This window comes from Mycobacterium sp. NGS26, from assembly GCF_059813025.1.
Genome location: NZ_JCALDU010000003.1, coordinates 512,942 through 708,449 on the forward strand (window position 1 = coordinate 512,942; position 195,508 = coordinate 708,449).

Genomic DNA, 195,508 nt, shown 5'->3' on the forward strand with positions numbered 1-195,508 from the left:
CGAGCACGCCCAGGCGCACCCGTCGTACCTTCTCCTTGCCCTTGAGCAGGCGGTGATTCGGCGAGCCGTCCTCGGTGGCCAGCACCAGCGCGGCCTTTTCCTCGTATTCCTTTTGCAGCCGTCGCCGAAGGTCGTCGCTGATGCCGACCTCGTCGGCCACCGTCGGCAGCGCGTCGAGCGCCGCCTGAGCGCCGCGCCGGCGGGCCAGTTGCAGCTCCTCCCCGTGCGCGACGTCCTCGGGCATCTTGGCCCAGCGCACCACGGCCGGCAGCGTGCTGCCCTGGACCAGGACCGTCACCAGGATGACGACAACGACGATGAAGATGAGCAGGCTGCGGTCGGGGAACGGCGCGCCGCTGAGCGTGGTCGTCGGGACGGCCAGCGCCGCGGCCAGTGACACGGCTCCGCGGAATCCCGCCCACGCGGTGACGAAACGCTGCCGCCAGGGGATGCGGCGCTCTCGCTGCGCTTGGCGACGGTCCAGGAGGCGGATCAACGCGGTGGTGACCTCCCCCCAGATGATGCGGGACACGATGACGACACCGGTGATGGCAAGCGCCAGATACAGCGCGTGACGAAGCCCGCCCTCGACGCCCGCGATGCCGCGCAGCGCACCCGGGATCTGGACCCCGACGAACACCCACAGCGACCCGTTGAGCAGGAAGGTCGCGGAGTCCCAGAACGCATAGGACTGCAGCCGGGAACGGGCCCGGATCACCACCGGCCCGGAGTAGGCCAGCACCAGAGCCGACACCAGGACCGCGACCACGCCGCTGCACTCGAACGCCTGGGCCAGCAGGAACGCCGCGAACGGTGTCAGCAGGCTCAGGGCGCCCTCCTCCTGCGGGGCGTCCATGCGTTTGCGCGCGACGGTCGCCAATCCGCCGACGAGCAGCCCGGCGGCGATGCCGCCGAGATAGGAGACCACGAACCGGGCGGCCACCTCCGGCGGGCTGATCGCCGACCCGCCGACCGCGATGTGCACGCTCAGGACGAACAGGACCAGCGCGGTGCCGTCGTTGATCAGGCTCTCGGCCTTGAGCACGGTGAGCGACCGGCGCGGCAGCTTTCGTGCGAGCCCGGCCACCGCGGCGGCGTCGGTGGGGGACAGCACGGCGCCGAGGACGCCCGCGGCGTGGGAGTCCATGCCCAGCGCCCGCGCCGTCCACGACACCGCCGCCGCGGTGGCGATCACCAAGACGACGCTGAGGAAGACGATGATGCGCGCGTTCGTGCGCATCTCGCGAAAGCTGGTGTTCAGGCCCTCCCAATAGAGGATCGCGGGCAGGAACAGCAGCAGCACGATCTCGCCGTTGATGTGAAAGTGACCGAACTGCGGGATCAGCCCCAGCAGGGCGCCCAGCAGGATGAGCAGCACCGGGGGACCCACCCGATAGCGCCGGCCGATGACCGTCCCGACGATGACGGTGGACACCAGCGCGACGATCAGGACGAGGCCAAACACCAGCCCCATCCTGCCGGACCTGGCCGGTTGGCGCGTGACGGGGCAGGCTGGCAGTGTGACCGACCTCGTCGAGGATTTCGAGGCGCAGCGGCCGCGCCTGTTCTGGTTGGCGTACCGCCTGCTGGGGTCGGCGAGCGAGGCGGAAGACGCGGTGCAGGACGCCTACCTGCGGCTGCACGGCGTCGACCCGGCGCTCATCGAATCGCTGCCGGCCTGGCTCACCAAGGCCGTCACGAACCTGTGCCTCAACCGGCTCACGTCGGCGCGCGCCCGACGCGAGGTCTACCCCGGGCCGTGGCTTCCCGAGCCGGTCCGCACCGACGACCGGGCGCTCGGCCCGCTGGAAACCGCCGAGCAGCGCGAGTCGGTGTCCATCGCGCTGCTGAGCCTGATGGAGCGGCTCAAACCCAACGAGCGGGCGGCCTTCGTGCTCCGAGAGGCGTTCGCGTACAGCCACTTCGAGATCGCCGAGATCCTGCAGACGTCGGAGGCCAACGCCCGGCAGCTGTACCGGCGCGCGCGGCAACGACTGGGTGAGCCGCCACGGCCGGCGCGGCGACCGGATCGGGCGCAGTGGCGGCGACTGGTGGACCGGTTCTTCACCGCCGCCGGCGCCGGGGACGTGGCCGGACTCGTCGAAATCCTGACCGCCGACGTGACGTCGACGGCCGACGGCGGCGGCAAGGTGGCGGCCGCGCGACGCCCGATCTCGGGCCGCGACCGGACGGCGACGTACGCGGCGCGGGTGTTCAGCAGGAACCTGGCGGCGCTGCGGCTGCGGTTGGAGGTCGCCGAGGTCAACGGCGAGCCCGCGATGTTGGCCTTCGACGGCGACACGCTGTCCGGCGTCCTGTGCTTCGAGATCACCGGCGAGCGGATCGCGGCCCTGCGGATCCTGGCCAATCCCGACAAGCTGAGGTTCCTCGCCGCGCAGCTGTCACATCCGGCCGACCTGCCCGGTTCATAAGGGTATGGCGAACCGAGTACTGGTCACCGGCGGCACCGGCACCGTCGGCCGCGTCGTCGTCGACAACCTGGTGACCGCGGGCACCCAGGTCCGCGTCCTGAGCCGGGGACGGCGGGCCCACCAGCGCGCCGACGTCGAGCACGTCGTCGGCGACGTGCGAACCGGTGACGGGCTCGACGCGGCGATGGCCGGCGTCGACACGATCGTGCACTGCATCTATCCCACCGAGCGCCTGGTCGCGGCCGCGAAGCGGGCGGGCTCACCGCATCTGGTCTACGTGTCCATCGTCGGAATCGACCGCATCCCGTTCGCCCTCTACCGCACGATGCTCGCCAACGAACGCACGATCGCCGAGTCGGGCCTGCCCTGGACGGTGCTGCGGGCCACCCAGTTTCACGACCTGATCGCCTTCGTGTTGCGCATGCTGGCGAAGCCGCCGGTGATGGCGCTGCCGTCGGGCCTGAGGTTCCAGCCGGTCGACGTGCGCGACGTGGGCGCCCGGTTGGCCGAGTTGGCGCTGGGCGAGCCGATCGGGCGGGCGCCGGATTTCGGCGGCCCGCAGGTGCGCGCGCTCGACGACCTCGCCCGCAGCTACCTGGCGACCGTCGGCAAGCGCCGGCCCATCGCCCCGATTCGGTTGCCCGGCAAGGTGTTTGGCGGGATACGGGCCGGTGGTCTGCTCACCCCGGAGCATGCCGACGGCACGATCACCTTCGAGCAGTACCTCGGTGAACAAGTCGCCGCCGGCCAACGGCCGTACAAAGACGCGATCCGCGCCTACCTGCCGCAGCGCCGACGCGAGGACCGGCGGTGAGCGTGCTTCGCGCGGGAGTGTGGTTTCTCACAGCCGTCGAAATGGCGGTCGGGTTGGTCGCGACGCTGGCGCCTCGGGCGTTCTACGACCACGTGCCCTGGGTGGACCTCGTCCCGCCGTTCTCGGAGCACCTGATGCGCGACTACGGCGCGATGAACCTCTCGCTCGCGCTCGTATTCCTCGCCGCCGCAATGACGATGGAGCGCCGCATGGTGCGCCTCGCGCTGGGCGCGTACCTGCTGTTCGCCGTCCCGCACCTGATCTTTCACGCCACCCGCCTGGAGGGGTTCACGACGGCGGCCGCGGCCGGGCAGACGATCACCCTCGCGGTGGCCGTGCTGCTGCCGGTTGCCCTGCTGGTCCTCACGGCGTGGCGACCCGGGCGACACCCCATAATGGACGCAAATGACCGTCGTGAAGATCAGGCTCTTGGTGACCGTCGCGATGCTCGTTACATCGACGTTGGTGGGCTGCAACTTCCAGTCCAGGAACCCGCCGACAAGCAAAACCCTCCAGGTCTCCATGGATGAGGTGCTGAAGCAGAGCGTCATCACGCAGAACGTCACCTTGTCCGTCGGGAACACGTTGACCCTGAAATTGGGCTCGAACTACACCACCCCGTACCGGTGGACGGCCGAGACGAAGATCGGCGACGCGAGCATCGTCAAGCAAACCGGTCACCAGTTCGTGCAACCGACCTCCGACGCGCTGGGGGCGCCAGGGACCGAGGTCTGGACGTTCACGGCGCTGAAACCCGGCGTCACGACGATCACCACCTACTACACCAGCTTCGTGGGCGGCGACTCGACACCCAAGAGCACCTACAACGCGACCGTGACCGTGCGGTAAACCGCTCCTCGCGCTACGGTCTGGCTGTGATCGGCTTCCTTCGCAACTGGCCGCAGCTGAGCAACGTGCCCGCGCAACTTCGCGAACAGCTCGAGGCCGAGGGCCTGGTTTTCCTCGCCCCCCGGGTCGGCGTGAGCCGGCACTTCAGCGGCCATGTCCCGGGCGTGTTTTCGGCCGCGGGCGTGTCCCGGTACATGGGCGCGTTCGCGTTCAGCGCCGCGCGGATCGTCGCGACCTTTCCCGCGCGAGGGGACACGAACCTGCGGTCCATCGACTGCGCCTGGGACACCGACTCGGGACCGGCGACCGCGACCATCACCAACAAGGGCCTCGTGATCGATATCGAGCTGCACGGGGTGGACCGCGCGTGCAGCGGCAAGATGAAGCTGAACTACAAGAGGAAGATTCCCGACGAGGTGCTGCAACGGCTGCCGACGACCTCGCTGCGGTTTCGGGTGGACCCCGCCTTCGTGTATCGCGCGGCTGGCGTACGTCCCAAGGTTTAGGCGACCAAAGGCTCTATCGGCCGCTGCGGGGGCGGCTCAAAATCCGTGAATGAGCGACAATCATTCCGGCTCGGCCGACATCGACAAATGGGATCGCGCCCTGACGGAGCACGTCGTCGCGCTGACCCGCCCGATCGTCAAGCTCTATTTCCGTTCCGAGGTCCGGGGCCTGGACCTCATCCCACCCGGCCCGTCCCTGGTGGTGTCGAACCATTCCGGCGGCCTCACCTCGTTCGACCTGTCGGTGTTCGCCGTCGGCTATTACGACAAGTTCGGTTACGAGCGCCCGCTCTATGCGCTCGGGTTCGACACGATATTCGGCGGACCGGCCGGCGAATTCCTCAACCGCACCGGGGTGATTCGCGCGACGCGCGAGAACGCGGCGAAGGCGTTGGCTTCCGGCGCCGTCGTATTGGTCTTCCCGGGCGGCGATTTCGACGTGTACCGGCCGAGCATGCGGGAGAACGTCATCAACTTCGGCGGCAGAACCGGCTACGTCACAACGGCCATCGAGGCCGGGGTGCCGATCGTCCCCGCGGTCTCCATCGGCGGGCAGGAGGGCCAGCTGTACCTGAGCCGCGGCACCTGGCTGTCGCGACTGCTGCGGCTCACCAACTTCGAACGCAAACACTTCCGAACCAACATCCTGCCAATAACTTTCGGCTGGCCGTTCGGGCTGAGCGTCCTGGCGCCGGTCAACGTGCCGCTGCCCACCAAGATCGTCACCGAGGTGCTGAAGCCGATCGACACCGCCGAATTCGGCCGCACGCCCGACGTCGAACACGTCGACGCGCTGGTGCGCGGCCTGATGCAGAAGGGGCTCGACGAGCTGGCCGCCAAGCGCCGCTTCCCGGTATTCGGTTGAAGGTTGAAGCTCCTTATACGACAACCGATTTCGGCATCACGGTGGGCTTGAACCCGTAGCGGGGCCCGCCGAAGCCGACGCCTTTTCCGGCGGTGGCCATCGCCGGCATCCCGGCCGCCACCGTCGACACCGGGGCCGATTCTTCCGGTGCGACGGTCCAGCCGGAGCCCTCCAGCGCCGAGGCGCCCGAGTTCATCGCCGGGGCGGCCGCGGACCAACTGCCCGGTACTGACAGGCCGCCGACCGTCGACGCCCGGCCCACGCCGGCCAGCACCGGCGCTCCGCCGAAACCGGTTGAGGCCGGGGCCGCGCCGACTAGCGCCGGGGCGCCGATGGGGACCGCGCCGCCGCCGGCTCCGGCGGCGGCCGCCGCGGGCGTGAGGGTGTGGTTGAGCAATACCGAAGTCGGGATGGTGTTCATGACCCACCAGGCGGTGGTGTTCACCGCGCCGTTGATCGTGTTTGACACCAGCGAGTTGCTCAGGATGCTGGGCGGGTCGGCCGCGAGCGGGGAGGCAAGCCCGGCAACGGTATTGGGCAGGTTGGAGATTGTCTGCGTCAGCCCCGCCTGCGTGGCCGTCGCGGCGCCGGCGCGGGCGACCGCCGCCGCCTGGCCCGCCTCCCCGGCCGGGTTGGCGGTCGGCGCCGGCGGGGTCATCGGGATCAATCTCCCGGCCGCCGCCGAGGAGGCCGCGTAGGCGTACATGGCGGCGGCGTCCTGGGCCCACATTTCGCCGTAGTGGGCCTCGGTGGCCATGATCGCCGGCGTGTTCACGCCCAGGAAGTTGGTCGCGACCAGGGCCGCCAGCTGAGCCCGGTTGGCGGCGATCGCCGGCGGCGGCACGGTTGCGGCAAAGGCCGCCTCGAAGGCGGCCGCGGAGGCCGTGGCCTGCGCGGCCGCATGCTGGGCCTGTGCGGCGGTGACGTTCAGCCACTCGACGTAGGGCTGGACCGCGGCGGCCATCGACGCCGACGCCGGGCCGATCCACTGCCCGCCGGTCAGCTCCGAGATCACCGACTCGTAGCCGGCGGCCGTCGCATTCAATTCGGCGGCCAGGTTGCTCCACGCCGTCGCGGCGGCCATCATCGGTCCCGCGCCCGCACCGGCGTACATGCGCGCGGAGTTGATCTCTGGGGGTAATGCTCCGAAATCCATTTCTCTGCCTCTCCTTTGAAGAAATCCGTTAGCCGACCGTCGGTCGTCCCATCACGGTGGGCTTGACGCCGTAGCGCGGTGCGCCGTAGCCGGCGGCCTTTCCGGCCGTGGCCATCGAGGGCGTCGCGGCCGGCACGGTTGCCGGCGACGCGGTTTGCGGTGCCGGGGCGGTCCAGCCCGCGGTCGTCACGGCGCCGGGGCTGGCCGCCGCCGGGGCGGCGCCCGCGGCCCAGCTCGGCGGCACGGACAGCTGGCCGACCGAAGCCGCCTGGCCGAGGCCCGCGACCATCGGGACGCCGCCCGAGCCCGCAAGGCCGGCCGGAGCGACCGCACCCGTCGGAATTCCCACGGCCGCGTCGGGCATCAATCCTCCTTGGGAGACGAGGCCGGCCCCCGGCTGGACGAGCAGGCCCCCGGCGGCCATGTTGAGCAGATTCGACGATGCCGAGGACCAGTTGCCCGCCCCGATGTCGATGATGTCGGCCAGGGGGGTGGCCGGCGGGTCGGCGGCGGCGGGAGCGGCGGCGGGGGCGACGGGGGCGACGTTGGCGGCGGGGCCGAGAGCGGAGATCGGTCCCTGCGCCGCGGTCGCGGCGGAGTTGGTGGACTCGGTGGCCGCGTACGAATTTGCGCTGGTCCCCAGGGTGTGAACGAACTGCTCGTGATTCGCCGTGGCCTGCGCGCTGACCGACTGGTAGAGGCTGCCGTACGCCGAGAAGATCGCGGCCTGCAGCGCCGATACCTCGTCGGCGGCGGCGGGAGCCAGGCCCGTGGTGGGGGCTGCGCTGGCCGCGCTTTCGGCGGCCAGCGCCGAGCCGAGAGTTTGCAGCTTGCCCGCCGCGTAGAGCAATGCTTCGGGCTGTGTCGTCACGAAAGACATCGATGTCTCCTTTGTGCAAAAGCCGTGGCTTCTTGACGGTTGGAGGCCGCCACAACCTGGTTTGACCGCCCGGCGTTCGGCGAAACCGCGGAGGGAAGCCTAATTTGCTGGGCGGTGGACGGGGGAATGCTTGCCGGACGCTGACCGATTGCTGCGGAATCGTTGCGTCGCTGTGGCTTTGGCGGTCGTAGACCCAGGCGGGACGGCTGGTCGCGCGCGTTCGGTCCGGGCCGCCGCCCGGGTCCTTCCCCCTCGGGTGGGTCCGCGCGATGGCGAACCTCAATGAGGGGCTATGCCACGTTGGCCTGGCGTTGCGTCGCGTAGACCTCGGCCAGGAATTGCTCGACGGCCACCGCGGCGTGGGCCGCGCGGGCCGAGCCGAAGATGTCGAAAGCGTGTTGGGTGAACGGCAATTCGGCATACACGACGGGCTGGTTGCTGACTTCGCGCAGCTTGGCGGTGAAGTCGCGCGCCTGCTCGACGAAGGCCAGCGAGTCGTTCTTGCCGTGCAGCACGAAGAACGGGGGAGCGTCGGGGTTCACGCGGTGGATCGGCGATGCATCGGCGAACGTCTGCGGGTGCGTCGAGGGCTTTTGTTTGATGATCGACTTGATGAGCAGCGCTGGCATCATCGCGTGCATCGAGTCGTCGAGGCGGGTGAAATCGTAAATGCCGTAAAAGGGTACGGCCGCCTGAACCCGGGTGTCGGCATTTTCGAAACCCGGCTGAAACTGCGGATCGTTCGGCGTCAGCGCCGCCAGCGACGACAGGTGACCGCCGGCCGAACCGCCGGTGATGGCGATGAAGTCGGGGTCGCCGCCGTATTCGGCGATGTGCTCTTTGACCCACACGAGGGCGCGTTTGACGTCGACGATATGGCTGGGCCAGGTGTTGCGCGGGCTGTGCCGGTAGTTGATCGCCACGCAGATCCAGCCGAGCTCGGCGAGGTGGCTCATCAACGGATGTGCTTGTCCGCGCTTGTTTCCCGTCGTCCAGGCGCCGCCGGGGATCTGGAAGAGCACCGGCGCCTTGCCGTTCGGGTCGAGGTCGGGCCGCCGCCAGATGTCGAGGAGATTGGCTTTGCCGAATTCGCCGTAGCTGATGTTGGCGTCGTGGGCGTAGTCGCGGTAGATCCGGAACATCCGCACGACCCCGGGTGCTTTGGCGTTGCCGGCGCCGTCGGGCCGGCGCCAGAGGCCCGTCGACTCGGTGCGGCGTCCCGGGCCCAGGCCCTCGTCCAGCGCTTTGGACAGCGGGACATTGGCCTTGTGGCCCGCGCGACTGAAGTTCAGCAAGCCCGCCGCCGAGACGGTGGCGACCAGCCACGCGATCGCCCGCACCGGCCCGGTCAGGCGGCGCTGTGTCAACGCCAGTCCGCCGAGCTGGCTGACCAGCGTCTGCAGCGGCAACTCCGTCACGATAAAACCGAACAGCCACGAGTACAGCGACATGTACCCCTTGCGCGCCAGGGGGCGATATGCGTTGAGGGTCGACGCCGCCGTCACCGCCGTGACCACCAGCGATCCGAGTTGCCGGACGATGTGGCCGATCTGAGCTCTCTGCATGCGGTCACCTTACGAGGTCGCCGTAGACTGCGGCTTCGTGGCATCGGTTCCGCTGGATGCACAAGAGCGGGTTGAGCTCTGCGATCTTTTCGACTCGGTGGGCCCGTCGGCTCCCACCCTGATCGACGGCTGGACCGCTCACGATCTCGCCGCGCACCTGGTGTTGCGGGAGCACGACCTGATTGCCGGGCCGTGCCTCGTTCTACCTGGGCGCTTCGGACGGTTCGCCGAGCGGCGTCGGGCCGCGCTGGCCCGGCGCCGGGACTTCGCGTGGCTGGTGGCGCGGATTCGGTCCGGGCCCCCGCCCGGGTTCTTCCGCCTCGGGTGGGTCCGCGCGATGGCGAATCTCAACGAGTTCTTCGTTCACCACGAGGACGTCCGCAGGGCGAACGGCGGGGGGCCGCGTGTTCTGGGGCCTGCTCTGGATGCCGCCTTGTGGCGAAACGTTCGCCGCGGCGGCCGCTATCTGAGCCGGCGGCTGCGCGGTTGCGGTCTGGAGCTGTCGTGGGCCGGGACCGACGAGCGGACGACGGTCCGGGCGGGCTCGCCGACCGCGCGGCTCAGCGGGGCGCCGGGCGAACTCTTGCTGTATCTGTTTGGGCGCCAGGCCGCGGCGCGGGTTGATGTGAGCGGACCGCCGGAGGCCATCGCTGGCGTCCGTGGCGCGCACTTCGGGATGTGAGTCGGCGGCGGCGTTTTGCGTCACATCAGCCACACTGGTCCCTGGAAGAGGCGGCACACACTGTGTCCACCTCACAGCGACAACTTGCGATGAAGCGTCGAGGCGTCGTCAGTTGTCGCGCTGAGGCGGGCATATCGTCATATCCCTAACTTCCTGTTGCGTAAGGGATTCAAAGTCTGGCAGGAGCCAACGTCATGGCGCCATAATGGCGCCATGCCCAGTGTGCGAATCGAAGACGTCCCCGAAGACACCCACCGAGTTCTGCGGGAGCGAGCGGCGCGCGCGCACCAGTCCCTACAGGAATACCTTCGAAGCCGTCTGATCGCCGATGCGGCTCAACCCAATCTGGATGAGGTTCTCGACCGCGTCGCCGCCCGCCGTGGTGGCCGCGTATCTTTCAATGCCGCTGTCGATCAGGTTCGGGCAGAACGTGATCGTCGTTGATGCCAGCCGCTAGCCGTCGCCGAAGAGGACGTCGGGATTGAGGATGCCCGCCGGGTCAAAGCTCTGCTTGATGCGGCGCATGAGGTCGACCTTGACGGGGTCTTCGAGCTCGAGGAAGTACGGGGTCTTGGCGCGGCCGAGGCCGTGTTCGCCGGAGATCGCGCCGCCCAATTCCATTGCCAGCGCGAAGATGTCGGTCATCAGCTTCTTCTTTTTCGACGGGTCCTTGCAGATGATCGCCAGATGCACGTTGCCGTCGCCGGCATGCCCGCAACCCGCCGCGGCCCCGCCGGCCGCCGCCGCCAGATCGCGCGCGGCGGAAAGGAATTTCGGCATCGCCGAGCGCGGGACGACGGTGTCGATGATGTCGTCGGCGCCGATCGCCTTGGCCGTCCAGAACGCCTTCTCGCGCGCCTCGATCAGCTTGCGCGCCGAAACCCCTTCCAGCACATAGGCATCGACGGCGCCCAGATCGGCGACCAGCGAGCCGGCCCGCTCCACGTCCTCGTCCAGCCGATCCACACTGCGGCTCTCAAGCGCCACAACGAGATACGCTTGGCAGCTGTCGCGGATCTGATCGGGGATGCCCAGCTCGAGGTTCTGCGTGTGGACGAGCGCGGCCATCGTCATGTTGTCGATGTACTCGAGGATGTAGGGCCCCAGCCCGCTGGCCAGGATGCGCGGCACCGCGGCCATGACTTGGTCGAAGTCGGCGAACGGCGCGAGCACGGTGGCGCTGTGGGCAAGCCGTGGATGAAGCTTGACGATCACCTCGGTGGCCAGGGCCAGGGTGCCCTCGGAGCCGACGATGAGCTGGGTCAGGTCGTATCCGGTGGACACCTTGGCGATCTTGCCACCGGTGCGGACCAGCTCGCCGGTCGGCAGCGCGGCCTGCAACCCGAGCACGTTGTGCCGTGCGATCCCGTACTTGACCGCGCGCATGCCCCCGGCGTTGGTGCCGACGTTGCCGCCGACGCTGGAGGACAGCTCGCCGGGATGCACCATGTAGCTCAGCCCGGTGTCGGCGGTGGCGGCGTCGAGTTCGGTCAGCGTCACCCCCGGCTGGACGACGGCGACCTGGTTGGTCGTGTCGACCTCGAGCACCGCGTTCATCCGCTCGAAGGAGATGACGAGCCCGTCGTCGCGCGGTATCGCGGCGCCCGAGAGCCCGGTCCCGGACCCGCGGGCTGTCACTGGAATCCCTTGCTCCGTCGCTACTTTCAGCAGCCGGGCGACCTCATCGGCGGTGGCCGGCCGCGCGACATACGCCGGCCGCCGCGGCGCCGTCGTCAGCACCTCGTCGTGAAAATAGTCGTCGGGGATCGCGTCGCCGGTCAGCAGGTTGTGGTCGCCGACGATCTCCGCGAACCGCGCCGTCGCGTCGCTCAAGGCTCGTCCAACAACCGCAGCGGGTGCAGGCCGTCGACGGCGCCGACGAACGGCGGGTGGATGCTGTAGCCGATCATGCGTCGAATGTCTTCGGAGACGGTTCGAGCGACGTCGCGCGGTATCGACAGCGTGAACGCCTCCATCGGCCGCAGCCACGGTTGGCAGTATTGGGCCGTGACGGCCAGCCGCGCATGGGCGCTCGTGTTGGCGCCGCCGCCGTGCCAGAGGGTTCCCACGAAAAACACGCACGAGCCGGCGGGCATGACCACGGGCAGCGCGGGATCGTCCGGCCCGGGCGGACGCCGGCCCCAGCGGTGACTGCCGGGAAAGAGCACCGTGGCGCCGTTGTCGGCGGTGAAGTCGTCGATCGCCCAGATCGTCGCGGCGGCCAGGGGCGCCCGCGGCCGCGGAATCGGGTAGAAGCCGTCGTCGTGGTGGGGCAGCTGCGCGGACTCGCCGGGCTGAATGTTGATGGCCTGCAACGCCGAAAGCAGGTAATTGGGCATCAGCAGCCGATCGAGCACCGCCAGCACCCGCGGATGATCGACGAGCCTGTCGCACACGCGGGACCTGCTCAGCACGCTGTAGATGCGCTGGGTGCGGCGTCCTTCGAAGGCGTTGCGCCCGGTGGGCCCGAGCCAGGGTTCGACGGTGTCGCGGATCTGCCGGCACTCGTCCGCGCTCAGCAGGTTCTCCCAGATGACGTAGCCGTCGCGGTCGAGGGCGGCCATGTCGGCGTCGACGATCGCGGGGTCGACGGACGCACCGCCGCTCGGTGTCCATTTGTGCCGGCCTGCCAAATCACCCCGGAGGTCGTCCAGCGTGGTGACGGGCTCGTCATCGAGGGCCATAGGCCGACCTTGAACCGATGTCGGCCGCGGGTCAAGTGATTCGGCGCGGGACGGCGGCGCGTCCTGGTGGCCAGCACAGATGCACCATGTAGCACATTAAGTGCTACCATAGTTGGCGTGGAGAAAATCGGGATTCGTGAACTGCGCCAGAACGCAAGCGTATGGATCGCAAAGGCGAAGGCCGGATCGATCATCCAAATCACCGACCGGGGCCGGCCGGTAGCACGATTGGTGCCGATCACGCCTGCCGAACGAGCCCGTGACCAACTCATCGCTGAGGGCCAGTTAATTCCCGCTGCCGCACATCGGGCCCCATTTCGGACGGTCGATCTCATCGAAGGTCCGTCGCTCACCGCCATCTTGGACGAGCAACGCTCCGACCGATGATTTACCTCGATACGTCGGCCGCGGTGAAACTCGTGGCGGCTGAAGAAGAGTCGGCGGCTCTGATTGATTGGCTCAACGCGCACGCTGACGAAAACCTCGCCGCCAATGCCATCGGTCGCATTGAGCTGATACGGGCGGCTGCACGGGTAGGACCTAACGCTGTAGCGCTCGCGCGAAATGTCGCCGCGACGATCGACACCCTTGTCTTGACGGACGCCATCGCCGCAGCGGCGGCAACGGTCCCGCCTGCCGAACTGCGCACCCTTGACGCCATACACCTCGCCACGGCACATGCCCATCGAAAGGCCCTTACAGCCTTTTGCGCATACGACCGCCGACTGCTCGCGGCGGCCGAATCGCAGGGGCTGCCGACCGTCTCCCCGCGAGGCAACGCCGGCTCCGGGCAGCGCTAGCCCGCGACGCGGCATGCGAGCGCCCGATTCGGGCACACTGGGTGTCGCGAGCACGTCTGGCTGAAAGGATTTCCAATGTCGTCCCGTTTCGGGCCATACGAGCTGCGATCGCTGATCGGCGCCGGCGCGACGGGCGAGGTGTATCGGGCCTACGACACGGTCAAGGATCGGACGGTCGCGCTCAAGCTGCTGCGTGGCGAGATGTCCGCGGATCCGGGCTTCCAGCAACGGTTTTACCAACAGTGCCGGGCGGTGGCGCGAATCCAGGAGCCCCACGTCATCCCGGTGCACGACTTCGGCGAGATCGACGGGGTGCTGTTCCTCGACATGCATCTGGTCGACGGCGGCAGTCTGCGTGACCTGCTGCGCGAGCGCGGCGCGCTGGAGGCCTCGCGGGCGGCGTCGATCACGGCGCAGGTGGCGCGCGCGCTGGACGCCGCGCACGCCGGTGGGCTGTTGCACCTCGACGTCAAACCCGAAAACGTCCTGCTCACGCCCGACCACTTCGCCTACGTCGTCGACTTCGGCGTCGCGCACGCCGGCGGCGAGGACAGGATGTCTCGCACCTACATGGCGCCCGAACGGTTCACCAGCGGATGGGTGGGGCAGCAGACCGACGTGTATTCGCTGGCGTGCGTGCTCTACGAGTGCCTCACCGGCCAGCCGCCGTTCGAGGGCGCGGACCCGCAGGAGCTCAAGCGCGCGCACCTGTTGTCCCCGGCGCCGCGGCCCAGCATCATGCGCCGTGGTGTCGGCCGGGCCCTCGACGACGTCGTCGCCCAAGGCATGGCCAAGCAGCGTTCGGCGCGGTTCGCCTCCGCGGGGGAGCTCGCCCGCGCGGCCAGCGAGGCGGTGTCCTCGGCCTACGAGCCGGTTGCGGTGGGGGCCGGCGGAGGACTGCCGCCGCGCACGCGGCCGTTTACGACGGTCTATCCGAACCCGGACGACACTGGCTGCAGCCCGTATCCGGCCCCGGATGCGCCGCCCGAGCGCCCGGCCCGCCTGTTGGCGATCGGCCGCGCGCCGCTGGTGCTGACCGCGGCGGCGGTGGTGGCGCTGATCGTCGGGCTGGTGTTGGCGGTGGCATCGGTCTTTGGCGGCAACCACCGCAACGGCTCGCCCCCGCCGCCGCGCACGGCGACGGCCGCGCCTCCGGCGCCTTCGACGACGCCAGCCCCGAAGACGCCGTCGTTGTCTGCTCCCGTGAAGGGCGCCGACGGGTTGGGGTTCGTCGGCGAGACGGCGCGCTGCGACCCGGGCAATCCGCCGGCGGCCGTGGTGCGGACCGCCAAGTCGCTCGCGGTGGTGTGTCAAAACCTCAGCGGCAGTTACTACTACCGGGGCGAGCGGATCCGCGATGGCGCCAACATCGAGCTGTCCAACGCCGAGCGCGTTGGCGACGGGTTCGACGTCACCAATCCCGTCGACGGCACGCTGTACGAGGTGCGCCCGAACCGGCTCAGGATCATCAGCAACGGCCACGTCGACTCGTCGGAGCCGGTGCTGCAGTACGCGACGGCGTCGTGATCACCAGGGGCGCAATAAGGGTGGCACAAGACTATCCGGACGCCCTGCTCACGCCAGAGTCGTTGAGTCTGCTTGTGTTTGACATGCCAGCCTGATCCCGATCAAGCGACGAGCTCGATGTCGGCATTATGAGCGTGGGATTGAGCCAGTCTCCCGTCGCAGGTGATAAGCCTCGCCGCGAGCCCCTCGGCGAGGGCGAGGTACACGCCGTCGGCAACGGTATGAGTGCTCCGCAGTTGGTAGGCACGTGCGACCAATGGCTTTATAGGCCAACGCCGAACCGGAATGCTTCGAAAGTCGGCGACAGCGACGAGTCCTTCGTGATCGCTGATCAGCCGGCGCACAACCGCTCGCCGTATCGCCCCGACGACCTCGACGTCGAAATGGGCGGGCGCATGCACCGTCTCGCCCTGCAGGCGTTCAGCCACCGTCGCGCCCGGCCGCGTCGCGAGAACGAGTTCTACAGCCGCTGAGGCATCCAACACGATCACTCGGACCGAGCTTCTTCTACCAGTTCAGCCGCGCTGACGCCGAGATCTCGCCGCGGCAACGCCGCGAGGCGATCGAGGAGGTCATCAAGGGTGGGTTCTTCAGCGATTTCACTCAGGCGGGCAAGCAGGAAATCGCTGAGGCTCATCCGGTGCGCCGCTGCCCGGATCTTCAGTTCGCGGACAAGTTCATCCGGCACATTTCGGATCTGGACCATTGAAGACATGCGCCTAGCATAGCTCGCATGTTTGTCGCATGCATACAACTGGGCCTCGGTCGCCGGATTCCACCACGAGTCGAGCAGAAACCTGGCTACCGTTGCCGTGTCGCGACAGGCAACCCGAGGTCGGCTGCCCGAGCGGCAAGCTTGTCGTCGAACGTGGCGATTACGGCATTATGCTGCTCCGCGCTGTAGAGCACGCAGCAGTCCGGCATCTTCAGCATGGTCGTAGCGCGCAGCTCACCGAGGCGGCGAGCCGCGCCGGCCGGAAGGTCTAGGCTCTCGATCTGCAACTGTGCCAGCAGCCGGTGAAGCCGGTCGGCTTGCCCGGCCCGGGCGGCGCCGACGTACACCTCGGCGAGGGTGATAACGCTGGCGGCGAACGATTCTGACGCGTGCTCGGTGAGCAGAGTGGTCGCGTCGGTGTGGTGAGCGTCGGCAGACTCGAAATGCCCAATCAAGACGCTAGCGTCCAGGATGATCACTCGGGCCAGTCCTCGCGGAGCTCCTTGAGATAGTCAGGTCCGAAGACACCGGCCAATGCGCCACTGGTCCTTTCGACTGCTTGCTGGCGTTTGCGAGCGGCTGCAGCGTGATCGTGCGCGAGGGCGTTCCGGCCCACGAGGATGAGTTGACGCAACAGAGCGCCCGGCTTGTGGGCGAGCTCGGGCCACCTGCGGCGGGCGATCTCCAGCGCGTTGCTGATGTCGTCGGTTTCCGTGATGGCGTGGCGCCGGTGGTGGGTCGGCATCTCCAAAGTGTAACACCAATTGTCCTGGTGTAACACCGACTAGTTCTGCGGGACGACCCCGTAGACGCCGATTGTGCGTTGGCCCGATTGCAAGCGAGCCTGCGGTCGCTCCAACACATTTGCGCGTTAGTGAGCACATCAGAATAGGTCAGGGGCCCACGTAAAGCATCAGGCGTCGATCCCCAGTACCACGGCAAGGGCGCGCTCGATCTTGTGCAGCGTGTCAGGTGCGACGGTGCCCAATCGTTCGAGTAAGCGAGTCCGGGCGACGGCGCGGATTCCGCGGCAGACGGCGACGCTTGCAATGTCCACGCCTTCGCCGGGCGAGACGTCCGGCCGCAAGGGCGAGCTGGCGCGCGAGCTCGATACCGGCACCACGACAACGAGTTCATCCTCGACGCCGGTGAGTAGCTCATCGGCAGAGACCACGACGGCGGGGCGGTGTTTGCCGGGCTCGCCGGTGCGCGCGGCGCCGAGAGCGACCAACCAGAGTTCACCGCGGCGCGGCTCAGGCAAGGCCGTCGCCGGTGGTGTCGTCCCAGTCGCGGTCCTCGTCGCGCGCGGCTTCCGTGGTGGCGTCGGCACGAGTCGCATCGCGTTCGGCGCGGAACATCGCCTCGCGCTCGGTGCGGGTGGCGAGCTCCGCGAGCAGCGCGGCGAGGGAGATACCTCGTTCGCGCGCCTGTGCGGCTAAACGGTCGCGGGTCGCGACGGGAACCCTGATTGTAGTCGTGGAAGTAGACACAACCGTAGTCTACTCGGTAGACAGATTTAAGCTACGCTTTGAACGACGGTTTCAGGCGCGACTGGCGATTACCACGGGCGCGACGTGCCGCGGCTTGTTCCCGGCGTGAAGGTGACCGGCAGCTTGCCCAGCCCGGTCATGCTGGGGTTGCTGGTGTATTCGTCGACGTTGTCGAGGTCGACCCGGTAGTCGGGCATGCGGTCGAGGACCGCCCTTACCATCACCTCGGACATCAGGCGGGCCAGGTGCGAACCGATGCAGCGGTGCGGCCCGAGCCCAAAGGCCAGGTGGCGGTTGGGCATTCGATCCAGGATGACTTCGTCGGGCCGGTCAAATTCCTGCTCGTCGTGGTTGGCGGAGAGCCAGCTGATGATGACGCGGTCGTTCTTGCGGAGGCGCTGGCCGTTGAGCTCGACGTCTCTTGTCACGGTGCGGCTCAGTGACTTGTTGACCGAGAAGTAGCGCAGGAATTCGTCGGTGGCGGTGCGGTAGAGCTCCGGGTGGTCGATGAGTTGTCGCCTCAAGGCCGGGTGGGTGCCCAGGTGTTTGAGCGTGAGCGCGGTCTGGGAGGTGGTGGTGTCGACGCCGCCGCCGACGAGGTTCCAGATGATGTTGAGCAGGTGTTCGTCGGTGAGGCGCCGGCCGTCGAACTCGAACTGGATGAGGAAGCTGGTGAGGTCGTCTGTTGGGTTGGCTCTTCGCGCCGCCGCGTAATCGAGCACGCCCTGCATCATGGCGGGGACTTTGGCGATGGCTTCTAGGTACTCCGGGCTGTCTTGGGGGACGGCCATGACGGAGTGGAAGAGGTTGGCGTAGAGGTGCCAGTTGTCGTAGGGCAGGCCCATCAGCTTCATGGTGAGGATGGCCGGGACCGGGCTGGCGTAGTCGAGCACGAGATCCATCTGCCCGTCGGTGATCTTTTGGTCGAGGAACCGGTGCGCCGATTGCTCCATGAACGGCTTTAGCTTTTCCACGGCGCCGGGGGAGAAGAACGGCGCCAGCGCGTGCCGCAGGGCCAGGTGGTAGTCACCGTCGACCTCGCCGATGCCCAGGGCCGGCTGACCGTCCGGCCGCGGGACACCCATCTCGCCCTGGTAGTCGACGCCGTCCTCGGCGTTGGGGTCGTATCGGTGGGAGAAGGTGGCGTCGTCGCGCGCCGTACGGCTGACCGCGTTGTAGCTGCTGAGATACCAGAACCCGTCGTAGTTGTGGTTCCAGGCGACAGGGCATTTTTGCCTGAGGTCGGCGTTGATCTGCTGCTGGTTGAGGTTGAACTCGTCGGAGTGGTGGTCGAAGTCGACGACTGTTTTTGGGTCGACCTCGGGGCGGGTTGTCATCTGAGAAGTCCTCCACCGCGGGGCAGCTCGGCTTTCTATATTATCTTTGCATTATTACGCCGCGGGCTCTGTCGAGAAAGGCCGTCATGGGTAGGCGCCGAACGACTTTCAACCACGTCGGGCTATGCGTGGCCGACCGCGAGAGGTCGCGCCGCTTCTACGAGGGTCTGCTCGGCTTCCAGTTCTGGTGGGAGATCGAACCGCCCGACGACCGCACCGCCCAGCTGGTGGGTTTGCCCGAGCCGCTCGGAACCCACGCGACTTATCTGGTACGGGACGGCTTGGTGCTCGAACTGATCGATTACTCGAAGCGCCGAGTTCACGCCGGGGCCGAGCGGGTGATGGACCAGGTCGGGCTGACGCACATCTCGTTTTCGGTGTCCGATCTTTCCGGCGTGTTGGCCCGGGTGGCGGACTTCGGGGGAGCGGTGGTTGACGGGTCGGTGGGCGAGGGGATGGCGATGGTCCGGGATCCGGATGGGCAGCTGTTGGAGTTGCTTTCGGATGGGTGGCTTGCGGCGTTGCCTCCAAGGCCACCTGACCGGACTCCGTGAACTGGTCCACGGGGTCCGGTCGGTGGCCGAAGACGCCCGAGTGAGGAAATCACATCGATTCGCAGCCGGCGCTTCTCGGTGCGCCGTTTGACGACGACCCCGTTAGCCACCAACCGCGACCACGTGAGCGGCAACCGAGTCACTCAAGCCTCGGCGGAGGGACTGCGCGTCTAGGAGTTGCTGCTCCAGTTCGTCGCAGTGTGAACGCAACACGTTGACCACGCTCACAATCCGCTTCTGTTCAGCGATCGGCGGAACTGGGATCGGCAATGCAAGGATTTGCTCGCGACTGATGTTTCTCATCGAGTCACTCGTACCCGTTCCAACAGATGCGTAGTACGCGCGGGCACGCGAGCTTCCGTTCACCAGGTTGACATACGCTGCGGTAATTCGATCAAGAAAACGGAGGCGAACATGCTTGTCCGAGAGCATCAACCGAGGAGGCGGGTCCGTCACCACCACGCTTCGCCCGACGAGCTCAGACGTGTTTGCTCGCGACATGAGAAAGTCACCGTCCTGGACTTCTATCTGCGGACGAGGAGCCAAACCCGGTGTCAGCAGTTTGTGCTCGGCGGCCCTGAAGTCACCCCAGGAAACAGCGCTGACCTTGAGGACGCCCCACTGCGAGTCGTCGGTACGCCTTGCGGGAAGGCAGGCGGGACTCCATCCCGAATCACTGAAGAGCACGAGTTGGCCCAGCGGCGCCCACACCCAACCAGCTGGCGACCGGAAATCCTGCTCGCCAACCGCAACACCAGCCTGCGTTTTTGGCTTCCGAATCTCTTTGGCCTCGACCATTCGCTCGCGCTCAGCGGAGATCTGCTCAAGCAACTCAGCCGCGGGCGTGTCGTGCGGGTCCTGATGCGTCAGCCGCCCTCGAATTGCCAGGTCGAGTAGCGTCTGGCGCAGCTCCTTTACGGCCGCGAGGTCGCCCTCACCCGGCGCAAGGTGAATGCCGATGTTGTCGGCAAAGGCGGCAAGCGCCTCGCGAAGTGCGGGCACGAGGTCGGCATGAGACAGTCGATGCAGAGCAGCAGACGTCAACGTGGTGCGCGCCTCTGCCTGTGCTGCTTGCTGCGCCTCCAACTCATCGCACAACCCAATGAGTTCGTTGACTCGCTCGACAATGCGGTGCTGCTCCTCGACGGGGGGAACCGGGACTAGCACCCCGGAGATGCGCTCAACCGACAGCCCAGGCTGCGCTGTAGCCGTCGCGTATTGGTTCAGATTCAGCGCTTCTAGGGTTTGGGCTGCCCACGAAACCGATGTACCTGCGAAACAACCGACGACAACTGCGTGTTCAGTGGCGTAGAACTTTCCCTGGGCAATATTGATGTTGCCGCAGAGCGCACCTTGCCTGCCGATTATCGGATAGTTTCCATCGCGATTGAAGAACTCGACATATCCACGGATTCCGTTTCCTCCGTAACACGGGTAATTTCCGGAATCGCGGATCGTCCCGACTGGAATGCCTGATCCAGCCTGCATGCTGAATATGGTGCCGATCCTCGTCCACTGCCAGGCAGGAGGCGCTGTGTACGGAACGTCAGGCTCAAGAACTGGTGGCAGGGTTTTCGGCTTGCGAATTGCGCCAGCCTTCGCGAGGTGGTCGCGCTCGGCGGCGATCCGCTTCAACAATTCCGACGCGGGCTCATCGGCGGGGTCTTGTGGGGCGAGCTTCCCACGCACCGCGAGGCTGAGGATCAGTCGTCGGAGGGTGTCGATACCGCCAGGTGCATCGGCGATGTGGCCGAAGGAGTTGAGGAAGGTCTCGCGGTTCACATGAGCCCATCTTCGATCGCGGCGACCAGCGAGTCTCGGAGGCTCGACCGGGTGGTTTCGATCTCAGTCAGCAGGGCCTCGTACTCTTTGAGCAGCTCGTCGGGGTTTCGATGCTCGGGGTCAACCTTGTTTGGGTTGGCGATGTCGAGGTTCCAGTCTCCCTTAATGTCATCGATCGAGACCTTCCACGACACCGCAGACTCGACGCGGTTATTCCACCAAGCCTTTTCGGCTTCGAACTCCTCGATCCGAATCGGCTTCGTCTTCGAGTAGTTCTTATAGCCAACCGGGTACTGGTGCTCGTAGTACCAGATCTCAGTCGTTGGTTGCCCCTTCGTGAAAAACAGGATGTTTGTCTTGATGGATGTGTATGGGGCGAAGACGCTCTTGGGGAGCCGGACTACCGTGTGGAGATTGCACTCCTCTAGCAGCTTGCGCTTGATGCGGGTCTTGATTCCCTCACCGAACAGGGTGCCATCCGGGAGGACGATGGCTGCCCGGCCACCGTCCTTAAGCAGCTCCACGACTAGCACGAGGAATAGATCGGCTGTCTCTCGGGTGCGGAATTCGGTTGGGAAGTTGTTCTCAATTCCGTCCTCCTCCATTCCCCCGAAGGGCGGATTGGTGACGATTATGTCCACCTGGTCCTTTGGGCCGTAATCCCGCAGAGGGCGGGCGAGGGTGTTGCCGTGACGGATCTTGGGAGCCTCGACGCCGTGAAGCATGAGGTTGGTAACGCACAGTAGGTGGGGAAGGGCTTTTTTCTCGACGCCCTGGATGCTGTCCTTCAGCTGAGAGAGCTTCGTGGGCGTGTTGGCCTCCGAACGCACGCGCTCGAATGCGGCAGTGAGGAAGCCGCCTGTACCGCACGCCGGGTCGAGTACTGTCTCACCGAGTCGTGGAGCCACCATGTCGACCGCGAACTGGGTCGCCGCCCGCGGCGTGTAAAACTCACCTGCGTTTCCCGCGCTTTGCAGATCGCGAAGGATCTGCTCGTAGATGTCGCCGAACAGGTGGCGTGTTTTCGACTGGTTGAAGTCGATATCGCGGCCGATCCGGTTGATCACTTGGCGCATCAACGTGCCGGACTTCATGTAGTTGTAGGCGTCCTCGAAGACACTACGCAGCAGTTCTGCGCGTTGGCGTGCCTTGCCGCTGAATTCGGAAAGGCTGAGGTCCTTGAAGGTCGGGAAAAGGTCGTTGTCAACTAGGTCGAGTAGGTCATCACCGGTGGGGGCATCGGTGCCCACTAAGTCTTCGTTGGCCCAAGCGTCCCATCGTAGATGTGGTGGTACGGGTGAGACATAACCGTCGTCCTCGAGCTCAGTCTCGATCTCGAGGTCGCTGAATATTTTGAAGAAGAGCATCCAGCCGAGCTGGCCGATGCGCTGTGCGTCGCCGTCAACCCCGGCGTCCTTGCGCATGATGTCTTGGATGGACTTGACGGTCGTCGAGAGAGTCACGCGGCATTCTCCGGGTCATCGGCGGGTTCGTAAAGTGCGGCGTCGATCTGCCGCACCGCATGAAGGTACTGTTCTTTCCCCCCGAATCTTCGAATGAGCTCAACGGGCGTGCCGAGTTGGGGGAACGGGTCGAGCTTCAATATCTCGATTTCACCAAGCGAGTCGAGCCCTTGATCTTCGTACTTATCAAGCAGCGCCGTGAGGACCTCGCGTGCCTGGTCGCCGTACTCATTGAACACATTGCGCTTTCGGACGTTGTCAGCTCGCTCTCGGCGGGTGAGGGCGGGCTGGTCGAACGCGACGTGACAGATTAGGTCGAATGGGTCGAGATCAGCGCCGACAGCGTCCTCCAGTGCGCCCAGAAGCACACCCCGGTCCAATAACTCGTCGACGATGGCCTGTTTTCGATCCGCCGACTTCCATCGCTGGAGGAAATCGTCCAGGGTCGCGAACTCTTCGTGCACGGTGCGGCGCGTGTAGTCCCTAAGTGATTCGGTGATGAGTTTGCCGTCGCGGTCGTAATACTGCACACGCTCGGCGACCACCGTGAACCTCACGCCACTCACGACGTATATGTGAGCGTCTTCGACGTCTGCCTCGGCCTCATCAAATACGTGGTCGGGATCATCGAGGATCTCCTCAACCTCCTCATTGATCGGCTCGTCGGTGGGCGTAGGCGCCGGCGGCGTGACATCCTCGTCGCCTTCGGGCACATATATCTGGATCGGCGGGCCATCCCACTCCGGATCGGCGAACAGCTCTGTGGCCTTTCGGAAGTCGATGATGGTGAAGAAGTACTTGCCGTAGTCGGTCCGTATGCGCGTGCCACGGCCGATGATCTGCTTGAACTCTGTCAGCGACTGGATCCGCTGGTCGAGGACGATGACGTGGCAAGTCTGAGCGTCGACGCCGGTAGACAGCAGCTTTGATGTGGTGGCGATTACCGGGTACGGGCGTTTTGGGTCGATGAAGTTGTCGAGCTGGGCTTTGCCCTCGTCGTTGTCGCCAGTGATACGCATTACGTAGCGACGGTCGGCCTGCACCAGTGGCGCGTTCTCGGGCACATTCACTAAGGCCTGTCGCATACGCTCAGCGTGGTCGATGCTTTGGCAGAATAAGATGGTCTTGTCCATGGGGTTGGTGCCGTGCAGGAATGAGCTAATCCGTTGTGCAACAACCTTATCCCGCTCCGGAAACACGATGTCGCGATCGAAGTCCATCAAGTTGTAGATACGGTCTTCGATTAGTTCCCCGGTGTCATCAAGCTGGCCTGCTTCGGGCCGCCAACCCAAGAGATCGTTGTCCAGATCTATGCGCACGACTTTATAGGGAGCGAGAAACCCATCCTCAATTCCCTCTTTAAGTGAGTATGTGTATACGGGCTCGCCGAAGTAGTGAATGTTCGAGACATACTTCGTCTCCTTCGGCGTGGCGGTCATCCCAAGCTGAATTGCCGAGTCGAAATAGTCCAGTACCTCTCGCCACGCCGCGTCGTCCGCTGCCGAACCGCGGTGACATTCATCGACCACTACCATGTCGAAAAAATCGCGCGGGAACTTGTCGTAAACGGGTTCTTTGTCCTCAGTTCCCATGATCGCCTGATATAGGCCGAGATAGATTTCGTAGCTAGTATCGACTCTGTTCTTCTCGTCGACCAGACCCCTGTTGAGCTTCTTCATCACGCCGCCGAACGGGCGAAAGTCATTCTGAATTGCCTGATCGACCAGGACGTTTCGGTCCGCCAGGAACAGCACACGCTTAACGTTCTTGGTCTTCCAGAGGCGCCAGATGATGTTGAAAGCGGTGTATGTCTTACCCGTGCCGGTGGCCATCACGAGCAGTAGCCGCTTCTGGCCTCGGGCAACACCCTCGATTGTCCGGTTGATGGCTAGTTGCTGGTAATAGCGAGCCTCCTTTCCGCCGACCTCGGCGTAGTTCGGGCTCGTCACCAGCTCGTCGGCAGAGACATCAAGATCGCGCCACTTCCGGTAATGCACCCAAAGCTCATCTGGGGACGGGAATTCATCCAGACTTAGCGCTCGCTCAATTTCATTGAACGTGTTGGTCCGGTCGTGAAAGAGAAACCCATCACCATTCGAGCTAAACACGAACGGAACGTCCAGCTTCTCTGCGTACGCGAGCGCCTGCTGCATTCCGGCGCCGACCGCGTGGTTATTGTCCTTAGCCTCAATGAGCGCGATCGGTAGGTCCGGCGTATGGAAGAGGAAGTAGTCAAGGCGCTTTCGCTTGCCTCGTGCAACGAGTTTTCCCCTCACGATGATCTTGCCGTCGGTGAATCCGAACTCGCGCCGCCAACGGTTTGACGCCCACCCTGCCCTGATGAGTGCGGGAGTGATGTAGCGATCACAGATATCGGATTCGCTCAGCGCCTTCTTATGAACCACCCCGTCTCCCGTCGTCGAGAACCCCACGATACTTACTCGCAGTCAGTGCTCACAGAGCATTGCGTAACGCTGGCGGTTGAAAGTTGCGGCCGGGGCGCGGCACGCAGCGTACTCACACGTCGGGTTAGGGGGTTGGTGTCCCGCGCGACCAGCCATTCTGGCCACACTCCCCACCAGCTGGCTATATCCCCCGAACGAAACCGAAGATTTCTTGCTGCGCGCACTCGCGATCCCACTCTCCTACCGATGCGCTTATCCGGCTCAGGCCCCCGACAAGATTCGGCTGACAGTCACGGCCATGTCGCCCGACGCCGCACGGGCTTCCGCTGCTGAGACTAAGAGTAGGGCAGCAGTGCGAGTATGAACCACTTCAACCTCGGTGACGCGCCCTCGACCGAGTTCTTCCTCAGCAGCTAAGAGAATCGGCGCTGCGTAGAGCAGCGCACGCTCTTCGGTGAGCTCGTTTGTATCCCAGAGAAGTATCCGGGGCACATAACCCCGTGGATCCAGCAGGATCACATCGATCCGCACACTCAAAGCATGTGGAGGAAGTTGTAATTCGTTCCTGACGCCAGTCGCGACGACCGGCCGCGTGTCGTCTCTCGTAATAAATGCGTAGGCATCATACGAACGCAGAGTAGATTCGGCCCATCCTCGGCTCTGCGGCGTTCCACCGGCCCCCCAGTAACTACTGCGGCGAAAGCTATTGACCATGTAGTCGCGCGCCACCTCGGGGCTTTCTTGATGATGTCGCGTGATCGTCGCCCACTGAATGGAGGTAGGTGTAGGGAAACCTTGGCCGGCGCTACCCGGTCTAACCCGGAAGCTGGTATCCTGAACTCCAGATCGATAGTCCCCGAAAGAGATTCGCGTCATCTGAGGCCTGCTGGGACCGGATGGGAGTAGAGCACGCTTGCTGCTTGGTCTGCCCAACAGCGGTGCAACGCAATTGCTTCGCTGAGTGTCATTGCTGGTGCTGCCCCCAAGAGCTCTGGGTACTCGTATTCGAGCTCGACATCTGGCAGCTCACGAAGATCTTCAACTAAAGAGACGAAGTGCGTGAGGTTGTCACGCGCCTTGGGATCGTCTAATGCAGCCGAATCGTCGAAAATGTCGACGTCATAAGCGATGTCCGCAACGTCGTTGAACTCATTGGAGATTCGCCGCATGATGCATGGGGAGCAGATCCCGCAGTGTCGCGAAGTCCGCCCGATTTGCCAGCACGACACCGTGTCGATCATGTGGTCTGCGAACCCGAGGTCGACAGCTCGACCAACAACGTCTGGCTTCGTCAGCCGCACCAGGCGGTTCTCGACAGTCACCGGATTCTCGAAAACATCATTCGCCAAACTTGCCATCCGGTCGAGAATCGGAGGTGAAGCCGTATGGGTTGAGAGTGATCCTATACGCGCGGCAGTCATCGGGATATGTAGTGCCATGATCCCGTTTTCATTGAGGAAGACCTCTTTAGAGCCACCGAGCGCCGCGACGAGTGCGGCTGCCCCAACGAACAAGAATGTTCGACTCCGTTGTGATGGTTCTTCACCGGCGGCTTGGGCCCCACGCGCTTTACCCGCGCTCAGTTTCAGTCGGATAACCGACGAATCGAGTTCCCGCAAGTGTGATTCCACGGCATTTTGCGCACCGTTCACTACGCCGCTTGCGCTGTGTGAAACAAGCAATGGCCGACGGCCTTGCGCGATTAACTCAACTGCACCAACGTAGGAATCTTGACCTCCCGAGAGAAGCGCTACGCAATCGTGCGCCGGGTGCGGCTTACGGCTTTGACGGGGTGGCGGCGCCGGATCGTCCTCCTGCTCAAAGTGCATTCTCAAACCATCGTTGGTTAGTTCACTCCAGATGCGCTCTATTAAGGGGCGCCGAGGTTCCCAGAATTCCGGATCGCGGACCGGGATCCAAAGTTCGATCTCGCGGGCCCACTGGACGTCGCCCGCACCTCGCTCGCAGACGAGATCTGCCGCGAAGAGGAACCCCAGTATCTCCATCCAATCCATATGAAGGTCGCTGAGTCGATCCGGCAATCCCTCGACTAATTCGTCGAAATTGAGGTTGAAGTTTCGATCACCGTGGTCGGTGTTGCGACTTCGGATGGCGAGAATTCCCGGAACTGGCGGAGCGGCACAGTCATTGACCACAACCGCGAACTTCCTCATTGGTCGACGTCCGGCAGCCGACGGCCCTTCGCGAACGCTTCCGCAACGAACGAAGCCCAATTGTTGCGAATCGCAGGCCCAGTGGTGCTGCCCACTTCGACTTGGGACCCCACCTCTGCGGCGGCCTTCGCGATCTCTCGAGTTAGCCGCCGGGTGTCACTGATCTTCGCTCCGGGGACGGCTTCGGTGATTCGCCCAGCTTCTCTTGCGGTCGCGTGTCGTGCGTACTGACCTAGCAATTCGGCGAGATACTCGGATACGAAGCGATTAGGTGTTCCGCGTTGAGCGACGAACTGCTGTGCCGCGTCGCTGGATGTCAGTCGGCTCAGGGAGTCCCCGCCGCCAGAGGTTCGCATCAGCAGCCTGACGAATGCCCTTTCCGCGATAGCCTCTGCAGCGCTACCAGTTTCAACCTGTCTGTCTGTTTTCGCAGCCGTGGCGACGGCCTGCAAGACGCCTTCAGGGCGCTCTCCGGATCGAAGCTGATCTGGCAGGGAGTCATACAGGTCAAGGAGCAAAGCCGCGTATTCCGCGACAGCATCGCTAGCAAGAGCGCTCTCCCATTCATTCCCTGCGTTGAACAGTTCCGAACGGACACGCTCGATGGACGCACCCGACGTGAGTGCAGTGGTGAATGCGCGCCAACGCGTTATAGGTGGGGAGCGGAAAGAAGTTGAAGTTCCCACTTATAGGCCAAGTTCTGTGCCGACATCGGATGGCTCTACGAGTCCTTTTGCGAGGAGACCGTTCCAGTTCAGTGCTTCACGATCACCCGGTGAGAACTCACGTAGCTCAAGTTGCGTGGCAATCCGAGCCAATGTGTCGGCAGTCAGGTACACGAGGGACACCTGCTTGTCGTCTTTGAGGGCACTCGCGCGGGCATGATAGGGATGCCCGTCACCTTCTCGCCCTCCAAAAGCAGATGAAACGACCAGGATGTATCGGATGGGATACCCCTCTGCGTCAAGGCCGGTCCCCAGAGTGTCGATGTACTTGGCGAAGCGCAGGTAGTGGTCGGAGTCCATCACATAGCCTTCGGCACTTGCTTTGCAATCCAACAATATCGAGTAGTGGTCGTCGCCCGGCGCCTTCAGAATTGCATCGGGCAATCGTTTACCTCGGTCTGCCTCGCCATGGCGCTGGCCTCCGAACCGAAGGCAGCTGGTGAACAGCCGGAAAGTCATTCTCTCGAAAAGAGTGTCCGGAGAAGCAGATTGGCCTTCCAGGTCGGGCGGATACTCGTTCCTGCTCAGGGAGGGGAGCCACCTTAGTCCGACCGGATCCAGCAAGAATGCAACCTGATCGAGTTCCCGCTGCGCCGCAACGCGCACATAGGCGGGGGCGGGCTTGTGATCTTTCCACACGATCATTGGGCATCGCTCAAGTCGAGCGATGATCTCGTCAGGAAGAACCAACGTCACCCCATTTGGGACAGAGAGCGAACTTTCGGCACCATGCGGAGCAAAAAATACGGCTTCGACGTCAGCAGCCTGAACAGTGGCTTCAGCCAGTTGGTCGATTGCACGCTGGTCGACCCTCGCGGCCCCAATGCGCGCTCTCACCGTCCGGTGGCGCCACAGAGGCATCGACTCGACCATAAGTTCGTCGTAGTTGGCCGACGTTTGGAACTCGACCGCCCTGCTACCGGCTTCTGTTAGCAGCAACTGGATCAGCTTCCGGTGGTCTGACCGCGGTAGGCCCGCCAAGTCCTCAGCAGAAAATTGGCGCCTCGCCTGCGTCGCCCTCCGCGAAGGAGTGCCAGCGTCAGACATCGGCTTAGCGCTCAACGCTGCACCTCCGTGCACCGCTGAGCGATCGCTACCTTGTCCACCAACAACCGGCGCAACCCCCGCACCGCTCCACCATAACCAGGCGGCTACTGCCAGCCATCGGCTTCCATACAACAGCAGTAAAGCTTCAGCCAGCGACGTCGTCTTGGAGCTTGCAAAGCATCAGTGTGCAGGCCGGCCGCATTCGGCCGGCTACTCCTCCTCCGGATGAGGACCAGCGCTACTGATGCGGCCGGCGGTCGGGGGCGGGGAGTGATGGTTGGGGGCAGTTCTGCCTCTGTCAGGTGCGGGTATCAGGTCCGGTCCCATGTAGATCCCGAAAGGGGGTTGGTGGATGTATTCACGGCATGTGACCTGGAGTAACGCTGGTGCGCGATACTGGATTGAACCAATGCTGATCAACACGCCAGCAGGCCCAGCGCCCAGCTAGCGGCTCATCCCATCTCGTCGACGAACAACGCCATCGACGCGGTAAACCCATGCAGCGCATTGCGGCCCGCAATTGGGCCAATCTCCCCTGCGGCGAAGAAGCCGGCGAGCGGAATCCCGCCAAGCAGGTCCTCGATCGTCGACGCGTCATGGTCGACGACCCCGAACATGCGCCGGCCGCGCCCGTTGCAAGTGAACAACAGCGCACCCGCCGGACGCCCCGGCAGCTCGGCTGCCGCCCGCTCGATGGTCAGGTGCAGATCCTTGTCGGCGCCCGCGGCGTCGCGGACCTGGAACTGCACGGTCGCCCCGACCTCGACAACCTCGCCGATCTCGATCGCCCCGGTCGTTTGGTCGGCGCCGAGCAGCCCGCGGATCAGGAAGTCGCCCTGACCCGGAGCCGCCAAGTGCTCGTCGACGACGATCCCAACGTGCAGGCCGCGGCTGACCAGTTCCTGCTCGTCGCGCGACAGCCCCTCGACAATCTCAGTCAGGCGCTGCAGCGGCGGTCGGCCGCCCAGCTCGGTGATCACTGTGCCGTCTTCGGCGCCGGTGACGATGTACGGCTCGCCGATCGGCCGGCAGCCCTGCGACACGATCGGGACGCCGCGCACGCCGGGCAGGCGCACCCCGACGAGGCCGGAGCTGAGCACGCCGTGGTCGCGGAACAGCCGGGTCTCGCCCGGTCCCCGCCCGCCGCTGACCACGCCGCCCACCACCGTCGTTCCCGGCAGGTCGGTGTTGAGGTGCTCGACGAGCAGGCTCGACGGGAAGCTGTACGGGTCGGGCAGCAGCAGGTGCAGATCGCGCGCTGTCCGGTCGAACTGGTAACCGGTGATCAGGCCGCCCGAGCCGGTGCGGACGAAGTCCAGCTGGAACGTCTCGGCGTCCAGGCCCGACGCCAGCCACACCGCCACCGCGGGCCCGTCCTCGATCTCGCGGCGGCCCGCGACGATCCCCTGGGCGATGCACCCGATCAGCGCGGGCGCCTCGACCATCCGCTGCACCGCGTCGAGGACGTCCACCGCCTTCTCGGTGTGTGAACGCGATCCGAATAACACAGCCAGCGTCGGCGCCTCACCCGCGAGCTCGTCGCGCGCGTGCGTTGCCGCCTCCACCGCGGCCTTCCGCGCGTCGGGCGCGGTGGAAACCCCCATTCCGATCCGCACCCTTCCATGATGCGCCGCCCCGACGCATCCTCATGCCCCGCCGAGCGCGTCCCGCACGCGTCCCCGCGCCCGGTCGAGCCGGACCGCGGCCTCGGCCGCGTCGACGCCCGCGAGCAGCGCGACGATCGCGGTCTTGGCGTGACCGCCCGCGGCGGCGAGCGCGGCGGTCGCGGCCTCCTCGTCGACCCGGGCGGCGTCGCGGACGATCCGCACCGCGCGCCGGCGCAGCTTGGCACTGGTCGCGCGCACGTCGACCATCCACGGCCCGTAGGCCTTGCCGAGCGCAATCATCACGCTCGTCGAGAGCGCGTTGAGCACAACCTTCTGGGCCGTCCCCGCGGTCAGCCGCGTGGAGCCGGCCAGCACCTCGGGCCCGGTCAGCAGCTCGATCACCACGTCGGCAGACGCCTCGCTGCCCGGGTTGTTGACGATCGCGACGGTCAGCGCGCCCGCCGCGCGCGCGTGCTCGAGCGCCCCGAGCACGTACGGCGTGCGGCCCGACGCCGTGATCCCGACGAGCGCGTCGGCGGCGGTCACGTCGGCGAGATCGGCGGGGTCGAACGCGTCCTCGGCGCCCTCGATCGCGTCGGTCAGCGCCGCCGGCCCGCCGGCGATCACGCCGCGCACGAGATCGGTGCCGAACGTCGGCCCGCACTCGGCCGCGTCGAGCACGCCGAGCCGCCCGGGCGTCCCGGCACCGGCGTAGATCAGCCGGCCACCGCTTTGCAGCCGGGCGGCGATCGCCTCGGCCGCCGCCGCGATCCGCGGAACCGCCGCCACCACCACGGCGTGCGCCTCGCCCTCGGCGGCGACGAGCAGCGCGACCACCTCGCCGATGGGCCGGGCATCGAGGTCCTCCAGGTTTGGTCGGGAGTCCTCGGTGGCGAGTGCGTCGAGCCCTTGCGGGACAAGGGTTTTGGGGACCTGCACGCGGATCACATGCGGCTCGTGAATCGCGGTTAGGCGCAGCGCGCCGTCGAGCGCGTCGCCGACGGCCGGGACGAGGTCGAGCCGCTCGCGCAGTGCCTCGACGCGTGCCAGCCCCCCGATCATCGCCACCGGGCCATCCCCGGCCGCACGGGCGGTCGCGGCGAGCGCCTCCGCGGCGGCGCTGACGATCGCCATCGCCTCTGCGTCGCCCTCCGCAGCCAGGACGTCGGGCGCGAAGGACGCGAGCGCGGCGGCATCGGTGAGCTGTGCGGGCCAGGTCTCCGGCGCGCCGAAGCGGGCGCGGGCGGCGTCGAGCAGTGCGGTGGCTGGGCCGCGGCCGTCGTGGGCGCGCAGCGCCGCGCGCAGACCGGCGGCCCCGATCCACGCCCCGCCGCCCTCGTCTCCAAGCCACGGGCCCCAGCCGTCGGCGGTCCGCAGCGCGCCGTCCGCGCCGATCGCGAGCGCCACGACGCCGGTGCCTGCGATCAGCACCACGCCCGGCTTCCCGTCCAGCGCGCCCGCATGCGCGATCACGGCGTCGCTGGTGACCGCGACGCGCTGCACCCGTAGCGATTTCAGCAGCGCATCGCCCAGCGCGCGCGCCGCGTCCGGCGCCGCCAGCGCCCCGGCGGCGCCCACGATCACCTCGTCGACCGGCCCGAGCTCGCGCGCGACGGCCAGGATCGCCGCCTCCGCGGCCCGCACGCCGCCGGGCGTCGCGAGCCCCGACGCGCCCGCCCCCTGCGCCCTCCGGCCGCCCGCCGCGGCCCGGCAGGACGTCTTGCCGAGATCGACGGCCAGGATCACCGCCCCAATATTTCATGAGGGGCGGCAAGAACCCTTCCACGTTGCGCCGCCTGGCTGCATATACAGATACATGCATGTATACATGCCCTATGGCCACGAAGACGATATCGGTCGATCTCGAGGCATACGAGCGCCTACGTGCCGCTCGGCGTTCACCCAACGAATCGTTTTCTCAGGTCATAAAGCGGGCGCACTGGCGCAACGAATCCCCGACGGCGGCAGCGCTTCTGGATGCGCTCGCCGAATTGCCCACGGTGAGCGACGCCGTTCTGCAGCGCCTCGACGAAGCGCAGCACGCGGACGCGCCGCCCGAGGACCAGTGGCGCTCCGGCTGAGCGTCGACACCACGTTCCTCATCGATTCGCAGCGGGAACGTGCCGGGGGTGACGACGACGGCGCCGCGCACCGATTCCTCAAACGCTCGCCGGATGCGGAGCTGTTCCTTTCGACGATCGCACCGGGCGAGTTCGCTGAAGAGTTCGACCGAACCCAGCACCCGATCGTCGAGGCCATGCGCGAAGGACACACCCTCGTTCCCATAGATGACCAAACCGCGTTCGTCGACGCCAGAGTGGTCCGAGAGCTACGTCGCCGCGGCGAACTGATCGGCAGCAACGACCTCCGGATCGGTTGCACAAGCCTTCGATTGGGCATCCCGATCGTCACCGCGAACACGCCGGCCTTCCGGCGTATCGATGGCCTCCGCATCGTGCAGTACCGCTGATGATGCGCGGAACGGGCGGGACCGCCATCGAGGTGACCGGTTTGCACCCCGTCGGGCGCGGCGTGGAGCGGCCGGAACACGTTGCGGTGGCCGGCGATGGACGGGTGTTCGCCTCCGACAAGGCCTCAGCGGTCGCGGAACTCGTTGACGAGAACACCGTTCGGCGTATCGGGCAGGCGGGCGGCGAGCCGAACGGGATCGCGCTCGACCGCGACGGCCACTTCCTGATCGCCAACTGGGGCCTGGGCGTCCTGCAGGATCTCGACCCGGCGACCGGCGCAATCGCGACGGTGCTGGGCGGACAGCTCGACGGGCGCCCGCTGCGATGGCTGAACTTCGTCCTGGTGGATTCCGTTGGGGCGCTGTGGTGTTCGGTGAGCACGACGGCGGATGATCTTGTCGATACCATCGCGCGCGGCACCGTCGATGGGTTCATCTTCCGGGTCGCACCGGATCGCCAATCGGTGCATGTGGTGGCCGAGGCGGTGGGCTTTCCGAATTGCATGGCGCTGGATCGCGATGAGGGCTATCTGTATGTGGTCCGCACGGTGGCCGCCGACGTAGTGCGGTTTCCGATCAGGGGCGAAACACTCGGGCCGCCAGAGCGATTCGGTCCGCCGCTGGGCGGCCGGCGTCCCGACGAGTTCGGCGCCGACCGCGGCCGGTTTCTGGCCGACCCGCAGGTGGGGCGCCGGTGGGGGATGGTCGACGGCTGCGCGTTCGATGCCGATGGAAACCTTTGGGTGACACTCGTTTTGGCGAATAGGATTGTCGCGATCAGCCCGGATGGCCGCGCGACGGTGGTGCTCGACGACCCCGACGTGTTGAGCGCGCCGACCAGCATAGCCTGGGGCGGGCCGGACATGCGCGATGTCTACATCGGCTCGATCGCGACCCCGTACGTGCTCAAGGGGAGAAGCTCGGTGCCGGGCCTGCCGATGGTGCACCAGCGCTAGCCGGACGACGGCCCGGGTCGCATGAAGTCGGGCATCGCCTCGTCCGGGTTGGGCGGGATCATCGATTCCGGCAGACCCCACAGCTGCCGAATGGTCGCGCCGCCGTCGACCACGAGGGTCTGACCGGTGATGCGGGCCGCCAGCTCAGAGGACAGGAACAACGCGGCGTTGGCGACGTCATGCGCGCGGGGCGCCGCGAGCGGGTTAATTCCGTTGACGGCGTACTCGTTTGGCGGCTGGTCCTCGTTGCCGGAGCCCACGTTGCCCGGCGCGACCGCGTTGGCGCGAATTCCGTAGCGCCCCAGCTCGTCTGCGAAGGTCTTGACGAGCGAAATGACGCCGGCCTTGGCGGCGCCGTAGGCGGCGTGGTAGGTCGCCGCCGCGATGCCGTCGACCGAGGCGATCGCGACCAACGATCCGCCGCTGCGCTGGGCGATCATGTGCTTTGCCGCGGCTTGGAAAATGTAGAACACCTGGGTCAGGTTGTAATGGATTGCCGCGTCCCACAATTGGGTGGTGAAGTCCTCGACCTTCGACCAGGTCGCACCGCCGATGATGTCGACGCAGACATCGACGCCGCCCAGCGCTGCGACGGCCTCGTCGATCGCCCGACCGACCTGTGCGGGGTCGGTCATGTCGGCGACGATCGGGACGGCGTGACCGCCCCTTTTGGCGATCTCGCCGGCAATGCTATTCGCGCGCTGCTCGTCGATATCGATACAGGCCACCGAGGCGCCCGCCTCGGCGAGGGCCAACGACGTGAACCAGCCATGGCCCGCGCGCTCCGGGATGTAGCCCGCACCCGACACGACGGCGCGCTTGCCGGACAGTCCCATATCGATCACGGCCGACCTCCCTTGCGCCCCAACCTGTCAGCCCCGGACCGGTGATGACCGACCGCTACCGTACGCCGGAGCGGGCTGACGGACGTCCGACACCATGCCGGGCCGCTGTGCGCCTGGTACCATCATAAGGGTAGAAAGGTACCATCATGGCTTTGAACATCAAGAATGCCGCGGTCCACGAAGCGGTCAAGCAGATCGCGAAAATCACCGGTGAGTCCCAGGCGCAGGTTGTGGCGACCTCGGTGAGTGAGCGTCTGGCCAGGCTGCAACGGGACGATCTCGCGGCCCGACTCCTGGCCATCGGCCACAAGACGGCGAGCCGGATGAGCCCCGACGCCAAGCGGCTGGACCACGCGGCTCTGCTCTATGACGAGCGAGGGCTCCCCTCGTGATCGCCGACACCTCGGCAATCATCGCGATACTCACCGAGGAGGACGACGCGGCGGTCTACGCCCGGGCCATCGCCAGCGCCGACGTCCGAAGACTGTCTGCGGCAGGCTATCTCGAATGCGGGATCGTCCTCGACGCCCAGCGGGACCCGGTCATCAGCAGAGCCCTGGACGAACTCATCGAGGAAGCGGAGTTCGTGATCGAGCCGGTAACCGAGCGTCAGGCCCGCCTGGCCCGCGAGGCGTATGCGGATTTTGGCAAAGGCAGCGGCCACCCGGCCGGTTTGAACTTCGGTGATTGCCTCTCCTACGCGCTCGCACTCGACCTACGGGAACCGCTGCTTTGGAAAGGTGACGAATTTGGGCATGCGGGTGCTCGATCCGCGCTCGAGGGTAGGGGGATTCAAGAGCGCTGATGCTCGGTACTACAAATTCGTCCTACGCTGGCTCGCATGCCCGAGGTGCCGGTGAGTGAGTTGAACCAAAACACCGCCGGAGTGCTCGCACGGGTCAAACGCGGCGAGGAGATCGACGTCACCGAACGCGGAGCCGTCGTGGCTCGCCTGGTCCCGGCCCGGGACAACCCTTTGGCCGAAATGATCAGCGCGGGAAGGCTTCATCCCGCCACCCTCAGCGGACCGGCGCCGCGCCCATCCGGACCGGTCAACACCGACCAGGAGGCCGGCCAACTGCTTCGCGAACTCCGAGACGCCGAGCGCTATTGATGACTTATCTCGACACGTCGGCCCTCACGAAACTGATACGGCGTGAGTCCGAAAGCGATGCCTCGCTTAGCCAAGCGTGTTAGGCACTGTGCCGCGCAATGAACTGGTCAATCGCCTCACGCAGCAACTTCGACGTCCGCACACCACGCTGCGCTGCGATCTCCCGTAACTTTTCACGCACCTCCACCGGCACCCGCGTCTGCACAATCGGCGAATGCTCACTACCGCCCGATAGCGATTTGCGGCCTGGAATCAAATTCGCGTTGGAACGCTCCCGACCGGCGAGTTCCTCAGTCACCGCGAGCGCATCTGCTTCGGTGAACCGCTCACCGTTGACGATCACGACCTCGTTGTCCAGGTCGACATCACCAAAGTGGATACGGGGTTTCTGCCTAGGCATTTCCTCAGCTCCTTACTTGTCCCGGAATTCACGAGGCATTACATGCAAAACGAGCCAGATGACCTCGTCGTCGTCAGTGCCGACAACCCCGATCTCCAATGGCAGGCCGCGGTTGTCTGTTCCGACGAAGATGCCCATCGGCCCACGTCACGAGACACGGATTTCGACGAGCACCGCATTGGACATCGCTTCGCGAGCTCGGCCCTTGGCGATCTTGTGGCGCCGGGCCGAGTTCGTGAACTTGAAGGAGATATCTATAACTCGATTGTGTCATACGCAATCGACTAGGGCAAGCCGTAATGTCGCACACATCCGAAAGAATACTCCCACTCGGCCTCACACCCGACCATGAGCGACCGAAAGCCGCCGGGTGACCGACCAACAGGCGAGTTTCATCTGTGATATCGCCGGTAGCAGCACAAGTGAAGGTCGTCTTATGACCGGCTCGCGGTACGGATGTGGCTCATGTTGTCGGTCCCGTTGGCCGCGACCCCAACGTGTGCAAAAACCCCTTTCGCCAAGGTGGGACCCGCGGGCGGGGAGGCGCTGATGACGCCCGGCATCAAATCAGTTGTAGGCCGTGCTTCCGTCGATCGGATGCGTGGTGCTGACGATCTTGGCGATGCAGTGGTCGCGATCAAATCCTTGGCTCCTGCACCACGCCAATGCGCCCGCGGAGTCCCGAGACGTGATGCCGACAACGGTTACCCAGAAGTCTTTTCCAGAGAACGTCGACCAGTCGCCTGACCAAAGCAGCCTCACGCCCGGGTAGCGCTGCCTGAGCTGGAGATGCTCCCGCAACGTCATTGCGTTGTCCCACACGACGCCGTTGTCGACGACGCCGGGACGCTTGGAGCTGAGCTGTGGAATCCAGCGGTCCGCGAGTTGGGCGCTCACGACAGGAGTGTCATCGTTTGCGATCTGGCGCAGCTGCTGCACCGGATCCTGGGGTGCGGGTGTCGCCGTGGTTGGCGCTGGGATCGGCTGTGTCGCTGAAGAAGATTCTGTGTAATAGGTGGTTACTGGGCTGGAGTAGGGGACGAGGGACGACGTCGACGGCTCCGAGCTGTCCGAGTTTCCTTTTAAGAGAAGAGCGATGACCACACCACCCAACACCAGCGCCACTGTGATCCCGATGGCGGTCACGGCCATTAGCTGTCTTGAAGTCCCTTCCCGGGAACCCGCCGCGGCCATCGGACTCGTTGTGGGATAGGGATATTGGGCATTGAAGGGCGGATAACTCGGCGGCCCACTTACGTTTTGCGGAGCAAGCATGGTATCCGGCAAGGGCGGGGCCGGCCGGTCTGTCGAAAGTGCGCGCTTTGCGGCGCGACCCAACGCACCCGCACTGCCGTAGCGGTCGTCCGGGTCCTTCGCCATACCGCGCGCGATGACATCGTCAAACGACGGCGGAACGCGTGGATTCACGGCACTAGGCCGCGGAGGCGGCGATGATATGTGCGAGCCGATGACTTGCCCTGCGCTGTGAACCGGAAACGGCTTGGCGCCCGTCAGCGCTTCATAGAGCACGCAGGCCAGCGAGTAGACGTCGACGGCCGGGGTTGCCTCCGCTTCACCGAAACGCTCGGGGGCCATGTAATCGAAGCTGCCAACTTGATAACCCGCCATCGTCAGATGCGTGTCGCCCTTTGCCTCGGCAATGCCAAAGTCCACCAGGTATGCGAAATCGTCTGGCGTGACAATGATGTTCTGCGGCTTCACATCCCGATGGATCAGCCCTTGCGCGTGGGCCGCATCCAACGCCGCCGCAATCTGCCGGATGATGTCCACCGCGCGCTGCGGGTCAAGGGCGCTTCTCTTGAGAAGGTCATGCAGTGTCTCGCCGCGGACGAGCCGCATGTCGATATAGAGAATGTGGTCGATTTCGCCCCAGTCGTGGATCGGGATCACGTGCGGTTCTTGCAGGACCGCAGCGGCGCGCGACTCGCGCAGGAACCGAGCGCGAAAGGTTTCGTCCTGGGCGTATTGATCCGTGAGTAGCTTCAGCGCGACGATCCGACCCTTGTCCGTGTCGTAGGCCTCATACACCTCACCCATACCGCCCTTGCCGAGCAGCCGTCTGATCTGGTACTTGCCAAACGTCCCACCGACGAGTGACTTCATCGAACCCCTCCCAGTTCGTTGCTGCGGTCAGTATCGGCCGAGGGCGTCGCGGTATGCAGGCGTTTGCTCAAGAAGCTTTGTACTTAACTGGCGGATGGGGGCCCTGAAGCGTCATTTGCCCAGGTGGCAGACGCTTGCGTGGGTCTCGGGGGCAATCGGGGCCGATTGGTGCCTCATCGTCGCGAATCACCCTGTGTATCAGTAGGGTTCGTCGTGAGTGGGGGCAAGCCCACGCGACCGACCAATAGGGGAGTCTTATTTGTGCTAGCGCCCGTGATAGCGCAAATGAGAAGGTAGTTGGGGCCGGCTGACGGTACTCGTGTTACCTATGTGGTTCAGATGCTCAGCGGCATCTATATTGGTTCTGATATAAGAATGGCTTGGTACAACTCGCGATGGCATTCGCGAGCAATGCCCAGCCATCCGGGATGAGCTCGGCCAGCAGCTGCTTCGAGTGCAGATGCGGCTGATGCCTATTGACTACAAAACCGATGACCGCAGTGGGCCTGGCACATAACACCGAAGACCGACATTGACCTCGCCAAGAAGCGCTATCGAGAGGCAAGAGATGGCCGACAGCGTGTTCTACGATCTCGCTGAAACCCCAGAGGAGGCAGCGAATCTCGCCGCGCGTGGTCTGCTCATGATCGCGATCGAGCAACGAATCAGGGAAGAGGGTTGGACCCAGACCGAAGCCGCAGCGCGACTTCACGTGCCCCAGCCTCGAGTTTCGGATCTCCTGAACGGAAAGATCAGCAAGTTCAGCCTTGACGCCCTGGTCAACATGCTCGCACCCGTCGGCCTGACGTTCGATGTTCGGCGGGCGGCGAAGAAGGACAAAGAGCGTTCCACCAGGGCCACCGCGAGCAGACGCAAGGCGCTCAGCAGGCACTGACCATTGGCGGCCCTGGTCGGCCAGACCATCGAGATCCATTGCGCGACAACGATTACCGCGACGTCCGCGCGTAATCCCGGAGCGACGAGCGGACCGAGCCCCCGTTCCCGGCGAATTGGCACTAGCCCCCTGACCAGGCGTGTGGCACATTTGGCAAATGCAAGACGACGATCCCGAAACGCGGATCCGCGAATTGGAACGCGGGCTTGCCGACACGACGCGGCCCGTCCCGGAAGCGCCGTATACGGGGAGCGCCCCAGCCCCACCGCCGCCTGATCCGTCGTACTACTACCCGAGCCCCACACCGCCGCGTCGCACGGGCCCGTCGTTCCGCATCCTGATGCTGGTGGTGCTGTTCGTGTCGATCGGCGCGGGCGTAGTGGCGATCGTGGGAAGTTTGGCCGCGAACAACCGGCCGACTGCCGGACCCGGTCCTCGGCCGACGCCCAGCAGCGGCCCCACAGCGGTGCCCAAGGGCGGTGAGATCAGGGTCGGCGGCAACATGGAGACCAAGACGATCGCCTGCAACGACGGCACCCTGACGCTCTACGGCTACGGCAGCACGTATTCCGTCACCGGTCACTGCGTCAGCCTGACGGCGGGCGGCTACAACAACAACATCACCGTCGACAACGTCGACACCCTCGAGGCGACCGGGTACGGCAACACGGTCACCGACCGCGCCTGCAACAACTGCAAGCTCACGCTGTCCAGCTACGGGCTCGTCGTCAACGTCACCGGCCACGCCGCCAGCCTCACCATCACCAGCTACGACAACAAGGTCACCGTCGATGCCGCCGACGTCATCAACGTCTCCGGCTACAACAACAACGTCACCTACCACTCCGGTAAGCCGAAGATCACCGACTCGGGCTACTCCAATACCATCCACCAGGGTTGAGGACGCGCGAGCACAGGCTTGCGATCACGCCGCGGCGGGTAATGGGGGTAGCGATGAGTGAGAGCGTGCAGACCGGAACAATCACCACCCAGGTGCCCGCGCGGCTGGACCGGCTGCCCTGGTCGCGGTTTCACTGGCGCGTCGTCGTCGGCCTTGGTGGCGTGTGGATCCTGGACGGGCTCGAGGTCACGATGGTCGGCAACGTGTCGGCCCGCCTCACCGAAAAGGGCAGCGGCATCGCGCTCGACGCCGCACAGATCGGCGTGGCGGCCGCCATCTACATCACCGGCGCGTGCCTGGGCGCGCTGTTCTTCGGCCATCTGACCGACCGCTTCGGGCGGCGCAACCTGTTCGTGCTGACCCTCGTCGTCTACCTGACCGCCACCGTCGCGACCGCGTTCGCCTTCGCGCCCTGGTACTTCTTCGTCGCGCGCTTCTTCACCGGCGCCGGCATCGGCGGCGAATACGCGGCCATCAACTCGGCGATCGACGAGCTGATCCCCGCCCGGGTGCGCGGCCGCGTCGACCTGATCATCAACGGCACCTACTGGCTGGGCTCGGCGGCGGGCGCGGCCGGCGCGCTGGTCCTGCTGAACACGTCGAACTTCCCGGCCAACATCGGGTGGCGGCTCGCGTTCGGCATCGGGGCCATCTTCGGCATCTTCGTCCTGCTGGTGCGGCGCAATGTTCCGGAAAGCCCGCGCTGGCTGTTCATCCACGGCCGCGAGCAGGAGGCCGAACGCGTCGTCGGCGAGATCGAAGAAGAAGTCCGAGAACACACCGGCGAACCGCTGCCCGAGCCACAAGGACGACCGCTAACCGTCCGCCAGCGCGAGACGATTTCGTTCGTCGAGATCGCCCGGGTGGCGTTCAAGCTCTACCCGCGCCGCGCGGTCCTCGGCCTGGCCCTGTTCATCGGGCAGGCCTTCCTCTATAACGGCGTGACCTTCAACCTGGGCACGCTGTTGAGCGGCTTCTACGGCGTCGCGTCCGGGACGGTGCCGATCTTCTTCATCCTGTGGGCGCTGAGCAACTTCCTCGGCCCGCTGCTGCTCGGGCATCTGTTCGACACCGTCGGCCGCAAGACGATGATCACCCTGTCCTACGTCGGCTCCGCGGCCGTCGCCGTCGTCCTCGCGGTGCTGTTCGTGACCGAGACCGGCGGCGCCTGGACGTTCATCGCGGTGCTCGCCGTCGCGTTCTTCCTGGCATCGGCCGGCGCGAGCGCGGCCTACCTGACGGTCAGCGAGATCTTCCCGATGGAAACCCGGGCGCTGGCCATCGCGTTCTTCTATGCGGTCGGCACGGCGATCGGCGGGATCACCGGGCCGTTGCTGTTCGGTCAGCTGATCAACTCGGGAGAGCGCGGCCAGGTGGTCTGGTCCTTCCTGATCGGGGCGATCGTGATGGGGGCGGCCGGCCTGGTCGAGCTGTGGCTGGGTGTCGCGGCGGAGCGGCGCCCGCTGGAAGAGCTGGCGCTGCCGCTGACCGTGGCCGACGCCGAGCAGCAAGACGGCCCGGACGGCCCAACCCACCCGTAACCTTCACGGTGTGGCTGCGCGGAAAACGCGGAAACCCCCGTCGACCCGCCTGTCGGTCCAGGACTGGCTGCAGGCCGGCTACGCGTTGCTCGCCGAGCAGGGGGTGCGCGCGCTCAAGGTCGAACGGCTTTGCCAGCAGCTCGGCGTCACCCGCGGCAGCTTCTACTGGCACTTCGAGGACATGGACGGCTACCGGGCCGCGCTAGTCGAATCGTGGAACACGTTTCTGGAAATCGACCGCCAATCGCTGGCCGAGCTCGATGCGCTGCCGCCGCGAGAACGGCTGTCCCGCATGATGATTGCATTGGTCAGCCCGCAGCATTGGATGCTGGAACGCGCGATGCGCGAATGGGCCCGCTCGGACCCGGTCGCGGCCGCCAACATCCGCGCGGCCGACCGGCGGCTGGTGAACTCGGTGGCAAAGGCCTACGCCGACTACGGCTTCAATCCCGACGACGCCAGGCTGCGCGCGGAGCTGACCTTCGCGGCCGGAATCGGGCTGCTGCACATCGCCGGTTCGGCCGAGCAGGCGCAGTCGGTCGCGCAACGCGAACGGTTCCTCGATCTCATGCTCGCCGATCCGGCCGACGGTCGCCCACGCTAGTGGCGTAGCGTCGAAGGTGAGCCGTTTCGTTGTCAGCGGTGGTCTACCGTCATCCGGGCGGATGACACCCACGGGCAATGTGATTCCTCCGTCGCCCCGCGCCTGCGGGGCTGTCGATGCCGACCGTGAAGGAACATCCCGTGGATCGTCCAGACCGAGCAGTTGCGGCACTGCGATGACGTATCCGATCAGGGCCCGACGGCGGGCCAATCCCATCCGGCTTTCCGTGGCCTCCGATCTGGGCCGCGACATCGACGGCGCATGGTGGCCGTGGGCGGACCGCATCACCAACGAATTGCCCAACCTCGTCGCGGTGCTGACCCCGTTGCTCGGCGAGATCGTCTCGATCAACGTCAACTGGCCGCCGCTGCAACGGCCTCCCGACTTCAACTGTCAGGGATGGGAACAAAAGCGCCAGCACGTGATGACGGTCAACGGCGCCGACGCGTGCGCCAACCTGCTGATCGTCCCGTACGGGACCTACAGCGGGCTCGCCCTGATGGTGATGCGCCGCGCCGCGGACCTGCCCATCGAACCCGGCGACCGGAACAAGCCCGCGTTCCTGACCGCGGGACTGATCCTGCACGCCGCCCAGCTGCAGCAGTCGCGGAGAAAGCTCGCCGAGCCGACGTAGGGCGCTTAGATCATAGCGATCGGCGAGACCTGCGCGCCAATCGCCAACGCGCCGGCCAACTCTCGGCCGACGTCGTAGTCGAAGACCACATGGCCGGCCGCGATGTCGACGTCGCGCTTGGCGCGCTGCAACGGGTTATCCAGGAAGTGGGCGCTGGCGCCGGAGGCCTCCATGAGATCGGCGACGACGGACCGGGATTCGTGCACGGTGTAGGCCGCGGCCAGCCGCGCGTTGGCACGCGTCGATCGTCGGACCCGTTCGCCGCTTTCGACTATGCGCTCGATCTCCGCGGCGGTTTCGAAAACAAGCGCCCGCAGCGCGCGCAGCCGCACGTTGGCGTCCGCGACCCTGATCTGGGCGGCGGGCTGATCCTTTTGCGCCACTGCGCTGTACGCCAGCACCCGGCTCCCGAGCCGTTCGGCGAACGACGCGGCCACCCGTTCGGCGGCCCCGAGGATCGGCATCGCCGCCGTCAGCGCGAGGGCAGGAACCAGCGGCCAGCGGTAGGTCGACGCGCCGTGAAACCGCGCGCCCGGCGCCGTGCCGCCGTAGACGTCGGACACCGCGGCGATGCGATGCTCGGGCACGAAGACGTCGGTGGCGACGACGTCGTGGGAACCGGTGCCCCGCATGCCCGCGGTGTGCCACACGTCGTTGACCTCGACCTCGCCGGCGGGCATCACCACCAGCGCCGGGATGACGCCGTCCGGCCGCTCGAGCAGCGCGCCGACGATCACCCAATCCGCGTCCATCGCACCGGTCGCCCACGACCACCTGCCCGTCAGGCGCACCCCGCCGTCGACCGTCGTGCCGCGGCCGGTCGGGGCCAGGGGAGCCGGCGCCAGGACCGGTCCCGAGGCGAACACCTCCTCCTGCAGCCGCGGGTCGAACAGCGACAGCATCCAGTTGTGCAGCGCATAAAAACCCAGGGTCCACGCGCTCGACGCACAGCCGTGCGCCATCCGCCGAATCGGTTCCAGCAGTTCGGGAAACGACGCCTGCATGCCGCCGAACCGGGCCGGGAGCAGCAGCCGGATCAGGTCGGTCCGCTTGAACTCGGCGACGGTCGCCTCCGGCAGGCGGCGCAGCCGCTCGGCCTCGTCGGCGCGCTCGGCCAGCCGCGCTACGAAGTCGTCGGTGATGCCGTGCAGCGGACGGCCGTCGGACACGCCGTCGACCGTAACATACTATTTTGTATGGTCCGCTCTGGCGTTAGCCTCCGAAGCCGCTGCGCGGGGCGCCCACCACACTCGCGGGCCCGCCGGAGGCTCCGTTGATGCGGCCGGCGGCGAATGCCGCTCCCTGGTCGACGATGCTGCCGTCGTTTGCGTACACGTCGTGGGCGGCGAAGTTCATGCCGTCCGAGCACACCGGGTCTTCGGGGGCGCAGACCTTGATGGTCTTGGACGCATAGGTGGGGCCGATGACGACGGGCGGCTCGCCGAGGAAGTTCATCGCCCGCACGTTCGGCATGCCGAACAACACGACGGCGGCGACGTGGTTGGCGACGTCGGGCGACAGCGGCTTCGGCACGGTCGCCGGGTCGACGCCGTCGGGCACCGCCGCGGAGGTGACGAAGCCCATCACGGCCGCGCCCTGGGAGTAGCCGCTGAGCACCATTTTGGTGTTCGGGCAGCTTGCCGCCGTGGCTTGGACGTGGTTGCCGGCGTCTCGAATACCGTCGAGGCCGGTCTCCCATTCCTGGCTGGCGGGGTAGTTGACGGGGTAGACGGCCATCGACTTCGGGGCGATGCGCCCGCGCAGATCGTCGACGAATGCCTGTCCGGTCGGGCCCACGCCGGGGTCCTCACCGGTTCCCCGCGCGAACAACACCTCCACGTCCGGGCACGCCTGGGCGGAAGCGATTGGGGCAGGGGCAGACACCACGGAACCGCTGAGGCCCGCGGCCGCGAGTAGTGCTGGAGCAACGAAGCGAGTGATGTTACCGGCGATCATGCCGCAATATTTGCCCATTCCAGCGTCCCCCAAACCTAAGAATTTCCAGAGCAGTTCATAATTATTCCCTCATAAATCCGAGTTGCTTCGCAAGCGGCGCGGCGTGTCCGGCGGGGCTGGCTCCGCGGACCGTCAGCCTTGCTGCGGCCCACGGCCAAACCCGTTGCCGGCCAGCTCAATACTCGGCCGGCCCGGGTTGTCGGTGGGGCCGGGTACGTTCCGGGCATGAGCAAGTCCAGGGCGAGCTCGGGCGGCGGGTTCGGTGTGCTGTTGGGGCTGGCGGTGATCGTCTGGGTCATCGTCAAGCTCATCTGGTTGATCCTCGGGGTCGCGGTCCTCGTCGGCTGTTACTTCGTGGTGCGGGCCATCGTGCGCGAGTGCCGCAAGCGCGCAGCCCTCGATGCGGCGCGGCGGGACGCGCTCGCGGCCCGCGCCGATCAGCAACACCGGTGGGTGCTGCAAGGCGACGATCGCGGCATCTACGGCCCCCAGGGCGCCGAGCTCATGCACTACCTCTATCCGGCCACCGATCAGGTGAGGCGGCTCAGCCGGGGGCGATCGCCGCCCGATTGTTAGCATCGCGCGATGGGCCAACCGCGAGCCGTGTCCCGGCGCGACCTGTTGAGGTACGCCGGCGTCGCGCCGGTGGCGCTCGGTGTCGCGACGCTGGGCACCCCGGCCGCGGCGGCGGCCCTGGCCGGTTCGGCCGTCTTCCTCGACCCGGGCCACAACGCCGTCAACGATGCGTCGACCACCCGGCAAGTGCCTAACGGCCGCGGCGGCACCAAGCAGTGCAACACATCGGGCGCCGCGACCGACGACGGCTATCCGGAGCACGCGTTCACCTGGGACGTGGTTCAGCTGATCAGCGCTTCGCTCAGCCAGATGGGCGTGCGCATCCAGTTGTCGCGGGCCAACGACAGCTCCGCCGGACCTTGCGTCGACGAACGCGCCGCGCTGGCCAACGCGATGCGCCCGGACGCGATCATCAGCATCCACGCCGACGGCGGTCCCGCGTCGGGCAGCGGATTCCACGTGAACTACTCCAGCCCGCCGTTGAATGCCGCTCAATCCGGCCCCGCGGTGCAGCTGGCCCACACGATGCGCGACGCGCTGGTGCAGGCGGGCCTGCAGCCCGCCAACTATATCGGTTCCGACGGGCTGTACGGCCGGCCCGACCTCGCGGGCCTGAATCTGGCCGAATACCCGGCGATCCTGGTCGAACTCGGCAACATGAAGAACGCGGGCGAGGCCGTCCGAATGGAAAGCGCGGACGGCCGGGCGAATTATGCCGCGGCCGTCGTCCAGGGCATCGCCGCGTACCTGAGCACCAAGCCCACCGGCTGACGGCGCTACATGAGCTGGGTCACCGCCGTCACGACGATGACCACCAACACGGCGACCGCGACGACGTACACCGGCGCCCGCGCGGTGATGCGCGCCGGGAACGGCCGCCGCCCCAGGATTCGCTGGCGTCGCAACGTGATCAGGAAGCTGGCCAGCGCCGCGGCGCCGGCCAGGGCGGCCGGGATCACCGTCGTCGGCTCCTTGGCGCCGTGCCAATCCTTGATCGTCAGGAGCACCCCGTTGACCAGAAACGCGAACGACGTCCGGGTCCACGCCAGGATCGTCCGTTCGGCCGGCAGGGTGCTCGGCCCGGGAACACCGGGCCGGGTCAACCCGCGACCGCCTTGAGGATGACCAGGCCCAGCGCGATGATCCCGACCAGGCTGAGGCCGATCGCGAGGAAGACCGGGGAGGGGTGACGGGGTAGCGGGTCGCCGCGGCGCATCGCGCGGTCGGCCTGCCGCCAGCGCGCCAGCCCCATCACGCTGGTGATGGTTGCCAGCAGCGCGAGACCCACGCCGAGCAGGCGGCGCGACCCGGGGATCGCCAGCTCCGGAACGAGCTGCACCAGTGCGACGGCCGCCGCGAGCAGGCCCAGCGCGGTGCGCTGCCAGGCGAGGAATGTGCGCTCGTTGGCGAAGGTGAACCGGTAGTCGGGCTCGTTGGTGTTAGAAGTGTCCTGTTCGCCGGCGGCGGGGTTGTCGGCGGCGGGGTTGTCGGCCACGAGGCACATCGTTGCATGATGACAGCCGTGGTCAAGGCATTGTTGTTCGACGTGCAGGGCACGGCGACGGATTTTCATTCCACCGTCTGCGGCGAGGCCGAGCGGATCAGCGCCGGCCGGCACCACGGAGTCGATTGGGCCGACGTGGTGCGGCGTTGGCGCGCAGGCTACTTCACCGCATTGGAGGCCTTGTCGGGTGGCCACGGCGGATGGGTCTCGGTGCACACGGTGTACCGAGACGCGTTGGACACCGTCCTTGCCGAGTGCGGGATCACGGGGTTTTCGGTCGCGGAGCGCGACGAGCTCACCCTGGCCTGGCAGCGGCTGGCGCCGTGGCCGGACGTGGTGCCGGGGCTGACGCGGCTGCGACGCGCGTTCACGTTGGCCACTCTGTCGAACGCCGACGTGTCGGCTGTGATCAATATGTCCAAGCGGGCGGGGCTGCCGTGGGACGCCATCTTCGCCGCCGAGATGGCCGGGGTGTTCAAGCCCGACCCCGCGATCTATCGCATGGCCGCAACCTATCTGGGCCTGGATACCGCGGACATCATGATGGTGGCAAGTCACAAGTACGACATCCGCGCGGCGGCCCGGCTCGGTTTCCGCACGGCGTTCGTCGCGCGGCCTCTCGAGTTCGGGGCCGACGGCGACGCCGACGTCGCCTACTCCGACGAGTTCGACGTCAACGCTTCGGATTTCGTCGACCTCGCCGAACGGTTGGGCTGCTAGGGCCTGGGAGGGCATTCGTTGCACTACCTTCATAACCTGCGTATCCTGCATACACAGGATGTAGTCGCCATGGAAGGAGGTGGTTCGAATGGCCGAGTACATTGTGCTCGTGCCTGCGGACGCCACCAGCCCTGACCAGGTGGAACAGGCCTTGCGCGACCACGGATTGGCCTCCACCATTGTCGAATCGGAGACGTCCCTGCCGGCCGACAAAGGGTTGCGTGCCATGGTGGAGGCGCTGGTGAACGAGGCCGACGAGTCCCAAATTGCCCGGCTGACGGCCGCGGCGACGTTGGAGCCCAACGATGATCTCGACGAAAGCTTCTGGGGCCCCGCTCCCGACTCGGTGACCGCTGTCAACGCTGTCGTCGCTGATCTCGATGACCAGTTTTCACAGCGACGCCGACTTGCCGCGGACAGCATAAGCAGAGAAGAGGCTGCCGAATTGCTCGGAATCGCCGCACAGAGCGTCACGTCGAAGTTGCTGTCGGGAAAGCTGATCGGCATCAAGGTCGGTCGCGAATGGCGTTTGCCTCGTTGGCAATTCGATCCAGACAATACCTTCGGCGTGTTGCCCGACCTGGATGCACTTCAAGCCACGTTTCCGGGAGGCCCGGTGAGCCTTTCCAATTGGATCACACGGGCACAGCCAGACTTTGACGGGCGAACCCCGCGCGAGGAGATGATCATTCACGGCAGTGCTCCGGTGATCGAAGCCGCGCGAGCGCTGACTGCGGCGGGATGGTAAGACAGCTTTCGCCGCATCAACGTCACAACGATCTCCGAAAGCGCCTGCAGGATTTGCAGTCGCGCGCCGTGATGCCGTGTCAGCGATGCGCCGAACCGGTCAGGGGCTGGCCGTTGGCGGCCTGCAGCAGGCAGATGACGGTGCTCGGGGTGGGCGTGGCGCCGGTTCGGTCTTGGTTCGAGTCGATGAGGTAGGTGATCGAAAAGGCGCTGCCGTCAACGGGTTGCCCGGTGTAGGGGGCGAAACCGGCCGCGCAGTCCTTGCCGGCGACGTTGGCGATCGCGGAGTTGACGGCCAGCGGGGCGCGCAGGAAAACCTCGGCCAAATGCGCTGTCGCGCAATCGACCACGGTGACCGTCACGCGGCTCAGGTCCGCCGGCGGCAGGTCCGCCAGGCAGTCACCGACCTGAACGTCGATCCACTTCTCGGTGCGCGAGTCGGGCGGTGCGGGGGCGGCCACGGCGGCGACGGCGGTGATCGTGGCGCAGGCGCCCAGCAATGCGCTTGCGGCCAGGCCGCAGAGCGTGTGCAGGTTACGCATCCGCATCGCCGCAGTTTACGCGGAAGTCAGCTCCGGGTCCGGCTTTCCGGACGACATCGACAGCAGGCCACGGGCGCAGCGCGCGGCCAGTAGCCAGTTCGACGGCCTCCTCATGTTCAGCCCGCCCAGCAGCTGCTTGATCATCGTCAGCGTGTCGAAGTAAATGCGTTCGCACACAAGCGTTTCCGTGCCGTCGAACACGAAGTAGGCCGTCATGCGGACCCGGAACCGGCTGCCGGTGGGCGGGACCTTGCCCAGGTAACCCCGGTGCGTACCCTTCAGCCAGAACTCGACGATCACCGCGTCGGCGCTGTGCCGCAGCGCGATGATCTCGTGGTCCTGGTCGGGGAACGCGGTGCGGGTGTAGTTGTAGTAGCCGCGCACCGCCTCGTCGCCGTCGTGGACGACCATCTGCGGGATCAGCTCGTAGCGCGGGTGCGGGAACGTCGACAGCACGTCGTCCCAGGCCTGGCGGACCTCGTCGTGGAAGTGGTCGAGCACGAGTTTCTGCCGGGCGGCCAGCACCTCGGGCGCGGGAAACGCGGGAATGCTCACATTGGTGAGCCTATGGCGCGACGAGCAGACGCAAAAGCCCGCGACACGCCGGGCGGAATGGGGCTTTTGCGTCTGCTCGCGAGGGGGCGGGGGTTAGCCGGCCGGGGGAGTCCAGGCGACCGGCAGGGTCTTGATGCCGTGAATGAATTGCGACAGCAGGCGCGCCGGTTCCTCCGTCGCGACGATGTCGGGTATCTCGCGGCGCAATTCGTCGAAGAGGACCCGGATCTCGCGGCGGGCCAGGTTGGCGCCGAGGCAGAAATGCGCGCCCCCGCCGCCGAAGCCGAGATGCGGGTTGGGGTCGCGCGCCACGTCGAAAGTCCACGGGTTGGGGAACTTTGACTCGTCCCGGTTGGCCGAGTTGTACCACAGCGCGACCTTGTCGCCGGCCGCCATCTTGGTGCCGCTCAGCTCGAAGTCGCGGGTCAGCGTGCGCCGCATGTAGACCACCGGCGACGCCCACCGCACGATCTCCTCGACCGCGGTGGGCGCCAGGCCGTCGAAGTCCGACCACCACTTTTCCCGCTCCTCGGGATAGCGGGACAGCGCCAGCAGGCCGTGGCTGATCGCGTTGCGCGTCGTTTCGTTGCCGGCCACTACCAGCAGGATGAAGAAGGACGCGATCTCGGACGACGTCAGCCGCTCGCCGTCGACCTCGGCCTCGACCAGGCTGCTCGTCAGGTCGTGGTGGTCGTGGTTGACCCGGCGATCCTCCGCCAGTGCGCTGGCGTAGGCGCCGATCTCCATCGAAACCTTGATGAACTCCTCGGGATCGGTCGTCAGGTCGGGGTCGCCGACACCCAAAATTACGTTGGTCCAATGGAATACGCGCTGATGGTCCTCCTCGGGAATGCCCATCATGTCGCAGATGATCTGCAGCGGCAGCGGCCCGGCGAGCTCGCTCACCAGATCGGCCTCGCCGTCGGGATGGTTGGCGATCAGCGAGGTGACCAACCGGTGCGCCCGCTCCCGCACCGAGGCCTCGATGCGGGCCACCACCTTCGGGGTGAACGCCCGGCTGACGATCGAACGCAACCGCTGATGCCGCGGGTCGTCGAGCACGATCATCGAGCCGAAGTATTCGGCCACCTCCGGGTTCTGGTCGTTGATGGTGATGCCGGGCGCGGAGCTGAAGATGTCGGGATGACGGCTGGCGAAGTGGACGTCGTCGAGCTTGGTGAGCGCCCAATACCCCTCGCCCGCCGGGAATCCGGGCAGTTCGATCGCGGGCCAGAACGAGATCGGGGCCTCCCGGCGCAGGGTGGCGAAGGTGCCGTCGCGAACGTCGTCGTCGAGGGCCCAGAAGTCGAGCGACTCGAGGTGAATGTCGGCAAGCGGAATGTCCGGCGGCGGCGTCCCGTTCTGTCGCGCCGCCAAGCCCTTTTTGACACCGGTGTTCAGGCTCACCTAGGCCCTCCTTCGCCGTTGAAGTTCGCCCGTTGAAGAGGTGACACTGGCGAGCCTAGCCCGTCGTCAGTGCGTACAGATGGTTCTGGCGGGCGCGCCCGTCGTCGCGGTCGCGTGGGTGACCTCGGTGCCGTTCAGCAGGATCCTGCAGGTCAAGGGCGCCGCGCCCTGCGCGCTGATGACGAACACCTGCCCGCCGAACGCGGTGAACTGCGTCGACCATGGCAGCGGCGCATTCAGCTGGTGCAGCTGGCCCGCGTCGGTTTGGTAGTAGATGTTCTCGGCGACGGCGGGCCCGCTCACCTCGTAGCGGACCTGAGGATTCTGCGGGATGGCGTTGGCCACGCCGCACGCGTTGGCGATTCCGATCCCGATCGCGAACGCGACCGCGGGCCCGCTGAGATGCTTCGTCATGGATGTCATCGTGTCACCACCCACGTCGCCCGGTCTAGGGTGAACCGGGGGCGGCGACCTGGGAAGGTGAGCGATGTCGGAAGGCGGCTCGAAGCGTGTCGTGGTTTGGGGCACGGGTTTCGTCGGCAGGATGGTGATTGCCGAGATCGTCAAGCACCCGCTGTTCGAGTTGGTGGGCGTCGGCGTCAGCAACCCGGACAAGGTCGGCCGCGACGTCGGCGACATCTGCGGGCTGCCCGAGCCCGTGGGCATCGTCGCCACCGACGACGTCGACGCCCTGATCGCGCTCAAGCCCGACGCGCTGGTGCACTACGGCCCGACGGCGATGCACGCCAAGGACAACATCTCGCTGATCACCCGCTTCCTGCGGGCCGGGATCGACGTGTGCTCGACGGCGATGACGCCGTGGGTCTGGCCGACGATGCACCTCAACCCGCCGAATTGGATCGCGCCCATCACCGAGGCGTGCGAGCTGGGCGAGTCGTCCTGCTTCACCACCGGCATCGACCCCGGATTCGCCAACGACCTGTTTCCCATGACGCTGATGGGCCTGTGCTCGGAGGTGCGCCGGGTGCGCGCCTCGGAGCTGCTGGACTACACCAACTACGAGGGCGACTACGAGGTCGAGATGGGCATCGGCCGCGAGCCCGAATACAGCCCGCTGCTGGAAGACTCCAACATGCTGATCTTCGCGTGGGGCGCCACGGTCCCGATGATCGCGCACGCCGCCGGCATCATGCTCGACGAGATCACCACCAGCTGGGACAAGTGGGTGACCCCGACCGAGCGCAACACCATCAAGGGCGTCATCAAGCCCGGGCATGTGGCGGCCGTCCGGTTCACCATCAACGGCGTCTACCGGGGCGAGACGCGCATCCAGCTCGAGCACGTCAACCGCATCGGGCTCGACGCCGCGCCCGACTGGCCGAGGGGGCACGACAACGACGTCTACCGCGTCGACATCGAGGGGACCCCGAGCATCTTCCAGGAGACCGCGTTCCGGTTCACCGACGGCTCGGGCCGCGACGCGGCGACGGCGGGATGCCTGGCGACCGGGATGCGCGCGCTGAATGCCGTCCCGGCGGTCAACGACCTGCGGCCGGGCTGGGTCACGCCGTTGGACCTTCCGCTGATCGCGGGCGCGGGGAACATCCGGTGATCGGATAGATGGCGGACGGAGCCGGGCCCGCGCTGGGTTTGTCGGTCGGTGCCACCAACGTTGCCGCCGTCACCGCCGACCATGGCCTCACCCGTCGGCCCGTCCTGACGCTGTATCGTCAGCGCCCGCCGGAGGTGGGCGTCCCGTCGGAAAATCCGGAGCTGACCGAGCGGGGCCTGGTGATCGCCGACTTCATCGGCCGGATCGGCGACCCGGCCCCGATCGTGGCGGCCGACGGCTCGACGCATCGCAGCGAGGCGCTGGCCGCCGACGGGTTGCGCGCGCTCGCCTACGCCACCACCCGCGGACGCACCCTGCCCGACAGCGCCGCGGTGGCGCATCCCGCGCACTGGGGCTCGCAGCCGGTGGAGGCGCTGGGCTCCGCGCTGAGCCGGGTGGCCGAATGGGCGAGCCGACCGCCGACGCTAGTCCCCGACGCCACGGCGGCCCTGTTCGCCGTGCGGGCCAACCCGGGAATACCGGCACGCGGGACGGTTGCGGTCTGCGATTTCGGGGGCAGCGGGACCAGCGTGACGCTGATGGACGCCGCTTCTGGCCACCCGCTGGCCCCGACGGTGCGGCACCGCGATCTCTCCGGCGACCTGATCGACCAGGCAATGCTGACCGCCGCCATGGCCAACTTTCCGGACGGATCGACGATCGGCGCGCTGAGCCGGCTGCGCGCGGCCTGCCGGGGCGCCAAGGAGCAGCTCTCGTCGGGCACGGTGATTGCGCTGAGCGACGACGTCGGCCTCACCCGCGACGAGCTCGACGACGCGATCCGCGACTCGCTGAACAACTTCGTGGCGGTGCTGGACGAAGTCCTGGCGGACAACGGAATTCGCGATCTGGCCGCGGTGGTTTCGGTGGGCGGCGGGGCTAACATGCCGTCGGTCACCACTACGTTGTCGGGGCACCTGCGGGTCCCCGTAGTCACGACGCCGCGCCCGCAACTGGCCGCGGCCGTCGGCGCGGCGCTATGGGCGGCGCGGGGCGACTAGTACAGCTAGCTCAGCCCTTTTCGCCCTTGTTCTCTTGTTTCGCGGCTTCCTTGAGTTCCTCGTTCCAGGCCTTATCCCTGTCGATCTGCCCTCGATCGGCGTCCCCGGTTTGGCCCTCGCCGGCTTTGGGGTTGCCTGCGTCGTCGAGCCAGTCGTTGACCGCCGTGCCCGAGACGGTTCCGCCGGTACCCGGCAGTACCAGGGTTGGGCGGTCCTCGTAGGCCGTCATCATCTCGGCGGCCTGCTCCTTGTTCTCCTCGTCGGGCTCCGGCTTCTCAGTTATCCGCTGACCACCTTCTTGACCAGCGCCTTTGTCGTCCTGCACGCTCATTCGGCTACCCCCTTCCGAGTTGCAGTCTCGACCGTCCCTTTCGGTGGGGGTTACCCGCTGCGGTGTTGTGCCGAAACTGTCAGCGGGCCGATTTCTCCGGCGTGACCAGCGCCGGCGCCGCGCTGCACCGAAAAGTGCTGTGGCAGTTGTCAGTTCGGCTCGGGGTAACTGACGCCGGTGAGTTGTTCGGAAATCTCCCACAGTCGTCGGCTGTCGTCGTCGTTTTTCGCGTTCGCGGGCACCTTGGCCGGCGCCACGCCGCCGCCGGCCAGCTCGTAGAAGCCGCGGGGCCCGTAGAACGCGCCGCCCTCGGCGTGCGGCGCGGCCGCCGCGTACAGCGCGGGCAGGATCCCCTCGTCGATCTCCTGCCACAGGAACGGCGTGAAGCGCCACGACAGCTTGTACAGCCGCTCCATCAGCGCCGGCTTTTCGCGGCCATGCGACGGGCCGGCGATCTGCAGATTGGTCTTCGTCAGGCCGGGGTGGGCGGCGTTGGACACGATGCCCCAGCCGCCCGCACGGCTGCGCTTGTCCAGCTCGCGAGCGAACATCAACACCGCCAGCTTCGACTGCCCGTAGGCCGGCATCGCCGAATACGACTTTTCGAACTGCAGGTCGTCGAAGTGGATCTTGCCGCTTTGGCGGGCCGCGAGGCTGCTCAGCGAGACGACGCGGGGTTTTTGGGCGGCGCGCAACAGCGGCAGCACGTGGCCGGTCAGCGCGAAATGCCCGAGATGGTTGCTGCCGAACTGCAATTCGAAGCCGTCCTCGGTGGTGTCGCGTTCCGGGGGCGTCATCACCCCGGCGTTGTTGATCAGGATGTCGATCGGGCGGCCCTCGGCGTTGAGTTGTTCGCCCAACGCGGCGACCGAGGCCAGCGACGACAGGTCGAGCGGCTTGATGGTCAATTTGGCGTCGGGAACCGTGGCGCGGATTTCTTCGATCGCCTTTTCCCCCTTGGCGCGGTTGCGGATCGCCATGACGACGTCGGCGCCGGCCGCGGACAGCCGCTTGGCCAGCCCGAACCCAAGGCCGCTGTTGGCTCCGGTGACGATCGCCAGCTTCCCCGACAGGTCTGGCACGGTGGCGACGAGATCGTTGGCCATGCGTATCACTCCTTGCTCTTCTTTGTCATGAGCCCCGTCTTAGTGTGCTCTTTGTGTCGCTGTGCCGACAGCGCGTTCGCGGCTGGGCCGCCGCGGTGGTCGCCGGTGCGCTGCCCGCGCTCGCCTTTCCCGCGCCGTCGTGGTGGTGGCTGGCCTGGTTCGGCGTGGTCCCACTGCTGTTGGTGGTGCGGGCGGCGCCGACGCCGTTTCAGGGGGCCGTGCGGGCCGGGTGCGGTCTTGGCGGGTTCGTGCTCGCCAACCAGTACTGGCTGGCGACCAGCATCGGCCCGCTGCTGATGGCGCTGGCGGTCGGACTCGGCGCACTGTGGGCGCCGTGGGGGTGGTTCGCGCATCGGCTGCTGTCGGCGCCCGTCTCCATCGGCCGCCTGGTTGCGGCGATGGGCGTGCTGCCCAGCGCATGGGTGGCGGCCGAGGCGGTGCGGTCGGTGCCCTGGCTGGGCGGCCCGTGGGCGTCGCTGGGCGCGTCGCAGTCCAGCCAGCCCGTCACGCTGGCGTCGGCGTCGCTGGGCGGGGTGTGGCTGACGAGTTTCCTTCTGGCTGCTTGCAATACCGCCATTGCCGGCGTGATCGTGCACCCTTTGGCTCTGGGCCGGCTCGCCTTGTCGGCCGCCGCGCTGGCGTGTGCGGCGCTGGGCCCGGCGTGGTACCTGTTGGGGCCCGCGCCGGTTGGCGGTCCGACGCTGCGGGTCGCGTTGGTGCAGCCCGGCGACTTCGCCGACTCCGGGGCCCGGCTGGCGGCCAGTGAGGCGCTGACGGCTGCTCTCGTCGGCCAGCGACTCGACCTGGTGGTCTGGGGCGAGAGCAGCGTGGGACAGGACCTCGCCAGCCATCCCGAGCTGCTGGCCCGGCTCGCCGAGCTGTCCCGACGGGTGGGCGCGGACCTGTTGGTCAACGTCGACGCGCCCGCTCCGGGCGGCGGGATCTCCAAGTCGGCGGTGCTGATCGGGGAGCGCGGAACGATGGGCAGCTACCGGAAGACCCGGCTGGTGCCGTTCGGCGAATACGTGCCGCTGCGACCGCTTTTCGGCTGGATCACCCGGCACAGCAAGGCCGCCGGCGAGGACCGGCAGCGCGGCACCGGGCCAGTGGTGCTGCCCGTCGGCGCGGTGCTCATCGGGCCGTTGGTCAGCTACGAGGCTACCTTCTCCGACCTGGCCCGACGCGAGGCGCAGCTGGGCGCCGGGCTGCTGGTGTATCAGAGCTCCACCTCGTCGTTCCAGGGCAGCTGGGCGCAGCCGCAGCTGGCCGCCCAACCCGCGGTGCACGCCGTCGAGGTCGGCCGCCCGGCCGTGCACGCCGGATTGTCCGGGGACAGTTCGGCGTTCGACTCGCGCGGCCGCCGGCTGGCGTGGTGCCCGTCGGGCTTCCGGGGTGTGACCGTCGTCGGCGTCCCGCTGGAGTCGGCTGCCACGCCGTATCAAAGGCTGGGCGACTGGGTGCCGGTGGCGGCGTTCGTGGTCCTGGCCGTTGCGATCATTCGCTGGCACCGCGTGGCCCGCGGTGACACACTTCCTGGATGAGCAGCAGGCGGCTGGCCAAGGTTTCGCTGGCCGGCGCCATCGCGATGATGGTCGTGGCGGTGGTCGGTTTCATCGTCTCGCTGATGCTCAACGCCTTCGTCCTGGACAAGTACAACGCCTACGGCGAGGTCGCGATCCCCGGGTCGGGCAGCCTGTACCTGCCCGCCGGTGAGGTCACCATCAGCCTGCACACCGTGGTGATCGGCCGCCCGAACGGGGGCGGTCTGCCGGTGCCGCCCCTGGGGGTCACGATCTCGCCGCCCGACGGCGTGGCACAGCCGGCGGTCACCGAAAGCATCGGCAGCACAACGACTGTCAACAACGACGCGCATGTGCGGGTGTGGGTGGCTCAGGTCCCCTCCGCCGGCACCTACAACATCACCACCGACGGCAAGGTCAACGGCTACATCGACCCGCGGCTTGCCTTCGGCCACAAGAGTTCCTACGGCTTCCTGGTGTGGGTGTTCGTGGCCATGTTCGTTGTCGGCCTGGCGGATTCGATCTTGTCGGGCATGTGGCTGGCCCGCACCCGGCGCAGGGCGGCGGCGGCGTACGTGACGGGGCACGAGCCCACGGTGCTGTGAGCTAGCCTGGCCGCGAGCGAGCATGTCTGGACGGCGACACGCCGGTACGGCTGGCATTTTGCGCACGCTCGCGAGGGTCTGGACTCGCTTGCGTCCCAACGGCATTGAGGAACATGCTCGTGAATGCCGCACACACCTGTTCCGGATCGGGCATCTCCCAATCGGGCTGCCCGATGGCGGGCCGCATCAACACGTGGGCCATCAGAGGCCCGGTCAGTTGCTGCATCAACAGGGGGATCGGGATGTCGCGGATCGCACCCGCGGCCACCTGCCGCCGTAGCCATCCTCCGACCGTGACCACCGCCTGAGGAAAGTAGTCGGCAAAGACCTTGGCGGCGGCTCCATGCGGGCTCGCCAGCAGGTCGGCCAGCATCGCGGGGGCCACCCGCGGTTCGCGGGTCAGACCGACCGTCATCACCTCGTAAAAGCTCGCCACCGTGTCCTCGATGCGCGCGGTTTCGTCGGAAAACAGAACGGCCAGATCGCTCAGCGGACTGTAGCGCTGGTAAATCGCCGCGAACAATCGGTCGCGGGTGCCGAATATGCTCTGCAGGCTGGCCGTTGAGCAATGCGCCGACTCGGCAACGGATTCCAGCGTCACCGACGCGAGCCCGCGATCGCTGATCAACCGAGCCCCGGCTTCAATGGCGCGTTCGCGCACCGGCCGCCCACCGGGATCGACGCCGGCGTTGCGCACCGCCTCATCCAACGCCCGCCGAGATCCCCCGATCCTGCGCAGCAGCGTGCTGCGCGAGATTCCGGCCGACGCGGCGAGGGTGTCCACCGGCACCTCGGCCACCGGCCGGCCGCACCGCTCCGCCGCGCGGATCGCGGCGTCCACCAAGGCTGGCGGCACCCCGAATTCATTGCCTGTTGACATCTTACTAGGCATAAGACCTACTATAGTGTCAAGGTGTGGGCCCCGGAGAGGAATTGCGACCAAGATGCCCGGATATCTCGCCGCGTCAACGCTCGTGGTCTTGCTTGCCATAGTGATGACGAGAGTCATCCTGCTGCGCAGAACCGGCACGCAGGCAATGCATTTCGGGAACATCGACAAGACGGACTTTCTGATCCCGCCGGTAGCGCTGTTCTACTTCTACACGGTCTTCGCCGCCGCCTTCGACTGGCCGATCGTGAGCAGGCAGCGGTTCTTCCATTCGAACGCCGCGGCATGGGCAGGGGTTGCGCTATGCCTCGGCGGATTGGTGGTCCTGATGGCCAGCCTGGTCTCGTTCGGTCGGAGCTTTCGCGTCGGCATCGACGTTGACCACCCCGACGAATTGGTCACGACGGGCATCTTTTCGGTGAGCCGCAACCCGATCTATGTCGGCGGTGCGCTGATCCTGATCGGCGAGTTCCTCGCCTTTCCCAACTGGATACCCTTGGCCTACCTCGCCGGCGGGCTCGCGCTGTTTCACCGCCAGGTGCTGCGCGAGGAGGAGTTCATGCGCAACCATTACGGCCAGGAATACCTTCGATACTGCGAGCGCGTGAGGCGATATTTGTAAGCGCCGCGAGCGCGCCCATTTGTACAGCGACACGCCGGTACGGCTGGCATTTTGGGGACGCTCGCGAGCAACACCTAGTGGCCGCGGGCCACCCATTCCTCGTAGTGGACGATCTCGTCGCCGACGGTGGTGCTGTCGCCGTGGCCGGTGTGCACGACGGTCTCGCCGGGCAGCTTGCCGAGCCGCTCGGAGATCGACTGCAGGATCGTCGGGAAGTCGGAGAACGACCGACCCGTCGCGCCCGGGCCGCCGGAGAACAGCGTGTCGCCACTGAACACCACGCCCAGGTCGTGGGCGTACCAGCACACCGACCCGGGTGAGTGACCCGGGGTGTGCAGTGCCCGCAATTCCGTCCCGCCCACGCTCAGCGTCTCGCCGTCGGATATCGAGCGAAAGCCCTTGTCCGGGTGGGTCATTCGCCACAACACCTCGTCGGCGGGGTGCAGCAGCACCGGCGCGTCCAGCGTCGCGCCGAGTTCGGGCGCCACCGTCACGTGGTCGTTGTGACCGTGCGTGCACACGATTGCCACCACGTGGCGGCCAGCCACGGCGTCGATGATGGGCGCCGCGTCGTGGGCGGCGTCGAACACCACGACATTGGAATTGTCGCCGACGAGCCAGATGTTGTTGTCGACTTCCCAACTCCCGCCGTCGAGTTCGAAGGTTCCGTGCGTGACGACCCGATCGATCTCCACTACAACACCACCACCGAACGCAGCACCTTGCCCTCGTGCATCTTGTGGAATGCCTCCTCGATGTCGCCCAGCCCGATGCGCTCGGAGACGAACTGCTCCAACGGAAGCCGGCCCTGCAGGTAGAGGTCGATCAGGGCGGGGAAGTCGCGCTCGGGCAGGCAGTCGCCGTACCACGACGACTTCAGCGACCCGCCGTGGGAGAAGAAGTCCACCAGCGGCATGTCCAGGCGCATGTCGGGCGTGGGCACACCGACCAGCACCACGGTCCCGGCGAGGTCGCGCGCGTAGAAGGCCTGCTTCCATGTCTCGGGGCGGCCCACCGCGTCGATCACCACGTTGGCGCCGAAGCCGTCGGTGAGGTCCTGGATGGTCTTGACGACGTCGAGCTCGCGGGCGTTGACGGTGTGGGTGGCGCCGAACTTGCGCGCCCAGTCCAGCTTGCTGTTGTCGGTGTCGACGGCGATGATCCGCCGCGCGCCCACGAGCGCGGCCCCGGCGATCGCGGCGTCGCCCACGCCGCCGCAGCCGATCACCGCGACGGTGTCGTTGCGGTCGACCGCCCCGGTGTTGATCGCGGCGCCGATCCCGGCCATCACCCCGCAGCCCAGCAGGCCCGCGACGGCCGGGTCGGCGGCGGGGTCGACCTTGGTGCATTGACCCGCGGCCACCAGCGTCTTGTCCGCGAACGCGCCGATGCCCAGCGCCGGGGTGAGCTCGGTGCCGTCGGTCAGCGTCATCTTCTGCTCGGCGTTGAAGGTGTCGAAGCACAGTTGCGGCCGGCCGCGCTTGCAGGCCCGGCACTGGCCGCACACCGCGCGCCAATTCAGGATCACGAAGTCGCCCGGCTGCACCGCGGTCACGCCCGGCCCGACCGCCTCGACCGTGCCGGCGGCCTCGTGCCCGAGCAGGAATGGGTACTCGTCGTTGATGCCGCCCTCGCGGTAGGTCAGGTCGGTGTGGCACACCCCGCATGCGGTGATGTCGACGACGGCCTCGCCGGGCCCGGGGTCCGGGACGACGATGTCCACCAGCTCGACGGGTTCGCCCTTCTTGCGTGAAATCACTCCGCGCACTGTCTGACTCATGGGCTCCAACCTACGGTGTACCGTCGCTGACCATGACGGCACCCGAGACCGCCGAAACGCCCGAGGACTTCGCCGGACGAATGGCCGCGGCCATCGACGGCGCCAGCCTGACGATCCTGCTGAGCATCGGGCATCAGACCGGCCTGCTCGACACCATGGCCGGGCTGCCGCCCGCCACCAGCGCGCAGATCGCCGAGGCCGCCGGCCTCAACGAACGCTACGTGCGGGAGTGGCTGGCCGGCATGACCACCGGGCACGTGGTCGGCTACGACGCCGCCGCCGGCACCTACTCGCTGCCCGCCCACCGCGCGAGCGTGTTGACCCGGGGCGCCGGGCCGGACAACCTCGCCCTGGTCGCCCTGTTCGTCCCGCAACTGGGCGGCGTCGAGCAGAAAATCATCGGCTGCTTCCGAAACGGCGGCGGCCTGCCGTACAGCGAATTCCCGCGCTTCCACGCGCTGATGGCCGAGATGAGCTCCGCGGTGTTCGACGCCTCCCTCGTCGACGTCGTGTTGCCGTTGGTCGACGGCCTGCCCGAGCGCCTGCGGGCCGGAGCCGACGTCGCCGACTTCGGCTGCGGCAGCGGCCACGCGATAAACGTGATGGCACAGGCGTTTCCAGCCAGCCGGTTCACCGGCATCGACTTTTCCGAGGAGGCCATTGCCGTCGGCGCCCAGGAGGCGGCGCGGCTCGGCCTGAACAACGCGACCTTCGAGAGCCACAACCTGCCCGAGCTGGACAAGGCCTCAAAAACGGAGGTCTACGACGTCATCACCGCGTTCGACGCCATCCACGATCAGGCCCAGCCGGCGCGGGTGCTGGAAAACATCCATCGCGCGCTGCGGCCCGGCGGCGTGTTCCTGATGGCCGACATCAGGGCGTCCAGCCGGCTCGAGGACAACGTCGGCGTCCCGATGAGCACCTACCTGTACACGACCTCGCTGATGCACTGCATGACGGTGTCGCTGGCCGCCGACGGCGCCGGGCTGGGCGCGGCCTGGGGCACGCAGCTGGCCACCTCGATGCTCGCCGACGCGGGTTTCGGCGACGTGCGGGTGGCCGAGATCGAGTCGGACCCGCTGAACAACTACTACATCGCCAGGAAGTGATGGCGGAATCCCTGAAGGCCCTCGCCGACTGGCCGGTCCCGGCCGCCTCCGCCGCGGTGATCGGATCCGACGGGGTGCTGGCCACGCACGGCGACACCAAGCAGGCGTTCGCGCTGGCGTCGGTCACCAAACCGCTGGTCGCCCGGGCGGTGCACGTCGCGATCGAGGAGGGCGTCGTCGACTTGGACGCCCCCGCCGGCCCGCCGGGTTCCACGGTCCGCCACCTGCTGGCGCACGCGTCGGGCCTGGCGATGCTCAACGATCACGTGCTGGCCAAGCCCGGTACCCGGCGGATCTACTCCAACTACGGCTTCGCCGTGCTGGCCGAGACGGTGCAGCGGGAGTCGGGGATCGAGTTCGGCCGCTACCTGACCGAGGCGGTGTGCGAACCGCTGGGGATGGGGACGACGCGGCTGGACGGCGGGGCGGCGGCCGCGGGGTTCGGGGCGACATCCACCGTCGCCGACCTGGCCGCCTTCGCCGGCGACCTGCTCCGCCCGGTGACCGTGTCGGCGCAACTGCACGCCGAGGCGACGACGGTGCAATTTCCCGGCCTGGACGGTGTGCTGCCCGGATACGGGGTGCAGCGACCCAACGATTGGGGGCTGGGCTTCGAGATCAGGGACGCGAAATCGCCGCACTGGACGGGCGGGCGAAACTCGACGCGAACGTACGGCCATTTCGGCCAGGCGGGCGGTTTCATCTGGGCGGATCCCGACGCGGGGCTCGCGCTGGTGGCCCTCACAGACCGCGATTTCGGCGAGTGGGCGCTGGATTTGTGGCCGGCGATCTCTGACGCCGTGATCGCCGAATACACCGATTAGGCATCGAAGACTAGCGCAACACGGGTATCACAAGGCACAATAGACACGCAGGACACAAAATCATCAGCATTTCTGCCCGCGGATCCGCAGGTCGTTGGGGAAGACGTCCCTCGCGGAACCGAAGGAGCAGGAAATGCGTGCGTCGAATCAATTCGCCGACGTGACGGCTGGCGTGGTGTACATCCACGCCTCGCCCGCGGCGGTCTGCCCGCATGTCGAGTGGGCGCTGTCGTCGACCCTGCAGTCCAAGGCCAACCTGAAGTGGACCCCGCAGCCGGCGATGCCCGGCCAGCTGCGCGCGGTGACCAACTGGGTCGGGCCGGTGGGCACCGGCGCCCGATTGGCCAACGCGTTGCGCTCCTGGTCGGTGCTGCGGTTCGAGGTCACCGAGGACCCCAGCCCCGGGGTCGACGGCCAGCGATTCAGCCACACCCCGCAGCTCGGCCTGTGGAGCGGGTCGATGAGCGCCAACGGCGACATCATGGTCGGGGAGATGCGGCTGCGGGCACTGATGGCGCAGGGCGCCGACAGCCTGGCCGCCGAGCTGGACTCGGTGCTGGGGACGGCCTGGGACGAGGCGCTCGAGGTGTACCGCGACGGCGGCGACGCCGGTGAGGTGACCTGGCTCAGCCGGGGCGTCGGCTAGCTGTTGGTTGCGCGAGCAGACGCAAAAGCCCCCGAAAACGCCTGTTTTTGGGGGCTTTTGCGTCTGCTCGGCGGCGGTTAGACAACCGGCGGGCTCACCGGGGTCGCGGATACCGGCATCTCGAGGGTGCCCGCGCACGCGCCTCGGACGATGTCGATGTGAAACACGCCGGTCAGGGTGCCGTCGGGGCCGGGCGTCAGGGCGGTGATGGACCTCGCCGGGTCGTGTTCCACGCCGCCGCCGAGCATCGGGCAATCCCACGTCCGGTTGATCTGCTGCACCCACTGCGACCCGTTCCAGGCGAACTGGATCGATCGCTGCTCGTATGGGCTCTTGGGTGCCGGGGGGTTGTTGACCGTGGCGACGCAGACGCCCGTCGAGCAGCTCGACGTGAACGAGTAGCTGGCCCGCTGGGAGGTTTCGGGCTGGCGGGCGGCCACGCTGGTGCCAGTCTTCTGGTTGGCGGCGAAGGTCAGCAGGTAGGGCCCGTCCAGGGGCGAGGCCTGAACCGCGAACGCCGCGGGGGAAAGCCATACCGAGCAGCCCAGCGACGCGGCGCCCACGGCGATCAGCGCGGTCTTGCGGTGTCCCGACATCTTTCCCCTCCGTCCGGCGCCGCCCCCGTTGCGGCGCGTACGCCAAGATGTCGCGTTCGGTGCCCGATTCGTTACACCGCCGTGACTCTCAGCGGGCGGGGCGGAGGATCTGCAGCGCGGCGGGCACCGCGGAGATCTCGGCGGGCAGCGGGCAGGCGAAGTCGCCGTCGGCGTACACGTTGATGCCGGGGCACTCGACGTTGACCGACTTGGCGCGCGCCGTGCTCACCTCGTCGAGGTCGACGTGGGTGCCCTTCATGACGGTGGGGAATAGGCGCACCAGCTTGGTCCGGGACGCCGAGTGCGCCATGGTGATGTCGAGCAGGCCGTCGGTGGGGTCGGCGCGCGGGCAGATCAACAGCCCACCGCCGTAGCTGCGGGTGTTGCCGAACGCCGCGAGCGTGATGTCGGCGTCGATCTCTTTCGTGCCGTCGAGCACCAGCCGGAACGGCAGCATCCGCAGCTGCGACAGCTCGGCGAGCATCGCGATGTAGTAGCGCAGCCGCCCGTGCGGCCAGCTCATCCGGTTGGCGCGATCGGTCACCAGCGAATCGAATCCGGCCGCCGCCACGGTGCCGAACCACTTCTCGGATTTTTCAGGACCGTCGACCCACCGGATCCGGCCCAGGTCGATGGTTTCCGTCCAGCCGTCGGCGACGACGTCGGCGGCGGTCTCGGGATCCTTTGTCGGGATGGCGAATTCGCGCGCGTGGTCGTTGCCGGTGCCCGCCGGGATGATGCCCAGCGGAACGTCGGTGCCGGCCAGCACCTGCAGCGCGTTGGAGACAACGCCGTCGCCGCCTGTGACCATGACCGCGTCGGTGCCCCTTTCGAGTTCGGCGGCGACGAGGTGGCGCGCGTCTTGCGCGTCGTCGCCGATGATCTCGGTGACCTGCACGCCCCGGTCGTGCAGCCGGGCGATGGCGCGCTGCGCCGCGCGTATCGCGGCACCGTGACCCGACACCGGATTGGTCAGCGCGGTCACCTTGCCGATCTCGCGCATAGGCGGTGTCACGGAATCAGCTTGCCGGGGTTGAGGATTCCGGCCGGATCCAGTGTCGCCTTGACCGCCCGCAGCACCTGCACGCCGAGATCGCCCACCTCGTCGCGCATCCACGGCCGGTGGTCGGTGCCGACCGCGTGGTGGTGGGTGATGGTCGCGCCGTTGGCCATCATCGCGTCCGACGCCGCGGTCTTGGCCTTCTGCCACTGCTCGATCGGGTTGCCGCGTTGCCCCGCGACGACGGTGAAGTACAGCGACGCGCCGGTGGGGTAGACGTGCGAGATGTGGCACATCACCAGCGCCGGTGTGCCGGTTTCGGCCAGCGCGCCGGTGAGCGCCTCGGTGACGGCGGCCTTGAGCGCGGGGATGTTGGACCAATCGGTCGCGGTCTCGAGCGTCTCGCACAACGCGCCCGCCGACAGCAGCGAGTCGCGCAGGTACGGCGCGGCGAACCGGCCGCGCTCCCACGCCCGCGCGGGCGCCTCGCCCAGCGACGTGCCGCCGTGGGCCGCCAGCAACGCGCGGGTCTCGGCGTGCCGGCTTTCGACGTGTTCCGCGGTGCCCTCGAAGACGGTGATGCCCAGGCAGCCGCCGGTGATCTGGTTTTCACCGATCGACTCGGTGGTGGCGAGGTTGACCCCGGTCTCCGCCTCGTCGGAGAGCCGTATGACGGTGGGGCCGGTGGCATTCTGGGTGACCGCGCGCAGGGCCGCGGCCCCGGTCGCGAAATCGGGGAACGACCACGCCTCGTAGCGCGCGGCCTCGGGAATGCGGTGCACGCGCAGCCGCACCTGGGTGATGACGCCGAGGGTGCCCTCCGAGCCGATCAGCAGCTGACGAAGGTCTGGACCCGCGGCCGACTCCGGTGCGCGGCCGAGCTCCAGGATGCCGACGGGCGTGATCACCCGCAGCCCGCGAACCATGTCGTTGAACCGGCCGTAGCCCGCCGAGTCCTGGCCGGACGACCGGGTGGCCGCGAAGCCGCCGATGGTCGCGTACTCGAAGCTCTGCGGGAAATGCCCGAGCGAGAAACCGCGTTCGCCGAGCAGGCGTTCGGCGGCCGGGCCGGTGACGCCGGCGCCGAACACGGCCTGGCCGGAGATCTCGTCGAGGGAGACGAGCCGGTCGAAGCGGCGCAAGTCGAGTGACACCACCGCGGTGAAGCCGTCGCGGCTGGGGTTCACACCGCCGGTGACGCTGGTGCCGCCGCCGAACGGGACGACGGCGATGCGCTGCTCCGAACAGTAGCGCAGGATCGCGGCCACGGCGTCGTCGTCGCCGGGCAGCAGGATCGCGTCGGGCGCGTCCTGGACACCGGTGTCCTTGCGCCGCAGCAGGTCGATCGTGGACTTGCCGCCGGCGTGCAGCAGCCGGTCGCGGTCGGTGGTGCGGCAGTAGTCGTCGCCGACGATCGCGGCCAGGGCGTCGCGGTCCGTTTCGGACAGGGCCGACGGGCGCAGCTTGACGTCATCGGCATCGAGTTCGGCCTGTGCCGAATCGTCCAGTCCCACAGCCTGTTTCAGCAGGGCGCGGATCCCCTCGGACAGCGGCTTGGCCGCGGCGGGATCTCCCCACGCGTTCCATTTCATCGGCGGGAGGAGTTCCTCGGCGTGCGTCATGCGTTACAGTATTACACATGCTGTCAATCAGTAATGCCACCGCGGATACCGGGGAACGGATCCTGGCGGCGGCCGCCAGCTGCGTGGTCGATTTCGGGGTGGACCGGGTGACCCTGGCCGAGATTGCCCGCCGCGCGGGCGTGAGCCGGCCGACCGTGTACCGCCGCTGGCCGGACACCCGGTCGATCGTCGCGGCCCTGTTGACCCGTCACATCACCGACGTGATGCGCGACGCGCCGCTGCTCGGCGACGACCGGGAATCCCTTGTGCGACAGATCGTTACGGTGGCTAACCTGCTGCGCCGCGATGAGCTGGTCATGTCGGTGATGCATTCGGAGCTGGCGCCGATCTACATCACCGAACGCCTGGGGTCCAGCCAGCAGATGCTGATCGACGCCCTTGCCGACCGGTTGCGGGTCGCCCAGCGCCACGGCAGCGTCCGCGCCGGCGACCCGCTGCAGATGGCGACCATGGTGCTGCTGATCGCCCAGTCGACCATCCAGTCGGAACGGATCGTCCGGCCGATACTCGACGCCGACGCGCTGACCGCCGAGCTCACCTACTCGCTGAACGGATACCTGTCGTGACGGCCCCGACCTCCCCGAGCGCCCTGAACGCCGCGCGCCGCGGGGCCGACCTGAGCGCCCTCGCCGACGGCGAGCCGCTGGACGTCCTGGTGATCGGGGGCGGCATCACCGGAGCCGGGATCGCCCTGGACGCGGCCGCGCGGGGCCTGCGGGTGGCGCTGGTGGAAAAGCACGACCTGGCGTTCGGCACCAGCCGCTGGAGTTCCAAGCTGGTGCACGGTGGCCTGCGGTACCTGGCGACGGGCAACGTCGGGATCGCCCGGCGCAGCGCCATCGAGCGCGGAATCCTGATGACGCGCAACGCCCCTCACCTCGTGCGGGCGATGCCGCAGCTGGTTCCGCTGCTGCCGTCGATGAGCCGTTCGAAACGGGCCCTGGTGCGCGCGGGATTCCTCGCCGGCGATGCGCTGCGGATGCTCGCGGGCACGCCGTCGTCGGTGTTGCCCCGCTCCGGTCGGGTTTCGGCCGACCGCGTGGTGCAGATGGCCCCGACGGTCCGGTGCGACGGCCTGGACGGCGGCCTGCTCGCCTACGACGGGCAATTGATCGACGACGCCCGACTGGTCACCGCCGTCGCGCGCACCGCCGCGCAGCACGGAGCCCGAATCCTCACCTACGTCGCGGCCTCCGAGGCCACCGGCGGCTCGGCGCGACTGACCGACCAACGCACCGGCGAGTCGTTCGACGTGTCGGCCGGCGCCGTCGTCAACGCGGCCGGGGTGTGGGCGGGTGAGATCGACGGATCGTTGCGGTTGCGGCCCAGCCGTGGGACGCACCTGGTGTTCGACGCTCGTGCGTTCGGCAATCCGGTTGCGGCGCTGACGATTCCGATTCCCGGCGAGCTCAACCGCTTCGTGTTCGCCATGCCCGAGCAGCTGGGCCGCGTGTACCTCGGGTTGACCGACGAGGACGCGCCCGGCCCGATTCCCGATGTGCCACAGCCTTCTTCGGGGGAGATCACCTTCCTGTTGGACACGGTGAACACCGCGCTGGGCAGCGCGCTGCGGGAGAGCGATGTCGTCGGCGCCTACGCGGGTCTGCGGCCGCTGATCGACACCGGGGAGGGCCGCACCGCCGACGTCTCGCGCGAGCACGCCGTCGTCGAATCATCCTCGGGCGTCATCAGCGTGATCGGCGGCAAGCTGACCGAATACCGTTACATGGCAGAGGATGTGCTGGATCGTGCGGTCGAACTTCGACGGTTGAATGCCGGGCGATGCCGAACGCGCGACCTGCCGCTGGTCGGCGCGCCGGCCAACCCGGGTTCGACGGTGCCGCCCATGGCCGGCCTGCCCGAGTCGCTGGTCCTGCGGTACGGGGCCGAGGCGGCCCACGTCATCGCCGCGTCAACGTGCGAGCGGCCCGGCGACCCGGTGGCCGACGGGATCGACGTGACCCGCGCGGAGTTCGAATACGCGGTGACCCACGAGGGCGCGCTGAGCGTCGACGACATCCTCGACCGGCGGACCCGCATCGGCCTGGTGCCGCGCGACCGCGAGCGGGTGGTGTCCGTGGCCGAGGAGTTTCTGGCCCGCCTCGGCTAGGGCGGCCGACCGATGTCCTCACGCCACAGGTCGGGGTGCTCGGCGACGAAGGCCGACATCAGCGCCACGCAGCGCGGGTCGTCGAGCACGGTGACGCTCACCCCGTTTTCAGCAAGCCACTCGTGCCCGCCGCTGAACGTTCGGGATTCGCCGACCAGCAGCGAGCCGATGCCGAACTGTCGCACCAGGCCGCTGCAGTACCAGCACGGCGACAGCGTGGTCACCATGACCGTGGACCGGTAGTCCAGCTGCCGGCCGGCCGCGCGGAACGCGTCGACCTCGGCGTGCAGCGACGGATCCCCTTGTTGCACACGGCGATTGCGGCCCCGCCCGAGCAAGACCCCGTCGGCGGTGAACAGCGCCGCCCCGATCGGGATGCCGCCCTCCGCGAGCCCGGCCCGCGCCTCCTCGAACGCGACGTCCATCATCGCCGAGGGAGTGCGACCGCTGCTCACGCAGCAATCTTGCACGACTTCGGATTGTGATAGGCAGTTGCAAATAGTATGATCTGTCAGTATGCAGATCCGCGTTTCCGTCCTCATCGTCGGCGCCGGCGCCGGCGGGCTGGCCACGTCGGCGCTGCTGGCCAAGCACGGCGTTCGTTCGCTGCTGATCGAAAGGCGCCGCGAGGTCTTCATCTACCCGAAGGCCCGAAACCTCAGCTTCCGCAGCCTGGAGATCCTGCGCGCCCTGGGTCTGAGCGACGAGGTCCACGCCGTCGCCAAAGGCGTGTCCGCGATGGTGGTCAAGCCGACGCTGAACAGCGCCGACGAAGCGCCGGCCATGGACATCGACGCCATCTTCGCGCCCTTCGCCGGGCTGAGCCCCGAACCGCCCGCACAGTATTGCCCGCAGAGCAGGCTGGAACCGATGCTGCTGGCCGAAACGCGGCGGCAGGGTAGCGAGGTTCGGTACGGGACGGAGCTGGTGTCGTTCGAGCAGGACGACGCCGGGGTGACAGCGGTTGTGCGCGACCGGGATTCGGGGCGGACCGAAAGCGTGCGCGCCGACTATCTGGTTGCCGCCGATGGCGTGCACAGTCCGATCCGGAACCGGCTGGGCGTGAGCACTTCGGGATACGGCGCGTTGCCGATCTTTGTCATCTTCGTCTACTTCAAGGCGCCGTGGCGAAAGTTCGTCCCGGACCTGAACGACGGGGATGGCGTGCAAGTCAAAAACGCTGACGTGGAGGGGATCTTCCTGGTGGCCGAGGGCGACCTCGGCATGTTCATCACCACGTACCTGCCGCGCGAGGGCGAATCGGCGGAGCAATTCACCCCGCGGCGTTGCGCCGAGCTGCTCGCCTGGGCCATCGGCGAGCGGATCGACACGCAGATCATCGAAGTGGCCTCGTGGCAACCCTACGAGCGGGTGGCCGACCAATTCCAGTGCGGGCGAGTCTTTCTCGTCGGCGACGCCGCCCACACCATGCCGCCGTTCAAGGCCGGCGGCGCCAACACCGCCATCCAGAGCGCGGACAACCTGGCGTGGAAGCTCGCCGCCGTTCTGAACGGCCCGGCCCGGCCCGCGCTGCTGGGCACCTACCACGCCGAGCGACATCCCGTCGGGCGTTTCAACGCCCACCAGTCGCTCACCGGGCCGTCGCTTGCGCTCCTGCGGCTGGACGACGACCGACCGCAGTTGTCGCCGGAGGAGGAGGCGCCGATGTTCGCCTTGGTGGCCGGCTACCAATACCGCTCGGCCGCCGTGGTTTCCGGGGAACCCCCGCCCGCGGATCCGGACGCCGTGTCGTTGGTGGAGGAGTTGCGCGGCCAGCCCGGCACCCGCGTTCCGCACGTGTGGATCCGGGAGCGCGTTTCGACGCTCGATCTGCTGGGCCCCGGATTCACCGTGCTCACCGGAGACGAGCGATGGCGCTCGGCCGCCAGTTCGGCGGCGGCCGCCCTGAACGTTCCGGTCACCGCCCATCGCATCGACGACGAAGCATGGGGCACCGCCACCGGACTCGCTCCCGATGGCGCGCTTCTGGTCCGCCCGGACGCCTTCGTCGGCTGGCGCGCCGAGCGACTGCCCACCGACCCCGAAGGCGAACTCCGCCACGCGCTTTCGGCGATTCTGTGCCGCTGACGCTCGCCGGGAAAGGCGCCGGCGATCGCGGGTCATCCCCGCTGCTACAGTCGGAAGTACTGTGAATTTCGGGGGCTCTGGCGAACATTCACGACGGTTAGGCTGCCGGTCGGCCACTGCCGTCGTTGCTGTGCTGTCTCTTTTCGCTGCTGTTCTCGGCTGCTGGGTTTTGCACACTGACGTCGCGAACGATGCCGCGCAGTCGATGTCCGCAACGTCACAGGGCGTCCTGGATCCCGACCCGGTGCATCCCCATGACGTCTCCGCCCGGGTGAGCCGGCGGGACCTGGGGACCACGTGGGACGACAAGGCGGCCAAGAGCACGGGATTCAAACACCATCGGGCAACGACCTGGTCGGTGTCCGAACCCCGTTGGTCCTGGTCGCCACCCTCGATCGAGCGGGTGGCCGGGGTGCACCGCAGGGACGACGCACGCTCGCGCGCACCCGCGACTGTCCTTGCCGGGCAAGATCTTTTGACCAAACTCTGCGTGGCCCGTCGCTGATCGGTCGCGCCCGGTTCTAACGCTGCGCTGCGGAAAAACGTCCCCAGCGCTCCTCTAATTCGCTTCTTGCGGAATCAACGCTGCTTCGTTGACGCGTGACCGCCGTCTGCTCACGAACAGCAAAGCTCAACCAGGCAAAGGAAATACGATGGATTTTGGGGCATTGCCACCCGAGATCAACTCCACTCGGATGTACATGGGTCCGGGAGCGGCGTCACTGCTGGCCGCTTCCGCCGCATGGGACACACTGGCCGGCGACCTGCACATCGCGGCCGGCGGTTGTCAGTCGGTGATCGCAAGCCTGACCCAAGAGTGGGCGGGCCCGTCGTCGGTGTCGATGGCCGCCGCGGTCGCGCCCTACCTGATGTGGATGAGGGCGACCGCCACGCAATGCGAGGCGGCGGCCAGCCAGGCCGCGGCGGCCGCGGCCGCCTATGAAACCGCCCACGCGATGACGGTGCCACCCCCGGCGGTCGCGGCCAACCGGGCTCGGTTGGCGACCTTGGTTGCGACCAATATCCTGGGCCAGAACACGCCCGCGATCATGGCCAACGAGGCGGAGTACGCCGAGATGTGGGCACAAGACGCCACGGCGATGTACGAGTACGCGGCGGGTTCGGCCGCCTCCTCGACGCTGACGGCCTTCACGCCGCCACCGCGGACGACCAACCCGAGTGGGCTTGGCGCCGGGGCCAAGGTCGGGGCCAGCGCCGGCGCGCACGCTCAGAGGGCGTCGACGCAACTCATGTCCGTCGTGCCGCAGGCGTTGCACGGGCTGACAACCCCGGGGTCGTCCACCGCGGGAACGATCGCCGCATCGGAAGCGTCCTCGGCGGCCTCGGCCCCAATCACCGCGCTTTCCAGCCTCACCGGCGTGTCGGGCAACGGGGCGTTGAAGGGCATCGGTAAGAGCGCCGGCGCGCTCGAAGGCGCCGCGACCGGCCTAACCGGCCTGAACGAAGGCGAACTGGGCTTGGTCGAGGACAGCGCGGGCCTCGGCATGGACGCGGTCGGTTTGGTGGGCTTGGACGGCGGTGGTGTCGGCCTGGACTTGCTCGGCGTGGGCCTCGACTTCACGGGCGCCGACGAGCTGAGCCAGTCGGGAGGCTTAGGAGGCTTGGGCGGCTTGGGGCACCTGGGCGGGCTGGGACCGTTGGGTGGCATCGGCGGAACCGCGCCGTCCGCGAGCCTCGGCCGAGCGGCGTCGCTGGGGACGCTGTCGGTACCGCCGAGTTGGGGCAACGCGCTGTCGGTGCCCGCGGCGGCGCCACTGCTCGACGCCAAAGCCATGCCGGTTGGGTCGGGCGGCGCGCTGCCGCCGGCGCCGAGCGCCACCACCGTGTCCAAGTTCCCGCTGGGCGGCATGATCGGGCGCCAGTCCGAGGGCGCCGTCCAGCGAATTGGGTTCCGCGCCTCGGTGATTCCGCATTCGCCCGGGGCCGGGTAGCGCCCGACGACCTACAGCGGGATGTTCTTGTGGCGCCCTCGGCGCGCCGGCGCCTGGGCCAGCGCCTCGGTGAGCTTGCTGCGGGTGTGCGCGGGGTCGATCTTCTCGTCGACCACGCCGATCTCGATGGCACTGTCGACGCCACCGGCGATGCGCTCGTGCTCGGCGGCCAGCTGGTCGTGCAGCGCCTCGCGCTCGTCGTCCGGCGCGGCGGCCAGCTTCTTCTTGTGCAGGATGCCGACGGCGGCCTTGGCGCCCATCACCGCGACCTCCGCGTCCGGCCACGCGAACACCTTGGTGGCGTTCAGCGACCGGGAGTTCATCGCAATGTAGGCCCCACCGTAGGTCTTTCGGGTGACCAGCGTGACGCGCGGAACGGTGCATTCACCGAACGCGTGCAGCAGCTTGGCGCCGCGGCGCACCACGCCGCCCCACTCCTGGTCGACACCGGGCAGATAGCCCGGGACGTCGACGACCACCACCAGCGGAATGCCGAAGGCGTCGCAGAGACGCACGAAACGCGCTGCCTTCTCGGCGCTTTCGGAGTTCAGGCAGCCGCCGAGGCGCAGCGGGTTGTTGGCCAGCACGCCGACGGTGCGGCCGGACAGCCGGCCCAGCCCGATCACCATCGACGGCGCCCAGTTGGCCTGGAACTCGTCGAACGGCGTCTCCTCGTCCAGGATCGCGGTCACGATCGGGCGCACGTCGTAGGCCCGCCGCGACGACTCGGGCAGCAACGCGTGAATGTCGGTGTCACCGGCCTCGGCCTTGTTGCGGTCGAAATGCCCTTGCTGGCAGAACAATCCGACCAGCCGACGACCGCGCTCGTAGGCGTCGAGCTCGTCGTCGGCGACGATGTGGCACACCCCGGACTTCTTGTGGTGGGTCTCCGGGCCGCCGAGCGCCGCCATGTCGACGTCCTCGCCGGTGACGCTGCGCACCACGTCCGGCCCGGTGACGAACACCCGGCTCTCCGGGGCCATCACGACGACGTCGGTCAGGGCCGGCCCGTAGGCGGCGCCGCCGGCGGCGAAGCCGACGACCACCGAGATCTGCGGGACATAGCCCGACGCCCGGATCATCGCCTCGAACACCAGGCCCACCGCGTGCAGCGCCTTGACGCCCTCGGCCAGCCGGGCGCCGCCGGAATGCCAGATGCCCACGATCGGGCTCTGCTCCTCGATGGCGGTGTCGTAGGCGTTGACGATGTGCGTGCAGCCCTCGATGCCCATGGCGCCACCCATCACGGTTCCGTCCGTGCAGAACGCGATCGTGCGCACGCCGTTCACGGTGCCCGCGGCGGCAAGCACACCCGAGCGGTCACGCTCGTGCAGCAGGTCGATGCTGCCGTCGTCGAAGAAATTGCTCAGACGCAACAACGGGTCGCGGGGGTCGAGCGACTCGCCAACCGCCTCGGGGGCCATGAGTGTCATCGCGGGTCTCCTGTTTCCGGTGATGCTTGCGTTCGATGCCGCTGTTTAGTACCGCCCGAAGGCGATTGCCACGTTGTGGCCGCCGAATCCGAACGAGTTGTTGACCGCATACCGGAAATCACCGTGCCGCGGCTTGCCCGCCACCACGTCCAAATCGATCTCCGGATCGAGGTTTTCCAGGTTCAGGGTCGGCGGAATCAGCTGATCCCGCAACGCCATCACCGTCAGGATCGACTCCACCGCGCCGACCGCACCCACCGAGTGGCCGAGCGCGGACTTGGGCGCGTACACCGCCGGCTTGTTGCTGCCGAGGGCGAGGTTGATGGCCTTGCTCTCGGCCAGGTCGCCGACCTGGGTGCCGGTGGCGTGGGCGTTGACGTGGTCGATGTCGCCGGGGGTGAGGCCCGCCAGCTGGATCGCCCGGGTCATCGCGTGCCCGGCGCGTTCGCCGTTGGGATCCGGCGCCACCATGTGGAAGCCGTCCGAGGTGACGCTGGCCCCCATGATCCGGGCAAGGATGTTGGCGCCGCGCGCTTTTGCGTGCTCCTCGGTCTCGATCACCATCAGCGCGCCGGCCTCGCCGAACACGAAACCGTCGCGGTCGCGGTCGAAGGGGCGACAGGCTCCGGCGGGGTCGTCGTTGTTGGTCGACATCACGATGCGCATCGCGGCGAACGCTGCGATCGGCACCGCCTCGATCCTGGTCTCGACGCCGCCGCAGATCGCGATGTCCGCCTCACCCAGCACGATCTGCTGCCAGGCCCGGGCGATGGCCTCACACCCGGACGCACACGCCGAAACCGGTGTCATGACACCGGCTTTGGCGTGCCGTTCCAGGCCGACCGCGGCGGCGGCGCCGTTGGGCATGTACTTCTGCACACCCAGCGGCGAGACTGCCTTGATGCCGCGCGCCCGCATCTCGTCGTAACTGAAGACCATCTCCTCGGACGAGCCCAGCCCGGTGCCGATGGATACCGCCAACCGGTTGGTGTCGACTTCGGGTTCGCCGGTGTTCTCCCACACCCGGCGGCCCAAGATGGTGGACATCCGCTGCAGATAGCCCGTCCGGCGCAGCTCGATGCGAGTCAGCTGGCTGTCGAACTCTTCCACGAGATGCCCACCGATGCGGACCGGCAGGTCGAACTCCTCGACGAACGGGTCGTCGAGGGTACGGATCCCACTCTGGCTGTCCAGCAACAACTTCCAGGTGGTTTCCGCGTCGGGTGCCAGGGCGGTCGTCATGGCAATGCCGGTGACGACCACGTTGGGGAAAGCTCTCCCCGTAACCAGCTCTGTCATGGGTGTGGCGAACGTTCCTTTCGTGCCTCAGTAGCGCCCGAAGGCGAGCGCGACGTTATGCCCGCCAAACCCGAATGAGTTGTTGATCGCGTACTTGTAATCGCCGTGGCGGGGTTCGCCGGCGACGATGTCCAGATCGATTTCGGGATCGGGAGTTTCGTAGTTGAGGGTGGGCGGGATGACGCCATCCCGCAGGGTCAGCACCGTTAGCACCGACTCCAGCGCCCCGACTGCGCCGATCGAGTGTCCCAGTGCGGATTTGGGTGCATACACCGCCGCCTGCTCGCAGCCGGCGACCCGGATCGCGTTGGCCTCGGCCGTGTCGCCGATCGGCGTCGCGGTCCCGTGCGCGTTGACGTGGTCGATGTCCTTGGGGGACAAGCCCGCCAACTCCAGCGACCGTGTCATCGCCCGGCCGGCGCGGACGCCGTCCGGCGCGGGCGCCACCATGTGGAAGGCGTCCGAGGTGATGCCGGCACCGAGCAACCGGGCCAGCGGCTTGGCGCCGCGGGCCTTGGCGTGCTCCTCGGTCTCGATGACCATGAGCGCCCCGGCCTCACCGAACACGAAGCCGTCGCGGTCCTTGTCGAACGGCCGCGACGCGCGCTCGGGCTCGTCGTTGCGGGTCGACATGGCCCGCATCATCGAGAACGCCGCGATCGGCAGCGCCTCGATGGGGCCCTCGACGCCGCCGCACACGGCGACATCCGCGTCGCCCATCACGATCTGACGCCATGCGTGGGCGATCGCCTCGGAGCCCGACGAGCAGGCCGACACGGGGGTCATCACCCCGGCGCGGGCCCCCAGCTGCAGCCCGACGGTCGCCGCGGCGCCGTTGGGCATGATCATCTGAACGGCGAGCGGCGACACCTTGCGGGGGCCGCCCTCGTTCATCAGGTCGTAGCTCTCCACGATCCGCTCGGCGCCACCCAGACCGGTGCCGACCACAACCGTGAACCGGTCGGGATCGACCTCAGGGTTGCCCGCCGACTCCCACAGCTGACCGGACAGCAACTTGCTCATCCGCTGGACGTAGGACATGCGGCGCATGTCCAATCGGCCCATGTGGTTGTCGACGGGCTCCTTGAGGTGCCCGCCGATCTTGACGGGCAGGTCCCACTTCGTGATGAACTCGTCCTCGAGGACGTGGATGCCGGATTCGCCGGCCAACAAGCCCTTCCACGTGCTCTCGATGTCCGGCGCGATCGATGTCGTCGCCGTGACGGCGGTTACCACGACGCTGGGGTAACCGCCATTGGCAGTGGAAGGCTTGGTCACTTGCTGTCCGCTTCCATCCTCGCCTTGACGTTGGCGACGGCCTCGGGGTTCTCGGACTCGATCTTGGCGCGCAGCGCCGCGGCGGCCTCGGGGTCCTCTTCCTCGAGCTTCTGGATGTAGGCGACGACGTCACCGACGGTACGGAGACCGGCGAGGTCCTCGTCGGGGATCTTGACGCCGTACTTGTCCTCGGTCTGAACGGCGATCTCGACCATCGACAGCGAGTCGATGTCCAGGTCGTCGACGAACGACTTCTCCGGGGTGACCTCGGAGGGCTCGATACCGGTGACCTCTTCGATGATCTCCGCAATACCGGCGATGATTTCTTCCTGAGTGACGGCCACAGCCTTGCTTCCCTTCGTAATGTGTTGTGTGTAAATCGAACTGACGTGCTTTTTGGTTGTACTGGCCGGGCTGGCGTCTAGAGGTTGGCCAACTCGTCCAGGTCTGCGGGTGACTTGACGGCGTGTGCCGGAACCCCCCGAAGTTCGCGCTTGGCGATGCCGGTGAGGGTGCCCGCAGGGGGGAACTCCACGATCGCCGTGACATTGAGCTCACGAAGCGTGTTGGTGCACAGGTCCCAGCGCACCGGCTGGGTCAGCTGGGCAACCAGCGCGTCCATCGCCGCGGCCGCCGAGGCTACCGGCTTTCCGTCGCGGTTGGACAACAGCGTGGCGGTGGGCTCGGCGGTCGTGATGACGGCCGCCGCGGCGGCGTACCCGTCAAGGGCCGAGGCCATGTACTTGGTGTGGAATGCCCCGGCCACGCCCAGCGCGCGCACCCGGGCCCTAGTCGGCGGGTCCTCGGCCAGCTTGTCCAACGCGGCCAGCGAGCCGGCGGCCACGATTTGGCCGGGCGCGTTGCGATTGGCCGGGAACAGGTCGAGCTGCTCGAGGCGGGTCAGCACCTCGGCCTCGTCGCCGCCGAGCACCGCGGACATGCCCGTCGGCTCGATGGCGCAGGCCTTGGCCATCTCGGCGCCGCGGGTCGCGGCCAGCGCAACGGCGTCGTCGGCACACAGCACACCGGCGATCGCGTAGGCCGCGATCTCGCCGACGGAGTGGCCGGCCACGACCACTTTCTCGCTGGCAAGCAGGCCGCGCTTGGTCAGCTCCTGGTGGGCCAGCAGCGTCGCAGCGACGACCAATGGCTGGGTGACGGCGGTGTCGGTGATCTCTTCGGTCGAGGCGGTGGTGCCCAGCCGCACGAGGTCCAGACCGCTGGCCTTCGACCACAGGGCGAGTTGGTCCGCCGCGCCCGACAGCTCCAGCCACGGCGACAGCATTCCCTCGGTCTGCGAGCCCTGTCCGGGCGCAAGAAACGCAATCACGTGTCTAAGAGAACACTGTGGAAACGGTTTTGGCGGGTGTAACAGATCATGAACCTCGTCTTAGGTTTTTGTATACACCCTACAAAACGGCCTTGTAAGCTACATGTTTGATACCGGGCCGCGATCTGTTGGCTGGATCACTATCGCCCCGACGCCGCAGCGGCACCCCCTCTGACCGGCAGGGGAACGGGTGTGATCGTGCTGCTGGCAACGGCAGAGGGAGTCGTCGGATAGTTGAGCTGACCCACCGTCGCCGCCACACGCAGCACATACGCATCACGGGGCTGAGTGGGATCGCGCCCGGTGAAGTCGGTGATCCGCTTGAGGCGGTAGCGGACCGTGTTTGGATGAACGAACAACTTGCGCGCGCAAGCCTCAATCGCGCCGCCAGAATCTAAGAAGGCTTCAAGGGTCTCGACGAGGGTCGGTCCGGCGTCGGCCAGGGGACCCATCACGTCGGTGTGCAACGCCACGATCGCCGACGCATCGCCCATCAGGGCGCGTTCGGGCAGCAGTTCGCGGGCCAGCACCGGCCGGGGCGCCCCGCTCCAGCCGGCGACGGCGTTCATCCCCGATATCGCCTCGCTGGCGCTGTGATAGGCGGCCGTCAGCATCGGCGCGGTGGGTCCGATGACCACCGGGCCGTCGGAGAAGGCCTCCAACAGGTCGCCGAGGAACTTGTCGGTCGGCGACAGGTGGCCGGACACGATCGCCACCAGCCAGGTGCCGTGCACGTCGGTGAGCGCCGCGCGGGCGTGCCGCAGGGCGACGTCGCGGACGAGTTGGCTGGCCCGCTCGCTGTCGCCCTGGCCGTTCGCGTCGTCGCGCCCGGGCGCCGGGGTCCCGACCACCACCGTCGCCGGGGCGGTGGTGTCCCAGTTCAACGCGGCCGCACGGGACAGCAACTCCGGGCCGGTGTCGCCGCGCACCACCGCGTCGACGACGCTGGCCTCCATTCGGCTGTCCCAGGTGCCGCGGGCCTCGGCCGCGTCCGCGTACGAGCTGGCGGCGGTGAAGGCCAGGTCGCGGCTGTACTTCAAGATGCCCACCGTCAGCGCGGTCAGCTGCTCTTCGGAGCGGGCCACCAGGGGCACGACCTCCTCGAAGAACTCCATGGTCACCCGCACCATGTCCACGCTGTGGCGCAGCGCGATCCGGCGGGCAAGGTCCTGCGGCACCAGCTCGAAGGCCTGCGCGGTGTAGCTCACGTTGCTGTGCGGGTCCTGCATCCACTCGACGAAGTTGTTGATGGCCGTTTGCACCACCAAGGCCACGCTGGCCCGCTGCGACGCCTCCAGATCGGCGAAGAACGGCAGCCGCTCCTGCATGACCGACACCGCCTCGGTGGCCAGCCGGCCCGAGTACTGCTTCAACCGACGCAGCAGGGAATCCGGAACGGTGTCCAGCATCTCCAAGGGCGACCTTGGCTGCTTGGCGAATGGACCGGCGAAGGGGTTGTCATTCACCCCTAAAAGCTACGTCAGATTTCTGGAACTTTCCGCCAAAGCCGCGCTCGGGCCTTAGGGGTGTCTTGGTGGCGACGGCAAACCGGGCGCTTCCACCGTCAGGCCACGCCGGGATCGGACGTCTGCTCCGGGGCCGCCTGCACGTCGTCGATCCTGTACTGGCGGGCGGCGGCGACCGGCACCGACGGGTCGATCTCGCCGTCGCGGGCCAGCGCCTCCAGCACCGCGACCACCTGGGATTCGGCGTCGGTGTTGAAGAAGCGCCGCGCGGCGGGCCGGGTGTCGGAAAAGCCGAACCCGTCGGTGCCCAGCGTGACGTAGGTGCCGGGCACCCACGGCCGGATCTGCTCGGGCACCGCGCGCATCCAGTCCGACACGGCGACCACCGGGCCGCCGGCATCGGCGAGGGCCGCGGTCACATACGCGGTACCGGCCGGCTGGTCCGGGTGGCGCAGCCGGGCCCGCTCGACGGCCACGCCGTCGCGGTTGAGCTCGCCCCAGCTGGTCACCGACCACACGTCGGCGGCGACGTCCCACTCGGCGGCCAGCATCTCCGCCGCCCGCAGCGCCGACGGCATGGCCACCCCGGACGCCAGGAGCTGCGCCTTGTTGGCGCGCTGTTCCGTGGCGGCGCGGTACCGGTAGATGCCGCGCAGCAGGCCCTCGGGGTCGAAGTTCTCCGGCTCCGGCGGCTGCACGTAGGGCTCGTTGTAGATGGTGATGTAGAAGTACACGTTCTCGGGGTTCGGGCCGAACATCCGGGCCAGCCCGCTTTCCACGATGTAGGCGATCTCGTAGGCGAAGGCCGGGTCGTAGGCGACCACCGCCGGGTTGCTGGCCGCCAGCAACAGCGAGTGGCCGTCGGCGTGCTGCAGGCCCTCGCCGGTCAGCGTGGTGCGCCCGGCGGTGGCCCCGAGCAGGAAGCCGCGGGCCATCTGGTCGGCCGCCGCCCACAGGCCGTCGCCGGTGCGCTGGAACCCGAACATCGAATAGAAGATGTAGATCGGGATCATCGGCTCGTTGTGCGTGGCGTACGAGGTGCCGACGGCGGCGAACGACGCGGCGGATCCGGCCTCGTTGATGCCCTCGTGCAGGATGTGGCCGGCTTCACTTTCCTTGTACGCCAACATCAATTCGGCGTCGACGGACGTGTAGAGCTGGCCGTTGCGGTTGTAGATCTTCAGGTTCGGGAACCACGAGTCCATGCCGAAGGTGCGTGCCTCGTCGGGAATGATCGGCACGATACGGGGCCCAATCTCCTTGTCGCGCAACAGTTCCTTGAAGGTGCGCACGGTGGCCATGGTGGTGGCCACCTCCTGTTGACCCGAGCCCTTCTTCAGGGCCTTGTAGATGTCGCGGCTTGGCAGCGTCAGCGCCTTGGCCTTGGTGCGCCGCTCGGGCACGAAGCCGCCCAGCGCGCGGCGCCGGTCGAGCAGGTAGCGGATCTCGGGTGCCTCCGGACCCGGGTGGTAGTACGGAGGCAGGTACGGGTCCTCCTCGAGCTGGGCGTCGCTGATCGGGATCCGGATGGCGTCGCGGAACCACTTGAGGTCTTCCAGCGCAAGCTTTTTCATCTGGTGCGTGGCGTTGCGGCCCTGGAAGTGCGCGCCCAGCGAGTAGCCCTTGATGGTCTTCGCCAGGATCACGGTGGGCTGGCCCTTGTGGTCGACGGCGGCCCGGTAGGCGGCGTAGACCTTGCGGTAGTCGTGCCCGCCGCGCTTGAGGTTCCAGATCTCGGAGTCGGTCATGTGCTCGACGAGCGCCTTGGTGCGCGGATCGCGGCCGAAGAAATGCTGGCGCACGTAGCCGCCGTCGTTGGCCTTGTAGGTCTGATAGTCGCCGTCGGGCGTGGTGTTCATCAGGTTCACCAGCGCGCCGTCCTTGTCGGCGTGCAGCAGGGCGTCCCACTCGCGGCCCCACACCACCTTGATGACGTTCCAGCCCGCGCCGCGGAAGAACGACTCCAGCTCCTGGATGATCTTGCCGTTGCCGCGCACCGGGCCGTCCAGGCGTTGCAGGTTGCAGTTGATGACGAAGGTCAGGTTGTCCAGGCCCTCGAGCGCGCCGACGTGCAGCAGGCCGCGGCTCTCCGGCTCGTCCATCTCCCCATCGCCGAGGAAGCACCACACGTGCTGGTCGGACGTGTCCTTGATGCCCCGGTCGTGCAGGTAGTGGTTGAACCGGGCCTGGTAGATCGCGTTCATCGGGCCCAGGCCCATCGACACCGTCGGGAACTCCCAGAAGTCGGGCATCAGCCGCGGGTGCGGGTAGGACGGCAGGCCGCCGCCGGGATGGCTGTGCTCCTGCCGGAAGCCGTCCAACTGGTCGGCGGTCAGCCGGCCCTCCAGGAAGGCGCGGGCGTAGATGCCCGGCGACGCGTGGCCCTGGATGAAGACCTGGTCCCCGCCGCCGGGGTGCGACTTGCCGCGGAAGAAGTGGTTGAACCCGACCTCGTAGAGCGCGGCCGAGGAGGCGTAGGTGGAGATGTGCCCGCCCACGCCGACGCCCGGGCGCTGCGCGCGGTGCACCATGATCGCCGCGTTCCACCTGATCCAGGCCCGATAGCGGCGCTCGACGTCCTCGTCGCCGGGGAACCACGGCTCGAGTTCGGTGGGGATGGTGTTGACGTAGTCGGTGGAGGTCAGCGCGGGGATCGCGACCCGCTGCTCACCGGCGCGTTCCAGCAGGCGCAGCATCAGATACCGGGCGCGGGCCGGCCCGGAGCGTTCGAGCATCTCGTCGAACGATTCGAGCCACTCGCCGGTCTCCTCGGGGTCGATGTCGGGCAGATACGACGCGACGCCCTCGCGGATCACCCGCACCCGATCGGATTCGTTTGGGTTGCTTGAGTTTTGGGCCAAATCGTGGCGCACGAACTCGGTGGTCAACTTCCGCTCCTCGGTTGGCGGGTCATCTGCTTGCGCTTTCGCCTTCTATCGTGCCTTCTATCGTGCCGCACCGGCGTTCCGAGCGGGTAGCCGCGGTGTGCCGCAGGCGGCCGGAACCGCCACCCGGTAACGTCAGAAGCCGTGCTCATCGGATGGCGTGCCGTCCTTGCGGGGAAAGCCGCAAAGCGAGGCGCTTTGGCCCTCGGCTGTGTCGCGATGGTGGTGATGGGCATCGTGGGGTGTACCACCGTCACCAACGGCACCGCGACGCCCGACACGAAGGTGGCCCCGGCCTACCGGCAGTCGGTGTCCGCGTCGGTGTCCGCCTCGGCCGCGACGTCGAGCATCCGGGAAACGCAGCGGCAACAATCCTTGACCACCAGGGCGGTTCGCAACTCGTGTGACACGCTGGCCACCACCAGCAGCGCCGCCATCGACAAGGTGAACGCCTTCGTCGGGGCGTTCAACGCGGGCCGCAACACCGGCCCCACCGAGGGCCCGGCCATCGACGCGCTAAACGAGAGCGCCAACAACGTCGCCAACAGCTTCAGCGATGCTCTGTCGACGCAGATGAAGGACGCGTTCAACGCCTACATCGACGCCGCCCACGCGGTGGCGAACGCCATCGGCACCCACGCGCCGACGGGCGAGTTCAACAGGCGGGTCAACCAGCTCAACGACGCCAAGACGAAGGCGCTCAAACTCTGCCTGGCATCGTTCTGAGCCGGTTCTGAGCCGGTTCTGAGCCGGTTCTGAGCCGCCAGAGGTATGGACCGGGTTCCGGCTGTGCGACGATAATCCCCATCGCAAGGCGCGCACGCCCTGCGCGCATGGTTGAAGGAGGCTCCACGGTGGTCGCGGCGGATCACGCCCCGAGCTACGCTCGCAAGCTGGGCATCCAACGGGACCAAGTCGTTCAGGAGTGGGGCTGGGACGAGGATGTCGACGACGACATTCGCGCCGCCGTCGAGGAAGCCTGCGGCAGTGAGCTGCTCGACGAGGACACCGACGAGGTGGTCGACGTCGTCCTGCTGTGGTGGCGCGACGGGGACGGCGATCTGGTGGACACGCTGATGGACGCGATCAGCCCGCTCGCCGAGGACGGCGTGATCTGGGTGCTGACGCCCAAGACCGGCAAGCCCGGCCATGTGTTGCCGGCCGAGATCGCCGAGGCGGCCCCCACCGCCGGGCTGATGCCGACCTCGTCGGTCAACCTCGGCGACTGGAGCGCCAGCCGGTTGGTTCAGCCGAAGTCGCGGGCCGGGAAGCGTTGATGCTGCCGGTCGGCACCACCGCCCCGGACTTCACATTGCGTGACCAAAACCAGCAGCGCGTCACCCTGAGCTCCTACCGCGGCGCCAAGAACGTCCTGCTGGTGTTCTTCCCGCTGGCCTTCACCGGGATCTGCCAGGGCGAGCTCGACCAGCTGCGCGATCACCTGCCCGTGTTCGAAAACGACGACAGCGCCGTGCTGGCGATCTCGGTGGGCCCGCCGCCCACGCACAAGATCTGGTCCCTCGAGAGCGGGTTCACCTTTCCGGTGCTGTCGGATTTCTGGCCGCACGGTGAGGTCAGCCAGGCCTACGGCGTGTTCAACGACGAGGCCGGATACTCCAATCGCGGCACCTTCGTTGTCGATCGGTCGGGGATCATCCGGTTCGCCGAGATGAAACAGCCCGGCGAGGCCCGCGACCAGACGCTGTGGACCGACGCGCTGGCGGCGCTGCGCGCTTGAGGGTTTTGGCTGCTTAGGCTGTTGACGTGTAGCCTGCCGGCGGGCATGGGGCGCGTAGCTCAGTGGTAGAGCTCTGGTTTTACACACCAGCGGTCGGCGGTTCGATACCGTCCGCGCCCACTGGGGTTCGGCCCGGCCGCTCAGAAGTTATGGCAGGTGTCGAACGTGCGTTGCAGGACTCCAATGTACGGGCGGCTGTGTGGATTGTTCACGATCTGCTGGGCCGTTTGCCTGCGTTGGCTGGGCGACCCGGCGAGGAACTGGCGCAAGCTGGCCTGCGCATCCGGTGAGGCGTTCAACGCCGCGGCGATGATCGGGTCTTGCGCGTTCAGCGCCGCCGCCAGCTGGTCATAGGTGCAGGTTGTGTTGACGGCCGGATCGAGATCGATGTCGGCGGACGCGATCCCGGCCCCGGCGGCCAACGACAGTGTCAGGCCGCCAACCGCCACGGCAAGTCTGGTCAACCATCGCTTGTTCATGCGCGGACTCCTTCCCCAACACGCCAACCTTAAATGAAAAAGTGCAGGTCAAGTCACATGTTATGCAAAGGGCGGACGACGCCGAGGTGTGTGGCGGCCTCGGGGGGCGTGACCGAGCGCCCACCCGCGAGCGTCCCCATATGTACGTGGAAACGCCGGTATTCGCGGCATTTTGGGGACACTCGCGGCAAAAAAGAGAGCCGCCAAGCGCGTGGACGACCGGAGCGCGTCCGGGCCCACCGGGGTTCGCACCGCCGACGGTGAATGGTGAGATGAACGGGTGAAGCCGTTCCGCATCGACGTGTCCGACGACGTTCTTGACGATCTGCGCTCGCGGCTGGCCCACACCCGGTGGCCCGAGGCTGAGTGTGTGGACGACTGGAGCCAGGGCATGCCGCTGGCCTACACCCGGGAGTTGGCCGGCTACTGGGCCGACGCATACGACTGGCGTTCGCGGGAGGCTGCGCTCAACCGCTTCGACCAGTTCGTCACCGAGATCGACGGCTTGGACATTCATTTCATCCACCAACGGTCGCCGCACGAGGACGCCTTCCCGCTGGTCATCACCCACGGCTGGCCGGGCTCGATCGTGGAGTTCCACAAGGTGATCGAGCCGCTGACCAACCCCGCGTCGGGACGCGCCGAAGATGCCTTTCACGTCGTCTGCCCGTCGCTTCCGGGATACGGGTTTTCTGGAAAGCCTGCCCGCACAGGGTGGGGCGTGGAGAGGATCGCCGAGGCATGGGAGACGCTGATGGGCCGCCTGGGCTATGACCGCTACGGCGCACAGGGCGGCGACTGGGGCGCGGCCGTCACCACACAAATCGGCCGAAACCGGGGCCACTGCAAGGCCATTCACGTGAACATGCCGATCGGCGCGCCGACCAAGGAGGCGCTGGCCAACCCCACCGAGGAGGAGAAGGCGGCCATGGCGCAGCTGGCCGAGCACCGCAAGTGGGGCACCGGGTATTCCAAGCAGCAGTCCACCCGGCCGCAGACGCTGGGCTACGGGCTGGTCGATTCGCCCGCGGGTCAACTGGCGTGGATCGTCGAAAAGTTCTGGGCCTGGTCGGATTGCGACGGACACCCCGAGAACGCGTTCAGCCGCGACGAGCTACTGGACAACGTGATGGTGTATTGGGTGACCGCAACCGCCGCCTCCTCGGCACGTCTGTATTGGGAGAGCTTCCGGGTCTGGGGGCAGATGAACCGCGTCGAATTACCCACCGGCATAGCGGCTTTCCCGAAGGAGCTGTTGAAATCACCGCGGTCGTGGTGCGAGCCGATGTACAACATCACCCACTGGACCGACATGCCGCGAGGCGGGCATTTCGCCGCGTTCGAGCAGCCCGAGCTGTTCGTCGAGGATTTGCGGGCGTTCTTCGCGACGGTGCGCTGAAATACCCTCGCCGAGCGTGCGCGTCTGTACGGCGACACGCCGGTAAGCGTGGCATTCTGCGCACGCTCGGCGAAAGGCTCGCGACCTAGACGATGCGCCAGCCGCGTCGCGCGCGAAATCGCATGTCCCACAGGTAGAGCTGATAGCCCAAGATCCACGCCCGGTGCGGGATCAACCGGTCGGCCAGTCGCAGGGCGGCCAGCAGCCATTCGAACCGGCGCTGCTGATTTTCTGACCAGTCCAGCTTCATCATCGCGCGGAACTCGGGGGCCAAAAACCCCGTCGTCGCAAACAAATTGAGCGGCCCGGCCAGCGCCCGCAACGGCCGGGGCAGGAAGGCCACCGAGGCCACCCCGCGCAGATGCTCGCGCACCGGCGGGTCGATGTGCAGCTCGTCGAGCGAGCGTTTCCAGTACTCGTCGAAGGCGACGCGGTCCGGCGGCCACATGCGCTCGGGCACCTGCAGCGTGGTCCCCAGCCGCTTGGCGTCGCGATAGACGGCGTCGGCGGTGGCGTCGTCGAGCGGGCCGTGCAGGAACTCGTGCTGGTCGACGAAGTAGCGGTACAGGCACGCCGCCACCCACAGCTGCAACTTGGGGTCGAACGCGTTGTAGGACACCGGGCTGGACGACGTGGACCGCACCTGGCGGTGCGCGATGTCCACGGCGCCGCGGATCAGCGCCCGGTCGGACTCGGTCCCGATGGCCGCCACCGCCAGGTAGGTGCCGGTGGTGCGGGCCCGTTTGAACGGATGCTTGTACACGTTGCCGCTGTCCACCGGGCTTTCCAGCACGCCATAACCGACGCCCGGCAACGACAACTGCATGATCACGTTCGCGGCCGGTAACAACACCGCCGCCGGGTTCAGCAGGTCGGCGATCCGGGTTGCGTGCCGCTTCATTTCGGAACTCGCCTCATAAATCGAGTACACCACGTGTGAGACGCTGCGGGAATGTTTGCGACCCGGGCCCGCGTCGCCGGCGTACTGGCCGGCTACCTGGCCGACCTCGCACTGGGCGACCCGGCGCGGGGGCATCCGGTCGCGCTGTTCGGCCGGGCCGCCGCCGCGTTGGAGCGGGTCACCTACCGCGACACCAAGGCCGCCGGTGCGGTCCACGTGAGCCTGGTCGTCGGCGCGGTGGGCCTGCTGGGTGCGGCCGCGCAGTCGGCCGCGGCTCGCCGGGGCCCGCTCTGGTCGATCGCCGCGACCGCCGCGGCCACCTGGGTCTGTCTGGGCGGAACGTCGTTGGCGCGCACCGGGGTGGCGATGTCGCGGCTGCTGGAACGCGGCGACGTCGAGGCGGCGCGACAGCTGCTGCCGTCGCTGTGCGGGCGCGATCCGGACCGGCTGGACGGCCCGGGCCTGACGCGGGCGGCCCTGGAGTCGGTCGCGGAGAACACGTCCGACGCCCAGGTGACGCCGCTGCTGTGGGCGGCGGCCGGCGGCGCGCCCGCGGTGCTGGCATACCGCGCCGTCAACACCCTGGATTCGATGATCGGTTATCGCACGCCGCGGTATATCCGATTCGGTTGGGCCGCAGCGCGATTGGACGACGTGGCCAACTATGCGGGCGCCCGCGCGACGGCGCCGCTGGTGGCGTTGTGCGCACCGCTGGTCAGCGGGTCGGCGTCGGGCGCGCTGCGGGCCTGGCGCGCCGACGCGTCGCGTCATCCCAGCCCCAACGCCGGCGTCGTCGAGGCGGCCTTCGCCGGGGCGCTGCGCGTGCGCCTCGGCGGCCCCACCCAGTACCGCCATGAGCTGCAGATCCGCCCCACCCTGGGCGACGGCCCGCAGCCGACGGTGGTCGACCTGCGCCGCGCGGTCGCGCTGTCGCGGGCGGTGCAGGCGGTCGCGGCGCTGCTCGTCACCGCGTCCGTTTACCGCCGGCGCCCGTAGCGGTCGGCGAGTTTCTCCTCGACGGTCGTTGGGCCCTCGGAGGTTTCGGCGGCCGACGCCCTTTCCTGGCGGCGGGCGCGGATCTCCGAGTAGGCGAAATAGCCCAGCCCGATCGGGGCCAGGATGCCGAACAAGATCCACTGGATGCCGTAGGACAGGAACGGCCCGGCGTCCAGGCGCGGGACGCCGATCACGCCGAGCCCGCCGGGCTGGTTTTCCACCAACTGCAGATAGGAGCCGGCCAGCGGGACCTTGGTCAGCGCCGAAACCTGCCCGGTGTTGATCGAATACACCTGCTGGAAACCGTCTCTGGTGAACGGGTCCTTGCCCGGCACGAGCGGCTCCGAATCCCGCAGCCGCGCCGTCAGGGTCACCGTCCCGGCCGGCGGCGGCGGGATCGGCGGCACGTGCGAACCCTCCTCGGGCCGCACATAGCCGCGGTCGACCAGGACCGTGGGCCCGTCGTCGACGACGAACGGGACCAGCACCTCGAACGCCTGCTCGGCATCGACCACCCGCAGCCGGGCCAGCACCGCGACGTCGGCGTAGTGACCGGTCGCCGTCACCCTGCGCCATTGCGCATCCGGGGCCGACGAATCCTGGTGCGGCAATAGGGTTTTCAGTGGGACGGGCGCGGTGTTGAGGGAGTACTCGATTTGGTGGTTTTCCCGCGAGGTGCGGGTGTTCTTTCCCAGCTGCCACGGCGCGAGCACCATGAAGCACAGGTAGGTGAAGGCGATGACCACCAGGGCCAGCACGATCCAGCCCGGCCGCAGCAGAAATGCCAAGCGCCGCATCAACCGTGCCCGTTCTGCGCCAGTTGCTCGTCGACCCACTCGTGCAGGCCGGGCAAGGCGGCTTCGATGACGGCGAAGACCTCTTCGAAGTCGGCGTGGTCGCCGTAGTAGGGATCCTCGACGTCGGGCACGTAGGCGCCCGCGCGCGGGTCGAACGAGCGCAGCATCCGTATCCGGCTCTCGTCGACCCCGAGCTGCTGCAGCATCCACACGTGGTTGCGGCCGAGGGCCACCACCAGGTCGGCCGTCAGGTGGTCGGTGCCCAGTTGCGCGGCGCGGTGGTCGGTGGAATAGCCGTGCGCGCGCAGCACCCGGGCGGCCCGCTCGTCGGCGCAGCTGCCGACGTGCCAGTCGCCGGTGCCCGCGCTGGTCACCCGCACCGTGTCGCCCAGGCCGCGCCGGCGCAGCTGCTCGGCGAACATCTTCTCGGCCATCGGCGAGCGGCAGATGTTGCCGGTGCAGACGAATGTGACGTGCAGCGGTTTAGACACCCAGCGCCCTCCGCAGGTCGGCGACGGTGGCCGCGTGCGTCACGCGGCCGGCGGGCGCGCCGTTGCCGTCGCCGGTGAAGTCGTCCCGGCCGTAGCCCCAGCCGACCACCACGGCGTCGATCCCGTGCGCGGCCGCCCCGTCCACGTCGTGGCTGCGGTCGCCGACCATGAGCACCCTCTCGGGCAGCGGGCGCAGCTGCGCCAGCGCGTGCGCGAGCACCTCCTCCTTGGTCTTGCGGGATCCGTCGGGACTCGCGCCGGCGATGACGTCGAAATACCGGTCGAGATCGAAGTGGGCGAGGATGCGCCGCGCCGTCGGCTCCAGCTTGGAGGTGGCCACCGCGAGCCGGACGCCGGCGGCGTGCAGGTCGGCCAGCAGGGTGGCGATCCCGTCGAACAGCGTGTTCATCGCCCAGCCCCGCGCGCCGTACTCGGCCCTGAACGCCGCGATCGCCGCGTCGGCGTGCTCGCCGAGCCCCATCGCGCGGAACGTGTCGTCCATCGGCGGGCCGACGATCCTTGCGGCCAGGTCACCCTTGGGCACCGCGACCCCGACGTGGCCGAGCGCGTGCAGGAAGCTGGCGACGATCCCCTCGGCGGAGTCGGTGAGGGTGCCGTCGAGATCGAAGATCACCAGCTGGGGTACAGCCGACATCATGTCTGTCACGCTCCCATTGTCGGTGATCGGACGACGCGACCTATGTCGCCCTGGCGGAAGCCCTCGACTGTGCGCTAGTCACGGCGGACGCACGGTTGGGCCGCGCCGGTCAAGCGCGATGCGCGATCACCGTCGTGCCCGGATAGCGGGCGCACTAATGTTTCACCAATGGCGAGTCTGGATCCGAGCCCGCCTGCCGCGGGTCGCTACCACGGTGATCAGGCCGTCGCGCCGGGAATGCTCGATTTCGCCGTCAACGTCCGGCACGCGCAACCACCGGAATGGCTGATGCGACGGCTGGCCGCGCGGCTGCCGGACCTGGCGCGCTACCCCGGAATCGAGGATCTGCACCGGGCGCAAGACGCCGTCGCCGAGCGCCACGGCCGGGCCCGCGACGAGGTGCTGCCGCTGGCCGGGGCGGCGGAGGGGTTCGCGCTGTTGCCCAACCTGGACCCGGCGCGGGCGGTGGTGGTGGCGCCGTCGTTCACCGAGCCGGCGGTGGCGCTGGCCGCGGCCGGGGTGCCGGTGCACCACGTGGTGCTCGAGCCGCCGTTCGGGTTGGACGGCGCCCTGGTGCCCGACGATGCCGACCTGGTGGTGGTGGGCAACCCGACGAATCCCACCTCGGTGCTGCACGGTCGCGAACAGCTGCTGGCATTGCGCCGGCCCGGGCGGATCCTGGTGGTCGACGAGGCGTTCGCCGATTCGGTTCCCGGCGAGCCGGAGTCGCTGGCCGGCTTCTCGTTGCCCGATGTGGTGGTGTTGCGCAGCCTGACCAAGTCCTGGGCGCTGGCGGGATTGCGGGTGGGATACGCCCTCGGCCCGCCGGAGGTGTTGGCGCGGTTGACCGCCCGGCGGGCGCACTGGCCGGTGGGCACGCTGCAGCTGGACGCCATCGCGGCCTGTTGTGCGGCCGAAGCCGTCGCCGACGCGGCGGCCGACGCGGTGCGGCTGGCGCGGCTGCGCGCGCAGATGGTGGCCGGCCTGAGTTCGGTGGGCGCCGAGGTGGTCGACGGCCGGGCCCCGTTCGTGCTGTTCCGCCGGCCGGATGCGGATCTGATACGAAAGCATCTGCGCGACAAAGGGATTGCGATACGGCGCTGTGACACCTTCGTCGGCCTGGGCGAGGAATATTTGCGGGCCGCGGTGCGCCCCGAGTGGCCGCGATTGGTCGAGACGATCAACGAGGTGCGCTCGTGAGCGTGCGACTGGCCGACGTCATCGAGGTGCTCGACGAGGCCTACCCGCCGCGGCTTGCCCAGCCGTGGGATTCGGTCGGCCTGGTATGCGGTGACCCCGGCGACGTGCTGGGCTCGGTGACCGTCGCCGTCGACGCCACCCCGGCCGTCGTCGACGAGGTTCCCGACGGCGGTCTGCTGCTGGCCCATCACCCGCTGCTGCTGCGCGGGGTGGACACCGTCGCGGCCAGCACCCCCAAGGGCGCGCTGGTGCACCGGCTGATCCGCAGCGGCCGTTCGCTGTTCACCGCGCACACCAATGCCGACTCGGCGTCACCGGGTGTGTCCGACGCGCTGGCCCACGTCCTGGGACTGAGCGTCGACGGCGTGCTCGAGCCGCTGTCCGCGGCGGCCGACCTGGACAAGTGGGTCATCTACGTTCCGCGCGAGAACGCGGAGGCGGTGCGGGCGGCCGTGTTCGACGCCGGCGCCGGCCACATCGGCGACTACTCGCATTGCAGCTGGAGCGTCAGCGGCATCGGGCAGTTCCTGCCGCACGACGGCGCGACGCCCGCCGTCGGCAGCGTCGGCACCGTCGAGCGGGTGGAGGAGGACCGGTTCGAGGTCGTCGCGCCCGCGCGCGCCCGCGCTGCCGTCTTGGCGGCGATGCGCGCCGCCCATCCCTACGAGGAGCCCGCCTTCGACATCTTCGCGCTGGTGCCGCCGCCCGGCGACGCCGGGCTGGGCCGCATCGGCACGCTGCCGCAGCCGGAACCGTTGCGCGCCTTCGTCTCCCGCGTCGGCGCCGCGCTGCCGCGGACGTCCTGGGGCGTGCGCGCCGCCGGCGACCCCGACATGCCGGTGTCGCGGGTCGCCGTGTGCGGCGGCGCCGGGGACTCGCTGCTGGCCGCCGCGGCCGGCGCGGACGTCCAGGCCTACGTCACGGCCGACTTGCGGCACCATCCGGCCGACGAGCATCGCCGGGCCTCGGACGTGGCCCTGATCGACGTCGCGCACTGGGCCAGCGAGTTCCCCTGGTGCAACCAGGCCGCCGACCTGCTGCGGTCGCATTTCGGAGCGGCGCTGCCGGTGCGGGTGAGCACGCTGCGCACCGACCCGTGGAACCTTGGCGATGACGGGGGAGATCATGAAAGCTGAAGTGGCGCAGCAACAGTCGCTACTGGAGCTGTCGAAGCTGGACGCCGAGCTGTCCCGCATCGCACACCGCGCCGCCCACCTGCCGCAGCGAGAGGCACATGCGCGGCTGCAGTCCGAGCACACCGCGGCCAGCGACCGGCTCGCGACGATGCGAATCGCGGTGGAGGACTTGGACGCCCAGGTCTCGCGATTCGAGTCCGAGATCGATGCCGTGCGCCGGCGCGAAGACCGCGACCGGGAATTGCTCAAGTCGGGTGCGGCCGACGCCAAGCAGTTGACGGATCTGCAGCACGAGCTCGAGACCCTGGTGCGGCGCCAGACCAGCCTGGAGGACTCGCTGCTGGAGGTGATGGAGCGCCGCGAGGAGTTGCAGACCGAGCTGGCCGCCGAGCAGCGCGCGATCGAGGCGCTGCAGGCCGACCTGGTCAGCGCCCAGCAGGAACTCGATGCCGCGCTGGCCGAACTCGACGAGGCCCGCCACGAACATTCGTCGCGCCGCGACGCGTTGACCGCGGCGCTGGACCCCGACCTGTCCGCGCTGTACGAGCGGCAGCGCGCCAGGGGAGGGGCAGGCGCCGGGCCGCTGCTGGGGCACCGGTGCGGCGCCTGCCGGATCGAGATCGGCCGTGGGGAGCTGTCCCGCATCTCGGCCGCCGCCGAAGACGAACTGGTGCGCTGCCCCGAATGCGGTGCGATCCTGTTGCGGGTCAAGGGATTCGAGCAGTGAAAGTTGTCATCGAGGCCGACGGCGGGTCGCGCGGCAACCCCGGGCCCGCCGGCTACGGCGCGGTGGTGCGCACCGAGGACCGCTCGGCCGTGCTCGCCGAGACCAAGCAGGCCATCGGCCACGCGACCAACAACGTCGCCGAATACCGCGGCCTGATAGCCGGTTTGGACGACGCCCTGAAACTGGGCGCCACCGAGGCCGAGGTCTTCCTGGATTCCAAGCTGTTGGTGGAGCAGATGTCCGGGCGGTGGAAGGTCAAACACCCCGACCTCGTCGCGCTGCACGCCGAGGCCCGGCGGCTGGCATCGCGGTTCCAGCGGATCAGCTATGCGTGGGTTCCGCGTGCGAGCAACTCGCACGCGGACCGGTTGGCCAACGAGGCCATGGACGCCGCGGCAGGCATCGATGAGCAGGAGCCGGCGCCGGTTGCCGACGCGCCCGCGAAAGCCGCTGCCGACCACGCCCCAACGGCGCCCGGCTGGACCGGGGCGCGCGGCAAGCCGACCCGGTTGCTGTTGCTGCGGCACGGGCAGACCGAGTTGTCGGTGGAGCGCCGCTACTCGGGCCGCGGCAACCCGGCGCTGACCGAAGTGGGGCGCCAGCAGGCCGAGGCCGCGGCCCGGTACATGGCGCACCGCGGCGGGATCGCCGCGGTGCTGTCCTCGCCGCTGCAGCGCGCCTATGACACCGCGGCGATCGCGGCCAAGGCGCTGGGCCTCGACGTCACCGTCGACGACGACTTGATCGAGACCGACTTCGGGTCCTGGGAGGGGCTGACGTTCGCCGAGGCCTCCCAACACGATCCGGAGCTGCACCGCCGCTGGTTGCGGGACACCAGCACCACCCCGCCGGGCGGCGAGAGCTTCGACGACGTGCTGGACCGCGTGCTTCGGGTGCGGGACCGGATCATCGCCGCGCACCAGGGCGCGACGGTGCTGGTGGTGTCGCATGTGACACCGATCAAGATGCTGCTGCGCCTCGCGCTGGACGCGGGGCCGGGTGTGCTGTATCGGCTGCACCTCGACCTGGCGTCGTTGAGCATCGCCGAATTCTATTCCGACGGCGCATCTTCGGTGCGTTTGGTGAACCAGACCGCGTATTTATAATCGGTGCAAGGAGGGCATCGATGCAGCCGGCGCAACGACTCCAGGAGACCATTCCCGCCGACGTCCGGGCGAGGGTGATGCCCGCGGTGCTCGACGAACTGGTCCGTTGGGGTGTCGAGCGGTTCAGCATCGAGGCGCTGGCGGAGCGCCACCGGCTCGACGCGGCGATGGTCTACAAGTACTGGGGCGATCGCCGGCGACTCATCGTCGATGCGGCCCTCACCGACGTCGAGAACATCAGTTGGGAGACGGATACCGGCTCGCTGCGCGGAGATCTACTGGCTTTGGCCCGCAAGGTGGCCGATCGGATCAACGCCGAGATCGGCCGAACCTTGTTGCGGGCCTTGGTCATGGACGGCCGCGGGTATCACGACGAAGAAACCCGGATGAGGTTCTGGCGGGTGTATTTCGCCGCCGTGCGCGCGGTCGTGGATCGGGGCAGGGAGCGCGGCGAAGTGCGCGATGGCGTGAACACGCTGGCCGCCGTGCAGATTGTCCTGGCCCCGCTGAACATTCGTGCCCTGTACACCGACGCGCCCATCGACGACAACTACTGCGTGGCCGTCGCCGACATGGCGTGGCATGCACTGGTTCGCAAGTAGGCTCCGCAGCCGTCACGCGGGAGTGAACTCGACGGGCAGCCGCGCCGGCGACCGGAACGCCACCCCCACCACATGCGGCGCCGGCGCGCCCGGATCCAGCCGCAGGTCCGGCAACCGATCCAGCAGCGCGTTGATCGCCACCGCCGCCTCCATGCGCGCCAGATGCATGCCCAGGCACAGGTGGGGTCCACCGCCGAAGGTCAGGTGCGCGATGTTGCGGCGGGTGGGATCGAAGCGGTCGGGGTCCGGGTAGCGCGTCGGGTCCCGGTTGGCCGCCGCGACGCTGACATTGACGTTCGTTCCCGCCGGAATCGCGACCCCGCCGAGCTCGCAGTCGCGGGCCGCCCGTCGCACCACTGTGGTGATCGGCGGCTCCCAGCGCAACGCCTCCTCGAAGGCGCCCCGCAGCATGCCCCGATCGGCCCGCAACGCATCCATCAGCTCGGGCTGCGTGAGCAGCGCGACCAGCAGGTTGCCCGACGCCCGGTAGGTCGTCTCGACACCGGCCGGCAGGATCAGCAGCAGGAACGCGAAGATCTCGTCATCGGTCAGGCGCGCGCCGTCGATCTCGGACTCCGCCAGCGTGCTGATCAGGTCGTCCTGCGGGCGGCGGCGCCGCTCGGCGAGAATCTCGGCGAGGTAGGCCTTCAGCGTGGCGGACGCCGCGAGCCCGCGGTCCCAGTCGTAGACCACGTTGAGCAACTCGATCGACAGCCGCTGGAAGCGCAGGTAGTCCTGGCGCGGCAGGCCCATGATCCGCGCGATGACCTGGACCGGAAACGCGAAGGTGAATTCGCGAGCCAGCTCGGCCCGGCCGCGGGGCGCGAACCGGTCGATCAGCTCGTGGACCACGACCTCCACCAGCTCGCTGCGCCACCGCTCCAGCAGCGCCGTGCGGAACGACGGCGACACCAGCGCGCGGCTGGCGCGATGCTCGGCCCCCTCGAGTTCGAGGAGGGTGCGGCCCATGACCGGGCCCATGATCTGGTCGTAAATCGACGACGAGAAGGTGTCGGGATGGGTGAGCACGGTCTGGCACTCGTCGTAGCCCAGCACCGTCACCCCGAGGTCGCCGACCTGCCCGGAGCTGGTCTCCGCGAACGGGTTTCCCAGCATCACCCGGTGCCGCTCGCGGGCCTCGCGCAGCCGCTCGTGCACGTTTTCGACCTGCATGAGCAGCCCGGTCTGCAGTTCGACCGGGTCGAATTCGTCGAGCGCCGGGTCAGCCATGGGCCGGCACCGTCTCGGTGTCGCGCCCGGACCGCAGCACGGTGCCGGGCAGGGCGCCGGTGGCGGCGCCGTCGTGACACACCTCGACGCCACCGACCCACACCGAGGTGATCCCGTGGGCGTCGGCGACCAGGCGGGGCGCACCCGAGGGCAGGTCGTAGCGGGTGCGCTCGGGCCCGTGGTCGATGGTCGCGGGGTCGAACAGCACCAGGTCGGCGTGCCAGCCGGGCGTGATCCGGCCGCGCTCGGTCAGCCCGTAGAACCGGGCGGGCACGTCGGTGATCAACCGGACGGCCTCCTCGAGCGTCACCACCTGGTGCTCGCGGACGCCGCGCCCCAGCAGCGACGTCGTGTAGATCGCGCCGCACATCATGTCGAGGTGGGCCCCGGCGTCCGAGCCGCCGATCACCGCGCCGGGGTGACGCCACACCTGTGCGCGGGCCCGCCAGTCGGCCGGGTCGTCGCCGGTCAGCGGGGGAGACAGGCCGGTGCGCAGCTCGTCGGCGATCACGATGTCGCACAGCGTGTCGAATGGCTCGGCGCCGCGGGCGGCGGCCACCTCGCCGACGCTGCGGCCCGTCGCGTCGGCGTTCTCGGGCGCGAACGTCTCGACGAGGACCAGCCGATCCCACTGCGCCAGCCCGCGCAGCATGCCCGCCTCCTTCGACGAGGCGCCCTCGGCCAGGCGCTTGCGCACCGGCGGATCGGCGAGCGCGGCAAGCCTTTCCGGCACCGGCAAGTGCATGGTGTCGCGCCAGCCCGGCAGCCCGTCGAGCACGAAGCCGGACAGGAACGAGAGCCGGATCTTCATCGCCTGCGGCAGCGTCAGCGCCACCACCCGGCCGCCGCGCCGGGCGGCGGCGTCGAAGGCGCGCAACTGCTTTTCGTGCCCCGCCGGATTCGCCGCCGAGACGCCGAGCAGGTTCCAGTTCAGCGGCCGGTCGGCGGCCACCGACATGTCGGTGAGCAGCGCGATGTCGTCGTCGGTGAAGCCCGACAGGCAGCCCGGGATGATCGCCTCGAGCGTGGTGCCCGGATGGTCGCGCAGGCCGCCCGCGAGCTTGACCAGCTCGTCTCGCGACGCGCTGCGCGACGGCACCGGCTGGCCGGCGCCGTCGTTGTGGGTCGGCGACTGGCTCGTGGACAGCCCGAGCGCCCCGGCGTCCAGCGCGTCGTGCAGCACCGCGACCATCTTTTCGACCTGTGCCGGTGTGGCCTCGCCGCCGACGGCGTCGTCGCCCATCGCGGCCAGCCGCAGCGCCGAGTGACCGACCAGGAAGCCGGCATTGACGGCGGTGCGGCCGTCGAGGCGGGCCAGCCAGTCGCCGAATGACGCCCATTCCCAGTCGAGTCCGGCCCGCAGCGCGTCCAGGGGCATCCCCTCCACCCGCGCGAGCATCCGGGTGAGGTAGTCGTGCTGGTCGGGTGCCGCGGGTGCCAGCGTGAAACCGCAGTTGCCGCCGAAGACCGTCGTGACCCCGTGCTGCACCGACGGGCTCGCGGTCGGGTCCCAGAACAGCTGCGCGTCGTAGTGGGTGTGCAGGTCGACGAAGCCGGGCGCGAGCGTCTGCCCTTGGGCGTCAATGGTTTTCGCGGCGGGCTCGTCGACTCGCCCCACGGCGGCGATGCGTCCGTTGCTGACGCCGACGTCGCCGTGCCGGGCGGGTGCGCCGGTGCCGTCGACGATCTCGGCGTCGCGAATGAGCAGATCTAACATGCGAGCCACTCCTCGTCGGGTAGCGGGTGGCGGAACAGCTGCGCGGCGTTGCGGTGGGTGATCCGGGCCGCGTCGTCGGCCGACAGGCCGGCGACGTTGCGCGCCACGACTTCTTGGGTGTCGGGCCAGGTCGAGTCGGCGTGCGGGTAGTCGCTCTCGACGAGGATGCAGTCGGTGCCGATCGCGTCCAGCGCGCCGAACGCGTGCGGGTCGTCGATCGAGCAGAACCAGAAGTTGCGCCGCAGCACCTCGCTGGGCAGCAGGTCGCCCTTCCACGCCCCGCCCTCGTGGCCCGAAGCCGAGTGCGCCAGAACATAATCCGCGCGGTCGCCGAGCATGGCCGCCCAGCCCAGGCCGCCCTCGGCCAAGGTGAAGTTCAGCCGCGGAAAGCGCACCGGGATGCCCGACCACAGCATGTCCGCGCAGGCGACCAGGCCGTTGACCGGGAACAGCGTGGTGATGGTCTCGAACGGGGTGTCCGGGGCCGGGATCGGCGCCCATTGCGCCGAACCCGTGTGCAGGCACACGACGGTGCCGGTCTCCTCGCAGGCGGCGAAGAACGGATCCCACACGCCGCTGTGCAGGCTGGGGAGTCCGCACTGGGCGGGCAGCTCGGGGAAGCTCACCGCCTTGAAGCCGCGGGCGGCGTTGCGGCGAATCTCCTCTGGCGCCAGCTGCGGGTCGGCCAGCCACGGCAGCTGCAGCGGGATGATCCGCTCCGGGTAGCTGCCGGCCCACACCTCGAGGTGCCAGTCGTTCCAGGCCCGCAGCGTCGCCAGCCCCAACTCCAGGTCGTCGCTCTTCCAGAACACGGTTCCCGCGAACCCGGCGATCAGCGACGGGAAGTTCAACGACGCCCAGATGCCGGCGAGGTCCATGTCGGCGATGCGGGCGTCGATATCCCAACAGCCGCGGCGCATCTCGTCGAAGCGGGCGGCCTCCATGCTCCATTCCTCGTGCGGCCGCCCGATCACCGCGTTCAGCCCGATGTTCGGGTACTCCCGACCCTCGTAGCGCCACACCTGGCGCCCGTCGTCGGTCTCCACGACCTTCGGCGCGCGGTCGGCCAGCGCGGCGGGGAGCCGGCCGACGAACATGTCCGGTGGCTCGATGACGTGATCGTCGACCGAGATCACCACGTGCTGTCGCCGCCGGGGATCGGGATCTGGCAGCAGCGCCATAGGTGAAGCTAACGACGGCTGTTCGCGCGTGTCAATGCTATCTATGCAATTTATATAAAGATCGGGCTGGACGGCCGAATGCGCTTGCCGCACAACCCGAGTCACACCTGCCACTTCTCTCACCGGAGCCGAGGCATAGGCGTTTTGTCCACCTCAGCGCGACAACACCGACGCGCAGCCGCGTACTGGGCCTTTTGCCACCGCGGTGGGCCTGTCGCTCGTAGGCGGACAAACCCATGGTCTCCCTTCGGGCCGTGGCTTGTGTGGCGGATGTTGTTCAGGGCCAGCTAACTCAGTCGCTCGATGCCCGGATATGCGTCGAAGCCGCGGTCGAAGCTCATCAGTCGAGCAATGTTGTGGCGGACCATGATTGCTACGTGCAACGCGTCCCTCGCCGAAACGGCGGGATAACGCAAGAGGACGTCTTTGGCTTGCTCCACGTCGGTGCGTCCGATGGGTAGCACCTCGTCTACCACCGGGAGGATGGCATCGAAGGCCGGCTGAATCGCCTCCCGCCGGTTGATCGCGGCGTAGCGGTGACAGATCTCCTTCAACACCTCGGCGTCGGTGACCAGCCGTTGGCCGGCAGAAAGCGCGGACTCCAGCAGACGTTGCGCATCGAGCTTGTGGGGATGCGACGCACCCACGAGGTACATCGGAATGTTGGCGTCGACGAAGATCACTGCGAATTTTCCGGCGGCACCTGGTAACCGCGCTCGGTCTCTTCGAGCATCTGCTCGATATCGGCGGTCGGGAATTCATGACGTACTGCGCCGCGGATGGCGCGCAACTTGGCGTCCAGGTCGCCGCCCGGCTCACGCTGGCGTGCCTCACGCAACGTGCGGCGAACCCACTCGGAGACGGTCGTGCGGTGCCGCCGTGCGATCTGTTGCAATTCTTCCCATTCGTCGGCATCAAGGAGGACTTGCAGACGCTTACTCATAGGATGAGTATAAGTGACACAAATAGGAGTATGCGACGTCAGGAATACTTTGCTGCAATCGAAGTGCGAGCAGAAAGGAATCCCAGCGATGGTCGTGACACGTGCCGAAGCGGCGCAGTACGTCAAGGACGCCGGAGGCTTGAAGCTTGTCGTTTTCGGCGCCGACGGGCACGAGGTCGCGGCGATGTTCGTGCAAGGCTCCGTGACATACGACCAGGAGGAGGCGAGGTTCCTCGCGGTCGCCGAGGACGGCCGCACCGTGGGGGAGCTGTTCGTGGATGAAACGGTCGGTTACGACGAGAGCACAGACTCCTTTGTCATCCGTATCGCGCGATAGTCTTCGCGGGCCGGTGGCCGTCGCTGCGTCAGAATTGGCCTGATAGGAGGGGCCTGGATGTCGTCCCACTTGGAAGTGTGGAAACCGTCGGGACGGGAGCTTGTCGCGCTCAGCGGTGAACGGGTGACCGTCGGCAAGGCCCCGACCAATGCCGTGTCGCTCGAACACGACACGACCGTGTCACGCGTCCACGCTGTCCTGGAGAACTTCGGGCAGGCCTGGTCGGTGCGGGATCTGGGCAGCCGCAACGGGACCTATGTCAACGGCGAAAGGATCGTGGCGGAGCGGATACTGCGGTCTGGAGACGAATTGCGGCTCGGCAGCTCACGATTGGTCTTCTGGATGACGAGTGACACCGGCGACGCATCCTTCGATCAAGAAACCGAAACCGGTCGGAACATCCTGCGACCGCCCCGCATGACCCCGCGTGAGCTTGATGTCCTCAAGGCTTTGTGCCGCCCCTTTGTTTCCGATGACCCGTTTCCCGAGCCCGCATCGGTTCGCCGGATCGCCGAGGACCTGTTCGTCACGGAGGCCGCCGTCAAGCAACATCTGCAACACCTGTACGACAAGTTCGGCATCACCACCGAGGGAGATCGCCGAGTTCGGCTGGCCAACGCGGCCATCCGGCTCGGGGCCGTCAACCGCTCCATGCTGCGCGACCGCCGTTCGCAACATTGAGCGTTAGGAAACCTTGTCGAGCACTCCGCCACCGAGCATGGCGACGGCGTTGAGGACGCTGCGGCGGTAGTCGTCGCATGTGGAGCACGACTCGATATGGCGCGCAACGCGTTTCCGTATCAGGACGGTGAACTGCTCGTCCCAGCCGGACAGGTCCGCGGCGAGCTGCGGGCACCCGTGCTGGGCTGCGTGTCGCGCCACCAACAGCGCGCCCAATGAGCGTGCGACGGTGTCGCGCAGCCGTTGCAGCAGCTTCTTGGTGGAGTCGTAGCTCATGCCCAGGCTGTCCGCGAGCTCGGCTGCGGTCATGCCCTTCCGGTAGGAGAGCTCCAGCACGTCGCGGTCGCGGTCGGATAATCCGTCCGCCGCCTGGGCGATCAGTCGGGCGAGTTCGCTCTGCGCCGTCAGCGTGAACGGACCCGGGCCGGCCGCCGGGTTCTCGGGCAGCTCATCGAAGGCGCGCTCGCGGCGGCGTTCGGACAGGGCACGCAGCGCGGCGCGCCGTGCGATGGCGTACAGCCACGGCCGCAGCCTGTCCGCGTTGCGCAGCTTCGGCAGCTCCGCCGACGCGATGCAGAAGACATCTTGCACGCAGTCGGAGGCCGCGTGGCGGTCGCGCAGGATGCCCACGCAATAGGTGTGCAGCGGGCCGGAATAGCGGTTGTAGATGCCGGCCAGCGCAGCGCGATCGCCGGCCGCCGCGGCGCGGGCGAGGTCGGCGTCGCTGATGGTGCGGCTCTTCTGCAGTGTGGCGGTGAAAGTCATGACTCAAATGCTCGGGCATGGAAGACGCCCTGGTAATCACCCGGAAAGCCAGATTTCGCTCACCCAAGGGAAGGGTTTCCTATCCATTTGGTAAGTGCCGCCATATCGGCTCCTTGAGCGGCAACCTCGGTCGCGGCCGGCGTCGAGTATTGCGGTACTCGTGACAGCCGGTGGTCGTGGCGTGATGATCGGATGATGACCGACACAGCCAGGACAGCCAGGACCGACCGGCCGGCGCCGGACGTCGACGTCGTCGTGGTGGGCGCGGGCATCGCGGGCCTGTACCTCGCCTACCGGCTGAGCCGCGACGGGTACCGATTCCGGGTGTTCGAGGCGGCCGACGACCTGGGCGGCACATGGTATTGGAACCGGTACCCGGGCGCCCGCGTCGATGTGCCCAGCATCGACTACATGTACAGCTTCGATCCGGACTGGCGGCGCGACTGGCAGTGGTCGGAGAAGTACGCCACCCAGCCCGAGATCCTGCGCTACCTGAACCACGTCGCCGACAAGCACGACCTGCGGCGCCACATCACCTTCTCGACGCGGGTTCGGCGGGCGGGCTGGGACGACGACGCGTCGCTGTGGCGGGTGACCACCGAGGGCGGCGACGAGATCACCGCGCGCTTCGTGGTGATGGCCACCGGTTGTTTGTCCATGCCCAAGCCGGCCGAGGTCGACGGGCTCGAGCGGTTCGCCGGTGAGGTCTACTTCACCAGCCGCTGGCCGCGCGAGCCGGTCGACTTCACCGGCAAGCGGGTGGCGGTAATCGGCACGGGTTCGTCTGGCGTGCAATCGATTCCGGTGATCGCGCAGCAGGCGCGACAGCTGGTGGTGTTCCAGCGCACGCCGAACTTCTCGATCCCGGCGCGCAACGGACCGATGCCGCCCGAGAAGCTCGCGCAGGCGGAAAACGAGGCGGAATACCGGGCGAGGGCGAAGGTTTCGCCCGCCGGCATTCCGATGGAGCGCAGCATCACCCCGACGCTGTCCGTGTCTGAGACCGAGCGACAACAACGCTACGAGCGCGCCTGGGAAGCCGGCTTGCTGTTCGAGGCCATCAACGTTTTCGCCGACGTGTTGAGCAACCCCGCCGCCAACCACGAGTACGCCGAGTTCGTCCGGAACAAGATCCGCTCCATCGTCGACGATCCGCAGACGGCGGCCGATCTGTGCCCGACCGATCACCCCCTCGCGACGAAAAGGCCGTGCCTGGACAGCAACTACTACGCCACCTACAACCTGCCGCACGTGCGCCTGGTCAACGTCCGAAATCATCCGATCCGGCGGATCACGGAAACGGGCATCGACACCGCCGACGAGTCGTTCGACTTCGACGCGATCGTCTTCGCCACCGGATTCGACGCGGTGACTGGCGCGATCACGGCCGTCGACATCACGGGCCGTAATGGCCTGGCGCTGAGGGACAAATGGGCGAACGGGCCGCAGACCTACCTCGGGCTGACCGCGGTCGGCTTTCCCAACCTGTTCTTCATCACCGGTCCCGGCAGTCCCTCGGTGCTGTCGAACATGACCGTCTCGATCGAACAACACGTGGACTGGGTGCTGGACTGCCTCGATCGCCTGGGCGCGGGCGGCTTCGACGTCATCGAGCCCACCGAGACGGCCGAGGCTGGGTGGACACAACACGTCAACGACTGCGCCGACATCACCCTCTACCCGGCCGCGAACTCCTGGTACATGGGCGCCAACGTTCCGGGCAAGCCACGAGTTTTCCTGCCCTACTGCGCGGGCTTCGACTTCTACCGCGCCGGTTGCGACGAGGTGGTCGCCCGCGATTACCTGGGTTTCACGCTGTCCGGTCCCAACGGCTCGCGTTGCAACGACGGGGTGGTGCGCCGGCTGCAACCCGACGTCGAGATGGTCCTCAACGAGGTGGCGGCGCTGGATCTGCCGCCGATGGAGTCGATGGCCGCGCCGGAGGCCCGCGCCTTCTACGCGCAGATGTCGACGACGCGACCGCCGGGACCGGACGTCGGCGAGATCGTCGACGGCGTGTTCCCCGGCGCCACAGGGGATCTGGCGTACCGGCTTTACCGGCCGCCGACACCGGGCCCACACCCGATCGTCGTGTATTTCCATGGCGGCGGCTACGTTCTGGGTGACGCCGTCTCGGACGATCCGCTGTGCCGGGACCTTTGCGTGCGAAGCGACGCGGTCGTCGTCTCGGCCGATTACCGGCACGCGCCCGAGCACCGATTCCCCGCGGCGGTCGACGACGCCATGGCCGCGGTGCGATGGGTAGCCGACAACACCGAGGCGCTCGGGGGCCGGCCGGGACAGCTCGCGGTGTGTGGCTGGAGCGCGGGCGGCGGGCTCGCGGCGGTGGTATGCCGGCTGGCGCGGGACGCGGGCGGACCGAACATCCTCGGTCAGGCGTTGTTGACGCCGATGATGGGCGGTGACATGACCGGCGGGTCCTTCGCCGAGAACGCCGACGGCTACGGCCTGACGACGCCGCTGCTCCGGTGGTTCTGCGACCACTACATCGACGAGGCGCATCGAAGCGATTCCCGCTTCGCGCCCTCACACGCCGACCTGTCCGGGCTGCCGCCGGCGATCGTGGTGACCGCCGAATTCGATCCCCTGCGCGACGACGGTGAGGCCTACGCCGCCGTGCTCGAAGCGGCGGGCGTCCCGACGGAGCGCGTCCGTGCCCGCGGCCACACCCACCAGTCGCTGGCGATGGTCGACGTCGTCCTCTCGGGCGCACCCATAAGGGCCCGGATGGCGGACGCGCTGCGCCGGTTCTTCGTCGCGGTGCGCACACCCGAACCCGCCTAGCAAGACGTTTTAGGAGCGACCAGACCTACGAATCCCTCGCTCGCATGGGTGAGACGGTGACCACCACCACGATGGTGACCTACGCCTACGACCAAATCGACCAGGCCAGAGCAGAGCTGAATGCCGTCGCGAAATAAACGAGTTACAGGCGGTTCTCACCCAGCGGGACAAAAGCCTGGGTGTGTCTTCCCGTCGTGGAAAAATTCGTCAGGCCATCCGCGGGAAGGACGCTCATGACCGAACTCATCGATCCCACCAAGACGTTCCGGCTCCTCGAGGAGCGGATCGCGAAGACCACCAACCCACGGCATCTCCTGATGCTGGAGCGGCTGCTCGACCACGCCAAGGGGGAGGCCACGCTGGATCTCGATCGTGTGATGTCGACGCTGACCCCGAACCCACGCTACGTGGCATGGGGAGCGCCCGAGGACATGAGTCCCGTTGGGCGCGAGGCGGTCCGGAGCTTCTACGAGGACACGATCGTCAAGGGCGGCCAGTGGTGCCTGGAGTTCGAGATGGACCGAATCGTCGTCGACGACGACACGATCGTCACCGAGGGCTATTTCCGCTCCCTGTACTACGGCGCCGACGCGGCATCGCGGGGCTTTCCCGTCGACGATCGAGACGGGTTCTATCTGCTGACACTGCGCATGCTGATCGTCTGGCCGTTCGATGCCGACGGCCTCATCATCGGCGAAGAAACCTACAGCGCCGTGACCACGCCCGACTTCCTGCGGATGGTCGAAGCGGCCGAGCTCCCGGCGAAGTTCCGCGACTTCATCGGCGCGCGCTGAAACCGTGAATTAACGCGTCTCAAGAGTTGTGTCGGTCTCGTCGGCCCATCTCCCCGGGGGCATGCTCCTCGATGAGGCGGGCGCCAAGGCCAAAATTCTGGGCCAGCGTCACCCATTCCGCTTCTGTGACAACATAAGTGGGTTCTTTTGCACCGCGAATCCAACCGCGGCCGCGCACCCAACCGACCAACATGAGCACCCAATAGAGGATGAGATCCGTCGAGTGGACGCTGCCGCGCCAGCCATAACGAAATTGGGGGATACCTTTGAACCCGGAACTCATCGGGCAAGCCCCAATTCTCAGGGGCTGCAAGCCGGGAACTTCAACGATCAGCAGGGGCTGCGTGTAGGAAGGGCGACCTGGCGCATGGTCTCCTCCGCCCGCATGTGAGTACAGGGCCGGTGCCGCTGTAACTTCTGCCAGCCAAGTCGAGGCAACGAGCGCCTCGGTGTTCGGGTCGGTTACCCGGACCGCACCGTTTGTCCCCACCTCAAGGACGAGCGGCGGCGCCGGCGGCTTCAGCCTGTTATTCGGTCGCCAAGAGCTTTCGTATTCGCGCGACTGAACCGGGACCAGTTCACAGCGGATCGGTTCCCTAGACGCGGCCGATGCGTCGTTGCTATCGGCACGTTGCATGGGTGCACGTTAGCACCGAACTCACTGCTACCGATCCCAATCTGGCGCGGTCCTCAGACTGCGGGGAACGTCAGGACTTCGGCCGCGATCGCCGCGACTTCGCCACCGCCCTGGACGGCAACAAGACGACCGCGGTCGGTGATTTCGCGGGTCCGTAAACCGCCGCCAGCGCCTAGGATTCATGTATGAGAAGGACATTCGTCGTGACGCTCGGGTTCGGGGTAATCGTTGCTCTGTTCGGGCTGATCTGGGCGCTGCAGGGATTCGGGGTGCTTCTTGGTAGCCCGATGAGCAACACCACGACCTGGTCGATCATCGGCCCGATCACCGCGCTGATCGGCGTCGCGATCGCGGTATTCAGTTGGCGGAAGCTCTCCTCGAAATAGCGCTGCAGTAGCGCCTCAGGCCTGCGCCACGGTGAAGTCCACCGTGTGCCAGCCGGTGGCGCCGTCGGGCACGGGACCAACCCGATCCGGGGTCTGGACGGCTCCGCTGTTGTCGGTGGCGCGCACGGTGATGGTGTGCCTCCCAGGGCTTTTCGCCTGCCAGGGGAATCTCCACAACCGCCACGTGTCGTTGGAATAGCTCGCGCCCTGTTCGGCGGGCTGCCACACCCCATCGTCGATGCGGACCTCCACGGCCCGCACGCCGCGATTCTGTGCCCACGCGACGCCGCCGAACACGACGGGCCCCAGCGGCACCTTCTGACCACCTTTCGGCACGTCGATGCGCGACTCGGTCTTGATCGGCGCGCGCGGCGCCCAGCCCTGCCGCGTCCAGTACGCCTGTGCCCTGTCGAAGCGGGTCAGCTCCATGTCGACCACCCACTTGGTGGCCGACACGTAGCCGTACAGCCCGGGTACCACCAGCCGGGCCGGGTAGCCGTGCTCGATGGGCAGCGGCTCACCGTTGAGGCCGACGGCCAGCAGCGCGTTGCGGCCGTCGGTGAGCGCGTCCACCGGTGTGCCGGCGGTGAACCCGTCGCTCGACGTCGAGAGCACCATATCGGCGTCCTTGTGCACACCGGCCACGGCCAGCAGGTCGGCCACCCGGTAGCCCGTCCAGACTCCCGTCGAAATCAGGTCGCCCCCAACGGGATTCGACACGCAGGTCAACGTCGTCACGGTTTCGACGATGTCGAAGTGGTTGAGGTCGTCGAAGCTGTAGGTGGTTTCGTGGTCAACCATGCCGTGGATGCGCAGCCGCCAGTCGCGTCGGCTGAGTTGGGGAACCACGAGCACGGTGTCGACGCGGTAGAAGTCGGGGCTGGCCGTGACAAAGCTCGGCAGCGCAACGCCTTTCGGCTGCACACCGTCGGGTATCGGTGGCGCCGGTGTGCGCGGTCGGGGAAGGGCAAGGCTGTTGCGGTCGGCGGCCACCGAATGCACCAACCGCGTGACCACCGCACCCGCGACGCCGCTCACCACTCCGAACCCGAGCAACCCCAACACGACCAACCTCCGTCGGCCGGCGTCCGGCTGGTCGCGGTCGGCCCCGTCGGCCCGGCTCCGGCGGGTCAGCCAGCGAAGCGTCGCCATGCCGCAGGCGGTGCCGGCGACGGTCGGGATGGTGTCGAGCGCCGTGGCACCCGGCCGAGACAGCACGGCGATGCATCCGAGCACGCCCGCCGCGCCGATCACGATGCTGCCGAGCGGGCGGCGCCGAGTCTCGAGGGTCCCGGCGATCGCGGCGATCGTTGCGATCGCCACCAGCACGGCGACGGCCACGAAGAGTTTGTCCGAGGAGCCCAGGGTCTGAATCGCCCACTCCTTGACGGGCCCCGGCGTCAGGTCGACGGCCACCGAGCCGATCGCGGTGCGCGCGTGGGCGCGCGCACCGAACGGGATGCCCACCAGCTCCGCTACCCCGAGCGCGACGGACGCGGCGGCGACCCCGGCGAGCATCCGCTCGTTGGACGGGACGGCCATCGACCCACTGTACTCGCGTTACCCGCGTTGTCTTGGCGGGCTTGCTATTTCACGCAGGGGATGCCGTCGGCGGTCATGCGGGTGAGGTCGGTGGGCGTCGGCCCCTGGGTGCCGGTCCCGGTGGCCGGCACGGTGGTGACCGGTGCCGTGGCGGTGGTGCTCGGCGACACCGGCGCGCGGTTGAGATTGTCGAACCTAGAGAAATCGGTCCCGACGGTCAGTTGCACCGTGTTGCGGGCGACGCCGCCGGATTCGGTGGCGGTCATGCCGAATTGGTCGGCGAGCTCGATTGCGGCCGCCTTCGCGCCCGGCCCGTAGGCGATGGTGCTCGTCTGGCTGGTCGAGTCGGCGGTGCTGACCTGACCCTCGCTGAACTGTCCCGTCGCCAAGGCGTTTTCGAGCTCGGCGGCCTTGCCCTGTCTGCCCGAGGCGTTGACCACGTCGAGCGTCACGCTGTCTGCGGTGCCCTCGGTCGTCGTGGGCGTGGCGGGCGAATCGGTGGTCACCAGGTTCTGCACGATGGAGCGGATGGCGGACGGGTCGACGTAATTGACGTAGGCGCCGTCCGAGGTTTCGCCGAAACCGGTCACCGGCAGCGTGTAGAGCGCGACCGGCCTGTCGGCGAATGCCGAAGCGTTACGGACGAACTCGTCTAGGTCGAAACCGGCGTCGACGGCGACGTGTTGCTTGGCGATGTTTAGCAGGGCGCGCAGCCGGGTCAGGTCCGACAGGACCCCGCCGCGGCGCAGCGCGACGACGACCGAGGCGATGAAGGCCTGCTGGCGGCGGCTGCGGTCGAGGTCGGTGAACATCGCGTCGTTGGCGTCGCGGCGTTGCCGCACGAACGCCATCGCCTGGGTCGCGTTGATCTGCTGGACGCCCCGGTGAAAGTCCGCGCCCGAGTAGTAGCGATCGGAGGTGTCCTCGTTGAGGCACACGGTGATCGGTTCGACCACGCGCGCGATCTGAAAGAACCCGGCCAGGGTGACCTCGACGAAGTGGTCGATCGGGATTTGCAGCAGACGCTTGACGGTGCCGATCTCGGCTCGACGGCCCGCCTCACGCGCGGCCTGTTCCTTCGCCGTCGCGGAGTCAACGCCGGGGCCGTCGGATTCCGGCACCGAGTCGCGGCCGTCCAGCACGCGCTGGTAGGCGAGGCTGTAGGCCTCCTTGATCTTGCCGCGGCAATCCGTGGTCGGGCAGCCGGCCAGATCGACGTAGTCGTCGCGGGGTATCGAGATCGCCGTGGCCGGGGCGCCGGCGGCGGGCAGGTGCAACACGATCAGCGCGTCGGCGTCGCCGTCGCCGGAATCCTCGCCGCCCGCGTGCAGCGCGTCGTAGATGTCGGGCGGCAGCGGCCGCCCGTGCTGGTCGCGACGGCTGTCCAGCCCCATGATCAGGATGTTCTGGTCGCTTCCGGGCGACGGGGGTTCACCGGCCAACGCGTCGGATTTGGTGATGCCCGCCGATGCGCTGCGGTAGGTGATCCAGCCGATGGCGACGACGGCGACGACCACCGCGGCCGTCAGCGCGGCGAGCGCCTTGGCGCCGACCGTAAACGAACGGTTGCCGTCCCGGCGCCGCCGTCGCGTCCGCGCCGGTAAGCGTTCTGTCATGACCGGGGGAGAATAGCCAGGTCGCGGCGGCCCAAACCCGCGTTTGCCGAGGTGACCGGCGCCGTCAGCCCGGGGCGGGGTGCCGGACGAAGGCCCGTGGCTGGGTGAACGCTCGGATTCCCTCGACGCCGAGCTCGCGCCCGATGCCGGACTGGCCGCAGCCGCCGAACGGCAGGCGCGGGTCCTGGGCGGCCAGGCCGTGGCAGTTGACGCTGACCGTGCCCGCCACCAGCTGCCCGGTGACCCGATCGGCGAGCGCGTCGTCACCGGTCCACACCGACGCGGTGAGGCCGAATTCCGTTGCGTTGGCGGCGGTTACGGCGTCCTCGATGGTGTCGTAGCCGAAGATCGGCAGCACCGGGCCGAACTGCTCCTCGGTGGCCAGCTTCGAGTCCGGGGGCAGATCGGTGACGACGGTCGGCAGCACAAAATATCCGCCCGCGTCGGCGTCGGCCCCGCGGATCCGTCCCCCGGTGCGCACCGTCGCGCCCCGCGCCTCGGCGTCGGCGAGCAGCGCGGTGACCCGGTTGCGCCCGGCGGCGGTGTGCAGCGGCCCCAGCGTCACCTCGTCGGCGAGGCCGTCGCCGACGACCTCCCGCTCGCAGCGCGCCAGCACCGCCTCGGCCAGTTCGCCGACCCGTCCGGTGGGCGCATACAGCCGCTTGATCGCCATGCACACCTGGCCGCCGGTGGTGTAGGTCGCCGTCACCAGCCGCTCCACCAGCTCGTCGCTGACCGGGAGGTCGGGTGCGATGATCGCGGCGTCGTTTCCGCCGAGCTCGAGCAGCACCGGGGTGAGCCGCCGGGCGGCCGCCGCCATGACCGCGCGGCCGGTGGCGACGCCGCCGGTCAGCGAGATGAGGTCGATGCCGGGGTGGGTGACCAGCGCCTGGGCGAGTTCGCTGCCCGGGCCCGCGAGCACGTTGACCACGCCCGGCGGCAGCGCCTCGGCCAGCGCCCCGGCAAGATGGAGCGCCGCCAGCGGGCAGGTCGGCGGGACCTTGACGACGGCGGTGTTGCCCGCCGTCAGCGCCGACGCCAGCTTCGTCATGGTCAGCGCGAGCGGCCAGTTGAACGGAAGCACCAGCGCGGCCACGCCGAACGGCTCCCGGTGCAGCCGTGGGTATTTCGACTGCGGGTCGATCTGCTCGGGCGCGAGCGCGGCCTCGGCCATCGACCCGATGAGCCCGGCGAGGCTTGGCCCGGTGTCGATCTCGAAGTTCGCCTCGGACAGCACCTTGCCGTGCTCGCGGGTGTACAGCCGCGCGCCGTCGCGTGCGGCCAACCGTTCGGCGGCGGTGGTCGCCGCGGCGGCGAAGGCGGCGATCCGCTCGGTGATGCCGAGCGCCCGCCATCCGGGCGCGGCCTCCCGCGCTGCCGCCACGGCGGCGTCGAGCTGGGCCCTGTTGGCGGCGGGTGCGTGGCCGACGATCTCGGCCGGCCGCGCCGGGTTGTGGACGGGGTAGGTGCCCGCCGCGCCCGGCTGCGGCCGGCCGCCGATCGTCAGCACCGCCTCGGCGGCGGCCTGGGTTTCGCGCGCGATCGTCGTTGATCCCGTCATCCCTGTCTCCCTTGACCCGGTGCGGTTGTCCCGCCATCGTAGGTCGCTATGACGCCGATCACACTTTTCCCTCCCCCGAGGGCCCCATGAAGGCCGTCGTGCTGCGCGAGGTCGGCCGGCCCACGGCGGTCGAGGAGCTCGAGCTGCGGCCGGTCGGCCGGCACGAGGTGCGGGTGCAACTTCGCGCCAGCGGCGTGTGCCACAGTGACCTGTCGCTGCGCGACGGGTCGATACCGACGCTGCTGCCGTCGACGCTCGGGCATGAGGGCGCCGGGGTCGTCGCGGAGGCCGGCGCCGACGTCAGCACCGTGCGCCCGGGCGACCACGTGGTGCTGACGTGGAACGTGCCCTGCCGGTCGTGTCCGCATTGCCTGCGCGGCGAGGCCCAGCTGTGCGCGCACGGCTACGACCACGCCTACGGCGATCCGTACGCCGAAAGCGGCGGCGGGCCGGTGTGGCCCGGGATGGGTGTCGGGTCGCTGGCCGAGCAGACGCTGCTGCCGGCGGCCGCGGTGGTGCCGGTGGACGAGTCGCTGCCGTTCGACCTTGCGGCGCTGCTGGGCTGCGGCGTCACCACCGGGGTTGGCGCGGTGATGCGCACCGCGGGTGTGCGCCCGGGCGAGAGTGTGCTCGTAATCGGTTGCGGCGGTGTGGGTTTGGCCGTGATCCAGGGGGCGCGGCTGGCCGGTGCGGGGCGGATCATCGCCGCCGACCGGGTCGCCGGCCAACTTCCCGCCGCCGTGGCCAACGGCGCGACCGACACCGTCGACGCCGGCGAGGCCGACGTCGTCGCCGCGGTGCACGACCTCACCGGGGGTGCCGGGGTCGATCACGGAATCGAGGTGGTGGGCAAGCCCGCCACGATGCGCGCCGCTTACGAGGCCACCCGCCGCGGCGGCAAGGTCACGCTGGTGGGCGCCGCCGGGATTGCGGAGGAGGTGACGTTTCCCGCGCTGTCGCTGATGGCCGACGGCAAGGCGATCCAGGGCAGTGTCTACGGCGCCAGCGACCCGGCGCGCGATATCCCGGTGCTCGCCGAGCTGGCCCGACGCGGCCGGCTCGACCTCGAAGCGCTGGTGACGCGACGGATCGGCATCGAGGACGTCGAGGCGGCGTTCACCGACATGACCGCCGGGCGCGGGGCGCGCAGCGTCGTCTGCTTTGCGTAATCCCTAGCGGGACAGGGTGATTGCCCGCTCGGGGCAGTTCTGCTCGCCGATGGCGGCCTGCGCCTCGAGTTCGCCCGAGACCTCCTCGGCGAGCACGACGCAGTGACCGACCTCGTCGGCGTCGTACACGTCGGGCGCCAGGGTGTAGCAGCGACCGTGCCCGGTGCAGCGTTCGGGGTCGACGGACACGCGAGTCATTTGCGCCGCTCTCCCCCGCAAGCGGGAGGTGCCCCCACCTCATCGCTGCATACCAAATTGTCGCCGGCGCGGGTCATGAAACCGGGAACACCAACGGCAGCGACTCCACCGACCGCAGCGCAGCGGTATACGTCAACCGCGCGCCGGGCTTGATCTCGTAATCCGGTATCCGGCGGTGGAATTCGCGCAGCGCCACCCGCAGCTCCATGCGGGCCAAATGCGATCCGAGGCAGCGGTGCGGCCCGCCGCCGAACGCGCGGTGCCGGTTGGGGCTGCGGTTGAAGTCGACCAGCTCCGGGTCGGGGAACTCGGCCGGGTCGGTGTTCGCCGCGCCCAGCAACGGGCTGACCCGTTCGCCCTTGCTGATCGGGCAACCACCGACCTCGGTGTCCTGCACGCAGACCCGGGCGACGCCGGGAACCGGTGTCTCCCAGCGCAACAACTCCTCGATGGCGCCGGGCAGGATGTCGGGCTGCTCGACGAGCTGTCGCCGGTGTTCGGGATGGCGCGCCAGGTAGACGAAGAAGCAGTCCAGCGAGTCGGTCACCGTGTCGAGGCCCGCGATCAGGAACAGGAAGCAGATGTCGAGCAGCTCCTCGCGCGACAGCGGCTGACCCTCGATTCTCGCCGCGATCATCGCCGACAGCACGTCGTCGCGGGGGCTGGCGATGTGGTCGTCGATGGCGCGCTCGAAGTAGGCGTAGATCTGTTGCGCCGTGGGCGCCGAGGTCTCGTGGCGGCGGTCGAAGCCGGAGTCGCCCTCGGGGCGGATGATGCCGTCCTTCCACACCAGGAACTGGTCGAGGTCCTCCAGCGGCAGGCCGAGCAATTGCAGGAAGACGGTGCAGGGCAGGGGAACCGCGAACTCCTCGTGGAAGTCGCACTCGCCCCGGCCGGCGAAGCGGTCGATCATCTCGTTGACCAGCTCGGTGACACGCGGTTCCCGTCGGGCCATCTCCCGCGGGGTGAACAGCGGATCGAGGATGCGGCGGTACTTCGCGTGCTCGGGCGGGTCGATCTGCAGGGGGATCATCGGTCGCACGTTGCCCAGATCGACCGCGTCCATGTTCGACGAAAACAGCTCGGTGTGCTTGAGTGCCATCTCGATGTCGGCCAGCCGGCTGAGCACGACCGCCTGCGGCGACCGGAACACCGGGGTCGATTCCCGCAGCGCCTTGTACATCGGCTGTGGCTCCGCGAGACCCATCACCGTCTGGTCGACGAACCCTTCGGTTTCTGTCATGCGGTCAGCGTGACACCAACGTCACTAATTAGGCAATGATTGAATCATTGCGTAAATGGCCGAACGCCGCTGGCCAGCGGATTCCGCAGCGGGTACCGTGGATCGTCGCGGACGAGTTGGCCGGGCGACCGCGGCTCGGGCCGGTCTGAGACCGGGTCGAGTCGAGGAAAGTCCGGACTTCACAGAGCAGGGTGATTGCTAACGGCAATCCGAGGTGACTCGCGGGAAAGTGCCACAGAAAACAGACCGCCACCCTCGCGGTGGTAAGGGTGAAACGGTGCGGTAAGAGCGCACCAGCATTCCGGGTGACCGGAATGGCTCGGCAAACCCCACCCGAAGCAAGGCCAAGAAGGCCGCACGCAAGTGCGGCCGCGCAGGCGTCCGAGGGTTGCTCGCCCGAGCCTGCGGGTAGGCCGCTCGAGGCACCCGGTGACGGTGTGTCCAGATGGATGGTCGCCGCCCCGCCGCCGCTGCTCAAGCCGCAGCGGCGGGGAACAGAATCCGGCTTACAGGCCAACTCGTCCGCCCCTTGCCGAGCAGACGCGAAAGCACCCGACACGCCGGGCGTGCGGGTGCTTTCGCGTCTGCTCGCCGGCCTATGGGCTCAGTCCCGGGCCTTGCGCACCGCCTTGGCGAGCCTGCGCAGCGCGTCGTCGAGCTGCTGTCGGCAGCTCTCCGCCAGGTCGGCCTCCTGCTGGTACAGCAGGCCGTAGGTGAAGGTGTCCTCGCCGGCGACGTGTGCGGCGTGGGCCTGGTGGTCCAGGTGCTCGCGGCTGACCACGCTGTCCTGGTGGTCGCCGAGCAGCGTCTGGATGGCCTTGGCCTGCCGCGACACCTCGTCGACGCCGGTGGCCGCCGCGATGTAGCGAAGTCGCTTGGCGCGCTTGCGGATCCGGTGCAGCGCCTCGTCGCGGTGGTGCTCGTACTCCTGGTCGGTCTGGTCGACCTGGTCCAGTTTGGCGGCAGCGTTCGCCGCCTTGCGGACCTTTTTGTAGGCGCCGTCGATGGTCACCGTCGGTGACGGCTTACCGGCCGTGGGAACCGGGATTTCGGCCACCACCGCATCGAGGGCGTCGAGCAGGCGGAAGTATCGCTGCGAGCGCATCGCGATCAGCGACCGGCGTAACCCCGTCTGGTAGCGCCGCCGGGCGCCCTCCACCAGACGCTCCCAAATCGGCCCGCGCACCAGCTCCGGCGTCAGCCGGCTCAGCGCCTGCTCGTAGCGCTGCCCGAGCACCTCGGCGTCGCGCGCCACGCCCAGAACGGTTGCCAGCTCGCGCAATTCATCCAGGATCCAGGCGCCGTCGGACAACCCGAACGCGTCCTGCGACTCCCGCAGCAGGCTGCGGATCTTGCGGGTGGTCACCCGCATCTGGTGCACGGCGTCGTCGACGTCGGCGCGCACCGCGCGGTCCCACGCCAACAGCTCGTCGACCTGCTCGGCCACCGCGCGGTGCACCGGGTCCTGGGGACGGGTGTCGTTGGCGGGCACGTCGAGCACGCGTGCCAGCTTCGAGCCGTGCCCGGCCGGTGCGGCGCCCGCGTCGAGCAGCCGATTGCTCAACCGGCTCAACAACGCGGTGTCGGCGGTGCCGTTCCCGGCGACGAGTTCGAGTTCCCACTCGCGCCACTCCTGTTCGGCCGGGGCCGATCCGGCGCCCGCGGCGCCACCCGACCAGGCGGTGACCTGGTCGTTGCTGAACTCGGCCAGCGCGGTGCCGTCGGCGCCGTACAGCAACTGGGTTTCCCGCTCGGTGCTGATGCGCGCGACCGGCTCCACCCGCCGATCCCGAACGATCGCCAGCACGACGTCGAGCAGCTCGCCCGGCACGGTGTCTTCGGCGCCGGAAGTGCCCAGCGGCACCCGGATCTCGGTGCGGGCGTCGGGTCCGGCCGGCAGCTTCAGGTGCCACCCCGCGTCGTGGCCACCCGTGCGGCGCCGCAGCGTGATCCGGTGCCGCGCCAGGTCGTGCGACGGCGTGTCGAAGTACACCGCGTCCAGGGATTGGGTCGGGGACTTCTCGACGCGAGCCACGGCCGCGATGCCCTCGAACGACGGTGACACCGTGGAGTCGACGACGTCGAACTTGCGCTCAACCTCCAGATAGCGGGAGGTGTTTTGCGCTTCTGCAGGCATTCTCGGCTCCGTCGAGGTTGGTGGTCGGGCACACACAGATTGCCACACCGAGTAAGGAGTTGGCGGCGATCATCGGTCGCGGTGGCCCGAGATCTGCTTAGCTTGAGCCGGGCGACGACCGCCGTCGGGCGCGGTCGGTTTGATCAGTGAAAGAAGGAGCCGACGATGTTCCTCTCAGACGTCATTTCACGCCGGGTGGTGATCGGCGCGATCGGCGCCGGCGCCGTTGCCGGCGCGCTGCTGTGCGCCGCCCCGGGGACCGCCGCCGCCGACACCCCGCCCCGGCCGCCCAACTGCACGGCCGCGGACGTCGCCGGTGTCGCGGCCGGTGTGGCGACCGCACTCTCGACCTACCTGTTCACGCACCCCGACGTGAACGGCTTCTACACCGGTCTGCAGGACCGGCCCAAAGATCAGATCCGCGACGATGTGCAGAACTACTTCGCCGCCAACCCGCAAGAGCAAGCCGACCTCGAGAACATCCGGCAGCCCCTGACCGACATCCGGCAGCGTTGCCAGTGGACTCCACTAATTCAGGGCGCCACACCCTGAGCGAAAGGGGATTGCGATGAAGCTGTGGGCGCGGTCCTGCACCGCCGCGGGGATAACGGTGTTGGCTCTGACGTCGATTCCCGAGATCTATGCCGTCGTGCAGCCGTCCGGGGTGGCCCACGCCGACGTCTGTGCCAGCGTCGGCAGGCGGGTCTCGGTCAGCGGATGCACCAATGTCGCCGACACGGTCAACACCTATGTCCCGCCGCCGGCCGACTATGCGCCGCTGCCGCAGGACTTTCCGCCGCCGCCACCCCCGCCGCCGGTCAGCGTCTGCGTGGGAGCCGGCCGGCGAATCCATGTCAGCGGGTGCACGTAAGCGGCTATCAATCCCGGGATAACATCCATGGGAGCCGTAATGCGCTCCCGCGCTCAAGCAGCCCTACGGGTTGAGGTGCATCGCCAGGCCGTTCAGTTGACGAATGGTTTGGATTTCTTCGTCCTGAAACGGCCGTCCGTCGGGTTGAAGCAGATCGTGAAACCAGACATCCGGAATCGCCGGGTACGGGTGGTCCCACGAGTCCCAGGGGAGGTAGGTCTGAGTCTTCCCCGCGACGAGTCCCCAATTGATTGCACCAACCTTGTAGCGCTTGGCAATTGGCAGGATCTGCGCAACGGTGCTGCCCAGGGGCCGGGCCAGGTACTCGGTGCAGAGGATCGGTCGGTCGCCTGAGGCGAGATCGTCGATGCGCTTCTCGAAGTCCGCCGGTTCGCCGTAGGAGTGGAACGTTAGCACGTCGGAGTTGTCGAGCTGAATGCGGCTGATGGCGCTGGTGCTTCCTGCGTCCGGCCATTCGCCCTGCCACACGGCGCTCGTCAGCGGTTGAACGGGATCGACCGAACGTGCCCACGCGAACACCTGCGGAAGCAGGTCCGCGACCAGCTGCGCCTTGTCCGGCCTCTCGACGGACGCATAGTGGCGGGAGGGATTGTCGGGCTCGTTCCACAGGTCCCACCCCAAAACCCGGTCGTCATTGCGGAATTGGGTCAGCACGCCCGTCACATAGTCACGCAGCGTACCGAGGTAGGCGCGGTCGCCGAGGCGCTCGGCGCCCGGACTTTGCACCCAGCCCGAGTTATGGACGCCGGGCGTCGGGGCGCGCTGCGGGCCAGCTTTCGGGAACGGGTCCCAGCAGGAGTCGAGCAAGACGAAGAGCGGTTTGATGCCGTGGTCGGCCGCGATGGCGACGAACTGGGCCAATCGGGCTTGGAACCCACGCTGATCCTCGGCCCAGAGCTGGTCGTGCAGAAACACCCGCACGGTGTTGAATCCGGCGGACCGGGCCCAGCCCAACTCGAGATAGATGCGCAGTGGGTTGAAGGTGTCACGCTGGAACATCTCCAGCTGGTTGACGGCGTTCGACGTGACGTAGTTAGCGCCGACGAGCCAGCCTTGCGCTCGATACCAGTGGTCGGCGCGGTCGGTTGACCAGCGGCTCGACTCCGGCGGGTCGAGGGGCGGTCGCGCACCGGCGCGAGGCGCTCGCGCGAGGGCGGTGCCTCCTGCCAGAAGCAGCGGCAACTTCAACACCGCCCGGCGGCCTACGAAGCCACCACCAGTGCTGCTGACGATGTGTTGAACCCCCGCCCACGGAGTAGCGATTGTATATAGAAGGATCGTACCAGTTGTCACACAACAGTTTTCGGTAAATCGGTGCTGCGATGGCGTTCGCGACCCGACGAACCTGGCATGCCCAGTGTCGTCGTGTGACGCGCGAGCGCTCAGAAGCAGTGTTCGTCGGCCGGGAATACCCCGCCGGCCACTTCTTCCGCGTATTGCGTTGCGGCGCGGCGTAATTCAGCGCCCACGTCGGCGAACCGCTTGACGAAGCGGGCGGTCTTGCCGCCGCTCATGCCGGCCATGTCCTGCCAGACCAGCACCTGCGCGTCGCAGTTGGGGCCGGCGCCGATCCCGACCGTCGGAATGGTCAGCTTGCCGGTGATCTGGGTGGCCAGCTCCGCCGGCACCATCTCCATCACGACGGAGAACGCCCCGGCCTCGGCGACGGCGATGGCGTCCGCGATGGTCTGTTCGGCGGCGTCGCCGCGGCCCTGCACCCGGAACCCGCCGAGGCCGTTGACGCTTTGCGGCGTGAAGCCGATGTGCGCCATCACCGGGATGCCGGCCGCGGTCAGGCAGGCGATCTGCTCGGCCACCCGCTCGCCGCCCTCGAGCTTGACGGCGTGCGCGCCGCCCTCCTTCATGAACCGGGTGGCGGCGGCCAGGGCGGCGGCGGGTCCGGCTTCGTAGCTGCCGAACGGCAGGTCGGCGACGACCAGGGCGTGCGGCGCGCCGCGGACCACGCCGCGCACCAGCGGGATGAGCTCGTCGATCGAGACGGGCACGGTGGTGTCGTAGCCGTAGACGACGTTGGCGGCCGAGTCGCCGACCAGCAGCACGGGGATGCCGGCCTCGTCGAAGATGCGGGCGGTCGAATAGTCGTAGGCCGTGAGCATGGCCCACTTGTGGCCTTCGGCCTTCATTTTCTGCAGGTGGTGGGTGCGGATCTTGGTGCGCGGTTTGGCGTGAGCGGACGAATCGGCGCCGTAGATATTCTGATCAGACATCATTGTCCCTGGTAGTGGTCTGGTCGATCCTCGTGGCCCTGGCGGGTCCCCGGGTTCGTCTGACCCTGGTGATTCTGCCATCCCGGCCGCGCAATTGCACCGGCGGTGTGACACATACCATTGGCGCCCTGGCCGGCAATCCGTTTGCTGCCGCCGGGCAGCCGGCCGCCGTCGGCCGCCGAGCGGGCACCCGGCTCTGCTCTGGCAGCATATGTTGGCATGGGGTTGTTTCGCCGCGACGGGATCGCGCGCTCGCTGCTGATCTGGACGGCGATTGCTGCCGTGGCGCTCGTGCTCGCCGGCTGCGTCCGCGTTGTGGGTGGGCGTCCGGTCATGGCCGGACCGAAGCTGGGCCAGCCGATCGAGTGGACGCCGTGCCGCTCCTCCAACCCGAAGGCGAAGATCCCCGCCGGCGCGCTGTGCGGCAAGCTGGCCGTGCCGGTCGACTACAACGCTCCCAACGGTCCCGACGGCGACGTCGCGACCCTGGCGCTGATTCGCTTCCCCGCGACGGGGGACAAGCTCGCCTCGTTGGTGATCAACCCCGGCGGCCCCGGCGAGTCGGGTATCGAGGCCGCGCTGGGCCTCGTCCAGACGCTGCCGAAGCGGGTGCGCGAGCGGTTCGACCTGATCGGGTTCGACCCGCGCGGGGTGGCGTCGTCGCGGCCGGCGCTGTGGTGCAACTCGGACGCCGACAACGACCGGCTGCGGACGGAACCGAACGTCGACTACAGCCCGGCGGGCGTCGCGCACATCGAGGACGAGACCAAGCAGTTCGTCGGCCGCTGCGTCGACAAGATGGGCAAGAACTTTCTGGCGAATGTCGGCACCGTCAACGTCGCAAAGGATCTCGACGCCATTCGCAAGGCGGTGGGCGACGACAAGCTGACCTACCTCGGATACTCGTACGGCACCCGGATCGGCTCGGCCTACGCGGAGGCCTTCCCGCAGAACGTGCGGGCGATGATCCTCGACGGCGCCGTCGACCCCAACGCCGACCAGGTCGAGGCGGACCTGCGTCAGGCCAAGGGATTCCAGGACGCGTTCAACTCCTACGCCGCGGAGTGCGCCAAGCAGCCCAACTGCCCGCTGGGCACCGACCCGGCCAAGGCCGTCGACGTCTACCACAGCCTGGTCGACCCGATGGTCGACCCGAACAACCCGCTGATCGGCCGGCCGGTGCCCACCAACGACCCGCGTGGGCTCAGCTACAGCGACGCCATCGTGGGCACCATCATGGCGCTGTACTCGCCGACCCTGTGGCACCACCTGACCGACGGCCTGAGCGAGCTGGTCGACCACCACGGGGACACCCTGCTCGCCCTGGCCGACATGTACATGCGCCGCGACCAGCACGGCCACTACACCAATGCCACCGACGCGCGGGTGGCGATCAATTGCGTTGACCAGCCGCCGATTACGGACCGGGCCAAGGTGATCGACGAGGACCGGCGCTCCCGGGAGATCGCCCCGTTCATGAGCTACGGCAAGTTCACCGGCGACGCACCGCTGGGAACCTGCGCGTTCTGGCCGGTGCCGCCCACCACCAAGCCGCATGCCGTCTCCGCGCCGGGCCTGGCGCCAACCGTTGTGGTGTCGACGACCCACGATCCGGCGACGCCGTACAAGGCCGGGGTCGATCTGGCCAGTCAGCTGCGCGGCTCGCTGCTGACCTACGACGGCACCCAGCACACCGTCGTCTTCCAGGGGGACAGCTGCGTCGACGACTACGTGACGGCGTATCTGATCGGAGGCACCACGCCGCCCAGCGGCGCAAAGTGTTGACGCCTGGGGCGTCGTCGAGCGTGAAACTGTTGCGAAAACCCGGCCGGGATTTCGCAACCACTTCACTCTCGGCGCAATGATGTTGGCGCCTGAGATCAAGGCGTGACCGTTTCGCGCCTCCACGGGTATTCGTGGATGCAACGATGACAGCCATGTCGCGCCGCAGACCGTTGAGCTCGGCGCTGTTGTCGTTGGGACTGTTGGTCGCGGGCCAATCGCCGGTGGCCGGCGCGACCCCGGAACCGGGCGCGGGCCAGACCCCGAGCCCGGCCCCGCCGCCGGTTGCCGCGCCGCCGCAGAGCTGGGGCGGCTGCGGCCCGTTCGACATCGACACCAGCGACATCCCCGCCGCCAAGTGCACCACGGTGGCCGTCCCGGTCGACTACAACAATCCCGGTGGGCCGCAAGCGAAGCTGGCCGTGATCCGGGTGCCCGCGACCGGCCAGCGGATCGGGTCGCTGCTGATCAATCCGGGCGGACCGGGGGCGTCCGCCGTCGACATGGTCGCCGCGATGGCGTCCGACCTGCAGGGCACCGACATCACCCGCCACTTCGATCTGGTGGGGTTCGACCCGCGCGGGGTGGGTCACTCGACCCCGGCGCTGCGGTGTCGCACCGGCGCCGAGTTCGACGCCTTCCGCACCGAGCCGATGGTCGACTACAGCCCGGCCGGCGTGGCGCACATCGAGCAGCTCTACCGGCAGCTGGCCCAGCAGTGCGTCAACCGGATGGGCACCGGGTTCCTGGCCAACATCGGCACCGCGTCGGTGGCCCGCGACATGGACCTGGTCCGTCAGGCGTTGGGGGACAACCAGATCAACTACCTCGGCTACAGCTACGGCACCGAGATCGGCACCGCGTACCTCGAGAAGTTCGGTGACCACGTGCGCACGATGGTGCTCGACGGCGCGATCGATCCGACCGTCGGCCCGGTCCAGGAGAACATCAACCAAATGGCGGGATTCCAAACCGCTTTCAACGACTACGCCGCCGACTGTGCCCGGTCGAAAGCCTGCCCGCTGGGCACCGACCCGACCCAATTCGTCAACCGGTACCACGCGCTGGTGGACCCGCTGGTCGCCAAGCCGGCCCGCACGTCGGACCCGCGCGGCCTGAGCTACGCCGACGCGACCACCGGCACCATCAACGCGCTCTACACCCCGCAGCACTGGAAGTACCTGACCAGTGGCCTGCTCGGGCTGCAGCGCGGCACCGATCCCGGCGACCTGCTGGCGCTCGCCGACGATTACGAAGGTCGTGATAAAAACGGCCACTACGACAACGACCAGGACGTGTTCAACGCGGTCCGGTGCGTCGACGCGCCGACGCCCACCGACGCGGCTAGCTGGGTGGCCGCCGACCAACAGATCCGTCAGGCCGCGCCGTTCCTGAGCTACGGGCAGTTCACCGGGAACGCCCCGCGCGACCTGTGCGCCCTGTGGCCGGTGCCCCCCACGTCGACGCCGCACAGCGCGGCGCCGGTCGCCGCGGGCAAGGCCGTCGTCGTATCGACCACCCACGACCCCGCCACGCCGTATCAGGCCGGGGTGAATCTGGCCCGCCAGCTGGGCGCCCCGTTGATCACCTACGACGGAACCCAGCACACCGCGGTGTTCAACGGTGACCAGTGCGTCGACACGGCGGTGACGCGCTATTTCGTCGCGGGGACGCCGCCGCCCGCCGCCCTGCGCTGCCAGTCCTGAGCGGTCCGCAACGGTTCTGAGCGGCCATCGGTAACACAGAATTAACAGCCGTTGCCTAGGGTTCGGGGTATGGATCGCCAGAAGGAATTCGTCCTCCGCACCCTCGAGGAACGGGACATCCGCTTCGTGCGGCTCTGGTTCACCGATGTGCTCGGCTTCCTCAAGTCGGTCGCCATCGCCCCGGCCGAGCTCGAGGGCGCCTTCGAGGAGGGCATCGGCTTCGATGGATCGTCAATCGAGGGCTTCTCGCGCGTTTCGGAATCCGACACCGTCGCCAACCCGGATCCGTCGAGCTTCCAGGTGCTGCCCTGGGCCACATCGTCCGGCCATCACCACTCGGCGCGGATGTTCTGCGACATCACCATGCCGGACGGGTCGCCGTCGTGGGCGGACCCGCGGCACGTGCTGCGGCGGCAGCTGCAGAAGGCCAACGACCTGGGCTTTTCCTGCTACGTGCATCCCGAGATCGAATTCTTCCTGCTGGAGCCCGGTCCCAACGACGGGTCGCGGCCCATTCCCGTCGACAACGCCGGCTACTTCGACCAGGCGGTGCACGATTCCGCGTCGAACTTCCGCCGGGAAGCCATCGACGCCCTCGAGTTCATGGGCATCTCGGTGGAGTTCAGCCACCACGAGGGGGCGCCCGGCCAGCAGGAGATCGACCTGCGCTTCGCCGACGCGCTGTCGATGGCCGACAACGTCATGACCTTCCGCTACGTCATCAAGGAGGTCGCGATCGAGAACGGCGCGCGCGCGTCGTTCATGCCCAAGCCGTTCGCGGAACACCCCGGCTCGGCCATGCACACCCACATGAGCCTGTTCGAGGGCGACGTCAACGCCTTCCACAGCGCCGACGATCCGCTGCAGCTGTCGGATGTGGGCAAGTCGTTCATCGCCGGAATCCTGGAGCACGCCTCCGAGATCAGCGCGGTCACCAACCAATGGGTCAACTCCTACAAGCGGCTGGTGCAGGGCGGCGAGGCGCCCACCGCCGCGTCGTGGGGCGCGGCCAACCGCTCGGCCCTGGTGCGGGTGCCGATGTACACGCCGCACAAGACGTCGTCGCGACGGGTCGAGGTGCGCAGCCCCGACTCGGCCTGCAACCCGTACCTGACCTTCGCCGTGCTGCTGGCCGCCGGGCTGCGCGGGGTGGAGAAGGGCTACGTGCTGGGGCCGCAGGCCGAGGACAACGTCTGGGACCTCACCGCGGAAGAACGCCGCGCCATGGGCTACCGCGAGCTGCCGACCAGCCTGGACAGCGCGCTTCGCTGCATGGAGGCCTCTGAGCTGGTCGCGGAAGCGTTGGGGGAGCACGTGTTTGACTTCTTCCTGCGCAACAAGCGCACGGAGTGGGCGAACTACCGCAGCCACGTCACGCCCTACGAGCTGAGCACCTACCTGTCGCTCTGACGCATACAGCCCGCGGGCCGGTCCGAAGGGTCGGCGCGTTGCGCTACCGTCTTGATCGTGACCAAACCCGCGACGCAGCGCCCCCGGCTGCCCAGCGTCGGCCGGCTCGGGTTGGTCGATCCCTCGGCGGGTGAGCGGCTGGAGCGGCTGGGCTGGTATGACCGCGACGACCAGGCCTACATCGACCGGTTGTGGGCGTTGTCGCGCGCGCCGGACCCCGACGCCGTGCTGCGGGCGCTGATTCGGCTGTCGGAGAACGCCGAGGCCGATTGGGACGAGCTCAACGCCGGGTTGCTCAAAGAGCGTCCCCTGCGCGGGCGCCTGTTCGCCGTCCTGGGCTCGTCGCTGGCCCTCGGGGATCACCTGGCCGCCCATCCGCAGTCCTGGAAGCTGCTGCGGGGCAAGGCCAAACTGCCCAATCGCGACGAGCTGCAGCAGGCGTTCACCGAGTGCGTCGAAGAGGCGCTGGCCGAGCCGGGTTCGGGGCCCGGTTCGGTGGTTTCGCGACTGCGCACCTGCTACCGCGACCAGCTGCTGCTGCTGGCCGCGCTCGACGTGGCCGCGACCGTCGAAGACGAGCCGGTGCTGCCGTTCCCCGTGGTCGGCGCCCAGCTGGCCGACCTTGCGGACGCCGCGCTGGCGGCCGCGCTGCGGGTGGCCGAGGCGACCGTGTGCGGTGACCGCACGCCACCGCGGCTGGCGGTCATCGCGATGGGCAAATGCGGTGCCCGCGAACTGAACTACGTCAGCGACGTCGACGTCATCTTCGTCGCCGAGCGCGCCGACACGATCAGCACCCGGGTGGCCGGCGAGATGATGCGGGTCGCCGGTGATGCGTTTTTCACGGTGGACGCCGGTCTGCGGCCCGAGGGTCGCAGCGGTGAACTGGTCCGCACCCTCGAGTCGCACGTCGCGTACTACCAGCGCTGGGCGAAGACCTGGGAGTTCCAGGCGCTGCTGAAGGCCCGGGCGGCCGCGGGCGACGCCGAACTGGGCGAGGCCTACCTGACCGCGCTGATGCCCATGGTCTGGGCCGCCTGCGAGCGCGAGGATTTCGTCGTCGAGGTCCAGGCAATGCGGCGCCGGGTGGAGGAGCTGGTGCCGTCCGATGTGCGGGGCCGCGAGCTCAAGCTCGGCAGCGGCGGGCTGCGCGACGTCGAGTTCGCCGTGCAGCTGCTGCAGCTGGTGCACGGCCGCAACGACGAGTCGTTGCGGGTGGCCTCCACGGTGGACGCGCTGGCCGCGTTGGGCGAGGGCGCCTACGTCGGGCGCGAGGACTCCGCGAACCTGACGGCCTCGTATGAGTTTCTCCGGCTGCTCGAGCACCGGCTGCAGCTGCAACGGCTCAAGCGCACCCATCTGCTGCCCGAGGCCGACGACGAGGAGGCGGTGCGCTGGCTGGCGCGCGCGGCGCACATCCGCCCCGACGGCCGCCACGACGCGGCGGGCGTGCTGCGCGAGGAGCTCAAGCACCAGAACCTGCGGGTGTCGCAGCTGCACGCCAAGCTCTTCTACCAACCGCTGCTCGAGTCGATCGGCCCGGCCGGCCTGGAGATCGCCCACGGCATGACACCGGAGGCCGCCGAGCGGCAGCTGGCCGCGCTGGGCTACGAGGGGCCGCAGACCGCGCTCAAGCACATGTCCGCGTTGGTCAACCAGAGCGGCCGGCGCGGCCGGGTGCAGTCGGTGCTGCTGCCGCGGCTGCTGAACTGGATGTCGTATGCCCCCGATCCCGACGGCGGGCTGCTGGCCTACCGGCGGCTGTCCGAGGCGCTGGCCGCCGAAACCTGGTACCTGTCCACGCTGCGGGACCAGCCCGCGGTGGCCCGCCGGCTCATGCATGTGCTGGGGACCTCCGCGTACGTGCCGGACCTGCTGATGCGCGCGCCCCGGGTGATCGAGGATTACAGCGACGGGCCGCTCGGCCCGAAGCTGCTCGAGACCGACGCCGACGCGGTGGCCCGAGCCTTGGTCGCCTCCGCCGCCCGCCACCCCGACCCGGTGCGGGCGATCGCCGCCGCGCGCTCGCTGCGCCGTCGGGAGCTGGCCCGCATCGGCTCCGCCGACCTGCTCGGCCTGCTCGATGTCACCGACGTGTGCAAGGCGCTCACCTCGGTATGGGTGGCCGTGCTGCAGGCCGCCTTGGACGCGCTGATCCGGGCCAACATGCCCGACGACGGTCGGGGAGAAGCGCCGGCGGCCATCGCCGTCATCGGCATGGGGCGGCTGGGCGGCGCCGAGCTGGGTTACGGCTCGGACGCCGACGTGATGTTCGTCTGCGAGCCGGCCGCCGGCGTCGAGGACTCCGACGCGGTGAAATGGGCCACGTCGATCGCCGAGCAGGTTCGGGCGCTGCTGGGGACGCCCAGCGTCGACCCGCCGCTGGACGTCGACGCCAACCTGCGGCCCGAGGGCCGCAACGGCCCGCTGGTCCGCACCCTGGGGTCGTATGCCGCCTACTACGAGCAGTGGGCGCAGCCGTGGGAGATCCAGGCCCTGCTGCGCGCGCACGCGGTCGCCGGCGACGCGGACCTGGGCCGACGATTCCTGCTGATGGCCGACCAGACGCGCTATCCGTCCGACGGTGTGTCGGCCGAGGCGGTGCGCGAGATCCGCCGCATCAAGGCCCGGGTGGACTCCGAGCGGTTGCCGCGCGGCGCCGACCCCAACACGCACACCAAGCTGGGGCGCGGGGGACTGGCCGACATCGAATGGACCGTGCAGCTGCTGCAGCTGCAGCACGCGCACGAGGTGCCGGCCCTGCACAACACCTCGACGCTGGAATCGCTGGGCGCGGCCGCCGCGGCCGACCTGATTTCGGAGGAGGACGCGGAGCTGCTGCGGCACGCCTGGCTGACCGCCACCCGGGCCCGCAACGCGCTGGTGCTGGTCCGCGGCAAGCCCACCGACCAGCTGCCGGGACCCGGGCGTCAGCTCAACGCGGTCGCGGTCGCGGCGGGCTGGGGGACGGACGACGGCAGCGAGTTCCTGGACAACTATCTGCGGGTGACCAGGCGCGCAAAGGCGGTCGTACGCAAGGTGTTCGGCAGTTGAGTTCGGACACCGGCGCGTTCAATGGCAACTTCGACGCCATGTTCGAGGTGCTCAGCACGGCGGAGGCGGATCGAGTGACGGCGCTGTACGCGCCCCTGGCCGACGCGGTGCGCGAGCTCGTCGACGCCACCATCCGCACCGAGGCCGACGACGACGTCGTCGCCGACGCGCGAACGGTGATCGAGGCGGTCACCCGGTCGCTGCGACACCGGACCCGCCCGGTCGGCGTGAGCTATCGGGTCGGCGACAGACCCCTGCCGCTGGGCAACGCCGCGGTCGGCGTGTGCAACCCGATCGCTCCGCCGATCGTCGTCCGCCACGAGGGCCACGGGCGCTGCAGTAGCGAGTTCGAACTCGGGTCCGCCTACGAGGGTCCGCCCGGCCGGGTGCACGGCGGGGTCAGCGCGCTGGTGCTCGACCACATGCTCGGCGAGGCGGCCAGCGAGGGATTGTCCAAGGCGCGTTTCACCGGAACCATCACCGTGCGCTACCTGCGCGGCACCCCGCTGGGCCCGCTGCGCTGCGACGCGTGGATCGAAGGCAGCGAGGGGGTCAAAGTCTTTGCGCGCGGCACCATTTCGGATGCCGACGGGGTGACGGTGGAGGCGGAGGGCATCTTCATCGAGCCGGCATGGGCGCGGGAATCCGGATGAAGTTCTACATCAGCAGCGCCTTCCTGAACACCCGGGAGATCGTCGAGATCGCCAGGGCCGCGGACGAACTCGGCTACGACGGCATCGGGATCCCCGACCACGTCGTCAACCTGGAGACCCTGGAGACGCCGTACCCGTACACCAGGGACGGGCAGCGGCGCTGGCAGCCCTTCACCGACTGGCCCGATCCCTGGGTTCTCGTCGGCGCGCTGGCCCAGGTCACCAACCGGCTGCGATTCGTCACCACGGTGTACATCCCCGCGATGCGCAATCCGTACTCGGCAGCGAAAGCCATTGGCACCGCGGCGGTTTTGGCGTCGGGCCGGGTGGAGCTCGGCATCGGCGTCGGCTGGTGCCGCGAGGAGTTCGCGCTGATGGGTGAGCAGTTCGCCGCGCGCGGCAAACGCACCGACGAGATCATCGATCTGATGCGCGCGCTGTGGCAGCCGGGCTGGACGCAGTTTGAGGGCGAGTTCTACCCGACGCCGCGGCTGGAGATGCAGCCGACGCCGCCGCCGATACCGGTCTATGTCGGCGGGCTCAGCGAGGCCGCGTTGCGCCGCGCCGCCCGCAACGACGGCTGGATCGGCGACCTGATCAAGACCGATCGCGCCATCGAGGCGGTGGGCCGGCTGCGCGAACTGCGGCTCGAAAACGGCTTGTCGATGGACGATTTCACCGTCCTGACGCCGCTGACCGACGCCTTCACCACCGCGGACTACCGGCGCGTCGCCGATGCCGGCATCACCGGCATCATCACCATGCCGTGGATGTTCTACGCCGGGCCGGACGCCACGCTTGCCGACAAGATCGACGGAATGCAGCGCTTCCGCAAGGACTTGGCGCTGGACGGTTAATCGCGCGCCGTCCGCAGTTAATTCGGCGAGGCTTTAGGCAGGTACTTCGGGCAGTACGCCTGCGTCGCCGCGCCCACAAGGAAGCCGGAATCGTGGGCACTTAACTTGGTTCCCTGTTGCACATCGGCAACGGTTTGGTCGGCCGTGAGTCCGCTGGCCCAGTCCTCACAAACCAAATGCCCGAGTCTGATGACGCCTTGGTCCGAGAGGTTGGGAAAGCTGATCCCCTGCGAATTCAGGGCCTGCAGGAAGGCGTCATCCATTGGATCGGCATTGGCAATCGGGGCGGCGGTGACAACGATGCCCGCCACAGCGGCCGCGACCGAGCAGAGCAACCGTGCCGTGTGTTTCATTGTTGGCTCCTCAATTGTGTGTGGACGGGCCGCCAATTAATGGCTCGTCTAATCGACACTGTGGCATATGTGGCGCGTCCGCGTTAAACGTTCGGAAAAGATTGATTCCTGCTCAGCCGCACCGGTTTAAGTCTCGGCACGAATCCCTTGAGAATTCACCAACGCGCACGTTGCAGAATTGTCCGTCGGCACGACAATCATCTGCTTCATTGCGTTTCGGGTAGGTCTGCGAGAGTGCGTTCGATATCAGCGGTCAGCAGATAGAGGTCGAGATTATCGGCATCATCTGGATCGAAAGGGGTGAATCCGAACCGCACCCACCACTTGAACGCCTTCGGGTTCAACCCATTGACGACGACGGCCCGGCACGCGGCGATGTGGTTGATCTCGACCGCCTTTTCCAACACGTGCGCCACCAAGGCCGTGCCTAGGCCGTGGCCGGCCACCCGGCGATCGACGGCCAACCGGCCGATCAACAACGCGGGGACGCGCCGGGGTGCTCCCTTGGCCAGCTCGTCGGGCGCGGATGAGTAATCAACACTGGTCATCGAGAGGCACACGTATGCCATCACGGCGCCGCGGTCGTCGACGACCACCCATGTCGCGGCGGTGTTACCCCGGCGGTTCTGCCCGGCGTAGCGCCGCAACCATTCGTTCAGCGATGAGTCGCCGCAGTCGAACGCGTCGCGCCGGTGCTTGTCGGTGTCCAGCAGACACGGCCGATAGAACTGCACCAGCGGCGGCGATCAGTCCAGCCAGCGAAACTTCTGCGGCCGTCCCAGGGCAGTCGTCAGTGTGTGATTGACGTGCGCCGGGCGCGACAGCGCCGCAGCGAACGCGGCCGCGGCCTGGGGGGCCAACCGGATCGTCTCCCGCTCGGCAAGAACCTGTTCGGCACGCGTCTGGGCGGCCTGCAACACAAACGCCGACACACTCAGATGCATCTCAGCGGCCGCATCCTCCAGGCGCCGCTTCGCCGCGGCGTCAATGCGCACCTGTAACCGGTCATCACGCACACTCATGTACTCACAATGGCAGTACATATCGACGCTGTCAAGCGAGCGCCTTCGGCGGAAGGCTCACACGTCGTAGTAGAGCGCGAACTCGTATGGGTGCGGCCGGATGTTGACCGGGTCGATCTCGTTCTCCCGCTTGAAGCTGATCCACGTCTCGATCAGGTCGGGCGTGAAAACGCCTCCCTCGGTGAGGTATTCGTGGTCGGCCTCGAGACGGTCGATCACCGCGTCCAGCTGGGTCGGCGCCTGCGGGATGTTGGCGGCCTCTTCCGGCGGCAGCTCGTAGAGGTCCTTGTCGACCGGCGCCTGCGGCTCGATCTTGTTCTTGATGCCGTCCAGGCCTGCCATCAGCATCGCCGAGAACGCCAGGTACGGGTTGCCCGACGAGTCCGGGCAGCGGAACTCCAGCCGCTTGGCCTTCGGGTTGCTGCCGGTGATCGGGATGCGCACGCAGGCCGAGCGGTTGCGCTGGCTGTAGACCAGGTTGATCGGGGCCTCGTAGCCGGGAACCAGCCGCTTGTAGGAGTTCACCGTCGGGTTGGTGAACGCCAGCAGCGACGGCGCGTGGTGCAGCAGGCCGCCGATGTAGTGGCGGGCCGTGTCCGACAGGCCGGCGTACCCGGTCTCGTCGTACATCAGCGGGCTGCCGTCCTTCCACAGCGACTGGTGGGTGTGCATGCCGGAGCCGTTGTCGCCGAACAGCGGCTTGGGCATGAACGTGACGGTCTTGCCGTTCTGCCACGCGGTGTTCTTGACGATGTACTTGTACAGCTGCATGTCGTCGGCGGCGTGCAGCAGGGTGTTGAACTGGTAGTTGATCTCGGCCTGGCCGCCGGAGCCCACCTCGTGGTGGCCCTTCTCCAGGATGAAGCCGGCGTTGATCAGGTTGGTCAGCATCTTGTCGCGCAGGTCGACGTAGTGGTCGTTGGGCGCGACCGGGAAGTACCCGCCCTTGTGGCGGACCTTGTAGCCGCGGTTGGGGCCGCCGTCGGCCTCGGCGTCGGCGCCGGTGTTCCACCACCCGGAGATCGCGTCCACCTCGTAGAACGAGCCGTTGGCCCGCGAGTCGAAGCTCACCGAGTCGAAGATGTAGAACTCGGCCTCGGCGCCGAAGTACGCGGTGTCGGCGACGCCGGTGCTGATCAGGTAGTTCTCGGCCTTGCGGGCGATGTTGCGGGGGTCGCGCGAGTACGGCTCGAGGGTGAACGGGTCGTGCACGAAGAAGTTCAGGTTCAGCGTCTTGGCCTCGCGGAACGGGTCGACGATGGCGGTACCCGGATCGGGGATCAGTAGCATGTCGGACTCGTGGATCGACTGGAACCCGCGAATCGACGAGCCGTCAAAGGCCACGCCCTCCTCGAACAGTTTCTCGTCGAACGCCGACACCGGAATCGTGAAGTGCTGCATGAGACCGGGCAGGTCACAGAACCGCACGTCGATGTACTCGACCTTCTCGTCCTTGGCGAGTTTGAAGACGTCGTCGGGCGTCTTGTCCGTCACTGAATGCTCCTTTACCTTGGTAATCCGCGGCCTGACGCTATGGAGACGATGTTGCCCGCCTGTCAACCGCGTGTTGCGCGGAGGTTACGTGACCACGCGTCCCACGACAGAGAGCGGAGCACCGGTCGGGTTCTATTGTGGGGCCCATGGATCGCAAGATCGTAACTGGTCCCGCGCGGAAGCGCAGCGGGCCGCCCCCGGTTTGTGCCGGGCCGCACCCGCACAGCAAACGGACCGCCCGATGACGACGGGGTCGCCGGGATCGCGCCCCGCCTATCCGGGCGAGACGCTCGGGTTGCCCGAAAGCGGGCCGGGATCGCTGGCGCCGATGGGACGGCGGATGGTGGCGCTGCTCATCGACTGGCTGATCTCCTACGGCCTGGCCGCGCTGGCGCTGGGATTCGGCGCCATCTCCAAGGAGATGTTGGCGACCGCGGTGCTGGTCATCTGGTTGGTGCTCGGCGTGGTGGCCGTCCGCCTGTTCGGCTTCACCCCGGGCCAATTGGTGCTGGGCCTGGGCGTGGTGGCGCTCGACGGGCGGCTGGGCCTGGGCCGGCTTGCGGTGCGCGGGCTGCTGGTCGGGCTGGTGATCCCGCCGTTGTTCACCGACTGGGACGGGCGCGGGTTGCAAGATCGGCTGACCGGCACGGCGGTGGTGCGGCGCTGAATCCGGCGACGGGTACTGACGGCTACTTGCGGCGCACGGTGCGCTGCACGCCGCGCATCTTGGCGGCGTTGGGCACCGGCCCCTTCGGCATGACGGCGGCGCCGGCCCGCGACCCCAGCGCGCTCAGCCGCGACTCCAGGGTGTCCATCTGCTTGACGGTGATGTTGGCCGGAAGGCGGGTGAGGTGGCGCTCCAGCTTGCCCAGCGGAACCTCGCCCTCGCCGGTGCCGACGATGATGTCGTAGATCGGCACGTCGCCGACCAGCCGCGCGGTGCGCTTCTTCTCCTGGGCCACCAGCGGTTTGACCCGCGCCGGCGCGCCCTCGCCGACCAGGATGACGCCGGGCCGGCCAAGCACCCGGTGCACGGCGTCGAAGTGGCCCGTCGCCGCCACGCCCGGGGTGACCCGCCACTTGCCGCGCAGGTTGTCCAGCACCCACGCCGCGGCGCCGGCCTGGCCCTCGGCCTTCCGGTAGATCGAGCGCTGGGCCCGGCGGCTGAAGATGATGAACGTCACCAGGCCGCCCAGCACCACGCCGAGCAGGATCAACGAGATCATGGTGAACCCGCCGACCAGCACGCCCGCCGCCACCGAGGCGCCGACGATCAGCACGAACGCGCCGATCATGTACGGCAGCAGGCGCTTGTCCTCCTGGCGCTGAATGTTGAACGCCTGCCACAACTGGGCGCGGCGCTCCCGCGCGGCGGCCTTGCGCTCGGCGGCCGCCTGCGTCCTGGCGGCCTTGTTCTCGGCGGCGGTGCGGGGTTTAGCCATAATCACCAAGGATACGTAGGCGGCACTATGGTGCCGCGGCGCGGCTGCGTACCGCCTGCTCGTAGAGCCGCCCCGCCCGGTACGACGAGCGCACCAGCGGCCCGGCCAGCACCCCGGCGAATCCCAGCCCTTCGGCATGCCGCGCGAACTCGACGAACTCCTCGGGCGGCACCCAGCGTTCGACCGGGTGATGGCGCGCCGACGGGCGCAGATATTGGGTGATGGTGACGATGTCGCAGCCGGCCGCGCGCAGGTCGGCCAGCGCGGTGCGCACCTCGTCGGGGGTTTCGCCCAGCCCGAGGATCAGGTTGCTCTTGGTGACCAGGCCGGCGTCGCGCGCCGCGGTGAGCACGTCCAGGCTGCGCCGGTAGGTGAACGCGGGGCGAATCCGTTTGAAGATGCGGGGCACGGTCTCGACGTTGTGCGCCAACACTTCTGGGCGCGGCTCGAACACCTCGGCCAGCCGGGAGGGCTCGCCGTTGAAGTCGGGGATCAACAGCTCGACGCCGGTCGACGGGTTGAGCTGTTTGATGGCGCGCACGGTCTCGGCGTACAGCCAGGTGCCGCCGTCGGGCAGATCGTCGCGCGCGACGCCGGTGACGGTGGCATAGCGCAGCCCCATGGTGTGCACGCTCTCGGCGACCCGCCGCGGCTCGTCGCGGTCCAGCGGGGCGGGCTTTCCGGTGTCGATCTGGCAGAAGTCGCACCGGCGGGTGCACTGATCGCCGCCGATCAGGAAGGTGGCCTCGCGGTCCTCCCAGCATTCGAAGATGTTGGGGCAGCCGGCCTCCTCGCAGACCGTGTGCAGGCCCTCGCGCCGGACCAGGCTCTTCAGCTCGGTGTACTCCGGTCCCATCCGGGCCCGGGTCTTGATCCACGGCGGCTTGCGCTCGATCGGGGTCTGCGCGTTGCGCACTTCGAGGCGCAGCAGCTTGCGGCCTTCGGGCGCGATACTCACTGTGTCGATGCTACGCGGGCGGGGGTGGGTTGCCAGGTAAGGGCGAGGCGCCCGTCCAGCGCGTGGCAGACGGCCTCGGCGACCGGGGCGCGGACATCGTCGACGGTGATCGTGCGCCCGAGTTCGGCGGACAACGACGTCACCCCGGCATCGCTGATGCCGCACGGCACGATGGCGTTGAACGCATCCAGGTCGCAGTCGCAATTGAGCGCGAACCCGTGCAGCGTGGTCGAGCGCGCCACCCGGACCCCGATCGCGGCGACCTTGCGCGCCGGCCGGCCGGCGCGGGCGGGCACCCACACCCCGGACCGGCCCTCGACCCGGACCGTGTCCAGACCCAGGTTGCCGCACACCATGATCAGCGATTCCTCAAGGCGCCGAACGTAATTGACCACGTCGAGCGGTTCGGCCAGCCCGATGATCGGGTAGCCGACCAGCTGCCCGGGGCCGTGCCAGGTGATCTTGCCGCCGCGGTCGGTGTCGATCACGGGGGTGTCTTGGAAGTCTTGGCCGGGTCGTTCGTGCGGCTCGGTGCGCCGCCCGGCGGTGTACACCGCGGGGTGCTCCAGTAGCAGCAGCGTGTCGGGACCGCCGGCGACCCTGGCGTCGGCCAGGTCGCGCTGCAGCTGCCAGGCGGTGCGGTAGTCGACCGTCCCCAGCTGGCGGACGTCGATCGCGGTCGGCTGGGATCGCCCATAAGACCGGATGGAATCCATCACGCTCGTGACGGTACTCGGGCCCGGTCGGCTTTGCGACGCGGCCGCCCGGTGGTCGGGTCAGTCCCGCTCACGCCGGGCGGTGGCGTAGTCGAGCGCTTCGCCGATGGTGTTGTGGTGGAACTGGAAACCGGCCCGCTCCAGCGCCGACGGGATGGCGCGCTGACCGATCAGCAGGCCTTCGTCGGCGAATTCGCCGAGCGCGGCCCGCACGGCGAATCCGGGCAGCAGCAACGGCGTTGGGCGGTTGAGCGCGCGGCCGAATGCGGCGGTGAATTCGGCGTTGGTGACCGGTGCCGGCCCGGTCATGTTCACCGGGCCGGAAAGCGACGGGTTGGACAGCGCGAACAGCAGCGCGCGCACCTCGTCCTCGAGGCTGATCCACGACATGTATTGGCGGCCGCTACCCAGCCGGGCGCCGAGGCCGGCCCGAAACAACGGCCGCAGCCGGCGCAGCGCACCGCCCGCGCGGGCCAGCACCAGGCCGGTGCGCGCCAACACAACCCGGACGCCGCCGTATTGGGCGGGCAGCGTGGCCGCTTCCCAGTCTTCGCACAGCTGGGCCAGGAAACCCCTTCCGGCACGGTCGTTTTCGTCGACAACCCGGTCCCTGGTATCGCCGTAGAAACCCACCGCGCTGGCATTGATCAGGGTTTCGACGCCGGCGTCGACGACCGCGTTGGCCAGCACCTCGGTGGGCGCGATCCGGCTGTCGCGCAGGCTCTGCTTGAAAGCGCCCGACCACCGGCGCTGACCGATGTTGACGCCGCACAGGTTGACGACGGCGTCGACGTCGGTCAGCGCGTCGACGTCGAACTCACCGCTTTCCGGATTCCAGTGCAGCTCATCGGAATTCGACGGTGTGCGGCGCACGATGCGCAGCACCGTGTGATCGGCGGCGCGCAGCGCCGCGGTCAGGGCGGAGCCGATCAGGCCGGACGAACCCGCTATCGCGATGACGGCGTTGTGACCAGCCCGAGGCACGTTCTCACAACCCGAGATCGGCCTCGAACGCGCCCTCTTCGAGCCGGTGTTTGATCGTGGTGAGGAAGCGTCCCGCGTCGGCCCCGTCGATCAGCCGGTGGTCATACGTTAGCGGGAGATAGCACACCGAACGCACCCCGATGGACTCGTTGCCGAACTCGTCGACGATCACCCGTGGCCGCTTGACGATGGCGCCGGTGCCCAGCATGGCGGCCTGCGGCGGGACCAGGATCGGGGTGTCGAACAGCGCGCCCTGGCTGCCGATGTTGGTGATGGTGAAGGTGCCACCGGACAGCTCGTCGGGTTTGAGGTCCCCCGAGCGGGCGCGGGCGGCGATGTCGGCGATCGCCCGGGCCAGCCCGGCCAGCGACAGGTCGCCGGCGTTGTGGATCACGGGGGAGAGCAGGCCCTGCTCGGTGTCGACGGCGAAGCCGAGGTGCTCGGCGTCGTAGTAGGTGATCTCCTTGGTGTCCTCGTTGTAGCTGGCGTTGATGTTGGGATGGATCTTCAGCGCGTCGATCACGGCCTTGGCGATGAACGGCAGGAAGGTCAGGTTCACGCCCTCGCGCTCGGCGAACGCGGTTTTGGCCCTGGCCCGCAGCCCGACGATCTTGGTCATGTCGACCTCGTGGGTTTGCGTGAGTTGCGCCGTGGCCTGCAACGATTCGCGGGTCTTGGCCGCGGTCAGCTGGCGGATCCGGCTGGCCTTCTGCGTGGTGCCGCGCAGGTGCGCCAGCGCGGGGGCCGCTGTGGGCGCGGGGGCGCTCGGTGCGGCGGGCGCGGCGGCGGCCGGGGCGCTCGGGGCTGGGGCCTTCTTCGCCTCTTCTTTCTTCTGGGCCGCGGCTAGCACGTCCTGCTTGCGGATGCGCCCGCCCACGCCGGTGCCCTTCACCTCGGCGAGGTCGATGTTGTTCTCGGCGGCCAGTTTTCGCACCAGCGGGGTCACGTAGGGGGCGCCGTCGGTTCCGGTCTGCGCGGCCGGCTCGGCGGCGGGTTCGGGGGCGGGTTGGGGCTGCGGTGCCGGGGCCGGTTTGGCGGCGGGCTCGGGCTTGGGTTCGGGTTTCGGTTCGGGTTTCGGCTCGGGCTTGGGTTCGGCCTGGGGCGCCGGGGCGGGAGCGGGAGCCGACGGCGCGTGGGCGTCGGCCCCGACGCCGACCCGGGCCAACTCGCCGCCGACCGGGACCGTGGCGTCCTCGTCGGCGGTGATGCTGACCAACACGCCGGCCACCGGCGACGGGATCTCGGTGTCCACCTTGTCGGTGGACACCTCCACCAGCGGTTCGTCCACCTGGACCGAATCGCCGACCTTCTTCAGCCAGCGGGTCACGGTGCCCTCGGTGACCGACTCGCCCAGCTCGGGCATCAACACCGGCGTCGCATCACCGGATCCGGACGCCGACGCCGCCGGCTGGGCCGCCGCCGGCTCGGGCTTGGGTTCCGGCCGGGCCTCGGGCTCCGGTTGGGCCTGCGGCTCCGGCTCCGGCTGGGCCTGCGGCTCCGGCTGGGCCGTCGGGGCCGGTTGGCCCCCCGATGGCGCCTCCGCGGCGTCGCCGATGACGGCCAGCTCGCCGCCGACCTCGACGGTGTCGTCCTCCTGGGCGATGATCTTGGTCAGCACGCCGGCGGCCGGCGACGGTATTTCGGTATCGACCTTGTCCGTCGAGACCTCGACGAGCGGCTCGTCGAGTTCGACCGTGTCGCCTTCCTGCTTGAGCCAGCGCGTGACCGTCCCCTCGGTGACGCTCTCACCGAGTGCCGGCATCTGCACGGAGAAGACCATCTGTGTTGACTCCTCGATCGGTTGTCGGCGCAGGTCGACATCTGGCTTACCACACCGCGGTGTACCTGGCGGCCAAGCCGAGTCGATCTCAGAACTATCCTGCCAGTGCGCCCGCACGGGCACGCATCCAGGGCGGACCGCTTGCTACGGTGTGGCGATCCAGTCTGAGCGACAGTGCAGAGCAAATGCGGGTGGGCGGAGGTCCGATGCCGGCGATTCAACAGGTACCCGAGCGGTTCGTCGACAGCGGGGACGGCGTCCGCATCGCCGTCTACGAGGAGGGCAACCCCGACGGCCCGCCCGTCGTGCTGGTGCACGGCTTTCCCGACTCGCACGTGCTGTGGGACGGCGTCGTCCCGCTGCTGGCCGAGCGGTTCCGCATCATCCGCTACGACAACCGCGGCGTCGGGTTCTCCTCGGCGCCCAAGCCGGTGTCGGCGTACACCATGGAGCGGTTCGCCGATGACTTCGCCGCGGTGACCGGCGAGCTGAGCCCCGGCGGGCCGGTGCACGTGCTGGCCCACGACTGGGGCTCGGTCGGGGTGTGGGAGTACCTGAAGCGGCCCGGCGCCGGCGACCGGGTCGCCTCGTTCACCTCGGTGTCGGGTCCGAGCCAGGAGCAACTGGTCAACTACATCTTCACCGGCCTGCGGCGGCCCTGGCGGCCGCGGACGTTCGCCCGCGCCGTCAGCCAGGCGTTGCGGTTCAGCTACATGGCGTTCTTCTCGATACCGGTGCTGGCGCCGTTGTTCCTTCGGCTGGCGCTGTCGGTCCCGGCGCTGCGGCGCAACGCCGTCGACAACATTCCCGACGAGCTGATCCACCACTCCGACAACCTGGCCCGCGACGCCGCCCAATCGGTTAAAACCTACCCCGCCAACTACTTTCGCTCGTTCTCGCGGAAGCAGCAGGTCCACGTCGTCGACGTGCCGGTGCAGCTGATCGTCAACACCAAGGACCGCTACGTGCGGCCCTACGGGTACGACGAGACCGCGCGCTGGGTGCCGCGGCTGTGGCGGCGCGACATCAAGGCCGGCCACTTTTCGCCGATGTCGCACCCGCGGGTGATGGCCGACGCGGTGCGCGACTTCGCCGACCTGATCGAGGGCAAGCAGCCAAGCCGCGCGCTGCTGCGCGCTCAGATCGGGCGTCCGCGCGAGTGCTTCGGCGACATGCTGGTGTCGGTCACCGGCGCCGGCAGCGGCATCGGCCGCGAGACCGCCTTCGCCTTCGCGCGGGAGGGCGCCGAGGTGGTGGTCAGCGACATCGACGAGGCCGCCGTCAAGGACACCGCCGAGCAGATCGCCTCGTGGGGCGGTGTCGCCCACCCCTATGTGCTCGACGTGTCCGACGCCGACGCGGTCGAGGCGTTCGCCGCCCGGGTCAGCGCCGAGCACGGCGTTCCCGACATCGTGGTCAACAACGCCGGCATCGGGCAGGCGGGGAACTTCCTGGACACCCCGGCCGAGCAGTTCGACCGGGTCCTGGACGTCAACCTCGGGGGCGTGGTGAACGGCTGCCGGTCGTTCGGGCGGCGCCTGGTCGAGCGCGGCACCGGCGGGCACATCGTCAACGTGTCGTCGATGGCCGCCTACGCGCCGCTGCAGTCGCTGAACGCCTACTGCACGTCCAAGGCCGCGACCTACATGTTCTCCGACTGCCTGCGGGCCGAGCTGGACGCCGCCGGCGTCGGGCTGACCACGATCTGCCCCGGGGTGATCGACACCAACATCATCAACACCACCCGCTTCGACGCGCCCGCCGGAAAGCAGGAGGAACACGTCGACGGCCGGCGGGGCCAGCTCGGAAAGATGTTCGCGTTGCGCCACTACGGGCCGGACAAGGTCGCCAAGGCGATCCTGTCGTCGGTCAAGAAGAACAAGCCGATTCGCCCGGTGGCGCCGGAAGCCTATGCGCTCTACGGGGTTTCGCGGCTGCTGCCGCAGGCGCTGCGCAGCACCGCCCGGATGAAGGTGATCTAACCGCTAGCCCGCCGGCCCGGTCGCCGTTCCGGTGCCGCGCCGTGCCAGCAGCGCGCCGCCGATCCCGAGAACCCCGATCACGGCCAGCGGGATGGCCCACATTTGCCGTCCGTGCACCGACGAGTTGCATTGAGCCACAAAGTCGGTATGCGGGAGGACCTGGTTGAGTATGGGGATGTTGGCCCCGGTCTTTTCGTTGGCGTTGCGCGCCGCGGAAGAGTCCGGGGCGATCGCGTTGCCGCAGGAAACGGAATTGCCACTGCCGTCCGATACCGACACCGGCACCAGCAGCCCGATGACGCCGGCCAACAACAGCACGGCGCCCACCGCCAAGATCAATCGTCGCGCAGTCACAACTCCGCCTCCTGTCGAATGCCGACCCTTTGGAGAGTTATCCGCTGCGTCGCACGGCTAAACAGCTACCCAGCGGACATCCCCTTGCCGAGCGTCCTCAAAATGCCGGCTCGGACGGCGCGCCGGCGTACATATGAGCGCGCTCGCGGATCTAGAAGTCGACCCGCCGTCAGCCCTTTTCACAGATGTCCTCGAGCACCGCAAACATCGTCCGGGTCGGAACGCCGGTGGCGCCCTTGGGCGTGTACCCCCACGGGCTGCCGGTGTTGTAGGCCGGGCCGGCCACGTCGATGTGCGCCCAATCCACCCCGTCGGCGACGAACTCGCGGAGGAAGACCCCGGCCACCAGCATGCCGGCGAAGCGCTGATTGCTGATGTTGGCGAGGTCGGCCACGGTGGACTTCAAGTCCTCTTTGAGCTCGTCGGGCAGCGGCATCGGCCAGCCGTTCTCGCCGACCCGCTGCGAGATCGCGGCGACCCGGTCGCGGAACCCGTCGCTGCCCATCACCCCGGGTATGCGGGCGCCCAGCGCCACGGTCTGCGCCCCGGTGAGCGTGGAGGTCTCGATCAGATAGTCCGGCTTGTCCTCGCACGCCCGGGCGATGGCGTCGGCCAGGATGAGCCGGCCCTCGGCGTCGGTGTTGAGGACCTCGACGGTGGTCCCGCCGTACTGCGTCAGCACGTCGCCGGGGCGCTGGGCGGTGCCCGACGGCATGTTCTCGGCCATCGGCACCGTGGCGTTCACGTCGATCGGCAGCTTCAGCTGCGCGGCCAGCGCGATGGTCGCGATGACCGCGGCCGCCCCGCCCATGTCCGAGGTCATGTAGTGCATCGACGCGGCCGGCTTGATCGAGATGCCGCCGGTGTCGAAGGTGACGCCCTTGCCGACCAGCGCCACCTTCTTGGCCTGCTTCGGCTTCTTCGCCAGCTTCGAGCCCCGGTGGATCAGCCGCACCAGCCGAGGCGGGCGCGACGAGCCCTGGCCGACGCCGATCACCCCGCCGTAGCCCCCGTTGCGCAGCGCCTTGTCGTCGAGCACCTCGACCTCCAGGCCCGCGGACTCACCCAAAGCCCTTGCGCGCTTGGCGAATTCGTCGGGGAAGAGGTGGCTCGGCGGGGTGTTGACCAGGTCGCGTGCGGTGGCGACCGCGGTCGCGACCGCCGCGGCGTGCGCGCATTCCCGCTTGGCGTCCTTGGCCTCCTTTGCGGCGGCCAGCACGGTGATCCGAAGCAGCCCTTTGTCTTTCGGGGCGGTCTTGTCGGTGCGGAACGCCGAGAACCGGTAGCTGCCCAGGATCAGCCCTTCCACGACGGCGGAGCGGACGTCCTCGCCGGGCAGCCCGGCCAGCGTCGTGATCACCGCCTCGGCCCCGCCCAGCGACCGCGCCGCCACGCCGGCCGCGCGACGGACCGTGTCGGCCGGCCACTCGGATCGCGACTTGCCCAGGCCGATCGCCAGCACGCTGGCCACTGGCAGCGACGGCACCACGAGCCGGTGCACCTTTTCGCTGCCGCCGGTGGCCTGCAGCGCCCGCAGGCCGGCCTCGATCTCGGCGACCGCCGCGGCGGGCAGGAACGGCTCGGCCGCGGTGACGACGGCGCCCGGCCGGTCCTCGTCGCCGGTCGAGACGACGGGCACCACCAACACCGACGAATCCGCGCCGCGCTTCGGCAGCGAGGTGGCGACGTCGACGGACGGGGATTGGTAAGCCGGTTGGTTGGTCACGGGCAACCACCCTAGTCACTGCGCAGATCGAAGGCGGTGACCGGCGCGTCAAAGCCCTTGAGCGTCAGCGGACCGTGCGGGACGGCGGGCCAGTCCGGCAACTCGTCGTGCAGCGCCGAATCGGCGAGTATCTGCCCCGGCGCCGCGGCCGCCACCAGCCGCGCCGCCAGGTTGACCGGGCTGCCGAAGTAGTCCCCGTTGATGGCCAGCACGCTGCCGTACGCCAGGCCGGCTCGAACCTGCACACCCTCCTGCCGGGCCCGCGGATGCTCGACGAGGTCGGCCGCCGCCCTGGCGAGCTGCCCGGGCGACGCGCTCACCCACATCACCTCGTCGCCGATGAACTTCACCACCCGGCCGCCGTCGGCATGCACCACGTCGGTGACGGTCCCGGCGAACTCGTTGAGCAGCAGCGACAACTGGGCGGGCGTGAGCGCCTGGGTGAGCACGGTGAAGCCGGACAGATCCGCAAAACCGATGCCGCACACCACACTTGCCGAGCTGTCGCGCAGGACGCCCTCGAAGTGGGTGCGGGCGCCGGTTAGGTGATGGCGGTGAACGACGTCGATCAGCTCCCCGATCCGGGGGACGAACTCCGCGACCGCGCGGTAGGCCTGCGCCGTGGCGAGCTCGTCGTGAGTGTGGGTCATCTGGATGTCCGGCATCCCGACGCGGATCACCGTCGACTCGGCCTCCGCGAGTCGGGCCATCGTGGCGCCGAGGACCCGCAGTATCCCGTTCGCGCCGTCCTCACCCACCACCGTCTTCAGGGCGGCCCAGGTCGCCAGCGCATCGACGTCGGCCTGGCTCAGCGCGGGAACGTCGGGCCCGGCGACGGTCAGGCCGAGCAAACCCCAGGCGTGGGCGACCTCGTCGGGTGACACGCCGAGCCGCTCGGCCGCGGTCGCCATCGTGTAGACCGGGCGCCCCGACCATTGCAGGACGTCCCCGGCCAGCCCGAACAGTCGGCCGCGCTGTTCGGCCTCCACCATCTCCTCGACCGTGAAACCGAGTTCGTTCAGATACTTGATCAGGTCGGCCCGCTCGCGCGGGTTGGCGATGCCGGCGGCCTCGAGCGCGTCGAAGTCCAGGTGATCGGACACCTGCCCAAGTGTGCCAGCAATACCGCTCGGTTAGGGTGAGACGCCGTGACCGACCACCTGCAGCACGGACCGCTGGAAGAGCGCCATCGCGAGCTCGGCGCGACCTTCGCCGAGTTCGGCGGCTGGCTGATGCCGGTGTCGTATGCCGGGACCGTCAGCGAACACAACGCCACCCGCAACGCCGTCGGCCTGTTCGACGTCAGCCACCTCGGCAAGGCGTTGGTGCGCGGTCCGGGCGCGGCGCGGTTCGTCAACTCGGCGCTCACCAACGACCTGGGCCGCATCGGCCCGGGCAAGGCGCAATACACGTTGTGCTGCACCGAATCCGGCGGCGTCATCGACGACCTGATCGCCTACTACGTCGACGACGACGAGATCTTTCTGGTGCCCAACGCCGCCAACACCGCCGCGGTCGTCGAGGCGCTGCAGGCGGCCGCGCCCGCGGGCCTGACGATCAGCAACGAGCATCGCTCGTATGCGGTGCTGGCGGTGCAGGGGCCGCGATCGACGGACGTGCTCGGCGAGTTGGGACTGCCGAACGACATGGATTACATGGCCTACGCCGACGCTTCGTTCTCCGGGGTGCCGGTGCGCGTCTGCCGCACCGGCTACACCGGCGAACACGGATACGAGCTGCTGCCGGGCTGGGAGTCCGCGGCGGTGGTGTTCGACGCGCTGGTGACGGCGGTGTCGAACGCGGGCGGCCAGCCGGCCGGCCTGGGCGCCCGCGACACGCTGCGCACCGAGATGGGCTATCCCCTGCACGGGCACGAACTTTCGCTCGACATCTCGCCGCTGCAGGCCCGCTGCGGCTGGGCGATCGGCTGGAAGAAGGACGCGTTCTTCGGCCGCGACGCGCTGCTCGCCGAAAAGGAGGCCGGGCCGCGACGGCTGCTGCGGGGCCTGCGAATGGTGGGCCGCGGCGTGCTGCGTCCCGGGCTGACGGTGCTGGCCGGAGACGCCCCCGTCGGGATCACCACGTCGGGAACGTTTTCCCCGACGTTGCAGGCCGGCATCGCGCTCGCGCTGATCGACACCGACGCGGGCGTCGAGGACGGCCAGCTCGTCACCGTCGACGTCCGCGGCCGCCCCGCCGAGTGCGAAGTCGTGCGTCCGCCCTTCGTCGCCGTGAAAACTCGTTAGGCGCCACCGGTTTCCCGTGGCAAAAACCCGTTCGCACCCGGATATACAATCAGCGCCATGACCAGCGGCCCAGGCGAGTTCACGGTTACCCGCGCGGCCAACCCGGCGACCGACGCCGAACGCGAGGCGATCCTGGCCGACCCGGGCTTCGGCAAATACTTCACCGACCACATGGTCTCGATCGACTACGCCGAGGACCGCGGCTGGCACAACGCACGGGTCATCCCGTACGGCCCGATTCAGCTGGACCCGTCCGCGATCGTGCTGCACTACGCGCAGGAGGTGTTCGAGGGGCTCAAGGCCTACCGTTGGGCCGACGGCTCGATCGTGTCGTTTCGCGCCGACGCCAACGCCGCCAGGATGCGTTCGTCGGCGCGGCGGCTCGCCATTCCCGAGCTGCCCGGCGAGCTGTTCATCGAATCCCTGTGCCAGCTCATCGCCGTCGACAGCGCGTGGGTGCCCCGCGCCGGCGGCGAGGAGGCGCTGTATCTGCGCCCGTTCATCTTCGCGACGGAGCCGGGGCTGGGGGTGCGGCCGGCCAAGCAGTACCGCTACCTGCTGATCGCGTCGCCGGCCGGCGCCTATTTCAAGGGCGGCATCACCCCGGTCAGCGTCTGGGTGTCGACCGAATACGTGCGGGCCTGCCCGGGCGGCACCGGCGCGGCCAAGTTCGGCGGCAACTACGCCGCGTCGCTGCTGGCTCAGGCCCAGGCCGCCGAAAACGGTTGCGACCAAGTGGTGTGGCTGGACGCCGTGGAGCGTCGCTTCATCGAAGAGATGGGCGGGATGAACCTGTTCTTCGTGCTCGGCAGCGCCGGGTCGGCGCGGCTGGTCACGCCCGAGTTGTCCGGCTCGCTGTTGCCCGGGATCACGCGGGATTCGTTGCTGCAGTTGGCAATCGACGCCGGATTCGCCGTCGAGGAACGCAAGATCGACATCGACGAGTGGCAGAAGAAGGCCGCCGCGGGGGAGATCACCGAGGTGTTCGCCTGCGGCACCGCGGCCGTCATCACCCCGGTCTCGCGGGTGAAGTACGGCGACACCGAGTTCACCATCGCCGACGGCCAGCCCGGCGAGGTGACGATGGCGCTGCGCGACACGCTGACCGGCATCCAGCGTGGCACCTTCGCCGACACCCACGCCTGGATGTCGCGGCTCGGCTGACCGCCTTATACCCGGACCAGTCCGGCCAGCGCGACGGCGGCGACCGTCGTCGTCAACTCGATGGCCGCGCCCAGCACATCGCCGGTGATGCCACCGAAGCGGCGCACGCAGTGCGCCACCAGCGCCGCGCCGCAGCACACCGCCAGCAGCACCGCGACCGGCCCCTGCCACGGCCGCGGACCCGCCGCCAGCGAAGCGGCCAGCAGCACGGCGAGCCAGGCCGCCACCACCGGCGCGGGCTGGGTGCCGGCGACCCGGACGCCCAGCGCGCTGCCCTCGGCCGCCGGCACCGACCGGCGACAGGCCAGCACCGCCACGACCCGTCCGGCGGCCACGGCCACCACGATCGCGACCGGGCCGAGCGCCGAAAAGGCCAAGCCCTGCAACGTGATCACCAGCACCACCGCCGCCACGCCGAACGGTCCGGTCGACCCGTCGCGCATCACCGCCAGCGCGCGCGGCGGTGGCCCGTAGCAGCCCAGGCCGTCGGCCGTGTCGGCGACGCCGTCGATGTGCAGGCCGCGGGTGGCGAGCAGCATGGCCGCCACCGCGAGCAGGCCGGGCAGCGGGCTGGTCGGGCCGAACGCGTGAACGCCGACCCACGCGACACCCGCGGCCAATGCGCCCAGGGCGGCGCCGACCACCGGCAGCGCGGTCATGGCGCCGCGGCCCATCGGGATCGCCCCGGCGCGCGGCGCCGGGGCGATCGTGCCGAACGCGAAAGCCGTTGCCAGCGAACGCATCACGATGGGGGAGCACCGCCGGGCTCCGAGACGCCGGCGTCGGCGAACGTCGCCATCGACGACAGCGCGGCCACCGCGCAGCGCAGCACCGGCAGCGCCGCCGCGGCGCCGGTTCCCTCGCCCAGCCGCATGCGCAGGTCCAGGATCGGGTCCAGTTCGAGGGCCGCCAGGGCCAGCGCGTGGCCCGGTTCGGTGGACCGGTGACCGGCCTGCCACCACTGCCTGGCGCCCGGCGCCAGGCGCTCGGCGACCAGCGCGGCGGCCGTCACCGCCATCCCGTCGAGCAGCAGCGGCGTGCGCCGCACCGCGGCCTGCGCGCAAAAGCCCGCCATCGCGGCCAAGTCCGCGCCGCCGCAGCAGCGCAGCAGTCCGACCGGGTCGGGCAGCACCAGCCGCGCGCGAAACAGGGCGTCGCGGACCGCGGCGGCCTTGCGCGACCAGCCGGCGTCGTCGATGCCGGTTCCGAAGCCGACCACCGCGACCGGCTCGGCGTTGGTCAGCGCCGCCACCAAAACCGCTGCCGCAGTGGTGTTTCCGATTCCCATGTCGCCCGCGATCAGCAGGTCGGCGCCGGCGTCGACCTCCTCGTCGGCGATGCCGCGACCGGCCGCGAGCGCGCGGCCGGTCTCCTCGTCGGTCAACGCGTCCTCGACGGCGATGTCGCCGCTGCCGCGGCGCACCTTGTGGGCGCCGATCCGCTCCGAGGCCGGCGGGGCGTCCACCGCCAGGTCCGCGACCCGCACCGTCGCGCCGGCGACGTCGGCGAGCACGTTGATCGCCGCCCCGCCGGCGTCGATGTTGGCGACCATCTGAGCGGTCACCTCCGGGGGATAGGCCGACACCCCCGAGCGGGCGACGCCGTGGTCCCCGGCGAACACCACCACCCGGGCCCGCTCGAACTGTCGGGGCGGGCAGCGCCCCTGGCACGACGCGACCCACACCGACAGGTCCTCGAGCCGGCCCAGCGCGCCCCGCGGCTTGGTCAACGTGTCCTGACGGGCGCGCGCGGCGGCCGCGACGGCGGCGTCGGGCGGCGAAATCGGCGTGAATTCCATCACGTTCCCGACGGTTTGATCGGCTTGATCGGTACCGCCTGCCCGGCCACCACCAGCACCACCCGATCGCACAGCGCGGCGACGCGCTGGTTGAGGCCGCCCAGCTCGTCGGCGAATAAGCGTCCCGACGCGGTGGCCGGCACCACGGTCAGCCCGACCTCCGGGCTGACCAGGACCAGCGGGGCGCCGAACGCGCCGACGGCGGCGACCAGGGCCTCGACGGTTTCGCGGACCGAAGCCGCCGACCCGTTCTCCCACGCCCGGTGCCGGTCCAGCGCGCCGGTCAGCCAGGCGCCGAGGTCGTCGACCAGCGTCGGGGTTTCGGGGCAGCGCCGCAATTGCGTTGTGATGTCGTCGGTTTCGACCGTCGACCAGTGCGCGGGCCGGCGGTCGCGGTGCCGGCGGATCCGCTGCGCCCACGCCTCGTCGCCCTCGCCGGCCGGGCCGGGGGCCAGGTAGCGTACCGGCTGCCCGGGCGCCAGCGACGCGGCGATGGCTTCCTCCGCCCACCGGGACTTGCCCGACCTGATCCCGCCGAGCACCAGGGTGCGCACCGGGGTCAGACGGCTTTCAGGCGAGGCTCAACCGACACTGGCGCCGTGCTTGACTTGGGGCCGGGGCGTCCGCATCCGGCGCATCTGGGAGGCCCGGCTGGCGGCGTAAAGACCCAGCTTCCAACGGCTTTCGGTGTTGCTCGGGAACTTCTCGTCGACGAGCCTGTTGACCTTGCGGCCCAGGATCAGCCCGTCGATGCTCATGAGGGCCATCACGGCCAGCATCGCCGGCGACATGTACAGCTGCAGCTGCGGGACACCGAACATGATGAACAGCAGCGTCAGCGTGGACGGCATGAACAGGCCGAGCAGGTTGCGCCGGGAATCCACCACGTCGCGCACGTAGCGGCGCACCGGCCCCTGGTCGCGCGGCAGCAGGTAGGCCTCCTCGCCGGCCATCATGCGCTCCCGGCGCTCCGCCATCCGGGCCCGGCTGGCGGCCCGTTCGGTCCGGCGTTCCTCGCGGCTGAGCTTCGGGCCGGCCAGCGACTTGCGCCGGGCGCGCGCCTCGGCGGCGGTCATCGGCGCTGGCGCGACGGGGCCCTTGGTGCGCCGCGCCTCGTTGCGCTTGGGCGTGGGCCGGCCCTTGGGACCGGTCTTGCGCGATCCCGGCGATGCCGCGTCGGCCGGACCGTCCAGGTCGGGTGCAGCCGGCGCCGTCGTACCCCCGTCGGGGTCCTCGTCATGGGTTTTCTTGCGGCCCAGCAGCTTCACAGTCGCCAGGTTACTTCGCGGGCCGTCCGCGCCGAAACGGCCCCGTGCGGCGCCGTCATTCGTCATGCTCCAGCAGGGCGGTACACCTACTCTTACTCTGATGAACGGCTACCTGTGATGGACGACGGCTCGATGGCCTCGGATGACGCTGGCCTGTCGCCCGGCCGTCTCCAGCTGCCGGCCATGCTGGTCCTGGTTGCCCCTGATTGCTACGGAGACAGCCTCACGGCCGTCGAGGCCGCCGCCGCCATCGCGACGGGCTGGACCCGGTCGCGGCCGGGCGATCGATTCATCGTGGCGCCCCAGTCCGACGGCGGCCCGGGTTTCGTCGAGGTGCTGGCCGGCCGGCTGGGCGAGAAGCGCCGGCTGCGGGTGTCCGGCCCGCTGGACTCCACGGTGGACGCCGAGTGGGTGTTCGATCGCGACTCGGCGACCGCGTACCTGGAATCCGCGCAGGCGTGCGGCCTGGCGCTGCTGGGCGGTCCGCCCACCCCGGAGACCGCGATGGCGGCCCACAGCAGGGGAGTCGGGCAGCTCGTCGCCGAGGCCCTACGCGCCGGGGCGAAGCGGATCGTGGTCGGGCTGGGCGGCAGCGCGTCTACCGACGGCGGCCAGGGCCTCATCGCGGAGCTCGGCGGCCTGCAAGCCGCCCGGCGGCAGCTGGCCGACGTCGAGCTGATCGCCGCGTCGGACACCGAATACCCGCTGCTGGGGCCGTGGGGAGCGGCCAGGATGTTCGGGGCGCAGAAGGGCGCGGACACCGCGACGGTCGCGGCGCTCGAGGTCCGCCTCGAGGCGTGGGCCCTGGAACTGGAAGCCGCGGCCGGACGGGATGTGAGCTCCGAACCGGGCGCGGGCGCCGCCGGCGGCATCGGCGCCGCGCTGCTCGCGCTCGGCGGCCGCAGCGAGTCCGGCGCGGAGATCGTCGCCGGGCACACCAACCTGGCCGACGACCTCGAGACCGCCGAGCTCATCGTCACCGGGGAGGGCCGGTTCGACGAGCAATCCCTGCACGGAAAGGTGGTCGGCTGGCTGGCCGACAAGGCCCGTCCGCTGGGCATTCCCGTGGTCGTGCTGGCGGGCCAGGTGGATCTGGACAAATCCACGGTGCGATCGGCGGGCATGATGGCCGCCCTGTCCATCGCCGACCACGCCGGATCGGTGCGGCTGGCGCTGGCCGACGCGGCCAATCAGCTGATGGGTTTGGCGTCGGTGGTGGCCGAGCGACTCGGGAATAGCGGTCCCGCAAGGTACCGTTGAGGGAGTGGGTTTCCCCGGGCGGTTCACCAGCCGCGGGTGACTCACCCAAACCATGAGGCATGTAGGAGAAGCAATGACGGTGCAGAACGAGTCGAGCGCCAAGACGCACGGCGTGATCCTGACCGAGGCCGCCGCCGCCAAGGCGAAGTCCCTGCTGGATCAGGAGGGACGCGACGACCTGGCGCTGCGTATCGCGGTCCAGCCGGGCGGGTGTGCTGGGCTGCGCTACAACCTCTTCTTTGACGACCGCACCCTGGACGGCGACCTCACCGCCGAGTTCGGCGGTGTGACCTTGACCGTGGACCGGATGAGCGCGCCCTACGTGGAGGGCGCGTCGATCGACTTCGTGGACACCATCGAGAAGCAGGGCTTCACCATCGACAACCCCAACGCCACCGGTTCGTGCGCGTGCGGGGACTCGTTCAACTAGCGGTTCGACTAGTACGAGCCGCCGGTTCGAAGCACATACGAGCACACCAGGGTGTCGCCGCGCTGAAACAGCAGCTGCGCGACCCCTTGCACGTCGCCGCGCATCGGGCCGCCGGTCGCGGGTGAGACCCGCATCGTGAACAGCGCCTGGGCCTGATACTGCGACAGGTACACGATCTTGTCGATCGAGGTCACCTCGACGTTGGAGAACTGCTTGCGGAACGCGTCGCTGCTCAGCTTGGCCAGCGCCTGGTCGGAACGCTTGTCGCGCACCGCGTCGTACAGCCCGCACAGCGCGTTGCGGACGATGTTGTCGGTGTCGCGGCGCTCGAGGGCGTCGAGATAGCCCTGAATCGCCGACTTGGCCGACGCTTCGGAGAACGCCGCGCCGGTGTTGGCCCCATTGGTGCGGACTCCGTAGACGATCGCCACCGTCATCGCGGCGACCAGCGCGACGGCCAGCAAAACGCCGATGACCAGCCGCCGCTTGGACCGCCGCGCCGGGTACCCCGGGGGCGGCACCTGGCCCGGATAGCCGGCCGAGGACGGCGGCTCGTGCGGGAACTCGACCGTCCGGGACTCGGCGTAGGGCGCGGGTCCGTCGGCGCCGACAGTGTGGTTCGGCGGGTGCGGACCGCCCATGTGGTTCTCCTACGGTGGTAGACGGGACACGAACGGATAGCGCCCGAGCATTCGGGTCCCGGCGACTTGAGTGAGTTCCCTTGGCAGGCTAGCGCACGGCCGCGCGGGCCGACCGCGGACGCAACGACGGTCGATACGCCTGAGTAAGCTAGGCAACCTTACTAACGGAGGGTGGAGATTTCGTGACGATCGCGGTGACCGGTTCGATTGCGACCGACAACTTGATGCGTTTTCCCGGGCGGTTTTCCGAGCACCTGCTGGCCGATCACCTGCAGAAGGTTTCGCTCAGCTTCCTCGTCGACGACCTGGTGATTCATCGCGGCGGGGTGGCGGGCAACATCGCCTTCGCCATCGGGGTGCTGGGCGGTGACGTCGCGCTGGTCGGCGCGGCAGGCGACGACTTCGGCGACTACCGCGAATGGCTCGAGCGCCACGGGGTCAACTGCGAGAACGTGCTGATCTCCGAGTCCGCGCACACGGCGCGGTTCACCTGCACCACCGACCTCGACATGGCCCAGATCGCGTCGTTCTACCCGGGCGCCATGTCGGAGGCCCGCAACATCAAGCTCGCCGACGTGGTGTCCTCGGTGGGCAAGCCGGACCTGGTCGTCATCGGGGCCAACGACCCCGACGCCATGGTGGTGCACACCGAGGAGTGCCGGAAGCTCGGCCTGGCGTTCGCGGCGGACCCGTCGCAGCAGCTGCCCCGCCTGTCCGGGGAGGACATCGGCAAGCTGGTCGACGGGGCGGCGTACCTGTTCACCAACGACTACGAGTGGGAGCTGCTGCTCAACAAGACCGGCTGGTCGGAATCCGACGTGCAGGGCAAGGTCGGCCTGCGGGTGACCACGCTGGGCGCCAAGGGCGTGGACATCGTTGACCGCGACGGCACCACCGTCCACGTCGACGTCGTGCCCGAGACGGCCCAGGTCGACCCCACCGGCGTCGGCGACGCGTTCCGGGCCGGGTTCCTCACCGGCCGCACCGCCGGCCTGAGCATCGAGCGGTCGGCGCAGCTGGGCTCGCTGGTCGCCGTGCTGGTGTTGGAGTCGACGGGAACCCAGGAGTGGGCCTGGGACCACGAGGTCGCGAAGAGCCGGCTGGCCGGCGCCTACGGCGAGGACGCGGCGACCGAGATCGCCGCGGTGCTCGCCTAGGTCCGCCGAGCAGACGCAAAAGCCCCGCACGCCTCGGCGTGTCGGGGGCTTTTGCGTCTGCTCGGCGTTACAGCTGCACCGGGTACACCGGCTCGCGGATCTCGGGCACCACGCTGTGCTCGACGAAGATCGCGTGCCAGAGCATGAAGATCAGCACCGTCCACAGCCGGCGGCTGTGGTCGCTGCCGCCGCTGCGGTGCTCGTCGAGCATCCGGCGCACGGCGGCGAGGTCGATCAGGTAATCGGCCCGCGACGAGGCCACCATCGCGTAGGCCCACTCCAGCAGCTCGCCGGCGCGCAGCCAGTGCCGGATCGGGACCGGGAACCCGAGCTTGGGCCGGTGCAGCACGTGGGCCGGGACGATCGGCTCCAGGGCCCGCCGCAGCGCGTATTTGGTCGTGGTCCGGGTGATTTTCGCCTCCACCGGCAGCCGGGACGCGACGGCGAACACCTCGGGGTCCAGGAACGGCACCCGCAGCTCCAGCGAGTTGGCCATCGTCATCTTGTCGGCCTTGACCAGGATGTCGCCGCGCAGCCAGGTGAACAGGTCGATGTGCTGCATGCGGGCCACCGGGTCCCAGCCGCGCGATTCGGCGTACACCGACGCCGTCACGTCGGTGTGGGTCCAGTCGTCGCGAAACCCGGGCAGCACGTCGCGCAGCTGCGCGTCGGAGAAACTCCGGGCGTTGCCGTAGTAGCGCTCCTCGAGCGTCAGCGACCCGCGGTGCAGCAGGCTCTTGCCGCGCATGCCCTCCGGCAGCGGCCGCGACACCTTGCCCATCGACCGCCGCAGCGGCCGCGGCAGATACTCGAAGGGCTTCAGCGACAACGGTTCCCGATAGATCGTGTAGCCGCCGAACAGCTCGTCGGCGCCCTCGCCGGAGAGCACCACCTTGACGTGCTTGCGGGCCTCGCGGGCGACAAAGAACAGCGGCACCAGCGCCGGGTCGGCGACGGGCTCGTCGAGGTACCAGACGATCTCGGGCAGGGCCGCGACGAACTCGTCCGGGCTGACGACCTTGGCGACGTGCCGGGCGCCGATCGCCTCGGCCGAGGCCACGGCGACGTCGATCTCGGAGAATCCCTCGCGCTCGAAACCGGTGGTGAAGGTGATGAGCCGGGGGTTGTGCCGGATGGCCAGCGCCGCGATCGCGGTGGAGTCGATGCCGCCGGACAGGAAGGCGCCGACCGTCACGTCGGCGCGCATGTGCTTGGCCACCGAGTCCTCGAGCACCGCGGTGATCTCGTCGTAGCGGGCCTGCTCGGTGTCGCGGGTGATGGGCACCGCGGCGAACCGCGGCACGAAGTAGCGGGTGACCTCCGGCGCCGACCCAGGGCGGATCCTGGCGTAGCAGCCCGACTCGAGGCGGCGCACCCCGCGGTGCAGCGTCTCGGGCTCCGGCACGTACTGCAGCACCGTGTAGTGCTGCACCGCGCGGCGGTCGATCCCGGTGTCGAAGCCCACCAGCTCGGCCAGCTCCAGCAGGCACTTCTTCTCGCTGGCCACCGCGGTACCGCCCGAGCCGGTGGCCATGAACAGCGGTTTGATGCCGAAAGGGTCACGCGCGCAGAACAATTCGCGGGTGACGGTGTCCCACAACGCGAAGGCGAACATGCCGCGCAGCCGCGTCAAGACGTCGGTGCCCCAGTGGTGGAAGCCGGCGACGATGGGCTCGCCGTCACCGTCGGTGGCGAAGACGGCGCCGTGCCGGGCCGCCAGTTCCTCGCGCAGCTCCAGGTAGTTGTAGATCTCGCCGTTGAACACCAGCACGTAGCGGTCCGGCGCCTCCGGCGGGCCCCAGCGCAGCGGCTGATGCGAGTGCGCGATGTCGATGATCGACAGCCGGTTGAACCCGAACACGACGGATCCGTCGGCGCCCGGGTCGGCCCAGGTGCCCGGCTCGTCGGGCCCGCGGTGGCGCATCAACCGCAAGGCGTCGGAGACGGCGCCGTCGGCGCGCGCGGCGTCGGCGCTGCCCTGGTGGGCGAGGAACGCCAGCAGACCACACACGGCGCCCCAGTATGCCGCACCCGGGCGGTGCCCGCGGTGCCGCACCGACTGGCCGGCCGGGGTTTCGTCGCCGCGCCGAGGGGCGTGGTCTACGCTGCGTAGTATTCGATATCCGAGCAGGAGGGCGCCAACGTGACACCTCGCGAGCAGGCCCGTTCGCAACGTCTGTCGCAGCGCAGGTTCTCCGGCCTTCGGCGGCTGGCGCTGGCCGTGACGCTGGGCGTGCTGGCGGTGAGCCTGAGCGGGTGCAGCTGGTCGGGGGTGCTGGCCATGGGCTGGCCGGAGGGCATCACCCCGCAGGCCCACCTCAACCGGGAGCTGTGGATCGGCGCGGTGATCGCCTCGCTGGTCGTCGGCGTCATCGTGTGGGGCCTGATCTTCTGGACCGCGGCCTTCCACCGCAAGAAGGCGACCGACACCGAGCTACCCCGCCAATTCGGCTACAACATGCCGCTGGAGCTGGTCCTCACCGTGACGCCGTTCCTGATCATCTCGGTGCTGTTCTATTTCACGGTCGTGGTCCAGGAGAAGATGCTGCACCTGGCCAAGGACCCCGAGGTCGTGATCGACGTCACCTCCTTCCAGTGGAACTGGAAGTTCGGGTACCAGCGCGTCAACTTCCACGACGGCACCCTGACCTACGAGGGCCTCGACGAGGCCAAGAAGAAGGCCATGGTGTCCAAGCCCGAGGGCAAGGACAAGCACGGCGAGGAGCTCGTCGGCCCGGTGCGCGGCCTCAACACCGAGGACCGCACCTACCTGAACTTCGACCGGGTCGAAACCCTGGGCACCAGCACCGAGATCCCGGTGCTGGTGCTGCCCGCCGGCAAGCGGATCGAGTTCCAGCTGGCCTCGGCCGACGTCGTGCACGCGTTCTGGGTGCCCGAATTCCTGTTCAAGCGCGACGTGATGCCCAACCCCGTGGCGAACAACTCCGTCAACGTGTTCCAGGTCGAAGAGATCACCAAGACCGGGGCGTTCGTCGGGCACTGCGCCGAGATGTGCGGCACGTATCACTCGATGATGAACTTCGAGGTGCGCGTGGTCCAACCCAACGATTTCAAGGCCTACCTGCAGCAACGGATCGATGGAAAGAGCAACGCCCAGGCGTTGCAGGCGATCAACCAGTCGCCGGTGGCGGTGACCACCCACCCGTTCGAAACCCGCCGCGGCGAGATGACGGCAAGCCAGTAGGTTAGGACACTCAATGCACATCGAAGCGAGGCTGTTCGAGTTCGTCGCCGCGTTCTTCTTCGTTACGGCGGTGCTGTACGGGGTGCTGACCGCGCTGTTCGCCACCGGCGGCGAGGAATGGGCGGGAACCACCGCGCTGGCGCTGACCGGCGGCCTGGCGTTGATCGTGGCCACCTTCTTCCGCTTCGTCGCGCGCCGCCTCGACACCCGGCCCGAGGACTACGAGGGCGCCGAGATCAGCGACGGCGCAGGGGAATTGGGGTTCTTCGCCCCGCACAGCTGGTGGCCGATCCTGGTCGCGCTGGCCGGCTCGGTGGCCGCGGTCGGCATCGCGCTGTGGCTGCCCTGGCTGATCGTCGCCGGCGTGGTGTTCATCCTCGCCACGGCGGCGGGCCTGGTGTTCGAGTACTACCTCGGTCCGGAGAAGCACTGATTTGCGACCCGAAGGTCACAATCCGGGCATCAGTTGACCAGTGGTCCCGTCGCTAAACTTATTTGCCCCAGTCGGTTCGGTAGGGTTTGCCCAGGCACAATGACAATTTCCCGAGCGCGCGCGCAACGGCTTGACCGCGGAGCCCCGCGCGCTGGTGAGGCAGTTGGACAGGGCAGGCAGACATGAACGGGCCGAAACCCCCGGGACGGGAACCTGAAGAAGAAGAATCCGCCGCCGAGCTCGGCCACGAACCCGATCCCGGCAGCGCGCCCGGCGACGATTTGGAGCCCCCGGGTGAGGCCGGGGAGCCGGGGGTCGACGACAGCGCCGAGTTGGCGGCGGCCGACGACACCGGCCTGACGGACGCGTACTCGCGGGCCTACTCCGCGCCGGAGTCCGAGCACTTCATGAGCGGCCCCTATGTGCCGGCCGACATGGTGCTCTACGACTACGACGGCTACCAAGAGCCGTCCCACCACGACGACGAACACGGCGCCCCGCGCTGGCCGTGGATCGTGGGCGTCGCCGCCATCGTCGCCGCGATCGCGCTGGTGGTCTCGGTGTCGCTGTTGGTTGCGCGCACCGACACCAACAAGCTCGCCAACCCCGCCACCAGCACCACGCCGCCCACGTCGCCCCCTTGGAACGAGGGCAGCACCACCACGCCGCCCCCGCCGCCACCGCCGACCACCCCACCGCCGCCGCCCCCGACAGCTACGGAGACACAGACCGTGACGGTGACGCCCGCCCCGCCACCCCCGCCACCCGCCCCGGCGCCGGCCCCGCCGCCGGCCACCTCGACGGCGGCCGCCCCCCCGCCGCCACCGAGCACGCCGGCCGGGCCGCGACAGGTCACCTACTCGGTGACCGGCACGAAAGCGCCCGGCGACATCATCTCGGTGACCTATGTCGACGCCTCCGGTCGCCGGCGCACGCAGCACAACGTGTACATCCCGTGGTCGATGACGGTCACGCCGATCTCGCAATCCGACGTCGGCTCGGTCGAGGCGTCCAGCCTCTTCCGGGTCAGCCGGCTCAATTGCTCGATCACCACGAGCGACGGAACGGTGCTTTCGTCGAACACCAACGACGCCCCGCAGACGAGCTGCTGATGGTCAGCAGGTATTACGCATACCGGCGCGGGTCGGACACCATTCCGCCCGACGTCATCGACCGCATCCTGGTGGGGGCGTGCGCGGCGATCTGGCTGGTGTTGCTGGGCGTCAGCGTGGCCGCCGCCGTCGCGCTTGCCAACCTGGGCCGGGGCTTTCACAAGGCGGCCGCCGGCAGCTCGCACACCACGTGGGTGCTGTACGCCGTCATCGTCGTCTCGGCGCTGATCATCGCCGGAGCGATCCCGGTGCTGTTGCGGGCCCGGCGCATGGCCCAGAGCGATCCGGGCGTCCGGTCGGCGGCCGCGCCGGGCCGAACCCCGCTGCGGCCGGGCGCCCCCATAGCGCGCACCCTCGGGGCCCGCACGGTGCGGGCCGGGGAGCCGGCCGCCGAATGGTCCGGTGAGGCGGTGGACCGGGTTTGGTTGCGCGGCACCGTCATTCTGACGGGCACGATGGGCGCCGCGCTGATCGCCGTCGCGGCGGCGACCTACCTGATGGCCGTCGGGCACGACGGCGCGTCGTGGTTCGGCTACGTGCTGGCCGGGCTCGTCACCGCGGCGATGCCGGTCGTCGAATGGCTACACGTGCGCCAGCTGCGGAGCCTGATCGCCGAGCGCTAGCTTTCTAGTGCTCGCCTTCCTCGCCGTTGGAACCGACGGTGCTGTCCTGATGCTCGCGTAGCGCGGTCAGCGCGCGTCGCTCCGCCGCGTGCGACGCCTCGCGCAGCGCCGCATCCTCGGACGGAGGATCGGCGAACAAGAAGCTGCCGTGACCCGGCGTCCCGCCCGAGCCCAGCCGGTTCATCTTGTTGGGCACCGGCGCGCCCTGGTACTCCAGCGGGATCGGGTGGCCGTGGTCGTCGACCGGGCCGAGCGGCTGGTGCAGCTCGATGTAGGCGCCGTGCGGCAGCCGCTTGATGATGCCGGTCTCCACGCCGTGCTCGAGCACCGCGCGGTCGCTGCGCTGCAACCCGATGCACCACCGATAGGTGATGAAGAAGATGAACGGCGGCAGGATCACCATCCCGATGCGCCCGATCCACGTCGTCGCGTTCAGCGAGATGTGGAACTTGAACGCGATGATGTCGTTCATCGCCGCCAGGGTCAGCACCATGTAGAAGGAGATCGCCATCGCGCCGATCGAGGTGCGCACCGGCACGTCCCGCGGCCGCTGCAGCAGGTTGTGGTGCGCATAGTCACCCGTGAACCGCTTTTCCAGGAACGGGTAGATGATCAGCAGGATGAACACCGCGCCCATGATCAGCGCCACCCAGACCACGGCGGGAATGGTGTGGTGCCAGAAGTAGAACTCCCACGGCGGCCAGATACGGGCCAGGCCCTCCGTCCACATCATGTAGAAGTCCGGCTGCGAGCCGGCCGACACCTGAGATGGCTTGTAGGGGCCCAGGTTCCAGATCGGGTTGATCTGCAGCAGCCCACCCATCAGGCCCAGCACGCCGACGATGGCGGCGAAAAACGCGCCGGACTTGACCGCGAACACCGGCATGACCCGCACGCCGATGACGTTGTGCTCGGTGCGGCCCGGGCCGGGGAACTGGGTGTGCTTCTGGAACCACACCAGCGCCAGGTGTAATCCGATGAGCGCCAGGATGATTCCGGGGAACAGCAGGATGTGGATGGCGTACAGCCGCGGGATCAGGATGTCGCCGGGGAAGTCCCCGCCGAACAGCGCCCAGTGCAGCCAGGTCCCGATCACCGGCATGCCCAGCGTGATCGACGAGAGCGCGGCCCGCAGCCCGATACCGGACAGCAGGTCGTCGGGCAGCGAGTAGCCGAAGTAGCCCTCGAACATCGAAAGGATCAGCAGCAGCGAGCCGATCACCCAGTTCGCCTCGCGCGGGCGCCGGAACGCCCCGGTGAAGAAGATGCGCGCCAGGTGCACCATGATCGCCGCGGAGAACATCAGCGCGGCCCAGTGGTGGATCTGCCGGACGAACAGGCCGCCGCGGACTTCGAAGGAGATGTTCAGCGCCGTCTCGTAGGCGCGCGACATCTCCACACCCCGAAGTGGTTGGTAGACACCGTTGTAGGTGACCTCAGTCATGGACGGATCGAAGAACAGCGTCAGGTACACGCCGGTGAGCAGCAGCACGATGAAGCTGTAGAGCGCGATCTCGCCGAGCAGGAACGACCAGTGCGTCGGGAAGACCTTGTTGAGCTGCCTGCGCACCGCCGCCGAGGGGTGATAGCGGGTGTCGATGTCCTCGCCCTGCTTGGCCAGGACGTCACCGATCTTCGGGGGGCTCAGTTTGGGACTCATGTCGTCGTCCTCTCCCAAAATGCCGGTCCGACGGGCTCGATGAAGTCGCCGTTGGCGACCAGATACCCGTTGGTGTCGATGGTGATCGGCAGTTGTGCCAACGCACGGGCGGCCGGGCCGAAGATCGGCTTGGCGAAATGCAGTGCGTCGAACTGCGATTGGTGACACGGGCACAAGATCCGGTAGGACTGCTGCTCGTACAGCGACGACGGGCAACCCAGGTGCGAGCAGACCTTGGTGAAGGCGAAGAACTCGCCGAAGTTGAAGCTCTCCTGGCCCTGGCGTTTGACCACGCGCGGCAGGTCGCTGGGCCGAATCCGGATGAGCATCACCGGATTACGCACACCCATCTTGATCGCGGTCAGCTTCTCGTGCGATTCCGCGGTGGTGCCGTCGCCGTCGGACTCCCGCCACGGGAACACGGTCTCCATCGCGCCGGCGTCCATGTCCTCCGGGCGCATCTTGACGAACGGTGCGCCGTTGTGCGAGCCGGTGGCGCGCGCCAGGTAGATGGTCTCGCCGTGGTAGCGCGGGGTCCAGCCCGACGTCCACAGCACGGCCTTCTTGCCGTCCGCGGTGGGCACCACCGGCTTCCACGGGTTCTTGATCAGCCCGCCGAGGAACGCCACCAGGGTGGAAAGGCCGAACGCGCCCAGGCCCATGCCCAGCGACAGCCCGATCAGCTTGCGGCGCCCGATCGTCGAGCCCTCGTAGGCGTCGGCCAGGTTCGCCACCACCGTCTTGCGGTCGATCTCGCGGGACGCGCCGTCATGCCGTTCCTGGATCGAAATCTCTTCGGGGATAAACCTTTTCTGGAACAGGATGGCGCCGATGGCGATCGCCAGGATGGACAGCCCGAAGGTCAGGCCGTACAGCGGCGTGGTCAGCGAGTACCAGAAGCTTCCGGCGGCCTCGCGGGGCTTGTACTCCCACGGCCAGAACAAGAAGATCAGCAGCAGCGCCAGGCCGAAGAAGCCGCCCAGCACGAGCCACAGGGCCACGCCGCGCTCGGCGCGCTTCTCGGCCCTGGTGCCCTCGACCGGCCAGCGCGGCTCCTTGTAGACGGTCTCGACGCCGTCGAGCTTGCCGCCGAGCGCGACCAGTTCGTTTTGCGGCATCGCGGCCAGCGCGGCCTCGTTGGGCTCCTGGGCCGCGCCGCCGCCCTTGTCGGTGTCCGAGCCCTTGGGGATGTTCGAGCCGTCGCTCATGATCGCGCCCCAATCCACAGTGCCAGCCCGATGGCGGCGACCATCCCGATGATCCACATCGCCATGCCCTCGGGCGCGGGTCCGAACCCGCCGAGGCCGTAGCCGCCGGGCTGGCGCTCCTCGGAGACGGTCCGGACGTAGCCGATGATGTCCTTCTTGGCCTCGAAGGAAAGCTGACGGTCGGAGAACTTCGGCATGTTCTGCGGGCCGGTCAGCATCGCGTCGAGGATCTGCTGCTCGTTGGCGGGCCCCAGGTCGGGCGCGAACTTACCGGACGACAGCGCCCCGCCCTTGCCGGTGAAGTTGTGGCACGAGGCGCAGTTGAGCCGGAACAGGTCGCCGCCGCGGCCCAGGTCGGTCCCGCGCAGCGAGGACATCGCCACGCTGCCGTCGGGGTTGCGTGTCACGGTGGGGCCGCCGCCGTTGGCCTGCACGTAGGCGCCGATGGCGTCGATCTGCGCCTCGTCGAAGATCGGGTCCTTGCGCGGCGCCTGGGCCTCGCCGCGCATGGCGGGCATCCGGCCGGTGGACACCTGGAAGTAGACGGCGGCCTCGCCGACGCCGATCAGGCTGGGCCCGTGGTCCGGCACGCCCTGCAGGTTGGCGCCGTGGCAGGACACGCACGAGGTGTCGAAAAGCTGTTTGCCCGTGCGCAATAGCGCCGAGGACGACTCGTCGGCGACGGCCACCTGCGGGCGGGGGGTCAGCACCGCGGCCAGGCCGCCGGCGACGGTCAGCGCGATCAGCAGCAGCAGGCCGCCCGACAAGCGGCGGCGCAGCCGCCGGCGCGCGCGATCGTTTCGCTGACCCCGGGGCTTGCCGCCACCGGGTCGGGTAGACCTCAGTTTCTTCAACCGAGCACTCCTGTCATTCCTCTTTGAAAGCCGTTAGGGCGCCGCCTTCATCGGATGAAATAGATCACGGTGAACAGCGCGATCCACACGATGTCGACGAAGTGCCAGTAGTAGGAGACGACGATGCTGGCCGTCGCCTGCGCGGGGGTGAACTTGGTCATCGCGGTGCGGGCCAGCAGGAAGATGAAGGCGATCAGCCCGCCGGTGACGTGTAGCCCGTGGAAGCCGGTGGCCAGGTAGAACACGCTGCCGTAGGCGCTGCTCGGGATGGTCGTGCCGTGGGTCATCAGGTGGTAGTACTCGTAGGCCTGGCCGAGCACGAAGAACAGGCCCATCAGGAAGGTGATCACGTACCAGCGGCGCAGCCCGAAGACGTCGCCGCGCTCGGCCGCGAACACCCCCATCTGGCAGGTGAACGACGACGCGATCAGCACCAGCGTGACCGGGACGGCCTGGTACAGGTTCAGCTCGGTCGGCGGCGGCGGCCAGCTCCCGCCGGCCTGGGCGCGGGCCGTGAAGTAGAACGCGAACAGCCCAGCAAAGAACATCAGCTCGCTGGAAAGCCACACTATGGTGCCAACACTGACCATGTTGGGTCGATTCAGCGAATGCACCCGTGACGTGATCGCAGTACCCGAGGTCCCCACAGCGCTGGTCACATCCGCAAGTATGACGCTTTGTAGTTGTCGAACTCTACCCGGGTCTGAAATTTCGCCGATCGGCGTTTCGCGCGCAGGTTGGGAGGTGCTCGGCAGTCGTGGGACCATCGGCGCGTGGCTCTGTCATCCGAGGCGTCGTCCGGGGCTCCCTCACCCGCCGGGTCGGCGCCGTCGTGGCCGCAGGTGCTTGCCCGTTTGACGGACCGGCGGGAACTGGCCCGCGGTCAGGCCGCCTGGGCGATGGACCAGATCATGACGGGCAGCGCCAGGCCGGCCCAGATCGCCGCCTTCGCGGTGGCGATGAAGATGAAGGTCCCCACCTCGGCTGAGGTCAGCGAGCTGGCCGACGTCATGCTGAGCCACGCGCGCCGGATGCCCGCCGACGCGATCCGTGACGACACCGTCGACATCGTGGGCACCGGCGGCGACGGCGTCAACACCGTCAACCTGTCCACCATGGCGGCCATCGTGGTCGCGGCCGCGGGCGTCCCGGTGGTCAAGCACGGCAACCGGGCGGCGTCGTCGCTGTCCGGCGGCGCCGACACGCTCGAGGCGCTCGGGGTGCGCATCGACCTCGGGCCCGAGCAGGTCGCGCGCAGCCTCGCCGAAGTCGGGATCGGGTTCTGCTTCGCGCCGGTGTTCCATCCGTCCTACCGGCACGCGTCCGCGGTGCGTCGCGAGATCGGGGTGCCGACGGTGTTCAATCTCCTTGGGCCCCTTACCAATCCGGCGTGGCCGCGGGCCGGGTTGATCGGCTGCGCGTTCGCGGAGCTGGCCGAGGTGATGGCCGGGGTGTTCGCCGCGCGTCGCTCCAGTGTGCTGGTGGTGCACGGCGACGACGGGCTCGACGAGTTGACCACCACGACGACGAGCACGATCTGGCGAGTGCAGGCGGGCACCGTGGATCGGCTGACCTTCGACCCCGCCGGATTCGGCTTCGCCCGCGCCGAACTCGACGAGCTGCTGGGCGGCGACGCGCAGGCCAACGCCGCGGAGGTGCGCGCGGTGCTGGCCGGCGCCAAGGGACCGGTCCGCGACGCCGTCGTGCTCAACGCCGCCGGCGCGATCGTCGCCCACGCCGGGCTATCCAGCCGCGCTGAATGGTTGCCGGCGTGGGAGGACGGGCTGAGCCGCGCCGCCGCCGCCATCGACTCCGGTGCCGCCGAACAGCTGCTCGCGCGATGGGTGCGGTTCGGCCAGCAGGTCTGAGTCGACCGTCTGTTCGTAGGCCAGCCGCGCCGAGCGCGCCGCCGCCGCCCACCCCGCCCAGGGGCCCGCCGACCGCAGCGGCGACGCCCAGCCGTCGTCGCCGACCACCCGGACGATGCGGACCCCGGGGGTCGCCAGCCAGCGCGCGATGAGGGCGGTCTCCTCGACCGGCGCGCCGCCCAGCGGGGCCGGCGCTCGCAGGATCGCCTGTGCGCCGGCCGAAATGGCGTCGACCACCGGCATCGGCGGCACCCCCCGCCCGGCGGCGCCGGCGGCGGCGAGTTGGCCGTGGCGGATGACGGCCAGGTGATAGCCGCCGTTGCCGTCCGGGGCGGCGGCGACCAGCTCGCCCACCGCGGCCAGGGCGCGCAGCCGCTGGCCGCGCCACAGGGTTTCGACGGCGGTGGCGGTGCGGTCGCGCAGTCGCGCGGCGCTCTCGTAGTGGCGGCGCTCGGCGAGCGCGGTGACCTGACCCACGGCCGCGTGCAGCGCGTCGTTGTCCTGGCCGTCGATCAGGTCCGCGGCGCGGGCCACGGCCGCCGCGTATTGGGTGGCCGTCGCGTCGCGGGCGGCCGGACACGGCGACACCTCGCGCTCGGGGCAGGCCGGCCCGTGCAGCGCGCCGCGCGCCAGCCGCGCGGTGCAGGTTCGGATACCGGTGAACCGCGCGAGCAGCCAGGCGGTCTCGGCGGCGTCGGCGCGGGAGCGAAACGGGCCGACGGCACGGTCGTGGCGCGGCGAGCGCACCACCGACAGGCGCGGAAACGCCTCGTCGGTCAGCACGACCCACCACCAGCGGTGCGGGAACCGCGACCGGCGGTTGAACGGCGGGGCGTGCGCGGCCAGCAGCCGCAGCTCGCGCACGCCGGCCTCCAGCGCGTGCGCGCACTCGACGTGGTCGACCGCGGCGGCCAGCGTGACCATCTCCTTCATCCGGCCACGGGGGTCGGCGCCGGTGAAGTACTGGCTCACCCGGCGGCGCAGGTCGACGGCGGTCCCGACGTAGAGCACCTCGCCGGCCGGCCCGCGGAACAGGTACACGCCGGGCCGATGCGGCAGGGCATCGGCGAGCGCCCGCTTGCGGCGCTGGGCCGGCGTCACGCCGGGCAGGTACGAGCGCAGGTCGGCGTAGGTGTGCACGCCCTGGTTGCCCACCCGCTCGATCAGGGCGTGCAGCACGTCGACGGTGGCGCGGGCGTCGTCGAGGGCGCGGTGGGTGGGCTGCGTTGCGACGGCGAACAGCCCGGCGAGTGACGCCAGGCGCACGCTGGGGGCCTCCTCGCGGCTCAGCACCCGGCGGGCCAGCCGCACCGTGCACAGCACTTGCGGTCGCGGCCACGGGATTTCGCAGCGCTGGGCGGCGGCCCGGAGGAATCCGATGTCGAAGCCGGCGTTGTGGGCGACCCACACCGCCCCGCTGTCCGAGCCGGCGAACTCGAAGAACATCGGCAGCACGGCGTCGATGGTCGGGGCGTCGCACACCATCGCCGTGGTGATGCCGGTGAGCCGCACGATCTGCGGCGGGATGGCGCGCTGCGGGTCGACCAGGGTGGCGAACTCCCCGAGCACCACGCCGCCGCGGACCTTCACCGCCCCGATCTCGGTGATGGCGTCGGCCGGCGTTCCGTCGCCGCCGCGGGTGCGCCCCCCGGTGGTCTCCAGGTCCACCACGACGAAGGTGGTCTCGCGCAGCGGAGTTTCTTCGCTGGGTCGCCAGGCCGATTCCAGGTCGGCGAAACTCAGCTGAGTCGCACCCGTCACGCCCATGGCGGCGACGTTAAGCACGCCCACCGACACCGCGGCGTTCCCACGCCGCGCCGCGCCCGCGAAAGATGTCGGTGGTCGCGGTTAGCGTTCGGGTAGCCCGACCGGAGCGCGAGCGAGAGGACCCATCCCGATGGCACACAACAGCGGACCCGACAGCACAGGCGTCGCGACGCCCGGGCGGGGCGAACCGGTGGTGATCGACTGCGACGACTGCGCGGTGCGCGGCCCGGGGTGCCGCGACTGCGTGGTCAGCGTGCTACTCGGGGTACCGGAGACTTTGTTGCAGGACGAACGCGCCGCGCTCGAAGTGCTCGCCGAAGTCGGACTGGCGCCCCGATTGCGGCTGGTGCCGATTCACCGCGATCGCGGTTCCGGCGTCGCGTAAATGCCCTGTGCGCCAAAACCCCCGGAGGGTAGCGGCGCACCGGTTCTCGTTCACAAAGAATTGACAGAATTCTTTCCAATTTCTTAACGACCCGGTTTAGACAAACACCTATATCGTTTCGTAACCTGTTTGAGACCTAAACCAGCTCGACCGCGATGTGTCGATGGCCGTTTAAGGAAGCAAATCTTGAGTTTCGGCTCTGAGTATCCGATTGCGCGTGCCCTCACACGTTCGGTCGTCGCGATGCTGGCGGGCCTCACGGTTTTTGCAGGCGCTCTCGCCGCGAGCGCCGCGGCCGATCCGGCCGACGACGCGATGGCAAAACTCAACGAGCTGTCCCGTCAGGCCGAGCAGACCACCGAGGCGATGCACAGCGCGCAGCTCGACCTCAACGAGAAGCTGGCGGCCCAGCGGGCGGCGGAGAAGAAGCACGCCGACGATCAGGCCGCGGTGGACGCGGCCAAGGCCAAGCTGGCCAGCTTCCAGACCGCGGTCAACAAGCTCGCCGCCGCGACCTACATGGGCGGCCGGGTCAGCGGCATGGAGGCAATGCTGACCGCGGGGTCGCCGCAGGGCCTGATCGACAAGATGGCCGTGCAGCGGCTGATGGCGACCCAGATGCGCACGCAGATGGCGGGTTACCGGGCCGCCGGGGAACAGGCCGCCAAGGCCGAGCAGGCATCCGCCAAGTCGGCCGCCGCCGCCAAGAGCGCGGCCGAGCAGGCGGCCGCGGTGCGGGCCAGCCTGCAGTCCAAGCAGAGCCAGCTGCAGGTGCAGATCGCCGTCGTCAAGTCGCAGTACATGCAGTTGTCACCGGACCAGCGGACCGCGCTCGCCGACCCCGGGCCGGTCCCGGCGGCGGCGCCGGCACCCGGCGCACCGGCGCCGGACGCGTTGCCGCCCGGTGCTCCACCGCCGGGCGGCCAGGCACCGGGTGTGGCTCCGCCGCCCTTCGGACTGCCCGGCCCGCAGCCCGGCGGCGTGGGCGGCGGCGACCGCGCGACCGTCGTACAGGCGGCGTTGACGCAGGTCGGAACGCCGTATGTGTGGGGCGGCGCGGGACCCGGCGGGTTCGACTGCTCGGGCCTGGTGATGTGGGCGTTCCAGCAGGCCGGCATCTCGCTGCCGCACTCCAGCCAGGCGCAGGCTCAGGGCGGTCAGCCGGTGGCGCTGTCGGACCTGCAGCCCGGCGACGTGGTGACCTTCTATAACGACGCGTCACATAGCGGCCTCTACGTCGGCGACGGCATGGTGATCCATTCCTCCACCTACGGCCAGCCGGTGCGGGTGGTGCCGATGAATGCCGCCGGCCCGGTCCACGACGCCCGTCGCTACTGAACGCCGGCGCCGGGCCGCGAGAATTCTGCTGGCCGCCGTCCTCGCCGGTGAGCTGATCGCGGGCGCGGCGCTGCCCCCCGCCCCCGCCGAGGGCCCCAGCGCGGCGCCCCTGGTCGTCCGCGACCGGGTGGTCCACCTGCTCGGCGGTGGTCCGGCCACCGATCGGCTGCTGTCGCGCATCGCGTCGAACATCGGCGCCGCCGTCGACCGGGTGGAGGCCTTCTGGGGCGTCGACTGGCCGCGCGACATCTCGGTGCTCGCCGCCGTTTCCGACGACGAGTTCCGCGCCGCCGCGGGCGGCGGGCCGGCCCCGCAGTGGGCCGACATCGCGGCGGTGACGGTCGTCGACCGCGTCGACCCCGAGCACCGGGTGGCGATCGGCCAGCGGATCGTGTTCGCGCCGGGCGCGGCCGGCATGACCGAACCGGCGCTGCGAATAGTGTTGAGCCACGAGCTTTTTCACTACGCGGCGCGCGTCGACACCGCGACCGACGCGCCGCGCTGGCTGACCGAAGGGGTCGCCGACTTCGTCGCCCGGCCGATCGACCCGGTGCCCCCCGACGCGCGGTCCCTGGTGAGCCTGCCGTCGGACGCCGACCTGGACACGCCGGGGCCGCAGCGCTCGTCGGGATACGACCGGGCCTGGTGGTTCGCCCGCTTCGTCGCCGACGCCTACGGGGCCGCGAAGCTGCGGGAGTTCTACCTGGCCGCGTGCGGGGTCGGGCACGCCGGCCTGCCCACCGCGGTGCGCGACGTCCTCGGCACCGACTCGGCCGGGCTGCTCGCCCGCTGGAAAGAATGGATGGCAGGCGGGGCGTGACGCAGTGAGCCGGGTCCTGCTGGTAACCAACGACTTTCCGCCCCGACGCGGCGGCATCCAGTCCTACCTGGGGGAGTTCGTGGGACGGCTGGTTGCCGCCGGGTCGCATGCGGTGACGGTGTACGCGCCGCAATGGAAGGGCGCCGACGCGTTCGACGACGCCGCGGCCGCCGGTTATCGTGTGGTGCGCCACCCGGGCACCCTGATGCTGCCCGGCCCGACGGTCGACGCCCGGATGCGCCGGCTGATCGGCGAGCACGGCATCGACACGGTGTGGTTCGGCGCGGCCGCGCCGCTGGCCCTGCTGGCGCCGCGGGCCCGGCAGGCGGGGGCGAAGCGGGTCGTGGCCAGCACGCACGGCCACGAGGTGGGCTGGTCGATGCTTCCGGTCGCCCGATCGGTGCTGCGGCGCATCGGCGACGGCACCGACGTCGTGACCTTCGTCAGCCGCTACACCCGCGGCAGGTTCGCGTCGGCCTTCGGGCCCGGGGCGTCGTTGGAATACCTGCCGCCGGGGGTGGACACCGACCGGTTCCATCCCGATCCGGCTGCCCGCGCCGAGCTGCGGCGGCGCTACCGGCTGGGCGATCGGCCGACCGTTGTGTGCGTGTCCCGCCTGGTGCCGCGCAAAGGCCAGGACATGCTGATCAGGGCGTTGCCGTCGATCCGGCGGCGCGTCGACGGGGCCGCGCTGCTGATCGTCGGCGGCGGCCCATACCTGGAGGCGCTGCAGAAGCAGGCCCTGGCGTGCGGTGTGGCCGACCACGTGACCTTCACCGGCGGCGTGCCGACCGCCGAGCTGGCCGCCCACCACGCGGTGGCCGACGTGTTCGCGATGCCGTGCCGCACCCGCGGCGCGGGCATGGACGTCGAGGGCCTGGGCATCGTGTTCCTGGAGGCCTCGGCGACCGGCGTGCCGGTGGTCGCCGGGCGGTCGGGCGGCGCGCCAGAAGCCGTGCGGCACAACAAGACCGGGCTGGTGGTGGACGGCCGTTCGGTGGACGAGGTCGTCGGCGCCGTCACCGGGTTGCTCGCCGATCGCGATCGGGCCGCCGCGATGGGCGCCGCGGGGCGCGAGTGGGTGACGTCGCAGTGGCGCTGGGACACGCTGGCCGCCCGGCTGGCCGACCTGTTGCGCGGCTAAGGACGGCGAGCAGACGTAAAAGCCCCCAAAACCGCATGGTTTTGGGGGCTTTTACGTCTGCTCGCCGTCAGTCCTTGGTGTAGATCGCCTCGATGTCGGAGGCGAACTTCTCGGCCACCACGTTGCGCTTGACCTTCATCGTCGGCGTCAGCTCGCCGCTGTCCTCGGTGAAGTCGACCGGCAGGATGCGGAACTTGCGGATCGACTCGGCATGCGACACCGACAGGTTGGCCCTCTTGACGGCCGCGTCCACCTCGGCGACCAGGTCCGGGTCGGTGGCCAGGTCGCCCACCGAGGCGCCCGCCGGCTTGCTGTTGCGCTCCTTCCAGCCGCCGAACGATTCGGGGTCGATGGTGATCAGCGCGCCGATGAACGGCTTGGCATCCCCGACGACCATGGCCTGGCTGATCAGCGGGTGCGCCCGCAGCTGGTCCTCGAGTACCGCGGGGGCGACGTTCTTCCCGCCCGCGGTGACGATGATCTCCTTCTTGCGGCCGGTGATCGTCAGGAAGCCGTCGTCGTCGATGGCGCCCAGATCGCCGGTCTTGAACCAGCCGTTGGCGAACGCCTCCTCGGTGGCCTGCTCGTTGCGCCAGTACCCGCCGAACACCACGCCGCCGCGCACCAACAGCTCCTTGTCCTCGGCGATGCGCAAACTGTTGCCGGGCACCAGCTTTCCCACGGTCCCGATCTTCAGCGCCTCGATCTGGTTGACCGTGATGGCCGCGCTGGTCTCGGTCAGGCCGTAGCCCTCGTAGATGGTCAGGCCGACGCCGCGGTAGAAGTGGCCCAGCCGCGCGCCCAGCGGTGCGCCGCCGGAGACGGCGGCGCGGCAGTCGCCGCCCAGCGCGGCGCGCAGCTTGTGGTAGACCAGCCGGTCGAACACGGCGTGCTTGGCCCGCAGCAGCGGCCCCGGCCGGCCGTCGTCGTGAGCCTGGCTCCAGTCGACCGCGGTCTGCGCCGCCCGCTTGAAGATCCAGCCCTTGCCGTCGTTGACGGCGTTCTGCTCGGCGGTGTTGTACACCTTCTCGAACACGCGCGGAACCGACACCACCACAGTCGGTTTGAACACCCCGAACATCGGCAGCAGGTTCTTGATGTCGCTGGTGAAACCGACAGTGACCTTGCTGGCGAACGCCGACAGGGTCAGCGCCCGGGCCAGCACGTGGGCCAGCGGCAGGAAAACCAGCAGCCGCTGCCCCTTCGTCAGCAGCGTGGGCAGGCACTCCTGGGTGCCGCGGATCTCGTGCAGCAGGTTGGAGTGGGTGAGCTGGCAGCCCTTGGGCCGTCCGGTGGTGCCCGAGGTGTAGATCAGCGTCGCCGGGTGCTCGGCGCGCAGCGCCTCGAGCCGGGCGGTCAGCTCGGAAGGGTCGACCGACGCGCCGGCCTCGACAAGCTGGTCGAGCGCCCTGGGGCCCGAACCGTCGATGTGCAGCACCCGGCGCAGCGCGGGCAGCTCGCCGGCGAGCTCGGTGACGATCGCCGCGTGCTCGTCGGTTTGGGCGAAGGCCAGCACCGCCTCGGAATTCTGCAGCACCCAGCGCACCTGCTCGGCCGACGACGTCTCGTAGATCGGCACGGTGACGGCGCCCACCGACAGGATGGCCAGGTCGAGGATGGCCCAGTCGTAGCAGGTGGCGGAAAAGATCGACACCCGGTCACCGGCCTGCACCCCCAGCGAGATCAAACCCAGTGCGGCGGAACGAATCTGGTCGGCGGCCTCGGCGCACGTGACGTCGGTCCAGACGCCGTCGATCAGGCGTTGGTAGATGGCGAAGTCGGGGTCGTCGCGCTCGTGCTCGAAGACCGCCGCCGCGACGTTGTCGCGCTCGCCGACGGAAAAGCGGGCGGGGACGCTGTACTCACGCACTCTTGACCTCGTTTGACCTAGTGACGTTGCCGGGCTCCGGCCTTGTCGACCAGCCTAATCCGACCATTCGCCCAGCACCGCGACGGTCCGGCGGCCACGGTGAGGTCGTCGATCGGCGCCCGGGCCCGGTGTGTGAAGCTGGGGCGGTGCACAGCATCCAGATCGCCGACCAGACGTTCGTCGCCGCCGACGGCGCCCGGGTCGGCGCCGCGGTCTCCGATCGGTCGAAGTGGCGCCGCTGGTGGCCCGACCTGCGGCTGCAGGTCGTCGAGGAGCGCGGCGAAAAGGGCATCCGCTGGGCGGTGACCGGCGGGTTGACCGGGACCATGGAGATCTGGCTGGAGCCCTGCCTGGATGGCGTGGTGCTGCACTACTTCCTGCACGCCGAGCCGACCGGCGTCGCCGCCTGGCAGCTGGCCAAGCTGAACCTGGCGAAAATGACGCACCGCCGGAGGGTGGCCGGCAAGAAAATGGCCTTCGAGGTCAAGGCGACACTGGAACGGTCGCGTCCGGTCGGGGTTTCTCCGGTAGTTTAGCCGGGTCAGGTTTTCGCACGGGCCGGTCGACCCGACTGCGACAGAGAGGGCAGCAGCCAGGTGGCGGAGAAGACGACGCAAACCATCCACATCGAAAGCGACCCCAACACGGTGCTGGAGGTGATCGCCGACATCGATTCCTACCCCGAATGGATCTCGGAGTACAAGGAAGCCGAGGTGCAGGAAAGGGGCGCCGACGGCTACCCGAAGGTCGTGCGATTCGTGATGGACGCCGGCGTCATCAAGGACACGATGGTCATGTCCTACGAGTGGCCGGCCGACCGCCGGTCGCTGAGCTGGACCCTGGTCTCCAGCTCGCTGTTGCGCTCCCTTGAAGGCTCATATCGCTTGGCGCCCAAGGGTTCTGGTACCGACGTCACCTACGAGCTCTCGGTGGATCTTGCCATCCCGATGATCGGGTTGCTCAAGCGAAAGGCCGAGCGCAGGCTGACCGACCACGCGTTGAAGGATCTCAAGAAACGAGTCGAGGCTGAGTGAGTCTGCGCAGCCCTGCCCGGCCCGGATCAGCCTCTTCGTAGGGAAGGGCGGGGTGGGGAAATCCACCCTGGCATGTGCCACCGCGGTCTGCGATGCGAGCGAGGGCCAGCGGGTGCTGGTGGTGTCCACCGACCAGGCGCACTCGCTGGGCGACGTGCTGGGCGTGCCGGTGCCGCCGTGCGGCCGCGACGATCCGGTGCGGGTGTTCGCCGATCTCGAAACCGATGACGCCGGGGCCGGCGGCGGCTTTCTCGACGCGCTTGCCTTGGACACCCTGGCGCTTCTCGAGTCGCGGTGGCACGACGTCGTCGCCGCGCTGGATCGGCGGTTCCCCGACTCCGAGCTGAGCACCATTGCCCCCGAAGAACTCTCGGCGCTGCCCGGCATCCAGGAGGTGCTCGGCCTGCACGCCGTCGGCGAGCTCGCGGCGTCCGGGCGATGGGACCGCGTCGTCGTCGACTGCGCCTCGACGGCGGACGCGCTGCGCATGCTGACGCTGCCCGCCACCTTCGCGCTGTACGTGGAGCGCGCGTGGCCGCGCCATCGCCGGCTGTCCATCGCCGCCGACGACGCCAGGTCGGCCGCGGTGGTGGAACTGCTGGAGCGCATCAGCGCCAGCGTCGACGCGCTCGGCGCGCTGCTGACCGACGGCGAGCTGGTCGGCGCGCACCTGGTGCTGACGCCCGAACGGGTGGTCGCGGCCGAGGCGGCCCGGACGCTGGGTTCGCTGGCGCTGATGGGTGTCCGCGTCGAGGAGCTGATCGTCAATCAGGTCCTGACCGAGGACGAGTCCTACGAGTACCGCAACCTGCCCGACCACCCGGCCTTCTACTGGTACGGCGAACGCATCTCCGAACAGCGTGCCGTGCTCGGCGAACTCGACGCCACCATCGGCGACGTGGCCCTGGTGCTGACCCCGCACCTGTCCGGGGAACCCATCGGCCCCAAGGCGCTAGCCGGGCTGCTCGACGGAGCCCGGCGCCGGCGTGGGGCGCCGCCGCCCGGGCCCCTGCGCCCTATTGTTGACCTGGAATCCGGGTCGGGACTTGGGTCGATATACCGCATGCGGCTAGCGTTACCCCAGCTCGATCCCGGCGCGCTGGCGCTGGGGCGGGTCGACGACGACCTGATCATCAGCGCCGGCGGGCTGCGGCGCAGGGTTCGGCTGGCGTCGGTGCTGCGGCGGTGCACGGTGCTGGACGCGCATCTGCGGGGCAGTGAGCTGACAGTTCGTTTTCGACCAGATCCGGAGGTGTGGCCTAAGTGAGTGGGGCTCATCCCGACCTCGGTCCCGAGTTGCGCAAGCTCGCCCAGGCGATCCTGGACGGGATCGACCCGGCGGTGCGGGCCGCGGCCGCGTTGACGGCCGGCGCCGGCGTCGGCACCGGCAAGTGCCAGCAGGTGTGGTGCCCGGTGTGCGCGCTGGCCGCGTTGGCCACCGGCGATCAGCACCCGCTGCTCACCGTCATCGCCGACCACAGCATCGCCCTGCTCGAGGTGATCCGCGCCATCGTCGACGACATCGACCGGTCCGCCAAACCGGCACCGCCACCGGACGGCCCGCCCGGCGGCGGCGTCCCGACCGAGCCGAACGGCGGGGCCGCCCCGGCCGATGCCGCGGCGAGGACGCGTTACCAGCCGATCCCGGTCACCGTCGAGGAGTGATCCCCCGCAGCGAAGGTTGGTTCCTTGCGCTGCGGGTCGGTACAGTTGGCGCCAACACCATCATCGAGTCGGGCGAGAGGGAGGGCCATGTGGTACTGGCTGTTCAAGTACGTCCTCCTGGGCCCGTTGCTGACGGTCCTCGGTCGGCCGAAAGTCGAAGGCCTGGAACACGTTCCGAGTTCGGGGCCGGCGATCCTGGCCAGTAACCACCTGGCGGTGATGGACAGCTTCTTCCTGCCGCTGGTGGTGCGCCGCCGCATCACCTTCCTGGCAAAGTCCGAATATTTCACCGGCACCGGACTCAAGGGCTGGTTCAGCCGCTGGTTCTTCACCGCCGTCGGGCAGGTCCCCATCGACCGCTCCAGCGCCGACGCCGCGCAGGCCGCGCTCAACACCGCCGAGCAGGTGCTGGCCCAGGGCAAGCTGCTGGGCATGTACCCCGAGGGCACCCGCTCGCCCGACGGGCGGCTGTACAAGGGCAAGACCGGGCTGGCCCGGCTGGCGCTGCACACCGGGGTCCCAGTGATCCCGGTGGCGATGATCGGCACCAACGTCGTCAACCCGCCCGGCACCTCGATGCTGCGCTTCGGGCGGGTCACCGTGCGCTTCGGCAAGCCGATGGACTTCTCCCGATTCGAGGGGCTGGCCGGCAACCGCTTCATCGAGCGGGCCGTCACCGACGAGGTGATCTACGAGCTGATGGGGCTGTCCGGCCAGGAGTACGTCGACATCTACGCGGCCAGCCTCAAGGAACACGGCTCCAACGGTCAGGGGCCGGCCGCCGACGCGGCCCGGATCCCCGAGACCGCCGTCGGGTAGCGCCCGACGGGTCAGCCGACGGCCGAGGCCGGCGCCAGCGGGGTCGCCGCCGGGTCCTGCGTCCCCACCCGCGCGGTGACGGCGAGTCCCGCGGTGACGATGACCGCCAGCGCCCACCACACGTAGGACGTCCCGACGAGCTGGCGCCACCAGTTCGCGGTCGTCTCGTGGTGCTTGGGAAGCAGGTCGATCGGCGTCCACCTCATCACCGCCACTCCGGCCAGGCTGACCGCCGCCAGCGCGACGCTGCGCCGTCGCCACGCCAACACCCCGGTCACCAGCACTGCTGGCAGCGCCCAGACCCAGTGGTGCGACCAGGACACCGGCGAAACCACGAGGCCGAACAGGGCGACGCAGACCAGCGCCAGCGCCGGCTCCCCGGCCCGCAGCACCCGCCGCATCGCCCAAATGGTCAGCGCCAGCACCACCAGGCACGCGGCCACCCACAGCGGGAAGCGTTCGTGCTCGCCGAGCCCCAGCCGGGCCAGCGCGCCCGCGATGTTCTGGTCGGTGTTCAGCGCCGTCTCACCGATCCGGTCGGTGTGGTGCACGGTGTGGGTCCAGTACTCCCACGAGTCGCTCCACGCCAACACGAAACCCAGCAGCGTGGCGCCCGCGAAAGACGCCATCGCCGCCCATGCCGCGCGGTTGTCGCGACGCAGCACGAAATAGAGCAGAAACACCGCGGGGGTGAGCTTCAGCGCCATCCCCAGGCCCAGCAGCAGCCCGCGGGGCCACAGCGTGCGGCGCGGCAGGCAGTCGGCGAGCACCAACGTCATCAGCACGACGTTGATCTGGCCGAAGGCGAAGTTCGAGGTGATCGGTTCCAGCCAGATCGTCGCCGCAGCCGCGATCAGCACGGCCAGCCACAACCGGCGCAGCCAGGCCGGCCCGGGTAGCACCCGGGAGGTGCTGCACACGCCGAGGCTGGTCAGCACGATCGTCGTGGAGGCGACCAGCAGCGCGGAGGTCAGCACCGTGATCGCGACGCTGGCGGCCGGCATGTGCAGCCAGGAGAACGGGCAGAACACGATGGCGGCCAGCGGGGGATAGGTGAACGGCAGGTTCAGCCCGATGGGTGTGTGAAACAGCACGTCGCCGCGGTACAGCGGGCGCCCGTCCAGCCAGGCCTGTCCGCCCATCTGATAGATGTCGATGTCGATGCGGTAGGGCGTGTGCCCGAACAGGCGCCCACCCACGTAATACAGCGCCGCGGCGGCCAGCAGCCAGAGCAGGCACCACAGCAACACCCGCAAGCCCACGCCGGGCGCCCGCCATCTACTCATGTCGCAGAACAGCGTAATCGGTGTCGGCGCCGCGACGTGCCACAGCGCGGCTCCACCCCTGCCCGACGGTGCAGGCGTACGTTTCTAGAGTGCTCCACTGGTTCGTGTTCGGACTGACCCATTGGTTCGCCCATGACATCCACGAGGGTGGCCGGCTGCCGCTGCTGTGCTGCCTGGTGGCCTTCATCCTGACGTTTTTCGTGGCGCGAACGTTCGTCCGCATCATCCGCCACCGCGCCGAGGCGGGTCTGCCGACGCGCTGGTGGCAACCACGCAACGTCCACATCGGCGGAGTGCACATCCACCACGTGACCTTCGGGGTCGTCATGGTGTTGGTTTCCGGGCTGACGCTGGTGACCCTGTCCATAGACGGGCACGAACCCGAGTTCGTCTTGGCGGCAACCTTTTTCGGGATCGGCGCCGCACTGGTCCTCGACGAGTACGCGTTGATCCTGCACCTGTCCGACGTCTACTGGTCCGAGGACGGCCGCACGTCGGTGGACGCGGTGTTCGCCGCGGTGGCGGTGGCCGGGCTGCTGATCATGGGCCTGCACCCGCTGATGTTCTTTCTGCCGATCTGGCACGGCGCCGAAACTGGATCGGTGGTGCTGCGGGCCGCGGTAGGCACCGCGATGGCCTTGACGTTGCCGCTGGCCGTGGTGGTGGTGCTCAAGGGCAAGGTGTGGACCGGCCTGCTCGGGATGTTCATCGTCGTCCTGCTGGTCATCGGCGCGGTCCGGTTGTCGCGCCCGCACGCCCCGTGGGCCCGGTGGCGCTACACCACCCAGCCGGACAAGATGCGGCGCGCGCTGCAGCGGGAACGCCGGCTGCGCCGCCCGGTGGTGCGGGTCAAGCTGTGGGTGCAATGCGCGATCGCGGGCACGCCGGGCCTGCCCGACGAACGCGCCGTCGACGCCCAGCTCGACCACGACGTCCACCCGGCGCCGGCGCCCACCGGGCCCATCCTGATCGGTAGATAGCCTTTCGGGGTGCGGTACTTCTACGACACCGAGTTCATCGAGGACGGCCGCACCATCGAGCTGATCTCGATCGGGGTGGTCGCCGAGGATGGCCGCGAGTACTACGCCGTGTCCACCGAGTTCGACCCCGAGCGCGCGGGCAGCTGGGTGCGCGCCAACGTGCTGCCCAAGCTGCCGCCCCCGGCCTCGCCGTTGTGGCGCTCGCGCAAGCAGATTCGCCTGGACCTGGAGGAGTTCTTCGGTGTGTCCGGCGCCGACGCCACCGAGCCGATCGAGCTGTGGGCCTGGGTGGGCGCCTACGACCACGTCGCCCTGTGCCAGTTGTGGGGCCCGATGCCGGGCCTGCCGAAGGCGTTGCCCCGCTTCACCCGGGAGCTGCGTCAGTTGTGGGAGGACCGCGGGTCCCCGCCGATGCCGCCACGCCCGCGCGAGGCGCACGACGCCCTGGTCGACGCCCGCGACCAGCTGCGCCGATTCCGGCTGATCACCTCCGGGGATGGGTGTTCGCCCTGATCAGGCGTTAGCCGTCCCCGGTTACCATGGACCGATGAACTGGACCGTCGACATCCCGATCGAGCAGCTGCCGCCGCTGCCGCCGCTGCCGCCTGACCTGCGCGCCCGCCTGGACGCCGCACTGGCCAAGCCGGCCGCTCAGCAGCCCAGCTGGCCCGCCGACCGGGCCGAGGCGATGCGCACGGTTCTGGAGAGCGTGCCGCCGGTGACGGTGCCGTCCGAGATCGTCCGGCTGCAGGAGCAGCTGGCCCAGGTCGCGCGGGGCGAGGCGTTCCTGCTGCAGGGCGGCGACTGCGCGGAGACGTTCGTTGACAACACCGAGCCCCACATCCGCGGCAATGTCCGCGCCCTGCTGCAGATGGCCGTGGTGCTGACCTACGGCGCCAGCCTGCCCGTGGTGAAGGTGGCCCGCATCGCGGGACAGTACGCCAAGCCGCGATCCGCCGACATCGACGCGCTGGGCCTGCGGTCCTACCGCGGCGACATGATCAACGGATTCGCCCCGGATGCCGCGGCGCGCGAACACGATCCGTCGCGCCTGGTGCGGGCCTACGCCAACGCCAGCGCGGCGATGAACCTGGTGCGGGCGCTGACCTCGTCGGGGCTGGCGTCGCTGCACCTGGTGCACGACTGGAACCGCGAATTCGTCCGGACCTCGCCGGCCGGGGCGCGCTATGAGGCGCTGGCCACCGAGATCGACCGCGGGTTGCGGTTCATGAGCGCCTGCGGGGTAGCCGACCGCAACCTGCAAACCGCCGAAATCTATTCCAGCCATGAGGCTTTGGTGCTCGACTACGAGCGCGCGATGTTGCGGCTTTCGGACGTCGAAGGGACGCCGCAACTGTACGACCTGTCGGCGCACACCGTGTGGATCGGCGAGCGGACCCGTCAGCTCGACGGCGCGCATGTCGCGTTCGCCGAGGTGATCGCGAACCCGATCGGCGTCAAGATGGGCCCGACGATGACGCCGGAGCTGGCCGTCGAGTACGTCGAGCGGCTCGACCCGCACAACAGGCCGGGCCGGCTGACGCTGGTCAGCAGGCTGGGCAACAACAAGGTGCGCGACCTGCTGCCGCCGATCGTGGAGAAGGTGCAGGCCACCGGTCATCAGGTGATCTGGCAGTGCGACCCGATGCACGGCAACACCCACGAGTCGTCGAACGGGTACAAGACGCGGCACTTCGACCGCATCGTCGACGAGGTGCAGGGCTTCTTCGAGGTGCACCGGGCGCTGGGCACCCATCCGGGCGGCATCCACGTCGAGATCACCGGCGAGGACGTCACCGAGTGTTTGGGTGGCGCGCAAGACATTTCGGACCTGGACTTGGCGGGTCGCTACGAGACGGCGTGCGACCCGCGGCTGAACACCCAGCAGTCGCTGGAGCTGGCCTTCCTGGTCGCCGAGATGCTGCGCGACTGACCTTTTTGCCCGCGAGCGTGCACAGTTGTACGCCACACGCGGCGTGCCGCCGTACAGACACGAACGCTCGCGCAAAGGGGTAAGCGCTACAGCTTTACCCCGCCGCAACCCCGAGGGGCGGCCCGACAGCGGCCCCACCGGCCAAGCATCCGCTCGCTGTTGCCGCGGTAAATGCGAGCATCGCCGCGATGACCAACTTCGTGGCTAACCGTGACATGACGACTCCGTTCATCTGGTCCCTGCCAGCACTCTAGGCGGAGCGCCAGCGTATTTCAATGACTATTGAAATATTGCCGGTTTGCGCGCATAGTTCCTAACTCAAGCCACGGAACGCTCGTCCATCGTGGCGAAGGTGAACGAGAAAGGTACTTACGTGGCATCTAAGGTTCCGCCGGTCAGGGTCGCGCGTGCCGTCGAACGTGCACGCCAGCACCTGTCGCGTTTGCGGCAACGCTCGGCTCCGCCCGCGGTGGTGATGCTGGAATTGATCCTGAACGCGTGGGTGGCTCAGGCTGTCACATCCGCAGCGGATCTTGGCTTGGCAGACGCCCTGGCGGATGGCCCATTGTTCGGCGAGCAGCTGGCAGACCGGGTCGGCGCCGACGCCGACGCTCTGCGGCGACTCATGCGCGCATTGATCGGCATCGGGATTTTCACCCAGCGCGGCGACGGGCGCTACGCACTTACCCCGCTCGCGTCGACGCTGCGCACCGACGCGCCAGTGTCGATGGCCGGCATGGCGCGGTGGGTCGGGTCGCCACAGCATCGCGAGCACTGGAGCCACCTGACGGAGGCGATCCGGACCGGGCGTCCGGTGCTCCCGAGGCTTCGCGGCAAACCGGCCTTCGAGTACCTGGCCGAGGAAGCGGAGCTGGGTGGGATTTTCAACTCCGCCATGACCAATCTGTCCGAGTTCGCGACCTTGCCCTTGACCGCGGCCTACGACTTCAGTGCCTTGGGCACGATCGTCGATGTCGGTGGCGGACACGGTCGGCTGTTGGCGGCGATCCTGCAGACGGCTCCGAATTCGCGCGGCGTGCTGTTCGATCTTCCGGAGGTCGTGGCGGACGCCCCGGAGTTGCTTCGCAAATACGGTGTCGGGGACCGCGTCCGGATCGAGGAGGGCTCGTTCTTCGATTCCGCGCCCGAGGGTGGCGACGCGTATGTGCTCAAGAACGTCATCCACGACTGGTCCGAGGAGGACGCGGTCCGCATCCTGAAGAATGTCCGCACCGCGGCCCGCCCCGGCACGCGACTGTTGCTCTGCGAGTTCGTCATTCCCGACCACGACCGCGACTTCCACGGCAAGTGGGTGGACATCGAGATGCTGGTCGTCGCCGGCGCGCGCGAACGCACCGCGGACGAGTACGGCCGGCTGTTCGACCAAACCGGTTTCCGGTTGAACCGCGTCGTCGACACCGTGTCGCCGCTCAGCATCGTTGAGGCGACCGCGGTATAGCCGAGGCTGGGCGGAGTGGAGCGCTAAGGCGAGTGGCGAGATCTCGGCACGGCCGAAACATCCTGCCGTCCTGCGTATTTCGGTGCCTTGGCAGGGTTACTGCGATGGCAGGTCCAGCCCCAGCTCGTCGGCGGGGCCGGTTAAGAAGTGGTGCACCGCGGGCCCCACTAACCTGACCACCTCTTCGACCCCGAGCGACGACAGAGGCGGCACACGCATGATGTAACGCAACATCGCGGTGCCGACGAGGTTGGTCGCTGCCAGCATCGCGCGCAGTCGCGCTTCAGCGCCACCGCCCAAAGCGGTTGACACCGCGGTGAGCAGATAGTCGTGCAAAAAACCGCGAAACGCTTCGTTGGCATCGCGATTGGACGTGGCCGATTGCACCATTGAGGTCATGCTCGCGGCAGAATCGGGTTGCTCCCAGATACCGAGGTAGGCCCGCACCACGCGGCAGCCCAAGTCGTCGTCTTTATCGGCGAGCTCGGCCGTCAGCAGGTCAGACGGCAGCACCAACTTCATCGATTCGCGAAACAATGCCGCCTTCGAGCCGAAGAGATAGATGACCATCGACGGATCTACTCGCGCATCCTCGGCAATCGCTCGCAGCGTCGTCTTGTCATAGCCGTCCACAGCGAACTGCCGCTTTGCCGCGCTGAGGACCGCGTCGCGCGATACCGGCTCGCCTTGGCGTCGCCCTCGCCGCTTCGTCATTTCCCCAGGTGACGGCATGCGCGAACCATATCATTTCAATTTCTGTTGAAAAGGTCATTCTGGGGACAGTGCATTCGTCACGAATCACAGTAGGCCGGTCAGGTTGCTGCCGATCGTCCAAGCCGCGGTCGCGACCAGCCCGGTGAGCGCCAGCACCACCGCCACCCAGACCAGCACCATGCGCCGGGCGTGCTGACGCTCCAGCGCGAACTCGCCGATCGCGATGCCGGCGAATTCGCCTGCGGCGGGCTCGTATTCGTATTCGCCGGCCTCGGGCCGGGCCGGGGGTTCGGGCTCGGGCCAGTCGCCGGGGTCACGGGTCAGCTGGCGGGTGGGGTGGCGACGCTCGGTCCTGCGGCTCTGCTGCGCCGCCGCCGACCGGTGCTGCGCGGAGTTGCGCGGGGCCGGCACCCGGAAGTCGGGCAGGCCCAATTCGTCGGCGATCGCGTCGACGTCGGCGGCCATCTCGATCGCGTCGGCGTAGCGGTCGGCGGGGTCGCGCGCGGTCGCACGCGCCACCAGCTCGTCGAATTGCCGTGGCACACCGTCGATCGCGGCGCCGGCCCGCGGCACGTCGGAATCCAGCCGCTGGTAGGCGATCGCCAGGGGCGAGTCGCCGGTGAACGGTGTGCGCCCGGTCAGCAGCTCGTAGGTGAGGATGCCGAGCGCATAGACGTCGCTGCGCGGGCTGCTGCTGCCGTTGCGCACCTGCTCGGGGGACAGGTAGGCCGCGGTGCCCAGAATGACGCTGGCGGAAGTGATTCCGGCGGCGGCGACGGCGCGCACCAGCCCGAAGTCGGCGATCTTGACGTCGCCGTCGTCGGAGATCAGGACGTTCTCCGGCTTGACGTCGCGATGCACCAGACCGGCCAGGTGCGCGGCTGCCAACCCGCCGAGCACCGGGCGCAGCACGGCGACCACGGCGTGCGGCGGCATCGGGCCGCGCTCGGCCAGCAGCTCGCGCAGCGTGCCGCCCTCGATGAGCTCCATCACCAGAAACGGGTGCCGGGCGTCGATACCCTGGTCGTAGACCGCGACCAGGCCGGGATTCTTCAGGCGGGCGACGGTGCGGGCCTCGAGCTGGAAGCGGGTCAGGAATTGCGCGTCGCCGGCGTAGCGGGAGTCCATCACCTTCAGCGCCACCGGGCGGTCGAGCCGGGTGTCGAGTCCGCGATAGACCGTCGAGGTGCCGCCGCTCGCGATCTTCGCCTGGACCAGGTAGCGGCCGTCCAGCAACGCGCTTTCCAATGGGTCGCCCGTCCCGGCTCCGGTCACGGGGCCATCGTAGGGGCGGCGCCGAGATTGGCGGTGGAACATTGGGTTCAACGCGCACACGCTGTCGCACGGCGGGCCTACACTTGCGCCGTGGGCAGTTTTCCGGCCGGCGACGATGTCCTAGATCCCGACGAGCCAACCTACGACCTGCCGCGGGTCGCCGAGTTGCTCGGGGTGCCGGTGAGCAAGGTGCAACAGCAGCTACGGGAGGGTCACCTGGTCGCGGTGAAACGCGGCGGGGGCGTGGTGGTGCCGCAGGTGTTCTTCACCAATTCCGGCGAGGTGGTCAAGAGCCTGCCGGGGTTGCTGACGATCCTGCACGACGGCGGCTATCACGAGACCGAGATCGTGCGCTGGCTGTTCACCCCCGACCCGTCGCTAACGGTCACGCGCGACGGCACCCGCGACGCCATCAACAACGCCCGCCCCGTCGACGCGCTGCACGCCCATCAGGCCCGCGAAGTGGTGCGCCGGGCGCAGGCTATGGCGTACTGAGCCGCTGATCGACCGGCCCGGGCGCCCGGTACAGAGTGCGCCAGGCGACCAGCGCGCACGCCAGGGCCAGGAAAACGTGCAGCCACGAATACATCCCGTGCGACCCGTCGGGCTTGAAGATCACCATCACCCAGGTGGAGAACGCGGCGATGGCCGCCACCGCTCGCCGCGACTGGGCCAGCGGGGCCGCGACGGCCAGCGGCCAGGAGTAGTACCAGGGCAGGGCCGCCGGGACGAACAGCACCACGATCAGCATCGACCAGGCGATGCCGGCGAGCGCGGCCCGGTCGTCGCGGCGGAAGCGCCACCACAGCACCGGCAGCGACACGGCGATGATCGCGATCCCGATGAGGCGGGTGATCCGCAGCGTGGCGTAGAAGTTGACCGGGAAGAGGCCGCTGCCCAGGGCGTGGATCAGGTTGGCCGCCGCGGTCGGCACCGTCAGCCAGTTGATGATCTTCACCGAGCCGGCCAGCGCGGTCAGCCAGCCCAGCCCGACACCGGCGATCGCCGACAGGATGCCGAACACCACGGTGAAGGTCAGCAGCGACAGCGCGGTGGCCGCCAGGAACGCGGGGACGGTCCGGTAGCCGCGTCGATCGCGCAGGTGCCGCATCCACACCCACACCAGGAACGGCAACGCGATACCGGCGGTGGCCTTGACCGCGATCGCGACGGTGATCAGCGTGACGCCAAGTGCGTGGCGGCCCTGGAAGGTCAGCGCGATTCCGGCGGCCATCAGGCCGACCATCAGCATCTCGTTGTGCACCCCGCCCATCAGGTGGATCAGCACCAGCGGGTTGAGCACACAGATCCACAGCGCGGTCGCACCGCTGGTGCCCAGGTGGTGGGCCAGCCGGGGCGCGGCCCAGATCAGCAGCGCCAGCCCGGGCAGCATGCACAGGCGCAGCAGCATGGTCCCGGCGATCACGTGATTGCCGACCACCATCGTGACCACCTTGGCAATCAGGATGAACACCGGGCCGTAGGGTGCGGTGGTGATGGTCCAGATGGGGCTCACGTTGTCCAGCAAGGCATTCGGGTTGGCAACCGGACCCACGGCGTACGGGTCGAAGCCGTCGCGCAGCAGGGCGCCCTGGGCCAGATAGGAGTAGGTGTCCCGGCTGAAGACGGGCACCGACACCAGCAGCGGCGCCAGCCAGAAGCCGGTGGTGGCCCTCATCGTGAACTCGGTCGCGGTGCCGTCCAGCACGCGGCGGCCCAGCGCCAGCCACGCGATCAGCATCAGGCCCACGCCCGTCCACAACAGGATCGACGACAGCACCAGCCCGTGCCCGAAGCGCAGCCAGGACATGTGCATCGCTTCGAGCAGGGGGTCGTGCGGCTTGATGCTGCCGGCGCCCAGCCCGCCCAGCGTGATCAGCACCGAGCCGCAGAAGCCCAGCCGCGCAGGCCCCGCCTCCGGCGTGGCAACGAAGGCGCGCAACCGTGAAAACCGTTGGGCGAAAGGATGTTTCGTTGCCGACGGGCGTTCCGCCGGGGTGTGCGTCGGGGTGGTCATCGGTTCAGGCGGCCCGGTTGGTGGCCATCTTGGCCAGATCGGACAGCCCCGCCTTGGCCGCGTCGCTGATCGGCGCGGCCGCCAGGGTGGCCAGCGCCCGCCGGGTGAGCTCGGCGATGCGTTGCTCGGCCGCGGCCAGCGCGCCCACCGACTCGATGATGCCGCGCAGCTCGCCCACCTGCGCGTCGGTCAGCCGTTCGCCGATCGAGCTGCGTAACACGTTGGCCGCCAACGGATCCGACTTGTCCGCCAACTCCACCGCCTCGGCCAGCAGCACCGTGCGCTTGCCCGACCTCAGGTCGTCGCCGGACGGCTTGCCGGTGACCGCGGGATCCCCGAACACGCCCAGCACGTCGTCGCGCAGCTGGAACGCCACGCCGAGGTCGGTCCCGAACCGGTCGAAAACGGCTTGCACATCGGGCCGGTCGGCGGCGGCGGCCACGCCGAGCTGCAGCGGCCGGGTCACGGTGTAGCAGGCGGTCTTGAAGGTGGCGACGTTCATCGCCGGCGCGATGGACTCGGCGGCGCCGGCTTCGGCGGCGATGTCGAGGTATTGCCCGCCCAGCACCTCGGCTCGGATCTCGGCCCACACGCGCCGCACCCGCGACCGGGCGTCGGGGGGTATGCCCGCCTCGAGGACGATGTCGTCGGCCCAGGCCAGCGCCAGGTCGCCGAGCAGGATGGCCGCCGACATCCCGAACCGGTCGGGCGAGCCGCGCCAGGCCTGGTCGCGGTGCAGTGCGGCGAAGTGGACGTGAACCGTCGGGCGGCCGCGCCGGGTGGAGGAGCCGTCGATCACGTCGTCGTGCACCAGCGCGCAGGCGTGCAGCAGCTCCAGCGCCGAAAACAGCAGCAGCACTTCGGGATCGGGCTCCGCGGTCGCCACCGCGCGCCAGCCCCAGTAGGCGAACGCAGGCCGAATCCGCTTGCCGCCGCGCAGGACGAAGTCTTCCAGGGCGGCGACCAGGGCGCCGTATTCCGCGCCGATGTAGGCGGTCTCGGTGCGCCGGTCGTGCAGGTACCGCCGAAGCCGGTCGGTGACGGCGCCGGTCAACTCGGCGGTTGCCGCTGCCGCTGGGGCATTTGGGCTCAGCGCGGCGCCCCCTTCTGCTCGGCGTGGTGATGCTGGTCTATGGGCCCGACCAGTGTATTCGGCGCGGGGCGCGGGCCCGATCCCGACATCGTCGGTCCCCGATGGGCACGAGTTGCTTCGAGTGGCTCACCTTCTCGCCCCTATGCTGGCGGGGTGCCTGGGCGTGGGCACCCGACCGAGGGAAGGAGCCGCGTGACCCTCAGCACGATCGCGCTCGAGCTGGTGCCGCCGAACGTCGAGGACGGTCGGGACCGGGCACTCGACGATGCGCGAAAAGTTGTGCGGTACTCGGCGGAGTCCGGTCTCGAGGGCCGGATCCGGCACGTGATGATCCCGGGGATGATCGCCGAGGAGGACGACCGTCCGGTCGCGATGAAGCCGAAGCTGGACGTGCTGGACTTCTGGTCGCTGATCAAGCCGGAGTTGCCGGGGTTCAACGGCCTGTGCACCCAGGTGACCGCGTTCTCCGACGAACAGTCCCTGCGCAAGCGGCTCACCCTGCTGTCCGACGCGGGCATGCAGGGCGTGGTGTTCGTCGGCGTGCCGCGCACGATGAACGACGGCGAGGGCTCCGGCGTCGCGCCGACCGACGCGCTATCGATCTACCGCGACCTGATCCCCAATCGCGGGGTGATCCTGATCCCCACCCGCGAGGGCGAACAGGGCCGGTTCAACTTCAAGTGCGACCGGGGTGCGACGTACGGAATGACGCAGTTGCTGTACTCCGACGCGATCGTCGGCTTCTTGACCGAGTTCGCCGAGAACACCGACCACCGGCCGGAGATCCTGCTGTCGTTCGGCTTTGTGCCCAAGGCGGAAAGCCGCGTCGGCCTGATCAATTGGCTGATTCAGGATCCGGGCAATGCCGCGGTGGCCGACGAGCAGGCGTTCGTCAAACGGCTGGCCGCCAGCGAGCCCGCGCAGAAGCGCCAGCTGATGGTCGATCTGTACAAGCGGGTGATCGACGGCGTCGGCGACCTCGGATTTCCGCTCAGCATCCACCTCGAGGCGACCTACGGGGTGTCGGGCCCGGCGTTCGCGACGTTCGCGGAGATGCTGGCCTATTGGTCGCCCGACGCGCCCTAGCCGGGTGGTTGGTCGCGGGGCGCGGTGAACCGCTCGGAGCGGTCCCGGCCGACCCAGGCCAGCACGCCGACCACGGCGGCGGCCGCGAAGGACGCGATGCCCAGCCAGACGCCCGCGCCGGTGAACGAACGCGTGTTGGGATCGGTGTAGCGGGCCTGGGCGTTCATCGTGCTCACCACGCCCGGCTTGAGCTTCCACGACACGACGTCGGGCTCGACGCGGTCGCCGTTGGTCGAGGTCACCACCCCGGGGAAGGCGACGGTCAATTCGACGTCGGCGTCGCTGTCGGTCACCGACGTCAGATCCGCCCGGCCCTCCATGATCACCACGCTGCCGCTTCTGCGCAGCGACAGGTTCACGCCCTGCGCGTCGGGGTTCATGTGCACCAGCTGCGGCACCTCGGCAAACGTCAGATCGGAGAACACCGCCTGCGACCCGACGTAGCCGTCGCTGTCGTAGTTCGACACCGCCACCTTCTGGCCGAACGGCAGATCGCCGCCGAGCTGGGGGCCGGGGTCCTTGGGGCTCTTCGGCTTGGCGGCCGCGATGACCTCGCCGGACACCAGGTCGTCGGGCGAGATGGTCAGCGACGCCCTGACCCGCAGGCATCCGGTGGCCAGCGGGACGAGCAGCAGCAGCATCGCGATGACCAGCAGGCGGCGCCGCCGAGCGGTGAATCCTCGGGCTTTCGGCGCTGACGGGCGGGCGGGCACCAGGTCATCGTGCCAGATCCGGTCGCTACAGGGGCAGCGCGCGGCCCAGGATCGCGAATGCCCGCGGATCGCCGGCGAAGTGGTAGCCGCGGATGATGTCGGCGAATCCCAGCCGCCGGTACAACCGCCAAGCGCGGTTGGGCTCACCGTTGGTCTCCGGCGTGGAGAGCAGGACGTTGCGTTCCGCGCGGCCGGCGAGCAGCCGGCGGGCCAGCGCCTCGCCGAGGCCGCGGCCCTGCGCGCGGGGATGAATGTGTAATTCGGTCAGCTCGAAGTAGCTGGTCATCAGCCGGGTGATCTCCTGATGCGGCAGGCCGCCGCGCTGCAGGCCCAGCACGACCTGCTGCTGCCACCACTGACCGGGCGCGCCGGGGTAGCCGTAGGCGACGCCGAGCAGCGGCGCGTCGCTCAGCTCGGCCGCCGACGGCGGCTCCGGGCCGGACGGCGCGTCGGCCTCCACGACGGCGGCGCCCTGCCAGCCCTGGCGCCGGATGTGCTCCAGCCACATCGCGGCGCGCTGGTTCTCGGTGCCTCTCGGGTAGCGCATCGCGTCGACGTAGACCCCGAGGGCGTCACCGAGGCGGCGCTCCATATCGTGCGGCGGCAGATCGATGAGGAATATCGCCAACTCGCGGAGTCCTCCTCAGCCTCATGCAGTAGCCCGGCCGTGCGACCTATCGCCATTATCGGACCCGACGCGCGGCGTTGCTCGAGCGGTCGCCTCCGCAACGGGGTTGTAGCGCACCGCCGTTGCGGCCGACATGATCGTCGGGTCCCAGTCGGGTCATCGTCGGGTCATTGCCGGGATGATCGCGACGATGCACCAGGGATAGAATCGCTGCCGAACCAGTGGTACGCCGCAGATTGACCTCGTATCATCTGAGTTAGTTGCCCCCAAAACGGGCATCCGCGTGATATCGATAGTTACGTGCCAAGCGGTCGGCAAGGAGGGACGAATGCCACTCTCCGATCATGAGCAGCGGATGCTCGATCAGATCGAGAGCGCTCTCTATGCCGAGGACCCCAAGTTCGCTTCGAGCGTGCGTGGCGTGGGCTTCCGGGCGCCGACCGCGCGACGGCGGTTGCAGGGCGCGGCGCTGTTCGTCATCGGTCTGGCCATGCTGGTTTCCGGCGTGGCGTTCAAGGCCACGATGATCGGGAACTTCCCGATTCTCAGTGTCTTTGGCTTCGTCGTGATGTTCGGCGGGGTGGTGTTCGCCATCACCGGTCCGCGGTTGTCCGCCCGGTCGGGCCATTCGGGGTCGCTGCCGGGATCGGCGCGCCAGCGTCGCAGCAAGGGCGGCGGGGGCTCGTTCACCAGCCGCATGGAGGACCGGTTCCGTCGCCGTTTCGACGAGTAGCCCCAATCATCTGATACGCAGCGCCTGACACAGCGGGGTAGCCGACGGCTACCCCGCTTTCGCGCTCGAGCCCGATTCGAGCCCCAATCGAGGCCAAACCGTCGCCCGCCGCGCCCCTCCCGGCCGGTTTTGGCCCCCACTGCGCCCCACCCACCAACTTCTCCCGCGTGAAATGCGGTTTTCCGGCGCGACAATCCGGTGCCGCGGCGGGGTCTCGCGGCCGTCGCACCGACCTAGGTGGCGGAAAGCCCGGAAAATTCTCCGACGACACCGCGTGAATGGGGCGAAGTGGGGGATTGTGGGGTATGGTGGCTGAAGCGTTTGGGTGAGGCGAGAGCCGGGTCTGGCCGGGAGGTGAGCTGGTGTTTCTCGGCACCTACACGCCCAAGCTCGACGACAAGGGGCGGCTGACGCTGCCCGCCAAGTTCCGCGACGCGCTGGCAGGGGGGTTGATGGTCACCAAGAGCCAAGATCACAGCCTGGCCGTGTACCCGCGGACGGAATTCGAGCAACTGGCCCGACGGGCGAGCAAGGCCCCGAAGAGCAACCCGGAAGCCCGGGCGTTCCTACGCAACCTGGCCGCCGGCACCGACGAGCAGCATCCCGACGCCCAGGGGCGCATCACCTTGTCGTCCGACCACCGCCGCTACGCCAACCTCTCCAAGGACTGTGTGGTGATCGGCGCGGTCGACTACCTCGAGATCTGGGACGCGCAGGCCTGGCACGACTACCAGCAAACCCACGAAGAGAACTTCTCCGCGGCCAGCGATGAAGCACTCGGCGACATCATCTGAGGCGCATGCCCGTGCATCGTGGCCTCTGCCCGAACCGACCCTGGCGTACTTCCCCAACGCCAGGTTCGTACGTTCGGACAGGGACCCCGGTGCCTGGGCGTCGCGCCCGACCAGGGGAGGTGTTGCGGTGCTTGACGATCCGCGAGACTTCGGGCACGTGCCCGTCCTGGCAGAGCGCTGCGTCGAGCTGCTGACCCCCGCGCTCACCCGCCACCACCCGGACGGATCGGGGGCGCTGCTCGTCGACGCCACCCTCGGCGCGGGCGGGCACGCGGAGCGGTTCCTCACCGAGTTGCCGGGGCTGCGGCTGATCGGGCTCGACCGCGATCCCAGCGCCCTGGACATCGCCCGGGACCGGCTGCGGCGATTCGACGACCGGGTCACGCTGGTGCACACCCGGTTTGACGGGCTCACCGCGGCGCTGGCCGAATCCGGTTATGCCCCAACGGAATCGGTCGACGGCGTGCTGTTCGATCTCGGCGTCTCGTCGATGCAGGTTGACCACGCGCAGCGAGGCTTCGCCTATGCCCAGGACGCGCCGCTGGACATGCGGATGGACCCGGGCTCCTCGCTCACCGCGGCCGACATCCTCAACACCTACGACGAGACCGCGCTGGCCGACATCCTGCGCCGCTACGGCGAGGAGCGGTTCGCGCGCCGCATCGCGGCGCACATCGTCCGGCGGCGCGCGCACGCCCCGTTGACCTCGACGTCGGAGCTGGTTGCCCTGATCTATCAAGCGATTCCGGCTCCGGCCCGGCGCACCGGCGGGCACCCGGCCAAGCGCACGTTCCAGGCGCTGCGGATCGCGGTCAACGAGGAGCTGGACTCGCTGCGCGGCGCCATTCCCGCCGCCCTGGACGCGCTCGCCGTCGCGGGCCGGCTCGTGGTGCTGGCCTACCAATCGCTGGAGGACCGCATCGTCAAGCGGGCGTTCGCCGACGCGGTCGCCTCGCGCACCCCGGTGGACCTGCCGGTCGAATTACCGGGCCACGGGCCACGATTCCGGTTGTTGACGCACGGCGCCGAACGCGCGGACGCCGCCGAGATCGAGCGCAACCCGCGCAGCGCCGCGGTGCGATTACGGGCCGTGCAACGGGTGCAGCACAACGCCGAAGCGCAGACAACCGGGAAGGGCCACGCATGAAGGCAAAGCGCGACACGCAAAAACGCCGCGCTGTCGGTGACCGCCCTGACCGGCGTGACGGTGCCGCCCGGAAGGTCCGGCGCGCCACCGCCGATGCGGCGCCGCCGCGTCGGCCCCGACCGGCGAGGGGCGCCGCGCCCGCCCGCGAAGCCCGGGCACCCAGGTCCGGCCCGCAGACCGGCCCGATCGCCCGGCCCGTCGAGCGGTCGGCCCGGCCGAAGAGCACAAGCCAGGCCAAGGCGCGCGCCAAGGCCCGGAAAGCCAAGGCGCCCAAGGTCGTCCGGCCGCGGCTGACGGAGCGGTTGGCCAACCGGCTGGCGTCGATCGACCTGCGGCCCCGGACGCTGGCGAGCAAGGTTCCGTTCGTCGTCCTGGTGATCGGCGCCATCGGCCTCGGGCTTGGCCTGACGCTGTGGTTGTCCACCGATTCCGCGGAGCGCTCCTACCAGTTGAGCCACGCCCGGGAGCGCAACCGGCTGCTGCAGCAGCAGAAGGAGTCGCTGGAACGCGATGTGCGCGAGGCGGAGTCGGCGCCGGCGCTGGCCGAGGCGGCCCGCAAGCAGGGCATGATCCCGACGCGGGACACAGCCCATCTGGTCCAGGATCCGGCCGGCAACTGGGTGGTCGTGGGCACGCCCAAGCCGGCCGACGGCGTTCCGCCGCCGCCGCTGAACACCAAGCTTCCCGAACCGGGCCCGCCGCCACCCCCGAAGCCGGCGGCGCTTCCCCCCGAGGTCCCGATCCGGGTGCAGCCGGCCCCCGCTAGTCCCGGTGTGCCTCCCGCGCCGGCGAGGTCGGGCCCGGAGGCGTTGCTGCGCGCGCCGGACGGCTCGACGACGCTGGGCGGCCAGCACCTGCCGCAGGCCGCCCCGCCGCTGCCGGGCATGCCCGGCGGGCCGGCCACCGGGCAGCTCCCCGGCGTGCTGCCCCTGCCGGGCCTGCCGGCCCCCGCGGCTCCGGCGACCGCCCCGGTGCCCCCCGAGGTGTCAATCCCGTTGGGCGGGTTGCCCGTTCCGACGAGCGCGCCCGCCCCGCTGCCGGCCGAGGTGCCGGTCCCGCTGCAACCGGTTGCTCCCGCCGCGACGACGCCGGGTGCGCCCAGGTGAGCCGCGGCGACTCCCGGCGCACGCGCCGGCCGGCGCGCCCGACCCGGGGGCGAGGCGCGGCGCAGGACGCCAAGCATGTCGGGCGCCCCCAGCGGGCCCGCAAGCCGGAAAAGACCCCGAAGGCGCGGAAGGCCAAGGCGGCCACGAAATCCCGCGCGGCGCCCGATGCGGCGGGCCGGTCCGCGCGGGAGCGGCGCACCCGCCAGCTGGTCGAGGTGGGCACCCGCGGTGCGTCGTTCGTGTTCCGGCATCGCGCCGGCAACGTCGTCATCCTGGTGCTGATGGTGGTGGCGGCGGCGCAGCTGTTCGTCCTGCAGGTGACGAATGCCCCGAAGCTGCGGGCCCAGGCCGCCGGTCAGCTCAAGGTCACCGACGTCGAGAAGGCGGTCCGCGGCAGCATCGTCGACCGCAACAACGAACGGCTGGCGTTCACCATCGAGTCCCGCGCGCTGACGTTTCAGCCCAAGCGAATTCACCAGCAGTTGGAGGAAGCCAAGAGGAAGAACTCCGCCGCCCCCGATCCGCAGCAGCGGCTGCGCGACATCGCCACCGAGGTCGCGGCCCGGCTGAACAACAAGCCCGACTTTCAGACCGTGCTGAAAAAATTGCAGAGCAACGACAACTTCGTCTACCTGGCGCGCGCCGTCGACCCCGCCGTCGCCAGCGCGATCTCCGACAAGTATCCCGAGGTCGGCTCCGAGCGGCAGGACCTGCGCCAGTACCCGGGCGGATCGCTGGCCGCCAACATCGTCGGCGGCATCGACTGGGACGGCCACGGCCTGCTGGGGCTGGAGGACTCCCTGGACTCCGTGCTGTCCGGCACCGACGGCTCGGTCACCTACGACCGCGGCTCGGACGGCGTCGTCATCCCCGGCAGTTACCGCAACCGGCACCGGGCGGTCAACGGCTCGACCGTCCAGCTCACCATCGACGACGACATCCAGTTCTACGTGCAGCAGCAGGTGCAGCAGGCCAAGAATGTGTCTGGCGCGCACAACGTTTCGGCGGTCGTCCTGGACGCCAAGAACGGCGACGTGCTGGCGATGGCCAACGACAACACCTTCGACCCGTCGCAGGACATCGGGCGCCAGGGCGACAAGCAGCTGGGCAACCTGGTGGTGTCCTCGCCGTTCGAGCCGGGCTCGGTGAACAAGGTGATCACCGCGTCGTCGGTCATCGAATACGGCCTCACCAACCCCGACGAGGTGCTGCACGTGCCCGGCTCGATCCAGATGGGCGGGGTCACCGTGCACGACGCCTGGGAGCACGGCGTGATGCCCTACACCACCACCGGCATATTCGGGAAGTCGTCGAACGTCGGCACCCTGATGCTGGCGCAGCGCGTCGGCCCGGAACGCTTCTACGACATGGTCCGCAAGTTCGGGCTGGGACAGCGCACCGGCGTCGGGCTGCCCGGTGAGAGCGCCGGGCTGGTGCCGCCCATCGACCAGTGGTCGGGCAGCACGTTCTCGAACCTGCCCATCGGCCAAGGTCTTTCGATGACCCTGCTGCAGATGGCCGACATGTACCAGACCATCGCCAACGACGGGGTGCGGGTACCGCCGCGGATCATCAAGGCCACCATCGCGCCCGACGGCACCCGCACCGAGGAGCCCCGCCCGGAGGGGATCCGGGTGGTGTCGCCGCAGACGGCGCAGACCGTGCGGGGCATGCTGCGCGCCGTCGTGCAGCGCGACCCGATGGGTTACCAGCAGGGGACCGGGCCGGCGGCCGGGGTGCCCGGCTACCAGATCGCCGGCAAGACGGGCACCGCCCAGCAGATCAACCCCGGCTGCGGTTGCTACTTCGACGACGTCTACTGGATCACCTTCGCCGGGATGGCCACCGCCGACAACCCGCGCTACGTCATCGGCATCATGATGGACAACCCGGAGCGCAACGCCGACGGCACACCCGGCCACTCGGCGGCCCCGCTGTTCCACAACATCGCCGGCTGGCTGATGCAGCGCGAGAACGTCCCGCTGTCGCCCGACCCGGGCCCGCCGCTGACGCTGCAGGCCACCTAAAAGGCGAGCCCCTCGGACGCGACGCCCACCGGGTGCGCCTCGGTAGGGTGTCATGGCTGATCATGGGGATCAGGCGGCGCCGGAGGGAGGTGACACACGTGGAGCCCACCGCGTTGCGTCCCGCCGACACCGCGGGCGCGCGGCTGCCGGCGCTGGCGGCCCGGATCGGCGCGGCGCCGGCCGACGGTACCGAGGCGGTACCCGACGTGCCGGTCACCGGCGTGACGCTGCGGGCCCAGGACGTCCGGCCAGGCGACCTGTTCGCCGCGCTGCCCGGCTCGACCACCCACGGCGCCCGGTTCGCCGGCGACGCGATCGCACGCGGCGCCGTCGCGGTGCTCACCGACGCCGCCGGGGTCGCCGAGATGGCCGCCCACGCCGGCGCCGTGCCGACCCTGGTGCACCCCGCGCCCCGCACGGTGCTCGGTGGCCTGGCCGCCGCGGTGTACGGAAACCCGTCGGAGAAGATGACGATCGTCGGCATCACCGGAACGTCGGGCAAGACCACCACGACGTACCTGGTCGAGTCCGGCCTGCGGGCCGGCGGCCGCACCCCCGGGCTGATCGGAACCGTCGGCATTCGGATCGACGGCGCCGACATCCCCAGCGCGCTGACCACGCCCGAGGCCCCCGCGCTGCAGGCGATGCTGGCCGCGATGGCCGAACGCGGCGTCGACACCGTGGTCATGGAGGTGTCCAGCCACGCGCTGACGCTGGGCCGGGTGGACGGCACCGGGTTCGCGATCGGCGCCTTCACCAACCTGTCCCGCGACCACCTCGACTTTCACCCCACCATGGCCGACTACTTCGAGGCCAAGGCGTCGCTGTTCGACCCGGGCTCGCCGCTGCGCGCCCGCACCGCGATCGTGTGCATCGACGACGACGCCGGGCGCGCGATGGCCGCCCGGGCCGGTGACGCGATCACCGTCAGCGCCACCGGCCAACCCGCCGACTGGCGCGCGGTGGACGCGGCGCCGGTGGGGGCCGGGGGACAGGAGTTCACCGCCGTCGACCCCGCCGGCGCGCACCACCGCATCGGCATCCGGCTACCGGGCGACTACAACGTCGCCAATTGCCTTGTCGCACTGGCGATCCTGGACGCGGCGGGCGTCCCCCCGGAGCGGGCGGCGTCCGGGCTCCTGGAAACCCGGGTTCCCGGGCGGCTGGAGGAGATCGACCGCGGCCAGGATTTCCTGGCGCTGGTCGACTACGCCCACAAACCCGGCGCGTTGCGGGCGGTGCTGACCGCCCTGGCGCGCCCGGGACATCGGCTGGCGGTGGTGTTCGGCGCCGGCGGCGAGCGCGACCCGGGCAAGCGCGGGCCGATGGGCGAGATCGCCGCCGAGCTGGCCGACTTGGTCGTCGTCACCGACGACAACCCGCGCGGCGAGGACCCCGCGGCCATCCGGCGCGAGATCCTGGACGGAGCCGCCCGCGGCGCCGCGCAGGTGGTCGAGGTCGGCGACCGGCGGGCGGCCATCGAGCACGCGGTCGCCTGGGCAGGCCCCGGCGACGTCGTCGTGATCGCCGGCAAGGGCCACGAAACCGGGCAGCGCGCCGGCGACCGGACCCGCCCGTTCGACGACCGGGTGGAGCTGGCCCGGGCGCTGGAGGCCCTGGAGGCCCGGCGATGATCGACCTGACCGTTGCCCGCATCGCCGAGATCGTCGGCGGCACACTGGCCGACGTGTCGCCGGAGGCCGCCGCACAACTCCGCGTCACCGGAACCGTCGAATTCGACTCGCGCGCCATCGGTCCCGGCGGGCTGTTCCTGGCGCTGCCCGGGGCGCGCTCGGACGGGCACGACCACGCCGGCGCGGCGGTCGCGGCCGGGGCGGTCGCGGTGCTGGCCGCCCGGCCGGTCGGGGTGCCCGCCATCGTGGTGCCCCCGGTCGGCGAGACCGACTCGCGGGCGGGGGTGCTCGAACACGACGCCGACGGGTCGGGCGCCGCGGTCCTGGCCGCGCTGGCCAGGCTGGCCACGGCGGTGGCCGCCGAGCTGGTGGCGGGCGGGCTGACCATCATCGGGATCACCGGCTCGTCGGGAAAGACCTCCACCAAGGACCTGGTGGCCGCCGTGCTGCGGCCGCTGGGCGAGGTGGTGGCCCCGCCGGGGTCGTTCAACAACGAGCTGGGTCATCCCTGGACGGTGTTGCGCGCGACGCGGGACACCGACTTCCTGGTTCTGGAGATGTCGGCGCGCCACCCCGGCAACATCGCCGAGCTGGCCCGGATCGCCCCGCCCGCGATCGGGGTGGTGCTCAACGTCGGCACCGCGCACCTGGGCGAGTTCGGTTCGCGGGAGGCCATCGCGCGCACCAAAGCCGAACTGCCGCAAGCCGTTCCGGAATCGGGCGTCGTCGTGCTCAACGTCGACGACCCCGCCGTGGCCGCGATGGCCCACGTCACCGACGCCTGGGTGGTTCGGGTGAGCCGGGCCTCCCACACCGAATCGGGGCCCAGCGACGTGTGGGCCGAAAACGTGTCGCTGGACGAATTGGCCAGGCCGCGTTTTACCCTGCACGCGATGGACCCGCGAGGCGCTGCTGAAGCCGAGGTGCACCTCGGCGTGTACGGCGACCATCAGGTCACCAACGCGTTGTGCGCTGGCGCGGTCGCGCTGCAATGCGGCGCCGGCGTCGAGCAGGTGGCCGCCGCGCTCGCCGACGCCGGGCCGGTGTCGCGGCACCGGATGCAGGTGACCACCCGCCCCGACGGGGTGACCGTGATCGACGACGCCTACAACGCCAACCCCGACTCGATGCGGGCCGGGTTGCAGGCGCTGGCCTGGATCGCCCGCGGCGGCGACAACCGCAAGCCCCGCCGCAGCTGGGCGGTGCTGGGCGAAATGGCCGAGCTCGGCGAGGACGCGATAACCGAGCACGACCGCATCGGCCGGCTGGCGGTGCGCTTAGATGTCTCTCGACTCGTTGTGGTGGGAGTGGGGAGGTCGATGAGCGCCATGCACCACGGGGCGGTCATGGAGGGCTCGTGGGGCTCGGAAACCGACCCGGGAGCCGATCGAGGGGCCGTGAACGTGGCCGACGCCGACGCCGCCCTGGCGTTGTTGCGGGCCGAGGTGCGACCCGGCGACGTGGTTCTGGTCAAGGCGTCGAACGCGGCCGGGCTTGGTGTGCTGGCCGAGGCGCTGGCCGCAGACGACCCCGCCGGCGAGGTCGGCCCGTGAGGCAGATCCTCATCGCCGTCGCCGTCGCGGTTGCCGTGTCAATCCTGTTGACGCCGGCGCTGATTCGGCTGTTCACCAAGCAGGGGTTCGGCCACCACACCCGCGAGGACGGCCCGCCCAGCCACCACACCAAACGCGGCACGCCGTCGATGGGCGGGGTGGCGATCCTGGCCGGCATCTGGGCGGGGTATCTGGGCACGCACCTCGCCGGGCTGGCGTTCGACGGCGAGGGCGTCACCGCGTCGGGGCTGCTGGTGCTGGGCCTGGCCACCGTGCTGGGCGGCGTCGGGTTGGTCGACGACCTGATCAAGATTCGCCGGTCGCGCAACCTCGGGCTGAACAAGACGACCAAGGCGGTCGGGCAGGTCACCGCGGCAGTGTTGTTCGGCGCGCTGGTGCTGCAGTTCCGCAACGCCAACGGCCTGACCCCGGCCAGCGCCGACCTGTCCTACGTCCGCGAAATCGCCACCGTCACACTGGCTCCCGGACTGTTCGTGCTGTTCTGCGTGGTCATCGTCAGCGCCTGGTCGAACGCGGTCAACTTCACCGACGGCCTGGACGGGCTGGCCGCCGGAACCATGGCGATGGTCACCGGGGCCTACGTGCTGATCACCTTCTGGCAGTACCGCAACGCGTGCGCCACCGCGCCCGGCCTGGGCTGCTACAACGTGCGCGACCCGCTGGACCTGGCGCTCGTCGCGGCCGCGACGGCGGGCGCCTGCATCGGCTTTCTGTGGTGGAACGCGGCGCCGGCCAAGATCTTCATGGGTGACACCGGGTCGCTGGCGCTGGGCGGCATCATCGCGGGCCTGTCGGTCACCAGCCGCACCGAGATCCTCGCGGTCGTGCTGGGGTCGCTGTTCGTCGCCGAGGTCACCTCGGTGGTGCTGCAGATCCTGGCGTTCCGCACCACCGGGCGCCGGGTGTTCCGGATGGCGCCGTTCCACCACCACTTCGAGCTCAGCGGGTGGGCGGAAACCACGGTGATCATCCGCTTCTGGCTGCTCACCGCGATCACCTGCGGCCTGGGCGTGGCCCTGTTCTACGGCGAGTGGCTGGCCGCGGTCGGTGCCTGACGTGTCCGGGCTGGGCCCGTTGGCGCCCGGGGCGCAAGTGCTGGTGGCCGGCGGCGGTGTCACCGGCAGGGCGGTGCTGGCCACCCTGGGGCGGTTGGGGGTTCGGGCGACCCTGTGCGACGACGACCCCGAAACGTTGCGCGGGTACGCCGACGGCGGGGTCGCGACGATGACCACGGCGGCGGCCGCCCGGGAGGTCGCGGGCTTTGCCCTGGTCGTCACGAGCCCCGGCTTCGCGCCGACGACGCCGCTACTGGTCGCCGCCACCGCGGCCGGCGTGCCGA

197 protein-coding genes, 1 tRNA gene, 1 other RNA gene and 6 pseudogenes (1 of these 205 only partly in view) are annotated in these 195,508 nt (G+C 68.8%); 104 read left to right on the forward strand and 101 right to left on the reverse strand.

Translation table 11 applies throughout. The annotated features are described in order from the left end of the window. On the reverse strand, nt 1-1,465 hold the 5' portion of the coding sequence (locus AC5Y6X_RS13380; RefSeq protein ID WP_499986881.1) for a Na+/H+ antiporter. It extends 128 nt beyond the left edge of the window; 1,465 of the gene's 1,593 nt are visible here — the first part of the coding sequence; it begins with the start codon at nt 1,463-1,465; its stop codon lies off the left edge, out of view. A gap of 55 nt (nt 1,466-1,520) precedes the next feature. Here AC5Y6X_RS13380 and AC5Y6X_RS13385 point away from each other — a divergent pair, with 55 nt between their 5' ends. The 6 genes from AC5Y6X_RS13385 to AC5Y6X_RS13410 are packed head-to-tail and all read left to right on the forward strand — an operon-like array spanning nt 1,521 to nt 5,466. Further along, nucleotides 1,521-2,432, forward strand: a complete 912-nt coding sequence (locus tag AC5Y6X_RS13385) for an RNA polymerase sigma-70 factor (RefSeq protein ID WP_499986882.1) — start codon at nt 1,521-1,523, stop codon at nt 2,430-2,432. Nucleotides 2,433-2,436: 4 nt separating this feature from the next. Next, nucleotides 2,437-3,246, forward strand: coding sequence for an SDR family oxidoreductase (locus tag AC5Y6X_RS13390; protein ID WP_499986883.1), 810 nt, complete (start codon nt 2,437-2,439; stop codon nt 3,244-3,246). Next, the gene (locus tag AC5Y6X_RS13395; protein ID WP_499986884.1) at nt 3,243-3,776 is read left to right on the forward strand and encodes a hypothetical protein; all 534 of its coding nucleotides are present in this window, start codon (nt 3,243-3,245) and stop codon (nt 3,774-3,776) included. The genes AC5Y6X_RS13390 and AC5Y6X_RS13395 overlap by 4 nt, the downstream gene beginning before the upstream one ends. Further along, nucleotides 3,661-4,095, forward strand: a complete 435-nt coding sequence (locus AC5Y6X_RS13400) for a protease inhibitor I42 family protein (protein WP_499987053.1) — start codon at nt 3,661-3,663, stop codon at nt 4,093-4,095. Before AC5Y6X_RS13395 ends, AC5Y6X_RS13400 begins: the two co-directional genes overlap by 116 nt. Nucleotides 4,096-4,121: 26 nt before the next feature. Further along, nucleotides 4,122-4,601, forward strand: coding sequence for a hypothetical protein (locus AC5Y6X_RS13405; protein ID WP_499986885.1), 480 nt, complete (start codon nt 4,122-4,124; stop codon nt 4,599-4,601). Between the two features lie 49 nt (nt 4,602-4,650). Further along, on the forward strand, nt 4,651-5,466 hold the full coding sequence (locus tag AC5Y6X_RS13410; protein ID WP_499986886.1) for a lysophospholipid acyltransferase family protein: 816 nt from the start codon (nt 4,651-4,653) through the stop codon (nt 5,464-5,466). A 13-nt stretch (nt 5,467-5,479) separates the two neighbouring features. On the opposite strand, the gene AC5Y6X_RS13415 is transcribed toward AC5Y6X_RS13410, so the two are convergent. Continuing rightward, nucleotides 5,480-6,622, reverse strand: a complete 1,143-nt coding sequence (locus AC5Y6X_RS13415; RefSeq protein ID WP_499986887.1) for a PPE family protein — start codon at nt 6,620-6,622, stop codon at nt 5,480-5,482. A 28-nt stretch (nt 6,623-6,650) separates the two neighbouring features. Then, on the reverse strand, nt 6,651-7,502 hold the full coding sequence (locus AC5Y6X_RS13420; RefSeq protein WP_499986888.1) for a PPE family protein, SVP subgroup: 852 nt from the start codon (nt 7,500-7,502) through the stop codon (nt 6,651-6,653). Between the two features lie 206 nt (nt 7,503-7,708). Here AC5Y6X_RS13420 and AC5Y6X_RS13425 point away from each other — a divergent pair. Further along, nucleotides 7,709-7,801, forward strand: a pseudogene (locus tag AC5Y6X_RS13425) (TIGR03085 family metal-binding protein); the annotation flags it as partial. On the opposite strand, the gene AC5Y6X_RS13430 reads toward AC5Y6X_RS13425, so the two are convergent. Beyond that, nucleotides 7,793-9,067 (reverse strand): alpha/beta hydrolase fold domain-containing protein, encoded by a 1,275-nt coding sequence (locus AC5Y6X_RS13430; RefSeq protein WP_499986889.1) that lies wholly within the window; start codon nt 9,065-9,067, stop codon nt 7,793-7,795. The pseudogene AC5Y6X_RS13425 and the gene AC5Y6X_RS13430 sit on opposite strands and share 9 nt — an antisense overlap. A gap of 37 nt (nt 9,068-9,104) precedes the next feature. Here AC5Y6X_RS13430 and AC5Y6X_RS13435 point away from each other — a divergent pair, with 37 nt between their 5' ends. Continuing rightward, on the forward strand, nt 9,105-9,749 hold the full coding sequence (locus tag AC5Y6X_RS13435) for a TIGR03085 family metal-binding protein (RefSeq protein WP_499986890.1): 645 nt from the start codon (nt 9,105-9,107) through the stop codon (nt 9,747-9,749). A 213-nt stretch (nt 9,750-9,962) separates the two neighbouring features. After that, nucleotides 9,963-10,193: a FitA-like ribbon-helix-helix domain-containing protein gene (locus tag AC5Y6X_RS13440; protein ID WP_499986891.1), complete on the forward strand. Its 231-nt coding sequence runs from the start codon at nt 9,963-9,965 to the stop codon at nt 10,191-10,193. A 9-nt stretch (nt 10,194-10,202) separates the two neighbouring features. Here AC5Y6X_RS13440 and AC5Y6X_RS13445 read toward each other — a convergent pair whose 3' ends face one another. Then, nucleotides 10,203-11,582 (reverse strand): FAD-binding oxidoreductase, encoded by a 1,380-nt coding sequence (locus tag AC5Y6X_RS13445; protein ID WP_499986892.1) that lies wholly within the window; start codon nt 11,580-11,582, stop codon nt 10,203-10,205. Beyond that, nucleotides 11,579-12,433, reverse strand: coding sequence for a phytanoyl-CoA dioxygenase family protein (locus AC5Y6X_RS13450; protein ID WP_499986893.1), 855 nt, complete (start codon nt 12,431-12,433; stop codon nt 11,579-11,581). Before AC5Y6X_RS13450 ends, AC5Y6X_RS13445 begins: the two co-directional genes overlap by 4 nt. 117 nt (nt 12,434-12,550) lie before the next feature. Between AC5Y6X_RS13450 and AC5Y6X_RS13455 the strand changes: the two genes are divergently transcribed. The 3 genes from AC5Y6X_RS13455 to AC5Y6X_RS13465 all read left to right on the forward strand — a co-directional run bounded on the left by AC5Y6X_RS13455 (nt 12,551) and on the right by AC5Y6X_RS13465 (nt 14,760). Continuing rightward, nucleotides 12,551-12,820: a type II toxin-antitoxin system Phd/YefM family antitoxin gene (locus AC5Y6X_RS13455; RefSeq protein ID WP_499986894.1), complete on the forward strand. Its 270-nt coding sequence runs from the start codon at nt 12,551-12,553 to the stop codon at nt 12,818-12,820. Next, nucleotides 12,817-13,233 (forward strand): type II toxin-antitoxin system VapC family toxin, encoded by a 417-nt coding sequence (locus tag AC5Y6X_RS13460; RefSeq protein ID WP_499986895.1) that lies wholly within the window; start codon nt 12,817-12,819, stop codon nt 13,231-13,233. The genes AC5Y6X_RS13455 and AC5Y6X_RS13460 overlap by 4 nt, the downstream gene beginning before the upstream one ends. A gap of 75 nt (nt 13,234-13,308) precedes the next feature. After that, nucleotides 13,309-14,760 (forward strand): serine/threonine-protein kinase, encoded by a 1,452-nt coding sequence (locus AC5Y6X_RS13465; RefSeq protein ID WP_499986896.1) that lies wholly within the window; start codon nt 13,309-13,311, stop codon nt 14,758-14,760. A 101-nt stretch (nt 14,761-14,861) separates the two neighbouring features. On the opposite strand, the gene AC5Y6X_RS13470 is transcribed toward AC5Y6X_RS13465, so the two are convergent. The 7 genes from AC5Y6X_RS13470 to AC5Y6X_RS13500 form a co-directional block, all read right to left on the reverse strand. Further along, on the reverse strand, nt 14,862-15,251 hold the full coding sequence (locus AC5Y6X_RS13470; protein ID WP_499986897.1) for a type II toxin-antitoxin system VapC family toxin: 390 nt from the start codon (nt 15,249-15,251) through the stop codon (nt 14,862-14,864). After that, a complete protein-coding gene (locus tag AC5Y6X_RS13475) occupies nt 15,248-15,475 on the reverse strand; it encodes a FitA-like ribbon-helix-helix domain-containing protein (protein ID WP_499986898.1) in 228 nt (75 codons plus the stop codon). Before AC5Y6X_RS13475 ends, AC5Y6X_RS13470 begins: the two co-directional genes overlap by 4 nt. An 86-nt stretch (nt 15,476-15,561) precedes the next feature. Continuing rightward, nucleotides 15,562-15,954, reverse strand: coding sequence for a type II toxin-antitoxin system VapC family toxin (locus tag AC5Y6X_RS13480; RefSeq protein ID WP_499986899.1), 393 nt, complete (start codon nt 15,952-15,954; stop codon nt 15,562-15,564). Further along, nucleotides 15,951-16,220: a hypothetical protein gene (locus AC5Y6X_RS13485; protein WP_499986900.1), complete on the reverse strand. Its 270-nt coding sequence runs from the start codon at nt 16,218-16,220 to the stop codon at nt 15,951-15,953. Before AC5Y6X_RS13485 ends, AC5Y6X_RS13480 begins: the two co-directional genes overlap by 4 nt. 168 nt (nt 16,221-16,388) lie before the next feature. Beyond that, nucleotides 16,389-16,736, reverse strand: a complete 348-nt coding sequence (locus AC5Y6X_RS13490) for a type II toxin-antitoxin system PemK/MazF family toxin (protein WP_499986901.1) — start codon at nt 16,734-16,736, stop codon at nt 16,389-16,391. Next, nucleotides 16,729-16,965 (reverse strand): type II toxin-antitoxin system antitoxin MazE7, encoded by a 237-nt coding sequence (locus tag AC5Y6X_RS13495; protein WP_499986902.1) that lies wholly within the window; start codon nt 16,963-16,965, stop codon nt 16,729-16,731. Before AC5Y6X_RS13495 ends, AC5Y6X_RS13490 begins: the two co-directional genes overlap by 8 nt. Nucleotides 16,966-17,033: 68 nt before the next feature. After that, nucleotides 17,034-18,302: a cytochrome P450 gene (locus tag AC5Y6X_RS13500; RefSeq protein WP_499986903.1), complete on the reverse strand. Its 1,269-nt coding sequence runs from the start codon at nt 18,300-18,302 to the stop codon at nt 17,034-17,036. A gap of 86 nt (nt 18,303-18,388) precedes the next feature. On the opposite strand from AC5Y6X_RS13500, the gene AC5Y6X_RS13505 reads away from it, so the two are divergent. Beyond that, complete coding sequence (locus tag AC5Y6X_RS13505; RefSeq protein WP_499986904.1) at nt 18,389-18,856, forward strand: VOC family protein; 468 nt, start codon at nt 18,389-18,391, stop codon at nt 18,854-18,856. Nucleotides 18,857-18,958: 102 nt separating this feature from the next. Here the strand turns inward: AC5Y6X_RS13505 and AC5Y6X_RS13510 are convergent, their stop codons facing one another. The 9 genes and pseudogenes from AC5Y6X_RS13510 to AC5Y6X_RS13550 all read right to left on the reverse strand — a co-directional run. Continuing rightward, on the reverse strand, nt 18,959-20,638 hold the full coding sequence (locus AC5Y6X_RS13510; RefSeq protein WP_499986905.1) for a restriction endonuclease subunit S: 1,680 nt from the start codon (nt 20,636-20,638) through the stop codon (nt 18,959-18,961). Further along, the gene (locus tag AC5Y6X_RS13515; protein WP_499986906.1) at nt 20,635-22,101 is read right to left on the reverse strand and encodes an N-6 DNA methylase; all 1,467 of its coding nucleotides are present in this window, start codon (nt 22,099-22,101) and stop codon (nt 20,635-20,637) included. The genes AC5Y6X_RS13510 and AC5Y6X_RS13515 overlap by 4 nt, the downstream gene beginning before the upstream one ends. Next, entirely contained in the window at nt 22,098-24,533 is a 2,436-nt protein-coding gene (gene hsdR, locus AC5Y6X_RS13520; protein ID WP_499986907.1) for an EcoAI/FtnUII family type I restriction enzme subunit R, read from the reverse strand. Before hsdR ends, AC5Y6X_RS13515 begins: the two co-directional genes overlap by 4 nt. A 234-nt stretch (nt 24,534-24,767) precedes the next feature. Beyond that, nucleotides 24,768-25,235: a hypothetical protein gene (locus tag AC5Y6X_RS13525; RefSeq protein WP_499986908.1), complete on the reverse strand. Its 468-nt coding sequence runs from the start codon at nt 25,233-25,235 to the stop codon at nt 24,768-24,770. A gap of 143 nt (nt 25,236-25,378) precedes the next feature. Beyond that, complete coding sequence (locus AC5Y6X_RS13530) at nt 25,379-26,680, reverse strand: 7-cyano-7-deazaguanine synthase (RefSeq protein WP_499986909.1); 1,302 nt, start codon at nt 26,678-26,680, stop codon at nt 25,379-25,381. 686 nt (nt 26,681-27,366) lie between these two features. Next, a complete protein-coding gene (locus tag AC5Y6X_RS13535; RefSeq protein WP_499986910.1) occupies nt 27,367-28,344 on the reverse strand; it encodes a restriction endonuclease FokI C-terminal domain-containing protein in 978 nt (325 codons plus the stop codon). Between the two features lie 560 nt (nt 28,345-28,904). Continuing rightward, nucleotides 28,905-30,068 (reverse strand): FIST signal transduction protein, encoded by a 1,164-nt coding sequence (locus tag AC5Y6X_RS13540; protein WP_499986911.1) that lies wholly within the window; start codon nt 30,066-30,068, stop codon nt 28,905-28,907. A 30-nt stretch (nt 30,069-30,098) separates the two neighbouring features. Further along, nucleotides 30,099-30,998, reverse strand: a complete 900-nt coding sequence (gene murQ / locus AC5Y6X_RS13545; RefSeq protein WP_499987054.1) for an N-acetylmuramic acid 6-phosphate etherase — start codon at nt 30,996-30,998, stop codon at nt 30,099-30,101. Nucleotides 30,999-31,088: 90 nt separating this feature from the next. Continuing rightward, nucleotides 31,089-31,805: pseudogene (locus AC5Y6X_RS13550) on the reverse strand (BadF/BadG/BcrA/BcrD ATPase family protein); the annotation flags it as partial. An 89-nt stretch (nt 31,806-31,894) separates the two neighbouring features. Between AC5Y6X_RS13550 and AC5Y6X_RS13555 the strand changes: the two are divergent. The 3 genes from AC5Y6X_RS13555 to AC5Y6X_RS13565 are packed head-to-tail and all read left to right on the forward strand — an operon-like array spanning nt 31,895 to nt 33,485. Continuing rightward, on the forward strand, nt 31,895-32,140 hold the full coding sequence (locus AC5Y6X_RS13555) for an antitoxin VapB family protein (protein ID WP_499986912.1): 246 nt from the start codon (nt 31,895-31,897) through the stop codon (nt 32,138-32,140). Next, nucleotides 32,125-32,529 (forward strand): type II toxin-antitoxin system VapC family toxin, encoded by a 405-nt coding sequence (locus AC5Y6X_RS13560; protein WP_499986913.1) that lies wholly within the window; start codon nt 32,125-32,127, stop codon nt 32,527-32,529. The genes AC5Y6X_RS13555 and AC5Y6X_RS13560 overlap by 16 nt, the downstream gene beginning before the upstream one ends. Continuing rightward, nucleotides 32,529-33,485, forward strand: coding sequence for an SMP-30/gluconolactonase/LRE family protein (locus AC5Y6X_RS13565; RefSeq protein WP_499986914.1), 957 nt, complete (start codon nt 32,529-32,531; stop codon nt 33,483-33,485). Before AC5Y6X_RS13560 ends, AC5Y6X_RS13565 begins: the two co-directional genes overlap by 1 nt. Here the strand turns inward: AC5Y6X_RS13565 and AC5Y6X_RS13570 are convergent. Further along, a complete protein-coding gene (locus tag AC5Y6X_RS13570; RefSeq protein WP_499987055.1) occupies nt 33,482-34,321 on the reverse strand; it encodes an SDR family NAD(P)-dependent oxidoreductase in 840 nt (279 codons plus the stop codon). The genes AC5Y6X_RS13565 and AC5Y6X_RS13570 overlap by 4 nt on opposite strands. 155 nt (nt 34,322-34,476) lie before the next feature. On the opposite strand from AC5Y6X_RS13570, the gene AC5Y6X_RS13575 reads away from it, so the two are divergent. From AC5Y6X_RS13575 to AC5Y6X_RS13585, 3 genes are read left to right on the forward strand one after another with little or no spacing between them, the layout of a single operon-like run. Beyond that, nucleotides 34,477-34,722, forward strand: a complete 246-nt coding sequence (locus AC5Y6X_RS13575; RefSeq protein ID WP_499986915.1) for a type II toxin-antitoxin system VapB family antitoxin — start codon at nt 34,477-34,479, stop codon at nt 34,720-34,722. Next, nucleotides 34,719-35,135, forward strand: a complete 417-nt coding sequence (locus AC5Y6X_RS13580; protein WP_499986916.1) for a type II toxin-antitoxin system VapC family toxin — start codon at nt 34,719-34,721, stop codon at nt 35,133-35,135. Before AC5Y6X_RS13575 ends, AC5Y6X_RS13580 begins: the two co-directional genes overlap by 4 nt. A gap of 36 nt (nt 35,136-35,171) precedes the next feature. Next, complete coding sequence (locus AC5Y6X_RS13585; protein ID WP_499986917.1) at nt 35,172-35,444, forward strand: type II toxin-antitoxin system Phd/YefM family antitoxin; 273 nt, start codon at nt 35,172-35,174, stop codon at nt 35,442-35,444. A gap of 79 nt (nt 35,445-35,523) precedes the next feature. On the opposite strand, the gene AC5Y6X_RS13590 is transcribed toward AC5Y6X_RS13585, so the two are convergent. The 3 genes from AC5Y6X_RS13590 to AC5Y6X_RS13600 form a co-directional block, all read right to left on the reverse strand. Next, a complete protein-coding gene (locus AC5Y6X_RS13590) occupies nt 35,524-35,844 on the reverse strand; it encodes a DNA-binding protein (protein ID WP_499986918.1) in 321 nt (106 codons plus the stop codon). A 12-nt stretch (nt 35,845-35,856) separates the two neighbouring features. Next, complete coding sequence (locus AC5Y6X_RS13595; protein WP_499986919.1) at nt 35,857-35,982, reverse strand: hypothetical protein; 126 nt, start codon at nt 35,980-35,982, stop codon at nt 35,857-35,859. Nucleotides 35,983-36,411: 429 nt separating this feature from the next. Further along, nucleotides 36,412-37,968 carry a serine/threonine-protein kinase gene (locus AC5Y6X_RS13600; RefSeq protein WP_499986920.1) on the reverse strand — a complete coding sequence of 519 codons (1,557 nt, stop codon included), beginning with the start codon at nt 37,966-37,968 and terminating at the stop codon, nt 36,412-36,414. A 568-nt stretch (nt 37,969-38,536) separates the two neighbouring features. On the opposite strand from AC5Y6X_RS13600, the gene AC5Y6X_RS13605 reads away from it, so the two are divergent. The 5 genes from AC5Y6X_RS13605 to AC5Y6X_RS13625 all read left to right on the forward strand — a co-directional run bounded on the left by AC5Y6X_RS13605 (nt 38,537) and on the right by AC5Y6X_RS13625 (nt 42,543). After that, nucleotides 38,537-38,863: a helix-turn-helix domain-containing protein gene (locus tag AC5Y6X_RS13605; protein WP_499986921.1), complete on the forward strand. Its 327-nt coding sequence runs from the start codon at nt 38,537-38,539 to the stop codon at nt 38,861-38,863. 157 nt (nt 38,864-39,020) lie between these two features. Further along, nucleotides 39,021-39,764, forward strand: a complete 744-nt coding sequence (locus AC5Y6X_RS13610) for a DUF3060 domain-containing protein (protein ID WP_499986922.1) — start codon at nt 39,021-39,023, stop codon at nt 39,762-39,764. A gap of 53 nt (nt 39,765-39,817) precedes the next feature. Further along, nucleotides 39,818-41,305: an MFS transporter gene (locus AC5Y6X_RS13615; protein ID WP_499986923.1), complete on the forward strand. Its 1,488-nt coding sequence runs from the start codon at nt 39,818-39,820 to the stop codon at nt 41,303-41,305. A gap of 49 nt (nt 41,306-41,354) precedes the next feature. Next, nucleotides 41,355-41,909: a TetR/AcrR family transcriptional regulator gene (locus AC5Y6X_RS13620; RefSeq protein ID WP_499987056.1), complete on the forward strand. Its 555-nt coding sequence runs from the start codon at nt 41,355-41,357 to the stop codon at nt 41,907-41,909. 175 nt (nt 41,910-42,084) lie between these two features. After that, complete coding sequence (locus AC5Y6X_RS13625) at nt 42,085-42,543, forward strand: DUF5994 family protein (protein ID WP_499986924.1); 459 nt, start codon at nt 42,085-42,087, stop codon at nt 42,541-42,543. A gap of 5 nt (nt 42,544-42,548) precedes the next feature. On the opposite strand, the gene AC5Y6X_RS13630 is transcribed toward AC5Y6X_RS13625, so the two are convergent. Both AC5Y6X_RS13630 and AC5Y6X_RS13635 read right to left on the reverse strand, forming a co-directional pair. Continuing rightward, the gene (locus AC5Y6X_RS13630; protein ID WP_499986925.1) at nt 42,549-43,712 is read right to left on the reverse strand and encodes an acyl-CoA dehydrogenase family protein; all 1,164 of its coding nucleotides are present in this window, start codon (nt 43,710-43,712) and stop codon (nt 42,549-42,551) included. Nucleotides 43,713-43,755: 43 nt separating this feature from the next. Continuing rightward, complete coding sequence (locus AC5Y6X_RS13635) at nt 43,756-44,517, reverse strand: cutinase family protein (RefSeq protein ID WP_499986926.1); 762 nt, start codon at nt 44,515-44,517, stop codon at nt 43,756-43,758. Nucleotides 44,518-44,724: 207 nt separating this feature from the next. Here AC5Y6X_RS13635 and AC5Y6X_RS13640 point away from each other — a divergent pair, with 207 nt between their 5' ends. Next, nucleotides 44,725-45,075 carry a hypothetical protein gene (locus AC5Y6X_RS13640; RefSeq protein ID WP_499986927.1) on the forward strand — a complete coding sequence of 117 codons (351 nt, stop codon included), beginning with the start codon at nt 44,725-44,727 and terminating at the stop codon, nt 45,073-45,075. Between the two features lie 9 nt (nt 45,076-45,084). Beyond that, nucleotides 45,085-45,846 carry an Rv3717 family N-acetylmuramoyl-L-alanine amidase gene (locus AC5Y6X_RS13645; protein ID WP_499986928.1) on the forward strand — a complete coding sequence of 254 codons (762 nt, stop codon included), beginning with the start codon at nt 45,085-45,087 and terminating at the stop codon, nt 45,844-45,846. A 5-nt stretch (nt 45,847-45,851) separates the two neighbouring features. Here AC5Y6X_RS13645 and AC5Y6X_RS13650 read toward each other — a convergent pair whose 3' ends face one another. Together AC5Y6X_RS13650 and AC5Y6X_RS13655 are read right to left on the reverse strand one after the other, a co-directional pair. Continuing rightward, nucleotides 45,852-46,178: a DUF202 domain-containing protein gene (locus AC5Y6X_RS13650; RefSeq protein WP_499986929.1), complete on the reverse strand. Its 327-nt coding sequence runs from the start codon at nt 46,176-46,178 to the stop codon at nt 45,852-45,854. Beyond that, nucleotides 46,175-46,579, reverse strand: a complete 405-nt coding sequence (locus AC5Y6X_RS13655) for a YidH family protein (RefSeq protein ID WP_499986930.1) — start codon at nt 46,577-46,579, stop codon at nt 46,175-46,177. The genes AC5Y6X_RS13650 and AC5Y6X_RS13655 overlap by 4 nt, the downstream gene beginning before the upstream one ends. A 6-nt stretch (nt 46,580-46,585) precedes the next feature. Between AC5Y6X_RS13655 and AC5Y6X_RS13660 the strand changes: the two genes are divergently transcribed. Both AC5Y6X_RS13660 and AC5Y6X_RS13665 read left to right on the forward strand, forming a co-directional pair. After that, nucleotides 46,586-47,299 (forward strand): haloacid dehalogenase type II, encoded by a 714-nt coding sequence (locus AC5Y6X_RS13660; protein ID WP_499986931.1) that lies wholly within the window; start codon nt 46,586-46,588, stop codon nt 47,297-47,299. A gap of 88 nt (nt 47,300-47,387) precedes the next feature. Next, nucleotides 47,388-48,047 (forward strand): helix-turn-helix domain-containing protein, encoded by a 660-nt coding sequence (locus AC5Y6X_RS13665; protein ID WP_499986932.1) that lies wholly within the window; start codon nt 47,388-47,390, stop codon nt 48,045-48,047. Between the two features lie 79 nt (nt 48,048-48,126). On the opposite strand, the gene AC5Y6X_RS13670 is transcribed toward AC5Y6X_RS13665, so the two are convergent. The 4 genes from AC5Y6X_RS13670 to AC5Y6X_RS13685 all read right to left on the reverse strand — a co-directional run bounded on the left by AC5Y6X_RS13670 (nt 48,127) and on the right by AC5Y6X_RS13685 (nt 50,964). Then, complete coding sequence (locus tag AC5Y6X_RS13670; protein ID WP_499986933.1) at nt 48,127-48,594, reverse strand: hypothetical protein; 468 nt, start codon at nt 48,592-48,594, stop codon at nt 48,127-48,129. Between the two features lie 9 nt (nt 48,595-48,603). Beyond that, nucleotides 48,604-49,143 (reverse strand): ester cyclase, encoded by a 540-nt coding sequence (locus AC5Y6X_RS13675; RefSeq protein ID WP_499986934.1) that lies wholly within the window; start codon nt 49,141-49,143, stop codon nt 48,604-48,606. Between the two features lie 93 nt (nt 49,144-49,236). Further along, nucleotides 49,237-50,550, reverse strand: coding sequence for a cytochrome P450 (locus AC5Y6X_RS13680; RefSeq protein WP_499986935.1), 1,314 nt, complete (start codon nt 50,548-50,550; stop codon nt 49,237-49,239). A 66-nt stretch (nt 50,551-50,616) separates the two neighbouring features. Beyond that, the gene (locus AC5Y6X_RS13685; RefSeq protein ID WP_499986936.1) at nt 50,617-50,964 is read right to left on the reverse strand and encodes an MmpS family transport accessory protein; all 348 of its coding nucleotides are present in this window, start codon (nt 50,962-50,964) and stop codon (nt 50,617-50,619) included. A 73-nt stretch (nt 50,965-51,037) separates the two neighbouring features. On the opposite strand from AC5Y6X_RS13685, the gene AC5Y6X_RS13690 reads away from it, so the two are divergent. Continuing rightward, the gene (locus tag AC5Y6X_RS13690; protein ID WP_499986937.1) at nt 51,038-52,123 is read left to right on the forward strand and encodes an NAD(P)H-dependent amine dehydrogenase family protein; all 1,086 of its coding nucleotides are present in this window, start codon (nt 51,038-51,040) and stop codon (nt 52,121-52,123) included. An 8-nt stretch (nt 52,124-52,131) separates the two neighbouring features. Then, a pseudogene (locus AC5Y6X_RS13695) lies at nt 52,132-53,118 on the forward strand (Hsp70 family protein); the annotation flags it as partial. Nucleotides 53,119-53,134: 16 nt separating this feature from the next. Here AC5Y6X_RS13695 and AC5Y6X_RS13700 read toward each other — a convergent pair. Together AC5Y6X_RS13700 and AC5Y6X_RS13705 are read right to left on the reverse strand one after the other, a co-directional pair. Continuing rightward, nucleotides 53,135-53,455 (reverse strand): hypothetical protein, encoded by a 321-nt coding sequence (locus AC5Y6X_RS13700; RefSeq protein ID WP_499986938.1) that lies wholly within the window; start codon nt 53,453-53,455, stop codon nt 53,135-53,137. A 149-nt stretch (nt 53,456-53,604) separates the two neighbouring features. Then, nucleotides 53,605-54,561: an SDR family oxidoreductase gene (locus AC5Y6X_RS13705; protein ID WP_499986939.1), complete on the reverse strand. Its 957-nt coding sequence runs from the start codon at nt 54,559-54,561 to the stop codon at nt 53,605-53,607. Between the two features lie 95 nt (nt 54,562-54,656). Between AC5Y6X_RS13705 and lnt the strand changes: the two genes are divergently transcribed. Both lnt and AC5Y6X_RS13715 read left to right on the forward strand, forming a co-directional pair. Further along, entirely contained in the window at nt 54,657-56,102 is a 1,446-nt protein-coding gene (gene lnt, locus AC5Y6X_RS13710) for an apolipoprotein N-acyltransferase (protein ID WP_499987057.1), read from the forward strand. Then, nucleotides 56,099-56,686, forward strand: coding sequence for an SHOCT domain-containing protein (locus tag AC5Y6X_RS13715; protein WP_499986940.1), 588 nt, complete (start codon nt 56,099-56,101; stop codon nt 56,684-56,686). Before lnt ends, AC5Y6X_RS13715 begins: the two co-directional genes overlap by 4 nt. A 1-nt stretch (nt 56,687) precedes the next feature. Here the strand turns inward: AC5Y6X_RS13715 and AC5Y6X_RS13720 are convergent, their stop codons facing one another. Beyond that, nucleotides 56,688-57,527: a TetR/AcrR family transcriptional regulator gene (locus tag AC5Y6X_RS13720; RefSeq protein WP_499986941.1), complete on the reverse strand. Its 840-nt coding sequence runs from the start codon at nt 57,525-57,527 to the stop codon at nt 56,688-56,690. 103 nt (nt 57,528-57,630) lie between these two features. Here AC5Y6X_RS13720 and AC5Y6X_RS13725 point away from each other — a divergent pair, with 103 nt between their 5' ends. Further along, nucleotides 57,631-58,197, forward strand: a complete 567-nt coding sequence (locus AC5Y6X_RS13725) for a methyltransferase family protein (protein WP_324678952.1) — start codon at nt 57,631-57,633, stop codon at nt 58,195-58,197. A 74-nt stretch (nt 58,198-58,271) separates the two neighbouring features. Here AC5Y6X_RS13725 and AC5Y6X_RS13730 read toward each other — a convergent pair whose 3' ends face one another. Together AC5Y6X_RS13730 and AC5Y6X_RS13735 are read right to left on the reverse strand one after the other, a co-directional pair. Then, a complete protein-coding gene (locus AC5Y6X_RS13730) occupies nt 58,272-58,892 on the reverse strand; it encodes an MBL fold metallo-hydrolase (RefSeq protein WP_499986942.1) in 621 nt (206 codons plus the stop codon). After that, nucleotides 58,892-59,977 carry an S-(hydroxymethyl)mycothiol dehydrogenase gene (locus AC5Y6X_RS13735; protein ID WP_499986943.1) on the reverse strand — a complete coding sequence of 362 codons (1,086 nt, stop codon included), beginning with the start codon at nt 59,975-59,977 and terminating at the stop codon, nt 58,892-58,894. The genes AC5Y6X_RS13730 and AC5Y6X_RS13735 overlap by 1 nt, the downstream gene beginning before the upstream one ends. Nucleotides 59,978-60,009: 32 nt before the next feature. On the opposite strand from AC5Y6X_RS13735, the gene AC5Y6X_RS13740 reads away from it, so the two are divergent. The 3 genes from AC5Y6X_RS13740 to AC5Y6X_RS13750 all read left to right on the forward strand — a co-directional run bounded on the left by AC5Y6X_RS13740 (nt 60,010) and on the right by AC5Y6X_RS13750 (nt 62,556). Further along, a complete protein-coding gene (locus AC5Y6X_RS13740; protein ID WP_499986944.1) occupies nt 60,010-61,086 on the forward strand; it encodes a class I SAM-dependent methyltransferase in 1,077 nt (358 codons plus the stop codon). Next, nucleotides 61,086-61,910 carry a serine hydrolase domain-containing protein gene (locus tag AC5Y6X_RS13745; protein ID WP_499986945.1) on the forward strand — a complete coding sequence of 275 codons (825 nt, stop codon included), beginning with the start codon at nt 61,086-61,088 and terminating at the stop codon, nt 61,908-61,910. Before AC5Y6X_RS13740 ends, AC5Y6X_RS13745 begins: the two co-directional genes overlap by 1 nt. Before the next feature lie 133 nt (nt 61,911-62,043). Continuing rightward, entirely contained in the window at nt 62,044-62,556 is a 513-nt protein-coding gene (locus tag AC5Y6X_RS13750) for a DUF3145 domain-containing protein (protein ID WP_324678942.1), read from the forward strand. 77 nt (nt 62,557-62,633) lie between these two features. Here the strand turns inward: AC5Y6X_RS13750 and AC5Y6X_RS13755 are convergent, their stop codons facing one another. The 3 genes from AC5Y6X_RS13755 to AC5Y6X_RS13765 form a co-directional block, all read right to left on the reverse strand. Continuing rightward, nucleotides 62,634-63,152 carry an Rv2253 family sensor-like surface protein gene (locus tag AC5Y6X_RS13755; RefSeq protein ID WP_499986946.1) on the reverse strand — a complete coding sequence of 173 codons (519 nt, stop codon included), beginning with the start codon at nt 63,150-63,152 and terminating at the stop codon, nt 62,634-62,636. A gap of 88 nt (nt 63,153-63,240) precedes the next feature. Further along, on the reverse strand, nt 63,241-64,155 hold the full coding sequence (locus AC5Y6X_RS13760; RefSeq protein WP_499987058.1) for a diacylglycerol kinase: 915 nt from the start codon (nt 64,153-64,155) through the stop codon (nt 63,241-63,243). An 8-nt stretch (nt 64,156-64,163) separates the two neighbouring features. Further along, a complete protein-coding gene (locus AC5Y6X_RS13765; protein WP_499987059.1) occupies nt 64,164-65,744 on the reverse strand; it encodes an FAD-binding oxidoreductase in 1,581 nt (526 codons plus the stop codon). Nucleotides 65,745-65,791: 47 nt separating this feature from the next. Between AC5Y6X_RS13765 and AC5Y6X_RS13770 the strand changes: the two genes are divergently transcribed. Continuing rightward, nucleotides 65,792-66,361 carry a TetR/AcrR family transcriptional regulator gene (locus tag AC5Y6X_RS13770; RefSeq protein ID WP_499986947.1) on the forward strand — a complete coding sequence of 190 codons (570 nt, stop codon included), beginning with the start codon at nt 65,792-65,794 and terminating at the stop codon, nt 66,359-66,361. Continuing rightward, complete coding sequence (locus AC5Y6X_RS13775; protein WP_499986948.1) at nt 66,358-67,905, forward strand: glycerol-3-phosphate dehydrogenase/oxidase; 1,548 nt, start codon at nt 66,358-66,360, stop codon at nt 67,903-67,905. Before AC5Y6X_RS13770 ends, AC5Y6X_RS13775 begins: the two co-directional genes overlap by 4 nt. Here AC5Y6X_RS13775 and AC5Y6X_RS13780 read toward each other — a convergent pair. After that, the gene (locus tag AC5Y6X_RS13780; RefSeq protein WP_324679232.1) at nt 67,902-68,333 is read right to left on the reverse strand and encodes a nucleoside deaminase; all 432 of its coding nucleotides are present in this window, start codon (nt 68,331-68,333) and stop codon (nt 67,902-67,904) included. The two genes, AC5Y6X_RS13775 and AC5Y6X_RS13780, sit on opposite strands and share 4 nt — an antisense overlap. 88 nt (nt 68,334-68,421) lie before the next feature. On the opposite strand from AC5Y6X_RS13780, the gene AC5Y6X_RS13785 reads away from it, so the two are divergent. From AC5Y6X_RS13785 to AC5Y6X_RS13795, 3 genes are all read left to right on the forward strand, one after another. Further along, entirely contained in the window at nt 68,422-69,993 is a 1,572-nt protein-coding gene (locus tag AC5Y6X_RS13785) for an FAD-dependent monooxygenase (protein WP_499986949.1), read from the forward strand. A 205-nt stretch (nt 69,994-70,198) separates the two neighbouring features. Then, on the forward strand, nt 70,199-70,498 hold the full coding sequence (locus AC5Y6X_RS13790; RefSeq protein WP_499986950.1) for a hypothetical protein: 300 nt from the start codon (nt 70,199-70,201) through the stop codon (nt 70,496-70,498). Between the two features lie 148 nt (nt 70,499-70,646). Further along, a complete protein-coding gene (locus AC5Y6X_RS13795) occupies nt 70,647-71,945 on the forward strand; it encodes a PPE family protein (protein ID WP_499986951.1) in 1,299 nt (432 codons plus the stop codon). 11 nt (nt 71,946-71,956) lie between these two features. Here the strand turns inward: AC5Y6X_RS13795 and AC5Y6X_RS13800 are convergent, their stop codons facing one another. The 7 genes from AC5Y6X_RS13800 to aceE form a co-directional block, all read right to left on the reverse strand. After that, entirely contained in the window at nt 71,957-73,378 is a 1,422-nt protein-coding gene (locus AC5Y6X_RS13800; RefSeq protein ID WP_499986952.1) for an acyl-CoA carboxylase subunit beta, read from the reverse strand. Between the two features lie 45 nt (nt 73,379-73,423). Next, the gene (gene kasB, locus AC5Y6X_RS13805; protein ID WP_499986953.1) at nt 73,424-74,677 is read right to left on the reverse strand and encodes a 3-oxoacyl-ACP synthase KasB; all 1,254 of its coding nucleotides are present in this window, start codon (nt 74,675-74,677) and stop codon (nt 73,424-73,426) included. 27 nt (nt 74,678-74,704) lie between these two features. Continuing rightward, the gene (kasA, locus tag AC5Y6X_RS13810; RefSeq protein WP_499986954.1) at nt 74,705-75,955 is read right to left on the reverse strand and encodes a 3-oxoacyl-ACP synthase KasA; all 1,251 of its coding nucleotides are present in this window, start codon (nt 75,953-75,955) and stop codon (nt 74,705-74,707) included. Further along, a complete protein-coding gene (gene acpM / locus AC5Y6X_RS13815; RefSeq protein ID WP_068108932.1) occupies nt 75,952-76,299 on the reverse strand; it encodes a meromycolate extension acyl carrier protein AcpM in 348 nt (115 codons plus the stop codon). Before acpM ends, kasA begins: the two co-directional genes overlap by 4 nt. A gap of 77 nt (nt 76,300-76,376) precedes the next feature. Further along, the gene (locus tag AC5Y6X_RS13820; protein WP_499986955.1) at nt 76,377-77,285 is read right to left on the reverse strand and encodes an ACP S-malonyltransferase; all 909 of its coding nucleotides are present in this window, start codon (nt 77,283-77,285) and stop codon (nt 76,377-76,379) included. Between the two features lie 140 nt (nt 77,286-77,425). Continuing rightward, nucleotides 77,426-78,751 (reverse strand): PucR family transcriptional regulator, encoded by a 1,326-nt coding sequence (locus tag AC5Y6X_RS13825; RefSeq protein ID WP_324678918.1) that lies wholly within the window; start codon nt 78,749-78,751, stop codon nt 77,426-77,428. Nucleotides 78,752-78,849: 98 nt separating this feature from the next. Then, nucleotides 78,850-81,639, reverse strand: a complete 2,790-nt coding sequence (gene aceE, locus AC5Y6X_RS13830; protein WP_499986956.1) for a pyruvate dehydrogenase (acetyl-transferring), homodimeric type — start codon at nt 81,637-81,639, stop codon at nt 78,850-78,852. Nucleotides 81,640-81,780: 141 nt separating this feature from the next. Between aceE and AC5Y6X_RS13835 the strand changes: the two genes are divergently transcribed. From AC5Y6X_RS13835 to AC5Y6X_RS13850, 4 genes are all read left to right on the forward strand, one after another. Continuing rightward, nucleotides 81,781-82,362 carry an Rv2240c family protein gene (locus AC5Y6X_RS13835; RefSeq protein WP_324678914.1) on the forward strand — a complete coding sequence of 194 codons (582 nt, stop codon included), beginning with the start codon at nt 81,781-81,783 and terminating at the stop codon, nt 82,360-82,362. A gap of 128 nt (nt 82,363-82,490) precedes the next feature. Further along, nucleotides 82,491-82,913 (forward strand): DUF3052 domain-containing protein, encoded by a 423-nt coding sequence (locus AC5Y6X_RS13840; RefSeq protein WP_499987060.1) that lies wholly within the window; start codon nt 82,491-82,493, stop codon nt 82,911-82,913. After that, nucleotides 82,913-83,374: a peroxiredoxin gene (locus AC5Y6X_RS13845; protein ID WP_499986957.1), complete on the forward strand. Its 462-nt coding sequence runs from the start codon at nt 82,913-82,915 to the stop codon at nt 83,372-83,374. The genes AC5Y6X_RS13840 and AC5Y6X_RS13845 overlap by 1 nt, the downstream gene beginning before the upstream one ends. Nucleotides 83,375-83,422: 48 nt before the next feature. After that, a tRNA-Val gene (locus AC5Y6X_RS13850) sits at nt 83,423-83,494 on the forward strand. A 20-nt stretch (nt 83,495-83,514) separates the two neighbouring features. Here AC5Y6X_RS13850 and AC5Y6X_RS13855 read toward each other — a convergent pair. Then, on the reverse strand, nt 83,515-83,853 hold the full coding sequence (locus AC5Y6X_RS13855) for a hemophore-related protein (RefSeq protein ID WP_499986958.1): 339 nt from the start codon (nt 83,851-83,853) through the stop codon (nt 83,515-83,517). A 280-nt stretch (nt 83,854-84,133) separates the two neighbouring features. On the opposite strand from AC5Y6X_RS13855, the gene AC5Y6X_RS13860 reads away from it, so the two are divergent. Next, entirely contained in the window at nt 84,134-85,252 is a 1,119-nt protein-coding gene (locus AC5Y6X_RS13860) for an epoxide hydrolase family protein (protein WP_499986959.1), read from the forward strand. 85 nt (nt 85,253-85,337) lie between these two features. On the opposite strand, the gene AC5Y6X_RS13865 is transcribed toward AC5Y6X_RS13860, so the two are convergent. After that, nucleotides 85,338-86,153 carry an oxygenase MpaB family protein gene (locus AC5Y6X_RS13865; RefSeq protein ID WP_499986960.1) on the reverse strand — a complete coding sequence of 272 codons (816 nt, stop codon included), beginning with the start codon at nt 86,151-86,153 and terminating at the stop codon, nt 85,338-85,340. 51 nt (nt 86,154-86,204) lie between these two features. Here AC5Y6X_RS13865 and AC5Y6X_RS13870 point away from each other — a divergent pair, with 51 nt between their 5' ends. Then, complete coding sequence (locus AC5Y6X_RS13870; RefSeq protein ID WP_499986961.1) at nt 86,205-87,149, forward strand: cobalamin biosynthesis protein; 945 nt, start codon at nt 86,205-86,207, stop codon at nt 87,147-87,149. On the opposite strand, the gene AC5Y6X_RS13875 is transcribed toward AC5Y6X_RS13870, so the two are convergent. The 3 genes from AC5Y6X_RS13875 to AC5Y6X_RS13885 are packed head-to-tail and all read right to left on the reverse strand — an operon-like array spanning nt 87,131 to nt 89,095. Continuing rightward, a complete protein-coding gene (locus tag AC5Y6X_RS13875) occupies nt 87,131-87,946 on the reverse strand; it encodes an SURF1 family cytochrome oxidase biogenesis protein (RefSeq protein ID WP_499986962.1) in 816 nt (271 codons plus the stop codon). The two genes, AC5Y6X_RS13870 and AC5Y6X_RS13875, sit on opposite strands and share 19 nt — an antisense overlap. Then, the gene (locus AC5Y6X_RS13880) at nt 87,946-88,437 is read right to left on the reverse strand and encodes a low molecular weight protein-tyrosine-phosphatase (protein WP_499986963.1); all 492 of its coding nucleotides are present in this window, start codon (nt 88,435-88,437) and stop codon (nt 87,946-87,948) included. The genes AC5Y6X_RS13875 and AC5Y6X_RS13880 overlap by 1 nt, the downstream gene beginning before the upstream one ends. Continuing rightward, complete coding sequence (locus tag AC5Y6X_RS13885; protein WP_499987061.1) at nt 88,430-89,095, reverse strand: HAD-IA family hydrolase; 666 nt, start codon at nt 89,093-89,095, stop codon at nt 88,430-88,432. Before AC5Y6X_RS13885 ends, AC5Y6X_RS13880 begins: the two co-directional genes overlap by 8 nt. A gap of 32 nt (nt 89,096-89,127) precedes the next feature. Between AC5Y6X_RS13885 and AC5Y6X_RS13890 the strand changes: the two are divergent. The 6 genes and pseudogenes from AC5Y6X_RS13890 to AC5Y6X_RS13915 form a co-directional block, all read left to right on the forward strand. Further along, a pseudogene (locus tag AC5Y6X_RS13890) lies at nt 89,128-89,241 on the forward strand (type II toxin-antitoxin system VapC family toxin); the annotation flags it as partial. 22 nt (nt 89,242-89,263) lie between these two features. Then, nucleotides 89,264-90,295 (forward strand): Rv2231c family histidinol phosphate aminotransferase CobC, encoded by a 1,032-nt coding sequence (gene cobC / locus AC5Y6X_RS13895; RefSeq protein WP_499986964.1) that lies wholly within the window; start codon nt 89,264-89,266, stop codon nt 90,293-90,295. Next, complete coding sequence (locus tag AC5Y6X_RS13900; protein WP_499986965.1) at nt 90,292-91,431, forward strand: Nif3-like dinuclear metal center hexameric protein; 1,140 nt, start codon at nt 90,292-90,294, stop codon at nt 91,429-91,431. Before cobC ends, AC5Y6X_RS13900 begins: the two co-directional genes overlap by 4 nt. Further along, the gene (locus AC5Y6X_RS13905; RefSeq protein ID WP_499986966.1) at nt 91,421-92,158 is read left to right on the forward strand and encodes a zinc ribbon domain-containing protein; all 738 of its coding nucleotides are present in this window, start codon (nt 91,421-91,423) and stop codon (nt 92,156-92,158) included. Before AC5Y6X_RS13900 ends, AC5Y6X_RS13905 begins: the two co-directional genes overlap by 11 nt. After that, nucleotides 92,155-93,264: a bifunctional RNase H/acid phosphatase gene (locus tag AC5Y6X_RS13910; RefSeq protein ID WP_499986967.1), complete on the forward strand. Its 1,110-nt coding sequence runs from the start codon at nt 92,155-92,157 to the stop codon at nt 93,262-93,264. The genes AC5Y6X_RS13905 and AC5Y6X_RS13910 overlap by 4 nt, the downstream gene beginning before the upstream one ends. A 20-nt stretch (nt 93,265-93,284) precedes the next feature. Beyond that, nucleotides 93,285-93,866, forward strand: coding sequence for a TetR-like C-terminal domain-containing protein (locus AC5Y6X_RS13915; RefSeq protein ID WP_499986968.1), 582 nt, complete (start codon nt 93,285-93,287; stop codon nt 93,864-93,866). Nucleotides 93,867-93,878: 12 nt separating this feature from the next. Here AC5Y6X_RS13915 and AC5Y6X_RS13920 read toward each other — a convergent pair whose 3' ends face one another. From AC5Y6X_RS13920 to AC5Y6X_RS13940, 5 genes are all read right to left on the reverse strand, one after another. Then, entirely contained in the window at nt 93,879-95,096 is a 1,218-nt protein-coding gene (locus AC5Y6X_RS13920; RefSeq protein ID WP_499986969.1) for a cytochrome P450, read from the reverse strand. Beyond that, nucleotides 95,089-96,813, reverse strand: a complete 1,725-nt coding sequence (locus AC5Y6X_RS13925) for an N-acyl-D-amino-acid deacylase family protein (protein WP_499986970.1) — start codon at nt 96,811-96,813, stop codon at nt 95,089-95,091. The genes AC5Y6X_RS13920 and AC5Y6X_RS13925 overlap by 8 nt, the downstream gene beginning before the upstream one ends. Further along, entirely contained in the window at nt 96,807-97,994 is a 1,188-nt protein-coding gene (locus AC5Y6X_RS13930) for an amidohydrolase family protein (protein WP_499986971.1), read from the reverse strand. Before AC5Y6X_RS13930 ends, AC5Y6X_RS13925 begins: the two co-directional genes overlap by 7 nt. Before the next feature lie 287 nt (nt 97,995-98,281). Beyond that, nucleotides 98,282-98,677: a type II toxin-antitoxin system VapC family toxin gene (locus AC5Y6X_RS13935; protein WP_499986972.1), complete on the reverse strand. Its 396-nt coding sequence runs from the start codon at nt 98,675-98,677 to the stop codon at nt 98,282-98,284. Further along, nucleotides 98,674-98,937 carry an antitoxin gene (locus AC5Y6X_RS13940; protein WP_499986973.1) on the reverse strand — a complete coding sequence of 88 codons (264 nt, stop codon included), beginning with the start codon at nt 98,935-98,937 and terminating at the stop codon, nt 98,674-98,676. The genes AC5Y6X_RS13935 and AC5Y6X_RS13940 overlap by 4 nt, the downstream gene beginning before the upstream one ends. Nucleotides 98,938-99,025: 88 nt before the next feature. On the opposite strand from AC5Y6X_RS13940, the gene AC5Y6X_RS13945 reads away from it, so the two are divergent. Both AC5Y6X_RS13945 and AC5Y6X_RS13950 read left to right on the forward strand, forming a co-directional pair. Then, a complete protein-coding gene (locus AC5Y6X_RS13945) occupies nt 99,026-99,274 on the forward strand; it encodes a hypothetical protein (RefSeq protein WP_499986974.1) in 249 nt (82 codons plus the stop codon). A gap of 57 nt (nt 99,275-99,331) precedes the next feature. Further along, nucleotides 99,332-99,955, forward strand: coding sequence for an FHA domain-containing protein (locus tag AC5Y6X_RS13950; protein WP_499986975.1), 624 nt, complete (start codon nt 99,332-99,334; stop codon nt 99,953-99,955). Between the two features lie 3 nt (nt 99,956-99,958). On the opposite strand, the gene AC5Y6X_RS13955 is transcribed toward AC5Y6X_RS13950, so the two are convergent. Next, nucleotides 99,959-100,720, reverse strand: a complete 762-nt coding sequence (locus AC5Y6X_RS13955; RefSeq protein WP_499986976.1) for an RNA polymerase sigma factor — start codon at nt 100,718-100,720, stop codon at nt 99,959-99,961. 195 nt (nt 100,721-100,915) lie between these two features. Between AC5Y6X_RS13955 and AC5Y6X_RS13960 the strand changes: the two genes are divergently transcribed. Continuing rightward, a complete protein-coding gene (locus AC5Y6X_RS13960) occupies nt 100,916-103,525 on the forward strand; it encodes a flavin-containing monooxygenase (protein ID WP_499986977.1) in 2,610 nt (869 codons plus the stop codon). A gap of 233 nt (nt 103,526-103,758) precedes the next feature. After that, the gene (locus AC5Y6X_RS13965) at nt 103,759-104,319 is read left to right on the forward strand and encodes a nuclear transport factor 2 family protein (RefSeq protein ID WP_499986978.1); all 561 of its coding nucleotides are present in this window, start codon (nt 103,759-103,761) and stop codon (nt 104,317-104,319) included. Between the two features lie 19 nt (nt 104,320-104,338). On the opposite strand, the gene AC5Y6X_RS13970 is transcribed toward AC5Y6X_RS13965, so the two are convergent. Further along, nucleotides 104,339-104,956, reverse strand: a complete 618-nt coding sequence (locus tag AC5Y6X_RS13970; protein ID WP_499986979.1) for a hypothetical protein — start codon at nt 104,954-104,956, stop codon at nt 104,339-104,341. Nucleotides 104,957-105,141: 185 nt separating this feature from the next. On the opposite strand from AC5Y6X_RS13970, the gene AC5Y6X_RS13975 reads away from it, so the two are divergent. Then, a complete protein-coding gene (locus AC5Y6X_RS13975) occupies nt 105,142-105,342 on the forward strand; it encodes a hypothetical protein (protein ID WP_499986980.1) in 201 nt (66 codons plus the stop codon). A 15-nt stretch (nt 105,343-105,357) separates the two neighbouring features. Here AC5Y6X_RS13975 and AC5Y6X_RS13980 read toward each other — a convergent pair whose 3' ends face one another. The 3 genes from AC5Y6X_RS13980 to AC5Y6X_RS13990 form a co-directional block, all read right to left on the reverse strand. Beyond that, nucleotides 105,358-106,884: a molybdopterin-dependent oxidoreductase gene (locus AC5Y6X_RS13980; protein ID WP_499986981.1), complete on the reverse strand. Its 1,527-nt coding sequence runs from the start codon at nt 106,882-106,884 to the stop codon at nt 105,358-105,360. Between the two features lie 44 nt (nt 106,885-106,928). Next, nucleotides 106,929-108,500: an LCP family protein gene (locus AC5Y6X_RS13985; protein WP_499986982.1), complete on the reverse strand. Its 1,572-nt coding sequence runs from the start codon at nt 108,498-108,500 to the stop codon at nt 106,929-106,931. Nucleotides 108,501-108,564: 64 nt separating this feature from the next. Continuing rightward, on the reverse strand, nt 108,565-110,061 hold the full coding sequence (locus AC5Y6X_RS13990) for an aldehyde dehydrogenase family protein (RefSeq protein WP_499986983.1): 1,497 nt from the start codon (nt 110,059-110,061) through the stop codon (nt 108,565-108,567). Nucleotides 110,062-110,147: 86 nt separating this feature from the next. Here AC5Y6X_RS13990 and AC5Y6X_RS13995 point away from each other — a divergent pair, with 86 nt between their 5' ends. Then, nucleotides 110,148-111,230: a Zn-dependent alcohol dehydrogenase gene (locus AC5Y6X_RS13995; protein ID WP_499986984.1), complete on the forward strand. Its 1,083-nt coding sequence runs from the start codon at nt 110,148-110,150 to the stop codon at nt 111,228-111,230. A 3-nt stretch (nt 111,231-111,233) separates the two neighbouring features. On the opposite strand, the gene AC5Y6X_RS14000 is transcribed toward AC5Y6X_RS13995, so the two are convergent. Then, complete coding sequence (locus tag AC5Y6X_RS14000; protein WP_499986985.1) at nt 111,234-111,428, reverse strand: ferredoxin; 195 nt, start codon at nt 111,426-111,428, stop codon at nt 111,234-111,236. Nucleotides 111,429-111,501: 73 nt separating this feature from the next. Next, on the reverse strand, nt 111,502-112,671 hold the full coding sequence (locus tag AC5Y6X_RS14005) for a cytochrome P450 (protein WP_499986986.1): 1,170 nt from the start codon (nt 112,669-112,671) through the stop codon (nt 111,502-111,504). Nucleotides 112,672-112,783: 112 nt separating this feature from the next. On the opposite strand from AC5Y6X_RS14005, the gene rnpB reads away from it, so the two are divergent. Next, nucleotides 112,784-113,196: RNase P RNA component class A (rnpB, locus tag AC5Y6X_RS14010), an RNA gene on the forward strand. A 79-nt stretch (nt 113,197-113,275) separates the two neighbouring features. Here rnpB and AC5Y6X_RS14015 read toward each other — a convergent pair. After that, nucleotides 113,276-114,808, reverse strand: a complete 1,533-nt coding sequence (locus tag AC5Y6X_RS14015; protein WP_499986987.1) for a CYTH and CHAD domain-containing protein — start codon at nt 114,806-114,808, stop codon at nt 113,276-113,278. Between the two features lie 165 nt (nt 114,809-114,973). On the opposite strand from AC5Y6X_RS14015, the gene AC5Y6X_RS14020 reads away from it, so the two are divergent. Continuing rightward, a complete protein-coding gene (locus tag AC5Y6X_RS14020; protein WP_499986988.1) occupies nt 114,974-115,360 on the forward strand; it encodes a hemophore-related protein in 387 nt (128 codons plus the stop codon). A gap of 16 nt (nt 115,361-115,376) precedes the next feature. Then, complete coding sequence (locus tag AC5Y6X_RS14025) at nt 115,377-115,679, forward strand: hypothetical protein (RefSeq protein ID WP_499986989.1); 303 nt, start codon at nt 115,377-115,379, stop codon at nt 115,677-115,679. 63 nt (nt 115,680-115,742) lie between these two features. On the opposite strand, the gene AC5Y6X_RS14030 is transcribed toward AC5Y6X_RS14025, so the two are convergent. Together AC5Y6X_RS14030 and panB are read right to left on the reverse strand one after the other, a co-directional pair. Then, nucleotides 115,743-116,933 (reverse strand): cellulase family glycosylhydrolase, encoded by a 1,191-nt coding sequence (locus AC5Y6X_RS14030; protein WP_499987062.1) that lies wholly within the window; start codon nt 116,931-116,933, stop codon nt 115,743-115,745. A 149-nt stretch (nt 116,934-117,082) separates the two neighbouring features. Continuing rightward, a complete protein-coding gene (panB, locus tag AC5Y6X_RS14035) occupies nt 117,083-117,928 on the reverse strand; it encodes a 3-methyl-2-oxobutanoate hydroxymethyltransferase (RefSeq protein WP_499986990.1) in 846 nt (281 codons plus the stop codon). A 219-nt stretch (nt 117,929-118,147) separates the two neighbouring features. Here panB and AC5Y6X_RS14040 point away from each other — a divergent pair, with 219 nt between their 5' ends. The 6 genes from AC5Y6X_RS14040 (at nt 118,148) to AC5Y6X_RS14065 (ending at nt 127,390) form a co-directional block, all read left to right on the forward strand. Further along, nucleotides 118,148-119,713 carry an alpha/beta hydrolase gene (locus AC5Y6X_RS14040; protein ID WP_499986991.1) on the forward strand — a complete coding sequence of 522 codons (1,566 nt, stop codon included), beginning with the start codon at nt 118,148-118,150 and terminating at the stop codon, nt 119,711-119,713. Between the two features lie 143 nt (nt 119,714-119,856). Continuing rightward, nucleotides 119,857-121,416, forward strand: coding sequence for an alpha/beta hydrolase (locus AC5Y6X_RS14045; protein WP_499986992.1), 1,560 nt, complete (start codon nt 119,857-119,859; stop codon nt 121,414-121,416). A 69-nt stretch (nt 121,417-121,485) separates the two neighbouring features. Next, a complete protein-coding gene (gene glnA / locus AC5Y6X_RS14050) occupies nt 121,486-122,826 on the forward strand; it encodes a type I glutamate--ammonia ligase (RefSeq protein WP_324678839.1) in 1,341 nt (446 codons plus the stop codon). Between the two features lie 51 nt (nt 122,827-122,877). Then, nucleotides 122,878-125,880 (forward strand): bifunctional [glutamine synthetase] adenylyltransferase/[glutamine synthetase]-adenylyl-L-tyrosine phosphorylase, encoded by a 3,003-nt coding sequence (locus AC5Y6X_RS14055; protein WP_499986993.1) that lies wholly within the window; start codon nt 122,878-122,880, stop codon nt 125,878-125,880. A gap of 38 nt (nt 125,881-125,918) precedes the next feature. Then, nucleotides 125,919-126,533: a PaaI family thioesterase gene (locus AC5Y6X_RS14060; protein WP_324679220.1), complete on the forward strand. Its 615-nt coding sequence runs from the start codon at nt 125,919-125,921 to the stop codon at nt 126,531-126,533. Further along, a complete protein-coding gene (locus AC5Y6X_RS14065; RefSeq protein ID WP_324679218.1) occupies nt 126,530-127,390 on the forward strand; it encodes a TIGR03619 family F420-dependent LLM class oxidoreductase in 861 nt (286 codons plus the stop codon). The genes AC5Y6X_RS14060 and AC5Y6X_RS14065 overlap by 4 nt, the downstream gene beginning before the upstream one ends. A gap of 17 nt (nt 127,391-127,407) precedes the next feature. Here the strand turns inward: AC5Y6X_RS14065 and AC5Y6X_RS14070 are convergent, their stop codons facing one another. The 4 genes from AC5Y6X_RS14070 to glnA (AC5Y6X_RS14085) all read right to left on the reverse strand — a co-directional run bounded on the left by AC5Y6X_RS14070 (nt 127,408) and on the right by glnA (AC5Y6X_RS14085) (nt 130,259). Next, a complete protein-coding gene (locus tag AC5Y6X_RS14070) occupies nt 127,408-127,743 on the reverse strand; it encodes a DUF732 domain-containing protein (protein ID WP_324678835.1) in 336 nt (111 codons plus the stop codon). Between the two features lie 206 nt (nt 127,744-127,949). Then, nucleotides 127,950-128,390 (reverse strand): GNAT family N-acetyltransferase, encoded by a 441-nt coding sequence (locus tag AC5Y6X_RS14075; protein WP_499986994.1) that lies wholly within the window; start codon nt 128,388-128,390, stop codon nt 127,950-127,952. A 99-nt stretch (nt 128,391-128,489) separates the two neighbouring features. Further along, a complete protein-coding gene (locus AC5Y6X_RS14080) occupies nt 128,490-128,765 on the reverse strand; it encodes a type II toxin-antitoxin system TacA family antitoxin (protein WP_324678831.1) in 276 nt (91 codons plus the stop codon). Between the two features lie 57 nt (nt 128,766-128,822). Continuing rightward, entirely contained in the window at nt 128,823-130,259 is a 1,437-nt protein-coding gene (gene glnA / locus AC5Y6X_RS14085) for a type I glutamate--ammonia ligase (RefSeq protein WP_324678829.1), read from the reverse strand. Between the two features lie 241 nt (nt 130,260-130,500). On the opposite strand from glnA (AC5Y6X_RS14085), the gene AC5Y6X_RS14090 reads away from it, so the two are divergent. After that, entirely contained in the window at nt 130,501-130,926 is a 426-nt protein-coding gene (locus tag AC5Y6X_RS14090) for an RDD family protein (protein ID WP_324678827.1), read from the forward strand. A 22-nt stretch (nt 130,927-130,948) separates the two neighbouring features. Here AC5Y6X_RS14090 and AC5Y6X_RS14095 read toward each other — a convergent pair whose 3' ends face one another. The 5 genes from AC5Y6X_RS14095 to sucB are packed head-to-tail and all read right to left on the reverse strand — an operon-like array spanning nt 130,949 to nt 136,139. Next, the gene (locus tag AC5Y6X_RS14095; RefSeq protein WP_324678825.1) at nt 130,949-131,701 is read right to left on the reverse strand and encodes a DUF4191 domain-containing protein; all 753 of its coding nucleotides are present in this window, start codon (nt 131,699-131,701) and stop codon (nt 130,949-130,951) included. Nucleotides 131,702-131,726: 25 nt separating this feature from the next. Beyond that, complete coding sequence (gene lipA, locus AC5Y6X_RS14100) at nt 131,727-132,659, reverse strand: lipoyl synthase (protein ID WP_324678823.1); 933 nt, start codon at nt 132,657-132,659, stop codon at nt 131,727-131,729. Beyond that, nucleotides 132,656-133,375: a lipoyl(octanoyl) transferase LipB gene (gene lipB, locus AC5Y6X_RS14105; RefSeq protein WP_324679216.1), complete on the reverse strand. Its 720-nt coding sequence runs from the start codon at nt 133,373-133,375 to the stop codon at nt 132,656-132,658. Before lipB ends, lipA begins: the two co-directional genes overlap by 4 nt. A 60-nt stretch (nt 133,376-133,435) precedes the next feature. Further along, on the reverse strand, nt 133,436-134,359 hold the full coding sequence (locus tag AC5Y6X_RS14110; RefSeq protein WP_324678821.1) for a TIGR01777 family oxidoreductase: 924 nt from the start codon (nt 134,357-134,359) through the stop codon (nt 133,436-133,438). 4 nt (nt 134,360-134,363) lie between these two features. Beyond that, complete coding sequence (gene sucB / locus AC5Y6X_RS14115) at nt 134,364-136,139, reverse strand: 2-oxoglutarate dehydrogenase, E2 component, dihydrolipoamide succinyltransferase (RefSeq protein WP_324678820.1); 1,776 nt, start codon at nt 136,137-136,139, stop codon at nt 134,364-134,366. Between the two features lie 206 nt (nt 136,140-136,345). On the opposite strand from sucB, the gene AC5Y6X_RS14120 reads away from it, so the two are divergent. Continuing rightward, the gene (locus AC5Y6X_RS14120) at nt 136,346-138,121 is read left to right on the forward strand and encodes an SDR family oxidoreductase (protein WP_324678819.1); all 1,776 of its coding nucleotides are present in this window, start codon (nt 136,346-136,348) and stop codon (nt 138,119-138,121) included. 3 nt (nt 138,122-138,124) lie between these two features. Here the strand turns inward: AC5Y6X_RS14120 and AC5Y6X_RS14125 are convergent, their stop codons facing one another. The 3 genes from AC5Y6X_RS14125 to AC5Y6X_RS14135 form a co-directional block, all read right to left on the reverse strand. Next, a complete protein-coding gene (locus AC5Y6X_RS14125) occupies nt 138,125-138,475 on the reverse strand; it encodes an aminopeptidase (RefSeq protein WP_324678817.1) in 351 nt (116 codons plus the stop codon). 169 nt (nt 138,476-138,644) lie between these two features. Next, nucleotides 138,645-140,201 (reverse strand): leucyl aminopeptidase, encoded by a 1,557-nt coding sequence (locus AC5Y6X_RS14130; RefSeq protein ID WP_324678815.1) that lies wholly within the window; start codon nt 140,199-140,201, stop codon nt 138,645-138,647. 11 nt (nt 140,202-140,212) lie between these two features. Continuing rightward, the gene (locus AC5Y6X_RS14135; RefSeq protein ID WP_324678813.1) at nt 140,213-141,304 is read right to left on the reverse strand and encodes an adenylate/guanylate cyclase domain-containing protein; all 1,092 of its coding nucleotides are present in this window, start codon (nt 141,302-141,304) and stop codon (nt 140,213-140,215) included. Nucleotides 141,305-141,349: 45 nt separating this feature from the next. Between AC5Y6X_RS14135 and gcvT the strand changes: the two genes are divergently transcribed. Next, entirely contained in the window at nt 141,350-142,447 is a 1,098-nt protein-coding gene (gene gcvT / locus AC5Y6X_RS14140; RefSeq protein ID WP_324678811.1) for a glycine cleavage system aminomethyltransferase GcvT, read from the forward strand. A gap of 57 nt (nt 142,448-142,504) precedes the next feature. Further along, complete coding sequence (locus AC5Y6X_RS14145; RefSeq protein WP_324678809.1) at nt 142,505-143,611, forward strand: branched-chain amino acid aminotransferase; 1,107 nt, start codon at nt 142,505-142,507, stop codon at nt 143,609-143,611. Nucleotides 143,612-143,616: 5 nt separating this feature from the next. Here AC5Y6X_RS14145 and AC5Y6X_RS14150 read toward each other — a convergent pair whose 3' ends face one another. From AC5Y6X_RS14150 to AC5Y6X_RS14165, 4 genes are read right to left on the reverse strand one after another with little or no spacing between them, the layout of a single operon-like run. Next, nucleotides 143,617-144,357, reverse strand: coding sequence for an adenosylcobinamide-GDP ribazoletransferase (locus AC5Y6X_RS14150; RefSeq protein WP_499986995.1), 741 nt, complete (start codon nt 144,355-144,357; stop codon nt 143,617-143,619). Further along, on the reverse strand, nt 144,354-145,409 hold the full coding sequence (gene cobT, locus AC5Y6X_RS14155; RefSeq protein ID WP_499987063.1) for a nicotinate-nucleotide--dimethylbenzimidazole phosphoribosyltransferase: 1,056 nt from the start codon (nt 145,407-145,409) through the stop codon (nt 144,354-144,356). Before cobT ends, AC5Y6X_RS14150 begins: the two co-directional genes overlap by 4 nt. After that, nucleotides 145,409-145,963 carry a bifunctional adenosylcobinamide kinase/adenosylcobinamide-phosphate guanylyltransferase gene (locus AC5Y6X_RS14160; RefSeq protein ID WP_499986996.1) on the reverse strand — a complete coding sequence of 185 codons (555 nt, stop codon included), beginning with the start codon at nt 145,961-145,963 and terminating at the stop codon, nt 145,409-145,411. Before AC5Y6X_RS14160 ends, cobT begins: the two co-directional genes overlap by 1 nt. Nucleotides 145,964-145,990: 27 nt before the next feature. Further along, the gene (locus AC5Y6X_RS14165; RefSeq protein WP_499986997.1) at nt 145,991-146,677 is read right to left on the reverse strand and encodes a DUF3043 domain-containing protein; all 687 of its coding nucleotides are present in this window, start codon (nt 146,675-146,677) and stop codon (nt 145,991-145,993) included. A 183-nt stretch (nt 146,678-146,860) separates the two neighbouring features. On the opposite strand from AC5Y6X_RS14165, the gene AC5Y6X_RS14170 reads away from it, so the two are divergent. Then, the gene (locus AC5Y6X_RS14170) at nt 146,861-147,937 is read left to right on the forward strand and encodes a glycerate kinase family protein (protein ID WP_499987064.1); all 1,077 of its coding nucleotides are present in this window, start codon (nt 146,861-146,863) and stop codon (nt 147,935-147,937) included. Nucleotides 147,938-148,010: 73 nt separating this feature from the next. Then, on the forward strand, nt 148,011-148,367 hold the full coding sequence (locus tag AC5Y6X_RS14175; RefSeq protein ID WP_324678800.1) for an iron-sulfur cluster assembly accessory protein: 357 nt from the start codon (nt 148,011-148,013) through the stop codon (nt 148,365-148,367). Nucleotides 148,368-148,375: 8 nt separating this feature from the next. On the opposite strand, the gene AC5Y6X_RS14180 is transcribed toward AC5Y6X_RS14175, so the two are convergent. Then, complete coding sequence (locus AC5Y6X_RS14180) at nt 148,376-149,008, reverse strand: Rv0361 family membrane protein (RefSeq protein WP_499986998.1); 633 nt, start codon at nt 149,006-149,008, stop codon at nt 148,376-148,378. Between the two features lie 182 nt (nt 149,009-149,190). Here AC5Y6X_RS14180 and AC5Y6X_RS14185 point away from each other — a divergent pair, with 182 nt between their 5' ends. Further along, nucleotides 149,191-150,165: a carbohydrate kinase family protein gene (locus AC5Y6X_RS14185; protein WP_499986999.1), complete on the forward strand. Its 975-nt coding sequence runs from the start codon at nt 149,191-149,193 to the stop codon at nt 150,163-150,165. A gap of 67 nt (nt 150,166-150,232) precedes the next feature. Here the strand turns inward: AC5Y6X_RS14185 and asnB are convergent, their stop codons facing one another. Continuing rightward, entirely contained in the window at nt 150,233-152,176 is a 1,944-nt protein-coding gene (gene asnB, locus AC5Y6X_RS14190; RefSeq protein ID WP_499987000.1) for an asparagine synthase (glutamine-hydrolyzing), read from the reverse strand. Nucleotides 152,177-152,308: 132 nt separating this feature from the next. Between asnB and ctaC the strand changes: the two genes are divergently transcribed. From ctaC to AC5Y6X_RS14210, 4 genes are all read left to right on the forward strand, one after another. Continuing rightward, entirely contained in the window at nt 152,309-153,370 is a 1,062-nt protein-coding gene (gene ctaC, locus AC5Y6X_RS14195; protein ID WP_499987001.1) for an aa3-type cytochrome oxidase subunit II, read from the forward strand. Between the two features lie 13 nt (nt 153,371-153,383). Next, entirely contained in the window at nt 153,384-153,803 is a 420-nt protein-coding gene (locus AC5Y6X_RS14200) for a cytochrome c oxidase subunit 4 (protein ID WP_324678790.1), read from the forward strand. 182 nt (nt 153,804-153,985) lie between these two features. Next, nucleotides 153,986-154,915, forward strand: a complete 930-nt coding sequence (locus AC5Y6X_RS14205) for an MmpS family transport accessory protein (protein WP_499987002.1) — start codon at nt 153,986-153,988, stop codon at nt 154,913-154,915. Continuing rightward, nucleotides 154,915-155,538 (forward strand): DUF2561 family protein, encoded by a 624-nt coding sequence (locus AC5Y6X_RS14210; RefSeq protein WP_499987003.1) that lies wholly within the window; start codon nt 154,915-154,917, stop codon nt 155,536-155,538. The genes AC5Y6X_RS14205 and AC5Y6X_RS14210 overlap by 1 nt, the downstream gene beginning before the upstream one ends. A gap of 4 nt (nt 155,539-155,542) precedes the next feature. Here AC5Y6X_RS14210 and qcrB read toward each other — a convergent pair whose 3' ends face one another. Genes qcrB through ctaE form a run of 4 tightly spaced genes read right to left on the reverse strand, consistent with a single transcriptional unit; the run spans nt 155,543 to nt 159,919 of the window. Continuing rightward, on the reverse strand, nt 155,543-157,198 hold the full coding sequence (qcrB, locus tag AC5Y6X_RS14215; protein ID WP_324678784.1) for a cytochrome bc1 complex cytochrome b subunit: 1,656 nt from the start codon (nt 157,196-157,198) through the stop codon (nt 155,543-155,545). Further along, nucleotides 157,195-158,406, reverse strand: coding sequence for a cytochrome bc1 complex Rieske iron-sulfur subunit (gene qcrA / locus AC5Y6X_RS14220; RefSeq protein ID WP_499987004.1), 1,212 nt, complete (start codon nt 158,404-158,406; stop codon nt 157,195-157,197). The genes qcrB and qcrA overlap by 4 nt, the downstream gene beginning before the upstream one ends. Beyond that, nucleotides 158,403-159,260: a cytochrome bc1 complex diheme cytochrome c subunit gene (gene qcrC / locus AC5Y6X_RS14225; protein ID WP_499987005.1), complete on the reverse strand. Its 858-nt coding sequence runs from the start codon at nt 159,258-159,260 to the stop codon at nt 158,403-158,405. Before qcrC ends, qcrA begins: the two co-directional genes overlap by 4 nt. 47 nt (nt 159,261-159,307) lie before the next feature. Further along, a complete protein-coding gene (gene ctaE / locus AC5Y6X_RS14230; RefSeq protein WP_324678781.1) occupies nt 159,308-159,919 on the reverse strand; it encodes an aa3-type cytochrome oxidase subunit III in 612 nt (203 codons plus the stop codon). A 114-nt stretch (nt 159,920-160,033) separates the two neighbouring features. On the opposite strand from ctaE, the gene trpD reads away from it, so the two are divergent. Continuing rightward, entirely contained in the window at nt 160,034-161,128 is a 1,095-nt protein-coding gene (gene trpD, locus AC5Y6X_RS14235) for an anthranilate phosphoribosyltransferase (protein ID WP_499987006.1), read from the forward strand. Here trpD and AC5Y6X_RS14240 read toward each other — a convergent pair. Further along, nucleotides 161,066-162,895 (reverse strand): annotated as a pseudogene (locus tag AC5Y6X_RS14240) (DEDD exonuclease domain-containing protein); the annotation flags it as partial. The gene trpD and the pseudogene AC5Y6X_RS14240 overlap by 63 nt on opposite strands. 130 nt (nt 162,896-163,025) lie before the next feature. Between AC5Y6X_RS14240 and AC5Y6X_RS14245 the strand changes: the two are divergent. The 4 genes from AC5Y6X_RS14245 to pimB all read left to right on the forward strand — a co-directional run bounded on the left by AC5Y6X_RS14245 (nt 163,026) and on the right by pimB (nt 166,582). Further along, nucleotides 163,026-163,280, forward strand: coding sequence for a hypothetical protein (locus AC5Y6X_RS14245; RefSeq protein ID WP_499987007.1), 255 nt, complete (start codon nt 163,026-163,028; stop codon nt 163,278-163,280). A 243-nt stretch (nt 163,281-163,523) separates the two neighbouring features. Further along, a complete protein-coding gene (ripC, locus tag AC5Y6X_RS14250) occupies nt 163,524-164,618 on the forward strand; it encodes a peptidoglycan hydrolase RipC (RefSeq protein WP_499987065.1) in 1,095 nt (364 codons plus the stop codon). A 25-nt stretch (nt 164,619-164,643) separates the two neighbouring features. Beyond that, nucleotides 164,644-165,438 carry a gluzincin family metallopeptidase gene (locus AC5Y6X_RS14255; protein WP_499987066.1) on the forward strand — a complete coding sequence of 265 codons (795 nt, stop codon included), beginning with the start codon at nt 164,644-164,646 and terminating at the stop codon, nt 165,436-165,438. 4 nt (nt 165,439-165,442) lie between these two features. Beyond that, nucleotides 165,443-166,582 (forward strand): GDP-mannose-dependent alpha-(1-6)-phosphatidylinositol monomannoside mannosyltransferase, encoded by a 1,140-nt coding sequence (gene pimB, locus AC5Y6X_RS14260; protein ID WP_499987008.1) that lies wholly within the window; start codon nt 165,443-165,445, stop codon nt 166,580-166,582. A 67-nt stretch (nt 166,583-166,649) separates the two neighbouring features. Here the strand turns inward: pimB and AC5Y6X_RS14265 are convergent, their stop codons facing one another. Next, the gene (locus AC5Y6X_RS14265) at nt 166,650-168,452 is read right to left on the reverse strand and encodes an AMP-dependent synthetase/ligase (RefSeq protein WP_499987009.1); all 1,803 of its coding nucleotides are present in this window, start codon (nt 168,450-168,452) and stop codon (nt 166,650-166,652) included. Nucleotides 168,453-168,598: 146 nt separating this feature from the next. Here AC5Y6X_RS14265 and AC5Y6X_RS14270 point away from each other — a divergent pair, with 146 nt between their 5' ends. The 5 genes from AC5Y6X_RS14270 (at nt 168,599) to AC5Y6X_RS14290 (ending at nt 171,970) form a co-directional block, all read left to right on the forward strand. Then, complete coding sequence (locus AC5Y6X_RS14270; protein ID WP_499987010.1) at nt 168,599-168,988, forward strand: polyketide cyclase / dehydrase and lipid transport; 390 nt, start codon at nt 168,599-168,601, stop codon at nt 168,986-168,988. Nucleotides 168,989-169,048: 60 nt separating this feature from the next. Then, nucleotides 169,049-169,486, forward strand: coding sequence for an SRPBCC family protein (locus AC5Y6X_RS14275; RefSeq protein ID WP_499987011.1), 438 nt, complete (start codon nt 169,049-169,051; stop codon nt 169,484-169,486). After that, complete coding sequence (locus AC5Y6X_RS14280; RefSeq protein ID WP_499987067.1) at nt 169,479-170,753, forward strand: ArsA family ATPase; 1,275 nt, start codon at nt 169,479-169,481, stop codon at nt 170,751-170,753. The genes AC5Y6X_RS14275 and AC5Y6X_RS14280 overlap by 8 nt, the downstream gene beginning before the upstream one ends. After that, on the forward strand, nt 170,750-171,151 hold the full coding sequence (locus tag AC5Y6X_RS14285; protein ID WP_499987012.1) for a hypothetical protein: 402 nt from the start codon (nt 170,750-170,752) through the stop codon (nt 171,149-171,151). Before AC5Y6X_RS14280 ends, AC5Y6X_RS14285 begins: the two co-directional genes overlap by 4 nt. Before the next feature lie 87 nt (nt 171,152-171,238). Further along, nucleotides 171,239-171,970, forward strand: a complete 732-nt coding sequence (locus AC5Y6X_RS14290) for a lysophospholipid acyltransferase family protein (RefSeq protein ID WP_499987013.1) — start codon at nt 171,239-171,241, stop codon at nt 171,968-171,970. A gap of 11 nt (nt 171,971-171,981) precedes the next feature. On the opposite strand, the gene AC5Y6X_RS14295 is transcribed toward AC5Y6X_RS14290, so the two are convergent. Then, nucleotides 171,982-173,256 carry a glycosyltransferase 87 family protein gene (locus tag AC5Y6X_RS14295; RefSeq protein WP_499987014.1) on the reverse strand — a complete coding sequence of 425 codons (1,275 nt, stop codon included), beginning with the start codon at nt 173,254-173,256 and terminating at the stop codon, nt 171,982-171,984. A gap of 113 nt (nt 173,257-173,369) precedes the next feature. Between AC5Y6X_RS14295 and AC5Y6X_RS14300 the strand changes: the two genes are divergently transcribed. The 4 genes from AC5Y6X_RS14300 to AC5Y6X_RS14315 all read left to right on the forward strand — a co-directional run bounded on the left by AC5Y6X_RS14300 (nt 173,370) and on the right by AC5Y6X_RS14315 (nt 177,628). Next, nucleotides 173,370-174,236 (forward strand): hypothetical protein, encoded by an 867-nt coding sequence (locus AC5Y6X_RS14300; RefSeq protein ID WP_420715915.1) that lies wholly within the window; start codon nt 173,370-173,372, stop codon nt 174,234-174,236. Between the two features lie 9 nt (nt 174,237-174,245). Further along, on the forward strand, nt 174,246-174,749 hold the full coding sequence (locus tag AC5Y6X_RS14305; RefSeq protein WP_499987015.1) for a polyadenylate-specific 3'-exoribonuclease AS: 504 nt from the start codon (nt 174,246-174,248) through the stop codon (nt 174,747-174,749). 34 nt (nt 174,750-174,783) lie between these two features. After that, entirely contained in the window at nt 174,784-176,169 is a 1,386-nt protein-coding gene (locus AC5Y6X_RS14310) for a class II 3-deoxy-7-phosphoheptulonate synthase (RefSeq protein ID WP_324678759.1), read from the forward strand. A gap of 373 nt (nt 176,170-176,542) precedes the next feature. Beyond that, nucleotides 176,543-177,628, forward strand: a complete 1,086-nt coding sequence (locus AC5Y6X_RS14315) for a methyltransferase (RefSeq protein ID WP_499987016.1) — start codon at nt 176,543-176,545, stop codon at nt 177,626-177,628. Between the two features lie 96 nt (nt 177,629-177,724). Here AC5Y6X_RS14315 and AC5Y6X_RS14320 read toward each other — a convergent pair whose 3' ends face one another. Both AC5Y6X_RS14320 and AC5Y6X_RS14325 read right to left on the reverse strand, forming a co-directional pair. Further along, nucleotides 177,725-178,360 carry a TetR/AcrR family transcriptional regulator gene (locus AC5Y6X_RS14320; protein ID WP_499987017.1) on the reverse strand — a complete coding sequence of 212 codons (636 nt, stop codon included), beginning with the start codon at nt 178,358-178,360 and terminating at the stop codon, nt 177,725-177,727. A gap of 66 nt (nt 178,361-178,426) precedes the next feature. Beyond that, nucleotides 178,427-179,617: a protein kinase domain-containing protein gene (locus tag AC5Y6X_RS14325; RefSeq protein ID WP_499987018.1), complete on the reverse strand. Its 1,191-nt coding sequence runs from the start codon at nt 179,615-179,617 to the stop codon at nt 178,427-178,429. A gap of 90 nt (nt 179,618-179,707) precedes the next feature. Between AC5Y6X_RS14325 and AC5Y6X_RS14330 the strand changes: the two genes are divergently transcribed. After that, nucleotides 179,708-180,112 (forward strand): Rv2175c family DNA-binding protein, encoded by a 405-nt coding sequence (locus AC5Y6X_RS14330; RefSeq protein ID WP_324678751.1) that lies wholly within the window; start codon nt 179,708-179,710, stop codon nt 180,110-180,112. Here the strand turns inward: AC5Y6X_RS14330 and AC5Y6X_RS14335 are convergent. Next, complete coding sequence (locus tag AC5Y6X_RS14335; RefSeq protein ID WP_499987019.1) at nt 180,099-181,634, reverse strand: alpha-(1->6)-mannopyranosyltransferase A; 1,536 nt, start codon at nt 181,632-181,634, stop codon at nt 180,099-180,101. The genes AC5Y6X_RS14330 and AC5Y6X_RS14335 overlap by 14 nt on opposite strands. Nucleotides 181,635-181,638: 4 nt before the next feature. Then, nucleotides 181,639-182,688: a bifunctional (2E,6E)-farnesyl/geranyl diphosphate synthase gene (gene idsA2, locus AC5Y6X_RS14340; protein WP_499987020.1), complete on the reverse strand. Its 1,050-nt coding sequence runs from the start codon at nt 182,686-182,688 to the stop codon at nt 181,639-181,641. A 231-nt stretch (nt 182,689-182,919) separates the two neighbouring features. On the opposite strand from idsA2, the gene AC5Y6X_RS14345 reads away from it, so the two are divergent. Further along, entirely contained in the window at nt 182,920-183,813 is an 894-nt protein-coding gene (locus AC5Y6X_RS14345; RefSeq protein ID WP_499987021.1) for a mycobacterial-type methylenetetrahydrofolate reductase, read from the forward strand. Here AC5Y6X_RS14345 and lppM read toward each other — a convergent pair. Both lppM and AC5Y6X_RS14355 read right to left on the reverse strand, forming a co-directional pair. Then, nucleotides 183,810-184,454, reverse strand: coding sequence for a lipoprotein LppM (lppM, locus tag AC5Y6X_RS14350; protein ID WP_324679202.1), 645 nt, complete (start codon nt 184,452-184,454; stop codon nt 183,810-183,812). The genes AC5Y6X_RS14345 and lppM overlap by 4 nt on opposite strands. Nucleotides 184,455-184,551: 97 nt before the next feature. Beyond that, nucleotides 184,552-185,154 (reverse strand): GNAT family N-acetyltransferase, encoded by a 603-nt coding sequence (locus AC5Y6X_RS14355; RefSeq protein ID WP_499987022.1) that lies wholly within the window; start codon nt 185,152-185,154, stop codon nt 184,552-184,554. A gap of 328 nt (nt 185,155-185,482) precedes the next feature. Here AC5Y6X_RS14355 and AC5Y6X_RS14360 point away from each other — a divergent pair, with 328 nt between their 5' ends. From AC5Y6X_RS14360 to murD, 9 genes and pseudogenes are all read left to right on the forward strand, one after another. Then, nucleotides 185,483-185,887, forward strand: a complete 405-nt coding sequence (locus tag AC5Y6X_RS14360; protein ID WP_324678740.1) for an SCO2097 family morphological protein — start codon at nt 185,483-185,485, stop codon at nt 185,885-185,887. A gap of 362 nt (nt 185,888-186,249) precedes the next feature. Next, entirely contained in the window at nt 186,250-186,681 is a 432-nt protein-coding gene (mraZ, locus tag AC5Y6X_RS14365; protein ID WP_324678738.1) for a division/cell wall cluster transcriptional repressor MraZ, read from the forward strand. Further along, a complete protein-coding gene (gene rsmH / locus AC5Y6X_RS14370; protein ID WP_499987023.1) occupies nt 186,656-187,828 on the forward strand; it encodes a 16S rRNA (cytosine(1402)-N(4))-methyltransferase RsmH in 1,173 nt (390 codons plus the stop codon). The genes mraZ and rsmH overlap by 26 nt, the downstream gene beginning before the upstream one ends. Continuing rightward, nucleotides 187,825-188,934 (forward strand): cell division protein FtsL, encoded by a 1,110-nt coding sequence (gene ftsL / locus AC5Y6X_RS14375; protein WP_499987024.1) that lies wholly within the window; start codon nt 187,825-187,827, stop codon nt 188,932-188,934. The genes rsmH and ftsL overlap by 4 nt, the downstream gene beginning before the upstream one ends. After that, nucleotides 188,931-190,961 carry a peptidoglycan D,D-transpeptidase FtsI family protein gene (locus AC5Y6X_RS14380; RefSeq protein ID WP_499987025.1) on the forward strand — a complete coding sequence of 677 codons (2,031 nt, stop codon included), beginning with the start codon at nt 188,931-188,933 and terminating at the stop codon, nt 190,959-190,961. Before ftsL ends, AC5Y6X_RS14380 begins: the two co-directional genes overlap by 4 nt. Before the next feature lie 47 nt (nt 190,962-191,008). After that, complete coding sequence (locus tag AC5Y6X_RS14385; protein ID WP_499987026.1) at nt 191,009-192,595, forward strand: UDP-N-acetylmuramoyl-L-alanyl-D-glutamate--2,6-diaminopimelate ligase; 1,587 nt, start codon at nt 191,009-191,011, stop codon at nt 192,593-192,595. Then, nucleotides 192,592-194,148: a UDP-N-acetylmuramoyl-tripeptide--D-alanyl-D-alanine ligase gene (locus tag AC5Y6X_RS14390; RefSeq protein ID WP_499987027.1), complete on the forward strand. Its 1,557-nt coding sequence runs from the start codon at nt 192,592-192,594 to the stop codon at nt 194,146-194,148. The genes AC5Y6X_RS14385 and AC5Y6X_RS14390 overlap by 4 nt, the downstream gene beginning before the upstream one ends. Further along, on the forward strand, nt 194,145-195,224 hold the full coding sequence (gene mraY, locus AC5Y6X_RS14395; RefSeq protein ID WP_499987028.1) for a phospho-N-acetylmuramoyl-pentapeptide-transferase: 1,080 nt from the start codon (nt 194,145-194,147) through the stop codon (nt 195,222-195,224). Before AC5Y6X_RS14390 ends, mraY begins: the two co-directional genes overlap by 4 nt. A gap of 1 nt (nt 195,225) precedes the next feature. After that, a pseudogene (murD, locus tag AC5Y6X_RS14400) lies at nt 195,226-195,508 on the forward strand (UDP-N-acetylmuramoyl-L-alanine--D-glutamate ligase); the annotation flags it as partial.

Coding starts and splice junctions, on each gene's coding strand:
- AC5Y6X_RS13865 (WP_499986960.1), bottom strand. CDS start 86,153: ATGAAGCGGCACGCAACCCGGATCGCCGACCTGCTGAACCCGGCGGCG.
- AC5Y6X_RS13960 (WP_499986977.1), top strand. CDS start 100,916: ATGACCGACACAGCCAGGACAGCCAGGACCGACCGGCCGGCGCCGGAC.
- AC5Y6X_RS14060 (WP_324679220.1), top strand. CDS start 125,919: ATGTTCGAGGTGCTCAGCACGGCGGAGGCGGATCGAGTGACGGCGCTG.
- AC5Y6X_RS13760 (WP_499987058.1), bottom strand. CDS start 64,155: ATGCGCGAGATCGGCAAGGTGACCGCGCTGACCAATCCGGTGTCGGGT.
- AC5Y6X_RS14020 (WP_499986988.1), top strand. CDS start 114,974: ATGTTCCTCTCAGACGTCATTTCACGCCGGGTGGTGATCGGCGCGATC.
- AC5Y6X_RS14295 (WP_499987014.1), bottom strand. CDS start 173,256: ATGAGTAGATGGCGGGCGCCCGGCGTGGGCTTGCGGGTGTTGCTGTGG.
- AC5Y6X_RS13790 (WP_499986950.1), top strand. CDS start 70,199: ATGTCCGCAACGTCACAGGGCGTCCTGGATCCCGACCCGGTGCATCCC.
- AC5Y6X_RS14170 (WP_499987064.1), top strand. CDS start 146,861: ATGCTGGTCCTGGTTGCCCCTGATTGCTACGGAGACAGCCTCACGGCC.
- AC5Y6X_RS13750 (WP_324678942.1), top strand. CDS start 62,044: ATGCGTGCGTCGAATCAATTCGCCGACGTGACGGCTGGCGTGGTGTAC.
- AC5Y6X_RS13625 (WP_499986924.1), top strand. CDS start 42,085: ATGACGTATCCGATCAGGGCCCGACGGCGGGCCAATCCCATCCGGCTT.
- kasB (WP_499986953.1), bottom strand. CDS start 74,677: ATGACAGAGCTGGTTACGGGGAGAGCTTTCCCCAACGTGGTCGTCACC.
- AC5Y6X_RS14015 (WP_499986987.1), bottom strand. CDS start 114,808: ATGCCTGCAGAAGCGCAAAACACCTCCCGCTATCTGGAGGTTGAGCGC.
- cobT (WP_499987063.1), bottom strand. CDS start 145,409: ATGGAATTCACGCCGATTTCGCCGCCCGACGCCGCCGTCGCGGCCGCC.
- AC5Y6X_RS13875 (WP_499986962.1), bottom strand. CDS start 87,946: ATGCGGCGCTTGGCATTTCTGCTGCGGCCGGGCTGGATCGTGCTGGCC.
- AC5Y6X_RS14040 (WP_499986991.1), top strand. CDS start 118,148: ATGGGGTTGTTTCGCCGCGACGGGATCGCGCGCTCGCTGCTGATCTGG.
- AC5Y6X_RS14005 (WP_499986986.1), bottom strand. CDS start 112,671: ATGACAGAAACCGAAGGGTTCGTCGACCAGACGGTGATGGGTCTCGCG.
- AC5Y6X_RS13600 (WP_499986920.1), bottom strand. CDS start 37,968: ATGAAGTCACTCGTCGGTGGGACGTTTGGCAAGTACCAGATCAGACGG.
- AC5Y6X_RS14090 (WP_324678827.1), top strand. CDS start 130,501: ATGACGACGGGGTCGCCGGGATCGCGCCCCGCCTATCCGGGCGAGACG.
- AC5Y6X_RS13925 (WP_499986970.1), bottom strand. CDS start 96,813: ATGTTAGATCTGCTCATTCGCGACGCCGAGATCGTCGACGGCACCGGC.
- AC5Y6X_RS14210 (WP_499987003.1), top strand. CDS start 154,915: ATGGTCAGCAGGTATTACGCATACCGGCGCGGGTCGGACACCATTCCG.
- AC5Y6X_RS13660 (WP_499986931.1), top strand. CDS start 46,586: ATGATGACAGCCGTGGTCAAGGCATTGTTGTTCGACGTGCAGGGCACG.
- AC5Y6X_RS14390 (WP_499987027.1), top strand. CDS start 192,592: ATGATCGACCTGACCGTTGCCCGCATCGCCGAGATCGTCGGCGGCACA.
- cobC (WP_499986964.1), top strand. CDS start 89,264: ATGGCGAGTCTGGATCCGAGCCCGCCTGCCGCGGGTCGCTACCACGGT.
- AC5Y6X_RS13975 (WP_499986980.1), top strand. CDS start 105,142: ATGAGAAGGACATTCGTCGTGACGCTCGGGTTCGGGGTAATCGTTGCT.
- ftsL (WP_499987024.1), top strand. CDS start 187,825: ATGAAGGCAAAGCGCGACACGCAAAAACGCCGCGCTGTCGGTGACCGC.
- AC5Y6X_RS13885 (WP_499987061.1), bottom strand. CDS start 89,095: ATGATGTCGGCTGTACCCCAGCTGGTGATCTTCGATCTCGACGGCACC.
- AC5Y6X_RS13450 (WP_499986893.1), bottom strand. CDS start 12,433: ATGGCCCTCGATGACGAGCCCGTCACCACGCTGGACGACCTCCGGGGT.
- AC5Y6X_RS14120 (WP_324678819.1), top strand. CDS start 136,346: ATGCCGGCGATTCAACAGGTACCCGAGCGGTTCGTCGACAGCGGGGAC.
- AC5Y6X_RS13665 (WP_499986932.1), top strand. CDS start 47,388: ATGGCCGAGTACATTGTGCTCGTGCCTGCGGACGCCACCAGCCCTGAC.
- AC5Y6X_RS13845 (WP_499986957.1), top strand. CDS start 82,913: ATGCTGCCGGTCGGCACCACCGCCCCGGACTTCACATTGCGTGACCAA.
- AC5Y6X_RS13705 (WP_499986939.1), bottom strand. CDS start 54,561: ATGGCCAACGATCTCGTCGCCACCGTGCCAGACCTGTCGGGGAAGCTG.
- AC5Y6X_RS13570 (WP_499987055.1), bottom strand. CDS start 34,321: ATGGGACTGTCCGGCAAGCGCGCCGTCGTGTCGGGTGCGGGCTACATC.
- AC5Y6X_RS13795 (WP_499986951.1), top strand. CDS start 70,647: ATGGATTTTGGGGCATTGCCACCCGAGATCAACTCCACTCGGATGTAC.
- AC5Y6X_RS14145 (WP_324678809.1), top strand. CDS start 142,505: ATGACCAGCGGCCCAGGCGAGTTCACGGTTACCCGCGCGGCCAACCCG.
- AC5Y6X_RS14360 (WP_324678740.1), top strand. CDS start 185,483: ATGCCACTCTCCGATCATGAGCAGCGGATGCTCGATCAGATCGAGAGC.
- AC5Y6X_RS13565 (WP_499986914.1), top strand. CDS start 32,529: ATGATGCGCGGAACGGGCGGGACCGCCATCGAGGTGACCGGTTTGCAC.
- AC5Y6X_RS13590 (WP_499986918.1), bottom strand. CDS start 35,844: ATGCCTAGGCAGAAACCCCGTATCCACTTTGGTGATGTCGACCTGGAC.
- AC5Y6X_RS13780 (WP_324679232.1), bottom strand. CDS start 68,333: ATGATGGACGTCGCGTTCGAGGAGGCGCGGGCCGGGCTCGCGGAGGGC.
- AC5Y6X_RS14045 (WP_499986992.1), top strand. CDS start 119,857: ATGACAGCCATGTCGCGCCGCAGACCGTTGAGCTCGGCGCTGTTGTCG.
- AC5Y6X_RS13955 (WP_499986976.1), bottom strand. CDS start 100,720: ATGACTTTCACCGCCACACTGCAGAAGAGCCGCACCATCAGCGACGCC.
- AC5Y6X_RS13585 (WP_499986917.1), top strand. CDS start 35,172: ATGCCCGAGGTGCCGGTGAGTGAGTTGAACCAAAACACCGCCGGAGTG.
- AC5Y6X_RS13785 (WP_499986949.1), top strand. CDS start 68,422: ATGCAGATCCGCGTTTCCGTCCTCATCGTCGGCGCCGGCGCCGGCGGG.
- AC5Y6X_RS13575 (WP_499986915.1), top strand. CDS start 34,477: ATGGCTTTGAACATCAAGAATGCCGCGGTCCACGAAGCGGTCAAGCAG.
- qcrA (WP_499987004.1), bottom strand. CDS start 158,406: ATGAGCGACGGCTCGAACATCCCCAAGGGCTCGGACACCGACAAGGGC.
- AC5Y6X_RS13930 (WP_499986971.1), bottom strand. CDS start 97,994: ATGGCGCTGCTGCCAGATCCCGATCCCCGGCGGCGACAGCACGTGGTG.
- AC5Y6X_RS14320 (WP_499987017.1), bottom strand. CDS start 178,360: ATGCCGTCACCTGGGGAAATGACGAAGCGGCGAGGGCGACGCCAAGGC.
- AC5Y6X_RS13685 (WP_499986936.1), bottom strand. CDS start 50,964: ATGACGAAGCATCTCAGCGGGCCCGCGGTCGCGTTCGCGATCGGGATC.
- AC5Y6X_RS13690 (WP_499986937.1), top strand. CDS start 51,038: ATGTCGGAAGGCGGCTCGAAGCGTGTCGTGGTTTGGGGCACGGGTTTC.
- AC5Y6X_RS14205 (WP_499987002.1), top strand. CDS start 153,986: ATGAACGGGCCGAAACCCCCGGGACGGGAACCTGAAGAAGAAGAATCC.
- AC5Y6X_RS14095 (WP_324678825.1), bottom strand. CDS start 131,701: ATGGCTAAACCCCGCACCGCCGCCGAGAACAAGGCCGCCAGGACGCAG.
- rsmH (WP_499987023.1), top strand. CDS start 186,656: ATGAAGCACTCGGCGACATCATCTGAGGCGCATGCCCGTGCATCGTGG.
- lipB (WP_324679216.1), bottom strand. CDS start 133,375: ATGGATTCCATCCGGTCTTATGGGCGATCCCAGCCGACCGCGATCGAC.
- AC5Y6X_RS14200 (WP_324678790.1), top strand. CDS start 153,384: ATGCACATCGAAGCGAGGCTGTTCGAGTTCGTCGCCGCGTTCTTCTTC.
- AC5Y6X_RS13505 (WP_499986904.1), top strand. CDS start 18,389: ATGGGTAGGCGCCGAACGACTTTCAACCACGTCGGGCTATGCGTGGCC.
- AC5Y6X_RS13465 (WP_499986896.1), top strand. CDS start 13,309: ATGTCGTCCCGTTTCGGGCCATACGAGCTGCGATCGCTGATCGGCGCC.
- AC5Y6X_RS14245 (WP_499987007.1), top strand. CDS start 163,026: ATGGCACACAACAGCGGACCCGACAGCACAGGCGTCGCGACGCCCGGG.
- AC5Y6X_RS13945 (WP_499986974.1), top strand. CDS start 99,026: ATGGTCGTGACACGTGCCGAAGCGGCGCAGTACGTCAAGGACGCCGGA.
- AC5Y6X_RS13460 (WP_499986895.1), top strand. CDS start 12,817: ATGATTTACCTCGATACGTCGGCCGCGGTGAAACTCGTGGCGGCTGAA.
- AC5Y6X_RS13635 (WP_499986926.1), bottom strand. CDS start 44,517: ATGGGCAAATATTGCGGCATGATCGCCGGTAACATCACTCGCTTCGTT.
- AC5Y6X_RS13915 (WP_499986968.1), top strand. CDS start 93,285: ATGCAGCCGGCGCAACGACTCCAGGAGACCATTCCCGCCGACGTCCGG.
- AC5Y6X_RS13420 (WP_499986888.1), bottom strand. CDS start 7,502: ATGTCTTTCGTGACGACACAGCCCGAAGCATTGCTCTACGCGGCGGGC.
- AC5Y6X_RS13745 (WP_499986945.1), top strand. CDS start 61,086: ATGGCGGAATCCCTGAAGGCCCTCGCCGACTGGCCGGTCCCGGCCGCC.
- AC5Y6X_RS13740 (WP_499986944.1), top strand. CDS start 60,010: ATGACGGCACCCGAGACCGCCGAAACGCCCGAGGACTTCGCCGGACGA.
- glnA (WP_324678839.1), top strand. CDS start 121,486: ATGGATCGCCAGAAGGAATTCGTCCTCCGCACCCTCGAGGAACGGGAC.
- AC5Y6X_RS13735 (WP_499986943.1), bottom strand. CDS start 59,977: ATGAGTCAGACAGTGCGCGGAGTGATTTCACGCAAGAAGGGCGAACCC.
- AC5Y6X_RS14065 (WP_324679218.1), top strand. CDS start 126,530: ATGAAGTTCTACATCAGCAGCGCCTTCCTGAACACCCGGGAGATCGTC.
- AC5Y6X_RS13645 (WP_499986928.1), top strand. CDS start 45,085: ATGGGCCAACCGCGAGCCGTGTCCCGGCGCGACCTGTTGAGGTACGCC.
- AC5Y6X_RS13755 (WP_499986946.1), bottom strand. CDS start 63,152: ATGTCGGGACACCGCAAGACCGCGCTGATCGCCGTGGGCGCCGCGTCG.
- AC5Y6X_RS14000 (WP_499986985.1), bottom strand. CDS start 111,428: ATGACTCGCGTGTCCGTCGACCCCGAACGCTGCACCGGGCACGGTCGC.
- AC5Y6X_RS13475 (WP_499986898.1), bottom strand. CDS start 15,475: ATGTCTTCAATGGTCCAGATCCGAAATGTGCCGGATGAACTTGTCCGC.
- AC5Y6X_RS13640 (WP_499986927.1), top strand. CDS start 44,725: ATGAGCAAGTCCAGGGCGAGCTCGGGCGGCGGGTTCGGTGTGCTGTTG.
- AC5Y6X_RS13870 (WP_499986961.1), top strand. CDS start 86,205: ATGTTTGCGACCCGGGCCCGCGTCGCCGGCGTACTGGCCGGCTACCTG.
- AC5Y6X_RS13700 (WP_499986938.1), bottom strand. CDS start 53,455: ATGAGCGTGCAGGACGACAAAGGCGCTGGTCAAGAAGGTGGTCAGCGG.
- AC5Y6X_RS13670 (WP_499986933.1), bottom strand. CDS start 48,594: ATGCGGATGCGTAACCTGCACACGCTCTGCGGCCTGGCCGCAAGCGCA.
- AC5Y6X_RS13485 (WP_499986900.1), bottom strand. CDS start 16,220: ATGCCGACCCACCACCGGCGCCACGCCATCACGGAAACCGACGACATC.
- AC5Y6X_RS13970 (WP_499986979.1), bottom strand. CDS start 104,956: ATGCAACGTGCCGATAGCAACGACGCATCGGCCGCGTCTAGGGAACCG.
- sucB (WP_324678820.1), bottom strand. CDS start 136,139: ATGGTCTTCTCCGTGCAGATGCCGGCACTCGGTGAGAGCGTCACCGAG.
- AC5Y6X_RS13530 (WP_499986909.1), bottom strand. CDS start 26,680: ATGAGGAAGTTCGCGGTTGTGGTCAATGACTGTGCCGCTCCGCCAGTT.
- AC5Y6X_RS14070 (WP_324678835.1), bottom strand. CDS start 127,743: ATGAAACACACGGCACGGTTGCTCTGCTCGGTCGCGGCCGCTGTGGCG.
- AC5Y6X_RS13920 (WP_499986969.1), bottom strand. CDS start 95,096: ATGGCTGACCCGGCGCTCGACGAATTCGACCCGGTCGAACTGCAGACC.
- AC5Y6X_RS13410 (WP_499986886.1), top strand. CDS start 4,651: ATGAGCGACAATCATTCCGGCTCGGCCGACATCGACAAATGGGATCGC.
- panB (WP_499986990.1), bottom strand. CDS start 117,928: ATGTCTGATCAGAATATCTACGGCGCCGATTCGTCCGCTCACGCCAAA.
- AC5Y6X_RS13800 (WP_499986952.1), bottom strand. CDS start 73,378: ATGACACTCATGGCCCCCGAGGCGGTTGGCGAGTCGCTCGACCCCCGC.
- AC5Y6X_RS14175 (WP_324678800.1), top strand. CDS start 148,011: ATGACGGTGCAGAACGAGTCGAGCGCCAAGACGCACGGCGTGATCCTG.
- AC5Y6X_RS13990 (WP_499986983.1), bottom strand. CDS start 110,061: ATGACGGGATCAACGACGATCGCGCGCGAAACCCAGGCCGCCGCCGAG.
- qcrB (WP_324678784.1), bottom strand. CDS start 157,198: ATGAGTCCCAAACTGAGCCCCCCGAAGATCGGTGACGTCCTGGCCAAG.
- AC5Y6X_RS13430 (WP_499986889.1), bottom strand. CDS start 9,067: ATGCAGAGAGCTCAGATCGGCCACATCGTCCGGCAACTCGGATCGCTG.
- AC5Y6X_RS13440 (WP_499986891.1), top strand. CDS start 9,963: ATGCCCAGTGTGCGAATCGAAGACGTCCCCGAAGACACCCACCGAGTT.
- AC5Y6X_RS13610 (WP_499986922.1), top strand. CDS start 39,021: ATGCAAGACGACGATCCCGAAACGCGGATCCGCGAATTGGAACGCGGG.
- AC5Y6X_RS13715 (WP_499986940.1), top strand. CDS start 56,099: ATGAGCAGCAGGCGGCTGGCCAAGGTTTCGCTGGCCGGCGCCATCGCG.
- AC5Y6X_RS14335 (WP_499987019.1), bottom strand. CDS start 181,634: ATGACCACCCCGACGCACACCCCGGCGGAACGCCCGTCGGCAACGAAA.
- AC5Y6X_RS13595 (WP_499986919.1), bottom strand. CDS start 35,982: ATGGGCATCTTCGTCGGAACAGACAACCGCGGCCTGCCATTGGAGATC.
- AC5Y6X_RS13390 (WP_499986883.1), top strand. CDS start 2,437: ATGGCGAACCGAGTACTGGTCACCGGCGGCACCGGCACCGTCGGCCGC.
- AC5Y6X_RS13770 (WP_499986947.1), top strand. CDS start 65,792: ATGCTGTCAATCAGTAATGCCACCGCGGATACCGGGGAACGGATCCTG.
- AC5Y6X_RS14180 (WP_499986998.1), bottom strand. CDS start 149,008: ATGGGCGGTCCGCACCCGCCGAACCACACTGTCGGCGCCGACGGACCC.
- AC5Y6X_RS13950 (WP_499986975.1), top strand. CDS start 99,332: ATGTCGTCCCACTTGGAAGTGTGGAAACCGTCGGGACGGGAGCTTGTC.
- AC5Y6X_RS13965 (WP_499986978.1), top strand. CDS start 103,759: ATGACCGAACTCATCGATCCCACCAAGACGTTCCGGCTCCTCGAGGAG.
- lppM (WP_324679202.1), bottom strand. CDS start 184,454: ATGCTGCTGCTGCTCGTCCCGCTGGCCACCGGATGCCTGCGGGTCAGG.
- AC5Y6X_RS13415 (WP_499986887.1), bottom strand. CDS start 6,622: ATGGATTTCGGAGCATTACCCCCAGAGATCAACTCCGCGCGCATGTAC.
- AC5Y6X_RS13940 (WP_499986973.1), bottom strand. CDS start 98,937: ATGAGTAAGCGTCTGCAAGTCCTCCTTGATGCCGACGAATGGGAAGAA.
- AC5Y6X_RS13615 (WP_499986923.1), top strand. CDS start 39,818: ATGAGTGAGAGCGTGCAGACCGGAACAATCACCACCCAGGTGCCCGCG.
- AC5Y6X_RS13905 (WP_499986966.1), top strand. CDS start 91,421: ATGAAAGCTGAAGTGGCGCAGCAACAGTCGCTACTGGAGCTGTCGAAG.
- AC5Y6X_RS13655 (WP_499986930.1), bottom strand. CDS start 46,579: ATGTGCCTCGTGGCCGACAACCCCGCCGCCGACAACCCCGCCGCCGGC.
- AC5Y6X_RS13980 (WP_499986981.1), bottom strand. CDS start 106,884: ATGGCCGTCCCGTCCAACGAGCGGATGCTCGCCGGGGTCGCCGCCGCG.
- AC5Y6X_RS13855 (WP_499986958.1), bottom strand. CDS start 83,853: ATGAACAAGCGATGGTTGACCAGACTTGCCGTGGCGGTTGGCGGCCTG.
- AC5Y6X_RS13605 (WP_499986921.1), top strand. CDS start 38,537: ATGGCCGACAGCGTGTTCTACGATCTCGCTGAAACCCCAGAGGAGGCA.
- AC5Y6X_RS14080 (WP_324678831.1), bottom strand. CDS start 128,765: ATGAGTGTGCGTGATGACCGGTTACAGGTGCGCATTGACGCCGCGGCG.
- AC5Y6X_RS14310 (WP_324678759.1), top strand. CDS start 174,784: ATGAACTGGACCGTCGACATCCCGATCGAGCAGCTGCCGCCGCTGCCG.
- AC5Y6X_RS13555 (WP_499986912.1), top strand. CDS start 31,895: ATGGCCACGAAGACGATATCGGTCGATCTCGAGGCATACGAGCGCCTA.
- AC5Y6X_RS14290 (WP_499987013.1), top strand. CDS start 171,239: ATGTGGTACTGGCTGTTCAAGTACGTCCTCCTGGGCCCGTTGCTGACG.
- AC5Y6X_RS13985 (WP_499986982.1), bottom strand. CDS start 108,500: ATGACAGAACGCTTACCGGCGCGGACGCGACGGCGGCGCCGGGACGGC.
- AC5Y6X_RS13500 (WP_499986903.1), bottom strand. CDS start 18,302: ATGACAACCCGCCCCGAGGTCGACCCAAAAACAGTCGTCGACTTCGAC.
- AC5Y6X_RS13765 (WP_499987059.1), bottom strand. CDS start 65,744: ATGAAATGGAACGCGTGGGGAGATCCCGCCGCGGCCAAGCCGCTGTCC.
- AC5Y6X_RS13725 (WP_324678952.1), top strand. CDS start 57,631: ATGCCCGGATATCTCGCCGCGTCAACGCTCGTGGTCTTGCTTGCCATA.
- AC5Y6X_RS14025 (WP_499986989.1), top strand. CDS start 115,377: ATGAAGCTGTGGGCGCGGTCCTGCACCGCCGCGGGGATAACGGTGTTG.
- AC5Y6X_RS13995 (WP_499986984.1), top strand. CDS start 110,148: ATGAAGGCCGTCGTGCTGCGCGAGGTCGGCCGGCCCACGGCGGTCGAG.
- ripC (WP_499987065.1), top strand. CDS start 163,524: ATGCTGGCGGGCCTCACGGTTTTTGCAGGCGCTCTCGCCGCGAGCGCC.